Genomic DNA, 230,686 nt, shown 5'->3' with positions numbered 1-230,686 from the left:
TCGCATCAAAGATGTCTCTCCTATGGCCGTCATCGACCGGGTCGAAAAGCCCGTTTTATTCATCCACAGCAAAGACGACGATTATATACCGGCACAGTCAAGCGAATTGCTCTATGAGAAAAAAAGAGGAAAGAAAAAGCTGTACATCGCGGAAAAAGGCGCACATGCGATGAGTTATTCACAAAACCGGGACGACTACAAACAAACGGTGCGGGAATTTCTTCAGGAAGCGGCACCGGACGCGTATAAAAAAGGCGAACTGGGATAGCAAGCCCGTTCGCCTTTCCTGCGCTACAAAACATCCGTAATGTCGCTCATATTCTCGCCGATCCAGGAAATGGCCGACTCAAGCTTGTCGAATTCCTTCGTTTCAAACGTCATTTCATCCTGGAGAAGCCACACATCCTTCTGGACGGTTTCCGTTCCTCCGATCGACCAATGAAGAAGGCTGTACGGATGATTCTGGTGAAGAAACGACACCCACGTTTTGTTTTGAGCGGTTTGTTTTAACGATTTCATCTTTTGATTCAAAAAAAACGCCACCCTATTTCACTAATATGCCCATTCTCGGAGAAAGCACCTGTGCCGGACTTTTCAGCATCAGCGTTCCCGCTTTCTCATGATAATCGATCGTCATCGCATCATCAAAGAAAACTTTTTGCGACGACTGGATATACACCGGAACGCCGTTTGTCTCCAAAAGCTCGCATTCCCCTGTCAATTCATCCGTCAGCCAAATGACGGGAACCCCGTTGACTGCGCACCCGCAGCCATCGATGTCATAGCGGAGCTGAATTTTTTTATCGGGATTAGCCGCTTTGGCTCGATGAATGGCTTGTTTCGCCTGTTCAGTTATATGAAGCTGCATGATATCATATCCTTCTTTTGTTTCATTTACGGACATTGTACCACATGATCCGCCAAACACGCATCGTTTCTATTCTTTTATCATACATATGAAGAGATTCGGAGGTGGGATCTATGTCTGAAAAAGTGCAGATCAAAGTAATGGACAACGGCGGATTTCGGGTCATCGGAGATGTGGAACTGATCGATATGGAAGGAAATCCATTCCCTAAAAAAACGCCGTTTTCTCTTTGCAGATGCGGAAAATCGCTGAAGATGCCTTACTGCGACGGAAGCCATAAAGGAGCATTCGACTCCTGTGTAAGGGCCTAAAAAGCCGGAAGGACATCATGTGTCCTCTCCGGCTTTGCCCCACCATAAAGCCAACCGCTCAGTCTCTTTTACCCATTCGTTTTTGCCTTTTATGTAGCCTTCGATCTGAAGCGGGAACCTTTTCGCGAGCTTCTTTTTCAGTTCCGCATACTCTTTCGCCCGCTCCGGATGGGCTATGAGGTAATCGCGGAAAAGCAGGTGCCTCTTAATATCCGGATGCCCGGCTTCATACAGATGGACGTGGTGCGTACGCCGGCGGCCGCCTTTTTGAAAATATCTTCTCCCCGGAAGGCCGTTTTCTCCTTTCGGCGTATAGCCCATCGTTTTCATGCCTCGCGGCGGCGCCGAGATCCTTTACTTCAAGCAGGATATCGATGACAGGCTTTGCGCTCATTCCCGGAATGGACGTGCTGCCGATATGGTGGACATGGAGGGCTTCATCCCGGAAAAGCGCTTCGAGCCGCTGTTTTTCTTCTAAAAATTCGCTCTTCCACTCCTCCCGGTATGAAACAACTTCGACCTTCCGCGGCGCCTGCAGGATCAATGTTGAGAGAACGGCGCCTTTTTCAGGTTCAAATTGGCCGATTTCAGAAAATCCCAATTTTTGATACAAGGCTTTTGCCGGTTCATTGCGTGCGCCCGTCGTTACCTCAAACACATCCGCTTCCTTATCAAGCAAAAACTGCAAAAGCGCCGTTCCAATGCCTTTTCGGACATGATCAGGGTGGACGGCCAGCCGGCAAATCGTCAGCACTTGCGGCGTCTCTCTATAAGAAGCGAGCCCCGCCAATTCGCCGCCTTCAAACCAGCCGACGAACGTTTCGCCTGAATCCATGACATCTCCGGCCGTCTCGTTCAGCTGGGGAATGCCCTTAAATTGAATGATGTCCGCTTCCCTTTCATAAGCAAGGCCTTTGAATGTTTACAATGAGGCGTGCCATATGCGGATCTGTATGATCTAATAATCGAATCATCGAGATTCCTCTCCCTTTTATTCACAGCTCTTTGACAAACAGCACACGATCTTCATTTGGTCCGTCGTAATTCGAAAACACGCGGACGCCGTCTGTTGTTTTATCCCCTTTTTCGATCGAGAACCCCATTTTCCGATGATACGCGATCGATACTTTGTTGACGGGCGAGGTGATGCAGCGGACCGTCTTGCAGCCCGCCTCCTTCGCTTTTCGATAGAAGGCTTCATAAAGCTGTTTGCCGACCTGGACTTTTCTGTAATCGGGATGCACGCCGACAAAATGAATATACGATTCCGCAGGGTTGGACTGCGATAAAAAGCCGATGAGGAAACCTAGCAGCTCCCCGTCTTTCTCAGCGATAAAACTCGTATTTTGAAAATGTTCAAAAAATAGCCTCGGCAGCTTATCTTTCATCTGCCTCCCGCCCCACCAATCGTTAATGACCGGGACGATTCTTTCATAATCCGGCGCTTCGGCATGACGAATCATCATCTCCTCCAAACTCCCCTCTATCAAATCATTTGAACGCCTCGCACATTCCTACTTAAGGACTTTAATTACTTCCTTTGCCACCTCGGCAATAAGCTTGTCGTTATAATCGGCGTCCTTTTTGTCGCGGCTTGATAGTACCGCGAGCACAATCGGGTCTCCTTTCGGCGGCCAAATGACAGCAATGTCATTTCGCGTACCGTATGACCCCGCTCCTGTTTTATCCGCTACTTCCCATCCTTTCGGCACTCCCGCGCGGATTAATGCATCGCCGGTGGTGTTTCTTTTAAGCCAATCTACTAACATCTCGCGCTTCTCCTTCGGGAGAGCATCTCCGATTGTGAATGCCTGAAGGCTTTTAGCGAGCGCTTTTGGTGTGCTCGTATCATGTGTTTCTCCCGGCTTCACTTCGTTCAGATCCGGTTCTATTCGCTCCGGGTTGGTCACGTTGTCGCCAATTTCCCTGAGCGACTGTTTAAACCCGCTTGGTCCGCCGATCTGCTTCAGTATGAGATTCCCGGCGGTATTGTCGCTGTACCTGATGGAAGCATCGCAAAGCTCTTTCAGGGTCATTCCTGTATCAACATGCTTCTCTGTAATCGGATTATAATTGACTAGATCATCACGGGTATAGGTGATTCTTTGATTCAGATCCGCTATTGATTTTTGCTGCAGCAATGCCCCCACGGCTAAAGCTTTATGAGTAGATGCATATGCAAAACGCTCATCCGCCCGGTAAGCTACCGTTTTGTTCGTACCGGTGTCCAGCGCAAAGACTCCCAATCTTGCATCATATTGATCTTCAAGCCTGGAAAATTGATTCAACTGTCGATCGCTTTGTTTAGGCTGTGCAGAGTGGGCGCTGTCATTTGAACATCCTGCAAGCGCTGCGCATGTAAAAAGCAGTGAAATCGCGGTTTTTTTAAAAAATGTTGTTTTCATTTGGCATGTAACCTCTTTCTAAAAATTGTTTTTTCTTTTTTCGTCTTATCTTTCATATGCCCGCCCGCCAATCGTTAATCGCGTGCAAGCTTCTCATCATTGGAAGCTTCTGCATCCCCTCCCCGGAAATAGATGGTATCTGTTTTATTATACCGTTTTTTCCACTCTATTTGCCATTTCATCACATCACCGGTTTAATAGGATAAAGTTCTTAGATCTTATTCAACAGAACATGATGTTCCTCATTTATCCAAAAAGCTCCAAACTCCTTTTTTAATCAGGGCTCGCCAGGCTCATAACCAAAAAGGCGTTTCATATATTACTCTTTTTTCGGGTTGAAAAATAGATAGATTTACACTTCGTTTTCGTATTTTCCTTTTATAGAATTGTCGTTGTGAATTTATTACATCCAGGAGGAGAAACAATGCGCCGCTATCGATTTTTATCCATTCTATTCATTTGCATGCTGTCCGCCGTTTCCATGTTTGCCGTTCAAACTTCCAAAGCTTCAGCCGAATCCCGCACCCCTGTCGTCATGGTTCACGGAATCGGCGGCGGCTCTTATAACTTCATGGGGATTAAAACGTATTTAGAATCCCAGGGCTGGTCTCGCAAGGATCTTTATGCTATCGATTTTTTAGATAAGACCGGAAACAACAGGAATAATGCACCGAAGTTGTCGGAGTATGTAAAAAACTATTAAACGAAACGGGAGCCGAGAAAGTGGACATTGTCGCCCACAGCATGGGCGGAGCCAACACACTTTATTATATTAAAAACTTGGGCGGCGGTGACAAAGTAGAGCATGTCGTCACATTGGGAGGGGCAAACCGTTTGGTCACAAATTCCGCTCCCAGCGGCACCAAATTTACTTCGATTTACAGCACGAGTGATTTCATCGTCTTAAACAGCCTGTCTAAATTGGATGGCGCTGAAAACATCCAAATTTCCGGTCTAAGCCATGTCGGCCTTTTATTCAGCAGCAAAGTCGATGCTTTGATCAAAGAAGGGCTTACCGACTGAGGAAGCCAAAAAAGACAAAAACCTTGGGGGATAAGCCTCTCCAAGGTTTCGCTTTATAAGCAGGCTGCCGGATTGAACGTCTGCATTCGTGAAAAGGAGCCTGTCTCCCTGTTCATTTCGCTCCGGAAATAAAAAGGACTCTAAATAAACGCATATAAAATCGTTCATTCAGCGTCCGAGAGACCCGGATATATTTTATTCTACGATAATTTCAAAGACTCTTTGCTCAAGATTGTATTTGGCATCCTGAAAGGAAAACTTATAGTCATCTGCATCGGCATCAGGTGAAAGCCAAGCTCCGTATTTTCTGATGGTCTGCACAATATTTTCAATCTCAGCGGGAGTGAAATCTCCTATATCCGTGCCTTCGCTTTCAGCAGTGTGGCGTATTTTGACTGTAATCAGCATCACTAATGACCCCTTTCACTTGCTGTTTCAGCATCTTATGAACAGTATATTTTTTTCCTGTGCAAATCGTGCCACTAACCCCTTTGTTTCACATTATTCGGGCTTTCTTTTTTGCAGACCTATTTTATTTGGAAAAGCTGTTTTGCAACATGAAAATGTACAGTTATACCGTCCCCTATACCCTTTTCTGAAAAATTGTTGCAACGGGCGGATTATTTGTGGCGACATCCGTAACACACACAGCAAAACGCTTGATTATGCCTATTGTTTTCCTATTATGCCTTTCTTCCTGCCCCTTGGGACGTAGCTGTTTCCTGTTTGCGAAAAGCTTTAACATTTTCCTGCCTCGCCGCTGACATTGTCCATGAGGTTTTGGCCGCCACCGTCTTTCTAAGCCCGCTTTTTTTAATGCTGTCCACGAGCTGCGGACGGCCTCATCCTCGGCCGTTTCCTTGCTGACCCGCCGGCTCTTCGGAGAGCGGACGGTAAAGGCTGAATCATAAACAACCCGGCTCGAATTTCCAGCCGGGTTGTTTACGTTAATATTTCGTTACTTGTGCGACGAATTTGTTCAGATGATCCAGCGTCATCATGTTTTGGTTGCATTTTTCACTGTCATAGCAAATGTAATTGCCTCTGTCCGTATAGGCTTCTTTGCTGCTTTTCACCCGGGCCATGAACAGTCCGAGCTCTTCGATCCCGTTACATATCGAGCAGACTCCTTTTTTATTGCTGGATCTGATGGTGCCGTGTATTCCTGTCAGTTTTCCGTCGATATCGACAATCATGTATTTCCTGCCTGAGCCTGCATCATTCCATCCCAAGTAGGAATACCTCCTGAAATCAATCTCCCCAAAATCGGGAGTCTTTAACTTTTTCACTTTAGAAAACAGCTTTTTGGCCTTTTCTGCCGTTACCCGCTGAAATGGAATCACATGATGCTCTAATTCAGCTGAAAATCTCGCGGCTCCGGCGCTGTCCTTCACCTCAACTATCTTGCCAAGCAAAGCTTTTTGGTCATTGCTGAGCTCAGGAAACAGATGTAATACTTGGCCTAAAGCATTGGATTTCAAAGCATCAAGCACGTTTCCGTCCTTGATGTTCGCATATCCTTGGACAAGACTGTCCGTTTGAAACATAATAAAATGATATTGATCATTTCTAATAAAAGGGTTCATTTCTGCCAGCTCCTTATTTATATCTATTTTGAAATAAGGTGCAAAGCCGGATGATCAGAAATGATACCTTACAATCAGGCGATTTGTTTAACGTTCCGCCTCATGCAAAGTATCGCCTTTCAAGATAACAGGCTTTGCATGAGACGCTGCAGCTGGCAAATGAATGTCATTTACCATTTTATCCACCTCCGAATACTGATTTCATTATACACAGAAATCATATTCAATCTCAATCATGTCATCCATCTTTAAAATGCGTATTTCATCCGTATGGCTTACGATGCGCAGCTCCCGTTTAAGGGCGTCAACATAGTGGATGCGGCCGGCAAGCGTTTTGACCTCCCCCTGCCGGTAATAGGCAAATCGCAAAGGTGCGTTTTCCGCCATCGCTTCACAAATGATTTCATTGAATTCTTCATATTTTTGTTCATCCAAAACCGGCTTTTTCACTTTATCAAGACTATCGTAATATTCTTTAAGCAATTCAACGTGTTCCGGTAGCATCATAGACACCCATTTGATATTGCCTCTGTCTTTCAGCATACATCATTCTCCTTTCTATGCCTGATGTCCGCCGACAAGCTTTGACCGCAGACGGGCGGTTCCGGCGTTCGTATAGGAAACGGCGCGCAGAAGCGCAGCTGAGCCGTACCGTTCCCTGATGCCGTCCATGACGTACCCGAGCGTCCGCTTTTTTTCCTGATCCGGACGAAAAAGATCGAGCTGGATCAGATTGTCATCCTGAATATTGGAAAGGGAAACGGAAATTTTCCGAACCGTTTTCCCTTCATAAAAGCGGTCAAACAATGCAAGGCATGTGTGATACAGGTCGAGCGTGACATTTGAAGGGCTTTCCATCGTTTTCGAACGGTAAAATCCCCCGCCAAACTCATCACGGCTGTATTCAACCCCGAGGCTGACAGTCCGGCCCGCCTGCTGATGGTCACGGGCCCTTTTGGCGACCTCTTCACACATTTCAAGGATGACGTGCTTGACTTCATCCGGATCGGGGTAGTCCCTGAGCAAAATCTGGCTTTTCCCATAGCTGATCTGCCCGTTCATGATCGGTGATCCGATCGCTGAAAGATCGATGCCCCAAGCGTGGTAGTAAAGCTGGTTTCCCATGATTCCAAATGCTTTCTCAAGCCGTTTGAGATCATACTGCGCCAGCTGGCCGACCGTAAAAATCCCCATGCGGTTCAGCCTCTTTTCCAGTCTTGAACCGATTCCCCACATTTTCCGGAGGGGGGATAAGGGCCAAAGCTTCGTTTTCACGTCGTAATAATCCCATGCGGCGATTCCGCCTTCCGTTTTCTTCGCTTCAAGGTCAAGGCAGAGCTTTGCCAGCAGCATATTCGGACCGATTCCGACGGTGCAGGGCAGGCCAAACTCCCTTTTCATGTCGTCTTGGATTTTTTCGGCAATCGTCTGCGCGTCCCCCCACATGCTTTCAACGCCGTCCACTTGAATAAAGCTTTCATCGACGCTGTACGTATGGATGGCATCATGCGGCACATAGCGGCCAAACAGCCGGGTCAGCTCTGTTGAAACACGGACAAATACCGCCATTTTTGGATTGACCAGCTGAATGCGAGGATCGTCCGGAAGCTGGAACAGCCTCGTCCCCGTTTGAACGCCGAACTCTTTTTTTAGAGCCGGGGAAGCGGCCAGAACAACGCTCCCCTGCCTTTCTGTGTTCCCGACCACCGCCAGAAAACAAGTCATCGGATCAAGCCCGAGCAAAACGGCGGCACAGCTCGCATAAAAACTCCGCATATCAACGCATAAAATCGACCGCGCCGGATATTGACTGTAATCCATATCTGCATCCTCCCGCAAAAAAGAACTAACGTTCGCATATGTATTGTATGATTACTATACTGCGAATATACGTTCGATTCCAGGCGTAAATTTATCCAAAGAAAATCCTGGCTGAAAGCAGCAAAAAACACCTTCTTTGGAAAGAAGGTGTTCAGACCGTTGACAAAACAGGTCGGATTTTTAAAATCCGACCTGTTTTTGTCCATTTTATTCTATTATTTCGATCAGAAGGCTGGCGGTTAGGACCTTTCCAGGTCCAATTCGCCAGCTTTTTCAGATTCATGGCAGCGAAAACAAGCATCGCCTGCATGGACAATTTTTTCTTTCCCCGTAGGGTTGTCCAGCGCAGGCCATGCTTATGTTTTAAATCGGCAAAAACTCGTTCGATCGTCTCTTTACGTTTGGCATAGATTTGTTTATTCTCTTCCGTATGCCGAAGATGATCAGCTTCGTCTAAATGATCCTGCCAGATATGTCTGTGAATCATCTTTCGATGATCTCTACTTTCTGTACATGTATGTAGTAATGGACATGGTTTACATCGTTTTGGATCTGAAGCATACTCTCGATAACCTTGCCGATTGGTTGTGCGATAGGAGAGAATATGGTCTTGCGGGCAGATATAGACATCATAAAATTCATCGTAAACATACTCGTGTTTTCTCATGAATCCTTTTTTGGTTTGCGGACGCGTGTAAGGCATAACAGGGCGAACGTTTTCTTCATGAAGAAATTTTGCGATAACCGGTGTTTTGTATCCGGCATCAACTGCGACCGTATGAGGCTTGGCAACGCGCTCTTTTACTTGTTGAAACAGCGACGCGAACACTTGGCTGTCATGGATATTGGCAGGCTCAACAACCGTTCCCAGCACAAATCCGTTCCGATCACAAGCTGTATGAAATCCATAGGCAAAAAGACGTTCTCGTTCGCCTTTGACAAAATATCCGCTCTCAGGATCAGTTGTACTTTCCTTTACTTCTCGTTCCTCTAAGCATCGCCTGGGCTTTAAGGGCTTTTTTCCGTTCGCTTCGCGATCGGCATTAATTTCTTGATCTAGCTGCTCCTGATAAGCTCTTGTTTCTTTTCTTACGATCTTTTTCACAAACTTTTTCTTATTGGCATTCGCTTTGACATGTGTGCTGTCGATGAAGGCGACCGAAGGATCGACGAGGCCGAGATCCATGGCTTGACGTAAAATCTTATAGAAGATTGTTTCAAATAGGTCTGTGTCATGAAAGCGACGTTCATAGTTTTTACTGAAGGTTGAAAAATGAGGGATTTTTTCAGAGAATCCATATCCAATAAACCAGCGATAGGCTACATCAGTTTCGATTCGCTTAATGGTTTCGCGCATGGAGCGATGACCAAACACGTATTGAATGAGCACCATTTTAATCAGTACAACAGGATCAATACTTGGACGCCCTTTTGAAGAATAAAGAGGGGCAACTTTTTCATAAATAAATGAAAAATCAATGGCTTCTTCCATCTTCCTGACCAAATGGTCTTCAGGTACAAGCTCACTTAAGGCAAAGACTTCAAGCTGTTCACGCTGATCTTTAGAGTGTTTGGTCAACATGGTAAAACCTCCAAAAATTAGATTCCACACACATTTTAACAAAAAAAGCTTGTCGATCAAGCCACTTTTTTTGTGACTTTGTCGACAAGCTGAACACCTTCTTTGGAAAGAAGGTGTTATGCATGCTTCCATCGCAAGTCCCCCTGGAAAATAGGGTGATGGATTGAAAAATCAACTCCGCAACTGAACATAACGTGCAGTCCTAAAAACGTCTCCGCGCACTTCCGCTGCGGGTGCAGCAAGTGTCTGAAACCCTGCGGTTATCACCATAAGCCTTTGCGGCCCCGCGAACAGCGCTTGGGCCGGAGACCTCACCAGTCCTTTCAAGATCATTTATTTTTCTTCTCTAAAAACGCCATAACAGCTTTTGTCATATCCTGCGCTTCTTGTGGTGCATCCGGAGAACCGAACATCTTATTTAAACCGCTGTGGGACAGATTCTTGACTTGATAAACAAAATCGGATCCTTTCGCTTTGTTTAAGGCTGCTGCAAATTGATAAACAGAAGGATCTGCCCAGCGCGTGACCAAATAAGCCGGCGGCAGGTTTTGATTGTTCATGTAGGTAAGCGGTGAAGCCTCTGTCCACACCTTTTCGTCAGGGCCAAACACCTTTTTGTAAGAAGGGATCGCTTCGATAAATTGCTTGAGATTCAGAGGCCCGTCTAATATAACAATCGAATTGAGCGATGCCGGTTTTAGACCAACGCTGTTTAAATATTTTGCATCTGCGGCAATTAAGCCCGCCAAGTGGCCTCCTGCCGAATGCCCCATTATATTGATTTTCGATTGATCTATTTGATACTCATCTGCATGATCCTCAACCCATTTCACCGCCTTGGCGACATCATAGGCCATATCACCATACTGAACATCAGGATGAAGCCGATAGTTTACAGACACGAAAACATAGCCTTTTTCTGTGAAAAATGCCGGCTTTGAAGCAGCGTTGCTCTTGTCTCCGCCTGTCCATCCTCCTCCATGTATATAGATGAGAACAGGATGTTTTTCTTTCTTGGCCGTCTTCGGTGTATAAATATCCAGTGTTTGCTGTTCTGCTTTTGCATAATGAATATTCTTTGCATTCTCGTTTGCAATACATGCGAATAAGCCCGCACAAAGCGTGACTAATACTGCCCATTTAATGATTCGTCTCAAATCTAAAACACCTTTCTTCTTTAGAGCCTGCGATAGGCAAAATACGGACCATGTCCAAGATAAACGCGCGGTTAGAAAACTCCTGACACTCTTCTATAAAAGATGAGAAAACATGTTTGTGCTTTCTTCATAAAAAACAAATAGACCATCCCTTAAAGCCGCAACAAGTTCGGGGAATGGTCCTGCAGACCGGAATGTTACCGTATTCCGGCTCTTTTTCATTTTTGTGGTTGTGTTTACTCATTATACTATACGGGGAAAAAGAGCACAATTTATAACAAAGCTTAAATCTTCGGCGTAAACTCCCTTGAGCACGGCGGTTTTTCTTAGTAAGATAAAAGAAAACCGCTCCTAAAAGGAGAAAACAAAATGGAAGAGAAACTGATCGAAAAAATGCTGGGACAGGCGCTGCGGCAATACGGCCGAAATGTTGCGATCGATCCCTTGAGCCCCCACGAAAAGGAAATCCTGAAGCTCGCTTTGAAGGAAAGGCGGATCGAGGAGCCGGACGAGGGGCTGCATGCCCATATCGAAGATGTCATCTATGATTATGTTACAAACCAAGGCATGTTTTCATAAACTTGACGTGGCTTCCTTTCTGGCAGGGAAGCTTTTTTCATTCCCCTTATCTCCTGAATATCCTCTATTCATTACCGTTTGTTTCATGTATGATATACAATAAAACGATTGCAAGTGTGGGGAGTTCATCATGAAACCAAAATGGAAAGAGATCCACCCGCTCAGCTGGACCATCATTGTCGGAACGATTTTCGGGCGGATGGGAACCGCGATGAGCATTCCTTTTTTAGCAATTTATTTAACGCAGGTGAAGGGCGCTTCCGCAGGTTTTGCAGGAGCCGTTATTGCGGCAAGCTCCCTCGTCGGGATTGCCGCAAGCTTTTATGGAGGATATGTATCAGACCGGTTTGGCCGGAAAACGATCATGCTTTTGTCGATTTTCGGCTGGACGCTTGTGTTCGCGGGCTTTGCGCTCGCCGACAACGTCTGGACTTTCTTTTTGATGAACGCCTTAAACGGATTGTGCCGCGCTCTCTTTGAGCCGACTTCAAGAGCGCTCCTCTCAGACGTATCCAAGCCTGAGACCCGCCTCTTCGTCTTCAACCTCAGATATACGGCCATCAACCTCGGCGTGGTGTTCGGACCGCTTTTAGGACTGTATCTCGGCTCTTCAAAAACGACGATGCCGTTTTTGATTGCGGGTTTGATTTATTCGTCTACGCGGCGGTTTTGGCTGTTCAGTTTAAAAAACACACCGTGCCGGTGATTGAGACGAATAAGCGGATCAAGATGCGGAAGGCCTTCCAGGTGACAAAAACGGACCGGGTGTTTTCGTTGACGCTGATCGGCTCGGTTCTTTGTTTGTTCGGCTACTCCCATTTCACATCGACGCTTGCGCAGTACATGTCGGCAAGCCCATTTATTGAAGGCGGAACTGAGATATTCGGGATGATGCTGACGCTGAACGCCGTTGCCGTACTTGTAACGCAGTATCCGCTCATACATATCGCAAAGCGGTTTTCCCCCATTTTGTCATTGATGACAGGGAACGCGCTGATCACAGCAAGCCTCTTCAGCCTTTCGTTTTTTCATGATCTTTTGTCAATCGTCTTCATTGTTGTATTGTTCACAATAGGAGAAGTGCTGCTGTTTTCAATGCTGGATGTACTGGTTGATCAAATCGCGCCTCCGGAACTAAAAGGGACTTACTTCGGAGCGATGGGCTTTACTCAGCTCGGAAGCGTAATCGGGCCGTGGGCGGGCGGAATGCTGCTGGATGTGTTCGGGGCAGAAAAGCCTTTTTTCACCTTTTCCATCCTGTCGGTTGTGACCCTTTTCGGAATCCCTTTCCTCGCTGCAGCTTTCCGAAACGTCAAAAACGCAAAGTACGGAAAGCCTGCCGGAAAAACATTGCATCACTAAAGGAGGCTTTAAGACCTGCCGTGTTAGCAAGGCGCCACAAGCTCGACTTTGATGCGGTCCGGATCTTCCGTATACAGCGCATAATGTCCGCTGCCGCCGGCAAACGGATGTCTGTCTTCATAGAGCAGCTGATAGCCGCGTCGGATCAGCTGCTCTGTTATTTCATCGACCTGCTCCCTTGAGGCTGCCTGAAAGGCGAGATGGTTTAATCCGACCCGGCGTCTGTGGTAGCCCGCTTTTAAAAACTCTCCTTGAGCTTGAACGAATACGATGTAAGCGCCGTTTGCTTTCCAGCTGATCCCCCCTTCCCACCGCTGATAGATCTCATATCCGAGTTCTTCTAAAAACCACCCCCAAAAATGCTTGGATCTTTCTAAATCTGATACATACAGCTCAATATGGTGAATCATCGGCTTTCCCCCGCTTTCTCTTTAGACGCTTATACCCGTCTGACTAAAACCTTTTCGACTTTGTGACCCTCCCCTTTTTTCAAAATTAAATCCGAGCGGAATTTCGTAGGCAAAATGTTTTCATACAGGTTCGGGCGGTTAACGGTCTCCCAAATCGATTTCGCCATGTAATCGGCTTCTGTATCGGAAAGGTCTTTATATTTATGAAAATACGACGTCGGGTCTTGAAACGCCGTCTCCCTGAGCATGCGGAAACGCTCAAGATACCATTTGATAATAAGCTCTTCCTCGGCATCGACATAAATCGAAAAATCAAAAAAATCGGATACGAATACGCGCGGTTTTGTCCTGTCGTCTTCAATCGTCGGCGTTTGCAGCACGTTCACCCCTTCAATGATGACAACATCGGCCTGCTCGACCGTTTCAAAAATGCCTTCCATCCTGTCGTACGTTAAATGGGAATAGACCGGTGCTTTGACGGTTTCCTTTCCCGATTTTAAATCGTTTAAAAACTCGAGCAGCGCCTTGACATCATAGCTTTCGGGAAAGCCTTTCCTTGACATGATGTTCTTTTCGATCAGAACCGCATTCGGATACAGAAAACCGTCTGTTGTGATCAAGCTGACTTTCAGCCGTTCCTGTAAACGGGACAGCACGGTCTGAATAATCCGTGCCGTCGTGCTTTTTCCGACGGCCACGCTTCCGGCAATCCCGATGATAAACGGAATTTTAGCTGCGTGGGGATGATTCAAAAACCCGTTCACCCGGATATTCCGCTCATATTGGGAATTCCGGTGCAAGTAGAGCAGCCGTGCCAGCGGAACGTAAATCGTTTCGACTTCTTCCAAAGACAGATAGTCGTTCAAACCTTCAAGTTCTTTCGCTTCCTCCTCCGTCATCTCGACTGTCATATGTCCGCCCAGATTCGCCCAGGCGCCGCGGGTATGACTCGTATATAGCGTTTGTAAATTCAAATCTTGATTCGCCACATTTCTCACCTGTCCCTCATATTCATACGCTGTTTAATTGAACATCTTATGACATCTGTTCTAGGCTGCCTTACTATTATATAGAATTTTCCGAATTTTTACGAGGGATCAAGTTTTTTTCAACCCGAAAAAAAAGCCGCCTTAAGCTGAGACGGCTGCCAATGAATTCTATTTCGATCATACAACATATTTGCTTTGCCTGTGTGCCGCATAATAGGCGACAACCGAAAACACGCCGAAAAACACGAGCAGAATCAACATGATCGGAATGATTTCCACTGTCTCGGGCGTAAACAGTTTAAAACTGCCGTTGAAATCGAACACCGCATGCCCCAGATTGGCAAGCAGGTTTTTCAAATCGAATTTGCCCAGAACGGGAACGAGCAGGGTGTAAATGATATAAAGCAAAGCCGGCGTGATAAAGCTTCTGAACAATATCCCCAAATAAAATCCGATCGTTGCAAAAATAAAGCTCACTGCCAAAACGACGAACCATTGACTCAACATACTGCTCTTAGAAGGAACCGAAACCGCGAACTGATCGACCGGTATCGTTCTTGCCGCCAATGCATAAAAGAAGAGACCTGCCAAATAAGCCAAACATAAAACGGCCGCTGTTGTGACAAGCATAACGATGTAGACCGAACATTGTTTGGCGAGAAGAACCATCTTCCAGTCATATCTTGCCGCCTTCACCTTCACCGTCCGGAATCTGTTGTCATACGTCGAAATATAAATGGCGTAAAGGGTGAACGCCAAAGGCAAGGCAATAAAGCCCATCCACTCCATAGCCGCAACGACCGATTGTTTCGGCTGTATAAGATGAAGGGACAGGATGAGCTGCTCATAATCGTACCTTAAAATATTTTCGACGATCTCCCCGTCCCCATCTCCGCTCTTTAATGTCCCTTCCGTTACGTTAACTGGTGAATCCAACGCTTTTTTCACATCAATTCCGAGTTCCCGATATTCCGATTCCGTCTTCAAAAACTGCCGGTAGCTGCTTTCGGCAGTTTTATATTGAACATATATCATCCCTGAAGAAACGATGAGCAGCGGAATGACTAATATAAAAAATACTTTTGCATGATACTGGTAAGCAAGCTCCTTCTGTAAAATGCTATAAATATTCTTTATAAACATCGCCCAATCCCGCTCCATTCGTCTTAAAGTATTCCACATGCAAAGCCGAACCGTTTTTCAGCACAAATAACCGGTCGACGATTGAAGAATAAAATTCAAATTGGTGGCCCGCAGCCACAATAGTCATCTCGTTTGACCAGCTTTTGACGATCTCCTGAAGCTCCATCATCGAGCGGTAATCGAGGCCGTTGGATATTTCATCCAATAACAAGTACTCTGGTTTGTTTAAGACGGCGATGATGAAGCTGAGCTTTTTCCTTTGCCCGTAGGAGTACGTCTTCACCTTCTTTTTCAGAAGGGCATGGCCGAGAAACTTCGTTGCCGCCTGTTCCAGCTCTTCTTTTCCGACACGTTTGTTCAGCAGGATGCTGATATTTTGATATCCCGTCAGATTAAGATAAAACGGAGAGTCGTCATAAACGACGTGCACTTTATGGCGGATGGCGTCAAGAGGTTTATCATCGTACAGGATTTCGCCTTTGAAAGGCTCGAGGCCGAGGAGGCATTTCAGCAAAGTCGTTTTTCCGGCGCCGTTTTCCCCCATCAGGAAGTTGACTTTATGTTTTTCGATATTCATATTGAGCCGGTCGAAAACCGTCTTGCTGCCATAAGCTTTCGTTAAATTTTTAATTTTGATCAATGTCAATAATCCTTTCTCTATACAGGATGTGATGTCAGCATTTTCAATTATACTACGCTGCCAAAATTTCCAAAATAGTCTTTTGGCAGCGTAGTATTCATTCGTCTATTTAATCGTTACCGTACTTTCCTTTTTTATTGACCCATCTTCTGTCCGTATAGGTGTTGCTTGTCAGCACGACGTCCCCCCATGGCGTGACGGTTCCGATGCTGTGCGTTTTTTTGGCTCTCCATTTATGAAGGCCTGAAGACTTATAATACCTTGTAATCCCTTTCGCTTTCACGATGTTCGGAAACACGTAGCCGACATCCTGTGAGCCGTTGCTGCTCGAAATTTTTTTGCCGTTGTAATACCATTCGATATAATCTTTGGACCAGGCCAGAAAACTGCCCCTTTTAATCGTCAGCCTTTTCCCCGCATAAGCGGAAAAGCCGCTCTGGATGTTCACTTGCTCGGGAAGCGACTGCACATATTCCGTTTTTGCTTCAAGCAGCGCTTTCTGTTCTTCTGTCAGCTGAGTGCTTTCTGATGCAGCGGCAAATGAAGACGGAATCAATAGCGCTGCTGACAAAGACAACCCTAAAATCGCTTTTTTCATTCGATATCCCTCCGTATTCTAATATTTTATGTACCTCTAAGCTGACATCCAAAAAACTATCCCGAACACAGCAACGGTCCCGAGGTCGCACATTCTTAGTTTAATTGATAAAAAACTAGATTCGCTGCAAATCAGACCATTTTATCATTGACTAATGGAAATTATCACCTCCAACCACAATTAATAATATAACATATTTTTCCTTTACTATCAAAATAGTTTATTCCTGTTTTTTACATCCCCCCTCAAAAATCATTATTTTTACATGAATTTCTTCTTAAGCAAAAAGAGAAAGAGGCTTTTAAACCTCTTTCTCTTTTTGTGTATTCTTTCTTGTACCGGAACTTCCATTCCCCCTTTAAAACATTGCCGCCTCTCTTCAAAACAAATTCGCCACGCGCACCATTGAAAAATGAAGGACATGCATATTTGGCAGGATGTTTTCGCGATTTTTCTTTTATTCGCAAACCGGCTGATATGTAGATCTCCCTGGATACACTAAGGCGGAGGATTCACAAGATGAATCCCCCGCCCTGAAAAAAGGAAAAGCCATTATTGTTAAAAGTTTTTCGATTTATCGCCTGATTTGCCTTTTGAAGGAAAGATGCGCTGCTCCCCCTTTTCGTACAAGGCGAGCAACCGGTTGATGAACGACAGTTTTGGTACTGTAAAGAATACAAACAGAGCCGAGAAAATTCCCAAGATCGCTCCGACCGCAACATCAAATGGATAGTGAACGCCTGACCAAATGCGGGAAATGCCTACGGCGAAGGCGAGAACAAGCCACAGCCATCCTGTTTTTTTGTGAAACAGGAAGAATAAAAATCCGATTGAAAAAAATAAAATCGTATGGTCGCTCGGAAACGAATTATCAATTTCATGCTCGATCAGCTTATTGACATGGGGAAGTTCTGCAAAAGGCTGATAGTTGGAATAAAGCGAGCCTGCGATTTTTCCGAGAACTTCAGCAAACGCGAAGGAGATCACTGCATAAATGACCATCAATCTGTTTTTTGTTGTTCTGGTAAACCAATATACTAACAAACCCAGCGCTAGAAAATACATCATATATTCGGCCAGAAAATAAACGGCCGGATTGAACATCGAATACTCTTTCCCCAAATTATTAATGGCGCGAAAAGCGTCAATATTTAACTCCGAAAAAAACATCCTAACATCTCCTTTTTCATACTTTTATTGAAAAATATTACATCAAAACCCTAAAAAAGGCTATTCACTCCTTTTAAAGCAGCGCAGGTAACATTCGGTCAATATGTAGATCCGGGTGTGAGGGAAATTTGCAGCTTACCTGCAAATTCCTCAACAAGGGATCAATGAATATCGATTTTTTTAAAATAAGCAATTGTCGCGACTAATCCAAGAACCGTTGCAGCGGCAACGCTCATAAAAGAATATTCCGGCGGATATTCGGGGAAGAACGTATCTGAAGCTATCACCCATACCGCAGACCAGGGGAATAGAGCGCTGTATTCCGTGCCATAAACCATTATGCTCACCATTGTAATAATGATTGTAAAGATAATCGTCGGGACGTAATTCTTAAACAGAAGCGTGACAAAAATAATTGGAGTGACCAAGAAAAAGAGAAGCATCCCGCCTATGAAAAATTGTTTAAACCCTTCCATTAAAACACCTGAACTCAAGGCTTCAAATTGTCCGATCAGGCCGAATAAAAAGGTGAGCACCCAAGCGATTAACGTCAGCATCATGATCCAGATCAGGAGCAAAAGCAATTTGCTGATAATCAGACTGATTCTTGAAACGGGAATGGTCAACAAATTTTTCAGCGTGCTTTCGGCATACTCCCTGTTGAATAAATACGACGTAATCACCCCATATAAGGGAACGCCGATCAACAATATAATATACAGATTCGTATCGGAAAAAGTATCGCTGAACCGGATCGGCACGTCAGGGTATTTCGCTTTCTTGGCTAAAGATGATATAAAACAGATAAAAGGGGCGGCTGCAGCTCCCAAGATGCTGACTAAAAACATCTGCGAACGTTTAAGCTTCAACAGTTCCGTATATAACAAATTAACCAATCGTCCCGCCCCCTATCAATTTCACGAAATAGTCCTCGAGACTGTCTTCGCTCATCGTAATCTTTAATACGTCAATGCCGTTTTCAACAAACATTTTGTTAAGCCTCCCCTGTTGCCCCAGGTGGGAATATACGCGGATAATTCCGTCCTGGCCGGCTTCATAATCGTGAATGTCAAAATGCTGTTCCATCAGAACGGCCGCTTTGTTTTGATCGGATAATTGGAACTCGAGATATTTACGGTTTCTTTCCCTAAGATGGTCAAACGGAAGTTCTTCAAGCAGCCTTCCTTCATGAATGATCCCGACATGATCGACGAGCTGTTCGATTTCAGACAAAATGTGGCTTGATATAAAGATCGTGATATTTCGTTCTCTGGCCAGAGAACGGATGAGTCTTCTCATTTCCTTGATGCCGATAGGGTCCAGGCCGTTTGTCGGTTCATCCAAAATCAACAGCTCCGGATAATGAAGCAGAGCTCTCGCAATCCCCAATCTTTGTTTCATTCCCAGGGAATACTTGCCGACAAGCTTTTTCGTTTCATTTTGAAGGCGCACGATTTCGAGCACTTCATCGATCGCATTTTTTTTGTGAATGCCTATGATTTTCGCGTTAATCAAAAGGTTTTCTCTCGCGGTCAGATTTGCATAAAAACCGGGGACCTCTACAATGGAACCGATCCTCCTTAAAATTTCCTTTTTATTTTTGAAGAAGTTTTCTCCAAAAATCTCAATCTGGCCATGGGTCGGTTTGATCAATCCGAGCAGCATTCTGATCGTCGTCGTCTTGCCGGCTCCGTTTCGGCCTAAGAAACCGTATATATCTCCTTGCTTTACGTGAATGTTAAGGTGATCTACAGATTTCTGCGTCCCGTACATTTTTGTGAGATTCGTCGTTTTTATGATTGTGCTCAATTAGGTTCACTCGCTTTCACTAACCTTATAGCTACATCTTAAACAGAAGGATTTAATTCCTTCTTAATCATTTCTTAATTATTTCTTAAATAAATGAAGATGGTTTTGTTTAGGAAGCGAAAAACCAAAAGTCGTCTTTTCCCAAGGGGTGCTTTCCGCCCAAATGGTTCCGCGGTTTTTTTCAACAAGGGATTTCGCAATGGCAAGTCCCAAGCCGCTGCCTTCACCCAGCTTTCTCGACCGATCTCTTCGATACATTCTTTCGAACACGTTTTCAATATCATGTTCCGGAATGCCCGGTCCCTTGTCCCAGACGAGAAGCTGATATTCACGATCAGTTTCCCTCAGCTCGATTCCCAATATCTTTCCTGCTTTTCCGTAATGAACTCCGTTTTTCACCAGGTTCTCGATGACGCGGATCAGACTCAGCCGGTCCGCCATGATGAAACATTTTTTTTCAGGTATGTGAACATTTAATTCAATATCATGCTTTTTGAGTTCAGGCAAAAAGTTAATCAGCGTCTCACGGACAAGTTCAGCCAGATCAAAAGACTCTATATTCAGCGGAATTTCATTCGCATCAAGCTTTGCCATGTTAAAGATTTCATCGATCAATTGCTTCAAGCTGCTGGATTTTTTAGAAAGAATGTTGAGGTATTCCTGTTTTTCTTTTTCTGAAGATGCGACTCCGTCTTTTAAAGCATCAATATAGCCGATGATAGATGTAAGCGGCGTCCTGATATCATGGGATATATTGGACAATAGCCTCTTTCTCGCCATTTCCGATTGTGCGGCGTCGATTTGGACCTTTTCAAGCTGTTCAATCAATTCATTAATCGAAAAAATGATTTCATTGAATAAAGGGTCGTCATTCGCAAGCAATCTTCTTCTTAAATTCCCGCCTGCCACGCGTTTCAGCTCGGTATCCATCAGCTCCAGATGCTTGTTAAAGCGAAGCCTTGAAAGAAAAAGAACAGCCGTTGTTCCAAGCAGCAAAACGTACAGCATGATACTGAATACGCCTAAAGAACCGGTATTCATATTGATGAATAAAAGCCCGGCAATCGCTGCAAATTGGAGGATAAACAGCGGCAGCTTATGATCATTGAGCATTTTTCTCACCTGCAAACTTATAACCGATTCCCCACACAGTCTGAATAAATTGCGGATTCGACGGATCGGCCTCTATTTTTTTTCTGAGCTTCCTGATGTGAACCATCACGGTATTATCGTCTTCTATGTATTGATCGCCCCATACGTTCCGAAACAGCTGCGTCTTCGTAAATACCTGGCCGGGATTTGAGGCGAAAAACTTCAGCAGTTCGAATTCCTTCGCTGTCAAAACGATTTCGCGCCCCCCTGCCGTGACGGAATATGTTTTCAGATCGATGGTTAATCCTTTGAATGACATGAACGACTTTTCATCAGTGCGGGACTCGCTGCTGCCCAGTATTAAAAACCGCCTCAGCAGGGCTTTGATTCGCGCAAGCACTTCGTTTATGCTGAAAGGCTTTGTAATATAATCATCAGCTCCCATCGACAATCCTAAAATCTTATCGCCTTCAAGATCCTTTGCCGTCAGCATCAGTATCGGAACATTCGTATGACTCCTTATTCTTCGGCAGACCTCCATGCCGTCGATTTTCGGCATCATCAAATCCAATACGATCAGGTGATAATGGTTTTGTTCAAATAATCGAAGAGCTTCCTCTCCATCAGCTGCCGCATCTACCTCATACCACTCTCTTTCTAAATATGTTTTCAATAAATCTCTGATTTCTTTTTCATCATCGGCTATGAGCACTCGAATGGGTTCCATCGCTTCACCTGCTTTATGTTTTTATTCTTTTAAATCCATCTATATGTATATCCCCTTTTTATAGATGTAATCCCAGTGCTGCTTGTTTTTTGCTATGCTTCCTCTCTTTTCTTTGCTTTTCATTATAGCAGAGAGCCGAATTCTTCGTGAATGCACAAAAAAGGCATCCCTTTTCAGCAGGATGCCTTTTCCGCTTAAATTCTTACAGTCTTATTGACGATTCCATGAATCAATTTAGCGTTTTGTTCGAGAATGTCAGGATGGGATTTAGAAATCATTTGCATATGTTCCCCAGCGCCTTGGATCACTGTAAACGCTTTGTCCGTCGCGTTTTTCCACATCATGAAATCGTCATTCCGAGGTTCTTTCACTGACTTGATATAGCTTATATCACCGTCAATTGTACCGGACGTGATCGTGTTCTGGACATATACATAAGACTTCATAATTAATTCAACCAAATAGTCGCTCATGAGCTTTGCTAAATCCTTATATTTCTCAAGATCAAATGTTTTATAGATCTCCTTCCTGTATTCCTCCTCTGTGAACTGATCTTTCTCCGCTTCTGTACGGTATCTTGAATCGATGATAATCAGATCTTCCACTTCATATCCTCGGCGGTTCATTTCTTTTGCCACATCAAATGCGAGCACGCCTCCCGACGAATATCCTATGAGCGTGTATGGCCCTTCCGCCTGAATATTTCTGATGATGTTCACGTATTTTTCAATCCGGTTTTCAGATTGAATGAAGTTGAAGCTGTATACGGAATACTGATCCAAATGCTCGGCCAGGCCCATGTAGGCAATCCCCATAGAAGCCGCCGGCGGAAAGCAGAACAACGTTTTGCTGTTTTCTGCCGTGCTGCTCAGCTGTATGCAATCATCTGTATAGTCTTTTAACAATTGCTGCGCATTTTTTAAGAAGTCCGCTAGTTTTTGGATCGTCGGCTTCGCAAAAATGTCCTTAAACGGAACTCTAAAGCCCAGCTCTGTATAGAGTCTTGACACAAATGACATGACGTGTAAAGAGTTTGCCCCGATATCGAATAGGTTGGCGCTTATGCTGATCGGTTTGATGTTTAAGATGCCTTCCCATACGGCAGCAATTTTTTCTTCAAGCTCGCTTGCCGGAGGCACGTAATCCGTTTCCGCTGCTGCATTTCGGTCAGGCTCAGGAAGTGCCTTCAAATCGACTTTTCCGTTTGGTGTGAGCGGCAATGTATCAAGCGTCAGCAAATACGACGGAACCATGTAATCCGGAAGCTCTTTTGACAAAAACTCTTTTATTTCCGCCTGGCTGATTTCTGTTCTGCCTTTTTCCAAAACGATGTATGCGCAAAGGTACTGAATGCCGCTGTGATCCGTTTTCGCGGTAACAGCCGTTTCCTTTATATCCTTATGCCGTAATAATCGGTTCTCTATTTCTCCAAGCTCGATGCGATACCCGCGGATTTTCACCTGGTGGTCGATCCGTCCCAAAAACTCGATATTCCCATCCGGCCGAAGCCTTGCGAGATCTCCCGTCCGGTACATCCTTTCACCGGGCAAAAACGGGTTCGGCAGGAACCTTTCAGCCGTCAGCTCCGGCTTGTTCAGATAGCCTTTCGCCACTCCGTCTCCGCTAATATACAGCTCTCCGGCGATACCGATCGGCTGAACTTCTTGTTGATCATCCAAAATGTAAAGCTGGACATTCCGGCCCGGCTTGCCGATAGGAACTGAAACATGGCGGTCCCGTTCGGCATCATATTGGTAAATCATGCAGCCGACAACCGTTTCTGTTGGCCCGTACTCATTATAAATCTCAATCTTTGATTGGAACCTTTCAGAGATTTCTTTTGCCAGCTCGGATTTTAAATCTTCCCCTCCTACGATCAGCCGCTTTATGCTTGATCCGCTTCCGTCCAAGTCTCTGACAAGGCTTAAATGCGACGGCGTCAATTTGACGATCCCGGCTTTCTTGTCCTTGAACACTTTTCTGATGACCGGTTCCCCGTCATCGCTATGCTGATAGACAATCACTTTATTGCCTGAAATTAACGGCGTAAATATGGATGTCACCGTCAGATCGAAAGCAACTGATGAATAGAGGGCAAAATCAAGCTTTTCGCCTTGAACATAAACTTGGTCAGCCCATGTGATATAATTCACCAGTCCTCTTTGCCTGATCATCGTCCCTTTCGGTTTTCCTGTCGAGCCTGACGTATAGATGATATACGCGAGACTGTCGGGATCACCGGCCGGTTCCAGCCGATCGGCGGATAAGCTATCGAAGCCGCCGTCCAGATATACGGCTTCCTGGCGTTGTCCGATGGCGCCCGTCTTTTTGTCCACAAGGATAATTTCCGCTCCGCTGTCGTCAAGCATATACTCGATTCGCTCCTTCGGATATTCGGGATCAATCGGCAAATAGGCTCCTCCGGACTTCAAAATTCCCATGATTCCAACCATCATTTCCAGGGAACGTTCTGCCATGATGGCAACGATTGTATCTGGTCCTACCCCTTTTTCCCTGAGATATCTTGCGAGCTGATTTGATTTTTCATTCAGCTCCCGATATGTCAGCTTGTCATCTCCAAACACAACGGCTGTCAGCTCAGGGGTCTTTTCGGCCTGTTCTTCAAATAACTGATGAATCGTCTTGTCTTTCGGATAATCCGCCTTTGTATCATTAAACCGGTACAACAGCATATTTCGTTCTTCTTCCGAAAGGAGCTTGATTTCGCTTATCGTTTGATCTTCATTTTTAACAACCTGCTCGAGCACATGCTGAAGGTGTTTTTTCATGCTGTTGATGACTTGGTCATGATAAACATTTCCGTCATACGTGAATTTGACGGCTAACCGTTCGCCTGGAATTGCCACGATATTAAATCCGTAATTCGTTTGTTCTTCAGCATGAATTTCTTTATAAACAAAATCCGTTTTTTCATCAGGCTCAAAGGCGCTCTGGTCAATTGCATAATTTTCGAAAATCATCACATGGTCCAAGAGATCTCTTTTTAACTCGCTCTGCGACTGTACTTCCGACAGATTCATGTAATTGTATTTGCCGCTTTCTAAAGCATCTGCCTGAACTTTCGTTACCACATCCCTAAAGCTTTGATTTCTGCCGGCTCTGATCCTGGTCGGTATCGTATTGATGAAAAGCCCGACCATTTTCTCTATTCCGTCTACTTGGGCATCCCTTCCCGAGATGACGGTACCGAACACGACGTCTTCGGTTTGGTTGTATCTTGCCAGCATAATCCCCCAAGCGCTCTGCAATACGGTATGGACCGTCACGCTGTTCCGATTGGCGAGTTCTGTAATTCGGCGGGTCAATTCTGCCGGGAATTCAGCAACGGTTTCCTTTCTTTGATATTCTCCGTTTCCGGTTGGGCTTCCTAAAACCGAAATGTGCGATTTTTCGGCGAATCCCGATAAGTAATGCTTCCAATACGCTCTTCCTGCTTCTTTATCCTGTTCTTCGAGCCACTTCATATAATCGCTGTACGGTCTTCCGTCTTCAAGCTGAATCTCTTGACCGGCTGCTTTCTTATGATAGATGTGGAACAGCTCTCCCAAAATAATTCCCCTGCACCAGCCATCCAGAAGGATGTGGTGGTTTGTCCAGATGAACGTATAGGCGTCATCTGCGGTTCTCACAAGCGCCGCTCTGATCAATGTTTCTTTGCTTAAATGAAAACCTTTTTCCCTGTCTGCCTTGAGGTACTGTTCAACTGTGAGCTCTTGTTTATCCGGGCTTTGATGTCTTATATCAAGATACAGAAGGTTTATCTTTCTGTCCTTAATGATCACGTTCCTCGGTTCTTCCGTGATGTCGTACTCAACCGAAGCCCTTAGTATTTCGTGCCGATTCATGATAGCATTGAAGCTTTCTTCAAACAGCCTTTCATCAATATATCCCTTCATATCGATGGCCATTTGTTCAAAATACGCTTTCGATTCCTTGTCTTCAAGCGCGTGGAACAGCATGCCTTTTTGCATGTTGGCGAGCGGATATATTTTTTCGATTTCCATCCCCTTATATTTCCGTTTGATCTCCTCAAGCTGATGCAAGCTGATGGACTTGTCGCCGTAATCGGATGGCGTTTTTTCCGGCTCTTCTTTGGCTGCGCAGTGGCTGATGATGGTTTTAAGAGCTGTTTTATATGCTTCTGCAAAGGTGCTGACGGTGTCTTCATCGAATACTTTCGCGTTGTATGTCGTTTGAATGGTCAACCGTCCATTAAACACAAGCGCGTTTATTTCCATCGGATTTTCTCTCGTGATGCCGTTTCCTATCGATTCTCCCGGCGAAAGCCATGATGAAGTAAATTCTTTGCTGTTGATGTCTTCATCAAGCTGTCCCAAATAATTAAACAAAATCGGGGTGTTTGCACCTTTTATGAGATCTGCGTCCTTTGCGGTATATTTTAATATCCCGTATCCTATTCCTTTGTTTGGTACTTTTCTCAACGTTTCTTTGACTATTTTAATATTGGATGAGATGCCTTTTTCCTCTCCCAAATCGATGAATACCGGATATTTGGACGTAAACCACCCGATCGTGCGGCTGACGTCGATGCCGCCTATTGCCTTTTCCCTTCCGTGTCCTTCCATGCTGATTCTCAAGCTTGTATGGCCTGTTACATCCCTTGCAGCTACGAGAAGCGCCGTGATCAAAAGATCGTTGATTTCGGTATGATAAGCTTGGTTTGTTTCCCTCAGCAGCCGCCTTGTGTCTTCTTCACCGAGTTCCGTATTTAACGTGCGGCTGTCTTCATATTTGAATACGCCGGCTGCTTCCTTCATTTCCAGGAACCCGATGTTTTCACTTAAGGCTTGACACCAGTAGTCCTTTTCCTTCAGCAGCTTTTCCGTTCTTGAATAGTCTGCAATTTTCTGTGCAAATTCTTGGTAAGAAGCCGTTTTCGGATAGAATTCTATTGTTTTTCCGGCTTCTAATCGGCTGTACCCAAGCGCCAGGTCTTCAAACAATATCCTCCAGGATATTCCATCGGTGACGAGGTGATGGATCACGATCAAAAGGTGATCTCCTTCATCCGTATTAAAGATCGCCGTTTTCACCAAGGGACCATTTTCGATATCGATGCTTTGCTGGATCTCCGTTGCCAATTGATGAACCTTTTGGCGCTGGTCTTTTTCTTGTGAGACGTCATATACGCATAAATCAAACTGATGGCTGTCCGCTCCCCGGTTAAACTGAACGACCTTCCCGTTTTCTTCTTTAAATATCATTCTGAGAGCATCGTGGTGCTTTACTAATTCTTCAAATACCTGTTTGACCAGCCTCGCGTTAAATCCGCTTTTTCTAAACAGCATCACCGCATGATTATAATGGTTTCTGCCTTGTTTGTTCTGCGCGAAGAATTCCTGCTGAATCGGCGTTAACAGAACCTCTCCCTCAACCGCTTCATAGGATGCCGTTTTATCTGTTTCGGCCTTGGCATATTTGCTTAAAAACTTGATTTCCGGATTGGCAAATAAATCCTTCATGTCAAGCCCAATGCCTTCTCTTGATAATCTCGAAATAATCTGCAGCGCTTTAATGGAGTCTCCGCCCAGCGCAAAGAAGTTATGGGTGATTCCTATCTTTTCAACCCCCAGAACTTCTTGCCAGACCTTGACCATCGTTTCTTCCGCAGCGTTTCGCGGCGCTTCAAACGCAGCCTCTTGGCTCATCTTTGGCTCGGGCAATGCGGCCGTATCAATTTTTCCGTTGGCTGTCAGCGGCATGCTATCAACTTGGACAATACATGACGGAATCATGTAATCAGGGAGTTCACCCTTTAGATAAGTTCTTACGTCTTCGAACGTCATGTTCACGTCTGACGTCACATATGCGCAAAGCTGTCTGACGCCGTTCTGATCCTCTTTGACAGCGATTTGGGTTTCTTTTATCTGTTCGTGTTTCAACAATGTATTTTTGATTTCTTCCGTTTCGATTCTGTAACCCCTGATCTTTACTTGGCTGTCCATCCGGCCTGAAAGCTCGATGCTGCCGTCGCTTAACCGTCTGGCGAAATCTCCCGTCCGGTACATTCGTTCATTTGGCGAAAACGGATTTTCAACGAATTTTTCTGCCGTCAAATCAGGCCTGTTTAGATAACCGCCTGTCACTCCGTCTCCCGCGATGCACAATTCCCCAAATACGCCTTCCGGAACGGGATTCATGTTTTGATCCAGTACATATACCTTCGTATTATGAATCGGAGCGCCGATGACCGGACGTTCTTTGAAGGAATGAAGGCGTTTTGAATCGATCATTTGAAAAACCGAGCCGATTGTCGTTTCAGTAGGTCCGTAATGGTTCATGATCATGTGATTCGGATATTGCTTTAAATAAGTTTCTACGTCTTTCGTGTTGATCATCTCTCCGCCCAAGACAACAAGCCTGAGCTTGTCTAATGCATTTTCGGCGGAAAAGCCGGGATCATTGACCAAAATGTTAAATAGCGACGGTGTCAGCTTCATATAGGTGATTTCATTTTCTTTAATATACGTCAAGGCCCGATGTGCGTTTGTATAGAGCTCTTTCCGCGCGATATGCAGTTCGCTTCCGCTTAAAAGGGATGAGAATATGCTTGTATAACCCAGATCAAACGCATAGGAAGACACCAGCATCGCTTTATCGTTTTCCTTCAGAGCCGCTTCCTTTATAAACCACGCTGTATAGTTCACCGCATTGTAATGCTTTGCCAGTACCCCTTTCGGTTTTCCGGTGGAGCCTGATGTGTAAATGATATAAGCGCAGCTGTCAGCCGCGGTGCACGCAGACAAGTTTGACGAAGCTTTTGCATATGCCGCACCGTCATCTACATTGACGATGTCTCCGTTAAAGACGACGTTTTCCTTGACGGAGCCTTTGACAAGCAATATGTCCGCCCCGCTGTCACTCAGAATGTCATTTGTTCTTTTGGCAATCTGCTCCGTATCGATCGGCAGAAATGCAGCTCCGGATTTCAGTACAGCCAGAATGGAAATGATCATCTCAAGCGACGGTTCAACCATGATGCCGACTGCGACGTCTGCATCTGCTCCTTTTTCTCTCAGCAGCCTTGCCAGCTGATTTGATTTTTCGTTCAGTTCCCGGTACGTCAGCTTTTGGTCCTCAAATACCACCGCGGTTTTGTCAGGTGTTTTCTCCGCCTGTTTTTCAAACAGCTCGCTGATCGTCCTATCCTTTGGATAATCGGCCTGTTTCCCGTTGCATTTATATAAAAGCCGATTCGTTTCATCCTGTGACAGCATATCGACGTCATGTAGCCGAATCTCAGGATCGTTTGCTAGAGCTTTTAAAATATTGGAAAAATGCCGTGCCATTCTTTCAATGGTCGCCCGCTGAAACAGCTTTGTGCAGTAGTTGAGGACGCATTGAATATTTTCGTCTGTTTCGGCCGCTGTCAGCGTCAAATCAAATTTTGATATATGCATGTCCGTTTTGAGCGGTTTAAACTTGAGCCCTTGAATCGCAAATTCATCGCTGTCAAAGTTTTGCAGAACAAGCATCGTATCAAACAGCGCATTTCTGCTCATATCCCGTTTGACATTGAGCTTCTCGACCAGTTCGTCAAATTGATAGTCCTGATTTTCATATGCTTTCAGCGCCGTCTCCTTGACTTCTTGTAAATAATCAGCAAATTTCATGCCGCCTTTTGGATAGTTCCTCATGGCAAGCGTATTGAGAAACATTCCGATCACTTGCTTCATATCGCTGTGGTATCTTCCCGCTATCGGCGAACCAACGACAATATCTTCCTGGCCGGTATACTTTGAAAGCAATGTTGTGTAGCCGGCCAAAAGCAGCATATACATTGTAACGCCGTATTCTTTCGCCAGCCTCCTAAGCTTGCCGGTTGTTTCGCCGTCGATTTCAAACTGAAGGATATCCCCTTCAAATTGGCGATTTTGCGGCCTTTTATAATCGGTCGGCAAATTCAGAACCGGGACATCGTCTTTAAAGACATTAAGCCAGTATTCTTCCTGCCGTTTCATTTCTTCTTTTTGGAAGAATTGCTTCTGCCACTCGGAAAAGTCTTTATACTGAATCGATAATGGCGGCAATGATTTTCCCTCATACAACTCGGCCAGCTCTTTTGTAAAAATGGCCATCGATACACCGTCAGAAATGATATGATGCATATCGAGCATCATAATATGCTCTTCATCGTTCACTTTTAATACTTCCGCTCTTAAAAGCGGGGCCTTTGCCAGATCGAACGGCCTGATAAACGCTTTGATTTTCTCTTCGAGACGTTCTGTTCCCAACCGGCCGTACTTTACGTTAAAATCGACTTCTTTTTCGATCTTCTGCACAGGTTCACCGTCAGCCATAAAAATCGATGTCCTGAAAGCCTCGTGTCTTTGAATCAGCTGCCGGAAAGCCCCCTCCAGCCGCTGCACATCAAAACGTCCTTCAATTTTCATGACGAAAGGCATGTTATAAGAGATGCCGCCGCCTTCGATTTGGTTGAGGATAAAGAGCCTTCTCTGCGCAGATGACAATGTGTAATGTTCTTTTTCTTCCGCTTTCGCAATCGATGCATACGGGCTTTCTTTTGTCGATTCGATAAATTCGCCTAAATCCTTTATCGTCGGGGTTTCGAATATTTGCCGCAAAGGGACTTCAACATTCAGTTCTTTATGCATTTTTGCAGCTAAAGCCGCGGCTTTGAGAGAATGTCCGCCAATCTCGAAGAAGTTATGGCTGATTCCGATTTTATCGATTCCTAAAACTTCCTTCCAAATCGAAACAAGCTTTTCTTCCGCTGCATTTCGAGGCGCTTCATACTCCGCTGGCGAGCTGACATAGCCGTCCGGTTCCGGAAGCGCTTTTCGGTCGATTTTCCCGTTTGCCGTAAGCGGCAGCCGGTCAAGCTTGACAAAGTATTGCGGAACCATGTAGTCCGGAAGTTCTTTCAGCAAATATTTTCTGATGTCTGATATGCCCGCAGTTTTTTCTGACGTGATGTACGCGCAAAGATATTTGCTGCCGTCTTGAGACTCTCTGGCAATGACTGCCGCTCTGTCAATGCCTTCATATTTGAGCAATTGATTTTCGATTTCCCCAAGTTCGATTCTGAAACCGCGTATTTTGACTTGATGATCGATTCTTCCTAAATATTCGATGTTCCCGTCCGGCAGAAGTCTTGCGAGATCCCCTGTGCGGTACATTCTTTCCCCCGGAATAAACGGATTTGACACAAACATTTCGGCGGTAAGGTCCGGGTTGTTTAAATACCCGCGGGCCAGGCCTTCCCCGCTTACACAAAGTTCGCCTGAAGCCCCGAGCGGCATCACCCGCTGTTCGGCATCCAGAATATAAACTTTGTGATTGCTGATCGGCCTTCCAATCAGAACCTTTCGGTCACCTTTACGCAATTCGCTCCATGTCGAACAAACGCTGTTTTCCGTTGGTCCGTATTCATTAAATAATCGAACGTGCGGAAGCTTTTCAAAATGCTTCTGCACCAGGTGTTCATTAAAGCCTTCCCCGGCAATCGTGACAAACCTTAAATCGTTCAAAGGATGCTCAATCGTATTTAACACGTTTTGATAAAAGCTCGGGACGGCCAGAAAATTTGTCACTTTATGAGTCCGCAGCACGCTGATCAATTCATTGACATTCACTTTCAGATCTTTTATTAATACGAGCGTTGCCCCTGAAAGAAGCGAGGTGAAAATATCTTCTACAGAGCTGTCAAATGAAAAGGACGGGACTTGCAGCGTCGTATCGGCTGGACTGTAGCCATACGCTTGTTTTCTCCAGCACAACGTGTTTACAATCGATTGATGATTGACCATAACGCCTTTCGGTTTTCCGGTCGATCCCGACGTATAGATGATATAGGCCATATCGGCAGAGCCGGCGGCATGCTGCAAATTCTCTGTGCCGCTGTCATCTGTCAGCACATCTTTATTCATGTCGATACAGGTGAAATCAACGTTTATTTGCTTATCCGCCTTTTTCAGCAGGATGTGAATCCCGCTGTCCTCCAGCATGTACTTGATCCGGTCTTCCGGATATTCCGGATCGATCGGCAAGTATGCTCCCCCGGATTTCAGCACCGCAATCATGCCGATGATCATTTCCATTGACCGTTCCGCCATTACACCGACGATCATATTAGGTTTTACGCCTTTTTCCCTTAACATCTTCGCTAACCTGTTTGATTTTACATTGAGCTCCCGGTATGTCAGCATTTGCTCTTCAAAAACAAGCGCGATATTTTCAGGCGTCCGTTCCGCCTGCTCTTCAAACAGCTGATGGATCGTTTTATTTTTTGGATAATGAGCTGCCGTATCGTTGAAATCATACAATATCCTTTTTCTTTCTTTTTCCGGGAGAATGTCGATTTCGCTTATCTTCCGATTTTCATTCGTCACCACTTGCTCAACGGCTCTTTTGATGTGGCTTTCGATATTGCCGATGATTTCTTCGTCGTAGACATTACCGTCATATGTTAAGACCAGCGTCAGCTGTTCACCCGGAGTTGCCGACATGCTAAAGCTGTAATTGCTTTGTTCTGCGGCGCTTATCCCTTTCACTTTAAAGCCTGTTTCCGTCTGGTTCTGTTCCAGGAGCTGCTCGTCAACTTCATAATTTTCAAACACAAGAATATGATCGATCAGATCCTTTTTTAAACCGCTCAATGCCTGTACTTCAGCGAGATTCATATAGTTGTAGCGATTGCTTTCGATCGCTTCGGCCTGAACCGTTTTTAAGATGTCATTGATGCCCTTGTTTTTTTCAAATCTGATTCTTGTCGGGATGGTATTGATAAACAGGCCGATCATGTCTTCGATTCCGTCTACTTTTGCTTCCCTTCCCGAAACGACCGTTCCAAACACCACATCTTCTATATTGTTATACTTCGCCAATACAAGGCCCCAAATGGTCTGAAGCACCGTATGGAACGTTACGCTGTTGCTGCCGGCAAATTCCTTGATTTGATGTGTAAGCTGTTTTGAAAAGCTGATAACCTTTTCTTGCCTGTCATACCGTCCATTCTTTTTGCCGTTCTTACATGCAGGAATTTGCGCTTGTTCTTCATACCCTTCTAAATATGTGCTCCAATATTGACGCGCTTCCTCTTTGTCTTGTTTTTCCAGCCATTTAATATAGTCGCTGTACGGCTTCGGTTCTTTTAATCGATGTGCTTCTCCTTTTATCATTTTTTCATAGACGGTAAACAGCTCGCCCAGAATGATGCCGAGGCACCAGCCATCCAGCAGGATGTGATGGTGGCTCCATACCAGTTGATATGATTCGCCGGCTGTTTTGATCAAATAAACCCTCATCAGCATATCCTTGCTTAAATCGAAGCCTTTTTCCCGGTCTTCTGCAATGTATCTTTCAATTAATCGATCCTTGTGAGCAGGACTGCTCTTTTCGATATCGCAATAGTAAAAATCGATTTTCCGATCTTCGATAATGACCTGCCTTGGGTCCTCAACGATTTCGTATTCAAATGAGGCTCTCAATATTTCGTGACGCTTCACGATCTCATTGAAGCTTTTCTCCAAAATATCCGGGTCAACATATCCTTCAATTTGCATAACCGTCTGCTGAAAATATGCGCTTGATGTGTGATCCTCAATGGCATGAAACAGCATTCCCTTTTGCATATTGGCCAGCGGATAGATCTTCTCAATTTTGGCTTCTCCGTATTTTCCTTTTATTTCTTCCAGTTCATCTAAGCTGATGTTCGTATCTCCATAGTCAAACGGCGTGCGTTCGCTTTCCGTTTGACTTGCGCAATGGCTGATGATTTTTTCAAGGCTTTCTTTATAATTTTCATTCAGCCGGCTGATCGTTTCTTTCGTGTATTCTAATTCATTAAAGGTTGTTTGAATCATTAACTTATGATTCATGATGATGGAATTGATTTCGATTGAGCGGCCCCTAGCAATTTTTCCTCCGATGCTTTCACCCTCAGGTAAGTCCGATCCTGAAAATTCGCCGCGGTTAATGTCAGCATCTATTTCACCTAAATAGTTGAATGAAATCTGCGCTTTCTCTTCATTGATTAAATCAGGGTCTTGAGCCGCATATTTTAATACCCCGTAGCCCATTCCTTTATTCGGTATTTTTCTCAAAGTCTCTTTGACCATTTTGATATTTTGGGAGATATCCGTTTCTTTGCCCAAATCAATAAATACCGGGTACAGCGTCGTAAACCAGCCGACCGTCCGGCTGATGTCAACGCCGTCAAGGATGCTTTCCCTGCCGTGGCCTTCCATCATGACTTTCAGTTTATTTTCGCCGGTCATTTCTCTGACTCCGGCTATTAATGCGGTTAATAAAATGTCGTTGATTTCCGTGTTGTAGGCTCTGTTTGTTTTTCTTAGTAGAGCCGAAGTCGTCTCTTTGTCGAGCGTGATGCTTAATGTCGTGCTGTTCTCAAATGTATCCCTTTTTAATGATTTGATTTGCGGAATGAATGGACTTTCAGCCTGTGCAATACCGCGCCAATACTCCGCCTCGTTCAATAATTTGCGGCTCTTGGCGTACGCCTTTAATTGGCGTGCGAATTCTTGATAGGAATCCGTTTTGTATCCGATGTCGAGCGGTTCGCCTTTTAATGCCTGATGGTACAATGTTTCAAAGTCTTCGAACAGGATTCTCCACGACACCCCGTCAACGACAAGGTGGTGGATGACAATCAAAAGATGATCGCCCTCTTCTGTTTGGAAAATGCCGAGGTTCACCAGCTTCCCGTCCTTGATGGAGGATTGCTTTTGAATACCGGTCGCCAGTTCATGAACCCTTTCCGCTGTATTCTCTGTACCTTTCAGATTGTGAACGTATAAACCGAAAAGATTTTCCCGATAGTCTCTGTTATATTGAATGATCTCCCCGCCATGTTCTTTATAGATCATCCTTAGGGCATCGTGATGCTCCATTATTTTATGAAAGGCTTTTCTTACGCTTTTTACATCAAAGCCGCCCTTTCTAAAGATCATAAACGACTGGTTGAAGTGGTCGATCTCTTCTTTGTTTTTCTCGAAAAACCATTGTTGGATCGGCGTTAATTCCGTTTCTCCTTCAATCGTTTCATAGGCTTTTTTCCGTTCGCTTCCTTTTTTGACGTATTTGCTTACATCTTTGATTTTAGGGTTCGCAAACAAATCCTTGATCTCAAGCTTCAGGTTCAGCCTTGAGAGCTTTGAAACGATCTGCAGCGCCTTTATCGAATCGCCGCCTGAGGCGAAGAAATGGTGGTTGATCCCGATATCCTGTGCACCGAGAACCTCCCTCCATATTTCCACAAGTTTTGCCTCTGTTTCATTCCGCGGCGCTTCGTATTCCGCTCCAGTGCCGATGCGCATGTCAGGTTCAGGCAGCGCTTTTCGGTCAACTTTATCGTTTGAAGTCAGCGGCAGTTTATCAAGCTTGACAAAATATGCCGGAATCATGTAATGAGGAAGCTCTTTCTCGAGCCATTCGCTCACTTCTGTCGCCGTCATTTCTTTTTTCGAAACGAAATAAGCGCATAAATAATCGGTATTGTCTTTATCCGTTCTGGAAATGACAACCGCTTCATCTATATCGTCATGCTTGAGCAATTGATTCTCGATTTCGCCGAGTTCAATCCGGTAGCCGCGAATTTTCACCTGATGGTCGATTCTTCCTAAAAACTCAAGATTTCCGTCAGGAAGCCATCTGGCCAGGTCTCCTGTTCGATACAGCTTTTCAGCAGGTACAAACGGATTCGGGATAAACTTTTCTGCCGTAAGTTCCGGTTTGTTTATATACCCGCGGGCCAGACCGCTCCCGCCGACGCACAGCTCTCCCACGACGCCTGCCGCGACGGGCTGCTGGTTTTGATCCAATACATATACGTTTGTATTGGCGATCGGGCGGCCGATATGCGGGCGGCCATCTCCTTTGTAGACCCCCGCGGTTGCACAGACCGTCGTTTCCGTCGGTCCATAAGCGTTGATAAACACCCGATTGCCGGACCATCTTTTTGCAAGTTCTTCGCTGCACGCTGAACCGGCGGATACGATGACTTTGAGGTTGTCCAACCGAGGTTCATCCAAACTATTGAGAACCGTCGGCGGCAGAGTCGCATGCGTGATTTCATGATGGCGCAAAAAGCTTGTCAGCGGCTGTCCTGGCATCAGATCCTCTTGTCGGCCCAAAACCAAGGCGGCTCCTCCCGCCAGCGCCGAAAATATTTCAAATGCTGAAGCATCAAATGAAAGGGAAGCGAATTGAACGACTCTGCTATCCGTCTTTATGTGCATCAATTCAATGACGGCATGAACCAGATTGCACAGGCCTTTTTGTTCGATTAATACGCCCTTCGGCTTCCCGGTAGATCCGGAAGTATAGATGATATATGCCAGGTCCCCGCCGTGATGAACATGAAGCAGACGATCCGCATCCTGCCCCGCGATCCGTTCGTCATGGATGTCTATTTTCATAAGGCTGGCATCTTTTATCAACGCCCGTTCTTTCATAAGCGCATCTTGCGTCAGAAGAACCTTCGTTTGACTGTCTTCAAGGATATACTTGATCCTGTCTTCCGGATATGCCGGATCAAGCGGCAGATAGGCGGCACCGGCCTTCATAATTCCAAGGATTCCGACGATCATTTCAGGAGAGCGTTCCACCATAATTCCAACTGGGGTGTTCGGTTCTACACCTTTCTCTCTTAAAAATCTGGCCAATTGATTTGATCTTTCATCCAGTTCCCTGTATGTCAGCTTTTGATCGTCAAACACCAGCGCTGTATGGTCAGGCGTTTGTTCAGCCCGTTCCTCAATCAGTTCGCATATCGTTTTGTCTGTTGGAAAATCTGTCTTTGTATCATTAAAGTGATACAATAATTTGTTCCTTTCATCTTCCGACAATATCTCGATCTGATTCAGCCTGATGTCAGTATGATTCGAAATCTCCCTTAAAACGCGGACAAAATGCTTTGACATTCTTTCAATCGTTTCTTTTTTGAACAATTTTGTGCAGTATTCCAAATCAAACTCTATACCGGAGTCTTTCTCTATTGCCGATAATGTGAAATCAAATTTTGAAATATGAATGTCGCTTTCATATGTTTCAAACGTCAGCCCTTTAATATCAGCATCAGCATGATCAAGGTTTTGCAGGACGAACATCGTATCAAACAGCGGGTTTCTGCTCATATCCCTGTTAAGATCGAGCTGTTCAACGAGGTCATCAAATTGATAATCCTGATTTTCATACGCTTTCAGCGCAGTTTCTTTTACATCTTTTAAATATTCGGCAAATGTCTTTCCGCCTTTTGGATACGTCCTCATAGCCAGCGTATTGACAAACATTCCGATCACATTCTTCAAATCATGATGCTGTCTGCCTTGAATCGGCGATCCGACGACCACATCTTCTTGTCCCGTATATTTTGAAAGCAATACCGTATACGCAGCCAGAAGAAGCATATACATGGTGGTTCCGTTGTTTTTGGCGATTAGATTAAGCTTCTTCGTCAATTCGGCGCCAATTCTAAAACCGATTCTGTCGCCTTCCACGCTTTGTATTTGCGGTCTTGGAAAGTCGGTCGGCATATCTAGGACAGGAATGTCATCTTTAAAGACATTCAGCCAATATTGTTTCTGTTTTTTGATCTCATCTTTTTGATAAAACGCTTTTTGCCATTCTGAGTAGTCCTTATATTGGATGTTGAGCGGCGCGAGTTCTTTTCCTTCGTATAAATCGCAGATCTCTTTTGTTAACACGCCCATGGAAGAGCCGTCTGAAATGATATGATGCATATCAAACATGATGATATGTTCTTTTTCATCAACCTTTAATACTTCCGCTCGAAATAGCGGCGCTTTTTCCAAATCAAACGGTCTGACAAAAGCCTTTATTTTGTCTGAAATACAATCAGATCCCAATTCGCTGTACTTGATGCGAAAATCGATATGCTTTTCAATCTTTTGAACAGGCTCGCCATTCTCCATCAAGAAGGAGGTTCTGAACGCTTCGTGCCTTTCCGTTAATTTTTTCAATACATCCTCAAACCGGCGTATATCAAAGCTGCCCTTTACTTTCATTGTAAAAGGTATGTTATAGGACAAGCCGCTCTCTTCGATTTGGTTGAGAATGTATAATCTTTTTTGGGCGGATGAGAGCTGATAATATTCTTTTTCTTTCACTTTTTTGATAGATGAATAAACGCTTTTTTTCGTTGATTGAATAAACTCTCCAAGCCCTTTAATTGTCGGCGTTTTAAATATTTGCCTAAGAGGAACTTCGGTCTTCAGCTCCTTCTGAATTTTAGCCGTCATCGCTGCGGCTTTGAGAGAGTGGCCTCCCATTTCGAAGAAGCGGTCATTGATTCCAATCTTCTTCACGCCTAAAATTTCACGCCACATCGCTGCCAGCTTTTCTTCCGTTTCATTCCTCGGCGCTTCATACTCCGTTTCTGATGCGGCCGTTTTGTCAGGCTCAGGCAATGCTTTTCTGTCCACTTTTCCGTTTTTGGTCAGAGGAAGCTTGTCCAGTTTGACAAAATAGGCGGGGATCATGTATTCCGGCAGTTTGCTTCTCAACCATTCCCTCAGCTCGCCGATCGCGATCTCGCACTTTGCCGTGATATAGGCGCAAATGTACGGGCGGCTCTCCCCGTCTTCCCTGACGGTGACGATCGTTTCACTGATGGCGTCATGCTTCTGAAGCTGGCTTTCGATTTCGCCGAGTTCGATCCGGAAGCCCCGGATTTTCACCTGATGGTCGATCCGGCCGATAAATTCGATGTTTCCGTCAGGCAGCCATTTCGCCAGGTCTCCCGTTTTATACAGACGCTCACCCGGGATAAACGGATGCGGGATAAACTTTTCCGCTGTCAGCTCTTCGCGGTTTAAATACCCTTTGCTTAACCCGTCTCCTGATATGCAAAGCTCGCCCGGAACGCCGATCGGCAGGAGACGGCCGTGTTCGTCCATGATCAGTGCCGTCGTATTCGCAAGCGGGCTGCCGATCGGAATCGTATCGGCTTCTTCATCAATTTCGTTAATGGCATAATATGTTGCGTACACCGTGCTTTCCGTCGGGCCGTACACGTGAATCAGCCTGTCTTTTCCGACGCGGTCGAGCACTTTTTTGGCGTGCGGAATCGAGACCCGCTCCCCGCCGAACAATATTTTCCGCAGATTGGCCAGACAGTCGAGATTGATATCGGCAAGTGTATTGAACAGCGCCGTCGTAATGAACATCACGCTGACCTTCTCTTTGTCGATCACTTCTGCCAGCTCATGAATGTTTAATACCGTTTCTTTTTCAATCAAGACGAGTGTTGCGCCGTTTAATAGAGCGCCGAAAATGTCGAACACCGATCCGTCAAACGAGTAGTTCGACAATTGAAGAATGACGTCGTCGTGCCGAATGTCAATGTAATTGGTGTTCCGTACGACGCGGATGGCGCTGTAGTGCGGGATGACCACGCCTTTAGGCGTTCCGGTTGATCCGGAGGTATATACGATATACGCTGTATCACCCGAACGATTGACATGCGGAAGGTTTTTCACGCTTAACATTTGGAGCTCGCCGGAGCATAGGTCAACTGCCTCAACATCAAACCCTTCAAGCAATGGCTCTGTTGTTAATACCAGTTTTGCACCGCTGTTCTCCAACATATAATCGATTCTGTCTTTCGGCGTTTCGGGATCAATCGGCAAATACGCCGCCCCCGCCTTTAAAATTCCCATGATGCCGATGATCATCTCAAAGGAGCGCTCCGCGAGGATCGCCGCAACAGAGCCTGCGCCAACGCCTTTTTCCCTGAGCAGTCTCGCTGTCTGGTTCGCTTTTTCATTCAGCTCCTTGTACGTCAGGCTTCGGCTGCCGAACACGGCGGCCCTGTGATCAGGGTTTTTCTCCGCCTGTTCCTCAAACAGCTGATGGAGGGTCTTGTCTTTTGGGTAATCGGTTTTCGTGTCGTTGAATTCGTATAGGAGCATGTGTTTTTCTTCTTCTGACACAAGCTCGATTTCGCTTAATGTTTTCTCATCATGTTCAGCCACTTGTTCGGCGACCGCTATGATATGCCTTTCGATATTATTGATAATCTCTTCGCCGTAAACATTCTCATCGTAGATAAGCAAGAGCTTTAAGCGGCCGTCAAGCCCGGCGGAGATGCTGAAGCTATAGTTCGTTTGTTCTTCCCCTCCGACATTCTCCATTTCAAACCCTAAATCATTTCTTTGTTCAAACGCTTTTTGGTCTACGGCATAGTTTTCAAATACCATGACATGATCGATCAAATCATGTTTCAATTCGCTCAGCGATTGAACCTCCGCTAAATTCAGATAATTGTAGCGATTGCTTTCCAATGCGTCAGATTGTGTTTTTCTTAACACATCTTTAAAGCTCATGTCTCTTTCCAGCCTGATTCTGGTCGGGATTGTATTGATGAAGACGCCGACCATTTTTTCGATCCCTTCCACCTCAGCATCCCTTCCGGAGACAACGGTTCCGAACACCACATCTTCGCTATTGTTGTACCTTGCTAAAATTACGCCCCAAATGCTTTGCAAAACGGTATTGATTGTCACACGATTCCGATTTGCCAATTTCAAAAGGCCATTTGTGAGTTTTTCGGAACATTCAATTAATTTTTCCTTTCTTTTAGGCTGAGGTGCACCGGAATGCGTGCTCAGCTTGGGAATCATCGTTTTTTGATCACAGCCTTCTAAATATTGCTTCCAATATTCCTTGGCTTCCTCTTTATCCTGGCTTTCAAGCCACTTGATATAGTCACTGTATGGTCTAGGGTCCTCCAATTGATGCCTTTTGCCTTTTCGTTTCTTTTCGTAAATCGTAAAGAGCTCATCCAATATAATCCCAAGGCACCAGCCATCTAGCAAAATGTGATGATACGTCCAGATCAATTGGTATGAATCCTCATCCCTTCTGATGAGGCAGGCTCTCATCAAAGTTTCTTTGGCCAAGTCAAACCCCTTTTGTTTATCTTCTTGCAAAAATTTTCTCAAAACATCGTCCTGATTATGCTGATCGCGGATATCACGGTATTCAAACTTTATTTTCCGATCTTTAATGATGACGTGTAACGGCTCCTCCAATTTGTAGGTAAATGATGCTCGTAATATCTCATGCCTTTTCATAACTTCATTCAGGCTGTCCTCAAATATCTGCTCATCTACTTGGCCTTTTAAATCGATGATAAGCTGCTCAAAATATGCAGATGACGCTTTGTCTTCCATGGCATGAAACAGCATTCCTTTTTGCATGTTTGATAACGGATATATTTTCTCAACTTTGGTTTTCATATCGCAATCTCAGCTCCTAGAATTCCTTTAGTTTTCGATATGCACATCATCAATGTCAGCGGCTGCTGCCGCGAAAGAAACCGGCAGCAGCACTTTTTTGAGAAGGGGTGATACAGACCCTTTTGTCAGGAAGTTCTAGCTGTCTACAGATTCATATTCATTCAATAATTCCTCAAGGTCTTGTAATGAAATTTTGTCATAACCGTAGTCTGAAGACGTTTTTTCGGTTTCATGCTTGCTCATGCAATGGTTGATCACCGTCTGAAGACTTTCTTTGTACGTTTGGTTAAAATCACGAATGGTGTGATCGCCGTATTCACGCCGGTTAAACGTCGTGCTGATGATAAGCCGTTGATTGGCAACGACTGAGTCGATCTCAACCGCCGCATCTCTTGCGCTTTTTTCCCCGATGCTTTGTCCTTTCGGGAGCTCCGATGATGAAAATTGCCCAGCCCCCGTATCATGCTCGATCTCGCCTAAATAATTGAATAATATCGGAGGCCTTTCATCTTTCAAAAGCTCTTCGTCTTTTGACAAAAATTTCAGGATTCCGTACCCGATTCCGTTATTCGGTATTTTCCTCAAGGTTTCTTTCACCATTTTTATGGTCATGGACAGTTCTGTTTCGTCTTCTAAATCAATGAATACGGGATATATTGAGGTGAACCAGCCTACCGTTCTGCTGATATCAACGTCCTGTAAAATGTCTTCTCTCCCGTGGCCTTCCATAAGAATTTTGAGTTTGTTTTCCCCCGTCATTTTCCTTGCCGTGATTAACAAAGCCGTTAACAGGATATCGTTGATTTGCGTATTGTATGCTTTGTGTACTTCGCCAAGCAGTTGTTCCGTTTCCGTTTCGCTTAAAAAAACTCTGAGCGTATTGCTGTTTTCGTAGTTATCCTCTGCTCGTCTTTGCTTAGGGAGAAATGCCATCGTTCCTTTTGAGATGTCCCGCCAATAATCTCTTTCTTTGAAAAGCTTTTTGGTTTGTGCATATTCCGCCAGTTTTTCCGCATACGTTTTGTACGAATCGGTTTTATAGCCGAGCTCAATTGTTTTGCCTTGCAATGCTTGACTGTAGGCGGTCTCAAAATCCTCGAATAAGATTCTCCAGGACACCCCATCTACGACAAGATGATGAATCGCAATCAAAAGGTGGTCGCCGCTATTTGTTTTGAAAATGGCCAGCTTCATCATGCTTCCTGCGCGGATTGAGATTTCTTTTTGAACGGCCGTCGCTGTCTGATAAACGATTTCCTCAAGGTTCGTTTCCGTCTTCATATCATAAACATACAAATCGAAGACGCTGTCTTCCAAACCGCGGTTATGCTGAATGATTTCGCCGTTTTTCTCTTTGTATATCATTCTTAATGCATCGTGCTGTTCGACCAGTTTGCGGAAAACCTTTTCGACGGTCTTTTCATCAAAGCCGTTTTCTCTGTACAGCATAAAAGCCTGGTTGTAATGGTTCTGCTCTATTTTATTTGCTTCAAAAAACGCCCTTTGGATCGGAGTCAGCGGCGCTTCTCCTTGAACGATTTCGTTGTTTTGGCGCGCTTTCGCCTCTTTTTTCACGTATTTGCTGAGATGTTTGATGACAGGGTTGGTAAACAGATCTTTCACCTGAAGTTTGAGATCGGCTCTTGATAATTTTGAAACGATTTGCAGAGCCTTTATTGAATCTCCTCCGACTTCAAAGAAATTATCATTGATTCCGATTTTGTCCCTGTCGAGCACTTCCTGCCAAACCGCAGCCAGCTTTTCTTCCGTATCATTTCGCGGCGCTTCGTACTCGCTTGCTGCCGCCCTCTCTTCGTCCGGTTCCGGAAGTGCTTTGCGATCGACCTTGCCGTTTGGTGTAAGAGGCATCCTGCTGATTTGAACAAAATAGGAAGGTATCATATAGTCCGGTAAATGATTGGACAAATATTCCCTTAGCTCATTTGCATTGACGGACTTTTGGGCGACAATATAGGCGCACAGGTACTTATGGCCTTTGCCGTCTTCCCTGTCAATAATCACCGCTTCGCTTATATCCTGCTTGCCCAGCAGCCGGCTTTCAATTTCGCTGATTTCGATTCTAAAGCCGCGGATCTTTACCTGGTGATCGATTCTGCCCAGGAATTCAACATTTCCGTCCGGCAGCCATCTTGCCAGGTCTCCCGTTTTGTACATGTTCCCGCCGTCGTCAAAGCGGTTTGGAACAAACCTTTCCTTCGAGAGTTCAGGGTTGTTACAATATCCTCTTGCAATCCCTCCGCCCCCGATGTACAGCTCTCCATAAACGCCGACTGGCTGAGGGTTTAATGAGGAATCTAATATATAAAATGCGGTATTGTCCAACGGTTTTCCTATAGGCGTATTCGCTATGTCCGGGATATTCTCCAAATCTTCCTCATAATAGCTTGAATCAACGGAAGCTTCAGTAACACCGTAGCTGTTGATGATTCTCATGCTATTTCCATACTGTTCGACAAGCCATTTATAATCTTTGATGGCACAGCTGTCTGACCCCATAACCAGCAATTTCATCCCGGAAATATCCAGATGCTGATGATGGATATATTTCATAAAAGGAATCACAAAGCTTGGCGTCGACTCAAAAATATTAATATGATATTTTTTTATCATTTCATATAATAAATTCATTTCCAGCTTCACGTCATTTGGCACGATATACATCGTTCCGCCGTTGAAGAGGCTTCTGCATAAGTCTCCGGCAAAAACATCAAACGAAAAGCTCGCCAGCTGCAGCAAGTTTACTTTAAATGTCTCTAACTCGTAGTGCCTTCTCCAGTTGTAATGGGCATGAATGAGATTTCCGTGCTCCACCATAACACCTTTTGGATTTCCCGTCGTACCAGACGTATAGATGACGTATGCCAAATCGCCGGAAGAGTTGATGTGCTCGAGGTTGCTTCGATCAGAAGCATAGGCATCCGGTGAGCTCATATTCACGATTTCGCCTGCAAAGCTGATGCTGCCGATGAGATGGTCTTGAATCAGCAATATATCAGCACCGCTGTCTTTGAGCATATATTCGATCCGCTCTTTCGGATACTCCGGATCGATCGGCAGATAAGCGCCTCCGGCTTTTAAGATCGCCAATACACCCGTCACCATATCCAATGAACGTTCTGCCATCATTCCGACGATAGATTCCCGCCGAACGCCCTTTTTGCGCAAGGTTTTTGCAAGTTGATTCGCTTTTTCGTTTAATTCGCCGTAGGTCAATGTTTGATCCTTAAAGACCGCTGCCGGAAGATTCGGTGTTTTTTCCGCCTGTTCTTCAAACAGCTTTGGCAAAATCCCTGTCGGATGCCCCGTCTTCGTATCATTAAAGTGATAAAGTACAGCGTTCCGTTCTTCTTCTGAAAGCATATTGATTTCGTTTAATGTCTTTTCGGGATGATCTGAAATATCTTTCAATATATGAATGAAATGCCCGGCTAACGTTTCTGCGGTTTCTTTCTTAAATAATCTCGTGCAATATTCCAAATGGAAGGCTATCCCATCAGCGGTTTCCGCCGCCGCCAAAGACAAATCGAATTTTGAAATATGAAACTCCATGCTGCACGTTTCAACATCGAGTCCTTCTATCTGCGGCTCGGCATCATCCAATGATTGCATGTCAAACATCGTGTCAAATAAAGCATTTCTGCTGATATCCCGTTCCAAATCTAATTTGTCTACAAGCTCATCGAACGGATAGTCTTGATTTTCATAGGCATTTAACGTATGTTCTTTTACTTCTTTTAAGTACTCAATGAATCTGCTGCCGCCCTTTGGATAATTTCGCATCGCAAGCGTGTTGACGAACATTCCGATCGTGTTTTCCACATCCTCATGGGTTCTTCCGGCTATCGGTGAACCTACGATCACGTCTTCCTGTCCGGTATATTTTGAAAGCAGCACCGTATATCCCGCCAAAAGGAGCATGTACATCGTAACGCCGTTTTCTTTGGCGATTGTTTTCAGCTTTCCGGTCAGCTCGCCGCCGATTTTAAATGCGAATCTATCCCCTTCAAAGCTTTGCATTTGCGGCCTTGGATAATCGGTTGGCATGTTGAGAACGGGAATGTCATCTTGAAATGTATGAAGCCAGTATTCTTCCTGTTTTTTGATCCTGTCTTTTTCATATGATTCTCTTTGCCATTCAGAATAATCTTTATACTGGATTTTTAAAGGCGGCAATGGCTTTTCTTCATATAATGCAGCCCATTCCTTCATAAAGATCCCCATTGACATTCCGTCTGAAATGATATGGTGCATATCAATCAGCAGGATATGTTCATCTTCGTTCACCTTGAGAAGCTCTGCTCTTAGAAGGGGCGCTTCTTCAAGGTCAAACGGCTTGATAAATCGGTTCATACGTTCCTGCAGGCTTTGTTTCCCCAATTCGGCGGATGTGATTTCAAAGTTGACTTCCTCTTCTATCTTTTGGACGGGTTCGCCGTCCACCGTAACAAAGGATGTTCTGAATCCTTCATGTCTGTCAATTAATGCTTTGAAGGCTTTTTCAAGCTTTTCCTTCCGGAGCCTGCCCTTTAATTTCATTGCAAAAGGCATGTTATAGGCTGTTTGGCTGTCTTCGATCTGATTGAGAATATACAATCTTTTTTGGGCGGATGAAAGGGCATAGTACGCCTTCTTCTCCGCTTGTTTTATGGCTGAATGAACCGTTTGATGTTTTTGTTTGATATATGCTGCGATTTCTTTAATCGTCGGATGGCTGAACATTTCCTTTAACGTCACTTCCGCATTCAATTCTTTTTGAATGTTAGCGGCCAGCGAGAATGCCTTCAGGGAATGTCCGCCTATCTCAAAGAAATTATCATTTATGCCGATCCTCTCCGTACCCAATACTTCCTGCCAGATCGACAAAAGCTTTTCTTCCGTTTGATTTCGGGGAGCTTCGTATTGCGCTTGTGCAAGATCCCTCGCATCAGGCTCCGGCAGTGATTTGACATCCGCCTTTCCATTGATGGTACGCGGGACTTTGTCCAGCTTTACGAAGTGTGACGGCACCATGTAATCTGGAAGATTCTTTGCAAGCGATCTTTTGATCTGGTCGATCGTCGCTCCTTTGTTTTTTAGTGTGATGTAAGCACACAGATATTTATTTTTGCCGCTGTCTTCCCTGGCCATGACAATCGCTTCGTTGATATCGCCGTTCTCCAGCAGCCGGTGTTCGATTTCTTCGAGCTCGATCCGATAACCGCGGATTTTGACCTGCTGATCGATTCTCCCTAAAAATTCGAGATTGCCGTCAGGGAGCCATCTCGCTAAATCCCCTGTGCGGTATAACCTCTCGCCTGAGGCATCCAATATAAAAGCCGCGTCTGTCAATTTTTTATTATTTACATATCCACGCGCCAGTCCATCACCGCCGATCAGCAGTTCGCCCGGAATTCCAACCGGCTGAGGCCGGCCGTATCGATCGGCAACATACACCTTATAATTGCTTAAAGGCCTGCCGATCGGAATGCTCGTTCTGGCGCGGTCTTCGCCGCTTAACTTATAATAAGTTGCGCAAACCGTCGCTTCCGTCGGACCGTAGGAATTATAAACATCTGCGCCTTTTATGATGTTTTCGACATACTCATATTTTAAAACGTCTCCTCCGCTGATGAATTTCATATTCTGATGAAAAGCCAAATGTTTGTTTTTATCTATTTCATTTAATAACAGCGGGGAGCAGCTCACGAGTGTAACGCGATGCTTGTTGATGTTTTCCACCAGTTCATCTATGCTCGCATCTCCGATTTTTTTGCTGATCACAAGCCGTCCGGAACTTGCCAAAATCGGATAAAGCTCCTCGGAAAATGCATCAAATGAAAATGATACGACCTGGAGTACTGTATCGTTTTCGTGCAATGGAACCCTTTTCGTAAATGAATGAATATAGTTGATGACATTTCGGTGAGTTGTCATCACTCCCTTTGGCCTGCCGGAAGAACCCGAAGTGTAAATGACATATGCTAAATCGGCGGCATCGTTTACATGCGGAAGGTTTTCTTTACTGAAAGACCCGGTGTCTTCAACGGTAATCAGCTGAAATCCCTCTGCTTTAGACTTTAAATGCTCCTGTGTGAAGACGGCATCAACACCGCTGTCTTTGAGCATATACATCATTCTGTCTGCCGGATAGTCCGGATCAATCGGCAGATAAGCTCCCCCCGCTTTTAAGATCCCGATGATCCCGATGATCATCTCAAGGGAACGGTCTGTCATGATGCCCACAACCGTATCGGGTTTTACTCCGTTTTTTCTGAGCAGCCGCGCCAATTGATTCGATTTTTCGTTAAGCTCCCGATACGTCAGATGCTCGTCTCCACATATGACCGCGGTGTGGTCCGGCGTTTTTTCAGCGCGATCTTCAAACAGCCCGTTGATTGTCTGATGTTTCGGATAGTCCGTTTTCTCATGATTGAATATATGTAATACCGTATGTTTTTCTTCTTCAGACATCATGCTTAGTTCGCATAATGTCCGTTCAGGATGATAGGCAGCGTCCTGTAAAAGATGTAAAAAGTGGCTTGCCATTCGTTTGATCGTTTCTTTTTTAAACAGTTTCGTACAATATTGGAAATCCAGCTCGATACGATCCCCGTGATGAACCGCCGTAAGGCTTACATCAAATTTTGAAACATCAAATGGAAAGCTGTATGGTTCAAAAAATACCCCGCCGGCATCGAATTTAAAGTCTTCAGCATTTTGCAGATCAAACATCGTATCAAACAGCGGATTTCTGCTTGTGTCTTTTATCAGGTCCAATTTGTCAACCAATGCATCAAATTGATAATCTTGATTTTCATATGCGTTTAACGTATGTTCTTTTACTTCTTTTAAGTATTCGGTAAATGTCATGTCGCCTTTAGGATAATTTCTCATTGCAAGGGTGTTTACAAACATTCCGACTGTATGTTTTAAATCGGCATGGGATCTGCCCGCAATCGGCGAACCTACAATGATATCTTCCTGTCCCGTGTACTTTGAAAGAAGGATGGTATACACAGTCAAAAGAAGCATATACATCGTAACGCCGTTTTCTGCCGCTAGACTTTCCAGTTTTCCGGTCATGGCATGATCCAATTCAAAAACGGCTCTGCCGCCATCAAAGCTTCGGTTTTTTGGCCTCGCAAAATCAAGCGGCATATTCAAAACCGGAATTTCGCCTTGAAAAACATTCAGCCAATAATCTTCCTGCTTCTTCAGCCCGCCTTTTTTCTCGGTTTCTCTTTGCCATTCCGAGTAATCTTTATATTGCGTCACAGCCGGGGATAATGGTTTGCCTCCGCAAACATCAGCCAGTTCTTTCATTAAAATTCCAATGGATACGCCGTCTGATATGATATGGTGCATATCAACCATCATCATGTGTTCGGCTTCGTTGACTTTTACGATTTCCGCTCTTAAAAGCGGAGCTTTTTCTAAACGAAAAGGTTTGATAAACCTCGCGATTTTCTCTTGAACGCTTTCTGTTCCCAATTCGCTGTATCGCAAATGAAAATCAACGTCCGGTTCTATTTTTTGCACCGGCTCGCCGTTGACTGTTTCAAAAGAGGTCCTTAACGCTTCATGCCGGCCGATTAACTGCCTCCATGCATGTTCAAGCCGGCTGATTTGAAAATCGCCTCTTATTTTCACCGCAAGCGGCATGTTGTATGCCATTCCGCTTTCGTCAAGCTTATTTAAAATAAACATCCTTTTTTGTTCCCTTGATAAAGGGTAGCATCCGTTTTTGGACAGCGGAGCTTCCGGAATGCCGCACTCCTTTTTTGTGCCGTCGATTTTAAGAGCAGCTATGATTTCTTCTTTATGCTGCTTTATTTTTTGCTTTAATTCAGGGGTCAATAATTCCTGTGGGCCAATGATTCTGATTTTTCCCTGGTTATGATATAAGAAGATATGTTTCTTTTTTAAATCATTTATGAAGTCGATTATACTCATATCAATCATCACTCCATTCGTCAGACTTACGGTGTAAAATAGGCAGCTGTACAATCTATCGGCTGAGGATAGATTGTACAGTGCGGGTGAATCTCGAAAAAAGGTCCTTATGGTCAGTCTGAATATAATGACTCCATAAGCAAGTTTGCTCAGCAATCCGCCTCTTAAGGCCTATATTTCCTCTTCTGAAAACTCAATCGCATATCCTTCGACAACCGCGTCGGCTTGTAATACGTAATATGCTAAGTTTTTGGCAGTCGGATTTTCAAAAAATGCACCGACGCTCATATTGATGCCGAAAGCTTTATTAATTGAATTAACCGCATGCATCGCTTTTAGCGAATTGCCGCCTCTTTCGAAGAACCGGCAAGAAATGCCCATCCGTTCTGTTCCCAGAACGTCTTGTAATATAGATAGGATTTGCTCCTCCACAAAGTTTCTCGGCGCTTCATACTCCGTTTCTGATGCGGCTGTTTTGTCAGGCTCAGGCAATGCTTTTCTGTCCACTTTTCCGTTTTTGGTCAGAGGCAGCTTGTCCAGTTTGACAAAATAGGCGGGGATCATGTATTCTGGCAGTTTGCTTCTCAACCATTCCCTCAGCTCGCCGATCGCGATCTCGCACTTTGCCGTGATATAGGCGCAAATGTACGGGCGGCTCTCCCCGTCTTCTCTGACGGTGACGATCGTTTCACTGATGGCGTCATGCTTCTGAAGCTGGCTTTCGATTTCGCCGAGTTCGATCCGGAAGCCCCGGATTTTCACCTGATGGTCGATCCGGCCGATAAATTCGATGTTTCCGTCAGGCAGCCATTTCGCCAGGTCTCCCGTTTTATACAGACGCTCACCCGGGATAAACGGATGCGGGATAAACTTTTCCGCTGTCAGCTCTTCGCGGTTTAAATACCCTTTGCTTAACCCGTCTCCTGATATGCAAAGCTCGCCCGGAACGCCGATCGGCAGGAGACGGCCGTGTTCGTCCATGATCAGTGCCGTCGTATTCGCAAGCGGGCTGCCGATCGGAATCGTATCGGCTTCTTCATCAATTTCGTTAATGACATAATATGTTGCATACACCGTGCTTTCCGTCGGGCCGTACACGTGAACCAGCCTGTCTTTTCCGACGCGGTCGAGCACTTTTTTGGCGTGCGGAATCGAGGCCCGCTCCCCGCCGAACAATATTTTCCGCAGATTGGCCAGACAGTCCAGATTGATATCGGCGAGTGTATTGAACAGCGCCGTCGTAATGAACATCACGCTGACCTTCTCTTTGTCGATCACTTCTGCCAGCTCATGGATGTTTAATACCGTTTCTTTTTCAATCAAGACGAGTGTCGCGCCGTTTAATAGAGCGCCGAAAATGTCGAACACCGATCCGTCAAACGAGTAGTTCGACAATTGAAGAATGACGTCGTCGTGCCGAATGTCAATGTAATTGGTGTTCCTTACAACGCGGACGGCGCTGTAGTGCGGAGTCACCACGCCTTTCGGCATTCCCGTTGACCCTGAAGTGTATATGATATAGGCGGCGTCACCGGAACGATTTTCAAGGCCCAGATTCTCTTTGCCAAAGCCGCTGAACGCATCCCCGTCCAAACGAATCACTTCTGCCTCACAGTCTATTCCGCAAGCGGCACCGCTGTTTGTCAGGAGGACGCACGCCTTGGCGTCTTTCAGCATATAGGCGATTCTGTCTTTCGGCGTTTCGGGATCAATCGGCAAATACGCCGCCCCCGCCTTTAAAATTCCCATGATGCCGATGATCATCTCAAAGGAGCGCTCCGCGAGGATCGCCGCAACAGAGCCTGCGCCAACGCCTTTTTCCCTGAGCAGTCTCGCTGTCTGGTTCGCTTTTTCATTCAGCTCCTTGTACGTCAGGCTTCGGCTGCCGAACACGGCGGCCCTGTGATCAGGGTTTTTCTCCGCCTGTTCCTCAAACAGCTGATGGAGGGTCTTGTCTTTTGGGTAATCGGTTTTCGTGTCGTTGAATTCGTATAGGAGCATGTGTTTTTCTTCTTCTGACACAAGCTCGATTTCGCTTAATGTTTTCTCATCATGTTCAGCCACTTGTTCGGCGACCGCTATAATATGCTTTTCGATGTTATCAATCATGATTTCATCATAGATATTTCCATCATATGCTATTTTCAGCATCAGCTTTTCTTCTGCTAGAACCCCCACAATATTAAAATCGTAGTTTGTTCGTTCTTTGCCATTAACGCCCTCTATTTCAAAACCAATTTCATCGATGCCGCTGAACATATGCCGATCAAAGGCGTAATTTTGGAAGACCATGACATGGCTGATCAATTCTCTTTTTAATTCGCTCAGCTCCTGAAGCTCTGAGAGGTTCATATAATTGAATCGATTGCTTTCAATAGACTCGGCTTGTGTGACCCGCAATACTTCTTTGAAGCTTTTGCCGCCTCCAAATCTGATCCGCGTCGGTATTGTATTAATAAACAGCCCGACCATTTCTTCAATACCGTCTACCTGAGCCTCCCGCCCCGAAACGACGGTTCCGAATACGACTTCGTCCGCGTTGTTATATTTAGCCAAGACAGCGCCCCAAATGCCCTGAAGGACTGTGTTTATGGTGACGTTGTTTTGATTTGCGATCCTGGCCAGTTTTTTTGTAAGCTCTTCCGGCAACGCAATGACTCTTTCTTTCTCGCCATATTCTCCCGAATGTTTGCGGCTTAATTTTGGTATTTCGGTTCGGGTCTCATATCCCTCTAAATATTCCTTCCAATATTCCGCGGCTTCGTCTTTGTCCTGTTGTTCCAGCCATTTGATATAGTCGCTGTACGGTTTCGGCGTTTCTAACCGGGGGGCTTCGCCTTTCAGCCTTTTTCGGTATATTTTGAACAGCTCGCTTAACAGAATCCCCAGACACCAGCCGTCCAGCAATATGTGATGATGGCTCCAAATGAGTTGATAGGAATCCTCATCTGTTCTGATTAGACACACTCTCATGAGCGAGCCGCCGCTAAGGTCAAACCCTTTTTCTTTGTCTTCTTTCACATATTTTTCTAATAGCAATTGCTTTTGAGCATCTTCTGTTTCTTGAAGATCCCTGTACTCAAAATCTATTTTCCGGTCTGACACAATAACCTGTTTCGGCTCTTCTGCGATGTCATATTCGAACGATGCTCTTAATATCTCATGTCTCTTGACGAGCTCATGAAAGCTTTCTTCTAAAATGTCTTCATTTGCAATGCCTTTCAATCCGATTACAATTTGCTGAAAATAGGCGCTTGATGTCTGGTCTTCCAAGGCGTGGAACAGCATTCCCTTTTGCATATTGGCCAGCGGATAGATCTTTTCAATTTTGAAAGACCCGTACTTGTCCTCAATCGCCTTCATTTCTTCAAGGCTCAAAGATGCATCGCCGTAATCGGAAGGCGTCAGCTCGATATCGTCTTTTCCGGCGCAATGTTCAACGATCTTCTCTAAATGTTTCCTATATGTTTGGTTGAAATGATGGATTGTGCTTTGTTGATATTGTGCTTGATTGAATGTTGTATAGATCGTCAATTCGCCGTTTAAAACGATCAAATTCATTTCGATGGCTGAGTGCCGCTGGATTTTCCCTCCGACGCTTTCACCGGCGGAAAACGGCGATTCAGAAAATTCTCTTCTATTAATATCCTTGCTCATTTCGCCAAAGTAATTAAAAGAAATTGGCGCCTCTCCTTCATATAAGGCGTTTGGTTCATCGGAAAGATATTGTAATACGCCGTAGCCTATTCCTTTATTCGGTATTTTCCTCAAAGTCTCTTTGACCATTTTGATATTTTGGGCGATGTCCGTCTCTTCTCCCAAATCGATGAAAACCGGATAAACCGTCGTAAACCAGCCGACCGTTCGGCTGATGTCAACGCCGTCAAGGACGCTTTCCCTGCCGTGGCCTTCCATCATGACTTTCAGTTTATTTTCGCCGGTCGTTTCTCTGACTCCGGCTATTAATGCCGTTAATAAAATGTCATTGATTTCCGTGTTGTAGGCTCTGTTTGTTTTCCTTAGTAGAGCCGAAGTCGTCTCTTTGTCGAGTGTGATGCTTAATGTCGTGCTGTTTTCATACGTATTTTTTTCCGTTTTTTGATTTCCAGGAATACACGGAGCCTCGGCTTTTGCTGCCTTCCGCCAATACTCCCGTTCCTTTGACAGCCTGCGGCTTGCGGCATAATGTTTCAATTGTGCAGCAAACGCTTGATAGGAATCCGTTTTGTATCCGATGTCGAGCGGTTCACCTTTTATTGCTTGCGCGTACAATGTTTCGAAATCCTCGAGTATGATTCTCCACGATACCCCGTCAACGACAAGGTGGTGGATGACAATCAAAAGATGATCGCCCTCTTCTGTTTGGAAAATGCCGAGGTTCACCAGCTTCCCGTCCTTGATGGAGGATTGCTTTTGAATACCGGTCGCCAGTTCATGAACCCTTTCCGCTGTATTCTCTGTACCTTTCAGATTGTGAACGTATAAACCGAAAAGATTTTCCCGATAGTCTCTGTTATATTGAATGATCTCCCCGTCATGTTCTTTATAGATCATCCTTAGGGCATCGTGATGCTCCATTATTTTATGAAAGGCTTCTCTTACGCTTTTTACATCAAAGCCGCCCTTTCTAAAGATCATAAATGACTGGTTAAAGTGATCGGCTTCCTCTTTGTTTTTTGCAAAATACCGTTTTTGGATTGGAAGCAATTCCGTTTTGCCTGTAACGTTTTCGTTATGTTTATGCTCTCTCGCAATTTTCGTTATCGATTGGCTCAGGTCTTTTATTTTAGGATTTGCAAACAAATCCTTGATCTCAAGCTTCAAGTTCAGCCTTGAGAGCTTTGAAACGATCTGCAGCGCCTTTATCGAATCGCCGCCTGAGGCGAAGAAATGGTGGTTGATCCCGATATCGCCTGCACCGAGAACCTCCCTCCAAATTTGCACCAGCTTGTGTTCGGTTTCATTTCGGGGCGGCTCATACTCCGTTCCTGTGCTTGCATTGCCGTCATGTTCCGGGAGCGCCTTTCTGTCTATTTTGCCGCTTGATGTCCGAGGAAGATGATCAAGCTTGACAAAATATGACGGGATCATATAATCAGGAACCTCCTTTTCAAGGAATTGACGCATCGCCGCAATGGTCAATCCTTTTTGAGATGCAAAATAGGCGCATAAGTAGCTGTTTTGATTGTGATCTTTTCTGGCAATCACCGCTGCTTCTTTTACTGCCTTGTGTCTTAGCAAACGGCTTTCCACTTCACCGAGCTCTATTCTGTAGCCGCGAATTTTCACCTGATGGTCGGCCCTTCCTAAAAACTCAATATTGCCGTCCTGATGCCATATTGCCAAATCTCCGGTTTTATACATTTTTTTGCCCGGCTCAAACGGATGATCGACAAATTTTTCCGCCGTCAGTTCTGGTTTGTTTACGTATCCTCTGGCTACGCCTTCTCCGGAGATGCACAATTCTCCGGCGATTCCGATCGGCTGAGGGTTGTGATTCTTATCGAGAATATATATTTTCGTATTTAAAAGCGGTGTGCCGATCGGGACCGGTTTCGGCGCCGTTTTTCCGAATTCAATTCGGTATGAAGCGGCATCAACGCAACATTCTGTCGGTCCGTATACGTTTGTAATATTGCATTTCAGATTAGGAATCGTTTCATATAAACCATTGATCAGCTCCGGTGTTAGCGAATCTCCGCCTACGATCAATTCGAGAATGTCCAAATCCCGTTCCATCTTGTCCGCATGCGACAACATGTTTACATGGGCGGGTGTCATATCAGATACATGGATTCTGTTTTTCTCGTAAAATTCGATTAACCTCACGGCGTCAAAGCCCGTTTCTCTCGGTACGATGTAGAGAGTATGCCCAAGCAGGAGCGATGCAAAAATTTGTTTGACGGAGGCATCAAATATATATGGCGCGACCAACGCTATATTTAGGCGTGAATGATGACGGCGGTAAATCCTTTCATTCAGCCCCTGCACCAAATTATTGACGCTGCGATGCTCGATCATGACGCCTTTCGGCTGTCCTGTAGAGCCGGATGTATAAATGACATATGCTCCGTGTTGCGGCTTGGCGAGGTGCTTCAAGCCCGGTACAGATTCTTTTTGATCCAATTGATCAAGCCTGATGATGTCTCCATTAAAATCTTCACCCGGATGAGCATTGCCGGCCACGCACACCGTCTTGACGCGGCTGTCTTGCAACATATAGCTCTTTCTTTCCTCCGGGTACTCCGGATCGATTGGCAGATAGGCTCCTCCTGCTTTCAAAATGCCCATGATGCCGATCACCATTTCGATTGACCGTTCTGTGATAATACCCGTCACAACGTCCGGGCCTACTCCCTTTTCACGCAAAATGGAGGCGAGATGATCAGCTCTTTCCTTTAGTTCCCTGAAAGTAATCTTGTCGTCCCCAAAGACTGCCGCCGGATGATCAGGAGTCCTTTCCGCCTGCTCTTCAAACAGTTCCGGTATCGTTTTCTCTTTGCAGAACTCCCCGTCTGTACGGTTAAATTCATAGAGAATTTTGTGTTTTTCAGCCTCTCCCATTACATCCATTTTATTTAATTCAATATCCGGGTTTTCTGCCGCCGCCTTCAGTAAATGGATAAGGTGTTTTGCCAATCTTTCTATTCTTTCTTTTTTGAACAAAGCCGTGCAATATTCGACTTCCAATGTTAATCCGTCTCTTGATTCGCTTGCGTTTACCGTTATATCGAACTTAGAAATGCCGCGCTCGATCTCAAGCATCTCGCTTCTTAGCCCGTCTGCCGCGAACGGCTTCATTCCTGCCGTATGATACACAAGCATCGTATCAAACAGCGGATTTCGCGACATATCCCTTTCGATATTTACCTTTTCAACCAGCTCTTCAAATTGATAATCCTGGTTTTCATAAGCCGAGAGCGTGTTTTCTTTTACTTCGTTTAAGTATTCTCTGAAAGTCTTTTTGCCTTCAGGATGATTTCTTATCGCCAGGGTATTCACGAACATTCCGATAAGATGGTTAAGATCCCCGTGTTTTCGTCCGGCAATCGGCGTACCGACGATGACGTCTTCTTGACCGGTATATTTTGAAAGCAGCGTTGTATACCCCGCCAAAAGAATCATGTACATCGTAACCCCGTTTTCTTTTGCCATGTGCTGAAGCTTGCCGAACGTTTCTTTTTCGATTGTCAGCGTTACGGTGTCTCCTTCAGTACTTTGGGTCAGCGGCCTTTCATAATCTGTCGGCATTTGAAGTACCGGTATGTCGCCTTTAAATATATTCAGCCAGTACACTTCCTGTTTTTTCAGTTCATGGTGCTGAACGAATTCTTTTTCCCATTCAGAGTAGTCTTTATACTGGATATTTAATGGCGGCAGGTCTTTTCCTTCATACAATGCAGACAGTTCTTTCATAAAGATATCCATTGACACGCCGTCTGAAATGATATGGTGCATATCGAACATCATCAGATGCCGATTTTCATTCATTTTGATGACTTCTGCCCTGAAAAGCGGCGCTTCGTCCAAACGAAACGGCCTGATAAAACGGCTTATTTTTTCTTTGACGCTTTCTGTAACGTTAACGCTGTATGCCGTATGGAAATCGATCTCTTTTTCGATTTTTTGCACAGGTTCGCCGTCGGCCATGACAAAGGAAGTTCTAAACGCTTCGTGTCTTTTCACTATTTTTTGCAAAGCACTCTCGAATCGACGGACATCAAAATCGCCTTCAATTGTCATGGCAAAAGGCATGTTGTAGGCGACGCTGCTGCCTTCGATTTGATTGAGGATATACAGCCTTTTTTGCGCCGAAGAGAGACGGTAGTAAGCTTTGTCTTCCGCTTTCGCGATCGATGGATAAGCACTTTCTTTTGCCGAATCGATATATTCTCTAAGCCCTTTAATCGTCGGGGTTTCGAACATTTGTCTTAACGGCACCTTCACCTTCAGTTCTTGATGAATGTTTGCCAATAATGCGGCTGCCTTGAGGGAATGTCCGCCGGCTTCGAAGAAATTCCGGCTGATCCCGATATGTTCGATTCCTAAAGCTTCTCCCCAAATCGAGGCGAGTTTTTCTTCGGTTTTATCCCTTGGCGCTTCGTAGCCTTCATCCAATCCGCCCCTTCGTTCAGGAGCAGGAAGTCTGTTCTTATCCAATTTTCCATTTACGGTAAGCGGAAGCTGTTCAAGCTTGATAAAGTGCGCAGGAATCATATAATCCGGAAGGTCTTTCTTTAAAAAGCGCCTCATTTCTTCCGATGTGATTTCATTTTTGGCTGTTACTACATATGCGCAAAGGTAACTGTCATGACCTCCGTCCTCCCTAGCAATGACAGCTGCTTCATCAATATCTTCATACTTGAGCAGCCGGTTTTCGATCTCGCCGGGTTCAATCCGGTAGCCGCGTATTTTTATCTGCTGGTCAACCCGCCCTAAAAACTGGATGTTTCCATCAGGCAATATTTTGGCAAGATCCCCTGTGCGGTACATTCTTTCTTCAGGGGCAAACGGATTCGGTACGAATTTTTCCGCGGTCAGTTCCGGTCTGTGCAAGTATCCGCGTGCCAATCCTTCTCCGGCCAAGCAAAGCTCGCCGGCAGATCCAAGCGGGCAAAGCTGATTGTCCTGATTCAGGATATACGCTTTGACATTACTGATCGGTTTCCCAATCGGAATATTTTGATACGGCTTGTCTATTGTAAAGCTTGTAGAGACGACGGTATTTTCTGTCGGTCCATAATTGTTTACGATTTGATAGTTCTTTTCTTTAAAAACGTTTAATTTGTCTCCGCCCGTCAACAGCGTTCTTAACGAATGATTATCAAGCGCCGTAAATTGTTCGCAGACTTGAGTTGGCAAAAAGCAAATCGAAATATCGTGTTCATTAAAATATTCATTTAATTGTTGAACATCCAATCTTGTTTCCTGATTCAAGACGTGGACCGATGCTCCCGCCGTGATATAAGGGAAGAGCTCCCACACAAAGGCATCGAAGCTGATGCTTGCATAAATCGAGCTTTTATCGTTTTGAGCGATGTTATAGCATGTTTGATGCCAGCTGCAGAGATTCATGACGGAACGATGTTCGATCATGACTCCTTTTGGCTTCCCGGTTGATCCTGAAGTGTAGATCACATAAGCCAGATCCCCGCTTTTGTTTACATTGGCAATGTCAGCCGGGTCCTGCTCATCAATCATTTGATCCTGAATGTCAATGAACTCGATCGTTTCTGTCTCAAGCTCTTTGCCAGACGGATCATCAGTAAGAATCACGTTGACCTTGCTGTCATCAATCATGTATTTGATCCGGTCAATCGGATATTCGGGATCAATCGGCAAATAGGCCCCGCCGGACTTCAAGATTCCCATAATCGCAACGATCATTTCGGCCGAACGCTCCATCATGATCCCGACGAGCGAATCAGGCTGCACTCCTTTTTCCCTTAACAGACGCGCCAATCGATTTGCTTTTTCATTTAGCTGGCGGTATGTCAGCCGGTGATTTTCAAAAACCACTGCGGTCTGATCAGGCGTCCGTTTCACCTGCTCTTCAAAGAGCCGGTGGATGGTTTCCCCTTTTGGATAATCGGCCTGTGTATTGTTAAACTCCTGTAGGAGACATTGCTTTTCTTGACGTGAGATCATCTCTATTTGGTTCAGCGCTACATCAGGATTTGCCGTAATTTCTTTTAAAATCCCGATGTAATTTTCAGCTATCCTTGAGATCGTTTCTTCCTTGAATAAGTTCGTGGAATATTCAATATTCAAAATGATCTCTTGTTCAAAATCCAAAATGTTAAACGTCATATCAAATTTTGCATTGTCTAATTCAAAAATGATCGGACTGAGTTTTACACCGCCTTTTTGTTTCGTAAACATCCTGGCATCTTCCAGCACAAACATCGTGTCAAATAAAGGATTTCGGTTAGATTCCCTTTTGACTTCGAGCTTGCGGATTAAATCGTCGAACTGATACTCAGAATGTTCAAAGGCCGTAATCGTATGTTCCTTCGTCTGATTCAAAAATTCCGTAAAGCGTTTTGACGTGTCGATCTTGTTGCGCAAAGCGAGCGTATTGACAAAAACGCCGAAGACGTCTTGAAGATCTTGGTGCAATCTGCCAGCGGCAGCCGTTCCTACCACAATGTCCGTCTGACTTGTATATTTATTTAGAAGCACATAATATGCGCTTAACATCACCATATAGAGGGTAGTTCCCTTGTGTTTTGCCAATTCCCTTATCTGTTCAGACAGCTTTTGATCGATATGCAAATATACGTTGCTTCCTTCAAAAGCGTCGATATTCCGCCGTTTAAAATCATACGGAAAATCCAGCTTCGGCGGAAAGTCGCGATAAACATCAAGCCAGTATTCCTCTTGTTTTTTCATCGCGGCTGATTGATGAAATGTATGATGCCATTCTGCATAATCTTTATATTGGACGCCTGGTTCCGGCAGCGGCTCGCCGGCGTAAAGCTCCAATATTTCGTTCATTAGTATGCCTTGGGATGCGCCGTCAGCAACAATGTGGTGAAAATTAATGACCAGTATATGCTTGTCATCGTCGATTGTAATCAGCTTCGCCCTCATCAGAGGCGGCCTGCTAAGATCAAACGGCTTTGTCGATTCTTTGCAGTAAGCGCTTGTTACTTTCATTAAAGCATTTGCATCGGAAATGGCAGTGCCCACGCGTTCGCATTCCATCTTAAATTCGACATGATGATAAACTTTCTGAATCAGTTCATTGTTTTGGATTTCAAATCCGGTCCGCAAAATCTCATGTCTTTGCAAAAATGTGTGGAATGCTTGTTCAAGCTGAACCGGGTTGATCCGTCCTTCGACGAGAAGCGCCATCGGAATATGGTAGGCTCCCCTTTCATTCTCCATCATGGAAAGCATGTACATCCTTTTTTGTGTAGGAGATGCCGCATAATATTCTTTTTCTAAAGCCTTCTTGATAGGGTTTTCAACATGATTGTCTTCCCTCGTTTTCAAATATTGATCCAATGCGATGATCGTGTCATTTTTAAAGATTTCGCCTATCGGCATCTCAACATTCATTCGTTTATTGATTTCCGCAATGATGGATATGGCCTTCAGCGAATCCCCGCCCAGCTCATAATAGCTGACGTCTAGATTGATGCGGTTCAAGCCGAATATATCTTTCCATATCTTAAGGAGCATGGCCTGTGTTTCATTTTCCGGCTGCATCAATCCGTCTGCTGCGCCTTCATCTATCGTTTGCTGCTCTGCCAATTCTTGCAAAATCCGTTTATCGATTTTTCCGTTTACGGTTAACGGAATTTCGTCTATTTTTACGAACTTCGCCGGTATCATATAGTCAGGCAGCGTTTTTTGCAAAAATGCCTTTAGTCCTTTTTGGCTGACCTCTTTTTTTGCTACGACGAAAGCATATAAGTTTTTCACGCCGTCCCGGTTTGTATAGTCGATAACGGTGGTTTTGCTGATATCTTCATGCTTCAGAAGTGTATTTTCAATTTCCCCCAGTTCCACCCTGTATCCTCTGATCTTTACCTGGCTGTCTTTTCTTCCGAGGAATTCTACATAGCCGTCTTCTTTTAATACGCCGTGGTCGCCCGTTTTATAGATGTAGCCCAATTCCTGATGCCATAGAAATGATTTGTCCGTTTTTTCTTTATCATTAATATATCCCTCTGCCACCCCGGCTCCGCCTATGTACAGCTCTCCTTGTACACCGACAGGGCATAGCTGTTTATGCTGATTTAATACGTATATTTTTTGATTGGCTAAAGGCTTTCCATAAGGGATGCTTTTCCAGTCTTCTTTGATTTCATGAATGGGATAGTATATGGACCAGATGGATCCTTCTGTTGCCCCTCCTAAACTAATGACTTCTGTATTTTTATAAATTTTCTTTATTTTCCCGGGAAGCTGAAGCGGGATCCAGTCTCCGCTGAGCAGCACGAGTCTTAGATGATGGTTGCGTTCATCTTCACGATATAGATCAGCCGTCATTCCCATAATCGCCGGAACCGAGTTCCAAATCGTGATCTCCTCTTGTTCCACAGTCTCTTTCAAGCGGAAGACATCCCTCTGATCGTCAATGATGACAAGAGCAGCTCCGCTGGATAATGCGCCAAAAACATCGTAAACAGACAAATCGAAACATAATGAGGAAATGCCCATGATTTTATCTTTTTCTGTGACGCCGAATTTTTCATTGATATCGATAATGGTATTCGCTGCGGCTCCATGAGTGATCTGAACGCCTTTTGGCTTGCCTGTGCTCCCGGAGGTAAATATGACATATGCCACATCTTCCAGATCGACTTTCACTTCGACTGATTCCTTAGAGTATGATTGAACATCTTCGTGTTGATGCATGTCAGGATTGATAAAGAATTTGCATTTGCTTTTTAATTTAATATACTCTTTTCTTTCTTCCGGATAATCCGGATCAAGCGGAATGTATGCCGCACCTGCCTTTAATACGGCAAACAGATTGACGATCGTGCCTATGCTTCTTTTGCCGATAACCCCTATATAATCGCCTTTGCCTACGCCTTTTTCCAGCAGGTACCTGGCGACTTGATTTGATTTTTCGTCTAATTCCTGATATGTCATCAACTCATCATGATGCTTCAACGCAACGCGGCCAGGCCCTTGTTTAACCTGATCGGTAAACAGCTCGTGCAGCGTTCGCGCATTGAAAAGTTGATCTGTATCATTGTATTCCCGTATCAAGCGGAGGCTCTTTTCATCGATTTGGATATTTGATACTTCCCCATCGGATACGACTTGATCGATGACGTCTATATACTGGTTAAACATCGATTCAATCACGTCATGTTCAAAAATCTGCTCAACATAGTCCCAGGTGATGTACAAACCGCCGTTGATTTCATACACCTGGTTGTCAATATATACTTGAGATGTTCTTGTGCTAAAGAAATGTACTTTATCAAAATCCACCAATTGATCAAAGGAGTCTTCAGGGTTTTCGCTCAGTACGCTTGTGAACACGATCGGCATGACAGCCTTTTTATTCATGGCATTTTTTCTGGCGATGTGTCTGATCACATCAACGCCGTCATAATGTCTGTGTTCGAGAGCTTCCAGGAGCGTATCCTGAACTTTTAAAGCAAAGTTCCAAAAAGACTTCATGGCCCCTTCTGCATTAATGTCCAGCAGCATTAAGGTCGTAAAATCCCCGATCATTTTTTTCACGTCAGGATGAAACGGGATTCTGTTAAATACGGTTAAGTTAATGGCAAAATGGTTCTGATGGCTCCAGTATGCCAGTATATAAGCGTAAGCTGCACAAAGGACCGATGTCGGCGTAAGATTTTTATTTCTTGCTTTCTTCTTTAATTGATTCCATGTATGCTCATTTAAAAACGTTGAAAATTTCTTGAATGTAGGCTTCGTCACATTAGCAGGATCATATTTTAAAGGCAGTTCAGGCGCGCTAGGAAAATGCTCAAGTTTATCCATCCAATATTTTTCGTCCTTTTTATATCTGCTCGTCTGTTTAAACTCAATCGTTGCCAACACATAATCTCTGAAGGTGTATTCTAAAGAAGGGATCTGAAGGCTTGGGTTTTCATAAAATTGTTTAAACTCTCTGATTAATATTTTCATGCTGCTATCATCGCAAATGAGCGGATCTGCATTAAGGAAAAAATATTTTTTCCCTTCCGGCAATATAAACGTTTTGATTTCAAACAAAGGCCATGTGCTTGGATCGATTATTTTTGACGTCATTTCCGCTCGCTGCTGCAAAATTCTTTCCTTTGTTTCTTCTATTGTTAAATGACGTAAATCCAAGGTTTCTATCGCATAGTATTGTTCTCCTTCAAGAATTTTCTGTGTTCCATTTTCAAATACGATTGTGCGTAGAATCGGATGCCTGTTAATCAATTTTTGCAATGCCGCTTGAAAACGGTTCAAGTCGACATCAGCTTCAAATTCAACTGTCAGGTTGGTTGCCACTCCGCCGATTTCAAACGTTTCATCCCTTCCGACCAAATATGCCAATTGAATCCCTGTGAGAGGAAAGCTTTCATGCATATTTTCCGGATCGGCCGTTCTGTCTATACCGTTGTCAGTACCGGACTCTTCTTGATTCGCTTCAATAAAAGCGCTCAATTCCTTTATGGTACCCAGCTTAAATAATTGATGCAGCGGTACTTCCACGTGCAGTTCCTCTTTTATTTTTGCGATGAGCTCCATTGCATTTAATGAATGTCCGCCCATCACTGTAAAAGGATCGTTTATTCCCGGTTTATCCATATGTAATATATCTCGCCACATGAACGCCAGCTTTTCTTCCGTTTCATTCCTCGGCGCTTCATACTCCGTTTCTGATGCGGCTGTTTTGTCGGGCTCAGGCAATGCTTTTCTGTCCACTTTTCCGTTTTTGGTCAGAGGAAGCTTGTCCAGTTTGACAAAATAGGCGGGGATCATGTATTCCGGCAGTTTGCTTCTCAACCATTCCCTCAGCTCGCCGATCGCGATCTCGCGCTTTGCCGTGATATAGGCGCAAATATACGGGCGGCTCTCCCCGTCTTCCCTGACGGTGACGATCGTTTCACTGATGGCGTCATGCTTCTGAAGCTGGCTTTCGATTTCGCCGAGTTCGATCCGGAAGCCCCGGATTTTCACCTGATGGTCGATCCGGCCGATAAATTCGATGTTTCCGTCAGGCAGCCATTTCGCCAGGTCTCCCGTTTTATACAGACGCTCACCCGGGATAAACGGATGCGGGATAAACTTTTCCGCTGTCAGCTCTTCGCGGTTTAAATACCCTTTGCTTAACCCGTCTCCTGATATGCAAAGCTCGCCCGGAACGCCGATCGGCAGGAGACGGCCGTGTTCGTCCATGATCAGTGCCGTCGTATTCGCAAGCGGGCTGCCGATCGGAATCGTATCGGCTTCTTCATCAATTTCGTTAATGGCATAATATGTTGCGTACACCGTGCTTTCCGTCGGGCCGTACACGTGAATCAGCCTGTCTTTTCCGACGCGGTCGAGCACTTTTTTGGCGTGCGGAATCGAGACCCGCTCCCCGCCGAACAATATTTTCCGCAGATTGGCCAGACAGTCGAGATGAATGTCTGCAAGCATATTGAACAGCGCCGTCGTAATGAACATCACGCTGACTTTTTCTTCTTTGATAACGCTTCCGAGTCTATCGATGTTTAATACCGTTTCTTTTTCAATCAAGACGAGTGTTGCGCCGTTTAATAGAGCGCCGAAAATGTCGAACACCGATCCGTCAAACGAGTAGTTCGACAATTGAAGAATGACGTCGTCGTGCCGAATGTCAATGTAATTGGTGTTCCGTACGACGCGGACGGCGCTGTAGTGCGGAGTCACCACGCCTTTCGGCATTCCCGTTGACCCTGAAGTGTATATGATATAGGCGGCGTCACCGGAACGATTTTCAAGGCCCAGATTCTCTTTGCCAAAGCCGCTGAACGCATCCCCGTCCAAACGAATCACTTCTGCCTCACAGTCTATTCCGCAAGCGGCACCGCTGTTTGTCAGGAGGACGCCCGCCTTGGCGTCTTTCAGCATATAGGCGATTCGGTCTTTCGGCGTTTCGGGATCAATCGGCAAATACGCCGACCCCGCCTTTAAAATTCCCATGATGCCGATGATCATCTCAATGGAGCGCTCCGCGAGGATCGCCGCAACAGAGCCTGCGCCAACGCCTTTTTCCCTGAGCAGTCTCGCTGTCTGGTTCGCTTTTTCATTCAGCTCCTTGTACGTCAGGCTTCGGCTGCCGAACACGGCGGCTCTGTGATCAGGGTTTTTCTCCGCCTGTTCCTCAAACAGCTGATGGAGGGTCTTGTCTTTTGGGTAATCGGTTTTCGTTTTATTAAAATGATGTACGATTAACTCTTTTTCATTCTCTGTAACTTTGCTGAATACCCCATTTTTCAATGATTGTTTAGCAACCATACATTATTCTCCTTTTTGATATTTTTTCTAATATTGGTCCGTAGTTGCCCTTTTGCTGATTTTTTATTGAACCTCCGTCTTGTGAAAACAGATTATCAAAAAAAATCATTATTTTCCATGGGAATATTGTTTAATAATGGTTAATTTTTTATTAATTGGTTATCCGGTATTTTACATATAGGAAAAATATATTTATCAGTTGGGATTGAAAAATGATGGTTAAAAAGAACTAAATCCATAATCTGCTGAAAGGTATATATCCTTAAGATGTGAATCGTATTTAAAAAGTAGCTATGGTTAGTGACGCAGACGAGATGCTCAGCATAATCGTTTAAAAAGAAAAGTTCCCTTCATATATTAGACCCGGAAGTTTTAAAGAGCATGGGTTTGCAGGTTAACTACACCTAATGCATGGTCATTTTGTCGGTTCATTTTTATAAATATAGCTTTCTGCCATTTTGAAATCTCTTTTTAATACAGTTCAATCAAACCCTTCATCGTTTACCGGCTCTTCCGGCGCGTTCCACGAGTTCACTGTTTTTTTCTTCAACACGCCGTTTTCCAAAGGTATCCGGCTTGTTCAGACGCCGAAAGAATTGCCATTCTGTTCCTGAAAACAGGCATCACATCGTCCTTTATCATGCCGCTGACTTGCTCAGAAATGTCTTGAACCGCTTCCTCCGGACAATGGCCTGTTGCTGCTCATCTGTACCCATTGGCTTCCGTCCCGGCGGCATATGGCGTACGATTCGCTCTATTTCACATCAATCTGTCTATCAATCAATGGTTGCATCAGCGCCCTGATGAATCTGCATAAACTTCGGAAGAATGATCATGTAAAATAGGGCGACGGCAATGAGGCTGCCTCCGACGAGCCAATAAAGGCTTTCAAGCGCGATAAAAGCGGGATAAAGCCACGCGATGAAAAGAAGTGTCAGCGACTGTGAAAGCATCATGATCGGGTTAATCCAGCCCTGTACTCTCCCCATCATTTTCGGGTTAACGATACTCGGTATCCATCCGCCAATTGCGACATTGATACTAGGAAGCGAAAGGGCTATAAAGCCGGAGGCGATCATATACAGCCAAATCTCTCCGGCCAAGGAGGCAAAAATCGTGGCGCTGCCGGAAACAATCAGCGCCAACATCAACAAATGGTGAAGCTTCAGTTTTTGAGAAAGAATAGCGGCGGTTATGCTGCCGAGCAAAAAACCTGCACCGAAAACGATGCCGAGCAAAATCGACATTTCCTCATAGTTTCGCGGGGCAAGCTTATATTTTAAGATAAACACCTGCATGACTGAAAGGCCTCCGTTTACGACCCCGAAAAGGCTGAACCCGGAAACGAGGGCAAAGAGCAATTTATGGCCTACAATATAGCTGAAGCCGACCTTAAAATCTTTCCATACACCTCTGACATTTAAGTCTCTGATCGAATGCTTTCCGTTCGGCATGCGTACTTCCTTGGATATCCGGCAGGCTTGAATGAGCAGCCCGCTAATCACAAAGCTGGCGGTATCAACGAGAACAGCGCCTTCTACTCCAAGCGTCCAATAGCAAAAGACGCCAAGCCCGTTGCCGAACAGCATAAATAAACTGGCAACCATCTGATTCAGGCCGACGGCCACCGAATATTCATTTTCGGTTAGTATTCCTTGTATAAGGGAAGTTTGAGCAGGATTGAAAAAGCTCTTTACAGCGTTTCTGAAAAATAAGACAGCAAATATAAGCGGCATCCATTCAACATAGAGGGATAACAATAATAAAAATGACAATCCGGCACAGATCCAGTCGCAGCTCTTGGCGATTTTTTGCCGGTCAAACTTATCGGCGAAAACACCTACAAGAAAAAATACGGCCAAAGTCGGCAAAGACAGCATAAGCTCGGTAATTGTCGCATATGCCGGCTGCTGCGAAAAACGGTCAAGGAGGTAGAACAGGAGTGCAGTCAGCCCAATGATTCCTCCCATTTGCGAGGTGAAAGATGCCAAAAACAGCAGTGCATAATTTTTATTTTGAAAGATGGAAAACATTTTTTGCATAGAGGCCCCCTAATAGTATGTAAATTTTTTCAGACAGGCGGAACTGATTGTTATTTCAAAAAAAATTTCGTGCATCGATTTGCCGTTTCATTTCTACTTACCGAGGCTTTTCTTCTACTGTTTTAAACATACGGCATCCCCGCTTTCCATTTTCTTTCCCAAGCAAAATGAAAGCGGCGTTGTTGCATATCCCCTCCCCGATTTACAAAGTATTTAAAAAAATGAAAATAATTCTAGGTTTTTAGATTCGTTTCAATTCAAAAATATCCTCTCTTAGATTTGATTTTTTACAAAATGCTATAAATTAAAAAGCTTCCGGCATGCATTCTGTCCTGCGTCAGGTGTTTCTCCTGACGCAGGACATGTGGGCATTCCGAAAGCTGATAGACTAGTCGGTAAAACCGTTATCAAGCACTTCAATTAAAGAAGACGTCATTTTGGCGTGATTTTTTGTGCGCTCTACCAATTTGATGACGTTTTGATAGGATTGCTGTGCACCGAGCACCAATAAAGGGACCCCGATGAAATCGATCTTCAGTCTCCTTGAGAACAAGCCCCCGAAGGTCATGGTCACCGGCACGGTAGGGGATGTGTTTGAAAAGATCACTTTCTCGTTTAGCGTCCCGTTTTTTTCAAACATCTTCAGAATTCCGAGCATTGCCGGAATAACGGCTTTTGATGACCCCCTGCCGATGGTGTATACTTTGCTTCCTTCTTCATCAAGGCCGTGAAAAACGAGTTTTCCCATTTCTTTTGGACTTAATTGATTAAAGGCATCGGTATTTAAAATTTCGTCTTTGGTCGGCTTTCTGCCGAACGGAAGTTTTTTAAGATGATAGGCGGCTGCGAGGGCTGATGAATGGGTGCCGCCGTAGCAATTATAAATATAGATCAACAACTTCACCTCTAACCTGACGTCTTTCTTTTAATGTGCGACAAACATTCCGTTCTTATTTATATCTTTCATTCAGCACCTCTTTTATGGCATCGACATATTTAGTAAACACTTTATTGTAGGATTTTGCCCTCGTCACCAGTCCGAATCGCGAAAAAAAAGCCTCCCGTTGAGGGGTGCTGATCTCCAATTGAATGCTCTTGCCTGTTTTGCACAGATTATTCAGATTATCCGGGTCCGTTCCTGAAAGACGGTGGCTTTGATCCACCAGTTCAGCAGAAAACCCTTGCTCAGACAGCGCATCGACGATCGCTTGTCCGACTTCTGTGTCCGTTCCTCCCACAATCGTGTGCTTTTCGGTATCACTATACCCATGAATCGCTAACACATAGCTGTGCTCACTGATTTTTTCCAATGCTGTCGGTTCATCAAAATGACTGCTTGTAATGTGCAGATCCCAATTATTCGAGGGTTTAATTCCTTCGAACAAATACGTTGAATACTCTTCGCCGAAGGCGCGCACCAGTTCGCTGACTCCCCCTTCGATGCCGCCGCCGTGCGGAGATAAGACCAGAAGATCAGTGCCCATGTCCGTATATTCAATCCTGTAATCCTCGCCTTCCACTTCGTTCTCTGCCAACTCCGCAAAATTCGCGTACTTATCGCCTGAAGCCATGATCGGACATTGCCATAAGACTGCAATATACACTGCCGTGATCAACGATATGATACATCGTTTTTTCATCAACTGGTTCCCTTCTTCCTGTTCCTTCGCGTTAATATGCTGCCCATCATCCTCTTTATTTAATTGGTAAAAAATTACTTTTTCTATTCGCTCATCTGCTATTTTATATAACAAGAACTATAGCGTGAAAGCGACCTTTACCTTATTTTTCACAGGGTTCCCTCACGTGTTTCCAGAGGCACGGAAACTCGCTTTGAATATTGTTTTTATAACGATCGCCTTACACTGCCCAAGTGCCTTCAGATCACGGGAAGGTAAAAGTATGAACAAGACCTTGAGGCCAAAATTTCCAAGAGGGACAAAGTCTCCCTGCTTTTATATGAATTTTTACGCCGTCGATTTTGTAAAAGCGGGAATAGCTGACCATACAAAAGAAGAATAGAAAGCGTTATCAAAAAAAAAGAACAGACTCGCTTTAAGCAAATCTGTTCCTTTTCGTAAAAAACCGGTCTTCCTTATTTTTTATAAAAAGCACCGCGGCCTATTTTTTCGACAATGGCCGGACACAGCTGATAGAGCTTGCTGACTCCGCTCATCCAGACGGGCAGATTGATTTCGCGCTTGTTCGTCAGCATAATGGAGACGATTTTCTTTGCCACTTGATCAGGATCGAGCATCCATTTGCCGATGCTTTTGACGTAATCTCCCGTTTTATCGGCGGCATTGAAAAAATCGGTTTTGATCGGTCCGGGATTTACCGTTGTCACATTGACTCCTGTTTCGGCAAGCTCCATTCTCAGACTGTTGGAAAACCCGAGAACGGCATGCTTTGTGGCGGCATACAGGCTCGACTTCGGCGTTGAAATTTTGCCGGCTTGTGAAGCAATGTTGATAATGTGGCCGCTGTTTTGCGCGGTCATATGGGGCAGCGCCATTTTCGTGCAGGCGATCAGCCCGAAGACATTGACTTCAAACATCGATTTCATGTCTTCAAGAGACGCTTCAAGGGCAGACTCAAAAATTCCAAAACCTGCATTGTTGACAAGAACGTCGATCGGCCCGGCCGCTTTAAAAACCGATTCGATTTCCTCTGTCCGGCTGACATCCAATACAAAAGTGCGGCACGATGCCCCAAGATCGGAAATGATTTTTTCCCGCACCGTCTGAAGGCGTGCTTTACTGCGGGCAGCGAGAATCACCTGGGCCCCCTCTGTTGCCGAAAAATAAGCGATCCGTTCGCCGAGCCCTCCGGATGCACCTGTAATGAAAATATTTTTGCCTTTCAATCTGTCTGTCATTTTTCCACCTGCTTTATTGTATAGTAAACGATGCCGTCAGTTTCGCCGCTTGTAATGACTCCGCGCGTTTCCAAATCATCGAGTTGCCCGACAGTTTCAGACATTGTCAAAAACAGCTCTTTTTCGTATACGGCGGGAAACAGCTTCCTGCATATTTCAAATGCGGTGTGAGGGCTATCCGCTATCATGCGGTGCACCTCGCTTGCCCTGTTCCGCTGTTTTTCCAGGCGTCTTTTGATCAGCTCCCGTATGGCGGTTATGCTTTCGCCGTGACCCGGAAAGACAACCGAGAGCGGCAGATCAAGCAGCCGTTCAAGTGAAGCAAGATAATCGAGCAGCGGAGCCGGACGCTTTTCCCCTTTTTGCGGCATTTCCAATAAAGGATTTGAGGAAGACGGCTTTAAGAGTAAATCTCCGCCGAGCATCCTTCCGCTTTTTTCATGATAAAGCGCGATATGTGACGAAGCATGTCCAGGCGTCTCAAGCACCTTCCACCCTTCAAGTCCGTCGATCCGGCTGCCTTCTGTCACCGCCTTTGTCAATGAACGTTTGCATGACAGGCGATAAGACCGCTTTACCGTAAGACTTACCGATTCCATGTCGGCGGGGACGCCGAACCGTTTGAACAAATATGTAAAAAACGTTTGCTGTTTTTCGATAAAAACAGGGTCCTGGCTGATATACGGCTCATTGAACGGATGGCCGATAACGGCTGTATCTTTAGGAAATTCATCAAGCAATCCGGCATGGTCTGCATGATGGTGAGTCAGAACAACCTGGTCAATATCCTCCAGGGTCAGGTTCAATTCAAGAAGCTTGCGTTTTAAAACAGCGGCTGCTTCCCTTGTTTTCGGACCGGCATCGATCAATGTCAGCGCTTCTCCTTTTAGCAAATAAACATTGACGTCTCCGACCGCAAACGGAGTCGGTATCGAAATGGGAATGATCTTTTCATCTTTCATTACGTTTTTCTCCTCATCCAGCAAAATAATGTTGATCATATTTTACCGTTTTCTCCGGTGCGTGTCATTTTTGCCAAAATGCCTGTTGACACAGGCTTGTTCTCCGTAGCATAATGAACAACAAATAAATGATCGATCATTTTAAATGATTAAAGACGCGATGAAGAGGAATAGTAAACAGGTAATGGCGAAAAGAGAGTGAAATTCCAGGCTGAAAAATTTCACAGCCCGCTTTCCTGTTGAACCTGCCCTCAGAGCGCTTAGGCAAACCTAACGTTTCCCTCGTTACGGGTCAAGAGCTGAGCATGCTGAATGCTAATGTAGGTGGTACCGCGAAACCTTTTCGTCCTATAAGATGACGGAAGGTTTTTTTGTTTTTCTAGAAGGAGGAATGATGAAATGAAACATATAGGCTTTATCGGAGCCGGTTCAATGGCGGAGGCGATGATCAAGGGACTTGTCAAAAGCGGTGAGGTTGAACCCGGACAAATTATCGCGACAAATCACTCCAACAGAGCCCGGCTCAAGGAGCTTCAAGAAGCATACGGGATTCGCACCGAACCTGATACGGAGAAGGTCGCGGAAGCGTCCGACACGATCGTTTTAGCGATAAAACCGAAAGATGCCCAAACCGTCATCACTGAAATCGGGCCTTATTTACAAAAGGAGAAGCTTGTGGTTTCGATACTTGCCGGCATTCCGATCGATACGATTCAACACTACGCCGGAGGGGAATTGCCTGTTGTCAGAGCGATGCCGAATACGTCCGCTTCGATCCAAAAATCGGCGACAGCCTTTGCGGCCGGGCGGCTCGTGACAGAAGCCCAGATTCGTGAAGTGACCGGCCTTTTTCAAACGATCGGCAGCGTCACGGCTGTTGAAGAATCCGCGCTTGATGCCGTGACAGCGGTGGCGGGCAGCGGCCCGGCATTTGTGTATCGGTTTGTCGAGGCGCTCCATGCATCAGCCCTTGAATTGGGTCTCGACGAATCAACGGCGAAACGGCTGATCACCGATATGATGTCGGGTGCTGCGAAAATGCTTGAAACCGGAAAGGATCCATCTTTGATGAGAAGGGAAATCACAAGCCCGAACGGCACGACCGAAGCCGGACTCCACGTTCTCGATAAGCTTGAATTTGAAAAAACGGTAGCCGCCTGTGTCAAAGAAGCGGCAAAACGGTCCGCTGAGATCAGAGACGAATTTACTGCCAATGTATAAAAGCCGGAGGCCGATGTGATCTGCACCCTGTCAAGTAGACAGTGGAAATAACTAAAACACACTAGACGGCTTTAGCCCTGTATTCCACTGGGCTGAGGCCGTTTAGTTTTTCTTGTAGACGATCGTGGTTGTAAAAGTGGATATATTCATCAATTGCGCTTTGAAGTGCCTCAAATGTCTCGTACGAATTCCGTCTGTATTTCTCGCATTTTAATTTCCCCCAAAACGACTCAATGGGGCCGTTATCAATACAGCGGCCGACGCGGGACATACTCTGTGTCATATTTGCGTTTTCAATCATCCTTCTAAACTGGTGGGACGTGTATTGAAAACCTCTGTCGCTGTGAAGGAGAGGACGTGCGTTTGGGGCTGCCTCAAGCGCTTGGTTCAAGGTTTTAAACACAAGGGCGTTATTATTGGATTTCCCCAGCACATAAGACACGACCATTCCCTCATGAAGATCTAAAATGGCACTGAGGTACGCTTTCCGATGGCCGTATTTTAGCTCTGTCACATCAGTCACCCATTTTTGATTTGGTTTGTCCGCTTTAAACTCTCGATTCAGGATATTTTCGGACACATGTTGAGGCGTCGCTTTGCCGTAACGTTTTTTCTTCCGCCGAATGACACACTCCAGCTTGGCAATTTTCATCAGCCGATAGATGCGCTTATGATTGAGGCGCTCTTTAAAGCGGCGGTTCATGTTTAAGGTCATTCTGCGGTATCCGTAGATACCGCCAATTTGTTCGTGAAGTAGCGCCATTTTGGCGATAATCTTTTCATTCTGTTTTTCTCTCGCTGAAGGTACTCGGCTCCTCCATTTGTAATACCCCTGGCGCGAAACTTCGGCAATCTCACATAACATTTGGACAGAAAAGCCTTCTTTTCGATTCAGCTCTAAAATGGCGAGATATCGATCTTCGTACCGAACCTGACTTAGAACCGCCTCCTTTTGATCTCTTCCAACTTTTTTAAGAACGCATTCTCTGCGCGCAAACGCTCATTTTCCTGTTCCAGCCGTTTGTTTTCCCGTTGAATTTTTTCTTCAGGTGTCAGTTCTTCTTCGGTTTTGCGTTTCCCTCGGTTGTCTTTTAAGGCCTCTTCTCCGCCTTCTTGATACTTTTTCACCCATTGATACACCTGTTGGTAGGAGACTTGATGAATCTCCATTGATCTGGCGTAGTCCTTTCCATGAGCTAGACAATCCTTCGCAATCTCAATCCGTTCTTCCAATGAAACGTTCTTCCGTTTGGTCATCAAACGATTCCTTCCTCTCCCGCTGTCTTTTAACGTTTTATGACCATTATAAAGCTCAACCCACTTCATGAGTACGGATTTACTGGAAATCTTATATTTTCTCGAGATTTCTCTTTGAGAGTAGCGTCCGGATAAGAAGTCTTTCACGGCATTGTATTTTAATTCTGCGGGATAGAACTTATGGCGCTTTGAACGTTCCAAACTCTCCACACCCGCCATATCATGCGATGTTCTCCATTCACGAATTGTTTCGGCATGAATGTCATATTTTTCTGCAATCTCATTCACCGAATTATTCTCCTGATCACATTCTGATAGAATATTCAATTTTTCCTTTTTTGAAAACCATTTTCCAGCCATGAAAAAACTCCCCCAAGGCAAACAGATTTTTTTATTTCATCTGTCTACCTTTAGGGGAGCATATCAATGGTCGGTCCGGCTTTTTTGCCTTCCTGCGCTTTTTTATGCCAGCAATCTGTGAATCGCAAACTGGAGCAAATCCGGCAGCGTTCCGAATGAAAACGGAACATGAAGGCGCTCCGTCCACTTATGTGGATCTTTTCCGACAGGTCCGATATTGATAACAGGTACATAAAGCGTGTTTTCCGCACCGCTTGGAAGAAAATAGCCCTTGTCAAAAAGCGGCATGTTGGCTGTAAAAGCATCGACCGACTGCTTTTGCAGCTGAAGATAGCTTAAATCGGAGAGACCGGGAAAATACTGAATTTCTTCAAACTCGAGACCGTACCGGCTGCCGGCATACTGTGCCACATCGCTGACCGTCTTCCGAATGAGCGGTTCGTCTTTTGAAGAGACGGCCGGATAAAAAGGAGGACTGTAAAACAGGACGATCACCGGTGCGTCTTCTTTGCAAAGCGAGGCCAGTTCAGACACGATTTTTGTTGAAAAATCACGGTCTTCCATCTCTCCCCTGTTTGCTAACGCAAAGTTGAGGATACGCTCCGCTTCCTCTTTTCCGGCTTTTTCTTTCGCCCTGTTCCACAGTTCCTCAAAGGTCAGGACACTGATGTTGCGCTCAATTGGCGTGAAGGCATCAAAACGCTGATAATCACGGGTTTTATATTCAATATTGATTTTAATGTTGACAGCCGCTTTTTTCGCGGTGTCCAGCAGCATGCTGTGCAGCTCTGCCGCAGATCTCTTCATCATCAGAACGTTAAACATCGAAACCGCGGCATGCGGAGTCTGCACGGAGTAGGCTTCCTTCAAATCCTTTTGCATCAGATTGACCGGCGGCGGCGTGACCTCTCCGTCAACCTCCTCGCAATAGCCGACATTCAATTCGAGGAGCCGGTTGATTTCCGACACCATGAGGTTCGCGTTCAAACCGGAAAACGGCTCGCCCACATGAGTCTCAATCCCTTTGCAGAAAAAGCCGGCAAGCGCTTTGCCGATGCTGCCCGAATATACGTACAGCTTCGAATCCCCGGGGTATTTTTCAAACATCGGTTCGCAATTTAAACAGGCTGTAAATTCGAGATCGAACTCCTTTTCCCACGCTTTTAAGGCCGGAACCGCTTCAATCATTCCCTGTGAATTGACTTCTTCATCAGGTACTGAGACCAAAAGAAGATTCCCGTCAAATTCGCCGTTCATCGCCCGTTCAAGCACCGAAAATTGAACCGCAAGGCCCGCTTTCATGTCCATGCTGCCTCTTCCGAACACCCATTCGCCGCTTTCCAAATCCTGTTTTGCCCGATCAGGCAGCAGCTCTTTTTTGGCAGCTAAGGAATCCATCAGTTCAAGCGGTCTGCACGCCAGTTGTTTAAATTCGCCGTAGTCTGCTGTATCTACGACATCAAAATGGCTGAGCAGCAGCACCGTCTTTTTTGCCGCGGGCTTTTGAACGAGCGCCATCACAACATAACGGCCGTCTTTCATCTGATGAAGCTTCACATGTTCGGGATGCTTTTGAAAATAGGAGCGGTCTTTTAGTAAATGGTACATATATTCAGCAAGCGCCACTTCCCCGCCCGTACCTGATATGCTTTCGTATTGAATGAAGGAAATCAGCAGCTGTTTCAATTCTTCCTCGGTCTGCCATGTCACAACGTAGCCCCCTTGATTATGTATTGTGCAGCGCGATTTTACAAAAAAACGAATATAACTTCATTTTACTGAAGATTTTATATTTGAAAACAGCTTGAGCAGTTTATATGACGAGAATGGTCATAATTGGTATAATCGATTCGAAAACTTACGGGAGGCGAAAAAAATTGAGTAATCGAAAATTGTTTACACCCTGGAGCTTAAAAGGAGTTACACTAAAAAACCGCATTGTCATGTCACCGATGTGCATGTACTCCTCCCATGAAAAGGATGGAAAGGTTCAGCCTTTTCATATGACCCATTACGTATCCCGCGCTGTCGGACAAGTCGGGCTGATTATGGTCGAAGCAACGGCCGTCACGCCGCAGGGAAGAATTTCCGATCAGGATTTGGGAATTTGGGATGACGCACACGTCGAAGGCCTGGCGGCTTTAACGTCGCAAATTAAGCCTTACGGCAGCAAAACGGCCATTCAATTGGCGCATGCCGGAAGAAAAGCCGAAGTAGAAGGCACGATCTACGGCCCTTCAGCGGTTCCTTTTGACGAAAATTCACGGACGCCCGCCGAAATGACAAAAGAAGACATCAAAGAAACGGTACAGGCTTTCAAAAAAGGCGCTGAGCGGGCGAAAGCAGCCGGCTTTGACATCATCGAAATTCACGGTGCCCACGGCTATTTGATCAACGAATTTTTATCACCGCTTTCCAACCGCCGCGAAGATGAGTACGGCGGATCGCCGGAAAACCGCTACCGCCTGCTCCGCGAAGTGATCGACGCAGTAAAAGAAGTGTGGGACGGTCCTTTATTTGTGCGGGTTTCGGCTTCTGATTATACAGAAAACGGACTCGATGTCTCTGACTATGTCGTGTTTGCCAAATGGATGAAAGAGCAAGGCGTTGACTTGATTGACGTCAGCTCAGGTGCAGTCGTACCCGCTGACATCAAAGTCTTCCCTGGCTACCAAGTAAGCTTTGCCGATACGATCCGTGCTCAAGCCGATATCCAAACAGGTGCGGTCGGATTAATTACAAACGGCTTGCAGGCTGAGGAAATCCTTCAAAACGGAAGGGCCGATTTGATCTTTGTCGCAAGAGAGCTGCTGAGAGATCCATACTGGCCAAAAACGGCTGCAAAACAGCTGAATACAACAATCGAAGGCCCTGTTCAATACGATAGAGCCTGGTAAGTTTCAGAAATACCCCTCATGTTCGGGGGTATTTCTTTTTTTTTTTCGAGAAACGTTCCCCCGTATTCATCCGTCTTCCCTAATAGAACACCATATATAGAGAGAGGATGACCTCCATGAGTTCAGATATTGCAGAAAGAACATATACGGTTGAAGGGTGTACGTTTTATACGAAACATAGACAAGGAAAGACAGACGCAACGATTATTTTTGAAGCCGGCTACGGTTTTTCTTCAGATACGTGGGAGCCGATTTTGCCCGATATAGACGAAGAGCTGGGCCTTTTTGTATACGACCGCGCCGGTCTCGGAAAAAGCGGGCCCGCCCGAGAAACAAGAACGGCTGACCAGATAGTGAAGGAATTAAAAGCGCTGCTTCAGGCAGCCGGTGTAAAACCACCTTATGTCTTCGTCGCTCACTCGTTCGGCGCCGTCATCGCCAGGTTGTTTGCAAGCCGGTACAAAGGCGACATCATCGGCATGGTGCTGCTTGACCCCGCTTGTGAAGACCAGGAGCAAAATGTGCTCCCGCTTTTGCCGAAGGATGCGCAGGACGACTATTTCAGTCAGTTTTCACTCGAGGCTTCCCACGGAGAGTTTATCCAAAGCCTGAATATGCTGAAACAGGAGCAAAAACATTTAGGGGCAGTTCCTTTGCTTGTGCTCTCCTCGGGAAAATGCTCGGAATCTTTCAAAAAAGCGCATCATGAATGGCTGAAGCTTCACGGCAGACTGCTTTCTTTATCACGTCAAAGCGGCTGGATTCAGGCCAAAAACAGCTCCCACCTGATCCACCATGATGAACCGCATATCGTCCAGCTTGCGATATATGATGTATGGTATGCCGCCCGAAAGCAGCACAGCTATGCATATCAAACCGCCAACTAAAGAAAAACCAGCAAGCCTTAACGGCCTGCTGGTTTCAGACCGTTGACAAAACAGGTCGGATTTTAAAAATCCGACCTGTTTTTGTCCATTTTATTCTATTATTTCGATCAGAAGGCTGGCGATTAGGACCCTTCCAGGTCCAATTCGCCAGCTTTTTCAGATTCATGGCAGCGAAAACAAGCATCGCCTGCATGGACAATTTTTTCTTTCCCCGTAGGGTTGTCCAGCGCAGGCCATGCTTATGTTTTAAATCGGCAAAAACTCGCTCGATCGTCTCTTTACGTTTGGCATAGATTTGTTTATTCTCTTCCGTATGCCGAAGATGATCAGCTTCGTCTAAATGATCCTGCCAGATATGTCTGTGAATCATCTTTCGATGATCTCTACTTTCTGTACATGTATGTAGTAATGGACATTGTTTACATCGTTTTGGATCTGAAGCATACTCTCGATAACCTTGCCGATTGGTTGTGCGATAGGAGAGAATATGGTCTTGCGGGCAGATATAGACATCATAAAATTCATCGTAAACATACTCGTGTTTTCTCATGAATCCTTTTTTGGTTTGCGGACGCGTGTAAGGCATAACAGGGCGAACGTTTTCTTCATGAAGAAATTTTGCGATAACCGGTGTTTTGTATCCGGCATCAACTGCGACCGTATGAGGCTTGGCAACGCGCTCTTTTACTTGTTGAAACAGCGACGCGAACACTTGGCTGTCATGGATATTGGCAGGCTCAACAACCGTTCCCAGCACAAATCCGTTCCGATCACAAGCTGTATGAAATCCATAGGCAAAAAGACGTTCTCGTTCGCCTTTGACAAAATATCCGCTCTCAGGATCAGTTGTACTTTCCTTTACTTCTCGTTCCTCTAAGCATCGCCTGGGCTTTAAGGGCTTTTTTCCGTTCGCTTCGCGATCGGCATTAATTTCTTGATCTAGCTGCTCCTGATAAGCTCTTGTTTCTTTTCTTACGATCTTTTTCACAAACTTTTTCTTATTGGCATTCGCTTTGACATGTGTGCTGTCGATGAAGGCGACCGAAGGATCGACGAGGCCGAGATCCATGGCTTGACGTAAAATCTTATAGAAGATTGTTTCAAATAGGTCTGTGTCATGAAAGCGACGTTCATAGTTTTTACTGAAGGTTGAAAAATGAGGGATTTTTTCAGAGAATCCATATCCAATAAACCAGCGATAGGCTACATCAGTTTCGATTCGCTTAATGGTTTCGCGCATGGAGCGATGACCAAACACGTATTGAATGAGCACCATTTTAATCAGTACAACAGGATCAATACTTGGACGCCCTTTTGAAGAATAAAGAGGGGCAACTTTTTCATAAATAAATGAAAAATCAATGGCTTCTTCCATCTTCCTGACCAAATGGTCTTCAGGTACAAGCTCACTTAAGGCAAAGACTTCAAGCTGTTCACGCTGATCTTTAGAGTGTTTGGTCAACATGGTAAAACCTCCAAAAATTAGATTCCACACACATTTTAACAAAAAAAGCTTGTCGATCAAGCCACTTTTTTTGTGACTTTGTCGACAAGCTGAAACCAGCAAGCCTTAACGGCCTGCTGGTTTATTTTGTTTCGCGGTGAATCGTGTATTTTTTCAGGCGCGGAGAATATTTTTTCAATTCAAGCCGGTCCGGATTCGTCCGTTTGTTCTTTGTTGTGATATAGTTTCGATCACCTGTTTCGGTGCAAGCAAGCGTGATTTTCACTCTCATATTGATCCTCCTTGTAAATCGAAATAATTACGCTTTATTATACAGCATCTTTCATCCGTGTCAACAAAAAGCTTCCCGCGCCTCGTTGGGCCGGGAAGCTTTTTGTTATCTCCGCTTCACTTCATATTCGTAAAAATCATAGGCAGCCGTGCTGTTCGGGAAGATTTCCTTCGCTTCGTTTATCAATTCATTCACGCTCTCGCCTTGATACCGTGCGCTGATATGGGTTAGAATCAGCTTCTCCGCCCCGGCTTCTTTCGCCGTTTCAGCAGCTTGTTCAGTCGTGCTGTGGTAATAATCGCCGGCAAGCTCCCGGTCGCCTCCTGCAAATGTCGCTTCATGAACGAGGACATCTGCATTTTCCGCCAGCACCTTCACGTTCTCGCATTTCCTCGTATCACCGGAAATGGCAATAATCCGCCCCTTTTTCGGAGGGCCGATAAAGTCGGAACCATTGACCGTACGGCCGTCTTCCAATGTCACCGTTTCCCCTTTTTTCAGCTTTTGATAAACAGGTCCGGGTGAAATTCCGATCTCTTTTAAAGCCTCTGCATCGAGCGCTCCCTGAACATCCTTCTCCTCCACCCTGTAGCCGAAAGCCGGAATTCCGTGAACAACGCGTTTAGCCGTGACGATGAACTGGTCATCCTCGAATACCGTCCCCTCTTCGATCTCTTCAATGACTAAAGGATACGTCAAATGCGTTCCTGTTGCCTCAAGCGCGGTTTCGAGGAATGCTTTGATTCCTTTTGGCCCGTAGACGGTGAGACAGCTTTCCCCGCCTTGAAAAGAGCGGCTGCTGACGAGCCCCGGAAGGCCGTATACATGGTCTCCGTGCAGGTGGGTGATAAAGATTTTTTCGATTTTTCCGGGTTTAATCGATGTATGTAAAATTTGATGCTGTGTGGCTTCCCCGCAATCAAACAGCCAGACAGACCGCCTTTCTTCTAAAAGCTTGAGCGCAATGGACGTAACATTCCGCGTTTTCGCCGGAATGCCTGCTCCCGTTCCTAAAAATAATAATTCCAATGTCGTTCCTCCTGTAACTGATCAAACATGATATATGTACAAGCATACAGGAAGTCTGAAAAAAAAGAAATGGAGGCGTTTATGATATGGTGTAAGGAAAATTTCCCGGCTTTTCGAAAGCAAATGGTCTCAAATGTTTGCTTTAAGGAACTATTAGCTTTAAAATGAAGAAAATAAACTTATGCTTCGAGTAAAGTGAGGTACGTTTAGTTGAAAAAAGAACACATTGAACCAAAAGCTGTAATCGTTATATTTGGCGCAACAGGGGATTTGGCAAAACGAAAGCTTTACCCGTCTATTCACAGGCTTTACGAAAACGGCCAAATCGGCCGCGAATTCGCTGTCGTCGGGGTAGGCAGACGGCCTTGGACAAACGAGGACTTGCGGAGCACCGTCCAGCAATCGATTTCAAAATTTCCGTTAAATGAGAAGGATGTTGAGGAGTTTACGTCCCACTTTTACTACCATCCGTTCGATGTCACAAATCCAGGCTCATACAGAGAGCTGAACGGGCTGATTGAAAAGCTTGAGCATACATATGATATCCCGAATAACCGGATGTTTTATTTGGCGATGGCTCCCGAATTTTTCGGAACGATTGCCAAGTTTTTAAAATCGGAGGGCGTCACATCGACAAACGGCTGGTCCCGGCTCGTCATCGAGAAGCCGTTCGGCCATGATCTGCCGAGTGCAAAAGCGCTCAACCAGGAGATTCGCGAAGCCTTTTCAGAGGATCAAATCTATCGGATCGACCACTATTTAGGAAAGCAGATGGTCCAAAATATCGAGGTTATCCGGTTTGCCAACGCGATATTTGAACCGCTTTGGACAAACCGCTACATTTCCAACATTCAAATCACCTCAAGCGAGGAATTAGGCGTTGAAGACCGCGCAAGGTATTACGAAACGTCGGGCGCCCTCAGGGACATGGTTCAAAACCATATTCTGCAAATGGTCGCGTTGCTTGCGATGGAGCCGCCGATCAAGCTGAACACCGAGGAGATCCGCAGTGAAAAGGTCAAGGTGCTCAGAGCGATGCGGCCGATTCAAAAAGACGAAGTCGACCAATATTTTGTCCGCGGTCAATATGACGCCGGCGTCATAGATGATCAGCCGGTTCCCGCCTATCGCGATGAGCAGAACGTTGCAGAAGATTCGAACACGGAAACATTCGTTGCCGGAAAACTTTTGATCGACAACTTCCGCTGGGCCGGAGTACCGTTTTATATCAGGACGGGCAAACGGATGAAGAAAAAATCGACACAGATCGTCGTCCAATTTAAAGACATTCCGATGAATCTGTATTACGGAAACGGCAATACGATGCATCCGAACCTTCTGGTGATTCACATCCAGCCTGATGAAGGCATCACCCTTCACCTAAACGCGAGAAAACTCGGCGGCGGCACATTTGCCCAACCGATCAAGCTGGACTATTGCCACAACTGCGGCGACGGCATCAACACGCCTGAAGCTTACGAAAAGCTGATTCTCGACTGCCTGCACGGTGACGCGACAAACTTTGCCCACTGGGATGAAGTGGCTCTTTCCTGGAGCTTTGTCGACGAGATTTCGCGATACTGGGAAGAGAACAAAACATTGTCACCGAACTATGAAGCGGGCTCAATGGGACCGAAAGCCGCTGACGACCTGCTCGCAAAAGACGGTTTTCATTGGTGGCCGATCTAATATTCATGAAAAACCAGCCTTCAAGTACGAAGGCTGTTTTTTTGCGGAATGGATGACCAATACTGCTACTTTCGAATATGGACGCTGGAAAACACAAATTTATCGTAACGGTGCCGCGCAAACGAATATTCGAACGGCTCCCCGGTATTTAAAAAAGCGACCTGTTCGACTTCAAGCACCGGGTCGTCACTGGCGCACTCCAAATACTTTCTGTCCAGCTCGTTCGATTTATCGGCCCTGATTTTCCGGTGGGAGCCGGCGATGGTCAGTTTCAGCGTTTCGGTAATATGCCGATAAACTGAGCCGTGCAGCACCTCTTCATTCAATTCCGAAATCAGGTTTGAAGGCATATACGTTTCCTCAATAACATACGGTTCGCCTTCCACTTTCCGCAGCCGGATGATATGGTATACCGGAACGCTTTTTTCGATGGATAATTGCTTTGCCACTTCATCTTCCGGAAATTCGACATCGAATTGAATGACGGTGCTTTCGATTTGTTTGTTGGCGAGAAGTTTTGTCAAGCCGAGGTTTTCGCGATCCGTCACACTGACGGGAAGGTCTTGAATGGACGATTTGATGATGAAGGTGCCGTGTCCCCGTTTGCGGTACAGCATGCCTTCTGACACGAGGATGTCGAGCGCTCTTTTCATCGTCATTCTGCTGCAGGAAAATTCTCTGGCAAGGGACAGCTCATCAGGTATCGGCTGATCGTCCGGGTAATATCCTTCCCGGATTCTTTTCCTCATTTCATTTGAAATATATTCGTATTTTCTCATGTTTTAACCACCAGTACTAAGGATTCTGTTTGATATGAAGCGCCTTCTTTATCATTATATCGATTTCCTCAGGGAAATAAAAAGATGGCCGAAAAGACCATCTCCTTTTATATTCGTTTTGCCTCCAAAACCCTTAGCAGCCGAATGCTAAAAACCGCCCATCTCTGTCATGCGTTTGAACCAGTATCCGCTTTTTTTAATCGTCCGTTCGCCGTTTTTGTCAAGGTTGACTGATACAAAGCCGTAGCGGTTTTTATAAGCGTTCGTCCATGACCAGTTGTCCATAAAGGTCCACAGGTGATATCCCTTTACATTTGAGCCTTCCTGAATGGCCTTGTGAACCCATTTTAAGTGATCTTTTATAAATTCAATCCGGTAGTCATCATGAATCATTCCGTCTTCGCCGCGGAAGCGTTCCTCCCCTTCGACACCCATGCCGTTCTCCGAAACAAAGCATTCAATATTGCCGTAATTGTCTTTGAGATTCATCAAAATATCATATATGCCTTTTTCATAGATTTCCCATCCGCGGTGGCGGTTCATTTTTCTGCCCGGCATTTCATAATGGTCAAAGAAGCGCTCAGGCGTAAAAGGCGCGTTCGGATTTGGCAGATGTTCCTTCGCCTTCACCCGTCTCGGCTGATAATAGTTGATCCCGAGCAAATCAACCGTATTGGCTTTGATCAGCTCTAAATCGCCGGGCTTCACGTCGGGAAGGAAGCCATCCTCTTTTAATATATCAATTAAAAGTGAAGGAAACTCTCCTTTAACCGCAGGATCGAGAAATGATCGATTAAAGAAGGCGTCTGCTATTTCAGATGCTTTCACATCCTCGGGATGCCGGCTTCGCGGATAAGACGGCGTTACATTCAGGATGATGCCGATTTTTCCGTCTCCGCCGAGCCTGCGGTAAGCCTCAACCGCTTTGGCATTCGATAAAATCTCATGATAGGCGACCTGAACCGCTTTTTGAAAATCGATTTCGTTAGGATAATGAAAATCGTATAGATAGCCGCCTTCCACCGGAACAATCGGCTCATTATGCGTGAACCATGTCTTGACCCTGTCTCCGTACAGGCGGAAGCAGGTTTCCGCATAGGAGACGAAATGGCTGACGACTTCCCGGTTTTCCCAGCCGCCGATGTCCTGAAGGGCGAGCGGCATGTCGAAATGGTAAAGGTTGACGAAAGGCTCGATCCCCGCCGCTGTCAGTTCATCGATTACGTTATGATAAAAGGAAGCGCCTTCCTGATTTAATTCGCCTTTTCCCTCGGGAAAAAGCCTTGACCATGAAATCGAAAAACGGAACGAATGGTGTCCAAGCTCCTTCATCAGCTGGATGTCTTCTTTATACGTCTCATAAAAACGCGATGTCTCCTGAGGACCCACACCGTCAAAAAAGCGGTTCGGCTCTGCTTCGTACCAGTGATCCCAAATGTTCTTCCCTTTTCCTCCTTCATCCGCCGCCCCTTCAATTTGGGTGGCGGAGGCTGCAGATCCCCACCAAAAGCCTTTTGGAAAACGGTATTGGACCGGCTCTGTTTTTGCTTCTGTCTTTGACATGTGATCAATCTCCTTTTACAATCCTATCGTCTTGTTTTGATCGGGAACGTTGATTTCCTGTTCTTTCTTCAGATTCATGCGGTCGATGAATTTGAGGAACGGAAACCATATCGCAAAGACGACGGCTAAATTGACGATTTGCAGGATGCCGCCTGCAAGGGAATTGGTCGCCATCATGCCGCTGATAAAAATCGGGACCGTCCAAGGAATCGTAACGCCTGTAGGCGGAGGTACAAGGCCCGAGGCCATGGCAAAATACGTAATCAGCGTGACGACCATCGGTGATACGACCCACGGAATGATAATCAGCGGATTCATGACGATCGGCAGCCCGAAAATAATCGGCTCATTGACGTTGAATATCCCCGGAGCTGCTCCGAGCTTAGCCACCTGCTTCATCTGCTTGCTTCTCATAAAGAGCAAAATCGCGATGATGACGGCTAAAGTCATGCCGGTTCCGCCCATTCCGACGGTATACACTTCCATAAACTGCTTATTGATAATGTGCGGCATTTCCCCCGTCGCCGTATAACTATTCAAATTTTCCAATGAAAGCGTGTTCCAAATCGGGTCCATGACAGAGTTGATGATGATTTGGCCGTGTAGCCCGAAAAACCAAAGCAGCTGGGTAAAAAATATCGCGATCAAAGTCGGAATAATGCCGCTTCCCAGACCGACAAGCGGAGCCTGAACAAGATTGTAGATCAAATCGTGCATATTCGTGCTGAACGCCTGAGTGATCATGATATTGATAATTAAATAGACCGACAGCGTCATCACGGCCGGAATGAGCGCCGCGAATGATTTTGATACGGCTGGCGGAACGCCTGCAGGCATTTTGATCGTATAATTTTTTTGGACAAAAAATCTGAAAATCTCGGCTGATGTAAACGCGGTGATCATTCCGAGAAACATCCCTTTTGCGCCAAGCCTGTCGACCGGGATGACATTGGCAATCGTTTCTCCGCCTTCACTGTTTAAGATAAACGGCGTCAAAACGAGGAAAGATGCCAATGCGACGACTCCCCCGAATACGGCCTCAACCTCATAGCTTTTCGACAGGTAGTAGCCGATGCCGAAGACGACGAAAACGGACATTATGTTAATCGTCGCACTCGGCGCGATGCTTAGGGCAGATTGAAACGCTTCAAGCGCAGATTTGCTCATCATTTTATCGAGGAACGGCAAATTGGTTAATACGACGATGATCGACCCGAAAATCGTAAGCGGAAAAGCCAGCATGAACGCGTCCCTAAGCACGCCTAAATATCTGTTGTTATTGAGCTTTCCGGCAATCGGAACCAAAATATTGCTCAGTTTTTCAAACACGGCCTTCTCTCCCCTTCTATTTCTTTGATTCTGACATTTTGTCTTTAAAGATTTCCAGCAGCTCATAAACGAGCTCCTTCATCGACAGCTCGACATGAAATGGTCCTTAGCATGCATGAGAAGCAGGGAGACATCCTGCTTTTCTCCGCCTGCTTCCTGCTGAACCATTTGGAAATGGATGTCGTGGGACTGCTGCAGATCGTCACCGGCCTGAACGAGCAGCTCATCCGCTTTCTCGATGTTTCCTTCTTTATATTCCCTCAAGGACTGGATGATTTTGCTGCGTGCGTTTCCGCTGTGAAGAATCAGCTGAAAGCAAATTTGCTCATGCGTTAATTCGCCGAATGTTGTTTTTTCCATCACATTCAATCTCCTATCAGGCTTATGGCCTGTTCATACGCTTTTTTTCCGTCCGCCATTCCATAAGCCGCCATATCGATCACATCGACCCGAATTCCATATTTGTCCGCTTCTTTTTGAAGCTCGTTTTTTAAAAAGCTCATCTGCGGCCCGATTAGCACAACATGTGCCTGGTCCATTTCTTTTTTCGCCTGATCCTGTCCGACCGCCCATATTTTCGCCTCGTCTCCGATTGATCTTGCATATTCCTCCATTTTGGTGACGAGAAGGCTGGTCGACATTCCTGAACTGCATGCCAGCAGAATTTTCTTCATGTTTGATCCCCTTTCTTTATTTAAAAGCGCTTTCATTATCTATTATTATATCTTTTCATTTTTAAATGTCTATACATTTAAAAATAAATGTTTGTATTTATTTTGACGAATAAAAAGCCCTCTCATCTGAGAGGGCTTCAGACCGTTGACAAAACAGGTCGGATTTTTAAAATCCGACCTGTTTTTGTCCATTTTATTCTATTATTTCGATCAGAAGGCTGGCGGTTAGGACCTTTCCAGGTCCAATTCGCCAGCTTTTTCAGATTCATGGCAGCGAAAACAAGCATCGCCTGCATGGACAATTTTTTCTTTCCCCGTAGGGTTGTCCAGCGCAGGCCATGCTTATGTTTTAAATCGGCAAAAACTCGTTCGATCGTCTCTTTACGTTTGGCATAGATTTGTTTATTCTCTTCCGTATGCCGAAGATGATCAGCTTCGTCTAAATGATCCTGCCAGATATGTCTGTGAATCATCTTTCGATGATCTCTACTTTCTGTACATGTATGTAGTAATGGACATGGTTTACATCGTTTTGGATCTGAAGCATACTCTCGATAACCTTGCCGATTGGTTGTGCGATAGGAGAGAATATGGTCTTGCGGGCAGATATAGACATCATAAAATTCATCGTAAACATACTCGTGTTTTCTCATGAATCCTTTTTTGGTTTGCGGACGCGTGTAAGGCATAACAGGGCGAACGTTTTCTTCATGAAGAAATTTTGCGATAACCGGTGTTTTGTATCCGGCATCAACTGCGACCGTATGAGGCTTGGCAACGCGCTCTTTTACTTGTTGAAACAGCGACGCGAACACTTGGCTGTCATGGATATTGGCAGGCTCAACAACCGTTCCCAGCACAAATCCGTTCCGATCACAAGCTGTATGAAATCCATAGGCAAAAAGACGTTCTCGTTCGCCTTTGACAAAATATCCGCTCTCAGGATCAGTTGTACTTTCCTTTACTTCTCGTTCCTCTAAGCATCGCCTGGGCTTTAAGGGCTTTTTTCCGTTCGCTTCGCGATCGGCATTAATTTCTTGATCTAGCTGCTCCTGATAAGCTCTTGTTTCTTTTCTTACGATCTTTTTCACAAACTTTTTCTTATTGGCATTCGCTTTGACATGTGTGCTGTCGATGAAGGCGACCGAAGGATCGACGAGGCCGAGATCCATGGCTTGACGTAAAATCTTATAGAAGATTGTTTCAAATAGGTCTGTGTCATGAAAGCGACGTTCATAGTTTTTACTGAAGGTTGAAAAATGAGGGATTTTTTCAGAGAATCCATATCCAATAAACCAGCGATAGGCTACATCAGTTTCGATTCGCTTAATGGTTTCGCGCATGGAGCGATGACCAAACACGTATTGAATGAGCACCATTTTAATCAGTACAACAGGATCAATACTTGGACGCCCTTTTGAAGAATAAAGAGGGGCAACTTTTTCATAAATAAATGAAAAATCAATGGCTTCTTCCATCTTCCTGACCAAATGGTCTTCAGGTACAAGCTCACTTAAGGCAAAGACTTCAAGCTGTTCACGCTGATCTTTAGAGTGTTTGGTCAACATGGTAAAACCTCCAAAAATTAGATTCCACACACATTTTAACAAAAAAAGCTTGTCGATCAAGCCACTTTTTTTGTGACTTTGTCGACAAGCTGAAGCCCTCTCATCTGAGAGGGCTTTTGCATCATGTTTACCGCGCTTTTTTTTGAAAGAGGCGGACCGCCTCTTTCGGCACATAGAACGAGCCGTCGCTTTCTACGATCACGCTGTCTAATTCGTATTCTTTGCCTTTGATCCTGATGATGTTTTTGTTGACCGGCATTTCTGCTTTGACGTTTTTGCGCTCTGCGATAACAACCGGATTTGCAGGGTCTTTTTTATCAACTGTGACTCGCGCTCCTGCTTTCTTAAACGCCTGGCGTGCTTCGCTGAAGATGTCGTTTGTCAATCTGTCCAAATTGAAGCCCATCGCTTTCGCCATCGTTTTGGCTATGTCGGTATTCTCGAGAAGCCCCTGCGGTTTTTGGGGTCCGTAGGAATAAAGGAAGACGTCTTCCCCTGTATGGCCTCCTGTCGTAAAGCCGAGGTTCGCCCGGTTTGCCAGCAGCTTAACAAAAACCGAGGCAGCCGCTTTTTTGTCTTTTGCCCCTTTCAGCTGTTCTTTTTCAGATGCCGTTAAATTGTCGAGGCCGTAAAGCTGTGCGGCTTCTTCGATGTTTGATAAATCGTCTTTTAATTTGCCCGTTGCACCCTCAACCGTCATTTTTGCTTTTTTCAAAGGATCGATGTATGCCGACACAGGCGTTGAATCATAGCCTTTCGTCGTATTGCTGTTGCCGATCGATATCCCGCTGTTTCCATGGTCGGTGACGGCGATGACCATCGTATGTTTATCTTTTTCGGCGAATTTCAGCGCCTCTTTGACAGCATGATCAAATGCGAGCACATCGCTTATAATGCCGATCGGATCATTCTGGTGCGCTGCCCAGTCCGGCTTGCTTCCTTCAACAAATAAGAAGAAGCCGTCTTTATCCTTTGATAGCGTCTGAATCGACTTTTTCGTCATCTCGGCAAGCGTCGGCTGCTCGGGATGCGTCGTGCTTCTATCCATGTCATAAGCCAGATCGCGCTGGGAGAAAGCTCCCCAGATTTTTTTCGATTTTGAACGGAGGAGCTCATCCTTCGTTTCAACAAAATCGTATTTTTTATCTTTAATCACGTTCACTAAGTCTTCATTGTCCTTGCGGCTCTTTTCCTTCGTTCCCGGCTGAAGCGATTCCTTTCCTCCCCCGAGGACGACGTCGATATTTTGGTAAACCTGCTGTTCGCCGAGCACTTCGAAGTTATTGCGGTTCAAATGGTGTGCGGAGTAAGAAGCCGGCGTGGCGTGCTGAATTTCAGATGTGGCGATAATTCCGGTTGCTCTTCCGGTCTGCTTCGCCCCTTCCAATACATTTGCTAATGGCCGGAAATGATCTTTCTCGCTGATGGGTTCTGCGCCCGGCGAATTTACTACTGAAGGCAGCACGCCGACATATGAGGAGTTTGACTTGTGCCCTGTTGCCATCGCCGTTCCTGCCGGTGCTGAATCCGTAATCGCCGATTCTGCTGAATATGTTCTGACCCCGCCGGTGACGATTTTGTCAAGCGCAAGAGGCTCACCTTTATACCAGCGGGCCAAGGTTGTCGCCGTAGAGCTCGTTCCATCCATCACCATCATTATGACGTTTTTGACTTTGCGATCTTCCTTTTTTTTCGCTGTTTCCATCGCTGCACTGCCTGTACCCGCAGAACCTAACGCCACGGCACCCGCCAATGTGATGCCTGCGATCCTGTTTCGTAAAGAACCCATATGTACTCCCTCCATTACTGCTTTATTTCCTGACAAGCCTACACTATCAAACGATTGTAAACAGATTTTATGTTTTCTATTAATCTTATGTTTACTTTTTTGCGTTATGATAAAAGAAGACTTGCCGCCTTCTTTTTGTTTTACCCTTTTCCAGCTTGAAACCCGGGATATTTCGTCATTCCGCCGTCAACATACAGCGTCAGCCCCGTAACATAGCTCGCTTCATCTGACGCAAGCCAGGCGGCGCACGCCGCGACTTCTTCCGGCTTTCCGATATAGCCGATCGGGATCAGTTCGATGACCCCTTTTTTCAATTCCGGATCAGCGAATTTTTCGGCGTTGATCGGCGTGTCGATCGCGCCGGGCCCGATGGCGTTTACACGGATGCCTTTCGGAGCGTATTCGAGAGCGAGCGTTTCTGTAAGCAGTTTGGCTCCCCCTTTGCTTGCCGCATAATGGACGAAGTGAGGCCACGGGATCTGCTGGTGGACGGACGACATATTGATGACCGATCCTTTGATTCCATTATCAAGCATATATTTGAGGGCTTCCCGGCACCCTAAAAACATTCCCGTCAAATTTGTTGAAATGACGCGGTTCCAGTCTTCCAGCGACAAGTCTTCCGAAGGGACTTCGTTTTCAACCCCCGCGTTATTCACCATGATATCAACGGAGCCGAACGAATCAACCGCTTTTTGGATCAGCGCTTTGACGTCTTCTTCTTTTGAGACGTCTCCTCTGAGAGCGACTGCCTTTGAACCGCTTTTTTCAATTTCTTTCACCGTTTCCTCAGGATTTTCTTCTTCTTTAAAATAGTTGATGACGACATTTGCCTTTTCCATACCGAACCGCAATGCCATCGCTTTCCCAAGGCCTGTCCCGGCACCTGTGATCACAACCGTTTTTCCGCTTAGACTCGGATACATGTTATCGATTACCTCCTTAATTTTAAACGCTGTGTGTTGATAGGTTGCCACAGAACAGCTGAAAGAATGCATGAAAAAACCGCAAGCCATAGGCTTGCGGTTTTCGTTTATATACGCTTATTTCATCCACTCAGTATGGAAAATGCCTTCTTTGTCTGTGCGCTCATACGTATGGGCACCGAAGTAGTCGCGCTGAGCCTGAATAAGGTTGGCAGGCAGCGTCGCTGTGCGGTAGCTGTCAAAATAAGCGAGTGCGCTTGAGAAGCACGGCACCGGAATTCCTTGTTCAACCGCAAGGGAAATCGTTTTCCGGAGCGCTCCTTGATAGCTTTCCACAATATCTTTGAAGTAAGGGTCGAGCAGGAGATTGTCAAGCTCTGGGTTACGATCATACGCATCTTTGATTTTTTGCAGGAAGGCCGCACGGATGATGCATCCTCCGCGGAAAATCATCGCGATATCGCCGTATTTCAAATCCCAGCCGTATTCTTCTGAAGCGGCTTTCATTTGGGCAAAGCCTTGCGCATAAGAACAGATTTTACTCATGAAGAGGGCTTTTCTGACCGCTTCAATTAATTCTTCTTTGTTTTCAGTTACCGGTTTCGCTTCAGGACCTGTAAGCAGCTTGCTCGCTTTGACGCGCTCTTCTTTCATTGCCGAGATAAAACGGGCAAACACGGATTCCGTAATGATCGGAAGCGGCACGCCAAGGTCGAGCGCGCTTTGGCTTGTCCATTTACCTGTGCCTTTTTGGCCTGCTTTGTCCAAAATCACATCAACAAGCGGTTTGCCTGTTTCTTCGTCTTTTTTCGTAAAAATATCGGCGGTGATCTCGATCAGGTAACTGTCAAGCTCTCCTTTGTTCCACTCTGAGAACACTTCGTGCAGCTCATCAGACGATAAACCGACAAGGTGTTTCAGAATAAAGTAAGACTCGGAAATCAGCTGCATGTCACCGTACTCGATGCCGTTGTGGACCATTTTGACATAATGGCCTGCACCGTCAGGTCCGATATACGTTGTGCAAGGTTCACCGTCAACTTTTGCCGAAATCGCTTCAAGAATCGGTTTGACGAGCTCGTGGGCTTCTTTTTGTCCGCCCGGCATGATAGACGGGCCTTTCAGCGCGCCTTCTTCACCGCCGGAAACGCCTGTGCCGATAAAGTGAATGCCGCTTTCGGCAAGCTCTTGGTTGCGTCTTTGCGTATCTTTATAGTATGTATTTCCGCCGTCGATCAGGATATCGCCTTTTTCAAGATGAGGAAGAAGCGACTGGATCGTAGCGTCCGTCGGCGTTCCCGCTTTGACCATCAAAAGGATTTTGCGAGGTTTTTCAAGAGACTCGACAAACTCTTCAATGCTGAATGTGCCGACGACATTTTTGCCTTTGGCTTCTTCTAAAAACTCCTCCGTTTTCGCGCTTGATCTGTTGTATACAGAAACCGAAAATCCGCGGCTTTCAATATTTAAAGCCAAGTTTTTTCCCATTACCGCTAAACCAACTACACCTATTTGCTGTTTTGCCATGTCTAACGTCCCTTCTAAAGCGCTTTGCATATACTTTTTAATTTGTGTTTGTAAGATGAAAATACCATACTTTGACCCATCTTTTCAAGCTATTGATCCTTTCTCTGTTCCTGGAAAAAATCTTTATTGAAGCTTGTTCCGCTTGAGTTGCTCTCTTTTTTGACGACTCTGACCCCTTTTTTGATGAGATCAGTACCGTACTTTTCGTTCAGCTCGTTCATCAGCTTTTGAATCGGTTCGTCTTTGGCATCCTCCTGAAATGAAAACAAATCGAGCTGTTTGAAGGCTTCATCCCGTTTCACGAGTCCTGTGCCCGTCACGCCGAGCAGCCTGACCGCATTTCCCTGCCAATGCTGATGAAAAAGCGCTTTAGCTGCGCTGGCAATCTCATCGGCCCGATCTGTCGGGTTTTGAAGAGTCTTGCTCCTTGTGATGTTCGTCCAGTCGGCATAGCGGATCATGATAAAGATTTTCGAAGCCATGACGTCCTTTCGCCTCAGCCTGTCGCTGACCGAGCCGGCCAGTTTGTCAAACAGCCTGCCCAGCTCCTTTTCATCCGTGCTGTCGTGCGGAAGGGTCGACGAATTGCCGACGCTTTTAAATTCGTATATTCTGTCGGGATTGACCTCGCCGTTATCGATTCCGTTCGCCCTTCTTTTCAGCCTCGGGCCGTTGATGCCTAAAAGCTGCTTTAATGCGAATTCATCAGCGGCTGCCAGATCCCCGATCTTTTCGATGTTCAGCGTTCTTAGCTTTTCAGCGGTTTTTTGGCCGATTCCATACATTTCGCCGATATCCATCGGCCAGAGTACGTCAGGCACCTCCCGTTTTCGCAAAATGGTAATGCCGAGCGGTTTTTTCATATCTGAAGCCATTTTGGCTAAAAATTTATTCGGCGCAATTCCGATGCTTGACGGAAGCAGAAGTTCCTCCTGCAGACGCTTTTGAATCTCTAAGGCGGTTTCGTACGCTTTTTCCCGATACGGCGTATCAGTAAGATCCATATATCCTTCATCAATCGAGACGGGCTCGACGAGATCGGTGTATTCCCTTAAGACTTCAAACATTTCCTTCGAGGAGCTTCTGTAGCGGCCGAAGTTCGGCGGTTTGACAATCAGGTCCGGACAGATGCGCTTCGCCTCCCAGAGCGGCATGGGCGGTTTTACGCCGCGGGCTCTCGCCTCATAGCTGCAAGTCACGACAATCCCCTTTCGTTCTTTCGCATTGCCGGCGATGGCGAGGGGCTTTCCGCTCAAGGAGGGATCGAATGCCGTTTCAACAGACGCGTAGAAGCTGTTCATATCGATGTGAAAAATGATTCTTCCTTTTTTCAAAACGGCTCCCTCCCTTGCTCTGATTAGACATACGACCGTACATATAGTAAGATGTTATTGAAACGGAAGTGATAATCGTGATTCTCGAATCCTTTAACGATGCTTTTTTTCTGTTTGAGTTTTTCACAATCATTCTGCCCGCGCTGACGGCGATCGGAATCGCCCTTCTGCTCAAGCATTGCAGCACGGGGGAAAATTGGAAAACGAAACGGATTGAAGAATATAAAACGATTCATTTCATTTATCGAATCGATTTTCTCGTTATCCTATATCATCGCATTACCTTATGGATTAGTAAAGTCATTCGCATGAAGGCTTCGTCGAATGATGATGAAGACCATCGTTTCCTTCTTCTTGCCATTTAAATAGCGACAGGGCTCTAAAAAGCCCTCAAATGAAGAAGGAGGAACACATGTTGAACAAGAAATTAACGCGACTAGTTACGATTGCAATGTTTTTGATGATGACCTTATTTGTAGGAGAGCACGCTTCTGCCGCCGGAACAGCCGCAGCAGACAACGGAAATATATTCCAACATTATATCGTGCTGCCTTTTTCAAATCTGATTAAAGGAATCGCCGGTTTTTTCCACGGCAGCTATGGACTTTCCATTATCGTCGTGACGATCATCGTCCGCTTCCTCGTGATGCCTTTGTTTGCCAATCAATACAAAAAACAGCGGGTCATGCAGGAAAAAATGGCGCTGGTCAAGCCTGAAATGGATGCCATTCAAAGCAAATTGAAAAAGACGAAAGACCCTGTTAAACAAAGGGAAATTCAGCAGGAAATGATGCAGCTCTACCAAAAGCATAACATCAATCCGCTGGCGATGGGCTGTCTGCCGATGCTGATCCAATTTCCGATTTTGATCGGTTTTTATTACGCCATCCGGTCGACGCCTGAAATCGCATCGCACACTTTCCTTTGGTTCAACCTGGGACATTCGGACATCTTCATGTCTTTATGCGCCGGCTTTATGTATTTTATCCAGTTCTACGTATCGCAAAAATTAAACGCCCAAAACGCGGCACAGTCCAACCCGGCGGCACAGCAGTCGGCAAAAATCATGGGCTTCTTTTTCCCGGTGATGATGACGGTCTTTTCAATCAACGTACCGGCTGCCCTCCCGCTCTACTGGATGACGAGCGGATTGTTCCTGACGGTTCAGAACGTTGTCTTTCATCAAATGTACAAAAAGAATAAAGGAATCGAACCGGCGGGTTCGGCTTCAAAATAAAAAGGTTGCGCCAAATGCGGCGCAGCCTTTTTTGTTGTGTTTATCATCCGGCTGCCGTTTCCTCGCGTTCAAAGCTTTCGGAAATCGCCTCAAAGCCTTCGATTTTTTCCACGATGGCGTCTGGATCTAATTGAATGATCAGTTCGCCGTTCCGTTCGAGAACGCCTGTGAAGCAATCGGCCTGCATGTGAAACGGCTTGATGTCGCCGTCATTGATCGGAATCATCTCTTTTGCATCGGAGACAAGCAAGCCGGCGGGTCCTGTTTGTGATGAAAAAATCAGCAGCTTGCTTTTGTCATCGATCGAAAGCGGCTTATGATGCAGGATGACGCCCGTGTCTAAGACCGGAACGATCTCATCCCTGATCCTGGTGATCCCGCGGACTTCGGGAGGAAGCCCGTTGATCTCTTTCAGATGTCCTATCCGTTCAATCCCCAAGATGTGACGGATGTCTGCCCCATAATCTTCCTGATTCACTTGAAAAAGAATGGCATGTTGATTTTCCACGTAAAACCCCTGCCTTTATGATGGATTTGCAACTTCCTCAATAATCGCAATGACCATTTCTGCAGTCTTGACAAGCTCCTCAACCGGCATTTTTTCGTTTTTCGTATGGATCTCTTCATAACCTACGGCAAGGTTGACCGTCGGAATGCCGTGTCCTGCGATGACGTTGGCATCGCTTCCCCCTCCGCTCGTCAGCAGTTTATGCGGGCGTCCGATCTTTTCGGCTGCTTTTTTCGCGACTTCCACTACGAGGTCGCCGTCCTTGTATTTAAAGCCGGGATACATGACTGCAATCTCAACTTCGGCGCGGCCTCCCATTTCAGCGGCTGCCGTTTCAAAAGCCGCTTTCATTTTCTCTGTCTGCTGTTTCATTTTTTCGGGAACGAGCGAGCGGGCTTCGGCTAATATTTCAACCTGGTCGCAGACGATATTTGTTTGGGTTCCGCCTTCAAAGCGGCCGATATTTGCCGTCGTCTCCTCGTCAATGCGGCCGAGCGGCATTTTGGCAATCGCTTTTGATGCGATCGTAATGGCGGAAACGCCTTTTTCCGGTTCTACCCCTGCGTGCGCCGTTTTTCCGAAGATCGACGCTTTTATTTTCGCCTGCGTCGGCGCGGCCACGATGATGTCTCCGACCTTGCCGTCTGAATCAAGGGCATAGCCGTATTTAGCCGTAATGAGCGAACGGTCCAGAGCCTTCGCTCCGACAAGTCCGGATTCTTCGCCGGCGGTAATGATAAATTGGATCGTTCCGTGCGGAATGTTCTTCTCTTTCAGAACTTTGACGGCTTCAAGCATAGCCGCAAGCCCAGCTTTATCATCTGCTCCCAGAATCGTCGTGCCGTCTGTTTTCACGTAGCCGTTTTCAACGACGGGCTTTACACCGTTTCCGGGAACGACGGTATCCATATGTGACGTAAAATAGATGGCATCGGCTTCTTTTGTTCCGTGAAGCGTACATATGAGATTGCCGGCGCCGTGTCCGGTTCTTTCCGCGCTGTCGTCCTCAATGACATCCAGTCCGAGAGCGGTGAATTTTTCTTTCAGCACTTTGCAGATGGCTGCTTCGTGTTTTGTTTCAGAATCGATTTGCACAAGTTCCAGAAACTCTTCCAACAGGCGTTTTTCATTCATGGTAGTTCCCCTCCATTTTTATAGCGGTATGTTTCCGTGTTTTCTTTTCGGCCGGATGTCCCGTTTGCTCTTCAGCATGTCAAATGTCTGAATCAGCCTCTTCCGCGTCTCTTTCGGATCGATGATATCATCGATCATCCCATGCCGGGCCGCAGTAAAGGGACTTGCGGCTTTCATGCACTCCGCGATAAGCCGCTTTCTGTCGGCTTCCTCTGTTTTTTTACCCTTTGCCAGCAGAATATCGGTTGCTTCTTCGGCTCCCATGACTGCGATTTCAGCGTTCGGCCAGGCAAATACGGCATCAGCTCCGAGCGCCTTGCTGTTTAAAGCGACATATGCTCCTCCGTATGCTTTTCTTAAAATAACCGTCACCTTCGGAACTGCCGCTTCAGCGAAAGCATAAAGGATTTTGGCGCCGTGCCTGATCACTCCGCCGTGCTCTTCTCGTATTCCCGGAAGGAAACCCGGCACATCCACAAGCGTCAAAATCGGAATTTGAAACGAATCACAAAAACGGATAAATCGGGACATTTTATCAGATGCATCAATATTCAAGCTGCCTGCCAAATACTTCGGCTGGTTGGCGACGATCCCCGTCACCTCTCCTGCAATCCTCGCAAAACCGATCACGGCGTTTTTCGCAAAATGCTGCTGCACCTCAAAAAATGTACCGCTGTCAGCAATTTCGCGAATGATGTTTTTCACGTCATACGGCCGTTGGCCGTCTTCGGGCAATAAGGTTAAGAGATGCGGCCTCATATCATCGTCTTTCACAGGTTTCGGCCCGGCAGGAGGCTTCTCTTCATGATGCTGGGGGAGATAGGATAAAAGCTTCCGCACCTCTTGAAGGACGGCCTCATCCGAATCCCCGGAAAAATGAGCATTGCCGCTGATTGAATTATGTATGGACGCACCGCCCAATTCGCCGGGGGTGACATTCTCTCCCGTTGCCGTTTTTATGACTTTTGGACCTGTGATGAACATCTGCCCCGTTTTTTCGCTCATAAAGACAAAGTCTGTCAAAGCCGGCGAATAAACGGCACCGCCGGCACAAGGACCGAGAATGACAGAAATCTGCGGAATGATGCCGGAGCAAAGGACATTTCGAAAAAAAACGTGGCCGTACCCATCTAATGATAGCACACCCTCTTGAATTCTCGCACCACCTGAGTCATTAAGACCTATGAAAGGCGTCTTATTTTTCAGGGCAAGATCCATGACGGCCGCGATCTTTTTCGCATGCATCTCTCCGAGCGTGCCGCCTGTGACGGTAAAGTCCTGGGAAAATAAATAGACCGGCCTTCCATGAATTTTTCCAAATCCGGTGACGACGCCATCGCCTAAGGGACCTCCAGGCTGCCTGCTTCTCACAAAAGCGTTCAGCTCGACGAAGCTTCCCTGATCAAGCAAAAGCCCGATCCGCTCCCTGGCAGTCAGCTTTCCTTTTCGTTTTTGTTTGTCGATCTTTTCCGTTCCCCCGCCAAGCGCGGCGGCTTGGCGGCTTTTATATAAATCATCGACTTTTTCAAACATATTCATCATTTTTTAGCCCCTTCGTTTACGAAATGGTGTTCCCCCGTAAAACTTGTCCGCTGATCAAAAGCAGGATAAAATGGAAGGAGATCAATCGAAACAGAGGTGAAAAGCTTGTCTCAAAAAATGATTAAAATCATGGTTATTCTAATGATCGGCGTCATGGTGCTGACGAGCCTGCTGACGGGAATCAGCATGATTTTCTAATACAGATGCGGTGCTTGCTATGACCGGAAACGGCCTGTTTTCATAAAAAAATAGCATGAGCTCCTCCCTTTTCATTAGACTGACCAATGAAGGGGGAACTCATGCGATCAGGCAGGAGATTTAATCCCTTTAAAATAACTTTTAATCACCAAATATTGCTCCATTTCACCGAGAAAATAGAAGAGGGCTGCGCGCGCTTCAAATTCTTCGCGCGTCGTCGGCAGCTCCATCTCTTCGATCTCCTCTCTCATTTTCACGAGGCGCTTTAAAAATTTATGAGCCGTATTCCCCGGGTGGATGGCTCCTCTCAAATCATGAATAAACGCTGCGATCATATGCCCCTGTTCCACCGTCATCGAAATCGACGTAATCTTCGGAAGAGCCCGTTCAATGATTTCAAACTGTTTTTCCCGCATTTTAAAATAGTGGTAATAAAGGTTTTCATGGCGTAAAAAGTGATTTTCCACATCGCGGTATGCCAATGTTTTTGCTTCATTGATCAGGCGGTGCGTCTCAGGAATTTCCTTTCCCGTCCAGTCCTGCTCCCCTGTCAGCAAATAGCGCTCGATCTCTTCGAAGATTTTGGCGAAATTGTCTTCGATTTTCTGCTGGTACTGTTTGAGCTGCTTGTCCAGGCTCGGCATGTACAAGTTCATGAGGAGCGCAACCCCGATGCCTGTAATGATAATGAGGAATTCATTCCAAACGAGAGGCAGCGTGATTCCTTCAGACATGTAGAGATGAAGGATGATAACCGAGCTTGTGACGACTCCTTCTTTGATTTTCAGAATAACGGTTGTCGGAATGAAAAATAAAAGCATGAGACCGATGACAGCCGGATGATAGCCGATCAATTCAAAGAAAATATACGAAAACCCAATCGCAAGGCAACATGCGGCAAAACGGGCCCATGACGCCAGGAGAGACCGCTTTTGCGTCACTTGAATGCAAAGGATGGTAATAATGCCTGTTGACACAAAATTGTGCAGGCCCAAAAGCTGGGCGATATAGATCGATAGTGCCGTTCCGAGTGCTGTTTTTAATGTGCGATAACCTATTTTAAACATCGTAAACCCCAATCTTTTTTTCTATCGTTGGATCAAATGAACCAAAAAAGAAGAAGATCTATGTCTTCTTCCGCTTATTTTATAGTATTTTCTCCAAAAAGTCTTGAGCTCTTTGCGATTTTGGTGAAGAAAAAAATGATGACGGGTCGGCGTCTTCGACGATCGTTCCTCCGTCCATAAACAGCACTCTGTCGGCGACTTCTTTCGCAAATCCCATTTCGTGCGTGACGATCACCATCGTCATTCCCGTTTTCGCCAGGTCCTGCATGACCTGAAGCACTTCCTTCACCATCTCGGGGTCGAGCGCCGACGTCGGTTCGTCAAACAGCATGATCTCCGGATTCATCGCCAAGGCCCGGGCGATGGCCACCCGCTGCTTTTGCCCGCCTGACAAACGGTTCGGATAATCGTCTTTTTTATTGAGAAGCCCGACTTTTTCGAGCAGCTCTTCCGCTTTTTTGACAGCCGCTTCCCTGCTTTCTTTTTTGACTTTAACAGGCGCATATATGATGTTTTCCAAAACGGTCTTATGCGGAAACAAATGAAAATGCTGAAAGACCATTCCGATGTTCTCTCTGATTTTCAGCACGTTTGTTTTCTTGTTCGTAATCTCCTGATCCTTGATGAAAATGCTTCCGTCCGTCGGCTTTTCGAGCAGGTTCAGGCAGCGCAAAAACGTCGATTTCCCTGAACCGGACGGACCGATAACAGCCGCTACTTCTCCTTTTTCAAAGGAAACGGAAATATTTTTGAGCACCTCAAGTTTTCCGAAAGATTTTGAGAGATTGCTAACATTAATCATTTGCATTCAGCTTCCTTTCAATCGCTTTGCCGGCAAACGTCAGTATCAGAACGAGCACATAGTAAATCAAACCGGCAAACAGCATCGGTTCAAGAGGGCTGTAGATCGCCGCTCCCGCCTGATAGCTCCGTCTCATAATATCGCCGAGCCCGATGACCGTCACAACCGCTGACTCCTTCGTCAGCGTAACCGATTCGTTGACAAGGGCAGGCATAATGTTTTTGAAGGCCTGAGGCAGCAAGAGATCCTTCATCATTTTCCAGTATGGCACGCCAAGAGCCATCGCTGCTTCTTTTTGGCCTTTATCGATGGCATTGATGCCGGCTCTGATGATTTCCGATACATAGGCGGCCGAGTTTAACCCGAATGCGACCACCGCTGCCCAATAGGCGTCAATATCAAAACCCAGAACCTGCGGCAGGCCGTAATACACGATCATTAACTGCAGAACGAGCGGCGTTCCCCTGAATATTGAGGTATAAAAATCAGCGATCCATGAAAGAACCTTGATCGAGCTGATTTTCAGGAGGGTGATGAAAACCCCCAGCACAAATCCAAACACCGCCGCAGCGACGACTACTTTTAATGTAACGCCGAGACCTTCCAGAATAAAAGGCATTTCAGGTATCGTACTTGAAAAATCAAGAAAATTCATAATGACTCTCCTTCTCCCGCCTCAAGTAAGTGAGGCGTCCAATCACTTTTAGCAAAAAAAGTTCAACAAAAAAGTTGAACTTTTCGTGCTTACTTTTGTGTTTCTCCGCTAAACCATTTTTCTTTCAATTTGTCCAACTCTCCGCTTTTCTCCATTTCTTTAAGCGCCTTGTTGAACTTCTCCGTCAGGTCGCTTCCTTTTTTGAAAGCAATCGCCGATCCGGCTTGATCGTCAGGGTCTTTCGGAAGATTGAAAGCGGTGAGTTCTTTGTTTTTATTTAAATATTTTTCAGCAACGATGTCTTCGATAATTGCTGCTTCGAAACGGCCAGCTTTAATCTCTTCGGTCAAATCGGAAATGCGGTTGCGGTTTTCAACCTTCAAATCGTACTTTGAAGTCAGTTCCTTCGCTTTTTCTTCCTGGATGGAACCGAGCTGCACGCCGACTGTTTTTCCTTTCAGGTCATCAAGCGATTTGATGCCGCTCGATTTCTTCGTCACGATCATGTTGTGAGCCGTATAATAAACGTTTGAAAAATCGACTTGTTTTTTGCGCTGAGGAGTCGGCGTCATGCCTGACAAGACGATGTCTACTTTATTTGTTTTAAGGGCTGTCACCAATCCGTTAAAATCCATATCCTGGACTTCGAGTTCATGGCCCGTCTTTTTGGCTAGCGCTTTGGCCAGATCAACGTCAAAACCGACGATATTGTCTCCGTCCTTCGATTCAAAAGGCGGGTAGTCTGCAGAAGTTCCCATCACCAATGTTTTTTTATCGCTTGAGCTGCTCGTCCCGCAAGCGGCCAAAGAAAATGCGGCACAAACCGTCACTAACAGTAAAAGCCATTTTTTCATGTTGTATCCCCCTGAATCCATTTGAATATTTATTCGTTGATATGTATTTTAAACATTTTCTCATAATGATGCAATACTATTTTAAAAAAATACATGAAAAACCTTTAGAAAAGCTTGTATAAACTAATAGAATCCTGTCATTTTTACCCTTCGAATTGCATATTTATTAAATTAATATACAAAAAGCCTGCCGTTCATGATATGCTCCCCTAAAGGTAGACAGATGAAATAAAAAAATCTGTTTGCCTTGGGGGAGTTTTTTCATGGCTGGAAAATGGTTTTCAAAAAAGGAAAAATTGAATATTCTATCAGAATGTGATCAGGAGAATAATTCGGTGAATGAGATTGCAGAAAAATATGACATTCATGCCGAAACAATTCGTGAATGGAGAACATCGCATGATATGGCCGGTGTGGAAAGTCTGGAACGTTCAAAGTGCCATAAGTTCTATCCCGCAGAATTAAAATACGCCGCCGTGAAAGACTTCTTATCCGGACGCTACACTCAAAGAGAAGTCTCGAGAAAATATAAGATTTCCAGTAAATCCGTGCTCATGAAGTGGGTCGAGCTTTATAATGGTCATAAAACGTTAAAAGACAGTGGGAGAGGAAGGAATCGTTTAATGACCAAACGGAAGAATGTTTCTTTGGAAGAACGGATTAAGATTGCGAAGGATTGCCTAGCCCACGGAAAAGATTACGCCAGATCGATGGAGATTCATCAAGTTTCCTATCAACAGGTGTATCAATGGGTGAAAAAGTATCAAGAAGGTGGAGAAGAAGCCTTAAAAGATACACGGGGAAAACGCAAAACCGAAGAAGAATTGACACCTGAAGAAAAAATTCAACGGGAAAACAAACGGCTGGAACAGGAAAATGAGCGTTTGCGCGCAGAGAATGCGTTCTTAAAAAAGTTGGAAGAGATCAAAAGGAGGCGGTTCTAAGTCAGGTTCGGTACGAAGATCGATATCTCGCCATTTTAGAGCTGAATCGAAAAGAAGGCTTTTCTGTCCAAATGTTATGTGAGATTGCCGAAGTTTCGCGCCAGGGGTATTACAAATGGAGGAGCCGAGTACCTTCAGCGAGAGAAAAACAGAATGAAAAGATTATCGCCGAGATGACGCTTCTTCATGAACAAATTGGCGGTATCTACGGATACCGCAGAATGACCTTAAACATGAAGCGCCGCTTTAAAGAGCGCCTCAATCATAAGCGCATCTATCGGCTGATGAAAATCGCCAAGCTAGAGTGTGTCATTCGGCGGAAGAAAAAACGTTACGGCAAAGCGACGCCTCAACATGTGTCCGAAAACATCCTAAATCGAGAGTTTAAAGCGGACAAACCAAATCAAAAATGGGTGACCGATGTGACGGAGCTAAAATACGGCCATCGGAAAGCGTACCTCAGTGCCATTCTAGATCTTCATGAGGGAATGGTCGTGTCTTATGTGCTGGGGAAGTCCAATAATAACGCCCTTGTTTTTAAAACCTTTAACCAAGCGCTTGAGGCAGCACCAAACGCACGTCCTCTTCTCCACAGCGACAGGGGTTTTCAATACACGTCCCACCAGTTTAGAAGGATGATTAAAAACGCAAATATGACACAGAGTATGTCCCGCGTCGGCCGCTGTATTGATAACGGCCCCATCGAGTCGTTTTGGGGGAAATTCAAATGCGAGAAATACAGACGGAATTCATACGAGACGTTCGAGGAGCTTCAACATGATATTGACGAATATATCCACTTTTACAACCACGATCGTCTACAAGAAAAACTAAACGGCCTCAGCCCGGTGGAATACAGGGCTAAAGCCGTCTAGTGTGTTTGAGTTATTTCCACTGTCTACTTGACAGGGTGCAGTTCATCATGCCGGCAGGCTTTTGTTCATTATACTTCTTCGCAGTACTCCTCAAACAATCCCTGAAGCTTCGTGATGACGGCCATCGGTTCATAGCCCTCAATCTCATGGCGCTCGACCATTTTTACAATCTTGCCGTCCTTCAGCAATGCAAATGACGGGGAAGACGGCGGATATCCTTCAAAATATTCGCGCGCCCTTGCCGTGGCCTCTTTGTCCTGGCCCGCAAACACCGTCACGAGATGATCCGGCCGCTTATCATAGTGGACGGCGTGATAGGCGGCAGGCCTTGCAATTCCTCCGGCACAGCCGCAGACGGAGTTCACCATCACGAGCGTGGTCCCTTTTTTCGCCAATGCTTCGTCTACTTCTTCAGCCGTTTTTAATTCCTTGTATCCGGCCGCTGTGATCTCCTGCCTGGCCTGGCGCACAACATCGTTCATAAACAAATTAAAATCCATGTTCACTTTGAGTCCTCTCCTTTTTCATCGTCTTTTTTAATGATACTTTGAAACCGTTCATACCGCAAATCACGCGTCTTAAAGGTTTAGTGCGGGGAACAATCGGGGAAACCTATAAAAAGAGACGAAAGAGACAGGTGAGCCATATGAACAAAAGGAAAGCCATGCTGATTTACAACGGCAATGCCGGACAAAAAAACATCAAAAAAACGCTCGGCACAGTCGTTCCGATCCTTTCCGAATACATAGATGAGCTGATCATCAACCCGACGAGGCAAAAGGGAGATGCTTTCCGCCTATGCCGGCATATCGGAGAAGGCGTTGACGAATTATATATTTTAGGCGGGGACGGCACAGTCCACGAATGCATAAACGGCATCAGCCCGCTTCAGTCGAAACCCGCGATCGGGATATTGCCCGGCGGGACCTGCAACGATTTTTTAAGAACGCTTGAAATTCCGCAAAACATCGAAAAAGCGGCCGAAGCGCTGGTACACGGGGATAAAGCCGCCGTAGACGTGCTGAAAGCAAATAATCATTATTGTTTAAATTTTTGGGGCGTGGGCTTTATTACAGAGGCTTCAAGCCACATCAATCAAACCGAAAAGGCGCTCCTCGGAAGAATCAGCTATTTTACTAGCGCATTGCGGACGATCCCGAAGCTCAAGCCTTTCCCATGCAAACTGACCATCGACGGAGAGGAACTGACAGATGAAGCCGTGATGGTGTTGGTGCTGAACGGGCAGTTTATCGGAACGAACCGTCTGCCTCTCCCCAAAGCCACAGCTACTGACGGAAAGGCGGATGTACTCGTTTGCCGGAATACCAGCCTCTCGGCATTAAAGGAACTTCTCTCCATGGATCAGCCTGAATGGGAAACGTTCGAAGGAGATCTGTCTTATTTTCAGGGAAAAACGATCAAAGTGGAAACCGCTGAAGAAATGGACGCCGATACAGACGGTGAAATTTATTCCAAGGCGCCGGCGGACATTAACGTGCTGAACGGCCATCTCCGCATGCTCGTTCCGGGCGTCAACAGAAAAAGCTGACCGGAATGAACTGCACCCCAATTGTTAGACACCATCTAACAATCGGAGGTGCAGTTTTTTATGGCTAAATTTACAGCTGAGGAAAAAATACAAGCGGTCAAAAGGTATCTTGCGGGTAGGGAAGGGCATAAAACAATCGCCAGAGAGATCGGTGTTTCGTCAGGTGTGTTTCAGGTATGGATTCGCAAATACCATTACCATGGAGAAAGTGCGTTTCAAAAACTCTATACAACCTATTCTGTAGAAGATAAACTGAAGGTACTTCACTATATGATCGAAAATGGGACGTCGATCCGTGAAACAGCCGCCATCTTCAATATTCAAGCACCTTCTACGGTGGCTCAATGGCAGAAACTGTTCGAAACCGGAGGAATCGATGCCCTAAAACCGATGAAAAAGGGGCGGCCGTCAATGACAAAGAAAAATCAAAAAAGAACGAAGAAACAAACACCGCAAGAAGGATCAGTGGAAGCCATGCAGGCTGAAATTGAACGTCTGCGAATGGAGAATGCCTACTTAAAAAAGTTGAATACCTTAGTTCAAAACAAGGAAAAATTACAAAACAAGAAAAGGCCCAAGTAGTATTTGAACTAAGGACTGAATTTCCGGTAAAAGCCCTGCTTAAACTGGCTGGAATTCCGCGCAGTACGTATTATTACTGGGTCAAAACCTTCGGTCTTCCAGACAAAGATGCCAAATTAAAAACACTGATTCAATCGATTTATCATGAACATAAAGGCCGTTACGGGTACCGCCGGATACGCGACGAGCTTAAAAACCGGGGATATCAAATGAATCATAAAAAAATATATCGCCTCATGAAGGAACTGGGGTTGAAATGTCTCGTACGGATGAAAAAATACCGTTCGTATAAAGGAGAAACCGGCACGGTGGCACCAAACAGGCTAGAGCGGAATTTCAAGGCGGAAAAGCCGAAGATGAAATGGGTAACAGATATCACGGAATTTAAATTATTTGGGGAGAAGCTCTATTTATCGCCAATGCTTGATTTATTTAATGGCGAAATCATTGCTTATACAATTGGATCCAGGCCAACGTATTCATTGGTATCCGAGATGTTGGAAAAATCATTTGAACAGCTGACAGATAAAGAAAATCTGTTGATTCACTCCGATCAGGGCTGGCACTATCAAATGAAACAGTATCGCCACGCCCTAAAGGAACGAAATATTATTCAAAGTATGTCTCGTAAGGGAAACTGTTACGATAACGCGGTCATTGAAAGTTTCTTTGGTATTTTAAAATCAGAGTTTATCCATTTCAACGAATTTCAAAGCATCGAGCATTTTAAACAAGAGCTCGTAACATATATCGATTACTATAATCACAAACGGATCAAGGCAAAATTAAAAGGCATGAGCCCAGTACAATACCGGATTCATGCCAGTCATGTTACTTGAGAAAATAAGCTGTCTAACTTTTGGGGGTCACTTCAGAAAGGGTCAGCTTTTTTATATTCAATAAACGGATGTATGTTCATCGATGTGTTCAAGGATGTCTTTCACGCGGGCAAGGAATCTTCCGCAAATAAGACCGTCAAGCACTCTATGGTCAAGCGATAAGCATAAATTGACCATATCCCTGACGGCGATCATACCGTGGTCCATCACAACGGGACGCTTGACGATCGATTCCACCTGCAAAATCGCCGCCTGCGGATGATTGATGATGCCCATCGACTGGACAGAGCCGAAAGAACCCGTATTGTTAACGGTAAACGTTCCGCCGGTCATATCATCGCTTGTCAGCTTGCCGCTCCGCACCTTATGGGCCAAGTCCGCGATTTCTCTTGCAATGCCTTTAATCGTTTTTTCATCGGCATGCTTAATAACCGGCACATACAATGCATCTTCCGTCGCCACGGCAATCGAAATGTTGATGTCCTTTTTCTGAATGATTTTATCGCCGGCCCACATGCTGTTCATTTGCGGGAATTCTTTCAGCGCTTGGGCAACCGCTTTGACGAAGAAAGCAAAAAAGGTTAAATTGAAGCCTTCTTTCTTTTTAAATTCGTCTTTGATGTGATTGCGGTAGCTGACAAGGTTTGTGACATCGACTTCCATCATCGTCCAGGCATGAGGGATTTCATGCTTGCTTCTGACCATATTGGAAGCAATCGCATTGCGGATGCCTGTGACAGGTATTTCAATGTCGCCTGCTGCCGTTTCCGGAGCCTTTGTTTCAGCAGCTTTCGGCGCGCGGGCCGCAGCCGTTTTCTGCGGTTCTGCCGGCTGTTTTTCCGCTGCCGCGCCTTGAACCGGAATGCCGCCTGATGCAATGATGCGCTGGAGGTCTTTGCGGGTGATCCGCCCGCCGGCTCCTGTTCCTTCCACTTGTTCCAAATCGATGTTATGCTCTCCCGCCAGGCGCAAAACTGCCGGTGAATAGCGCTTTTTGTTCGGCGCGTCTTGCGGCTCTGCTTTTGGCAGTGCCTCTGTATTATGTTCCTCTGTATCCTGAGGGGTTTCCGGCTTTGATTCTTCATTTGTTTCGACGTTGCAAATGACATCTCCGACCTGCAAGGTCTCTCCTTCTTCTGCGACAAGCTCTTTGATCGTTCCCGTAAAAGAGGAAGGCACTTCAGCGTTGACTTTGTCCGTCATAACTTCAGCGATCGGGTCATATTTATTGACGCGATCCCCGACGCTGACAAGCCATTTGCTGATCGTTCCCTCGGTTACGCTCTCTCCGAGCTTGGGCATTGTCATCTGTTCCACTGCCATACGATTGTCCTCCTTTTCTTAGCTTTAAAACTCTGCGAGTTCTCTCATCGCTGCTTCTGCTTTTTCCGGATTGACCATAAAATATTTTTCCATCGACGGCGCATACGGCATCGCCGGCACATCAGGCCCTGCCAGCCGCTTGATCGGCGCATCCAGATCAAAGAGACAGTGCTCAGAAATGATCGCGGCGACTTCGCTCATTACGCTGCCTTCTTTCGTATCTTCAGTCATAAGGAGCACCTTGCCCGTTTTGGAAGCTGCTTCAATAATCGCTTCCTTATCGAGCGGATATACCGTTCTTAAATCGAGGATATGAGCGGAAATTCCGTCCTTCGCAAGCCGCTCAGCCGCCTGAAGAGCAAAGTGAACGCACAATCCATAAGTAATGACTGTGATGTCTTCGCCTTCCCGTTTGACGTCAGCTTTGCCGATCGGCAGTACGTAATCGTCATTCGGCACCTCGCCTTTTATAAGGCGGTAGGCTCTTTTATGCTCAAAAAACAGCACTGGATCCTCATCGCGAATGGCCGCTTTTAAAAGCCCTTTTACATCATAAGGCGTGGAAGGCATGACGATTTTCAGTCCAGGCTGATTGGCGAACACGGCCTCTACGGACTGAGAATGGTACAGCGCTCCGTGAATGCCTCCTCCGTACGGCGCCCTGATGACGATCGGACAGTTCCAGTCATTATTCGACCTGTAGCGGATTTTTGCCGCTTCCGAAATAATTTGGTTGACAGCGGGCATGATAAAATCAGCAAACTGCATTTCCGCTACCGGTCTCATGCCATACATGGCGGCACCGATTCCGACCCCGGCAATCGCCGATTCGGCGAGCGGCGTGTCCATGACCCGCTCTTCCCCAAACTGATCATATAGGCCGGCTGTCGCTTTGAAGACTCCGCCTTTTTTTCCGACGTCCTCGCCGAGAATAAAGACGCGCGGGTCTTTTTCCATTTCCTCTTTTAAAGCCAATGTAACAGCATCTATATACGACATTACAGGCATTGGTTTTCCCCCCTACTCCGCATAAACATGCCGCAGCGCCTCTTCAGGATCGGCATACGGAGCATGCTCAGCATAATCTGTTGCTTCATTGACGATATTCGCAATCTCGTCTGCTATCGCTTTTTCTGACTCTTCGGTAAGAAGTCCGGCTTCTATTAAATACTGCGCGTATGTTATGATCGGATCCTTTTTCTTCGCTTCAGCCACTTCTTCCTGGCCTCTGTAGCTTCTGTCGTCATCATCGCTGGAGTGAGGGGTCAGCCGGTATGAAATCGTTTCGATCAATGTCGGGCCTTCGCCTCTTCCAGCCCGCTCCCTCGCTTCTTTGACCACCTTATACACCTCGAGCGGGTCGTTTCCGTCAACCGTAATCCCGGGCATTCCATAGCCTACGGCACGGTCGGAAATCTTCTCGCATGCGACCTGCTTTTCGTACGGAACGGAAATAGCGTATTTATTGTTCTCGCACATGAAAATGACAGGAAGCTTATGAACCGCGGCAAAGTTTGCCCCTTCATGAAAATCGCCCTGATTTGAAGAGCCTTCGCCAAATGTCACAAATGTGGCGATATTCTTGTTGTCCAGCCTTCCTGCGAGAGCGACGCCGACGGCGTGCGGAACCTGTGTCGTCACCGGTGAAGAGCCCGTGACGATCCGGTTTTTCTTTTGCCCGAAGTGGCTGGGCATTTGTTTTCCTCCAGAGTTTGGGTCTTCCGCTTTCGCGAAAGCGGAAAGCATTAAATCCTTTGCCGTCATTCCAAACGCGAGCACGACGCCCATGTCTCTGTAATAAGGCAAAACATAGTCATTGTCGCGGTCTAAAGCGAAAGCAGCGCCGACTTGGGCCGCTTCCTGACCTTGGCAAGAGATCACGAAAGGGATTTTGCCTGATCTGTTCAGCAGCCACATCCGCTCGTCGAGCTTTCTTGCCAAAAGCATGGTTTTGTACATATCGATTGCCTGTTCATCTGTTAATCCCACTGCTTCGTGACGATTATTGCTCATTTTTTTCACTCCTTTATGCTTTTTAAAAATGAATCGCTTTTCCATCAACCGCAAGGGCGGCTTCTCCGATGGCTTCAGAAAGCGTCGGATGCGGATGGATCGTCTGGCCGATTTCCCACGGCGTCGCATCAAGCACCTTTGCAAGCCCCGCTTCGGAAATCATGTCCGTCACATGCGGGCCGATCATATGGATCCCTAAAATATCGTCAGTATCCTTGTCAGCGACGATTTTTACGAAGCCTTCCGTTTCTCCGTAAACGAGCGCTTTTCCGATCGCCTGAAACGGGAATTTGCCGACTTTCATATTTCGTCCCTCAGCCTTCGCTTCTTCTTCCGTTAAACCGACCGACGCCGCTTCAGGACTTGAGTATATGCATTTTGAAACTAGAGAGTAGTCCATCTGATGAGGCTCTTCGCCGGCGATATGTTCGACAGCGGTTATGCCTTCATGGGAAGCGACATGGGCAAGCTGCAAACCGCCGATGACATCGCCGATCGCATAAATATGGGACTCTTTCGTCTGGTACATGCTGTTTGTCGAGATAAACCCGTTTTCGACTTCAATATCCGTGTTTTCAAGTCCGATCCCTTCGATATTGGCCTGCCGGCCGACTGAAATGAGCATTTTTTCAGCCGAAAACGCAAGCGTTTCACCGTCTTTTTCGGCTTGTATGCTGATTCCCTCTCCCTGTTCGAGGCTGTCAGGCAGCACTTTTGCTCCCGTGATGATCTTGATGCCCTTTTTCGTCAGGCGGGTTTGCATTTCTTTTGATATGTCCGCGTCCTCGGTCGGCAAAATCCGCTTCGCGTATTCAATGACCGTGACATCAACGCCGAAGTCGTTGAGCATGGAAGCCCACTCGATGCCGATGACACCGCCGCCGACAATCACGATGGACGCCGGCAGCTTCTCGAGTTCAAGGGCTTCGTCAGAAGAGAGGACGCGTTCGCCGTCCGGCTCGAGTCCTGGAAGCGGGCGCGGCCTTGAACCGGTGGCGATGATGACGTTTTTCGGAACGAGCATTTCGTTTTCGCCCCCGTTTGCCATCTCAACTGACACTGTTCCCGGCATCGGGGAAAAGATCGACGGTCCGAGAATCCGTCCGATTCCTTCGTATACATCGATTTTCCCTTTTTTCATCAAATGCTTCACACCGTTGTAGAGCTGGTCGACAACCTTTTGCTTCCGGTTTTGAACCCGAGAAAATTGAAGATTAACTTCGGGAATCATCACCCCGAATTCTTCCGCTTTTTTCGCGGTTCGGTAAACCTCTGCGCTTCTCAAGAGCGCCTTGGACGGAATACAGCCTTTGTGAAGGCATGTGCCGCCAAGCTTTTGTTTTTCAACAACCGCTGTTTTCAATCCGAGCTGTGAAGCTCTGATTGCGGCTACATATCCGCCCGTTCCGCCTCCGAGAATCACGAGATCATATTCTGTTGCCATGACTTTCCCTCCTCTGGTTCGGATACTCTTTCGCTTCTTCTTCCCCGTTTAGCACCCGAAAAGCGCCTTCGGCCAGAGCTTGAAGCTCGTTTTCGCCGGGGTAAACGACGACATCCGAAATCCAGTCTATGTATTTTCTGATCAAGGAAACAAATGTTTTTCCGTAAGCCAGTCCGCCCGTCAGAATGATAACGTCTACTTCCCCTCTTAATACGGCGCTGGCCGCGCCGATTTCTTTCGCAATTTGATACGCCATCGCTTCATAGATAAGCGCCGCTTTTTGGTCGCCTTCCTGAATCATTTTTTCGACTTTCACAGCGTCGGTCGTGCCGAGATAGCCGGAAAGTCCACCGCCGCCGACGAGCATTTTCATCAGCTCATCGCGCGTATATTCGCCGGAAAAGCACAAATCGATAAGGTCCCCGGCCGGAATGGTGCCGGCCCGCTCAGGGCTGAGCGGACCTTCACCGTGGAGGCCGTTGTTGACGTCGATGACCCGACCATGGCAATGGACGCCGATCGTAATGCCGCCTCCCATGTGCGTAATGATCATTTTCATGTCTTCATAGCGCTTGCCAAACTGCCAAGCCGCTTTTCGGGCCACCGCTTTTTGGTTGAGGGCATGAAAGATGCTCCTTCTTTCAATAAGCGGAGTGCCGGAAATTTTAGCGACATCCGTCATTTCATCGACGACAACGGGATCGACGATAAAAGCCGGAATATTAAGGCCGTCGGCTATTTCTCTGGCGATGATCCCTCCGAGGTTTGAGGCGTGCTCGCCGGCATAGCCGTTTTTTAAATCCTCAATCATCGCATCATTCACTTCGTATGTCCCGCCTTTGATCGGCCGGAGCAGGCCGCCCCTTGCGCATACGGCATTCAGCTTCGAAATATTGATGCCCTGTTCGTGCAGCGTTTCTAAAACGGCCTGTTTTCTTAATGAATATTGGTCAGAAATCGTCTCATACTGTTTCAGCTTTGCCTCGTCATGGCGGATTGATTTTTCAAAAATGGAACGGTCATCGTGAAAAACGCCGATCTTGGTAGATGTTGATCCCGGGTTAATGACGAGAATACGTTTTTCCTGTGCCTGCATTTTTTTGACCTCCAGTGATAAGGGGTAGTGATATTAGCGTCTGCTTAAAATGTGCTGCCCGTTTTGCAAAAATTGGCTTCTTGAACGGCGCATCCGCTCAATCCGCTCTTCGGCAAGCCTGTCTGCCGCTAAGTAAGTTGGAATGCCGTCCCGTTTTGAAATGTCAAGGACCCTTTCGATGTTAGCGTAAATTCCTTCGACTTTTTTGAGGGCGCGCTCCGCATTGTAGCCGTAAAGTTCATCTGCGACGTTGATGACGCCGCCGGCATTGATGACATAATCCGGCGCATAGACGATGCCCATGTCGTGAATCAAATCGCCGTGGCGGGTTTCTTTCAGCTGATTGTTGGCCGCCCCCGCTATCACTTTTGCTTTGAACTGCGGAATCGTATCATCGTTGATGGTCGCTCCAAGGGCGCATGGCGCATAGATATCGCAATCCTGTGAATAAATATCGTCAGGATCGACGGCCCTGGCGCCAAAGTCAGCGACGGCCCGCTCAACCGCTTCTTTGTTAATGTCTGTCACGATCAGGCTTGCGCCTTCTTCATGAAGGTGGCGGCAAAGATTGTACGCCACATTTCCGACGCCTTGGACGGCAACGGTTCTGCCTTCAAGGGAATCCGTTCCGAACGCTTCCTTCGCCGCGGCTTTCATGCCCTTATATACACCGTACGCTGTGACTGGGGAAGGGTTACCCGAAGAGCCGAAGGCAGGGGAAATTCCCGTTACAAAATCCGTCTCATCATGGATGATATCCATGTCTTCAACTGTCGTCCCCACGTCTTCAGCTGTAATGTATCTGCCGTTCAACCCTTGAATGTAGCGGCCGAAAGCACGGAACATTTCCTCATTTTTATCTTTGCGCGGATCTCCGATAATGACCGTTTTGCCCCCGCCGAGGTTCAATCCGGCAGCTGCGTTTTTGTAGGTCATCCCCCTTGCAAGGCGAAGCGCGTCTTCGATAGCGGCCTCTTCGCTTTCGTATGTCCACATTCTCGTACCGCCCAAAGCCGGCCCGAGCGTTGTGTCGTGGATCGCGATAATCGCTTTTAACCCGGATTCTTTATCCTGGCAAAACACCAATTGTTCATAATCGTACTGTTCCATATATCGAAATAGTTCCATGTCTTATTCCTCCTCTTGTCGTGCTTCAGACGTACACAGCGCCAAAGCGATTGAATACAATTTGTTTTCCGCGGAATCGGCCCTGCTCGTTAAAGCGATGGGCGCTTTTGCACCTGCCAAAATAGCTCCCACTTTTGCACCCGCAAAATGAATCAGCGATTTGTAAAGCACATTGCCCGTTTCTATGGAAGGAACGAGCAGGATGTCAGCCTGGCCGGCCACGATTCCGGAAATGTTTTTGTGCCGGGCGGCAAGCTCGGAAATCGCGTTGTCCAAAGCAAGGGGCCCATCGACGAAGCAGTCTTTAATTTGGCCCCGCTGATTCATCTGCGTTAAAGCAGCCGCGTGTAATGTGGCTTCCATCGCGGGATTCACCGTTTCAACAGCGGCAAGACAGGCGGCTTTCGGCATTTGTACACCGACCGCTCTAGCCACGCGAACCGCATTTTCTAAAATCTGTTTCAATTCTTCAAGCTTCGGATGGATGTTCATCGCCGCGTCTGTTACATATATCAGCCTGTCAAAGCCTTCCACTTCAAACGCCGCGACATGTGACAGCACATGTGAGGAACGCAAGCCGTATTCCTTATTCAAAACGGCTTTCAGAAGAACTGCAGTCGGAACGTGCCCTTTCATCAGGACATCTGCATTGCCGTTCTTTACGGATTGGACCGCAATTTTCGCGGAAGCTTCCGGCGTTTCCGAATGGATGATATCGACGTGCCGTTTTGGAATATCCAGCTCTTTCATCATATGCCTGATCTTTTCTCTGTGCCCGATCAGCAAAAACCTGGCAAATTGCTTGTCAACCGCAAGTTTGACGGCTTGCAGCACTTCGTCATCTTCTGCATGTGCGACGGCAACTGTTTTATTTTCCAGTTCCGCCGCTTTTTGAAATAGTTGTGTCAGCTTCATAGTACCCACCTTTCTAAGCAAACATCCGCCCTCTTATTCATGCAAGTTTCGTGCCAGTCAGAAAAAATGATCAGACTGGCGTTCCCGCCTAAAACCCTGCACAAATTTGCAGTGAGAGATGCAGATCATTGCATGCTGTCTTTTGCAAGATGGTATTTATCCATTTTGTAATAAAGGTTCCGGATGCTGATGCCCAGCGCTTTTGCCGTTTTCGTTCGATTGTATTGATGTTTTTCCAGCGTCTCTTTGATCACATGCGCTTCAAAACGTTCAACAGCATCCGAAAGCTTCTCGTTTTCGATTTCGGCAAAAGCCAGGCCGGTTTCAGCCTTTTTCCTCGGACTGTCTGCTTCAGGGAGATGTTCAAGGTCAATCCACTCCATCTGCGGTTTTAAAAAGATCATCGCCCGCTCGAGGACGTTTTCAAGCTCCCTGACATTTCCCGGCCATTTTCTTGCAGTCAGCGATTTAAGAGCTTTTTTCGTAAGTCCCTTTACATTGCGGCCGTATTCCTGATTGATTTTTCCGATTAAATGGCGGCTTAGGGCTTCAATATCCTCTTTTCTCTGCCTAAGCGGCGGAATCGAAATCGGATAGCGATTGATGCGGTAGTATAAATCTTCGCGGAATCTGCCTTCGGCCAGCGCTTTTTCAATATTGACGTTGGTCGCGGCAATAATTCTGACGTTCACGGGGATCGGCTTTGTCCCGCCGACCCTGACGATTTCTTTTTCCTGAAGAACGCGGAGCAGCTTCGCCTGCGTACTCGGGGACAGTTCGCCGATCTCGTCGAGAAAAATGCTTCCGTTATTAGCCTCTTCAAAAAACCCTTTTTTCCCGCCGCGCTTTGCGCCGGAAAAAGCGCCTTCTTCATAGCCGAACAGCTCTGATTCAAGCAAAGATTCCGAAATAGCCGCACAGTTTACCCGGACAAACTTATTATACTTTCGGTCACTTTCGTTATGTATCGCATGGGCGAAAAGCTCCTTCCCCGTTCCCGATTCACCCCTGAGCAAAATCGTGGCAGGCGTTTTCGCCCCCAATTTCGCCTGCTCAAGAGCCACAAGCATTTGCTCGCTGGACCCGATAATGTCGGCAAATGTGTATTTCGCTTCAAGCGTGCGGATGATCTGGCGCGCTCTGTTCAATTCCTTCGTCAGCAACTGGATTTCGGACACGTCCTGTATAACGCCGACGCTGCCTTTTAAAATCCCGTCGACGATAATCGGCGCAACGTTGACGATCACTTCTTTCTTATTCGGGCCGACCTTCATTCTGGCGCCTCTGACAGGCCGCCTTGTTTCGAGCACTTTCAAATGCATGCTTTCGCCTTCGGATATATCGGTATTGGCTGGCTTTCCGATGACCTCATCTTTTGTCAGGCCGGTCATTTTTGTATACGCCCTGTTGATCATCATCCCGATTCCGTTCTCATCGACGACGGAAATCGCTTCATCAGACGACTGAATGATCGCTTCAAGCATCGTTCTGACTTCCTTCAGGTTTGTCACCTCTTCGGCCAGTTCAACCGCGTCCGTAATATCTTTAAAAATGCTGAGCGCGCCTAACAGCGTGCCGCCGTCATCAATAATCGGAATCCTCGTCGTTACAATCTGCCTGTTCGGCTTTAAAAACTGTTTTTGATTGTATTCCGGCTCTCTCGTGTTGAGAATGCGCGGAAGCTTCGTCGTCGGGATGACCTTTTGAATGTGCTGGCCGATCGCTTCCTCCCGTTTTGTACCTGTCATTTCCTCGGCCATTTTGTTAAACAGGATAATTTCTTCATTGATATCGATAAAAATCATGCCGTCATTCATCGAATTAAAAATCCGGTCGTGTTTGTATGTCTGTTCTTTTAGCATTTGGATCAGCTGCTGCTTTTCATTCATCAATTGAGAAATGATATAAGCGAGCGAACCCGGCACAATGATCGTTCTTTCCGGTTTTTTGCGGACGAGCTGCTTCAATACGCCGGGATCTCCGGTCGTTTCAATAATGATATCGATCTGCTGATCGATGTAAGGCAGCCAGTCCAGAGCGGTTTCAATACCGTTTTTTTCGGCAATGAACAGTCCCGGCGCCTTCGGATTTTTGTCGATGACGGCCGCGATATGCATCGTTTTCGTCTTCAGCAGCAAGTCTAAGAGAGCACTTCCCCCTTTTCCAGCACCTACAATCAGTACCTTTTGCTTCATCCCTTTACCCCTTTGTATGAAAAATTTTGCACACTTAAACGTTCTCTTGCAACAATTTGCACAACACCTATGTTATCACGTTTTCCTTTCTTGACAAACTTTTTTTTCAAATAGACAATAAAGGAAAATGATTGGTAAGGGGATTGGGTGTATGGGGAGACTGGTCGCACTGCTGATTTTGCTGATTCCGGGCTGCTTGGCAGCGCTGGGGATTAAATTGATGCGAGACACTGTATTCGGCGTACTCATCAGCCCGTTTCAAATTCTTTGGCTCCAGGGGCTGACAGGACTAATATGCTTCTGTCTAGGGCTTTACCTGTTAGGAGGCTTCATCCTGTACAGAGACAGAAAACGAAACCAGGTAAGTGCGCGCTTTAGAAAAAAACAAAACGGCCCCGGGGCATGAAAAAGCCGCAGATCAACATCTGCGGCTTTTTTCATCACATGCTTTCCTTCAGTTTCATCGCTTTTTCGGGAAAATCGGTAAAAAATCCGTCTGCCCCGGCAGCAATCAGCTCCTTCATATCCTCCTCGCGATTGACGGTAAACGGCCTGACCGCTTTGTTCTGTTTATGAGCATTTGCGATCGTATCCGGCGACATCGAGCGGAGATACGGATGGAACCCGGATGCCGGAATCATGTCTACGTATTGTTCAGGCTTATAAATGACATCCATGTAAAGCGCAGCCAATTCGATCTCCGGGTTCAGCTTCCGGCAATGGGCGAGACTTTCATGGTTAAAAGAAGAGATGATGATCCGGTCCCCGAGCTTATAGTCAGAAATAAGCGCCATCACTTTTTCTTCCATCCCATCATAGCGGACAATGCTGTTTTTCAGCTCCACATTGACGAGAAAATCGCCTTTTGCCGCCCAGTCAAACACCTCTTCAAGGGTCGGCACCGTGACAAAGCCGGTCTTTTCGGAAAAGCGGAAACTTGCATCCCCCTGCCTGATCTCATCGTATGTAAAATCTTTAATATAACCCTTTAAAGAAGTCGTCCTGTCGAGCTTCTCATCGTGAATGACGACAAGACGCCCGTCTTTCGACATCTGTACGTCAAGCTCGATCCCGTCGGCGCCAGATGCAGCCGCGCGTTCAAATGCAGTCATCGTATTTTCAGGGTATGTCCCTGAAGCGCCTCTGTGCGCAAATATTTTCGTCATGTAAGTTCACCTCTGAATGAATTAACGATCCATCCTCATTATGAAGGTCTTATGATGTTCTTTCCACACTTAGGCCTTTTTTTAACATAAACATTACAAAAATACAAAGACGGTTCCTTTTTTCAAGACGGACTCAAATACCGCCAAACAGGCGTTTTTCAGATTGACGCTTTCATTTTGAAGCAGGCAGTTTGCTGGATTCAGCAAAAGAAAAATAATCCCTTATATCCCCTTGACAAAAAAATTTATTTATGCTATAATTTACTATTATAATATTTCTGTATATAATAAGATTCTCCTGGCCGGGGGAATCTTATTTTTTATGCAGGAGGAGCAGGAATGAAGCCAAACGAGTCAAGTTTAACTTCCCTAATATCAGCATTTGGAAGAGCCTATCACAGTCAATTTGATGCACCGAAAATTTTCGATGATTTCATTGCAAAAGATCTCATTTCCGAAAAAGAGTTTTTAGACATCAGCGAGAATATGATTCAAGGAATACAGTTTTTCAACAGAGACATTGCCCAAGAATTTCAGGACGACCGAGAAAAAATATTAAAATGGATTACACAAGTCCAGCTTTCGCCGACGCCATTGGCACGTGCAGCGTATTGCGAAAGCGTGCTGCTTCATGAAGCCACGCTGGGACTAACACAGTACGTCATCCTCGGAGCCGGGCTGGATACGTTTTGTTTCCGGCATCCAGAGCTGAAAAACAGCTTCCAAGTCTTCGAGGTGGATCATCCATCCACACAGGAATTCAAAAAGAAACGGCTGGAAAATACCGAATATGACATTCCGGATCATCTTCATTTTGTTCCGATGGACTTTACCCGGGAGTTTTCGTATCAAAGTCTGATAGATGAAGGATTCGAAAACGAAAAAACCTTCTTCAGCCTTTTAGGTGTTTCTTATTATTTAACGAAAGAGGAAAATGCAAACTTGATCAGCCGCTTATTTTCTAAAGTCCCATCAGGCAGTTCCATCGTATTTGATTATGCGGACGAACGGCTCTATGAAGAAAAAGGAATATCCAACAGAGTTGAAAATATGGTGAAAATGGCTGCAGCAAGCGGAGAACCGATGAAATCGTGTTTCTCTTATGAAGAAATCGAGAAGCTGCTGGAAGCCTCAGGCTTGCTCATTTATGAGCATCTAACGCCTGACGCGATAAACGACCGTTTCTTTCGCAATCGAACGGATGATTTATCTGCTTTCGAGACGATTCATTATATTCATGCCGTAAAAAAATAATGTTTTGGTTTTGCTGCCGCTCAATGATGCATTGAGCGGCAGTTTTTTGGCGCGAATTTTATTTGATACACAAGAGATTATTTACAGACTTCGAAGAGCTACGTCCCGGCGAACCATTAACATCGAAGTAGAGACTTTTTTTATTTGGATGTTTTTCTAGAGTCTTCAAAGGAGAATGTTTTTATCTCCGCCGGTTACATAATGGAAACTAAATTCTACGACACCCGGCTTTCGCATCAATTGTGAAATTATTTCTTCCCACCTTAAAATGCCAAAAAACTGTAACCTCTCCGTTTTTAATGCGGAACTTATGATTGATATCCTCTTCATCACAGTCCTTAATTATTGGAAAATCAGCTATTGCCTCTGTACAAGCTATACTTTTTCTCGTCATCTGTGGGCTCCCCATCAAAATAACCTTTCCACTTTAGCGTTTCATTTTCTAACTTTACTGCGGGCCCCCTTAATTTGTTTGGCATTGCCCCCAATAAAGCGTAATGGCAACTGATTATTAGGTTATTCATTGTTGGTTCCGTATTTCACCTCAATAACAACAAGCTGTAATAAAAGGATGTCATTTCGTACTGGCCACTAAAAGGCGCAAAAAAATACCCCGTCTAAAAAGACGAGGTTAAAAACCCTCTGTTACATTCATTGCAATTACAACGAATTAGCCATCAGAAACAAGGGCGGCAATTATCCACAATCCCCGCGCCACAACACGCTTAAGAAGCCTTATGCTCCAACCGCAGCTTATCTGCGACCATCGCGATGAATTCGCTGTTCGTCGGCTTTGCTTTTGACATGCTGACGGTGTAGCCGAACAGAGAAGAAATGGAGTCGATGTTGCCTCTGCTCCATGCGACTTCGATGGCGTGGCGGATCGCCCGTTCGACCCGGCTTGCGGTCGTGTTGAATTTTTTGGCGATGTCCGGATACAGCACTTTTGTAATGCTTCCGAGCAGTTCAATATCGTTATACACCATGGAGATGGCTTCTCTCAAGTATAGGTACCCTTTAATATGGGCGGGAACGCCGATTTCGTGGATGATGCTCGTGATGCTGGCGTCCAGGTTTTTCTTCGGCGATTCAGGCTGCGGCCGGAGGACGCTGCTTTGAACCGAAGGGGCGCGGTGTGTCATTTGAGAACCGTTTCCGCTGACTTGGCGGATGTGACCGACGAGATTTTCTATATCAAACGGCTTCAGAATGAAGTACGATGCGCCTAAATCCACGGCTTTTTTCGTTACGTCTTCCTGACCGAAAGCAGTCAGCATAATGACGTTCGGCTGTTTTTTAAGCTGAGATTCCCGCAGCCTTTCCAAAACGGCCAATCCGTCTAGATGAGGCATGATAATATCCAGTACGAGTACGTCAGGCTCCTTGTCTTTAAACAGAGAAAGACATTCCTGTCCGTTATATGCCACGCCGATCACTTCCATGTCGTTTTGACCCTCGATATATTCACTTAATAGGCCGACAAGCTCCCTGTTATCATCAGCAACACATACTTTAATTTTCTCCACGTTTCTTCCTCCCCAAATGTGTATGTTGATAAAATTCATCAATCTTTTTCTAATATGTTTAATTCGACAGCGCCGCATTATTCCCTTTTAAAAAAAATGATTTTTCCAATATTAGTGGTATATCTTGCTTTTTTTCGGTTTTTTTTAGATTTTCTCGTTTTTTCGACTTGAAATGAAGCTTGACAAACAGAGGAACGTGAATTTGTCGAAAAATCTTTTCATCCCTATTTTAACGTACGATGATCAAGAATGAAAGGTGTAATCAAAAACTGCCGGGGATCCCGGCAGTTCAGCTCGCTTTATCCTTTTTGTAAATATCGATCCCCGCTTCAGAAAGCATCCATTCGATGTGAACGCCGTAGCCGCTTGTCGGATCATTGACGAAAACGTGGGTAACCGCTCCGATGATTTTCCCGTTTTGGATAATCGGGCTCCCGCTCATTCCTTGAACGATGCCCCCGGTTTTATTGATGAGTCTCGGATCGGTAATTTTCAGCACCATTCCCTTTGTGGCGGGAAATTTTTGCTGTGTTGTGCTGACGATTTGGATATCGAATTTCTCAACTTTGTCGTTTTCGATGACCGTTAAAATTTGTGCCGGTCCTTCTTTGACTTCGTTTGAAAATGCAATCGGAATGGCTTTGTCTGAAATGCGGTTTTTGATTGGCTGATGAAGCGTCCCGAATATTCCAAAAGGACTGTTTCTGTTAATGTCGCCGATGACCTTTCGTTCTGATGCAAAACGGGCCAGTTTTTCTCCCGGATTTCCGCCTGTTCCTTTTTCGATTGATGTAACGGTTGATTTTACGATCTGGCCGTTTTCAACGACGATCGGCTTTTTTGTATCCATGTCGGAAATAACGTGGCCCAACGCCCCGTATTTTTTCGATTTCGGCTCATAAAAGGTCATCGTGCCGATTCCGGCAGCCGAGTCCCTGATATATAAGCCGATTCTGTACTTGTCTTCAGCCTGATCCTTTTCCGGAATAAGCTTTGTCTTGAGCTCCTGTTTATCCCTTTTGATCAACAGGTTCAGTGTCTCTCCCGTTTTCCCCGCCTTTTGGATAAAAGGGGTGATGTCATTCATTTTTTCGATTTTCGTTCCGTTGATTTCTGTGATAATGTCGCCTACCGCGATTCCGGCTGCTTCACCGGGTGATTTTTTTCCGTCATTTGTATTGATTTGATGAAAGCCGACAACCAATACCCCCACAGAGTGAAGCTTGACGCCGATCGACTGCCCGCCGGGTACGACTTTAAGCTCGGGCAGAACATTTACTTTCGTTTTTTTGACAGGAAATCCGGCAAAGTCATAAACAAGCTCTGCCTTTCCGTTTTGTTCGCCTTTTATTTCCACTTCGCCTTTATTTTCTTTTAATGTGAACGCTTCTGATGATTCGTCTTCGGGTATGCTGACGGATAAGCCGGTTTGAACGGCATGTGAATCCGCCTCAAAAATGTTCATGTTTTTTGGTATTTCAATGTATTCTTTCACCGGTTTGTAAAATCCTACACTTATTAAAGAAACAAGGAGAATTATACCCACAGCTTTTCTGATTTTTTCAACATCCACCTTTTCACTCTCCTCGCACCTAACCCACACCATAAAATTTCTTTCGCTACATCCATTACTTTTGCCTTTCTGACGGTGATTTATAACTGTGAGCGCGAGAAAAACATTGGATAAAATGATAAAGAAACGTTTGTATAAGAAAAATGCGGATCAAGTCAGGCAAACATGGAAAGATAAAAAATAAGCTGTTCGTGTTGAACAGCTTATCCGGTCGTTTTGACGAGTTTGGCCTGCTGCAAAAGCTCTTTTGCGTGGCGTTTCGTCAGATCCGTGACTTCGACGCCGGCGATCATCCGGCCGATTTCCGATATTTTTTCCTGTTTTGACAAAGGGGTGACGCTTGTCGTCGTTCTCCCGTCTTTAGACTGCTTCGTAATCAAAAGGTGCGTGTCCGCCATTGCTGCAACCTGCGGCAAATGGGTGATGCACAGCACTTGAGAGCCGATCGACACGCGATGGATTTTCTCGGCGATCGCCTGCGCCACCCTTCCGCTTACACCAGTATCCACTTCGTCAAAAATGATCGATGTGACGTCCTGCTGTGCGGAAAAAATGCTTTTCATCGCCAGCATAATCCTTGACAATTCGCCGCCTGAAGCGACTTTTGACAACGATTTCAGCGGTTCTCCAGTATTGGTGGAAATCAAAAAGCGGACGGTGTCAACGCCTTGCTTTGTCAGGTGAACGGGCGTTCCGTTGACAACAGGCGCGACTTCTCGGGCATCGGCTGTTTTGATCTCAAATTCGGTATCGAACGTTGATTTTTCCATGTACAGCTCTTTTAGTTCGCGGTGAATATCTTTGGCGAGTTTTTTCGCCCATGCTTTTCTGATCTCTGACACATTCATCGCTTCGATCGCGACATCCTGGCCGACCGACTCAAGCTCCTCTTTTAAAGCCTGCAAGTGGCTGTCCCGGTTTTGAATGCGGTCGATTTCTTCTTCGATTTTAGCCGAATAGGCTTGAATATCTTCAACTGTGGCTCCGTATTTCCGCTTCAGCTGTTTAATTTCGTTCAGGCGGGATTCAATGAAATCGAGGCGGGCAGGGTCGTATTCCAATTCGTCGAGCATGTTTCTGATTTGAAACGTCGAGTCTTCCAGCGTGTAGTAGGCGTTTGCGACGGATTCGGATATTTTCTTCAGTCCGTCATTGATGCCAGACACGTTCTCAAGCTCGCTTGAAGCCATGCCGACCCAATCGAGGCCCGCCTGCTCATTGCGAAGCGCATTGTAGGCATTTTGCAAAGCTTCGTATATTTTCTCAAAGTTGGAAATCTGCCGGCGCTCTTCTTCTAAAAGCTCGTCCTCTTTCGGCTCGAGATTTGCAGATTCGATTTCGTCAAGCTGAAATTGGATCAAGTCGAGTCTGTGAGCCATTTCCTGTTCGCTTTCAGAAAGCTGCTTGACCTTGTTCATGACGTTCATATAGCGGCCGTACACTTCCTGATACGCTTTCAGCGCTTTTTCGATTTCCTCTCCGGCATACCGGTCCAAAAGCTCAAGGTGATGATCGTCTTCCATCAAAAGCTGGTTATCGTGCTGGCCGTGGATGTCGAGTAAAAGCCTTCCGACTTCCCTCAGAGCGGCGATCGTTACGAGCTTTCCGTTGACACGGCAGATGCTTTTGCCGTTGGCGTTAATGTCACGCCTCATCACGATCATGCCGTCTGATGCTTCGATTCCGAGCTCCCTGCACATATCAAAAACCGGATGCCCCTCATCCAGCAGAAAGAGCCCTTCCAATTCCGCCCGTTTTTCTCCGTATCTGACAAATTCCGATGATCCTCTGCCGCCGACGAGCAGCGAAATCGCATCGATAATGATTGATTTTCCGGCGCCGGTTTCACCGGTCAAAACCGTCAGTCCTTTTTCAAAAGAAATCGTTAGTTCTTCGATAATCGCAAAGTTCTTGATCGATAATTCAGCTAACAAGCTTTTATCGCACCTCTTTTCAGGCTTTCTTTATAAAAGCTCCAATATTTTTTTCTGCACGGTCTCCGTATCGTTCGGCGTCCGGCAGATGATCAAAATGGTATCGTCCCCGCAGATCGTCCCGAGGATTTCCTCCCAATCCAAGTTGTCCATCAGCGCGCCGATCGCCTGAGCGTTTCCCGGCATTGTCTTGAGGACGATCATATGGCTTGCCGAATCGATTTTGACAAACGCATCCATTAATGCCCTTTTTAATTTGGACAGGGGGTTAAATCGCTGATCGGCAGGCAGACTGTATTTATACGTGCCGTTGTTTGTCGGAACCTTGACCAAATGAAGTTCTTTAATATCGCGGGATACGGTAGCTTGTGTCACATTATAGCCGTCTTTCTTTAAAATATCGACGAGTTCGTCCTGTGTCTCGATTTCATGCGCGGTAATAATTTCCCTGATTTTAATATGCCTTTGACCTTTGTTCATATAGCACCTCGGTTTATACAGGTATTGTGTATGTTTATACAAATATGTTATCTGATTTTAAAGAAAAAGTACACGATTACAGTAAAAAAGGAATAATAGCCCGCTATTATTCCTTTTCATCCGATTTTTTCGCTTTTAATGTCTTGTGGGCTTCTTCGACAATTTGGTTGACCATCCCCTCGGGAATCGCCGCACCGGGCTTGCCCTGCCCGGTCCACTGCAGATGAAGGAGAAATTCGATATTGCCGTCACCTCCGGTAATCGGGGAAAACGATGCATTTTTGCAGTCATATCCTTCCTGCGCGGCAAACCTGCTGATGTCATTCAGCACTGCGTTATGAACAAGGGGGTCACGGACAATGCCCTTTTTCCCCACGGATTCGCGGCCTGCTTCGAATTGCGGTTTGACGAGCGCCACGCAATCGCTTCCGGGAACTAAAATCGTCTTCAGAACCGGCAAGATGATTTTCAGCGAAATGAACGAAACGTCTATCGTCGCAAATTCCGGCAGACCTTCCGTGAAATCGGCAGGGGTGCAATACCTGAAATTGGTGCGTTCCATGACGATGACCCGTTCATCCTGCCGCAGCTTCCATGCGAGCTGGTTATAGCCCACATCAACGGCATACGAGCATGCGGCTCCGTTTTGCAGGGCGCAGTCCGTAAAGCCGCCGGTTGATGAACCGATGTCAATCATCGTTTTGCCGCCTACGGACAGGTTAAATTCCTTCAGCGCTTTTTCGAGCTTTAGACCGCCTCTGCTGACGTATTGCAACGCCTTTCCTTTAATCGTCAGCGGAATGGTGCGGTCAACCTTTTCGCCCGGTTTGTCCAGCCTGTTTTCATTCGTATAGACGATTCCGGCCATAATCGCCCTTTTCGCTTTTTCGCGGGTTTCGATTAACCCTCTTTCTACAAGTAAAACGTCTAGCCGTTCTTTTTTTGCTGTCATGATCCAATTCCTTTATGTGTCTTTACGGGTGTCAACAGTCTGATTCGTCTGATGACATCTTCCTTTGTCAAGCCGATCTCTTCAAGAAGCTTTGCAACGCTTCCGTGTTCGATGAAGCGGTCAGGTATCCCCATTCTGTCAATCATCGGGCTGTATGATTGATGGTCATGGGCAAATTCAAGGATCGAGCTGCCGAATCCGCCTTGAAGAACGGCTTCTTCGATCGTTAAAATCGGAAGGCCTTCGTTTAAGATGCCTTTGAGCATGGCTTCGTCAAGCGGCTTGATAAAGCGGGCATTCACCACTCTGACGGAGCGCCCTTCTTTTTGAAGATCTTCTGCTGCATCAAGCGCCATTTGAATGGTCGTGCCGAAGGTTAAAATCACTGCGTCAGTTCCGGGCCTCAGAACTTCCCATGTTCCGATCGGAATCGTCTTCAGCTCTTTATCCATTTTAACGCCGAGGCCGTTTCCGCGCGGGAAGCGCATGGCGATGGGGCCGTCATCGTAGCGGATCGCCGTGTTGACCATGTGCTGGCCTTCATTTTCGTCTTTCGGCATCATCAGCACAAGATTTGGAATGTGCCTTAAAAAAGCGATATCAAATACGCCTTGATGAGTTTCGCCGTCAGCGCCGACGAGCCCCGCCCTGTCAATGCCGATGAACACGTTTAGGTTTTGCCGGCAAATATCGTGGACGACCTGGTCATAGGCGCGCTGAAGAAATGTCGAATAAATCGCGAGAAACGGCTTCATGTTCTGTGTTGCAAGGCCGGCCGCCATCGTTGCTGCATGCTGTTCGGCTATCCCGACGTCAAACATTCTGTCGGGAAATTCGCTTGCGAATCCTTCAAGCTTGGAACCGACCGGCATGGCCGGGGTGATGGCGACGATTCGTTCGTCTTCCCTTGCAAGCTTCCGGACCGTTTCGCTGACAAGGGCGCTCCACGACGGAGCGGCGGCCTTCGGTTTGACAAAGTCTCCCGTATCGATTTTATATGGACCTGTGCCGTGCCATGTTCCGGTTTTGTCCGCTTCGGCAGGCTTATAGCCCTTCCCTTTCTTCGTAATGACGTGAAGGAGTACGGGCCCCTTCGTTTTCTTCGCATACTGCATATTTTCAAACAACTCTTCATAGGAATGGCCGTCTACAGGGCCCAGATACGTAAAACCGAGCTCTTCAAAAAACATCCCGGACACTAACAGGTACTTCAGGCTGTCTTTGACGCGCTCAGCCGTCGCAGCAAGCTTTCCGCCCACGGCCGGTATGCGCTTGAACAAGTATTCAAGTTCATCTTTCACCCATTGGTATTTACCCGCCGTGCGCAGCCTTCCGAGCATGGAATGAATCGCTCCGACGTTCGGGGCGATGCTCATCTCATTGTCATTCAAAATGACGATCATATCTTTTTGTTCGTGTCCGATGTGGTTTAGCGCTTCAAGCGCCATTCCGCCCGTAAGAGCCCCGTCGCCGATGATCGGGATGATATGCTCGTCCGTACCTTTTAAATCCCTGGCAACCGCCATTCCCATCGCTCCGGAAAGAGAAGTTGAGCTGTGGCCTGTTTCCCAGATATCGTGTTCGCTCTCGTTCCGCTTCGGAAAGCCGCAAAGGCCTTTATGCTGGCGCAATGTCGCAAATTCCTTTCCGCGACCGGTCAAAAGCTTGTGAACATAAGATTGATGCCCGACATCCCATAAAAATTTGTCTTTCGGGCTGTTAAATTCCCGATGAAGAGCGATCGTAAGTTCGACAACGCCAAGGTTAGGACCGATGTGGCCTCCCGATTCAGAAAGCGTTTCAATTAAAAATCGGCGAATCTCAGCGCTCAAGCTTTCCAGTTCCTGAATGGAAAGATGTTTTAAAAACGTAGGGTCTTTTATAGATAACAGATCCAATCGGATCAACTCACTTTCAGATGATTTCTGCAAGTATGCGCCTTGCTTCAAAGATTACAATTTATTCAAAAAAGGATATCATCCCTTTTTATCAGCTTGAATTATTATATGATGAACCCACCCTTATGCGCAAACTTGCATATGCGGACGCTTCAGTCTGAAAAAACAGCCGCTAACACATCGTGATAACGGCGCGGCGTTTTAAAGTTCAACTGTTAACATTTTATCATAACCACTCTTTTATACTCAAATGGGAACCGCAGCATCAATGGTCGCGGTCTGCAATCATATCGCACAGTTCATACAGCAGCTCTTTTTCAAGCGAGAGCTCTGAGATCAGCCGCTTCGCTTTTTCGATATGCTCGTTGAGCTTTTGTTTGGCCCCTTCCACTGACAGAAGCGACGGATAGGTCGATTTTCCGTTCGACGTATCAGATCCGATCCGCTTGCCGATTTTATCCTCTGAGCCTTCAAGATCCAAAATGTCGTCCCTGATTTGAAAGCCGATCCCGATATGATGCCCGAATTCGCGAAGCTTTTCAATCTCTTCTTCCGGCGCGTCCGCAAGAATCGCTCCCGCAATTACGCTGAAGCTGAGGAGTTTGGCCGTTTTTCCTTCATGAATCGATTGAAGCTCTTGTAATGACACGGGTTTTGACTCCGCTTCCATATCCAAAATTTGGCCGCCGACCATGCCTTCCGCACCCGCAGCAGAGACGAGCTCATTCACAATTCTGAGCCTCTTTTCAGCCGGGACGTTAAAAGAGACGTGTGTGGTAATCATTTTAAAGCTTTCCGTCAGCAGAGCATCGCCTGCAAGCACGGCCGTCGCTTCGCCGTAAATTTTATGGTTTGTCGGTTTTCCTCTTCTTAAATCATCGTCGTCCATGCAAGGAAGGTCATCATGGATCAGCGAATACGTATGGATCATTTCAACCGCACAGCCGACCGGTATGCCGTCTTCTTCATGCTTTCCGTATGCATGAAGAAGAGCAAGCACCAAAATCGGCCTCAGCCTTTTTCCTCCAGCTTCCAGGGAGTAAAGCATGGATTGTTTAAGGGTTGCCGGCGCTTGCAGCTCTTGAATATATAAAGGAAGACGCTGTTCGATTAACGCTTTTCTCGTTTTTAAAAATCCTTCTAGCTTACTGGTCACCTTTTTCCTCCTCCCGAACGCTGAAAGGAGCCAATTCCCCGTTTTCCCGCAAAATGTAGTCCATCTGCTTCTCTACATGTTGCAGCTTTTCGTGGCACATCTTCGAAAGAAGCATGCCTTCCTGGAAATAATCGATCGCTTTTTCCAAAGGCACGTCCCCTTCCTCCAGTTTTGATACGATTTGTTCAAGACCTTTCATGGCCTCTTCAAACGTTATTTCTTCCTGATTATTTTTCTTTTCTTCAGCCATTTGTTTCGCCTCTCTTCTGACGTACTTCACAGGCCAGCGTCCCGTCTTTTAATTTGACTTGGATCTCGTCATTTTCCTGCAACTGTTCGATACTTTTGATCAATTCGTCTTCTTTATATGTCAGACTGTACCCTCTTTCCATGACTTGAAGAGGGCTCAATGCATTCAGTTTACCAAGAACCGTCTGAAACTGCGAATGAATCTGCTTGAGCTGCACGCTCATATTCCGTTTCAGCCGTTCTGTCTGTTCCCCGTGCCGTCTTCTCGCCTGCCTGAGCTGTTCTTCCGGATGGCGCATCTGCAATTTGTACGACTGCTCGCTCAGCTTCTGCTTTTTCCGGTCCAAGGTCAGGACGATCTGCTTTTGAAAACGGTCGAATATAAGGTCAAACTCCTGTTCCTTTTGGGCGTACAGCCTTTTCGGATAACGAAAAGCATATGAGGATTGAAGGTAATTCAAAAGCTCCTGCCGCTTTCGCAAACCCTGCTGCATCGCTTTTGTCATTCGGACATCCAGTGTTTTCAGACGCTCCATCAAATCAAGCATATTCGGGACGGCAAGCTCGGCGGCTCCCGTAGGGGTTGCCGCGCGCAGATCGGCAGTAAAATCGCTGATCGTAAAGTCGGTTTCGTGTCCGACGGCTGATATGATCGGGATGTCGGATGCAAAAATCGCCCTTGCGACGATTTCTTCATTAAAAGCCCACAGCTCTTCTATCGATCCCCCTCCGCGCCCGACGATCAGCACATCGCACAGCTGTCTGCGGTTGGCCTCTTCGATGCTTCTGACGATGGATTCACTAGCGTTTGTTCCCTGAACAAGGGTTGGGAGGACAATCACTTTTACGAGGGGATATCTTCTTTTAATAGTGGTGATGACGTCCCGTACAGCCGCTCCTGTAGGGGAAGTGACGACACCGATGACTGACGGAAAAGCGGGGATGGGCTTTTTGTGCGCTTCGTCAAACAGCCCTTCTTGCGACAGCTTTTTCTTTAGTTCTTCATATGCCAAATGAAGTGCCCCGATTCCGTCGGGCTGCATTTCTTTAGCGTAAAGCTGATAATTGCCGCTCGGTTCATAAACCGTAATGCCGCCTCTTACCAGCACCTTCATTCCGTTTTCGGGAGTAAAGCCGAGGCTTTTGTTTTGTCTGGCGAACATGACGGCCTGTATGCGGGCGTTGTCATCTTTCAGCGTAAAATAAATATGGCCCCTGCTATGTATTTTTACATTTGACAGCTCCCCCTTGATCCAAAGGTCATCTAGATGGGGATCGACGTCAAATTTGCGTTTAATGTATTTTGTCAATGCGGTAACCGTGACAAATGCTACTTCACCCATGGCGAGAGCCTCCTTTCCAGCCGGCATCAAAAATGTTCATCCGCCAGGGTTTCTGACGGATGAACGGCTGTCCGTTACAACGAACGTTTCGCTGATTTAACCGTATTATGGGCAAGCATGGTGATGGTCATCGGACCGACTCCGCCCGGTACAGGCGTGATGTAGGAAGCTTTCTCTTTCGCCTCGTCGAACGCCACGTCCCCAACAAGTTTTCCGTTTTCAAGGCGGTTGACGCCGACATCGATGACGACGGCTCCTTCTTTAATTTGATCCGCTTTGATAAAATTAGCTTTCCCTACTGCTACGATGAGAACATCGGCTTTTTTCGTATGCGCCGTAATATCGGCCGTTCTTGAATGGCAATATGTGACGGTTGCGTTTTCGTTCAGAAGAAGCTGCCCTACAGGCTTTCCGACAATATTGCTTCTGCCGACGACAACAACCTCTTTTCCTGACAAATCGACGCCGGTTTTTTTCAATAGCTCGATGATGCCCGCAGGTGTGCAAGGCAGAAATGTATCTTCGCCGAGCAGCATCTTCCCGACGTTCAACGGATGAAACCCGTCGACATCTTTGTCAGGGGAAATTTTTTCGATCACCGCTTGTTCGGAAATATGCTCCGGAAGAGGCAGCTGGACAAGAATTCCGTGAAAGTCGTCATTATTGTTGTATTGATCGATCACCTCAAGCAGCTGCTGTTCGGTGAAGCTTGAGTCGAAATGATCCAATTGAAAACGAATCCCCATAGCCTCAGCCGCTTTTTTCTTGCCGCGCACATATGAAAGAGACGCCGGATCATCGCCGATTAAAATAACGGCCAGTCCCGGGGTAACTCCTTGTTTTTTCAGTTCTTCAACTTCCTTGGCCAGCTGCCCGCGCTTTTCTTTTGCTGTTTCTTTCCCGTCGATGATGGTTGCTGTCATTTGCTCTCCTCCTAAATTATTCAAGATCGGACTTAATGTTAGAAAGAACACCGTTTATAAACTTCGCCGACTTGTCATCCCCAAATTGCTTTGCCAGCTCAATCGCTTCATTCATAGAGACGCTGGCCGGTATATCGTCTACAAACGCCATTTCATATGCTGATAAGCGCAAAATGGCGCGGTCGACATTTGCCAGTCTGTCAAGCTTCCAATTGACGAGATGGCGCGTGATCATCTCATCGATTTTTTCCTTATTCTCTAAGACCCCGTAGACAAGCTGTTCGAAAAAAGCGTCGCTTTCCATGCCGTCCAGGGCATGGGCCATCGCTTCTTTCGGTTCAATATCGCTGACGTCAATTTGGAATAATGACTGCAAAGCCTTTTCTCTTGCTGTTCTTCTTTTCATTCTTTCTTTTTCTCCTTTAACCCTCTTTGCTGCTAACCGGTTAAGCCACAAAGAGATCATATCATATTTTTAGTCTTTTCGCATGCAAAAATCGAGGTTTTATCGGTTATAACCGAATAATAAATGAAATCCTCCGGAAATCATTCGTTTTCTGTGCACTTTCTCTTGCATCCTTTTTATTTTTCATCGCAATGGTCAGAATGATGCTTTTTAAAAAGCATTTTTTAAAGGCTGGACACGAAAAAACCAAAGGGCCGTCGGGTCCCCTTGGTTCTTCCATTCAACCGCGCTACATCTCTTGATCAATTTCAACTTCATGCGTTTTTGAATCAAATTGAATTCCAACGATGTGAATATTAATTTCATTAATCGAAAGAGCAGTCATATTGAGGAGCGTCTGGCGGATGTTGTCCTGGACAGCATTTGCGACCTTCGGAATCGACACGCCGAATAACATGACGCAGAATACGTCAATCGTAATCCCGTCATCAGACAGATCGACTTTAACGCCTTTGCCGTGGTTCTTTTTGCCGAAGCGCTCCACAACGCCCGTTGCAAAATTGCCGCGCATTTCGGCAACGCCTTCGACTTCGGAAGCCGCGATTCCAGCGATTACCTCAATGACTTCGGGAGCGATTTCCACTCTCCCCAAATGGTTTTCTTCATGGCTCATGTCCAATAAGCTGTTATCGTCTTTCAACAGATTCACCTCCGTAATAATTACGATCCCATGACATCATATATTTCTAAAAACTTCGTGTTGAATTCCCCGCTTACAAATGTTTCATGATCCAATAACTTCAAATGGAACGGGATTGTCGTGTGAATGCCTTCGATCACGAATTCGCTCAAGGCCCGCTTCATTCTTGAAACAGCTTCATCCCTCGTCTTTCCGTAGGTGATCACTTTGGCGATCATGCTGTCATAATACGGCGGAATCGAGTATCCGGGATATACGGCCGATTCGACTCTGACGCCAAGGCCTCCCGGAGGAAGATACATTTCGATTTTCCCGGGTGACGGCATGAAGTTTTTCTCAGGATTTTCGGCGTTAATCCGGCATTCGATCGCCCATCCGTCAAATGTGACCTCTTCTTGTGTAAGGCTCAATTTCTCGCCTGATGCCACTTTGATCTGTTCTTTGATCAAATCGACGCCTGTCACCATTTCCGTCACGGGATGTTCAACCTGAATCCGCGTGTTCATTTCCATGAAGTAAAATTTCTGTTCGCGGTAATCGTAAATGAACTCAACCGTTCCTGCGCCCGTATATTGAACCGCTTCAGCCGCTTTTACAGCTGCTTGGCCCATCTGCTCCCTTACAGATTCATCCAGAGCAGGTGAAGGCGTTTCTTCAAGAAGCTTTTGCAGCCTTCTTTGGATCGAACAGTCGCGCTCACCCAGATGAATCGTGTTTCCGTGCGTGTCGGCAAGCACTTGAATTTCCACGTGTCTGAAATCTTCGATGTACTTTTCAATATACACGCCTGGATTTCCGAATGCTGTGGCCGCCTCCTGCTGTGTGATCTTGATGCCGTTGATCAATTCTTCTTCCGTGCGGGCGACGCGGATTCCTTTTCCGCCTCCGCCTGCGGTTGCCTTGATAATCACAGGATACCCGATATCGCGCGCCAATGAAACCGCATCTTCGACATTTTCGATAATTCCTTGTGATCCCGGCACGATCGGAACGCCTGCCTTCTGCATCGTTTCCCGCGCGACGTCTTTCGTCCCCATCTTAGAAATGGCATCTGCTGTCGGTCCGACGAAGGTTACGTTTACCTCTTCGCAAAGCTCGGCAAAATCCGCATTTTCCGCAAGAAAGCCGTAGCCCGGATGAATCGCGTCTGCACCGGTCATCTTGGCGACGGTAACGATGTTGGTGATGTTCAGGTAGCTGTCTTTTGAAAGCTTCGGCCCGATGCAGAATGCTTCGTCTGCCATCTGAACATGGAGCGCCTCTCTATCTGCTTCCGAATAGACTGCAACCGTTTCGATCCCCATTTCCTTACAAGCTCTGATAATTCTGACGGCAATTTCTCCCCGGTTCGCAATTAATAGCTTTTTAATCATCTTACTGCTCCTTACTCTGCTCTTACTAAAAAGAGAGGTTGTCCGTATTCAACAAGCTGTCCGTTTTCTACTAAAACTTCAACGATTTCGCCTTTCACTTCGGCTTCGATTTCATTGAAGAGCTTCATCGCTTCGACGATGCAGACGACGGATGATTCTGTAACCTTTGATCCAACGGTTACATATGGATCAGCTTCAGGCGAAGACGATGCATAAAACGTTCCGACCATCGGAGACGTGATTTTATGCAGGTTGCCGTTATCTTTCTCTTCCTTTGCCGGCGCCTCCTGAACAGGAGCCTGCTGCTGCGCGGCTTGAGCGGCCGGAGCTTGAACAGGCGCAGCAGGAACCTGCTGAACCATCTGCACGGAGCCGCCGGCATTCTTCTTAAGCTCGACCTTCGATCCTTCGTTTTCGTATGTAAATTCATTTATCGAAGATTCATCAATTAGTTTTATAAGCTGTCTGATTTCATCAATATTTAACATGCTATCGCACCCCTAATGAATAGATTTCTCATGATTATCAGTTAGTACTAAAAGTACATACTATATATCATCTTACAGGAGAGGGGTACCGAATTCAACTCCTATCATAAAGCCGCTGAACACGACCGCTTCTTCGGTTACGAAAAAATCCCGCTTTATTCCAAGCGGGAAACGTTTTATTCGGAAGGTTCAAATGTAACAGCCACATCGTTTAAGTTTTTTACTTCTTTTTCGACGAGGTCGATGATATCGATAGCAGCGGCTTTTGAATGGTCTTTCGATTTAACCGTGATATTGACTTTATCTCCTTCGGCATTGACTAATGCATCTTTGTACCCTTTTGTTTTAATCAGCGTTTCAAGCGTTTTCTCCGTTCCTTCCGCATCGCTAAGCTCTGTCATCTTATCGTAGGCTTCGCTTTTTTCTTTTGCGGTCGCTTTGTCACTCATAACGATCTCGTTTAATTCTTCCCTCATTTTGCTGCGCTGATCGTCCATCTCCATCCGGTATGTCGTGAAGTCGTCTCCCTCAGACGTTTCCTCTGTCACAACCTCTCCTTTTTCAGCGCTTTGTTCGCTGGCTGACGTTTCTTTATCTTCCCTTTCCTTTCCATCGGTTTTGCCTTTTTCAGATTCTGTGCTTTTTTCTTTTGCAGGCTCCTCTTTCATCGGCTGTTCTTTAGTCGGCTGTTCTTTTTCAGCAGCGACTTGTCCTTCGTCATTTACCGACACGACATTTTCTCCTTCAGGCGACATGATATAGTAGACACTCAGCACAACGACAAGACTTAACATGGTTAAAAGCCAGACCGTTTGTTTTTTCAGCATCATTTATGAATCCTCCTTCATTTTTTTAGGGGCAACAGCGACGCGGTGGCTCGGAACGTCAAGAACCCTTGTCACTGCTTCAATGATGGTTTGTTTTATTTGAACGTTGTCGACTCCCTGAGCGACAACGAGAACGCCTCTGATCTCGGGCTTTTTCGTCTGGACGACGACCGGCGTTTCTTCCTCGCCGTGCTTGATCATGACAATTTCTTCATCGGAAGATGTTTCGGTGACGGTCCGTTTTCCGCCCTGTTTGTCCGTTTCATCAGTTGATGTCTCTTGCGTTTTCTGATTTTTTTCAAACACCTTCAGGGAAGTCGCATCAACATTGACGACGATCGATACATCCTCAACGCCGATGATCGTTTCCAAAATCTCCTTGAGCTGGTTCTCGTAATCCCTTTCATAGTCCTGGATCGAATCCTTTGGTTTGTCGCTCCCGGCCGGCTTAAACACTTCCTTGTCACGGCTTTGTTCCTGGTTTTCTGATGTCGATTTCTCAGATGATGCGGGGACGTCCGCCTTCTGCTGCGACGGTTCGGAAGAAAAAATCTGGCTCACCAGCATGAAAGAGACGCCGAGAACGAACAAAAGCAGAAAATAGTGGTATTTCGTCAGCTTCGCTTTTCCTTCTTTCCCTTCTTTCGGGACCAAATGACCGATCAGCTTCTCGATCCAGCTTCTTTTATTCATTGCCGCTTTGTTCTCCCCCTTCGATATGGACTGTGATCTTGTCGGGGTTCATGTCCCATATGCCTGCCAGCTGTTCTTTGATTTTCTCGGCTTCCTGATGATCTCTTGTTCGTTCTGTCTGATAGGCTTCCCCTGTATTGATGTCGACAGGTTTGACGGCTTGGACCGTTTTTTCGGAAGCTGTCTCCAAATAAACGGACGCTTCGATATGCCGGGCGACATCCTTTTCGGATTGCAGGCGGCCCGCAGAAGAGATTTCTACTTTAGCTATCTTGTATTTGTCATGACTCAACCTCTCCTCTGCACTCTTTTTTAATTGAGCAGCCATCTGTTCTAAAATATATGCTTGTTGTGAGGCTTGTATTTCTTTTTTTTCTGAATTCAGCTGATTTTTTATTTCTTCATGCCGGACTTGTCCGTTTTTGGTCAGCTGCTCGATGATAGCATCCGGATCGGCACGGAACAGCGTAAAAATCGGATTCAGTATGACAACGATCAATAGAAGGCTGATCACCATTTTTGCGTACTTCTGCATGCTCGAGTTCGGCAAAAGCATGTCGATGATGATCGCAAGCAGAATAAACAAAATGATGTTTGTCAGCCACTCTGTCAAAAAAGCCATATCAGACCCTCCCCTACTTCATCATCATGGTCAGGTTCCCCGCTGTAATAATGACGGTTAAGCTTAGAAAAAACATGAGCGAGACGATCGCCATCGCAGCGAAAATGTAGATGACGCTTTTGCTGATTACATCAAGGCAGCTGATGACAGGGCCTCCCCCCAAAGGCTGCAAAACAGCGGCGGCAATTTTGTAAATCAGCGCAAGGGAGAGGATTTTGACTGCCGGGAATGCGGCGATGCAAATCAGGATGGCCACCCCGAGAATCCCGACGGTGTTTTTGAGCAGGAGGGAAGCGCTGATCACCGTGTCCGTCGCCTCCGTAAACATCCGGCCTAATACGGGAATGAAATTGCCCGTGATGAATTTGGCCGTCCTTAACGTGATGCCGTCGGTGACGGCGGCTGATGCGCCCTGAACCGAAATGACGCCGAGAAATACGGTTAAAAAGGCGGCCAGCGTTCCGATCGCTGCATTGCGAAGGAGCTGGGCAAGCTGGGTGACTTTGTACTGTTCGGTCATCGTGCTGACGATGCTTAAGATCGCTGATAAAAATAAAAGCGGCATCACGATATACTGGATAAACAGGCCGCTCGTGTTCATTAAGAAGAGAATCACAGGATGAAAGAAAGCTGCTGAAACGGCTCCCCCCGAGGTCGCCATCAGCGCGAGGAGCAGGGGGACGAGCGACAGGATGAAGCTTGTCATCGACTGGATCGCTTCATTCGCGTAGGTGACGGCGACCCGAAAGCTGTTAAGCGCGAGGATGATCAGCACCATGTAAACGATCGCATAGGCTACTTTGCTGACGGTGCTTTGCTGGAACGCATTTTGCAGGAGCTGGAGCAGGACGCAAAATATCGTCAAAAGAATCAGGGTTCCCAATAGTTTCCCGTTTGCCAGCACTTCATGAAACAAATAAGAAAAAAGCGCTTTGGCCCACTCTTCCGGCGAAAAATGCTTCTCTCCCTTGATGAACTCCAATAAGCTGCCTTTTTGGCTCTCCGGAAGATGGCCTCCGTATTCCGTCATAATGTTGTTCCAAAACTCGCCGACCTTGTCGATCTCCAGCGATTCGGCCTGCTGATCGGCCATCGCTTCCGCCGATGTTGCGGCAGTACCTGCTTCCCCTTCTTTTTCAGAGGCTTGTACCTCCCGAGCCCCCGCGAAAACAAAGCCGATGACCAGGAGCCAAAACAGTAAACGCTTCACACCAAAAATCCTCCTTTCTGACTAAGACATGGAAGGGATCAGCCCGATGATGGTCTCGATTATGACGGTTAAAATCGGAACGGCCATGACTAAAATGAGGATTTTGCCTGCCAGCTCGATTTTCGAGGCAATCGCCCCCTGTCCGGCATCCTTTGTCAGCTGTGCACCAAACTCCGCAATATATGCGATCCCGATGATTTTCAATATCGTTTCGACGTACATCATGTTGATATTTGCATTAACGGCGATCTTTTCGATCATGCGGATGATTTCGTACACCTGGTCGACCAGGAATAAAAAAATCGTGCAGCCGGTAAATACGATGATCAAAAATGCAAATGTCGGCTTTTGCTCTTTGACAATCAAGCTGAGAAAGGTTGCAATCATTCCTAATCCTACGATTTGAACGATTTCAATGAGTAAGCCCCCCTATCCCTGGAATAGAAAGACAGCTTTTATCTTTTGGAAGAGATCATCGACGACAGTTGCAACCATGAATAAAATATAAATAAATCCTAAAAGCGTGACCCATTGGGCATATTCTTTCTTTCCCATTTGATCAAGTATGGTGTGAAGAAATGCGACGACGATTCCGACGCCGGCGATTTGAAAAATAATATTTACGTCTACTCCCATTTCGTTTGCGCTCCCCTCTTCATTACATCAATAGAAGAACCAGTAACAGTCCCGCCAAAAATCCAAGGCTTTTTACCATTTTTTCGTTTTTCGCCTGGGCGAGGTTCGCTTCAGCTTCCTCTGTTTCCAAATGGGTCAGCGCCAGCTTGATATGCTTCTGCTGCGAAACGAGGTCATGCCTGCCGAGCGTTTCTCCAAATTGCCTCAAAATATCAAATTCCTTTGTTTTGAGAGCCGTTTCGGGCCACACTTTCCTAAGGCTGTCCTCCCAGGCTGCTCCGGCTGAAGCGGTGCCTTCTCCAAGCTTATGAGAGAACGTCTCAAACAGGGAAGAAACGGGTTCAGAAAGCTGTTCGGCGATATGTTTTGACGCCAGGCGGAGCGGGGTATGCCCATACATAATTTCAGCCTCCAGCGACTGCAGAGCTGCCAAAAGCTGCCGGATTTGCTTCGGCCTTTCGCTGAAGGGTTTTGCCATCTCAAAACCTGTCCAAGTGGCAGCCGCCAAAATCAGCACAGCCCCGAAAAGCTTCAGCATGATAACACCTTCCCAGCCGCTGTGAGCGGCTCCCCGTCACCGCCGCAGATCCGGCTTATCGTGCCCGGTCCGTTTTTCCGCGACAGCTCAACGATTCGCTGAAAAACGCCGTATTCCCGAAGCCGCTTCAAGGAAGGCCGCTTCATAACGTCTCTAAACGAAAACCCGTGGGCTGACACAATAACCGACACCCCTGCATGCACCGCTTCCAACAGGGCTTCTGCGTCTTCTGTTCTGCCAATCTCATCGGCGATCACCACTTCCGGGCTCATTGACCTGATCATCATCATCATCCCTTCCGCCTTCGGGCAGGCGTCGAGAATATCGATGCGCTTCCCGAACTTGTACTGTGGAATGCCGTTTACACATCCGGCAATCTCAGACCTTTCGTCAACAACGGCGACCTTTTTCGCGGGAATGTTGCCGCTTCCCGTGCTGATCAGCCTGCCAAGATCCCTGAGCAAAGTCGTCTTGCCTGTTTGCGGGGGACCGATGATCAATGTGTTCAGCCAGGCGTTTTTAAAGAGATAAGGCACATATGGCTGCGATATGCCGATCTTTTCTTTGGCGATGCGAATGTTGAAGGAGGAGATGTCCCTGATTCCCTTGACCGTTCCGTTTTCGATGACGACCCGGCCGGCAAGGCCGACGCGGTGGCCGCCTTTTATCGTGATATACCCTTTTTTCAGTTCCTCTTCGAGCGTATACATGCTGTAATTGCCGAGCCTGTTCAAAAATATCGCTGAATCCTCCGGCGTTGCCGCATAATCCAAAAAAAGCGGCTGGCCTTTTTGAACCAATTCAAGCGGACGACTTGTCCTGATCCGAATTTCTTCGATCTGGTTCATGTCGTGTTCAGCAAGCCCGGCAAGCGCCAGTTTAATCGTGTCAGGGAGAATCTCTGTGATGTGCTGCAAAAACGCTCCCTCCTCTTTTAGCTTGTCTTCTATAAAAATGTATGTTCAAAGGAAGACTTTATGACAAGAGAGCCTGCTTCGTTATTTATAGATTCCTGCAATAATGAAAACGACGCCCATGAAGATAAGGATGAGCTTCGCATAGGAGAGCTGGCCCGCGATCTGATATATTCCGATCGTCATCGTGATAATAAAAATAAACGGTCCGACCATGGCAAGCACGCTGTTTACGGCAACCGCCTTGCGGACGTCGTTCAAAAGAAGCATCACGATCGCGGCCGTCAGCTCGATTAAAGAGGAAACAACTCTTAAAGCCGCCATTGTCAAAACAGTCGGATTGACTTGTCCAAAGAAAAACTTCATATCATAAACCTCCATTAACGCTTTCCGGCTTTTTTTACAATCTATGCTCTCTCTTGAAAAAGTAGTCTTCTGATTTTCTACTTGAAACTTGCAAAACAAAAAAAGAGCCGGCTTCATATGAAGCCGGCTCCTGTGCGCATGGCCTACGCTCTGGAAACGTAAGAACCGTCAGAAGTATTGACAACGAGTGTATCGCCTTCGTTCACGAAGAACGGAACGTTGACAACTAAACCTGTTTCTGTTTTTGCTGGTTTTGTTCCGCCTGATGCTGTATCGCCTTTGATGCCCGGTTCTGTTTCAACAACCTTCAGCTCGACCGTGTTCGGAAGTTCGATACCGAGCGTTTCTGATTGATACATCATGATTTGAACGGACATGTTTTCAAGCAGGAATTTAAGCTCGTGCTCGATTTGCGAAGAGCTCAGCTCAAGCTGCTCGTATGAGCTCGTGTCCATAAAAACGTGCTGATCGCCGTTGGCGTACAGATACTGCATCGTTTTTGTCTCGATTTGGGCGCGGGCTACTTTTTCGCCTGCACGGAATGTTTTTTCCTGAATCGCGCCTGTGCGGAGATTTCTCAATTTTGAGCGGACAAATGCTGCACCCTTACCCGGTTTGACGTGCTGGAAATCAACAACGCGCCAAATGCCTCCGTCCACTTCAATCGTTAAACCTGTGCGAAAATCGTTTACTGAAATCATGGTTATCCTCCTATAGCTCCAATCAAACGGATTATAAAATAATTAGATCTTTTGCGGAATGGGTGAGAGATTCGTTCCCGCCCTCAGTGAGGACAATATCGTCCTCTATTCTGACTCCGCCCTTGCCCGGTATGTAGATTCCCGGTTCGACCGTAACGACCATGCCTTTTTCAAGAAGCTGGTCAGAACGGACTGAAAGCGCGGGGCCTTCATGGACTTCCATGCCGAGGCCGTGGCCGGTAGAATGGCCGAAATAATCGCCGTAGCCTTTGGAAGCAATATGGTCCCTCGTATAGGCGTCAGCCTGTTTGCCGGTGATTCCCGGCCTGATATTCTGCATGCCGAGCGCCTGCGCTTCAAACACGGTTTGATAAATGCCTTTCAGCTCATCACTCGGCTCTCCCACGGCGATCGTGCGCGTAATGTCCGAGCAGTATCCTTTATAGTAGGCCCCGAAATCCAATGTGACGAAATCGCCTTTCTCGACGGTTTTATCGCTTGCCACTCCGTGCGGCAGGCTTGAGCGGACGCCCGAGGCGACGATCATATCGAATGAAGAATGATCCGCTCCCTGACTCCGCATGTAAAACTCCAGTTCATTGGCGATTGAAATCTCCGTCATGCCGGGCTTAATCACCGTCAGAATATGGCTGAATGCATCATCTGCAATCTTAGCAGCTTCCTTTAATATCTTAATCTCTTCACTTGACTTAATCAAGCGCAACTTTTCAACCGAATGCGAAACCGGAACAAGCTCGGCCGGGCCGAGAAGATCTTTGTATGCGGCATACGTTCCGTATGTCATCTTATCCTGCTCAAAACCAATTTTATTTAGTCCCATTTCCTTGATCGCATCAGCTGCTTTTTTGATGATTGAGCCGGTATGCTCAACGATTTCAAAGCCCTTGATTTGATGTTTGGCCTGCTCCGTATACCGGAAATCCGTAATGAAGACCGCTTTGTCTTCTGAAATCACCGCAAGGCCCGCAGAGCCTGTAAATCCGGTTATGTACCTCAAGTTGACGCTGCTCGTCACCAGAAGCCCTTCGATTCCAAGACCGCCAAAAAGTTCTCTCAGTTTTTTCAGTTTCATCGTTCTAGAGTCCCCCTTTTGTTATTTGTTGTTCAAAAAATAACAGACGGCAAGCTTGTAGCCTTCAAAACCGAGTCCGGTAATCCGGCCCTGAGCCACGGGTGCAATCACCGATTGCCGCCGAAACTCTTCCCTCGCATCGGGATTGGAAATGTGAACTTCGATCACCGGTATGCTGATGGCGGCCACTGCATCGCTAATGGCATAGCTGTAGTGCGAAAAAGCGCCCGGATTTAAGACGACGCCGTCATACTGATCCTCAGCCTCATGAAGAGCGTCGATGATATCCCCTTCATGGTTTGACTGGAAAAACGTCAGCTCAGCCTGAACGCCTTCGGCAAATTGAAAGAGCTTTTGCTCTAAATCGGTCAGCGTATCTCTTCCGTATATTTCAGGTTCTCGCTTCCCAAGCCGGTTTAAATTCGGTCCGTTCAAAATTAAAATGTGCGGCAACTCTCTTCCCCCTTTTTTTCATTAAACAAAGCCACCGTTTGTTTCACGTTAAAAAATGTCCACTTACAGTGAACATTTTATCATAATGATTCAGGTATCAACACTATTCCTTCGATTCTCCAATCGCCTTTGAAAGCTTTTCGGAATTTAATTCATTGTATTCAAACGAAATCGAATAGCCGACAAACAATCCGTACAGCAAGTAGATGCAAAACGTCGTGATAACCGTTTCCCTTTTCAGCTCGGAAACTGTCTGTACATCCGGAAACATCGGATTAAACAGATAGAATACGATGCCCCACAAAACAGCTCCGTATAAAATCCCGGGCCACATACCCTTGATTTGCTTCAGGCAGCCGAAGTACAGGAGGGCAGCGCCGATTGAAATCACCCCTATCAGCAAAATGCTGATCACCGTTCCGAGAAAACCGTTTTTCCATTCGCCGACAGCAATAGGCTGAAGAACCATGTTCGGCGTGACTTCTGAAAATTTAAACAGGTATGCAAGCTCTCCCAGCGCACTCCAGAGAATGCCGCCGATAAACCCTGTCGTAACCACCCTGCCGATGAAAGATGCCGGTTGTTCGCGTTTATTCTGCTCAAGTTCTTCGGGCTGTTTTTCATTGTCTTCACTGCTCATGACGTCAGTTCACCTCCATTTCCAGTATGTCCAAAAACAGCTGTGCCAACAGTATCTTTCCAAGTTTTTTTGAACGGAAGTGTAAAAATCAAGAAAACGGGTATACTTGAATTAGATTTGACGATTCGCTTCTCTAATTTCTAAAATTTTTAGGCACGTCAACCTAGAGGTTTCAGTACTTTTCCTGTACAATAGGTGTAAGGAAATGGTTAATGTAATCATAGATTGATACAGATAGGTTGATGCAAATGTCAAATCAAAAAAAGCCCGCATACGGAGGGCAGGCCGTCGTCGAAGGCGTGATGTTCGGCGGCAGGCGCCATTATGTAACCGCGATTCGCAGGAAGGATCAGAGCATTGAATTTTTCAAGCTGCCCCGCACATCACATCCCACGCTGGAAAAGCTGAAGAAAATTCCGTTTCTCCGGGGGATCATCGCGATTATTGAAGCGAGTGCGAACGGTACCAAGCATTTGAATTTTTCAAGCGAACGGTATGATCGCGACCCTGCATTGGACGATCAATTAAAAGAGGAGAAGCAGTCAAAGCTGACGATGATTTTTGGGCTTGCCGCTGTCGGGGTGCTGTCATTCCTCTTCAGCAAATTTGTATTTACGCTTGTTCCCGTCTTTTTGGCGGAGCTTACCCGGCCTGTATTCCAATCTGATGTCGCGCAGATTATGGTCGAAAGCTTTTTCAAGCTGATCCTGCTGTTGGGCTATATTTACGCGATATCATGCACCCCTTTCATTAAAAGGGTTTTTCAATATCACGGAGCCGAACATAAAGTCATAAACTGTTTCGAACAAAACATGCCGGTTACGGTGGAAAATGTTCAGCGTCAATCAAGGCTTCACTACAGATGCGGAAGCAGTTTTATTCTATTTACGGTGATCGTGGGCATGTTTGTTTACTTGCTTGTTCCTGCTGACCCTCTCTGGGTCCGTATTTTAAATAGAATCGCGCTGATACCAGTCGTTCTTGGCATTTCATTTGAAGTGCTGCAGCTGACGAACAAAGTGAGAAACATACCTGTGCTGAAAGCGCTGGGCTATCCCGGCCTTTGGCTGCAGCTTTTGACGACAAAAGAGCCGTCGGACGATCAGGTGGAAGTGGCAATCGCAAGCTTTAACGAGCTTCTTCATATGGAGACCAAAGCAGAGGACGAACAGAAGGAACCTTCTATATCGTAATGTAAACTTTAACGAATCGGTTAATTTTTTGGGAGGTGGACAGTTATGAAGCAACGGGTACATCCAGTCTCAGCTTTAGTGATTGCGCTTGGAATTTTTGGTTTCGTTTATTTTGCTGTCACAAGCCCCGGCCGCTTGCTGCAATATTTGTTTGTTTTTGCTGCGGTCGGCGCAATTGTCTATTTTGTCATCAGACATCTTATAAACCGCGACGCGGGCGGTGAAGGAGCAGCATTTAGAAAAGCAGCCAAACAATCAAACAAGCGTTTTCAGGATCATAAAAAACGCTCAGTCAGAGGCCGGGTGAATCATCTGAGAAGCGTGCCGTCTATCAACAAATCCAAGCCTGTCTTGGTCAAGAAAAAAAGCCAGACTCAGCTGACGGTGATCGAAGGAAAAAAGAGCAAAAAGAAAAACAGAGCTTTCTTTTAATACGTCCACTGTTTCAAAAATAATTCTGTTCGTTTTTTTCCTAGCTCAATCAGAGCTAGTTTTTTTTCTGCCGAAATCGCAAATTCCGTCGACAGCACTTCTTCGACGGGCAGGAAAATAATGTTGCGTTCGTGTTTAGTAGCGATATGCCTGGCGTCATGCGCTTCTTTCATCGTCTCAAAAAGCGCTCCGAACAGCTCAAACGCATTGTTGATCACCTTCTTCGGCCTTTCTTTTTCACTCGGCATCAAGGTAACGCCTAAAACCGGGCGTTTTTTTTCGGCGGTAAACAGCCAGATCGGAAAATTGCTCAGCACCCCGCCGTCGACGACCGTGCTGATGCCGTCAGAAGATTTCAGTTTGACAGGCTCAAAAAAATAAGGAATGCTGCAGCTCATCCGCACCGCTCTTGCGACGGAAAACCGCCCGGGATTCAGGCCGTAGCGGGTCAGATCATCAGGCAGGACAAGCATTTTGCCATTCGTTAAATCCGAGGCGATCAGTTTGAGCTTCCCTTGTTCAAAGTCGCCGAACACGGAGATTCCTTTTTCCTTTAATTTCTCGGATACCCAGTTTTCCAGTTTTTCTCCTTTATACAAACCGAGGCGCCAATAGATCGAAGCCCATTGCAGTATTTTTAACGGCAAAAAAGCAAATCTCGGGTCAAGGAGCTCGCGTTCATTCAATTCCTCCAGCATGCAGCGGATCTCCTTGCTCGTATACCCGGCCGCGATAAATGCTGCGATGATCGATCCGGCGCTCGTTCCGGCCAGTCTTTTAAATCGGAAGCCCCGTTCTTCGAGCGCTTCGTATGCTCCTGCGAGCGCAATTCCTTTCATTCCTCCGCCAGAAAAAACCCCGTCGATGTACATCCGTTCTCCCCCCCTTAAAAGATTGGCCTTACCATCATTTTAGGAAGGGGACAGAAAAAAAAGACCATCAGAAAAAGCTGCCGTGTTGAACTGCACCCCAATTGTTAGACACCATCTAACAATCGGAGGTGCAGTTTTTTATGGCTAAATTTACAGCTGAGGAAAAAATACAAGCGGTCAAAAGGTATCTTGCGGGTAGGGAAGGGCATAAAACAATCGCCAGAGAGATCGGTGTTTCGTCAGGTGTGTTTCAGGTATGGATTCGCAAATACCATTACCATGGAGAAAGTGCGTTTCAAAAACTCTATACAACCTATTCTGTAGAAGATAAACTGAAGGTACTTCACTATATGATCGAAAATGGGACGTCGATCCGTGAAACAGCCGCCATCTTCAATATTCAAGCACCTTCTACGGTGGCTCAATGGCAGAAACTGTTCGAAACCGGAGGAATCGATGCCCTAAAACCGATGAAAAAGGGGCGGCCGTCAATGACAAAGAAAAATCAAAAAAGAACGAAGAAACAAACACCGCAAGAAGGATCAGTGGAAGCCATGCAGGCTGAAATTGAACGTCTGCGAATGGAGAATGCCTACTTAAAAAAGTTGAATACCTTAGTTCAAAACAAGGAAAAATTACAAAACAAGAAAAGGCCCAAGTAGTATTTGAACTAAGGACTGAATTTCCGGTAAAAGCCCTGCTTAAACTGGCTGGAATTCCGCGCAGTACGTATTATTACTGGGTCAAAACCTTCGGTCTTCCAGACAAAGATGCCAAATTAAAAACACTGATTCAATCGATTTATCATGAACATAAAGGCCGTTACGGGTACCGCCGGATACGCGACGAGCTTAAAAACCGGGGATATCAAATGAATCATAAAAAAATATATCGCCTCATGAAGGAACTGGGGTTGAAATGTCTCGTACGGATGAAAAAATACCGTTCGTATAAAGGAGAAACCGGCACGGTGGCACCAAACAGGCTAGAGCGGAATTTCAAGGCGGAAAAGCCGAAGATGAAATGGGTAACAGATATCACGGAATTTAAATTATTTGGGGAGAAGCTCTATTTATCGCCAATGCTTGATTTATTTAATGGCGAAATCATTGCTTATACAATTGGATCCAGGCCAACGTATTCATTGGTATCCGAGATGTTGGAAAAATCATTTGAACAGCTGACAGATAAAGAAAATCTGTTGATTCACTCCGATCAGGGCTGGCACTATCAAATGAAACAGTATCGCCACGCCCTAAAGGAACGAAATATTATTCAAAGTATGTCTCGTAAGGGAAACTGTTACGATAACGCGGTCATTGAAAGTTTCTTTGGTATTTTAAAATCAGAGTTTATCCATTTCAACGAATTTCAAAGCATCGAGCATTTTAAACAAGAGCTCGTAACATATATCGATTACTATAATCACAAACGGATCAAGGCAAAATTAAAAGGCATGAGCCCAGTACAATACCGGATTCATGCCAGTCATGTTACTTGAGAAAATAAGCTGTCTAACTTTTGGGGGTCACTTCATAAAGCGGCAGCTTCTTCTATTGATTTTCCTGTTCATTTCTTTTTTGGACGCTTCTCAGATCATCGACCCTTTTGCGGTCATCCTCAAAATACTGCACAAGGTCGCCGACCCGGTCGATGCTGTTCCAGCTTAAATGATGTTCAATCCCTTCAACATCATCGTAAATTTTCTCTTCGTCAACACCAATGATTCTTAAAAACTGTTCCAGCAATTCATGTCTGTATACTAAACGCTTGCCTATTTTTTTTCCTTTAGGCGTCAGCACGAGACCGCGATACTTTTCGTAAATCAAATATTCGTCTTTGTCGAGTTTCTGAACCATTTTTGTAACCGAGGAGGGATGGACGGCTAAAGCTTCTGCTATATCTGAGACTCTTGCATATCCTTTTTCTTCTATCAGCATATAAATTTGTTCTATATAATCTTCCATACTCGGTGTTGTCATCTAATCCCTCCAAATCACACCTATTCAAATCATTACAAGTTTACACTATGTGCTTGTAAAAAACAAGCAGTCAGATAACGTTTACATCGATGTCCTATCTTTTATAATTCCATTCGTCTGTCGCGTATTTCGTCCTGGCCAGCTCCTCGACGAAGGCGATTTCTTCTTTTGTCAGTTCATAGGGCTCGAGATTGATGTTAAGCCCTTTCTCAAATCCTTTTTTAAATGCTTTGCTCGCTTCTTCTATGGTCACCTTTTCGGAGGTCAGCTGATTGATGGCGACCGCCTTTTGTTTAAAATTCCGCTGCATCCGCTCTCTGATGCGGTCGTTTTTATAGATGAACAAATCAAACAGCTTGTCTTCATCCAATTCAAGGAGAATCGAGCCATGTTGAAGAATGACTCCTTTTTGCCTTGTCTGGGCGCTTCCGGCGACTTTTCTGCCCTCGACAACGAGCTCATACCAGGAAGGCGCGTCAAAGCAGACGGATGATCTCGGATTTTTCAGACTTTGCTTTTCTTTCTCCGTTCGCGGAATCGCAAAATAAGCGTCAAGTCCAAGCTCTCTAAAACCTTCGAGAATCCCTTCGGAAATCACCCTGTACGCTTCCGTCACCGTCTGCGGCATGTCGGGATGGTCTTCTGATACGATCACGCTGTAGGTAAGCTCTTCGTCATGAAGGACGCCCCTTCCGCCGGTCGGCCTTCTCACAAAGCCCAGGCCGTGCTTTTTGACGGCTTCCAGATCGATTTCCTTTTCGATATTTTGAAAATAGCCGACCGAAAGCGTCGCCGGGTTCCATCCGTAGAAGCGGATGGTAGGCGGAATCTGCTTTTGGCTGTGCCAGTAAAGCAGCGCCTCATCAAGAGCCATATTAAAATCGGGAGCCTTGCGCCCCGAATCGATAAAACGCCATGTTTCCTTTTCCATAACCTACCCTCTTTTTCTTTGGTATACACCTAAGTCTACCATCCCCTATGAAAATTGAAAATAAATTCGGCTAATCAGATGACAGATTTCCCGCCCTTTACTATAATAGTATTTGTCTTAACATATCCATAAACATTTCCCGCTTTAGGCGGGACGATCTTAAAAAGGAGTCGGATCAGATTGTCTACCAGCAGCATTATCGTTCTCATCATTTGCGCCGCACTGATCATCTACATGGTCGTTTCATACATTTATCAGCAGCGGATTATGAAAACCTTAACAGAAGAAGAATTCCGGGCCGGCTACCGGAAAGCGCAGCTCATCGACGTGCGCGAGCCGAACGAGTTTGAAGGCGGCCACATCCTCGGTGCGAGAAACATTCCGCTCTCTCAGCTTAAACAAAGAAAAGCGGAAATCCGTCCGGACAAACCCGTCTATCTTTACTGCCAGAACAGCGTCAGAAGCGGACGAGCCGCTCAAATGCTCAAAAAACACGGCTGTCAGGAAATTTACAACCTGAAAGGCGGCTTCAAAAAGTGGACCGGAAAAATTAAAACAAAGAAATAAATGAACGCTGTCTCATGACGAGGCGGCTTTTTTCATACAAAAAACCGGCGGAATTGATATGCTCCCCTAAAGGTAGACAGATGAAATAAAAAAATCTGTTTGCCTTGGGGGAGTTTTTTCATGGCTGGAAAATGGTTTTCAAAAGAAGAAAAATTGAATATTCTATCAGAATGTGATCAGGGCAATAATTCGGTGAAGGAGATCGCAGAAAAATATGGCATTCATGCCGAAACGATTCGTGAATGGAGAACATCGCATGATATGGCGGGTGTGGAGAGTTTGGAACGTTCAAAGCGCCATAAGTTCTATCCCGCAGAATTAAAATACAATGCCGTGAAAGACTTCTTATCCGGACGCTACTCTCAAAGAGAAATCTCGAGAAAATATAAGATTTCCAGTAAATCCGTACTCATGAAGTGGGTTGAGCTTTATAATGGTCATAAAACGTTAAAAGACAGCGGGAGAGGAAGGAATCGTTTGATGACCAAACGGAAGAACGTTTCATTGGAAGAACGGATTGAGATTGCGAAGGATTGTCTAGCTCATGGAAAGGACTACGCCAGATCAATGGAGATTCATCAAGTCTCCTACCAACAGGTGTATCAATGGGTGAAAAAGTATCAAGAAGGCGGAGAAGAGGCCTTAAAAGACAACCGAGGGAAACGCAAAACCGAAGAAGAATTGACACCTGAAGAAAAAATTCAACGGGAAAACAAACGGCTGGAACAGGAAAATGAGCGTTTGCGCGCAGAGAATGCGTTCTTAAAAAAGTTGGAAGAGATCAAAAGGAGGCGGTTCTAAGTCAGGTTCGGTACGAAGATCGATATCTCGCCATTTTAGAGCTGAATCGAAAAGAAGGCTTTTCTGTCCAAATGTTATGTGAGATTGCCGAAGTTTCGCGCCAGGGGTATTACAAATGGAGGAGCCGAGTACCTTCAGCGAGAGAAAAACAGAATGAAAAGATTATCGCCAAAATGGCGCTACTTCACGAACAAATTGGCGGTATCTACGGATACCGCAGAATGACCTTAAACATGAACCGCCGCTTTAAAGAGCGCCTCAATCATAAGCGCATCTATCGGCTGATGAAAATTGCCAAGCTGGAGTGTGTCATTCGGCGGAAGAAAAAACGTTACGGCAAAGCGACGCCTCAACATGTGTCCGAAAATATCCTGAATCGAGAGTTTAAAGCGGACAAACCAAATCAAAAATGGGTGACTGATGTGACAGAGCTAAAATACGGCCATCGGAAAGCGTACCTCAGTGCCATTTTAGATCTTCATGAGGGAATGGTCGTGTCTTATGTGCTGGGGAAATCCAATAATAACGCCCTTGTGTTTAAAACCTTGAACCAAGCGCTTGAGGCAGCCCCAAACGCACGTCCTCTCCTTCACAGCGACAGAGGTTTTCAATACACGTCCCACCAGTTTAGAAGGATGATTGAAAACGCAAATATGACACAGAGTATGTCCCGCGTCGGCCGCTGTATTGATAACGGCCCCATTGAGTCGTTTTGGGGGAAATTAAAATGCGAGAAATACAGACGGAATTCGTACGAGACATTTGAGGCACTTCAAAGCGCAATTGATGAATATATCCACTTTTACAACCACGATCGTCTACAAGAAAAACTAAACGGCCTCAGCCCAGTGGAATACAGGGCTAAAGCCGTCTAGTGTGTTTTAGTTATTTCCACTGTCTACTTGACAGGGTGCAGATCAAATCCGCCGGTTTTCTTTATGTTTATCCTCTTTCATAGCGAAGCACAGGCTTGCGCGCCGCTTTTGTTTCATCCATTCGTTTCACAACCGTTGTATGCGGGGCTTCCTGAACAATTTCAGGGGTTTCTTCCGCTTCTTTGGCGATCTGGATCATCTTCTCGATAAACGAATCAAGCGTTTCTTTCGATTCGGTTTCCGTCGGTTCGATCATGATGCATTCTTCCACATTAAGCGGGAAGTAAATGGTCGGCGGATGGAAGCCGAAATCGAGCAGGCGCTTGGCGATGTCGAGCGTCCTGACGCCGAGCTTTTTCTGGCGCCTGCCTGACAGCACAAATTCATGCTTGCAGTGGCGGTCATACGGCAGATCATAATACGGCGCAAGCTTCCTCATCATATAGTTCGCGTTTAAAACGGCGTTTTCCGTAACTTCCTTCAGCCCGTCAGGACCCATCGAACGAATATACGTATAGGCTCTCACATTGATGCCGAAGTTTCCGTAATACGGCTTGACCCTGCCGATCGATTGCGGGCGGTCATAGTCAAACGTGAAGCGGCCGTCTTTTTTGACTAAAACGGGCTTTGGCAAATACGGGATAAGCTCGGCTTTGACGCCGACAGGACCTGAGCCCGGACCTCCGCCGCCGTGCGGCCCTGTAAAGGTTTTATGAAGGTTTAAATGTACGACGTCAAACCCCATGTCGCCGGGCCTTGCTTTGCTCAGCACCGCATTGAGGTTGGCTCCGTCATAATACAGCTTCCCTCCTGCTTGGTGGACGATTTCGGCCATTTCTAAAATATGCTCTTCAAAAAGACCAAGCGTGTTCGGATTTGTCAACATTAATGCAGCCGTTTCGTCGCTTACGACCCGTTTTAAATCTTCCAGATCGACGAGCCCGTCGGCATTCGACTGAACAGTGACCGTTTCAAAGCCTGCAACGGTCGCAGACGCAGGATTCGTTCCGTGCGCAGAATCCGGGACAATCACCTTCGTTCTTTTATGATCGCCGTTTGCCTCATGGAACGCGCGGATCATCATCAGACCGGTCCACTCTCCGTGTGCCCCGGCCGCCGGCTGAAGCGTAACCTCATCCATGCCTGTAATCTCTTCCAAATGCTTGCTCAAATCGTAAAGCAGCTCTAGCGCCCCCTGCACCGTACGCTCGTCCTGAAGCGGATGAATCGCCGCAAAGCCGGGTATTCTCGCGATTTTCTCATTCAGCTTCGGATTGTATTTCATCGTGCAGGAACCGAGCGGATAAAAGCCTGAATCAACGCCGTGATTTCGCTTTGACAGAGCGGTATAATGCCTCATGATATCGAGCTCAGACACTTCCGGAAGCTCAGCCGGCTCTTTCCTGATGTACGTCTCGTCGAAAAGGTTCGACACATCTGTTTCAGGGACGTCAAGCTCAGGAAGGCTGTAGCCGACCCGGCCTTCTTTCGATATTTCAAAAATAAGCGATTGATCCTGATTATGCATGGCGATCCCCCAATTCCTTGATGAGTGTATCGATTTCTTCTTTTGTCCGGAGCTCGGTAACAGCGATCAGCATGTGGTTTTTTAAATCCGTGTATACCGCACCGAGGTCATATCCGCCGATGATCTCCTTTCCAAGCAGGCGTTCATTCACCGAAGAGACAGGCTCCTTCAGCTTGACGACGAATTCGTTAAACATCGGCCCGTCAAATGCGACTTCAAGGCCTGCCCGTTTGGCGGCTTCTTTTGCATAGGCCGCTTTCTGCACGTTCTGCCAGGCGATATCCTTAACGCCTTTTTTGCCGAGGGCTGTCATTGCAACAGAAGCAGCAAGCGCATTGAGCGCCTGATTTGAGCAAATGTTCGAGGTCGCTTTATCCCGTCTGATATGCTGTTCCCTGGCCTGCAGCGTTAAGACGAAGCCGCGCTTGCCGTTTTCGTCTTCCGTCTGTCCGACAAGGCGCCCCGGAACCTTCCGCATCAACTTTTTCGTCGCGGCGAAATATCCGCAGTGCGGTCCGCCGAACGCAGCCGGTATTCCGAACGGCTGGGCGTCTCCGACGACGATGTCCGCCCCGAACACTCCAGGCGGCGTTAAAATACCGAGCGCCAGCGGATTGGCGGAAACGATGAACATGCTTTTTCCTTTATGTGCGATCGGCTCGATTTTGTCCAGCGGTTCGATCTGTCCGAAAAAGTTCGGATACTGGACGATCACGGCTGCCGTCTCGTCACACACTGCGGCATCAAGCGCTTCGAGGTCTGTCGTCCCTTTACCTGCAGGCACTTCAACGACTTCGATGTACTGCCCTTTCGCATACGTTTTCAGCACCTCGCGCGATTCGGGATGAACCGTTTCAGAGACGACGATTTTTTTCTTTTTCGTATGCCCTGATGCAAGCATCGCAGCTTCCGCCAAGGCGGTCCCTCCGTCATACATCGATGAATTGCTGATGTCCATTCCCGTCAATTCGCAAATCATCGTCTGGAACTCAAAAATCGCCTGAAGCTCCCCTTGCGAAATTTCCGGCTGATACGGGGTATAAGCCGTATAAAATTCAGATCTTGAAATGACATGGTCGACAATGACAGGCTGGTAATGGTCATAGACCCCCGCTCCCAAAAACGAGGCATATGATGCCGTGTCCTTATTTTTTGCCGCGAGCTTTGTCAGCTCTTTCGTAAGCTCCGTCTCTGACTTTGCTTTTTTGATTTGGTATTCGCCTTTAAATCGAACGCTCTCGGGAATATCGGAGAATAAGTCGTCGATCTTTTCGACTCCGATCGCCTCAAGCATCTCTTGTTTATCCTGTTCTGTCGCAGGAAGGTAGCGGTGCTTCATCTTTTCGTCTCCTTTCATGATCGTGGCAAACTTATGACTGCCGTTTATAAAATGGGGTTTTTACAACTTTCGCTTTCAGCCGTTTCTTCCTGATTTCAACCTCGACAATGGTGCCGATTTCGGCTGCTTCTTTTTTCAGCAAGGCAAGGCCGACGTTTTTTTTCAAAGTGGGCGACTGCGTTCCGGTCGTCACTTCGCCGACTCGCTCGCCTTGGTGAAAAACGGCATACCCGTGCCGCGGAATCCCTTTATCGATCATTTCAAGACCGGCGAGCTTTCTGGCAGCCCCGTGTTCTTTTTGCCTTGCCAATACTGACTTTCCGATGAAATCGGCCTCTTTATTCGTTTTCACGGCGAAACCGATCCCCGCTTCAATCGGCGTTATCTCTTTTGTAAGCTCCTGCCCGTATAACGGCAGTTTTGCTTCAAAGCGGAGCGTGTCCCTTGCGCCGAGTCCGCACGGAATGAGACCGTCATCCTTGCCTGTTTCCAAAAGAAGCTTCCAAATGTATGGTGCATCTTCATTCCTGCAGTAGATTTCAAAGCCGTCCTCTCCGGTATACCCCGTTCTTGACACAAGCGCCCGTACATTTCCTACCGGGGCTTCATCGCGGAATGTAAACGGCTTTAGAGCATTGAGATCAAGATCTGTCACCTGCTTTAAAATCTGTGCTGCTTTCGGTCCCTGAAGGGCGAGCAGAGAGATCTCGCCAGACACGTTTTGAATCTTGACATCCCCTTCGGCGTGCCGATTCAGCCAATCGATATCCTTCGTAATGTTAGCTGCATTAATGACCAACAAATAGCGGCCGCTTCCCTTTTGATAAACAAGGAGGTCGTCGATCGTCCCGCCGTTTTCATCGCACATCGCCGTATACTGGGCGCCGCCTTCTTTCAATGCGGCGACATCGTTTGTTAAAAGCTTCTGCAAAAACGGAAGGCTGCCGGCTCCCGTGACCTCGACCTCCCCCATGTGGGAGACGTCAAACAATCCGGCTTTCGTCCTCACTGCTTCATGTTCTTCTTTGATCGATGAAAATTGAACAGGCAGCTCCCAGCCGCCGAAATCAATCGTCTTTCCGCCGTATTCCTTATACAGGTCAAATAAAGGCGTTCGTTTAAGCATCCTCTTTCCCCCTTCGTTTTTTATCACCATAAGTTTGCCAATCATCAGAAAACGCGAAAGATTCCAATATTAAAAGCTCTTTATAGACGGCACAAAAAAGGACAGAGAACCCCCTTTGTCAGTTCGGAGGTTCTCTGTCCTGGCACCTGAAAGTTTACTTTGCACGAAAGCAAAGATGTCCCCTTTGGTGGTTTGCTAAACATGATAATGGTGCAAACTCTCTCCAGAGTTGCGTCAAGCAAGAGTTCTTTTGCCTGAGAGATTCGCTTGTTTCAAGAGCTTGCTCCTTCGGCGCCGTCATAAGGCATTCCTTACCGGTCTCTCCCCTTGCCGTCATTCGCTCATATTCGCTTCATTTCTGGACATACTACATAAGGACTTTCGATTTTTTCGCTGATGATCTACAAATATCCTACCATCATCAAAGCGTTTGGGCAACAGGAAAAATCATTAACAATCCATTATTTTTTCTCTAAAATGTTCGTATTTTATCAATTCGATTATAACATCAGCCCGATTTACAAATGGTGATCTTCAGAAGAAAAGAACATTTCGTGTGAGAGGAAAGGCGGCGTTACGATGATACCAGACATTCATTTTGACCATGAGTGGCCGGAACAGTTTGCAAAACACCTTGACCAGGACGGCCCCTGGGCAAACTGGGAGCTTTACCAGCTTTCATGCGAGGTGCAAAAAAGGCTGGCGATACCGACCTTTGAAGGGCTGCAGGCGCCGTATCACCTGCCTGACTTTACTCCGCTTCCCCATCAGCTTGAGGTCGCTCAAAAAGTGGTTGAACAGATGAACGGAAAAGCCATATTGGCCGATGAAGTAGGTCTCGGCAAAACGGTCGAAGCCGGCCTGATTTTAAAAGAATACATGATTCGCGGACTCGCAAAGAAAATTTTGATTCTCGTGCCCGCTTCGCTTGTCTCGCAATGGGTCAAAGAGCTACGCGAAAAATTTTTGATCCCGGCCGTCGAACAGAAAAAAAGCTACGTATGGGAGCAGTGCGACGTTGTCGTCTCCTCTCTCGATACGGCGAAACGATCGCCGCACCGGGAAACCGTATTATCGATTCAATACGATGTAGTCATTATTGATGAGGCTCACAAACTAAAAAACAGCAAAACCAAAAACTACGAATTCGTCCGCAATTTAAAGAAAAAATATTGCCTGATGCTGACGGCGACGCCGATCCAAAACAAGATCGACGAAATTTTCAATCTCGTCTCCCTGTTAAAACCGGGGCATTTGGGCAATGAAAGCAATTTCAACAAAGATTATTCAAAACAAATCGATTCGAAAGAGGCGCATGAACGATTGAAATCGCTCATCAATAAAGTGATGATCAGAAACAGGCGGCAGGATACCGGCATTACATGGACGAAGCGCCACGTCGAAACGGTGCCGATCTCCTTTTCTCCGACCGAACAGGCTTTATATGACGAGATCACAAGCCTGAAAAAAGATCATCGCCATTCTGCAGGCATGTTTTCGATTATGACATTGGAGCGCGAATGCTGCTCAAGCAGAGAAGCGGTCTACATGACCTTAAAAAACATGCTTGACAAAAAAGACCGCGAAGCGCCCGTCATCGGAGAAGCCGCGATACACCGGCTGATCAACAAGGTCAATGAGGTCACGCAAAACTCAAAGGCGCTTAAAGTCGTTGAGCTGATTGAAGAGCTGGATGACAAAGTCATTATCTTTACGGAGTACAGAGCGACGCAAATTTATCTCCAATGGTTCCTCCAGCAAAACGGAATCAGTTCCGTACCGTTTCGGGGCGGCTTTAAAAGAGGAAAAAAAGACTGGATGAAAGACTTATTCAGGGGCAAGGTTCAGGTGCTGATCGCCACAGAAGCGGGCGGCGAAGGGATCAACCTGCAATTTTGCAACAAAATCATCAACTATGACCTTCCGTGGAACCCGATGCGTCTTGAACAAAGAATCGGACGGATTCACCGGCTCGGCCAGGAGCGCGATGTGTATATCTACAATATGGCGACAAAACACACGGTGGAAGAGCATATTTTGAAGCTTCTCTATGAAAAAATCCATTTATTCGAAAAAGTCGTCGGCGACCTGGATGATATTTTAACAAAAATAGAGGTCGGCAATTTTGAAGAGCATCTGCACGACATTCTCTTTTATTCGTCATCAGATGAGGAAATGAAAATTAAAATGGAAAATCTGGCATCGTTCATCTCCTACGGACATGATCATAAACAGATCGGAGGCTAATACATGAGACAGGAGGAAATTCAAAGGTTTTTGGAACGTTTTTTCACCGCAAACGGGTGCGACATCACCGACAAAAGCCCCGGCCACTTAACGGTGCAGCTGACGGCTGAAGTCGATAAGCAAATCATGAACAGGCCATTTTATTGGCACTGGCTTGAAAAGACGGGCGGGGTGCCGAACCCGATGAAAATTACGCTGATCACAAATGAAGAAGCAGCGCCCGCAGATATTGACGGCGAATTCATTCACTTCGGGTCGCCGCGGCTGTTTCAAATATTTCAGGCGGTCAAAAAGAACGGAAAATTTATCCGCCTCTATGAAAAAATCAGCTCCGCGGAGGGACATATTCCGCTTGAGCCGTGGCTCGGTTTGAATGTAACGATTTCCTACCAGTCCGACATGAAAAAAGACAAGCTTTTGTCCCTCGGCCTCCATTTAATCAGCGGGCAGCTTACAGAAAACTTTCAGGAACGAATGGAAGCCAGGTCGCTTTCTTCGCACATTTCCGACTACTGCTATACAGTGTCGCCCTTAATCAAACCGGAAAGCGCCATCAAACGGCTCGAGCGCTATATCGAACAAGCGGCCAGAACAGAACCCCTCGACTGGGCCGAAGCTTCTCTTAAAAGATGGAACAACGACCTTTCTCTTCTGAATCAATTTTACGAAGAGACGGAAGAAAAGCCCGAAGAATACGAAATTGAAAAAAAAGCCCTTCAAGCGCTTTACGAACCGAAAATCGAAATTAAAATTGAAAACGGCGGATTGTTTTATTTACAGAAAAAAATTTCAGGATAAATTTTCCGATTCGACACCGTTCTTCTTTTTATTCAGATCCCTCCCATTATAATGAATGTAGGGAGAATAACTTTTGGAACACAAATTGGACAAGTTTGGAAAAGTGTTGAGACCAGAGATCGATCTTTGTTTATCACAACACGTTTAACTGAAATACATAATGAAGTATTTTGGGGGGAAATGCCATGAATAAAGTGGAACATGAGAAAGAAGAATTGGACAAGGAGTGGGAAGAGCTGATCAAAAGTGCTCTCAATGAAGGCATTAGTCCGGAAGAAATAAGAATATTTCTCAATTTAGGAAATAAGACTTCCGAAGCTTCCACACCAATTGAAAGAAGTCATTCAATAAATCCCTTCTGAATGTGCTATAATATCGAAAGGAAGGTGATGACATTGATTGGCCAGCGTATTAAACAATATCGAAAAGAAAAAGGCTACTCACTATCTGAACTAGCTGAAAAGGCTGGGGTAGCGAAGTCTTATTTAAGTTCAATAGAAAGAAATTTGCAAACAAACCCCTCCATTCAATTTCTAGAAAAAGTCTCCGCTGTTCTGGACGTCTCGGTTCATACCCTGCTTGATGAAAAAGATGAAACCGAATACGATGGTCAATTAGATAGTGAATGGGAAAATCTAGTTCGTGACGCGATGGCATCAGGGGTTTCTAAAAAACAATTTCGAGAATTTTTAGATTACCAAAAATGGAAGAAGAGTCAGGAAAAGGAGTAAGTGCCGCATATCTTACTCCCTTTGGCATTGTAAAAATAAAACGGCGCCGATCAAGTATACATAAAAAAACGGATCATACCAGATCCGTTTTTTCATCATTCGTTTATTTATCTTCACTGTGCGCTCTTTCGTTCTCTTTTACATAACCTTTTTCATCGGCATGTTTATTTCCGTCGATGGTCAGGCCGTTCCATTGAGTAGCTTCAAACGAGAAGTCGAGCTGTACAGAATCTCCTTGATATTTGTTCTGCACCATGTTGCCGTTGCTGTCTGTTGTTGTGTCATTGACAAATTCAATGACCATTTCGACTTTGTCAAAATCGTACGGATCTTTTGGAATTCCGTCGTACTCAGGCGCAGTCTTTCCGTTGATTGTCGCTACATTGATTTTGCCGTTGTCATGCAGGAATCCAGGCTCGATCAGCTTTTTGACTTTGTCCATTGATGCTTTATCTTTTTTCACAGACATATTGTACAAGTCATAGAGGTTTGCGGAATCCAGGATGATGTTTTTAGGATAGCCGTTTCCGCCTTCAACACCGACCGTCAGTACGCTCACTTTAAACTGTTTCAGGAAATCCTCGGCAGAGTTTTTCCCGCCGTTTTTCGCGTTTCCGTCAACGAAATTGCTGAAACCCATTTGCATTAACACTTCTTTAATAGCCAATGATCCGTCATTTTTAAAGGTAAATTCTTTTTTGAATTTATCACCCGGTTTTAAGTTTGACAGGCTCACTCTTGCAGACGTTTCTTTTGCATTTAAGTCAAGCGTTCCTGCTGCATAAGTAGCATGAGTCGATTCGATATCGTTAAACGCAGCCCAAGTTCCTCCTCCTACTAATGCCAGTCCAAGAGCAGCGGATGCAACTCCCAATCCGATTTTTTTCTTTGTACCCATGATAACTCCTCCTTTTATAATAAGAAAATCTATATATGGAGACCTGAATAACAGGTGACCAACGAAAGTTACATTGAAACCCGGTCTTTGCCGGCAGTTTCGATCGCTTTTGCTTTTTGCTCAATCTCACGCAATGCCGCCGAGACAGTGATGACCGCATAAAGGATTAGCAATAGGCCCGGTACGATCAATAAGATGGCCGTGCCGATCGGTTTGCCGGCAAAGTCCAGCAGATATCCGGCATAAGGAACCGTAATTCCGGAATATTTGGCGACAACATTTTCCGAAAGAACTGGATCGGAATCAGGATTTTGGTTGTTGTCCCCTTTTGTCTGAAACATGAGATTTGATTTATTTTTTGTTATACCGATAATTCGGTGAGTAACCATTGTGTTCTGGTCTTGCATGAATGTAATAATGTCGCCCTTTTTCAATGCCTCGGGATTGTCAACCTTTTGAACGGCGATAATCGACCCCGTTTTAAATTCGGGCTCCATCGAACCCGATAAAACCGTCTTCAATTGATACCCGAAGAGCTGGGGCTCCCCGCCGGACGATTTTGTCGAAATCACGACGATAACCGTCGCAATGATCAGCGTGAAAATAATCACATATAAGATATTGCTGACCCATTTCATGATTTTTTTCATGACTCATCCCCGCTTTCTAATGAATGTTTCTCTTTATTTTTTTCCTCACGAACAGATTGGCTGGCATCTGTATCTTTTGTTTGTTCTTTCCGCTCCATCTTGTTCGTTTTTTCTGACTCAGACTTACGATGAGACTCGGCCTTTTTTGGAGGCTTCAGCGTTTTTTCCTTGCAGTCGTTCAGCTTCATCGCCTTTGACCAAATAAACGGCTTTCCCCGTTTGTGATCGGGATGCCCTTCAGGTTTGATCAATTTAAAAACGTAAGTTCCTCCCTTTGTCGCGCGATTTGACTCTATCCTGTATACACGGCTTTTTGTTTCTTTGCCAATCGTACCTTTATCGATGACAGTCCCGTCTTTCGGCTTTGAAGAACCATCGATTTTGTGCAGCTCCCATTTCCATTCAGAAGAAGTAATGTGTTTGCCGCTGTTTTTAAATTCAGCAAATAAAACCAATGGCGCACAAGCGTTTCCTTTTGTTTTTGTCTGTTTATGAAGCTTTAAATCGCTTCCGTCCCACACCTTATCATCTATGTCCTTAAATTTTGCAGACGCTTTCATCGTCAAGCTGTATGTTTCCACATCATGAAACGATGCGTTCGTATAATGATTCAGCTGACTCCCCAATCCAATCAAAAGGTAAATGATCAAAATTATTTGAAAACCGATGACTGCCTTTTTGCTTCTTTTTCGGCATCTCCTAGTTCGAGATAATCGAATCATGACTACCCTCCTAGCAGCTTTTCGTTCGTTTTAAAGAACCTTACAGTTAGAGTATAAAGAACAACCCATTGAATTGAAAACTGCCGAAATGGTCGATTTAGTTCGTTTTACAGAACATTATCGTTTAAATCCTCAAAAAATCTCTCAAATTCTCATCTTTTTGAAAAATATGAAGTTCTTTATAAAGTACGAATTTTATTCTTATTTTTCCGTATAAACCAAATGAACGAGGAAAAAAATAGGGGAGAAAGGATGATGACCCATGCTGAAAAAAATCATCGTGTCATGCTTTTTTTTACTGCCAATAATCGCCGGACCGCTTGATATACAGGCGGCAGAGAAAACAACAACCGGCATGACAAAATGGGAAGAAAAAGCTGTCCAGGCAGCGAAAAAAAGATACCCTGCAGCTGAAGTCCGGCTCACTCAAAAAGTATGGGACCGAAAACGAACCGATGAAGCAGTAGAGCAATATCATGTAACATTAAGCGAAGGAAATCGAAAATTTGGCGTATTTGTCACCATTTCATATGAGCCCTCAACCCATAAAATAAATAAAGTGGTAGTCGTCGAAGAATATAAATAAGCCGCTTTCTGTTGAAAAGCGGCTTCATTTTCGGTATGCCCGGACCATGTCTGTACCTGGGCGGAATAACGGCCCTTTGCTTCGCTATTTATGACGTTTAAAAAACATCATACAGCCGAGCGGGAGAATGCCGAACCACCGAAAAATGCGGGACGGCGGTTTGCTTTCCCTGCGTCTTTCTTTCATTTCTTTTCTTTCTTGTTTCGGCGTGTCCATATATTTGACAAGCTGTTCTGTCATATATTTCACATAATCGTTCGTTTTCATCAAATCACCTCATGAGAGAGTCCTCTTATGATGAAGTGTTGTCAGCCCCTCTCTTTTTTATACACCAAACCGTTTTGATCGCTAATGCTCTTTCCAGTGACTGATGGTCTTTTTCCTTAGATGGAATTGAAAATCAGCAGTCTTTTCAGAATCAGCTGCCGTCTTCACTTTTAGCCTGACACGCTTCGTTTCCTTGCCGGCTGAAGCAATGGCATACATCACAGAGCCATACGCTTTGTTCTCCTCTCCAGCTTCTTCGTCTTGCATGTGCCTGATGGAGTGAAGGATTCCATTTTGCAGAAGATTTTGCTGAATGTAAAAATCTTTCGTCTGTTTGATAAAAGCATGCTTCGTCATAAAAGCCGCTGTCGAATGGGCGGCGCAAAGCATGCAGATCATCGCCAAAAAAACCGCTGCAGGGTAAATAAAGCCTCTGGAATTATTCACATGAATCACCTTCATAAAGAATGATAAATCGGAAATGCCGCACGGTATTGTGTACCCTTAAGACTGATTGCTTCAATGATGACTTGGTGATCTTGAAGCCGGAATGCGATGCGTTTGACATGCTGCAGCATCGGCACATGGCCTTTAGAATTCACTCGTTTTCGAATGAGCGCCTGATACGGTTCATAACGAACGGCATCACCTGAGGAATTCGTCATTTCAAGCGCCTGTCCGTTGTCTGCCACTTTAACGGCAACGGCTTCTTTGCATTCTTTCTGCATTTGTTCAGCTGTGATCGTCCATTCTTCCGGGCGAATTTCATTTTTTTTGACACCCGGGGATAAAAACAGCTGAAAAATCGTGGCAGCCGTTCCGGCGATAAACATGTAGACCGTTAATGAAAGCAAAACATTAAGAAGGGTAAAGCCCTTTTGTTTTGAGAATCGCAAGGCAATACTGACAGTCATGCCTGTTTTCAACAGAGATGCAGACTTCATATTCTTCTCCTTTTTCCTCCCATTCAATCAAGTATGCGGCTCCCTGATAAAACACGGTTTCAGCGGGCTTGTAGCGACCGGTCAGCATGTAGCTGCTGATCTTCTCATCTAATATGCGGTACCCGGCTTCTTCTTTTTTTGCCATCTCGGCTTTTAATTCAAGCTGATGGTACACGGGAATCATTAGAGCCGCTATCATCACCCATATACTGAATGCAGAAACAGTTTCGATTGTCATAAAGCCTCTATTTTTTTTGAACATTGATCTTACCGCTTCCTAAATAAATCGTCAGTTCAAAGGAGGCACGGTTTGCTTCAATCAACATCTTTCCTCCTTGACTCGGAGCCCCGTTTGGGCTGTATGTGAAATGTTGTCTGAGCGTCGACTTTTTGATGGCAATTTTGTGATCATATTCCCTGATAAGATAAGGAGTCAAGCTCTCATCCGCAGGCTTGATGGTGTATTTACAATGATCAGCATCAAACAGCACGTTTATTTTTTTGTTTTGAGCGAGCGCTGCCTGCTGAGCATAAAGCAAATCGTCTTCAAGCTGTTCGGCAAAATGCTTGACGATCCTTGCGTCATATGCGGAAGGCAGTCTGTCAAACAAAAGAATCAGCATGATCGAGCTGATCAATAGCACGGTTAAACTTTCTAGAAGGGTAAACCCTGTTTGGTCCCTTCCCATTATTGTGTTTGTGCCTTGCCATTTGAAATCACGATCGATTTTCCATTAGGACACGCCAAATTTTTCTTGATATATCCCTCTGATTCAAGCTCTCCAAGACTTGGCGTTTTCCCGTCGTGATCCATCTGATACGCGGTAATTTGGGCCTGAACCATATTGATCAATCCCTCACAGCCTTTCTTTTGAATGTTTTGATTATGCTTCGTCACATTCGGGATCGTAATTAAGAGCAGAATTGAGATGACAAGCATAACGACCAGCATTTCTATCAGCGTAAATCCCTTTTCATTCAAATGGATGTCCCCCTTTATAACTGATTCATCATTTGATACATTGGCAAAAGCATCGACAAATAGAGGATTAAAATCATGGCTGCGGTAAATCCGTAAATCAGAGGCTGAAGCATGCTTGTCCACTTTTCCGCTTTCTTTTCAAGCCGGTCGATCAAAAATTGGCTGTATGAATATAGCTCCCTGTGGAGATGACCGTTCAATTGACCGTGAGCCACCGCTTTGGAGAGATCCTTTTCATAAAACGGATGCCTGTCCAGCATCTGTTCCAGCGCTTCCCCCTGTTTCAGCCTTTCGATCATGCGCTTTGCTTCCTTGTGAAAAAACGGCAAAAAAGGCTGGCTCTCAAACGCTTTTAAGCTGTCATATACAGACAATCCCGATGTTAAAAGATTGCTTAGCTGAAGCGATAAAAAATAGCTGTTGAATAACTTGAGGATTCTGCCTGCCAGCGGGATTTTAACGAGGAGGGCCATTTTTTCTTCCGGGGCTTTTTTTCGGAAAATCGAAACATAATACGTTAACAAAACCACAGCAATGATGAGAATGCACATAAAAAACAGCGGGAGGCTGTCAAAAAATAAAAAGATGAAGGAGGTCAGAAAAGATGTTTCGATATTCATGGAGTCATAGATCGCGGAAAACTGCGGAATAATCGCCGATTTCATAATATAGGCGATGAGACAGACCGTTGCAACCAGGAATGACGGATATTTTGCAGCCTTCTTCAATTTTTCGGACTGGTCGACTTTGCGGCTGAGCAATTCGCCGCTTTGCTTAAAAGCGAATGGCAAATTTCCGTGCTGCTCGGCAAAATAAACAATGCTGACGGCGTCCCTATGAAACGAAATCATATTCAAAACCTGAAAAACGGGATAACCTTCTGCCAGCTTTTTTCTTCCGAATGAAATGTCCGCTTTTTGCTTATTGTCGAATTGCAGCTCAAGCATATTCAAAGCGTCGAGAAGCGTATACCCGTTCATCATCATTTCGCCGAGCTTCTCAAACAGCTCCGCCTGCTTCCGAAGGGGCCATCTTATGTTATTCAGTCTCATGATGCACCCATCTGTTATAAGTTTCCTCCGGGAGATAGCCGAGCGCTATCCCTTTTCGAATCAATTTTCTCAGCGTTTCAAAACGGCTGTTCACGTATGCGCCTTTTGCCTCTTTTATGCACAGGTTCAGACTCTTCCCGTACAAAAGCTCAAAAACGCTCACTCTTCTTCCGTTCCCCGACATCCTGCAATACAAAGAACACCGCTCCCCGCATAACGGACAAACAAGGTTGACGAGACGCTGTGCGCTTATAGCGACAAGCGTCTGCTCAATTTCGGTCATATGAATGCCAAACTCAAGCAGCCGGTATATAGCTCCTTTTGCGTTTTTCGCATGCATGCTAGATAATACAAGATGTCCCGTCAGCGCAGCTCTGACGGCGATTTTGGCTGTTTCGGCATCGCGGATTTCTCCAAGGATGATCATGTCGGGATCATGACGGAGAACAGCCTTTAAACCTGCTGAATACGTCATGCCCGCTTTTTCATTCACCTGTACTTGAAGAACATGCTCGCTTCTGGATTCAACCGGGTCCTCCAGCGTGATAATATTGCGGTTGAAATGCTGTTTGGCATACTCGATCAGCGAGTACAGGGTCGTCGTTTTTCCCGAACCGGTTGGACCTGTGAAGATCAGCAGACCGTGGGAATGTTTCAGAAAAGACAGCAGCTTTGCCGTTGCGTTTGGAAACAAAGACAGGCTTCTGAGCGGCGGGGCGCTTGCCTGCGGCAATACGCGAATAACCAGGCTTTCGTCGTATATGGTAGGCAAAGTCGACATTCTCAAGTGAACGGGCTGATTGTTCACTTTAATGGTTAAAGCACCGCTTTGCGGCTGCCTTCGCTCCCCGATATCCATTGAAGAAAGAAATTTAAAATGAGAAATGAGCCTTGAGCACTCCATTCTCGTCAGTCTGCCCTTTTGAAATAGTTCATCATCAATTCTAAAGCGGATAACCGCCTCTTTTTCCCCCGGAACGATATGAATATCAGAAGCTCTCATCGCACACGCCTCTTCGATCAATTTCCCGCTTAATGATTCAATCGCGTACACAATCGTTACGCCTCCTTTCTAATCGCAGTTTAAGCGAAAAGCATCGGAAGCTTCAAATCCGCAAAAAACGGAAATATGCCGTTATCGTGGGACAAAAAAAGATTATGAAACACGAAAATTGCTTTTTCCGGCTCATATTTCTTACAATACGGCTCTTCAAACCGTGTTTTTATATGTGCCATCGCCTTCTTCCAGGATGCGGAACCCTTTCTTCGAAAGAGCTTTTGCGAGATTCTGCTCTGTTTTGACATTGGAAAAATCGATGCCCAGTTTGACCACCGTCTGGGCCATTTCGGGACGAATGCCGGAGATCGTCGCTTCAATTCCTAAGAGCTTCGTTGTGTCAAGTATTCTGAACAACTGATATACAACCATTGTATCGATGATCGGAACCCCGGAAATATCGATAAATAAATGCGATAAACGGAGCCCTGCGCATCGCTCAAGAGCGGATTCCAAAATCCCCTTCGCTCTATGTGTATCGATTTCTCCTATGATCGGCAAAACGCCTATATGGCTTGATATCGGGATCACCGGGGCGCTTAATTCATGAATCATTTCATTTTGGGTCTTTAATTGGCTCATCGTCAACAGATCATATTCCGTCATGAATTGCCCGATGATTTCATCCATTATCAAATTGAGCCGTCTGCTCCATTCCAACACGTCGCTCTTGGAACTTTCGGGTGCTTCTTCATGAGAAAACATCCCGATTTCATCAATAATAATTCTCCGGAACACGTTGATTCCGTTTATGCTTTCATAGATGGGAACTTGGCTCGCTGCCCTGTCCCGCGCCATTTCTCTCGCACAATCCAGCGCTTCCTCCCATTCTTTTTCCGGCTGATGCGCTGTCAATAGGTGGGCAACCGCCCGGATATACGGCTTTGCCTTATCGGGCGACGAGATGCCGGACGTTTTGGATAACCATTGATTCGTTATATTGTCCGATCGTTTGATTAAATAATGATACAGGGCTGAATGTTTGTTTTTCATATCTATCCTCCTGATCAAAAACGAAATGCTTATGTATAAAACAAGCGATTTTGCCAACACTAATTTTGTAGCGGCATTGGGCTATAGCCAAGCGGTAAGGCAACGGACTTTGACTCCGTGATGCGCTGGTTCGAATCCAGCTAGCCCAGTTTCCAAGCGTAAAAACCGAAGATTGCTGAAAATGAAGTTTTTTCAGCATATCTTCGGTTTTTTCACGAAACAGAGCGTTGCAAAGCGCTTCTCTTTAATAGCTTTAATAGCTCGCCGGGGTTATATCCGACAACAAGCTTTTCACCGTTGACGATGATCGGGCGTCTCAAGAGCTTCGGCTTTTCAATGAGCAAGTCTACTACTTCGCTCACCGTCAGCTCCTCGATATTCAAATTGAGCTCTTTGAATGCTTGGCTCCTCGTCGCCAATATTTCATCGAATCCTTCCGTTGTCAAAGACAGAATGTGTTTTAATTCCTCTTGATTCGGCGTCTCCCTGAACAGATGGCGCTCCTTAAAATCGATCTGATTCGCTTTCAGCCAATGCTTTGTTTTCCTGCATGACGTGCAGCTCGGGTAAGAATAAAAGATCAGCTCTTCCATGGTTGGTTTCCTCCTCTGTATTGTTCTGTCCTGTCTTTGTTATGATTAGTACCCGGGATCTTGTTTCATTAAACACGTGCAAAAAACATTCCGTTATCACAAAATTGTAAAAAATGAATTGATTTTCCCAAAATGAAAATGTTTACATTTCAAGAGCGATTGATCTATAATAGAAACAAAGGGGCTTTCTGGGAGGGATATCAATGAATCGCATGTTCCGCGTGTTAGGTTTCTGGACAGGTATTTTTGCGGTCATGTTTTATTTAGGAGATATGAAAGATGCGTCATTGCTGTTTTTCGGCCAAACTGTTTTCTTCGTGTTCTTATCGTATCTTAACTTGACAGAACGGATGTACATTTATATTTTCGGCGCATACTTGACGGTCTTTTTTGCCGCGTTTACATACTATTCCGTGTTTATTATGGTCCCCGGGCAAGGAGGCCATTAAGGCACGAAAAAAGAGACGATCCGCCTGGATTTCGTCTCTTTTTTCATTTTATAATGTGAAGCCGTTGATGAACGGATTTTGTTCCTGTTCCGTCAGCAAATCCGTCTCAGGGCCGTGTCCGCTCAATACGAGCGTATCTTCAGGAAGAGTAAGCAGCTTTTTGTGAATGCTGTCCATTAGAACATCGTGGCTTCCGCCCGGGAGATCTGTGCGGCCGATGCTCCCTTTAAACAGAACATCGCCTGAAATGATCAGGTTTTCCTCTTCTGCATAATAAGAGACGCTTCCGGGCGAGTGGCCTGGCGTAAAAAGAACCTGAAGCTTGAACGGACCGATTTTCAGCTCGTGCTCTTTGTCGATCAGCCGGTCGGCTTTCTCTGCTGTAACAGCCTGACCAGTTAACAGAGACGACCCGTTTAATGAAGGATCTGTCAGCCATTCCGCTTCATTTTTATGGACATAGACGGGAATATCCCACTCTTTTCTCACCTTGTCAACAGCTCCGATATGGTCAAAATGGGCATGCGTCAATAGAACGGCGAGCGGTCTAAGATGATGTTCTTTTATATAGGCATTCAGTTTACCGGCTTCACCGCCGGGATCAAATATTAAGCAGGCGCCGTCATCATTTGCTAAAATATACGCATTTGTTTGAATCGGCCCTAACGGCATTCTTCTCCATTTCATCCTTTTCACCTCAGTCTCATTATGAACGTTTTGTGAGAAACTTTCAATGAACCATGTTCCACTCGACAAAGCTAATGAAAACGGTTAAAATAAAATTGGAAATAAACTGCAGGGGATCCAAACGAAGGGGGTTAATATTGATGTTGCTCGTGATCATTTTCGGCCTTGTCACGATATTATCTGCTGTTGGGGCACTTCGTTCGCTTAAACAAATCAACGTTCTCGGGATATTGTTCGGAGGAGCGGCTTTTTTTGTCTTCGGCTGGTTTACGGTAATGACGATTATAAACAGCGGGTATCCGACGGCTCACTAAAGACCGCCTCTGCCGCTGAATGGACAGCCTTGTTCCGTTATGAAACGGAACAAGGCTTTTAAGCTTGGGCTTATTTGTTTAAATGTTTTTGAACGCTTGACAGTTTGCCTTCCATTGTCGTTTTCTTATCGCGCCTGTCATCGATTCTGATGTTTGTGGCCACCCTGTGTATCCCTTTTTGAAAAGGGGCTTCATGGATGGTTTGAATGACGTGAAATAAATCGCTTAGCTCCCCTTCAATCAAGGTGTTCATCGGCGTCAGCTGATATTTGATTCTTCCTTCCTTTTGAAACCCTTCTAAAATCGTTTGAATCTCCGCTACATAACTGCTCACACTCGGGGTTTCCGTTCCGATCGGGATGATGGTTACGTCTGCTATTGCCATCGCAACATGCTCCTTTCTATTCTTTGACTACAAGTGGTTCTATTGTTTTCGAACCGAGTGAAATGATCTCATCGTGCGCATAGCCGTACAATAGATATTGACCGTCTGGAGACACGGTGATCGGAAGCATTTCCACACTCTTCTGAATCACGCGCCGCTCCCCCGTCTTAAGGCTGATGGCGATCAGATCGCACAGGGAGCTCGATGCACCCGGCTGATACGTGTAAAACCATTCGTTTTTCTGATCATAGCCGTATTCCATTGGCGACTGTCCTGTATCATCGGAAAACAGCGGGAGCGTGACAGACAGCCGTTTTTCCGATGACTTCACATCAGAAAATATGTAGGTCCCGTACCCGTTTTTACCCGATGATGTCACGACCAGCCTGACATTGTCAAACACGTCGGAAAGCAGCGCATCATCGGCAAGCTTCGTTTGCCTTCCCGCCGATATGTCATAGGAATACACAGGGGCCGGCTTTTCCCGGTCCCTGTTATCCCACTTTACATAATCGAATGAATCGGGCGATGTCCAATGAACAAAGGCAGCCTGGGCAATGTTTTGCTCCGTTGTCTGTTCTTTTGAATTGATCAAATATGAATGATAGTTCCAATCTTTCGTGAATGCCGTCACATATAGAAGATAAGGATCAAACTCATTCCAGTCAACCTGCAGTTCGTTCGTGTTAAAACCTTTTGTAAACAGCTTTTCGCCCCGCACATTCATCAGCGTCAATTTGAACTCGGAGCCGTCTCCGGCGGTTTGGATGAGGATCATGTCTTTTTTACGGTTCAGTTCAGCTGTGATCAGCCGTTCATCGGTTTTGTATATCGTTTTCTTGGTCCCTGTAAATATATCATATGACTTTACTTCACTTCCCGCAACCGGGTCAGTTGCGGTATATAATATCGTTTCATTATCAAGCCACCCTGCCGCCGCATCAAAATACCGGTCCTTCACCGGTATTATCTTTTCTTCTTTTGCATCGCTATGATTCTTTCCAGCAGAATCGGCATTATAGGAGCCCTTTGAACCGCCTGATTGCGAAGGTGTGCAGGCGGCTGTTAAAACGGTAAACACAGCGGCAATGATCCATAATGAAACTCTCAAACCGGCCATTCTCCCTCCGTAAATGTTTCGCTGCCTACCTTTACGATGTGGCGCCGGTAAAGGTTTCAGCTTTCAAAAAAACAAGATGCCCAAAGAATTCCTCTGCTTTTACAATATATATCGTCAAAATCGGCTATGGGTAAAGGGTTTTTCCCTTTTCCAAGCTCAACGGTGTATCCTTCTTTGCCGTAAAAATGGATGAACCAATCCCTGAAACCGGCGTAGCTGTCAATATATCTGATGCCTTTATAACCGCTGAGCCGCTCAAACACTTGAACAACATTGACAGATTCCGGAGGCTCGAATCCTTCATAGCCCCAATAGATCTCTTCCCCTTGCGTATGAAGCGCTATAAGCCGGTCAGGCGGCCGGCTCTCGATTAGATCGTGCATGACGATCGCTTCAGGTTCTGTAAGCGGAGCGTCTCCCGGATAATCCCGGTATGAGGGCGCCTTAGGAGGCTTGCGCTGTTTTTCGATTTCCCAAAAAGACGGAAATTGGTTGTTCAGATCGACTCCGTTAATGTTCGCTTTCCATTCCCTAAATTCAGACTGATATTCGTTCATTTCATCAAGGGGCTCAAGATTTATTCCGAGATGCTCCGGGCCGTTCAGCACAAGATCGACTCCGTCGGGATTCACGAGCGGAACGATTGAGAGCTTCGTCATCTGAAAAAGCCTGAGCGGCGAAAAACCGAGAATCTCACCGCCTTTGCATAAAGACAGACAATATTCTTTGACCCACTTCATTAGCACCGAAGTGGTGATCCACTCGTTCGCATGAAAAGAAGCATTGATATGCGTTCTTTTTTCAGCATGCTCAGCTCCGATGTTCAGCTCGTATATCGGCTGGCCCAATACAGAGCGTCCAATACTATGGTATGTGACAAACGGAAAGCATTCCGCGATTTTTTCAATTTCGTGTTTCAGCGTTTGCGAATCATATATCACCGTATCAGTCAGCCACGGCTCATTTTCCAGCCCGGGCTCTCCATTCACCAATAATTGCAGCTGTTCATATGTTTCTGCTGCCGCCGCATCTTTTCCTGCCTGTGGATGCAATCCGGGAAAATAAAATTCCCCGACGTCCGCGTTAAGGTTCGCACTGACTAAAAGCGGTTCGGGAATGTTCAGGATGTCTGACAATCTTGACATGTCTTGTTTTAACTCCGGTTTAATGTTGATGAATGCCATCAATGATCCCTCCCACAATAGCATATGAAGAATGCTTGTTCGGCGAACATCAATCATAAAAAAAGCTTCCGCCCCAAGGACGGAAGCGCCGCAAATCAAGCAGCTCTTTTATTCTATTTCGTTAAACTGTCCGTTATGAATTTCAACTGTCCTTCTAATGAAATCGGATCGGAAAAATAGAAGCCGATCGGGTCGATTTTATAGACATGGCCGTTTTTGACGGCGCCGAGGTTTTTCCAAATGGAAGTGCCGAACACACCGCCGTCGTCTCCGCCTGATTGCCAAGGACCTATAAAAATATAGTCTCCGGCGAAGTCAGGCAGCTTTTCCAACGAAATGCTCGTATACCCGGGGCCGGTGCTGATGGCTTTTTCCTTTGTTAGCTTCGTGGCGTTTAATCCGAGTTCTTTATAGACAATGCTTCCGCCCCGTCCGAATTTTTCGCCGAACACGTAAATCTCTTTGCCGTTCGTCTGCATAATGGAGACCGTTTTGTCACCGACGGCTTTTTGAACCTTCGGTTTTGCCGCCGCAACTTTTTTGTCCCACTCAGCCAGCCATTTTTCCGCTTTATCTTCCGTCCCTGTCATCTTCCCGAAATCTTCGAGTTGTTCTCTCATGCCCTTTCCGTATTTCAGAGCGACCGTAGGCGCGATTTTTTCCAGCTTTTCGACATCCGCCCCTTGAGTTGTCCAAACGATGATCAGGTCGGGTTTTAAATTAATGATTTTTTCTTCTGAAACTCCGTCGCCAATGTTTGTCACGCCATCGGTTTTTCCTTTGAAGTACGGGTTTTTGAATACTCTGTCAGAAGCCCCGACCACGTGAATGCCGAGCGTCTTGAGATATCCGTAATAGTCATCGGCCAAGACGACCACCCGTTTTGGATGCTTAGGGACTTTAACCGTTCCGTTTTCGGCCTTGTATGTAATGGTTTCTTTCTGCTTTGAGCCTGAAGAAGAGCCTTTGTTCGCTGATTGATTTCCGCATGCTGCCAAGGCTGCAATCAATAATAAGGCAAAAAAAGCCGCCGTGATTTTCTTGCATCTATGAGTCATCTTTCATTCCTTCTTTCCGAGTTTTGATAAAGAGAATCATTATCAAAATGATTATATCACAACAAAACAAAGGTAAACACGATGTTTTTTGAAATGTTTCTCTACTGTATTCCGACAGCGCCAAAAAAGCTTCCGGCCAATGCACGGAAGCTTCAGCATGTCTAAGAAAATTCATAAGTTCAATGATATTATTCGAAAACTTCGCAAAGAACTGTTCGGGAAAGGGCCTGAAAGGATTCATACTGTATTTGTAGAAAACATGGCAGTCTCAACACTGTACAGAAATCTGAGTGCAAGCGAGCAGTTTATCCCCGCAGACCTGAAGGAAGAGAAATGGTGCATGCGGCCCGGACAATCCTGATTCAAGATCTTTATCCCAAACGAACGCCGGATGGAATGGAGAGGAGCTGATCTGGGCTGGGTTAGTTCATGTGTTTTCTGATATAAAAATTGAGGACCATCCCGCTTTATCTGTGTTTGTCTTTGATCAAAAAGAAGCGCTGCAAAGCTAGCATATTTGTCGTTGACACATTTTTGTCACATTTGATATAATGTTGTTACGGCTATAGAAGACAAAAGCACTGGAATGTATGCACGAACTGTATATATTCTCTTTCAATATCTTAATTCTGCTTGATTTTGTTGTATGGGTCTGCATACAAGTTAGGCAGCATTCGAACGCCTGGTTGACACAGGTTATTTGAGTGCTGCCTTTTTTTATTGTCTTTCTGCCATAACTGTGAAAAAAGAAGAAATATTGGAGGGTTTTAGTATGGCTTTTCGAAAACCGGATGAAATAGCGGATGCAGCAATTGAAGCAGGGATGAAAAAAATACAGCTCCCGCTGCCGTCTCTGCTTGTATTGGGGTTTTTAGGCGGCGCATTTATCGCGCTTGGGTACTTGCTTGACATCAGGGTAATCGGCGACCTGCCGAAAGAATGGGGAAGCCTGTCCAGCCTGATCGGAGCTGCCGTATTTCCTGTCGGTCTGATACTTGTGGTGCTCGCTGGCGCTGAATTGATTACAGGGAATATGATGTCCGTTGCGATGGCTTTATTTTCAAGAAAAATATCATTAAAACAATTGGCGGTTAACTGGGGAATCGTCACGATGATGAACTTAATCGGAGCACTGTTTGTTGCTTACTTTTTCGGACATTTGGTTGGTTTGACTGAAACAGGTCCTTATTTGGAAAAAACGATCGCCGTTGCACAAGGAAAACTCGATATGAGCTTCGGCAAGGTTCTCATTTCCGGCATCGGCTGTAACTGGCTTGTATGTCTTGCGGTATGGCTTTCTTTCGGCGCACAAGACGGAGCAGGAAAAATCCTTGGCATCTGGTTCCCAATTATGGCTTTTGTGGCAATCGGATTTCAGCACGTTGTCGCCAACATGTTTGTGATTCCCGCAGCCATTTTTGCAGGCTCGTTCACGTGGGGGCAGTTTATCGGAAACATCATTCCGGCCTTTATCGGCAATGTCATTGGCGGAGCCGTGTTTGTCGGTCTCATTTATTTTATTGGATACCACAAGAAAGACCGCTCCAGAAAAGAAATGAAACAGGTATCATAAACAGGGCAAATCCACTCGATGAATCATATCAATCCCGTCCATAAAATGGACTTTGGTGGATATACTTACAAAAGCAAAGGAGGCTGTCGAGAAAATCTCGACAGCCTTTATTTTTCCTTAAAATATCCATTCTCCTGTAATAAAAGAAAGACTAAAAAGGATGGTGTCTTTCTCATGTTTCACACGACGCAGCCGAATTTGTTCTGCTTGATCAACTCGTCGAAGAGGATCATCACTTCGAAAAACAAATTGATAAACACATAGACTTCTCTTTTATCATTGAAAAGGTTAAGCCTTACTACAGCGAAAACATCACCGGCATGAGTAGGAGGACCACAAAGTAAAGGTCAGACAAAATCGTTTGTCTGTTTCAGGGAAAACCCAATAAAAAAAATAGAGCAAAGCTTTGCAGATTCAAAACAGCTGCAGGGGCTTCGCTATTGCAGGTTGAGGGGAAAACGGAATGTGATTGAACAAGTTCTCCTCACAGCCGCATGCCAGAACAGATTGCCACATACCCAGCCAAGCAGGGCCAGATATGTGGGAGCTCTCTTTTTGTATCTAAAATCCGATGAATATCTAAAGAAACAGCACATAAACAAAAAAGCCTGTAGAAAAGACATCGTTTTCTCTACATGCTGAAGCTTCCGGCCAATGCACGGAAGCTTTTTCTTATTCTTTATTGCTTTTCTTTCGGTGACTTTTTAAACGTTCACTGTCATAAAATCTCAATAGATCCCCGTAAATGATTTGATCAGAGTATGAAAGCTCCTGTTTTGCTTTTTCGGCAAAAGCTTCACAGCTTTCTGGATCTTTCGCAGGCTCGCCGGTTGATTTATCATAGCATACGCCGTCTGTATATATGCGGTCCTTCGTAATGATGCTGCCGTCGCGAAGAACTGTGAATTCCGTTTTATCGCTGGAAAACAGGTCGTTCCCGAACTGGATTTGATCGCTTGAATCGATCCCGAGCAAGTTGAGCAATGTCGGTCGGATATCTACCTGACCGCCGACGGTGTCAATCGTTTTCGGCTTTTTATCCGTGACGCCCGGAATGTGGATCACGAGCGGGACTCGTTGAAGCTGGACTTCTTCAAAAGGCGTGATTTCCTTGCCGAGGAACTGTCCCATCGCTTCATTATGGTTTTCCGAAATTCCGTAATGGTCCCCGTATAAAACGATTATCGAATTATCATACAGTCCGTCCTTTTTCAGCTTTTCAATGAACCGTTTAAGCGCTTCGTCCTGATAGCGGACGGTCGGGAAATATCTGTTCAGCGTGCGGCTTTTCGAATCGAATTCGTCGATCATTTTATCCTCTTCGTTCAGTTCAAAAGGAAAATGATTCGTCAGCGTGATCAAACGGGTGTAAAACGGCTGCGGGATTTTTTTCATCAGCTCTGATGTCTGCTCAAAAAATTCTTTATCTTTCAATCCCCACCCTACCGAGTTTTCATCATTTACGTCATACGATTTGACATCGTAAAACTTATCATATTTAAGCGACTCGTACATGATGTCCCGGTTCCAGAAGCTTTTGTTGTTCGCATGAAAAACCGCGGAATAGTAGCCGTGATTTTTTAAAATGGCAGGCATCGCCGTATATTTGTTTGCGGCATTTGTAAAGAAGACCGCTCCTCTTCCCAAAGGATAAAGAGAGTTGTCGACGATGAATTCAGAATCTGCTGTTTTCCCCTGTCCTGTCTGATGATAAACGTTTTCAAAGCTGTAGCTTTTTTTGATCAGGTCGTTCAAATAAGGAGTGATTTCTTTGCCGTTCAATTTCCGGTTCAAGACAAAGCTTTGGGTGGATTCCAATGAAACTAAAATCACATTGCGCCCTTTGGCGATTCCGGACATTTTCTTGCTCGGGTCAGTCCGGTTTGCGCTGAGATAGTTTTCGATTTCGGTGAGGCTGTTGCTGTCAGCCAGTGCGCGCTGGGCAGACTGCTTGGACTGGATCAGGGCATCGTAGATGTGGAAATTGTAGAGGCTGATGTTTTTGACGAGCACTTCCCTGTCAAACGATCTCGTCAAGAGCTGCGGCCTCTCTGTTTCCGATACTCCCAGATTAAAAAAGAAAACGGCTGCGACAAACAGAAAGTAAGCCGCCTTCTCTTTCCTTGTCGCCGCACCGACGGTTTTCTCCGGCTGGCGCTTGTACAGCCACATCAAAATGATGATGTCAACGACGAGAAGGAGATCGGTAGGCATGAACAAGGAATTGATGCTGCTTCCCAAGTCGCCCATGTTATTCGTCTGGAACAATACCGGGATCGTCAGAAAGTCATTGTAAAAACGGTAGAAAATCATATTTGCCAAGAGGACGAACGTCAGAACGATGCTCGCCCCGATAATAAAACGATTTCTGTTTTTTTCTTTAAAAAACAGGCCGAATCCGAAAATAAACAGCAAAAAACTTAGTGGATTGATGAACAAAATATACTCTTGCATAAAATTTTCGATTTTAATGTTGAAGCTTGTTTTATACACGACATACGTTTTCAGCCACATCAGCAATGTCGCAATGAGCAAAAACGAAATTTTCGAAAAAAATGACTTTTGCATTCCAAACCTCCCTATGCAGCACTCGGGCAGATTCCATAAATTTCATGTTTTAGTAAAAAAGTTAAAAATAACTAAATTATATCTTAGCGTGTCTTTTTAAAAAAATCAATCCATTTTTACAAAGCTTCCCTTAATGAAGCTGGGCCTCGCTTTGCAGCCATGCGTTCTTTGCGATCCACGCCCCGCCGATAACGCCGGCATCATTTCCGAGTGAAGCGATCACGATATCAGCAGCCTCTCCAGCTCTTGGAAACACGTACTTTTTAAACGATTTTTCAACATTGGCGCGGAGGATTTCGCCCGCTTTTGACACGCCGCCGCCAATGACGATTTTTGAAGGATTCAAGGAGCTTGCCAGATTGCCGAGAACCAGTCCGAGGTGGTTTGTAACATATTCGATGACATACGCTGCTGCCGGATCGTTTTGTTCAGCCGCTTCGAAAATTTCGCGTGAAGATAGTGCAGGGTGATCTTTTAAAACGGTTTCACAATCGCCTGCCGCAATTTTCTCTTTGGCGATCCTGACAATGCCGGTGGCGGACGCAATCGTTTCAATGCAGCCGGTTTTCCCGCAGTTGCAAGGGGCACCTCCTTCTGCAGCAGCACAAATGTGGCCGATTTCTCCTCCGGCTCCATTCTTGCCGTGGACGATTTCACCGTTGACGATAATGCCGCCGCCGACACCGGTTCCTAACGTAACGAGAATGAGATCTTTTGCGCCGTCACCCGCACCTTTCCACATTTCCCCGAGCGCGGCGATGTTTGCGTCGTTTTCGATGACGGCCGGAAGCCCTGTTTCCGCCTCCAGATGGTCTTTTAACGGATAGTTTTCCCAGCCCATATTGGTCGTCTTGTAAACAACGCCCGTCTCTATATTAACCGGTCCAGGCGCACCCATTCCGATCCATTTTAAAATGTGTTTCGGCTTTCCGATTTCCTTCAGCTTGCTGTCAATCGCTTTTGCGATGTCTACCGTCACCGTTTTTCCAGATTTATCCGTCGGGATTTCCCACTTGTGGCGGATCTCCCCATAAGCGCTTACAAAAGCGAGTTTTACGGTCGTTCCCCCGAGGTCGACTCCGACCAGCCAGCTTTCATTCATCATAAGTCCCCCTTAAAACCCAACTGTTTTATTTTCTCTTTATATTTGTCAGTTCATTCTGCAAAATCGACATCGCTTGTGCCCATTCTTTTTTTTCGATCAGGTTTGCAAGAAGCATTTCTTTGAGTTCGTCCATCATATACTCAAGCTCCAGCTCCCGATTTCCGAAATACACATAGCACCCGAATCGTTTCAAGAACAACTGTACATCGTATGCTGTTTTCATGTCATCCACCATTCTTTTAAAAACCTAACAATAGCGTATAAATAAACCCGGTTGGCGTCAAGCAAAAAAAAAGCCTGTCTTCTATTTGTGAAAACAGACTTTAGCGGTCGGGGTCCTGCGGGTCTAAAAATACGGGCCTTCTGTTTTTCAGCGGCATCGGAGTGCGAATCGCGATATCGCGGAAAGCCCTGTAATCAAAGGGAATAAACGGCCATAAATAAGGAACATGAAAGGATTTCATCCTTACCAGATAAATGATCCAGCAGAAAATGCCGATGACAAAGCCCATCGGACCAAAAGCCCCCGCAGCAATGAGAAGGGCGAGCCTGACAAGGCGGTTGGCGATGCTCATCTCATAACTCGGCGTGGCGAACGTGCCGATTGCCGCAACGGCTAAATACAGCACGACCTCATGGGAGAAGAGCCCGACCTGCACCGCCACTTCGCCGATCATTAACGCAGCCACAAGACCGAGAGCTGTGGCAAGCGATGACGGCGTGTGAATCGCCGCCATTCTCATCATATCGACCCCTAATTCGATGATCAGAAACTGCGCCAGTAACGGCAGCGCTCCCTTTTTATCAGGCCCGATATAATGAAGGGCGTCCGGCAGCAGTTCAGGGTGAATGGACAGCAAAAACCACAGCGGCAGCAGGAAGATCGATGCCAATACCGATATAAAGCGAACCATACGCAAATAAGCCCCTGCCAGCGGTTTATTTCTGTACTCTTCTGCATGCTGCAAATGGTGCCAGAAGGTTACAGGCGTAATCAGGGCGCTCGGCGAGCCGTCGACAAAGACGAGGATGTGGCCTTCATACAAATGTACTGCGGCCGTATCAGGCCTTTCTGTATAGCGGACCGTCGGATACGGATTCCAATGTCGGCCGCCGATGTACTCTTCCAGCGTTTTTTCGGCCATTGTCAAAGCATCCGTATCGATCGCTTCCAGTGATTTTTTTAGCTTTTTCACGTTCTCCAAATCAGCGATGTCTTCAAGATAGCACACGACAACGTCCGTTTTGCTTCTTCTCCCGACTTGGAGAATCTCCATTCTCAACGAACGGTCGCGGATTCTTCTTCTTGTCAATGCTGTGTTAAATACAATCGTTTCGACAAAACCGTCCCTCGATCCCCTGACGACACGTTCATTGTCAGGCTCTTCAGGATTTCTCGCCGGATATGTCCTGGCATCTATAACAATGGCATGGTCGACACCGTCTGCAAACAGCACGGCCGGACCCGCCAGCACCTGGTCTGCTGCTTTGTCGAGGTCATCCTCTGTCGAAACTTCGATATAAGGTATATAGGTTTTGATCAGCTTTTCGAGCGGATCGTCTTCCAGACACTCAGGAGAAAGCTTTGAAAGATTTTTCAGCAAATGATGCGTAATATCGTCTTTTACAAACCCGTCGACCAAATACAGGGCCATGTTTCTTCCGGCGTAGATCACATCGAGCCGGATCATGTCAAAGCTTTTGCCGATCCCCAATTTTTCATTTAAATATTTGACATTTTCAGCCAGGTTTTCCTTCACAAACTGTTTTTTTCCCATGAAAAAGCTCCCGTCAAAAGATCTGTTTTTCAGACCATTTTTAACATAACGGAAGCATTTCATACTTGATTACTTGTCTAATTCATTTTTAATTTCATTCTTCAGCGTTTGATACATCTCTTCATCCGGTTTTTCTTTTAGCGCTTGTTCAACGGACTGCTCCGCTTTTTTCAATTCTCCCTTTTTGGCGTGCAGCACTGCAATATAATAGAAGGAAGCATGATCTGAAGGATCTTTTTTCACGAGGGCTGCGAGCCTTTTTTCAGCGGTACCGTATTCGCCGAGCTGAATTTCGGAAATGGCGAGGACTTTCAAAATGTCGCTTGAAGTGTCTTCCCGTCCGCCGGCTTCCTGCAGCGCATTCCTCACCTTTTCGTATTCGCCTTCTTCATACCACTTCCAGGCATTATACAGGAGGGCGCTTTCCTGAACGGGCGCGGAATGAAAGCCCCAGTAAAGCGCTCCTCCGCCAATGACGAGGACTGAAACCCAGCCGATCACCCGCTGCCCCGCGTTCCTTTTCCCGGGGAGCCCGACTGCCATTGCCGAAAGCAATCCCCCGATCAAGCCGCCGATATGCCCGGCGTTGTCAATGTTCGAAACGGCAAAGCCGAGCCCGAGGTTCAGGATGATGATGACGATAATATTCGTTCCAATCGTCTTTAAAAAGGCCTTTCGGTTTGAAAAAGCGAGGAACAAAAGGGCTCCCAAGCATCCGAAGATTGCCCCTGACGCTCCCGCAGAAGGATACGGACTGAACAAAAAGCTGCCGATCGAACCGAAAATCCCGGCCGTTAAGTAAATCGCGAGAAACCGGAATGAACCGTAGACCCTTTCTGCTGCCGCTCCTACCGACAACAATGCAAACGTGTTAAATAACAAGTGGACGAGTCCGATATGGAGGACGATCGGCGTAAGCAGTCTCCACCACTCCCCCGCCAATATTAAGCTGTTTTCCTTTGCGCCAAACCGAATGAGCGTTTCGGTATTTTGGCTGCCTCCCGATATTTCTAATAGAAGAAACATGATGACTTGAAGACCGGCGAAAAACCAGGTGACAATCGGCGTTCCCCTTTCAAAAAGCGCCGCTTCCCGCTTTCTTTCTTCTTCCCTGCGCTTTGCAGCCTCCAAAACTTCAACCCTGATTTTCTCGGCTTCTTCGTATGTAGCATCCTTGATGTCTTCCGTCCAGCCGCCAGTATGTATGTGTAAGGCGACGGCGATTTTCTTGAGGCCTTCCTCTATGGAGGCTTCATCGATGAATATCGGCGCAATGCTGACTCTTTTGCCTTCAATCGAATGGCTGACAACGTCTTCCCACTCGTCAACAGGCGCTTGCTGTGATAAATAAACGGTTAAAACCGAAAGCTTCCGTCTGCCTGAGGCGGCCCTTAAACGCTCCGTTCTTTCTGCTAATGACTCAAGATCGCGGACGAGCTCGTGTCTAAAATCAATATCCTGCCGGTAGATGCGGATCAAATCGTACGGAGCGCTTCCCCCGGCTTCAAGCCAGGCTTCCCCGAACGAAGCCGGCGCCTGCACAAGCTCATAATCCCGTTCCACGAGATGTTTGATGAAATTCCAGTACATGTAATCAAATGAATACATAGCGTCGCTCCACAATGGTTTTTGTTCATTATAACAGGAAACGCCCTTTCTTGCGCGGTTTCACATCAGCGCATAAAAAATCCCGTTTTTACACGGGATTTAAAACGCCTGCTGGATAAACTTGTTTCGGATAAACGGAATTCTCATGATCCAATGAATGAAGTAGTGGCGGATGCGGTCGCGGCCAAGAATGAAATTGATCACACGATAGCGGTTTTGAAAAAATACGAGTGCGGCAAGCGTGCCCAGCACAATAAAAGTCATTTTCCTCATATCATCCCTCCTATAACCGTATCGTGTCTCATTTTACAATATTTATTCAGCGGCAAACGAATGTCCTTTCCTCAGTGAAAATTTGCTTCACCGGGATATCGTGCACCTCGCGGGGAACGCGCTCAACGATTTGGCAATGAAAGGCAAGCGATGCAGTCTCATTCATAAAGCCCTCCAAATACCGGTCATAATAACCGCCGCCATAACCGATCCTATATCCCTCAAGATCAAAGCATATCCCCGGAACAACGATAAGATCGATATCCTCCGGCTTGATCAGCTCTGTTTGATGTATGATCGGCTCCTGAAGCTCGAAGTAGACGACCTCCAGCTCACTGTCATCTTTGAAACGGCGGAAATGCATCTCTTTTGTTTCAGGGAGGCATTTTGGAATACACACCGTCTTGCCTTCGCGCCAAGCCTGCTCAATAATCGGCCTTGTCGGGACCTCCGGCCTTCTTGAAATGGTCATGGCGATGACAGATGAATCCGCCCACTCCCTCGACTCTAAAAATGCCTGATGGATCGCCTTTGTTTTTTGCCGAAATTCCTGATCCGTAAGCTTTGCAAGTTGATTTCTGACCTCGCTTCGTAACGAACACTTCACATCGATCCCCCTTTCAAATTGAAAAAAACAGCAGGAAAATTCCTGCTGCTTACTTTGTTTCGCGGTGTAAAGTTGATTTTTTGTCACGTGGGCAATACTTTTTGAATTCAACGCGATCCGGGTTGTTACGCTTGTTCTTTTTAGTAATATAGTTACGCTCGCCGCATTCAGTGCAAGCCAAAGTAATATTTACGCGCATTTATTTTCCCTCCAAACTATATATCATTTGCTGTTCAGACCTATCTATAATACCACTATTGAAGCCGGAATGCCAGGCGTTTTTTTCAGTTTGTGCGGGTTTAGTCAAAAGTTTGAGGCATATACGCCTTCCAAAAATGCTTTTCTGCTGTTTGCCGGTCATGCAGGCCGAAAATAATAGCCTTCCTCTTTTATTTGTCCTCTTTAGGGCGCTATGTCCCGAAATAGTTCATCGACCGCCATGGCACGGCTTAAGCCGCTGACAGGATAGAATCCTCAACTCCGAGGGACGGCTAATGTTCGGAATCTATTTGCAAACGATCGCTAGAAAACGAATAACCGTTTCGAATATTATATTGAAAAGGCGTTTTCCCGGCTTGCCGCTTCACTACCACGCCGCTCCCCGAAGAGCCTGTGTTCTTATACATCATGCAAAGGCACCAATGAAAATGAATTTTGTCGACAAATTTTTTATTTTTTTTATTAATTCCTTTTGAAGCAAGCGTTTTTATGGTATAAAAAAGAAGGAGAAAATAAGAATTGAAGGTGATGAACGTGGAAATTGCTATCATTGCGCTGCTCGTTGTCAGCATTGCGCTGATCGCATTCTCATATTTTCAGAGAGAACCGATTAAAGAAGTTGAACAGGAACTGGAAACGCTCCAGCTGTCCGCCATGCAGGAAATCTATAAACTGAAAAAGAAAATGACGGTGCTTGAGGAAGAGCTCCTCGATTCAAACGTCGTTGTCCGCAGACCGAACGCAGGCATCAGCCAGCATATCGCAAAACAAATTCTTTCAAAATATCAAAACGGCATGTCAGAAGAAGCGATTGCCAAAGCAGAGCATGTCTCTGTTGAAGATGTAAAAGCGATCATCAAGGATAATGAGAGGGTGCTCGTATGACCAGACAAAGTGTACAAGCTTTCGCCGGGGGAATGATTTTGGCGACGGCTGTTCTGGCGGGCACTTTTTACCTGACGGGCAGCGGAAACGCAGAATCTTCAAAAAACAAACTCAGTGAAGCCGATGTCAAAACATATTTGAAAGACAATGATCAGGTCTCGCTTACACGCACAGATTACCAGGACCTTCTGCAATATAAAGAAAAGGCGTTAAAACAGGATGACACCAGCCAAAATGAGAAAGACTCAGGACAAGACAACGAGCAGAAAAAAGGCTCCAAATACAAGCTTGAGATCAAAAAGGGCATGAGCACGGCAGAGGTTGCCGATATTCTCGAAAAAGAAAAAGTTGTCACATCAGCAGATGATTTTAAAGACTATGTAAAAGACGCGGGCTACGAATCTAAAATCCGCGCGGGCAAATACGAATTAAAGCGCGGATCGAGCTTAAAAAGCATCGTCAAGGCTCTATCCCGTTAAAAAAAACAGGCTGTCTCAACACAGCCTGTTTTTTGCTATTTCCAATGCCAAAAAGCCTCTTCCAACGGCTTCCTTTCGTTGACCGGAGCCTCCCCCTCGCATAATAAAAAGGCTGCCGATGAGTCGGCAGCCTGCCATCAGCCAAATCGGCCGGTAATATAATCTTTTGTCCTCACATCGTCCGGAGACGAAAACATTTTGACCGTATCATTGCATTCGATGAGCTCTCCCATCAGGAAAAAAGCGGTCTGGTCAGAAATCCTGGAAGCCTGCTGCATATTATGAGTCACGATGGCGATCGTGTACTTTTCTTTCAGCTTCAGCATGAGCTCTTCGATTTTCAAGGTGGATACAGGGTCTAATGCAGATGTCGGCTCATCCATCAGCAAAACATCCGGATTCGTCGCGAGCGCTCTTGCGATGCACAAACGCTGCTGCTGTCCGCCGGAAAGGCCAAGCGCCGGGGCTTGAAGGCGGTCTTTTACTTCATCCCATAACGCCACGTCAATCAGCGCTTTTTCCACTCTTTCGTGCAATTCTTTTTTATTTTTTAATCCGTGGATTCGCGGTCCGTATGCGACATTATCAAAAATCGACTGCGGGAACGGATTCCCTTTTTGGAACACCATACCGACTTTTTTTCTCAATTCGACGAGATCGACTTTGCTGTTCAGCACATTTTTTCCGTCATAGGCGATTTCACCGGTCATTTTAACGTTCGGAACCATATTGATCATCAGATTCAGCGTCTTAATGAAAGTCGATTTTCCGCAGCCGGACGGGCCGATGATCGCGGTAATTTCGTATTCCGGAATGGTCAGGTTAATATTTTTTAATGCATGGTGGCTGCCGTACCACAGATTCAAATCGCTGATCCGGTACACCTCTTTTTGCTTTACTGCTGCAACTGCGCTCATGAAGCCGTCCTCCTTATCCAAATCTGCCGTTGATATAATCGTCTGTCTTTTTTTCTGATGGATTGGTGAAGATTTTTTCCGTCCGGTCGTATTCCACCAAATCACCGTTCAGGAAAAACGCCGTTTTATCGGAAATTCTTGAAGCCTGCTGCATATTGTGCGTGACAATGATGATCGAATATTCCTTTTTTAACGCAACGATTAATTCCTCTATTTTCGCATTTGAAATCGGGTCAAGGGCAGAAGCCGGTTCATCCAGCAGCAGCACTTCCGGCTTCATGGCAAGCGTCCGCGCGATGCAGAGGCGCTGCTGCTGGCCTCCGGACAATGACAGTGCCGACTGATGGAGCCTGTCTTTTACTTCATCCCACAATGCGGCTTTTGTTAAGCTTTCTTCCACGATATCATCCAGCACTGATTTCCTTCGTTCTCCAGCATATTTTAACGCATGGGTAATGTTGTGATAAATCGATTTCGGAAAAGGATTCGGCTTCTGAAAGACCATCCCGATTTCCCTTCTGAGATTGACAACGTTGATGTTCGAATCCAGAATATTAAGCCCTTCATATACGATTTTACCCGTCGTTCTGGCGGATGCGATCAGGTCGTTCATTCGGTTAATGCTTCTTAAAAAAGTTGATTTTCCGCAGCCGGACGGACCGATCAAAGCTGTAACGGCGTGTTTGTCAATATCGAAAGAAATGTCGTTGACAGCCCGTTTCTCTCCATAATATATATTTAAGTTCTCCACTTTTAAAATGTGTTCTTTCGTTTCGGGCAGCGGCGCAATTCCAATCGTCTCACGCGCGATCTCCAAAGCCGGAATTTGAACCATCAGATGTCATCCTTCCTTTTTATTTATTAGCCGTTAGTTTCTTATGAATAAAGGAGCCAAGCCATCTTGCGGCAAGATTAAACAGCAGGACGGACAAAACGAGAACCGCTGACCCGCCGTTTGCGATCGCTTCCGCATCAGGAATAATGCCCTGTGTATTGACGTTCCAAATATGGACGGCAAGCGTTTCCGCCGGTCTGAAAATATTGAGCGGAGACGTTTCCGAAAAGGGATTCCAATCGGCAAAATTCAGTCTCGGCGTTGTTAGTCCCGCCGTAAACAATAAGGCGGCCGCCTCTCCAAAAACTCGTCCTGACGCAAGGATTGCTCCCGTAATAATGGACGGGACTGCCCCCGGGATTAAAACGGTTTTAATCGTATGCCATTTCGATACGCCCAGTGCCAGGGAAGCTTCTTTTTGCTCTTTCGGAACGGAGCGGATCGCGTCCTCTGTCACCCGCACCATTACAGGCAGGTTAAAGACCGTCAGCGCCAGGGCTCCGCCGATAATGGTGTATCCCCAGCCGGTCATGTTGACAAATACCAGCATGCCGAACATCCCCATAACGATGGAAGGAAGGGATGACAGCACTTCGATACAGATCCGGATAAAGTCGGTCAGCTTGTTGTCAGGCGCATATTCCGCCATATATATACCGCCGCCCACTCCGAGCGGAACAGTGATGATCATGGTCAGCACCAAAATGTAAAACGAGTTGAACAGCTGATCCCGAATACCTCCTCCGCTTGACAGCGCGCTGGAACGCGACGTCAAAAATTCGAGGCTGATCTGCGAAAAACCGCCTACGATAATATAAGAAAACAACCCGACGAGAATCGCGGTGATCACCGCGGCGATCAATCCGAAAACACCTGTTGCGATACGATCAGTTACTTTGCTGTTCATTACAGTTTCCTCCTGGATGACAGATATCGGATCAGCAGGATGAACAAGAACGACATGATCAACAGAACGAGTCCCATCGACCAGAGCGTATTGTTTTCCACGCTTCCATACGTTGTATGTCCCATGTTTAACGTAATAATCGTTGTCAATGTTCCCGCTGGATCCAAGAGACTCTCAAAAAGATTCCTTGAGTTTCCGATCACCATCTGCACGGCTAGCGCTTCTCCGAACGCCCTCGCCATTCCGAGCACAACGGCCGTAAGCAGCGACGGCAGAGCGGCAGGAATCAGCACCTTTCTGATCGTCTGCCATCTCGTTGCACCAAGAGCATATGATCCTTCCCTCAAGCTTTTTGGCAGCGAGCTGAGCGCATCCGTGGAAATTGAAGTGACCGTCGGCAAAATCATGACAGCCAGGACAATCGTCCCCGCCAGCAGACTGTGCCCCGATCCGCTTGTTTTCAGATGACTGATGAACGGCACTAAAACTGTAAGGCCTATGAATCCATAAACAACGGAAGGAATGCCAACAAGCAATTCGACAACCGGCTGCAATACTTTTCTTCCCCACGAAGGTGCGATTTCGGTCATGAAAATCGCGCCTCCGATTCCAAGCGGTGCAGCAATCAAAGATGCAAGAAAGGTTACAGCAAATGACCCGAGAATAAACGGAAGCGCTCCGAATTCAGGGTTTTGATTTGTTGGATTCCAATCTAGACTGGTTAAGAACTCAATTGGACTTACACCGTTAGCCAGAAAAGATTGCAACCCCTTGTTTCCGAGGAAGATCGTAATCGAAATCGCCGCCGCCATCATAATAAACGCGCACGAAGCGACCAGTACCTTCCCGCGGACTTCATCCATTTTGCGATTTTGTTTGGAGCTGATCAGCCGCTCTTCTGCGGACAGTTTCTCTATTTTTTGAACCATTTTTTACACTCCTATTAAAACAAGTCATAATAGGGAAAGTGTCAGGAGCACACTTTCCCGGCCTAACTTTATTATTTATCCGATTGTTTGCCGCTTGCGTCACGTTTTACTTCCATGTCTGTTACAGGAATATAGCCCTGATCCGTGACGATCGATTTTTGGATTTCGTCGCTCATCAAATAATCGAGGAACTTTTTAGCCAAACCTGTAGGCTCGCCTTTTGTATAAGAATGCTCATAAGCCCAAATCGGGAATTTTCCTTTTTGCACATTTTCTGCGGTCGGTTTCACTCCGTCAATTGAAAGAGGAGTGATTGAGTTGTCCTTGATATATGAAAATGCAAGATATCCGATCGCTCCCGGTGTTTCAGCAATTAACTTTTTCACCGTGTTTGAAGAATCCTCGGTGATGCCTTCAGCAGGAGTTTCTCCGTCAAGCGCATATTTAACAAATGTCGCACGGGTTCCTGAAGAATCAGGACGGTTGACGAGGGTGATCTTTTGATCTTTGCCGCCAAGCTCTTTCCAGTTTTTGATCTTTCCTGTAAACACCTTTTTCAGATCCTCTAATGAAATATCCTTGACGCCCACTTCCGGATTAACTGCCGCCGCCATGCCGACTACTGCGACTTGATGGTCAACAAGCTCCTTGGCAGGGATGCCTTCTTTTTCTTCAGCAAATACATCGGAATTTCCGATTTGAACCGTTCCTTCAGCTACTTGAGAAAGACCTGTTCCAGAACCTCCAGCCTGCACCTGAATATCGGCATCCGGATTTTCATCCATGAATTTTTCAGCCGCGGCTAACACGAGCGGCTGCATCGCCGAAGAACCGGAAATCGTCAAAGATCCTGAAGCCTTATCCTCTGCTTTATCGTTTTGTTTGCCTTCTCCCGAGCTGCTGCCGTTCGTACTACTGCTTCCGCAAGCTGCTGCGAAGACAACTAAAACGGACATGATGAACATCAGTGTGACTTTTTTAAATGATTTCACTTCTTAATCCTCCCGCGTAAATGTGTAATTTGTCCTACGTGTATAGCGTAACTTTTCAGTGTTAATCTTGTTTAAATGAATTATTAAGGTTTTGTAAAAGAAGCTTGAAGTTTGTATAAAACGCGGGGTGAAGGGGAGCCTTGAGGTAAAAAAAACGCCCGCTTGGATGCGGGCGTTCCAGAAAGAAGCGCTTATTCGTTAGCTTCTTTTTCAATCTTGTTCATATTTTTTTCTGCAGTATTGTCTTTTGCCTGTTTCGATTTCAGTTCGAAATACTTATCAAGCACTTTTCTGCCGATTTCGTTTGTGATCGAATATCGCCTACTATAGTCGTTATAAGGCCAAGGAACCACGACGGAAATCGCGACTTCCGGATTATCGTACGGTGCGTAGGCGACAAGCGTTGTATTGTATGTTTTCGTTCCCGTTTTCGATTTGTCCGGTCCGTCATAATACGACTCAGCCGTTCCTGTTTTTCCGGCGGGCTTGTATTTTGCCGATGCAAACTGCCCAGCTGCGGTACCTTTAGTCATCACACGCCTGAATCCTTCTTGCACTTCTTTGAGATACGCCTCGCTCATGTCGATTTTGTTCAGCACTTCAGGCTGAACGGCCTGCGTGACGGCGCCGATGCCTTTTTTCGAATCAGGCTCTCTGATTTCCTTGACGATCTGCGGTTTCATACGGTATCCGCCGTTTGCGATCGTTGAAACATACTGCGCCAATTGCAGCGGTGTATACGTATCATACTGGCCGATGGCGAAGTCAAGCAGGAAACCAGGCAGTTTTTGCGAGCCTTTATACCCCGTCATTTCATTCGGAAGATCGATTCCTGTTTTCACGCCGAGGCCGAATTGACTGAAATAGTATCTGAATGTGTCGAACGCTTTCGTGTCTATGTCTAGCGGCTGATGCGGCTTATATTGCCCTTTGCCGAGCGCGATGGCCGTTTTAAACATAAAGACGTTTGACGATTGTTCAAGCGCTCCCTCGATACCTAATGTTCCCAAGCTGTTTGTCCACGATTTTTTCGGTTTAACGCCAGGTCCTGATCCGATCCACAACGGTTCATCTTTAAACGTCGTATTTAAATTGATCGCGCCTGTCTCCAGCCCCGTTAATACGGTCGCCCCTTTGACGGCCGATCCCATGGCATATGACGATGTCATTGCCCCGAGAGCATAGTCGTCAAATTTCAGTTTGCCGTTCTTCGTTTTAATCTGTTTCCCGGCAATCGACAACACTTCCCCGTTTCTCGGATCCATCATGACAACAAACGCGCGGTCAAGAAGGGGAGCGCTTTTTGTCAGTTTTGCACTTTTCAGCTCGTCTTCGATGATTTTCTCGATTTCTTTTTGCATCTGGACATCGATGGTGAGCACTAAGTCTTTGCCGCTTTTTCCTTTTGAAACGACTTGTGTGTCAATGACATTTCCGGATTTGTCGGTTATGCTTTTCACCTTTTCTTTTTGCCCTTGCAAAACGTCCTCATACTGGGCTTCAAGGTAGCTTTTTCCGACCCGGTCGTTCCGGTTGTAGCCGAGGGACAAATAGTGGTCGAGCATATTTTTCGGAAGCCCTTCATTCGAGTTTGAAATGCTGCCGATCATCGTCCTGAGAAGACCGTTGAACGGATAATCGCGCTCCCAATCCGATGTTACGTCCACTCCCGGTAGCTCGTCAAGATGCTCGCTGACATAGGCCATCTCTTTTGCCGTAACGCCTTTGTTTTTAATATACTGCGGCGTCAACGCATAGCCTGAGTCCATCTGGCGTTTGATCGCAAGGATTTTCATGTCCTTTTCGGTCAATTCGTTGAGCATGCTTTTTGAGATCCTCTCAAGCTGAAGCTGGTATAAATCGTCCTCCGACAATTTCCCGTCCTTCACTTTTTTGCGGTCTGCAGTGGTGATCAACTTCTTCGCTTCCTTCGTTCTCGTCAAAATCCAGTAGTCCTTTTTGTCCCTCTCTGTTACCTTGTCGGTATCGACGTCAATCATGTCCGCCAGCTTTTTTGCGACAGACAGCCGTTCCTTTTGTGAGGTTGAGGCTGTCCTTGTGTATGTAATCGCATTAAGCGGCTTATTTGTAACGATCGTATTTAAGTTCCTGTCGTATATTTTCCCTCGCGGAACAGTCGAGGAGACGTCGGTTTCCTCCTGCTTCTGCACTGCGTTTGTATAGTCTTCTCCGTACACGATCTGCACCATGCCAAGGCGGACGATGACAACCGTAAAAATGATAAACGCGAGCAGAAACAGTATATTCAGCCTGATGGGCAGCGATTTCCGCTTTTCGGTTTTCAACTTGTTTTTCCTCATTCAACATCACCTTTTTTAAGAAAGAAAAGACACCTTAATTAAAGGTGCCATTTTACATTGTAAAGCGTTCTGCGACATTTTTCTACTATTTTCCCTTATCTTTTTCCTTCCAAAAAATTAGGCTCTGCTCTCTGCTTGTGTGCGTCCTCACCGACCGTTTCCTGAGCGGGCTCCGTCAGGCGGATATCTTTAACGAAATAGTAGATCAGCGTATGGCCTGCTCCAAGCAGAACCAATGAAACCGTAATGCCCAGATCGTCTTTTAATAAAAGCACGAGCAATAAAAAAACCAAGATAGACACGACCCGGCCCATGTTGAGAAAAACCTCCCGCACGACGATATATTCAATCCGCGCCTTTCTCGCGTATCTCGCCTTTCCGATCACGTCATATGTCAGCGATGAGTACGGAACAAGGAGGATCGGATAACCGATCGCAATCGCCACCGCGTAAAGGAGCAGGGTCACATAGGTCATGTTGAATAAAATCAGGAACAATGATCCGAATAAGATGAGGCCGCCTAAAAGAATCGCTTTTTTGCGCGCCTTTTTTTTAATCAGCCGTGTGGCAAAAAAGTATGCAAAAAAAGAAACAGCTGAATTGACCAGTCCGAATTTTCCCAGGGCAAGTTCGCTTTTTGTCGTGATGAACACGAAGACATTGATTAAAAAGACAAAGATCCCTTCTCTCAGCCCCTGGAAAAAATGCGCATTGGTGATATTGCGCCAGCTTGCATCTTCATTTCGTTCCGCCCAGATCTTTTTTAAAATATACCGTCCGCGCGATTCCCTCCGTTTGAGGAAAAAGCTCGTGATGACGGCAATCGTAAATAAAGCGAGTGACAAGCTGAAGATCAGGGTATACCCGGTGTTATCGGCAAGCCGTGAAATCACATAACCTGCGACAATCGGTCCGATCATTCCTGCGCCCGATGACAATACGCCAAGAAATCCGTTAAAGAAATCCCTCGTTTCCGGTTCTGTGATTTCAAACGTCAGCACATTAAAAGCGAGCCAATAAAACCCGTAGCCGATTCCAAGGACACCGCCGAGAAGCACCAATCGTGACGCCGCATTTTCCCCCGCCAGAAGAACCGTCAAATAAAAAACGGCCAAAAACGTTACGCCGAACCGCAAAATAAACACCCTGTCGATCGTTTTCGCCAACCGTCCCGCGAGCATAAATGTCAACGGCTGCATAACGACGATCGACAAATTGTAAATCGCCAAATCAAGAAACTTTCCGGACTGCTTCCAGAGGTACACATTCACGAACGTATTTGAAAGGGCAATGCTCAGCGAATAAAGGCCGCCGACAGTAAGCAAAAGCAGCAAGTCTCTGTTTACTTCAACATCGCCTATTATGTTTTTGAGTTTGCTCATAACTGACTCCCCTTTTCTGATACTCCTTAGTCTGTCACATCAAAAGTCAGTTATGTACCCGGAAAGGCAAAATAAAAAAGCCCGCTTTTTAGCGGGCCTTTCATCATTGTTTTAGATTATTTTGCTTCGCTGTAAAGGCGTGCCACTTCATCCCAATTCACAACGTTCCAGAATGCTTTGATGTAATCAGGACGGCGGTTTTGGTAGTTCAGGTAGTAAGCGTGCTCCCAAACGTCAAGTCCCAGAATTGGCGTTTTGCCTTCTGAAAGCGGGGAATCTTGGTTTGGCGTGCTTGTGATTTCAAGTTCGCCATTGTTGATAACAAGCCATGCCCAGCCGGAACCAAAGCGTCCTGCTGCAGCATTTGCGAATTGTTCTTTGAATTGATCAAAGCTGCCGAATTTTTTGTCGATCGCTTCAGCCAATTCGCCTGTAGGAGCGCCTCCGCCGTTTGGAGAAAGCAGCTTCCAGAAAAGCGAATGGTTGGCATGTCCGCCGCCGTTGTTGCGGACCGCAGTGCGGATGTCTTCAGGAACAGCATCAAGGTTTGAAACAAGCTCTTCAACAGATTTGCTTTCAAGATCTTGTTTGCCGGCCACCGCTTCGTTTAATTTTGTAACGTATGTGTTATGGTGCTTCGTATGGTGAATGTTCATCGTTTCTTTGTCGATGTGCGGTTCTAACGCATCGTAAGCATAAGGTAATTCTGGAAGTTTGTAAGCCATTATCGATTCCTCCTTAAAATTGTATGTACTTGAAATGCCGCCATTAGCAAGCCTTTCCTCTTTCAATGTATCAAAAGAAAAGGCGTGTTTCAATGGTAATGCTCACAAAATGATCACAATTTGCATTTCGGGCGGACATATAAACTTTAACCGTTCCCTCTTCGTTTTAAACATCTTTCAGACATTTTTTTCAATGCAGAACGGTATATAAAAAATACCCGATCATCATCAACTGAATCACGCTTTTCGCCAAAGCGCCCGTTAAAAAGCCGATCAGCGAGCCGGTTCCTATTTTGAGAGCGGTCTTGATGTCCTTTTTATGGACGAGCATCTCTCCTAAGAGCGCCCCGATAAACGGCCCGAGGATAATGCCCGCCACCGGTATCACGAAGGGGCCGATTAACAGGCCGGCCGTGCTTCCCCACACTGCCGCCCTGCTCCCGCCGAAGCGTTTGACCCCAAGAAGGTTTGCGACGTAATCGGCCGCAAACAAAGCAGCTGTAAATACCCCTTCAACAATCCAAAACAGATATGAATAATGTGCGAACGTAAAAAAGAATCCGTACAGAACAAAACCGGCGATTATAAACACGACGCTCGGAATGATCGGAAAGACCAAACCCGCAAAAGCGATCACAAACATTGCAGCCACAATGATCCAGTATAAAATGTCCAATCGTTTCCCCCCAATCCTTGTCATGCTTTTTATTATACCTTAGCGTAAGTTCCTTGTATTCACTCTTTCCTGACGATACAATAATGCAGATACACTATAGAAATGGGAAGTGAAAACCGAATGAATATCTTTCAGCTATTTTTTAAAAGCACATATTCCCCTCCGGCAATTGCCAAAACGCGATTTCAAGGAGTAGGAAAAGCTATTTTTTTCGTCTTTTTGCTCAGCATTCTCGCCGCTCTTCCAAACCTCTACCATATCTCGAGCGGAGTCGTGCAAACGATGAACAGCTTTCAGTCTGCGGTAAAAGAATTTCCCGCTTTCTCGATTAAAGACGGATCATTACATACAGATGCAAAAAAACCTGTCGAATCACAGTCATTCGGGTTTGTCATTGTCCTTGATCCGACAGGCGCCTATGGATCAAAACAGATACAAGAGAAGCGCAATTCGGTCGGCATTCTTAAAGACAAGCTTGTCATCGCAATAGACGGACAAGCCCAGGAAATGCCGTACAAGATGCTCCCCGAAGAAATGACAAAACAGGACATCCTGTCTCTCGTTGAACAAAATAAAGCCGTGATCGTCCCCGTATTGTGCGTGCTTTTGTTTCTGTCGACGGCTGCAGGTAAATTTATTAACGTCAGCGTCCTTGCCGTTATCGGCCTGTTCATCCGCAACAGCCTGAGGAAAAAGCTATCCTATAAACAGCTTTGGGTGATGTCGGCATATTCCATCACGCTGGCCACTGTATTCTTTATCATTATGGACAGCCTTCAGGCCGTCGTGCCGAGCCAGGAATTGCTGTACTGGTTTGTCAATTTTGTGATGCTTTTCCTTGCCGTGAAAGAAACGCCGGCTAAGCAAAACTGAAAGTGAAATAATTTGTAGTCATGCCGAACATCGAACAAGCGTAACATAGTAAAAAACGATTGAAATGGGGACAAGTCCAATGAAGCGTCTCACCGTACTTCTTTCTATTTTACTGAGCTTGTTCATCGTTTATTATGACTTGAAATCGGGCACGATTCCACAGAATGCAATGCCTGTTTCTACTTCAGCGGCACACGCTGCATCTGGCGGTATCGAATACAAAACCGTCACCGTGAAACCCGGTGATACCGTCTTTTCAATCATCGGACAAACCGGCGTTCCCGCCGATCAGATGACAGAAGACTTCGAAACGCTGAATCCGAATGTAAAAGCGGGAAGCATTCAAGCCGGTGTTACGTATAAGTTCCCGGTCTACCGGGAGGATTAAGCGTTAATTTCTTGTCAGTTTCATGAACGTGCTGTTACAATAGGATTTGTAAACGATATGGTATAAGAAAGAGCAGCGCCTCTAGAATTATACTTAAGGAGCGAATCAAAGTGAGTGAAATCACACATCGTACAAAAACGCGCCCTGTTAAAGTAGGGCCTTTAACAATAGGCGGCAACAACGAAGTCGTGATTCAAAGCATGACAACGACAAAAACACACGATGTCGAAGCAACGGTTGCCGAAATCAAGCGGCTTGAAGAAGCCGGCTGTCAAATCGTCCGCGTTGCCTGCCCGGATGAACGGGCTGCAGACGCCATTCCTGAGATCAAAAAAAGGATATCCATCCCGCTCGTCGTGGATATTCATTTCAACTATAAACTGGCCTTGAAAGCGATTGAAGGCGGGGCCGATAAAATCCGCATCAATCCCGGAAATATCGGGCGCCGCGAAAAAGTCGAAGCAGTCGTCAACGCCGCAAAGGAAAAAGGGATTCCGATCCGCATCGGCGTCAACGCAGGTTCTCTTGAAAAACGAATCCTTGAGAAATACGGTTATCCGACAGCGGACGGCATGGTCGAAAGCGCCCTCCATCATATCAAGATTCTTGAGGATCTCGATTTCCACGACATCATCGTCAGCATGAAGGCATCAGATGTCAACCTTGCCATTGAAGCCTATGAAAAAGCGGCAAAAGCCTTTGACTATCCGCTTCATCTCGGAATCACCGAATCCGGAACATTGTTTGCCGGCACGGTGAAAAGCGCAGCGGGTCTTGGCGCGATCCTTTCAAAAGGAATCGGAAACACCCTCCGCGTTTCCTTGAGCGCTGATCCGGTTGAAGAAGTCAAAGTCGCAAGGGAACTGCTGAAATCATTTGGACTCGCTGCAAATGCGGCCACACTGATTTCCTGCCCGACATGCGGACGGATCGAAATCGACTTGATCTCGATCGCAAACGAAGTCGAAGAATACATCGCCAAAATCAAGGCCCCGATTAAAGTAGCCGTTCTCGGCTGCGCTGTAAACGGTCCCGGTGAAGCCCGGGAGGCGGATATCGGCATTGCAGGCGCCCGCGGCGAAGGCCTTCTTTTCCGGAAAGGCGAAATCGTCCGCAAAGTTCCGGAAGAAACGATGGTCGAAGAACTGAAAAAAGAAATCGACAAACTGGCGGAAGAGCATTATGCCAAACAAGCCGCCGAAAAGGAAAAATTAAACACGTAACCATCAAAAAAAGCTTGACGGATATCCGTCAAGCTTTTGTATTAGAAAAACGGGGCTACAAATATGCCGAGCACTAGCGAAACGGCACCGATCCCCATCGCCCAAGCTCCCAAGCCAGCTGCTCCTTGTCTTCTGGCAATATAGCCGACAATGATTCCTGCGATTCCCAACAGAACAGGAAGCATAAACAAAGAAATAATCGACAGAGCTAACGCGATATATCCGGTAATCCTTCCGCCGGCGGCATCTGCATCTCGATCCCTTGCGCCATTATCGCTTTTTTCTGTGCGATACGGCTGCGGGGCAACTTCTGCTGCCGTTTCTTCTAAAAAGTCATCACGATCCAAATTTGCATCGACTAGGTTACTGTCATAACGATCACGGTTATGATCATTGACATTTTGTCCTCTTTCCATTCGTTATCCCCCCTCTTAGAGTCCATAAAGGAGCATTTATAGTTTAAGCATTTTAGACTGATTCATGTTTGCTAAACTTTACTGTAAATGTTAAAAGTTTATGATACACTGAAGGAATGGAGAATAAGGAGTGTGGACATGTTACATTTAGGAATCGATATTGACGGTACGATTACGGCTCAAGACACATTTGTTCCCTATTTAAACGAGGCGTTCAGCCTGTCCATTACGCTGGAAGATATAAAGGAATATGACTTGACAAAACTTTTGAATATATCTGGTGAGGAATTTTGGGAATGGATGAACGAAAACGAGCCGCGCATTTATAGAGAAGCATCGCTTGCGGAGTACGCCAAACAGACCCTTGATGAATTAAAAGATCACTGCAGGCTGATCTATATTACGGCAAGAAGACACCATTTGAAGGATATTACGTTCGATTGGTTTCGCAAAAACGGCGTTCATTACGACGATATTGAGCTAGTCGGCGGCCATAATAAGCTGGAAGCTGTTTTGAAACACGGAGTGGATGTTTTCTTTGAAGACCATCACGGGAACGCAACTATGATTGCAAAAGAAGCCAATATACCGGTCCTTTTGTTCAACACCCCGTACAATCAGCTTCCGACCGACTCCAACATCGTCAGAGTCAACAGCTGGCTGGAAGCTGCGGACTGGCTGAAAAACAACCGGAAAGCCCTCGAAACGGCCAAAGGCATATAAGTTGCTCATCATAAAAAAACCGGCATAAACGTGTATGCCGGTTTTTGCTTATACTTCCGCGCTTTTTTCCTCACAGCCGGGACATGTGCCGTAAATTTCAAACTTATGCCCGCTGATCTGATAACCGTCAAGATTGTCTGTAAGCTTTTCCATCGGACACAATTCGATTTCCTTTGTTTTTCCGCAGGCCATGCAAATGAAGTGATGGTGGTGATGGGCGGAAGAACATTTAAAACGGAACATCTTCTCCCCTGAAAGCTCGGTCGTTTCCAAAATGCCGAGCTCCTCAAATAGGGACAGATTTCTGTAAATCGTATCAAAGCTCAGGCCCGGATAATCATCGTTTAAAGCGGAAAGCACGTTTTTCGCCGTTAAATATTTATCAGAATCACTGAAAAGCTGAAGCATATCCTCCCTTTTGCTTGTGTATTTATAGCCTTTTTCCTTTAATAGATCAAGCGCTTCCTGTACGTTCACGGCGAATCCCCCTTTTGATTTTGTTGTAGCTGATACACAATATCAGTATGAGAATGGACAGCAGCACGATCGTTCCCCCCGGGGCGAGATCCAATTGATAAGCAAGGATAAGCCCGAGAATGACGGACAGTTCCCCGAACAAAACAGAAAAGAAGATCGCCTGTTTAAATCCTTTTGCAATGCGCATGCTGGCCGCGACGGGAAGCGTCATCAGCGCGGAAACGAGCAATGTGCCGACGATTCTCATCGAAGCGGCAATCACGAGCGCGACGATCAGGATAAAGATAAAATGAATCCATTTGGCTGAAATTCCCGACGCTTTGGCATGCTCTTCATCAAACGAAAGCAAAAACAGCTCTTTAAAAAGAGAAAAAATGACGATCAGAACGGCGGCAGAAATTCCGATGATCACGAGAAGATCCTCTCTTGACACCGCGCTGACGCTGCCGAATAAATAGCTGAACAAATCTGTGTTAAATCCGTCCGCAAGCGAAATGAAAATAACGGAAATACCGATGCCTCCCGACATGATAATCGGAATCGCAAGCTCCTGGTAATGTTTATATACCGTCCTGAGTTTCTCGATGATTAAAGAGCCTGTAACTGAGAACAGCATCCCGAAATAAATCGGACTGACGCCGGCAAGCATCGTAAACCGGCTTCCTAAATAAAGGCTTGCCGCAATCCCTGCCAACGAAACGTGGCTGAGGGCGTCGGCAATCAAAGACAGCCGTCTGACGACGATAAACACCCCGAGCAAAGGAGCGATAAGGCCGATTAATAAACCGGAAATAAATGCGTTTTGCAAAAACTCATAATGAAAAAAAGGTGTCAGCATGTTTCTTGTCCTCCATGGTGATGGTGATCGTGGCTGAGTGCCTGGACATCGTGCCCGTAAAATTGCGAAAGGTCCCGATCTGTCACCTGTTCAAATTCGTTTGCATTGCCATGAAAATGAAGATGTTTATTCATGCAGGCAACATGTGTAACTTTATCGGAAACGGTGCCTACATCATGGGTGACGAGAATCAATGTAATTCCTTTCTCCCTGTTCAGCTTCTCAAGCAGGCGATAAAAGCTTTCAACCGTCAGCTGATCAACCCCGACCGTCGGCTCATCGAGAATCAAAAGCTTAGGCTCGCTTACAAGGGCTCTTGCGATAAACGTTCTCTGCTGCTGTCCCCCTGATAGCTCGCCGATGTTCTTGCCTTTAAGGGAACCGATTCCAACAGCGTCAATCGCCTCATCCACTTTTTTTCTATCCTCTTTTGACATTCGTTTAAACAGGCCGAGCTTGGCGGTTAAACCGCTTGCCACCACTTCGTACACAGAAGCGGGAAAGCCGGTGTTAAAGCTGTTTGCCTTTTGTGAGACAAATCCGATCTGGTTCCAGTCCTTAAACTTTTTCTGGGGGACGCCGAACAGTTTCAGTTCTCCTTTTTGCGGTTTAATGAGCCCGAGAATGCATTTGAGCAATGTCGTTTTTCCCGAGCCGTTCGGACCGACCAAGCCGAGAAACGTCCCTTCCTCAATGGTTAAATTGATATCTTCTATCACATTTCGATGATCATAAGAATATGATACATGTTTCATCTCGATAATCGGTTGTTTCAATTTTCGTTCACCTTCACATTCTCCAGAATCATTACGATTTAGCAAACAAAAAGAAAATGGCAGCCTAATGCAGCAAACCATTTTCATCGTTTGACCAGTTCATTTTTAAATTATACATATAATCTTTAAAAAAGTAAATGAAAGCCTAATGAATGGCGTTTTTAAACTTTCCGCCTCTTGTTTCGTGCGTATCCATAATCGTAATAAACGCGTTTCTGTCGATTTCAAATACGATTGACTTCAGCTTTGTGACTTCAAGCCTTGTCACCACGGCATAGATCACTTCCGTATCTTCATCCGAATAGCCGCCTTTTCCTTTCAGCTTTGTCGTTCCCCTGCCAAGACGGTGCAAAAGGGCGTCGGAAATCTCCTCGTACTGATCTGACACAATGATGACCGCTTTCGTTTCGTCAAGCCCCTGAATGACGGCATCGATCGTCTTCATCGCGATGTAGTACGTCATAACCGAATACATCGCCTGCTCAAGGCCGAATATGAAAGCGGCCCACGCAAAAATAAAAACGTTGACGAACATGACGAATTCGCCTACTGAAAACGGGAGTTTTTTTGTGAACAAAATCCCCAGTATTTCCGTTCCATCCATAGAACCGCCGTTACGAATAACAAGCCCTACGCCGAATCCGAGCAAAAGCCCTCCGAAAACGGCTGCCAAAATGGGCTGAGTCGTAACCCCTTCTACATGATGCAACATCGTTTCAATTACTGATAAGCTGACAATCCCGATGATCGTGGAGATAAGAAACGTTTTTCCGATGTGCTTGTAGCCGGAAATCATAAACGGGATGTTGAGAACCACGACGAACAGCGCAAAGTTCAAATAAGGGTTGTCCTTGAAAATGTGATCCAAAATAAGCGAAATTCCGATGATGCCCCCGTCGATGATGTTGTTTGGTACTAAAAATAATTCAATGCTTAAGGCTGCACAGGCAGCACCGATGAGAATCATGATGATCCGAAACGACAGGCGGACCAATGATTCCTTTTTATGTTGTTTTTTTGTTGCCATGCTGTCTCTCCTTTTTATCTGAACTGGCCAAATCTACTCCTTTTACTATCATATCATTTAACAGCGTGAAATAAAAAAATGACACATTTTTAATTTTCCGCCATACATTATTTCAGAAGGGAGGAATGGGCGTGATTTTATTTCAGAAAATCGTATTGCAGCGCTTAAATCAGGTAACTGCCGATGAGGTGCTCAAATACGCAAAACAGTACGGAATACATGTGACTAGAAAGCAAGCGCTCGAAGTGGAAAAGCTCGTAAACGGAAAAAACATTAACATTTTTAATGAAAAAGAACGGAACAAACTGCTCAGCCAAGTGGAAGCCGTAACTTCAAAAGAAGCCGTTCAGCTGCTCAACCAGCTGTTTGAACAGTATGTATCAAGGGGCTAAAAAAGCCCCTTGTATTATTGCTGTTTGATTTTCTCCAACAGTTCAGCATCAAATTGTTTGTTTCTGAGCATTTCGATTTCAAAGCGGTATGGCGGCTTTTTGTTCTTCTTATCTTCCCCGACATAAGGCGTCTCAAGGATTTTCGGTATGTCCTGAAGCTGATCGTGGTGGACGATATATTGAAGCGCATCAAAGCCGATTTCTCCAAAGCCGATGTTTTCGTGGCGGTCTTTTCTTGCTCCTTTGACATTTTTGCTGTCGTTGATGTGGAGCACTTTTAAACGGTCGATTCCGACGATTTTGTCAAATTCATTTAATACACCGTCAAAATCAGAGACGACATCATAACCTGCATCATGGGTATGGCACGTATCAAAGCAGACCGACAAATGCTCGTTATGTGTGACGCCATCAATGATCTGAGCGAGCTCTTCAAATGTCCGTCCGCATTCAGATCCTTTGCCTGCCATCGTTTCCAGAGCGATCTGGACATCCTGGCCGGGATCGATGACTTCGTTCAGCCCCTCGATGATTTTTTTTATGCCTGTTTCCGCCCCGGCTCCGACGTGTGCCCCCGGGTGAAGAACGATCTGCTTGGCTCCGATGGCTGCCGTCCTTTCGATTTCAGAACGGAGAAAATCGACGCCGAGCTCAAATGTCGCCGGATTCGTCGTGTTGGCAATATTGATGATATACGGCGCATGAACGACAATATCGCTGATTCCGTGCTCTTCCATGTGAGCCCGGCCCGCTTCAATATTCAAATCCTCGATTTTTTTCCTGCGTGTGTTTTGCGGAGCGCCCGTGTAAATCATAAACGTATTGGCGCCGTATGAGCTTGCTTCCTGGCTGGCCGCAAGCAGCATATGCTTTCCGCTCATTGAGACGTGAGAACCGATTTTCAACAAAGCTGTTTCCCCTACTTTCCTTTTCTAAATTGCTTTCTCTTTTGCTGTCTTTTGATTTTATTGATTTCCGTCTTCATTTTTTTCTTGTAGCCCGGCTTGACTTTTTTCGGTTTTCTGACAAGCCGCTTGGCGATTTCATCCGTTTCATCCGGAGTGCGCTTGCGGTTTTGCCGGCGCTTTCTGTCATCAATCTTTTTCCACTCGCCTTTTTCAAGCCTCATGTTTTCAAAAATAATCCCCATCTGTTCAAGCCTTGCGAGCGCATCTTCATCAGAAGTATCATAAAACGTCATGGCCGTTCCCGATGTGCCGGCGCGCGCCGTCCGGCCGACACGGTGCACGTAAAAATCGAGATCTTCCGGCAGCTCATAGTTGATGACATGGCTGACGCCTTTTATATCGATGCCTCTTGCGGCCAAGTCTGTAGCGATGATATAGGTGAATTCAAGATCGCCGATCTGCTTCATCACTTTTTTGCGCTCCCTCGGTGTCAGACCGCCGTGAAGAAGCCCGACTTTCATTCCCTTGTCGGCAAGAAATGCGGCGATTTCGTCAGCCGTCGTCTTCGTATTGGCAAAAACGATCGCCAAATACGGATTTAAATGAGTCATAACCTCTAATAAAAGCTGATTTTTATCCCTGTGCCTCGACGGAATCAGGATGTGCTCTATTTTTTCCGCCGTGATATGCCGCGGTTCGACGTGCGCATACTTCGGATTTTCCATATACTTTTTCAGAAAAGGCTTCAGCTTTTCCGGGATCGTCGCGGAAAACACGAGCATCTGCAGGTTCTCAGGCATATTGGAGCCGATAAAATCGACGTCTTCCAAAAACCCCATATCGAGCATTAAATCGGCCTCATCAATGACGAGCGCATCCGCTTTATGGACGTCAAGCGCCTGTTCCCTGATCAAATCGGCGATTCTGCCTGGCGTTCCGACAACAAGGTGGGGCTGCGTTTTTAATTTATCGATTGATTTTTGCTTATCCGTACCGCCGATAAAACATTTTGAGCGAATCCCATCATCCGGTCCCGAAAACTTGGTGATTTTCAACACTTCCTGATGAATCTGGTTCGCGAGCTCCCTTGTCGGCGCCGTAATCACGGCTTGAACAAATGTTTTGTCAGGATCGATCCGGCTTAGGATCGGCAGCAGATATGCATGGGTCTTCCCCGTCCCCGTCTGAGACTGCCCGATGGCACTCTCTCCTTTCAGCGCTGAAGGGATCAGCCTTTTTTGAATATCAGTCGGCTCGTAAAATCCCAATTGGTGAACAGCCTCTATGATAAACGGCTTTAAATCGTACATGTCAAATTTCGTTTGCTTCATTTTCCCAACTCCTTCTTGGAAAGCGCCTATTTATAGCGTCCCAAGCTTTATCCTATATGGCTGAATTGTGCGCTTATGTATCCTTTTTTATGCCGTGCGGCTCAAAAAAAGGCTGGTATCATGTCCATCATTAAATTATAACTGATCCTGCGGAAAAAAACCATCATCACAGACGGAATCGGGCACGGGGGCAAAAGCACTTTATGAAGGACCTGCATATCCTACTTTAGAGAAGGATGTGAAAGGAGGTACAAATATGTTTCCACAACAGCCTATGAGAAGGCCTCCGGGGCTGCAGAGACCGAGCAGGCTGCTCACTCCCAGAAACATGGGCATGAGAACGGGGCCGGCCGCCGGGCAGCAGCAAGGACTCCAGCAGCTTTTTAATCCGATGGGCACAGCCCAGCAGGCCGGAGCACGCGGAGGAGGAATACAAGGATTTCTTTCCAGGTTTCTTCCCGGAGGACCAGCCGCTTCGGGGGGCACCGGAGCAGGACTCGGCGGAAGCGGAGCAGGAGCGGGACTTGGCGGAACGGGGAGCGGACTCGGCGGGCTCCAAGGACTTGCAAACCCGGCTTCTATCTCAAACATGCTCGGCAATGTGCAAAAAGTGCTTGGCGTGGCTCAGCAAGTGACGCCGATGATTCAGCAATACGGCCCCCTCGTACGCAACCTGCCGGGCATGGTCAAAATGTTCAGACAGCTGAACTCTGCCGACGATGAAACAAGCGAAAGCGAAGAAGAGCAAGAAACCGAATCACCGGAATCGTCCGAATCTGAAAAAAGCGGTGAAACTGGCAAAGCCGCGGAACAAAGCAAGAACTCTTCCAAACCGGAAAAATCGAAAAAACCGGAAAAATCAAAAGCGGAAAGGAGCGGTCAAAAATCCAGCCGGCCTGAATCCCCAAAAAGAACAAATGAAGGAGCATCAATCCCGAAACTGTATATATAACATTCTTTGATATCTCCTAAAGGATCGGATATAATGGGGTCTATAGAGACTGTGAGAATATAAGCCGTTTTTGCGGCTTTTTATCATGTCCGGCTCTTACTTCTTTTTAGGAGGACTACTAGAATGAACGTTATTAAAATTTCTCCGCGCGGCTACTGCTACGGTGTCGTTGACGCCATGGTGATCGCCAAAAACGCGGCTCTTGATAAAAGCCTGCCAAGACCCATCTATATTTTGGGAATGATTGTTCACAATAAACACGTAACAGACGCATTTGAGAAAGAAGGCATCTATACTCTGGACGGTCCGAACCGGCTTGAGATTTTAAATAAGGTCGACAAGGGAACCGTTATATTCACCGCCCACGGCGTATCGCCCGAAGTCCGAAGAGCGGCTGAGGAGAAAGGACTTGTTGCTATTGATGCGACCTGTCCCGATGTGACGAAAACCCATGATTTAATCAGGGAAATGAAAGCGAAAGGCTACCATGTCATCTATATTGGCAAAAAGGGCCATCCTGAACCGGAGGGCGCCGTCGGCGTTGCGCCCGATATCGTTCACCTTGTCGAAACCGAAGAAGACGTCGAGCGCCTGACTGTTGATGCAGACAAATTGATCGTCACAAACCAGACAACCATGTCACAATGGGATGTCCACGACATTATGGAAAAAGTGAAAGAGAAATATCCTCATGTCGAATTCCACCAAGAAATTTGCCTGGCGACCCAGGTTCGGCAGGAAGCGGTCTCTGAACAAGCGAAAAAAGCCGATTTGACCATCGTCGTCGGCGATCCAAAAAGCAACAATTCGAACCGTCTTGCACAGGTCTCTGAGGAAATCGCCGGCACGAAAGCATACCGGATCGGAGACTTAAGCGAATTAAAGCTGGAATGGCTTGAAGGAGTGGATACGGTGGCCGTGACGGCGGGAGCGTCAACGCCGACGCCGATTACTAAAGAAGTCATCCGCTTTTTAGAGCAATTTGATCATAATGATCCGTCCACATGGAAAACCAGTCATGAAGTCCCGCTGCAAAAAATATTGCCGAAAGTAAAGTCAAAAACCTGAGGCCATCTGCCTCAGGTTTTTCTTATAGAAAGACAAACGGATTAGTATCGGTTTCTGAAGGGAAAATGCGGACCTCGTATTTTTTCTCTGCACACATTTCCGAAAGCTTTTGGGCGACGCCTTGTTTCATAATGTGTTCGGCGTAATGCCCTGGATCTACGACATTCAGGCCGAGCGCCATCGCATCGTGTGCGGTATGGAAATAAAGGTCTCCTGTTACATATACATCGGCACCCATCCGTTTTGCGGCGTAAATATACTTGTTTCCGTCACCGCCGAGCACGGCTACTTTTTTCACTTTGGAATCGGGTTTTCCCACCATCCGCGCTCCATTCGCATGAAGCCTTTCCTTTACATGGCGCGCAAAATCAGCAAGCGTCATTTCCTCTTTCAGAGTGCCGATCCGCCCGAGCCCTTTTTGCAGCGGGTTTTGTTCGACCGGGTAAATGTCGTAGGCGACTTCTTCATACGGATGAGCCTTCTTCATCGCCGTTAATACGGCCTTTTCAAGGCTTGACGGGTAGACCGTCTCAATCCTGGCCTCTTCAACCCGTTCAAGCTTTCCGGATTGGCCGATAAACGGGTTTGCTTCTTCAAGCGGACGGAAGCTGCCGACTCCTTCTGAGGAAAAAGCGCAATGGCTGTACGCCCCGATATGGCCGGCTCCCGCATTCCCAAGAGCCGTCCTGACTTGTTCTTCATAATCTTTCGGCACATAAACGGCAAGCTTTTTAAGCGGCTCTTCATACGTCGGAACAAGCACCTTTGTATCCTCAAGACCAAGAGCTTCTGCCAGCATGTCATTGACACCCCCGTCAGCCACGTCGAGGTTCGTATGGGCCGCATAAACGGCAATGTCATGTTTCATGCATTTTTCAATCAGTCTTCCGCCCGGCTGATCTGTCACGATATTCTTCAGCGGCCGAAAGACCGGAGGGTGATGTGCAATGATTAAATCTACGTTTTTCGCAATCGCTTCATCCACAGTTTCTTCAAGTACGTCAAGGGTTACCATGATGTTTTTGACGTTTTTATTAAGCGTCCCGATCTGCAGGCCGATTTTATCTCCTTCAACGGCCAAAGACTTCGGGGAAAACTGTTCAAACAGTTGGATCATTTCTTGACCGTTCACCAACTTACCCACGTTCTAAAACCTCCTTTAAAATCTCAATCCGCTCTGACAGCTCATGCAATTTTTGCTGATTTTCCATGCTTGGGGCAGCGCCTTTAATTTGTTGATGAATGTTTTTCAGATGTTCAAGCTCTTGGGACCATTTTTTTATAAAAACGGCGCTTTTTTCTTTAGCCAAAAATGGACCTACAAGCAAGCCAGCCTCAAAAGAAATGTCTTCGTATGCCGCATCCTTATCGCCGATTTCGGCTGCAAGAATCTCATAGTATTTCCCGTCTTCTTCTAGGATGTCTTCGCTTATAAGCGCATAGCCTTCTTTATGCAGCCATTCTCTAATATGGTAAGCGTGAATATTCGGCTGCAAAATCAAGCGTTCCCTGCCCGTCAGCTTTTCCTTTCCCGACTCCAGAATGTGAGCAATGAGCGATCCCCCCATTCCGGCTATCGCAATCGCATCTACTTCGCCTTTTTGAATAACTTCAAGCCCGTCCCCTTTCCGCACCGAAATAAGCGAACTTAAATTTAATTTCTCAACCTGCTGTTTCACAGAAAGAAAAGGTCCATCCGTAATTTCACCGGCGATCGCAGCGCTTGCCAGATCATTCAGCACACAATAGCAGGGAAGATAAGCATGGTCAGATCCTATATCCGCCATCACTGCCCCTTTTGGTATGTATTCCGCTACAGTCTGCAGCCTTTTTGATAATTTCATTTCATTCACAATCATCACAACTTTTCTGATTCATTTTTCCTTTACTATCATATAAAAAAACGGGTTGGTTTCCAAGCCGGTGCGAATTTACTCAGCAAGTTTTTTATTTTCCCGATAATATTTTCTTAAAACGTGTGTCTCAAGATCAGCCAGCCGAACGGGAATCGGCAGTCTGCTTTCTTGATTGACCAGGCTCATCGCAATTTGATAACTGCTTTCTAAATCAATGAAGTTTCCGCATGATAAAAAAACGGGTTTCACGCCTTGCCTCGTCCGCAAAGCCCGCCCGTAAACCTCACCGTCAATCACCATGTCTGTATAAGCGCCGGCTCTATCGTCAGGCATCTCAAAGTCGGTTTGTTTGATTCTCAAGTAAGTCTTCGCAATACCGACAGTTGGTTTATTCAAAAAAAACGATGCGTGTGTCGCAATCCCCATATGGTTATGATGCAAATAACCGTTTCCGTCAAATAAAAAAACATCAGGTTCAGCCGTTAGCTTTTTTGCCGCTTCAATGATAAGAGGCAGCTCCCTGAACGCAAGAAATCCCGGAACATACGGCACATTGATTTTCCCCACGCTATGAACTTTTTCAATGATATTCTTGCTGTTGACATCCAACACTACTATACTGCAGACACCGACTGATTCGCCACCTTCTTCCCAATAAGCTAAATCGACACCTGCGCAGGTTTTTAAAGAATCGGCAGTTATCGATTTTGTTAACTGAATTTGGCTTTTAAGCTCCATTTGCAAAGTTAAAAAAGCATCTTCATTATTCAAGTGAAAATCGTGGATATTGTTTACTTGCATGTTTTAAACCGAACTCCCTTATCTAATTTATCCGATCAGGACATCACAAAGCAAAGACTCTCATATATTTATGTATCTAATAATCCGGGAGAGATCCTGTCAATTCTTGCCCATTCAAAAATACATTCAATCTGCATTTGATTAAGACATTTAATTTTTAATGAATTTGCAGTCTATCTATTTCAAATTGATTGATTATATTGTCCGTACCAATATCTTTTATGTTTAAATGACGCACGCCTATAAAGGACATGTCAATATAGATTACATCCCACTTATCCCACCGTTTTGGTTTATTCTCAACTTTCTCTTCTGTCATAAGTCTAATCAATAAACAAGGACCGTCTCTTCTAAGTTCCACATTCATTAATTCTGAACCGGTGAATTCAGGCATATCCCCAAATATGTTGGTCATTGCCTGGGGATTCATGAATTTTGCTTGGCTGATCATATTGTAAATTCCACGTTTTTCATTTCCTTTCACACTATTTCTTGTGCATGTCAGTAATGTAATCGTTGGGAGAATTTTGATATGGGGTACTTTGACTTAAGAATGATTAATTGACTTTTAATTTTCAGCCTCGAAATATAAAGAACGTTGTCCCCATTTTATCGATATATTTACGAGTGTATGTAAACGGTCTTCTTTCTCAGATATATGTAATATGTCTATGTTCATGATGTCGGATTGGGTATCGTCATCACATGTCGGTCAACTTCCAGCTGCTGAACAAGCTTTTGCACTTTCCTTCTGTCACTTTTGCCTTCTTTTTTAAAAAAACATTCATTCTTCTCCTACTAAATGCACCGTGCAAAATTTTTCCTTCCCATCATCAGTTTGTCATGCCAATGACGGGCTGTAAGGCCGAACATATACAGCTTTATCTACGTATACATCGTCTTCAGGTCGACCTTTTGGCCGGTGTTTCGGTTCAGCGGGAATCCGACGAAATTTCAGCTTAGTTAAGCATATTTTTGTTCAGCTGCGTTTTGAAGAATTGCTTCTATTTGAGACACTAATTTTTCCGGTCTTCTCGTATCCATATCTTCTAACGGGTTTTCCCAGTCTAGATTCTTAATTAAGAGCACATAAAAAGTGCCTGAAGGTTCAATATCTTCATACCAGCCAACATCTAAAATCAAGCGGCTCTCTTTATGCTCTAACTGTAATAATGATGATGTAAAGTTAAACCAGTCATCACTGTCCTCCTCCAACTGATCGGGATCGATATCAATTAGTTTATTATAAGAGACGGTCCATCCTTGAGGGATTCTCAGACGTAAATAGTCAAGAGGACCTTCAAAAATCAAAATGTTCCCTCCAAATGCCGCTGCTTCTATTTTCCAAATGATCCGTTCCAATTCGTTTACCAGCTGCCGGCGCTCTTCAACATTGATGGTGTCCATCAGTTCCCCATGGTCGTCGCAAATATGTATAAGATATTCATCTTCTCCTTTAATGATGTTTACCACAGCGTTATATCTTTGTTTTACTAATTCTATCAATTTGGTATTTGGTTTAACTTTATCTTGTGAGACGGTTAAATCATTATATTTAACGAACCAGCCGCTTGGTATATTTATAGGTTCTAAAGATGTAATGGAATTAAGCAAATCGATCACTCCTTATTTGTTATTCGTCCCTTGAATCATTTTGTACAAATAACGGCTGATCCGTGACCATGATATAATCCATAAGTTCACCGCTCACCCCCGTTATTGTTTTTTCTTGTTAAAGTTAAAGGCAAATACTGTGTTTGTGTTTTGCTCCCTGTGCAATTTCTCTAGCCTCTCGGTAATGACCGGGAAATAAATGTACCGGCTATTGCAGGGAATGAAAGGAGGTTAACTTTTGCAAAAGGGAACACGCTTCCTTGCGTTTACGTTGTAAAAGATGCCGACCGAATATTTTATTTGCCAAAACGGTTTATGACACTTCATCAAATTTATACGCTACAATTTTCCCCTCTGGATAATCACCACTCCAACCGCAAGGGAAAGCACCAAACTGATATATTTCAAATATTTTTTCAAAAAAGGAATTGGTTTTTCCATGTATCGCTCTATTTATGGCACAATTATGAAGATCAGCGACAACATCATCATAAAACATGCCATATTCAAACGAGCTTTTTCTTACATTATCAGCAATTATATCTAATAATTCTTCCAATCCTTTAGGTTTTTCACTTTCTGACATTGAATAATAAACATCCCAAACTTCACTCATTTCTAATTCTCTAATATCTTTCCAATTATATTCATCCTCACCCACTATTGCTTCAAACGCTAAATGTTCAGCCGTTTTTAAATCTTTAATAAGAACAATATCATTGAAAACAGCTTCAGAACGCTCAACTTGGAAACTTTTCGAGAATTGAATAACTTCTTCAACTGGGATATTAAATACACTTTGACTCATTATTTATAATACCACCTTTCCCAAAGTTCTTTGTCAACGCCGCATCTCTTTTCCAAATTGTTTTGAAGGGATCCCAATCAAGCTCAACATATAATACCTATAAACTAAAGAATCAATCATGAGGTGGCCGGTGGCTGACGACGACTGTTCGGCATAGACTCGGACTTTCGTTGGGATCTGAAAGGATTTTGTTTTCTTCTTGTGTAATCGCTGTTTTTGGCGATTTGGCGAGCGGGATGCGTTTGTCAGCTGTTTTGCCGCTCTTCGGACTTGAGCGATTCATCCAGCTCATTAACGGCGTTGATGGTGTCCTGCCAGTTTTTTTGAGCTTTAGACATATTATCAATATAATCGTCAAGCGTCCAATTTTCAAAGTTAACGATATCGCTGATGCTCCAGGTGCAATATTGTTCTTTCTCAATTTTCCTTTTTGCCTCTTTTATACATCATTCAAATTTTGGTTAATCGTGCTGTTAGTGTAATCCAATGTGCATGCACGACTCATATGCTTCACCTAAAAAAGACGCAATATACAGACGAATCCCCACTCCCTGCAATATCCCCTTCTATCCAAAAGTAAAATGAACCTGCTTTTTCACCCGATCCTCCTGAAGAAAGCTGAATCGGATAACAGATCTTTTAGCAATTGAAATTTCGTGGCTTCCGAGTATCGGGTGTTCGAATGCTTTGAATCCATAAAAAAAGATTCGCACAGAGGCCTTGACAGGCTTTCTTTTGCGAATCTTTTTGAAAGGATTTTGGCATATACTGCCCATTTCATATTATAGCCTAAACAGCCGTCGGAAAACGGCTACTTGATCTCGGAAACCCATTTCGCCATATCATCCAGCTTTTCAGCAGGAACAAGTCCGGCAGGCATTCCGTTTCCGCCTTTTTCAATCTTTTCTTTAATTTGTCCTTGATCAAGGTGGTCTCCGACTCCTTTTAATTTCGGACCTGATACGCCTTCATAGTTTTCGCCGTGGCACGTCACGCAGTTCGCCTTGTAGATCTCTTCCGGCGATGCATCCGCTTTGTTTTCCTCGGCGGTTTTATTCCCTTCTCCGGCAATCTCTTTTGCATCGTAATTACCCTTTATCGATAAAATCACAACAAGACCTATGCCCAAAATGGCGATCACTAAAAATGGAATCAATGGATTGCGGTTCATTTTACATCCCCCTTTTTCATTTACCCCTGCCCCTATGTAAACAATTCTAATTCTACTTTAATTTTACAAAAAGTAAACCGGTTTTGAAACAAAAGCCAATGAAGTTCACATTTTAGACAAATGATCGATGAAGACCGGATGTTTTATTTCATAAGTTGAAAATCAAATTTTGAATGCGGTTTCAACAACAATTATAAAGGGCTTTTCCTAGAACCTCAAGGTTATAATGGCTGAAAAACAATTTTTGACGATTTGCAAAATCGAAAAAAATTAAGTAAAATATAATCGGGTTTACCAATAATAGCGCTTTCATAACTTTAAAAGCCAAAAAAGAACGGATCCGGCGGACCCGTTCATCTTACTCGAGAAAATCTTTCAGACGTTTGCTTCTGCTTGGATGTCTCAATTTACGAAGTGCTTTGGCTTCTATTTGACGAATTCGTTCTCTTGTTACCCCAAATACCTTACCAACTTCTTCTAACGTTCTAGTCCGTCCGTCATCAAGACCGAAACGAAGGCGCAATACGTTTTCTTCGCGGTCTGTCAGCGTATCAAGCACGTCTTCAAGCTGTTCTTTCAACAGTTCATATGCCGCATGATCTGACGGAGAAGTCGCTTCCTGGTCTTCGATGAAATCGCCGAGGTGTGAATCATCCTCTTCTCCTATCGGAGTTTCAAGGGAAACCGGCTCCTGGGCAATCTTAAGAATTTCGCGGACTTTTTCAGGTGTCAAATCCATATCTTCTGCAATTTCTTCAGGAGTTGGCTCCCGGCCGAGATCCTGAAGGAGCTGCCTTTGAACGCGGATCAGTTTGTTGATGGTTTCCACCATATGAACAGGAATCCTGATCGTTCTCGCCTGGTCGGCTATTGCTCTTGTAATCGCCTGTCTGATCCACCAAGTAGCGTATGTGCTGAATTTGTATCCTTTGCGGTAGTCAAACTTTTCAACAGCCTTCATCAGACCCATGTTTCCTTCCTGGATCAGGTCTAAGAAAAGCATGCCGCGGCCGACGTACCGTTTTGCGATGCTGACAACAAGCCGCAAGTTTGCTTCGGCAAGGCGCCGCTTGGAATCTTCGTCGCCTTCTTCAATCTTTTTGGCATATTCGATTTCTTCTTTTGCAGACAGGAGATTAACCCGTCCGATCTCTTTTAAGTACATCCGGACAGGGTCGTTTATCTTAACGCCCGGGGGCACGCTTAAATCATTCAGATCAAACTCTTCTTCAGCTTTAGCCAGCTGTTGAATATTAGGATCCTCATTTTCTTCGTTTTCGCTAATTAATTCAACGCCCTGCTCTCCTAAAAATTCATAATACTCATCCATTTGGTCTGATTCGATATCGAAACTGGACATGCGCTCTGCAATTTCTTCATATGTGAGCACACCGCGTTTTTTTCCGGCCTCTGTTAATTGGTCCCTTACCTGTTCAAACGTGAATTCAGTTTCGGTCTCGTGTGCTTGTTTATCAGCCATTCATGGATCCCTCCTTCCAAAACTTACAGACGAATTCTAAAAGCGTCCCGCTTTATTTGTTCCTATTTCACGCTTTTAAGCCTTATATCTGTCTAGAGCTTAACGGGAAAGCAAATCATAAATTGACAATATGTGATTAGGACAAGCATTTGCTCCTCCGTAAGGATTCATTGCCAAATGCTCTCCTATTATATAACGATTTATTTTAGCGAACGGTTTAACTTAATAATTTCCTGAGCTAAAGTCGCCGCTTTAATAAAATCCTTTTGCCTTTCGGCTTCCGTCCTTGCAGCTTCTTTTTCTTTTATCATTGACCAATTTCGGTAATTCAACACTTTTTTTACGTAATCAGATAATTCCGTTTCGCTGAGCTCCTCGTTTATCTGAAGCATTAAAATATCCGTAAGAAGCTGGCCCAGCTCCTGATCATCAATTCTTTTAAAGAGCTGCTGGATGGAAATGTCGGCTCCTTCTTCATACATGGCATACAAATAAGCCGCTATCGCCCTGTGCTGATCAAGGTTAAACTCAAAACCGACGCGGTCCAAAACCTTTCGGATGACGTCCCGGTCGCGAATCATGTGGGCGATCAGCATTCGCTCGGCGTTTTCATGAGCCGGTCGAAGCCCCGTTTTTTTTCGCGGAGGCCGCGGGACTGAAGTGCGGCGTTCCTGCAATTCGTTACGGCCGCCGTCCCTTTTTCTGCCGGCGGACTCTTTTTCAAAAACGGAAAGCTGCTCTTTCAGCGAATCGAGTGAGAGCGCAAACTCATTTGCCAGCTGCTTGATATAGATCTCCTGCTCAAGAGGCCCGCTGAGCTGGCTGACTTCCTTTAATACATCGTTGATGTAGGCTAAACGGTCACCTTCATCAGACAGATTTTTTCCCTTGCGGAAATAGTGCATTTTAAACGTCATGATCGTGACGCTGGACCCTATTACATCCTGTTTGAATTTTTCGCCGCCGAATTTTTTGATGTAGTCATCGGGATCCAGGCCGTCTGGAATCATCGCAACCTTGACGGTACAGCCCCGCTTTTGAAGCATGTCGGCCGCTTTCAGCGTGGCCTCGTATCCGGCCTGATCCGAATCATAGCAAAGGATGACCTCTCCGACATTACGCCTGATGACCTTTGCATGCTCTTCCGTAAGGGCTGTTCCCATCGTCGCGATCGCTTCTTTCACGCCTGAACCGACGGCTGATATGACATCGGCAAAGCCTTCAAAAAGGACGGCCCTTTCTTCTTTCCGAATGTGAAGCCGCGCCTGGTGAAAATGGTACAGCAGCTTGCTTTTGCGGAAAATCGGGGTTTCGGGACTGTTCATATATTTCGGATGCTCTCCGGTGAACGTCCGTCCCGAAAATGCGACCGTTGTTCCGTGGTGATCATGAATCGGGAACATAATCCGATTCCGGAAGCGGTCAAAATAGCCGTCTCCGTTTTCACGCCTGATGATCAGGCCTGCTTTTTCCATCAAGCCGGCTTCAAAGCCTCTCCGCTCCAAAAATTTCGTTATGAAATCCCATGAATCAAGAGCGCATCCGATTTCAAACCGCTCGATCTCTTCCATCGTAATGCCTCTCTCGAGCAAATAATCGAGCGCTTTTTGGCCTTCTTTTGTATTGACCAGCAAATGATGATAAAATTTCTTTAACAGCTCATGAGCTTCCGCCATCTTCTGTTCATCTGAATTGCCCGCGCTGTATGAGGAAACGGCTGTTACATGCTCAGGCATATCAATATGATATTTGTCCGCCAAATGAGTCACTGCTTCACTAAATGAATAACCTTCGATTTGTCTTAAAAATGAAAAGACATTTCCTCCCGCTCCGCATCCAAAACAGTGGAAGATCTGTTTTTCTCCTGAAACGGAAAAAGATGGCGTATTCTCGCCGTGAAATGGACAGAGCCCAAAATAATTACGCCCCTGTTTTCTTAACTGGACGTACTCTCCAATCACTTCAACGATATCAGCCGATTTTTGAACTTGTTCTACGATTTCATCCGGTATACGATTGCCCATGTTCCAACACTCCGTCGTACATAATTCGCTGCTTAGTACGTAAATCCTTCAATTTTCGACAAGATTTTTTGCAGCTCTCTGACAAATCGCTCCCTGTCTTCTTTGACAAGCTTTTTCGGGCCTTTTGTGTAGCGTCCGCTCCTTCTCAGTTTTTGAGAAATGTGACGGCGGCAAAGCGCGAGATCGATGGACTTCTCCTCGAAACGAAATCCTCTCTCTGACAGCACAAAGACCTTTTTGCCAAGCAAGAGTGATGCGAGCCCGATATCCTGTGTAATGACCAAATCACCTGCGCGAACATGATTGGCAATGTACAGATCCGCCGCTTCTTTGTGCGGATCGACGTACTTCCAATTCTCTCCTTCTTCCCTTGTGACTTGATAATGTTCGAATGAAGCCACGAACACAACATCCACTTCGTAATCGGATGCCACTTTCAGCACCTCGTCTTTTACCGGGCATGCGTCTGCATCGACAAAAATCGTCCTTTTGTTTTCAAGAAGACTAATTCTCCATCCCTCCATCAAACTCCTGCTATAAATACGGGCAAAATCACACAGGTTTCAAAATAATCGATCTATAAAGAATTTGTCGAAAGTTTTTTTCTTGAAATTCTTGACACGATACCCATAATAGTTTATTCGTTCTGTACTAAGCTTAAACCTAAAATTAATCATTTTATCACAATTTTTTATTATAATACAAATGGGTCAAAGATGCTATCATTTTCACTTTTCCCAAAACGCCCAAAGCAAAAACCCAGGATGGGGTGTCCTGAGTTTTTATGTTTAGACCCTTTTTGTCATCATGTTATGGATAATGTTAGCCGTTTCTTCTACCGCTTTATTCGATACGTCCACGACGTTGCAGCCGATGCGGTTCACGACTTTTTCAAAGAATTCGAGTTCTTCCTTAATGCGGTTGATATTGGCATATATCGCTTTGTCATTGAGGCCCAGGGATTTTAGGCGCTCTTTCCGGATATGGTTCAGCTTATCAGGGCTGATTTTCAAGCCGATGCATTTCGCCGGATCGACGGTAAAGAGCTCTTCCGGAGGATCGACTTCCGGAACGATCGGCACGTTTGCCACCTTCAGGCGCTTGTGAGCCAAATATTGTGATAATGGGGTTTTAGACGTCCTCGATACGCCGATTAAGACGATATCCGCTTTTAATATCCCCCGCGGGTCCCTGCCGTCGTCGTACTTCACGGCAAATTCGATCGCTTCCACCTTTTTGAAGTAATCTTCATCAAGCTGGCGGACGCGCCCCGGTTCATATTTGGCGCTAAAGCCGTATACGGACTCCATTTTCTCGATCAGCGGGCCGATGATATCGTAGTAGACTACGTTTCTTTTTTCAGCTTCAGCAATCAAGAATTCGCGGATTTCCGGCACAACGAGCGTAAAGCAGATGATGCCGCCGTCGGCTTCTGCCAGCGAAATGACTTCCTTAATCGTTCCGCGGTCTTCCACATATGGAATCCGCCTGATATTGGTATGCTCAGATGAACCGTTGAATTGACTGACCGCCGCCTTAACAACCAGCTCGGCGGTCTCGCCGACAGAGTCGGATACAACATAAATCGTCCGATTATTCATGATATCCCCCCATTGGTTTTTCACTCTACATGATTTCATTTTCAGATAAGCCGACAAGGATTTTTGTCATGTTTGTCTTCGTGATTCTTCCCACTACTTCAAAGCCCTTTTCCGTATCTTTTACAACGGGCAATGCGTCAATTTGTTTTTCAATGAGCGTTTTGGCGACGTCCAAAATGAAATCTTCGCGCCTGCATATCGTAATGTTAGGCATTCTTGTCATAATGATATGGACGGGTATAGAAGGGAGCTCCTGTTTGCCGATGCTTGCCCTGAGCAAATCTTTGCGTGAAAGTACACCGACTAAGATGGCGTTATCATCAACAACAAAAAGCGTTCCTACGTCTTCTAAGAACATCGTACAGATCGCATCATAGACGGAAACATTTTCGTGAATCACCACCGGAATCGACTGAAAGTCTTTCACCTGCAGCTTTTTCAGCTTATCAGCCAAAAGCTGGGTGCCTGTCTTGCCCGTATAAAAATAACCGACCCTCGGCCGCGCTTCTAAAAAACCGGACATCGTTAATATCGCCAAATCCGGCCTGAGGGTAGCCCTTGTCAAATTCAGCTTTTCGGCTATATGCTCCCCGGTTATCGGGCCGTTCTCCTTGACAATCTGCAAAATATGCTCCTGACGTTTATTTAGTTCGATCGTACTCACCACCTTTAAGCTGAAGCTCACGATTCGTTCAATATGTATAAACAGTCGATAACATATTATAACGCATAAAGGCGCAAAAATAACAGCAATTACATTTGAACTCTATGAAAAAGGCAGTATTATTTTGACAAATACGAAAAAAATTTGGCAAAAAGACGGCTGCCCGCATATGCGGCAACCGTCATCTGTCCGTTTATTTTACAATGATGTCATTGATGTTTGCAAAACTCCGGATCAGTTTCGCCAAATTTGCCATTTGCGCTAAGCGGTTTTCTTTTAATCTTTCATCGTCGGCGTGAACCATCGTATGGTCGAAGTAAGCTTCGATCGGCGCTTTCAGCTTGGAAAGCTCGTCAAAGGCTCCTTCATAATCTTTTGCTTCGTAAAGGTCCGCGATTTTCCGTTTCGTTTCTTCATATGCCTGAAACAGCTCGGATTCTTGCGGATTTTCGAACAGCGATGCGTCAATGGCAGCAGCTTCGCTTTTTTTGCTGATCGAAATGACCCTTGCCAGCGCCTCAGCCGTTTCTTTGAATTCCGGTTTTGCGGCCTGCGCTTCGAGTACGGCGGCTTTTTTAAGGGCTGAATACGGTTCAAGCTCTGTGCTTTCAAGGACGGCGTCTGTCACGTCGTATCGGATGTTTTCCCCGGTCAGCACATATTTAAGCCGCTGTTTGAAGAAATCGAGCAGCTCGCTGTTTTCTTTCAATTCTGTAAAGGAAATCAGCTTTTCAAACGAAATTCCCCAGTTCCGGTCAATCAGGATCTGGACGATTCCGCTCGCCTGCCTTCTCAAGCCGTACGGGTCCTGGGAGCCTGTCGGAATCACGCCGATTTTGAAGAACGAAGCGACGGTGTCAAGCTTGTCGGCTAATGCAACGACGGCGCCGACAAGAGTTGAAGGTGTCTCGCCGCCGGCCTGTCTCGGCATGTAATGCTCGTTAACGGCGCGCGCGACTTCTTCGTTTTCGCCGAGCATCCGCGCGTATTTTTCGCCCATGATTCCTTGAAGTTCAGGGAATTCATAGACCATCTGCGTAACCAAATCAAATTTGGAAATGTGCGCCGCACGGTCGATCAGCTTCGCTGTTTCATCGTCAGCGCCGATTTCCTGTGCGATCCGCCCGGCTATTGCCGCAGACCGTCTCACCTTGTCTCCAAGTGAGCCAAGCTCTTCATGGAAGACGATCTTCTCAAGTTTTTTCACATTTTCCTCAATGTCTAATTTTTGGTCTTCCTTGTAGAAGAAAGCGGCATCTGAAAGGCGCGCCCTTAACACCTTTTCGTTTCCCTTTGCAACGTTTTCCAGCGCCCGGTCGTTTCCGTTCCGCACCGTTACAAAGAACGGAAGCAGTGCACCTGTTTCATCTTTGACAGGGAAATAGCGCTGATGCTCTCTCATCGTTGTGACGAGAACCTCTTCAGGAATCGCCAGAAAATCCTCTTCAAACGAGCCGAACAAAACGGTCGGATATTCAACGAGATGGTTGACTTCATCGAGTAAATCTTCGTCTCTTGGAATGTTCCACGATTTTTCGGCAGCCAATTTGTCAAGCTGCTCTGTAATGAGCTGCTTGCGCTTTTTTGGATCGGCGATGACGAATTGGCTTTCCAGCTTCTCCTCGTATTCTTTCGGCGCGTTCAGCTCGACCGCTTCTCCGAGGAAACGGTGCCCCTCCGAGATTCGGCCGCTTTCGACATGTGCGACCGAAAAAGGAACGACCTCGCTGCCGAATAAAGCGACAATCCATTTAATCGGCCGGATGTATTTTAGCTCTTCGTTTCCCCAGCGCATATTTTTCGGGAAGTGCAGGCTCGTCACCAAATCGCGCAGCTCAGGCAGCAGCGAGACGGTGTCCTGTCCCTTTTGGAATTTTTGCACGAATACGTATTCCGTCCCTTTTACGTCTTTCACGTATAAATCTTCCGGACTTGCGCCTTGCCCTCTTGAAAAGCCGATCGCAGCTTTCGTCCATTCGCCGTTTTCGTCAATGGCGATTTTTTTGGCAGGCCCTTTGGCTTCTTCTTTTATATCATCCTGCTTTTCGGCTGTGTTTTCCACAAGGACTGCAAGTCTTCTCGGCGAGTTAAAAAGCCGGATATTGCCGTGCGCGATGTTTTTGTCTTTCAGCCAGCTTTCGATTTTTTCACCCAATTGCGTCATGCTGTCGTGCATGAACCGCGCCGGCATTTCTTCTAATCCGATTTCTAACAGCAAATCTTTATTACTCATGGGATGCCTCTTCCTCCTTCAGCATTGGAAAGCCCAGCTTTTCGCGTTCGTTGTAATACGTTTTCGCCACTTTTCTGGCAAGGTTTCTGACCCGCGCAATATACCCGGTCCGTTCTGTTACGGAAATGGCTCCTTTCGCATCTAGCAAATTGAAGGTGTGCGAGCATTTCAGGACATAGTCATATGCCGGATGGACGAGCCCTTGATCCATTTGACGGTTCGCTTCTTTTTCATATGTGGCAAACAAGTCAAACAGCATATCTACGTCAGACGTTTCAAACGTATATACGGAATGCTCGTATTCAGCCATCATGAATAAGTCTCTTATCGTATAGCCTTTGGTCCATTCCAAATCGAATACGTTCTCTTTGTCTTGAATATATGAGGCAAGCCGTTCAATACCGTATGTGATTTCAACTGAAACCGGTTTGCATTCGAGCCCCCCGACTTGCTGAAAATAGGTGAACTGGGTGATTTCCATGCCATCCAGCCATACTTCCCAGCCAAGACCTGCACATCCGAGCGACGGGTTTTCCCAGTTGTCCTCGACAAATCTGATGTCATGTTCCAGCGGATCAATCCCGAGCGCCTTTAAGGAATCCAGATACAGCTCCTGAATGTTGTCCGGCGACGGTTTGATGATGACCTGGAACTGATGGTGCTGATACAGCCTGTTTGGGTTCTCGCCGTATCTGCCGTCAGCAGGACGTCTTGACGGTTCTACGTACGCAACCTTCCACGGTTCCGGTCCGAGGCTCCGTAAAAATGTATAAGGGCTCATCGTCCCCGCGCCTTTTTCCACATCATACGACTGCAGAAGAACACAGCCTTCGTTAGACCAATGCTTTTGCAGCGTCAAAATCATTTCTTGAATATTCAAATGAAGCACCTCCACAAACGTGTTTTTCAAATTCACCAAGCGGCATAGGGAAAACTGGGCAGAAAAAAACTCCCGTCCCTATGCTTGTTTTTTGACAAACATAGGGACGAGAGTTCTCCCGCGGTTCCACCCTATTTGCTGCAAGCCTGATCGCCTGCAAGCCTCTTTTTTAAAAGCTGCTCAAGGAATGCCTTTCATTACGCTCTCATCCCCGGCTTTCACCGTCCCGGAGTCGCTCTCATGAGGGGGCGCAACTACTTCTTTCCGTCAACGCAGCGTCATTATTGAAACTGATTTGGGCACACAGCCCGTACTCTATATGACATGATCTTATAAAAAGATGAAGAGGTTGTCAACTTTTGTTTTCGTTGCCGAGCATTTTTTTCATATTGTCCATCTGCTCCATAAAGCGGCGCGATTTGAGAAAAATTCCCGAGTACTCGTCATAGTAAAGCTGGATAACCCTCTTCAGCTCTTCCTTCGTTTCCCGTTTGACCGATACATTCCCGAGCCTTGACAAATCAAAATAAAAAAGCAGCCTCAAGAGCCTGGCGGAAGCGGGTGACAGCGGGATCCTGTAAGGGTCTTTCGCGAAACAGCGATGGCAGATGAAGCCGTTGTCACGGATTGAGAAATGGAATGTGCCGTCTTTGCTTTTGCAGTGGACACATTCATCAAGCTCCGGATAAAGGCCCATCACGCCGAGCATTTTGACTTCGATCAGGTTGGTGATGATGTCCGGATCCGTGCCTTCATTCAGCCTCCTCATCGACTGAAGAAGCAGTTCGAATAAAAACGGGTTCGGTTTCTTTTCATCTGTTCCTTTGTCCATCAATTCGGCGATATAAGCGGCATGCGCCGTTAAGAAAAGGTCCTCCCGGATATTCCGCATGCTTTCGAGCATCTCGCCCTGCTCAAGCGTACCGAGCCCGGATGATTTCCGAAACAAAAACGAAGCATAAAGAAAGGGCTGGGAAATGGCGGACAAGCGGCTGTTCGGCTTTTTAGCCCCCCTGGCCAGCACGCCGATTTTCCCATGTTCCCTTGTCATGATTGTCAAAATTTTATTGGTTTCACCGTAATCGTTGGTACGAAGGACGATACCTTCACATTTCGTCAGCATATGAGCACCATCCAAAAAATTTGGAGGGATACAATCAAGATTACAAAATTGGAAAGTCAGGTTGCGCTAGCTCTTCTTCAAGTACATCGGGTCTTTCCAGGTTCTCCTTTTCCAGTTCTTTAAAAAGGAGGTACGTATCAACGTTTCCTGTTTGTGAAAATACATTCCAAGTAAAATTCAGCATAAAAAGCCCCACCTTTCTGTTTATAACTAGCTTTTTCAACATCCAAATTCTTAAGCTTATCTTGACCTCGCATCCTCCATTTCATGTTAAACAATTTTTACTAATATCGCTTTGATTTCGAGAGATTTTGTAACGACTATACCCCGGTCAAGTTCGGTCCTTTAATACTCGTCTTCCTTAAATCCAAAATCACGAAGCTGAGACATCTTGTTGCGCCAATCCTTCTGGACTTTGACCCAAAGCTCCAAATAAACCGAGGAGCCGAGCAAAGCTTCGATGTCGGCCCTTGCCCGTTTGCCGACTTCCTTCAGCAGGCTGCCCCTTTTCCCGATGACAATTCCTTTTTGCGAATCGCGTTCAACGACGATCGTCGCGCTCACGTATACAGAACCTTTTTCCCTTTCTTTAATGGAATCGATCGTTACCGCAATGCTGTGAGGGATCTCTTCCCTTGTCAGATGCAGCACTTTTTCCCGAATCAGCTCAGAAATGATAAAACGCTCTGGATGATCCGTCACCTGGTCACTCGGGTAAAACTGCGGACCTTCCGGCAAATAATGTTCGATTTGCTTTAGAAGAGTATCAATATTATTTCCCTCAAGGGCGGAAATCGGAATGATCTCTTTAAACGGGTATCTGGCTCTGTATTCATCAATGAGCAGAAGCAGGTCATCCGGATGAATCTGATCGATTTTATTGACGACCAAAAACACCGGAGTCGTTACCCCTTTCAGGCGTTCGATGATAAATTCGTCGCCTTTGCCGTAGCCTTCCGCCGCATTAATCATGAACAAAATCATGTCGACTTCTTTCAAGGTATTCTGTGCAACCTTCATCATGAAGTCGCCCAGTTTGTGCTTTGGCTTGTGAATGCCCGGCGTATCGATAAAAATGGTTTGCGAGGTGTCAGTCGTCAAGACCCCTTGCACTTTGTTTCTCGTCGTCTGCGGCTTATCGCTCATGATCGCAATTTTTTGGCCGATCACGCGATTCAAAAAAGTAGATTTCCCTACGTTTGGGCGTCCGATTATGGACACGAATCCTGATTTAAAGCTTTCCTTTGTCATGTAAATCCTCCGATGAAAATGCTCCTGGCAGTAATTCTTGAACAGTCGTTTCTTCAACTTGGCCTTTAAGATTGGTCAAAATGACGGGCATGTTTTTTGAGCACAGTTCGGCTATAACCTGCCTGCACGCTCCGCACGGCGATACCGGGCGCGGCGTGTCTGCTGCAACCGCAAGCATTTTGAAGGCTTTGTCCCCTTCAGAATAAGCCTTGAACAATGCCGTCCGCTCGGCACAATTGCACAGGCTGTACGCGGCATTTTCGATATTGCAGCCTTTATACACCTTGCCGTCCTCTGTCAGGAGGGCAGCGCCGACTTTGAACTTTGAATACGGAACGTATGCCAATTCCCTTGCTTTTAGTGCCTCTCTAATCAGCTCTTGTTTAGTCAATGTATGAATTCCTTCCCATAGCGGTTATGGTACCGCTAACACTTTTATTTTACATAAAAATGGCTCCTTTTTCACGCCCAAAATCAAAAATGTAAATTTTTTGTAAGAATCTCTTACGTCAGGCGGAAAAAGCGATTGTTAAAACAGCTTTGACAAAAAGATGAGTAATCCAATGATACACGAAACAGCAGCAAAGACGCAAACCGCCCCTGCCGCCGCATCTTTTGCGGCTTTCGCCAGCGGATGGCTCTTCTTCGTGATCAAATCGACAACATGCTCAACGGCGGTGTTCATAAGCTCCAAAGCGAGCATTCCGCCGATAAGGATGAACATAACGGCCCATTCCAATACGGACAGCCTGAAGACGAAGCCGCAGACGATCACGATGACTGCGGCTCCCGTGTGTATTTTAAAATTGCGCTCGGACATGAACGTCTTGATAATTCCGGTGAAGGCGTGTGAAAAGCTTTTTTTCAGCCGGATCCATTCGTTCGGTTTAAGAGGATCTTGTGAGCCCATATTTGTTCAAGAGTTCCTTCTGTTTCGTGAACATCTCTTTTTCTTCTTCATCTGTCATATGGTCATATCCGAGCAAATGAAGAAAGCCGTGTACGCTTAAGAATCCGAGCTCCCTCATCAGCGAATGGCCGTATTCCCCGGCCTGCTCCTCTGCTTTATCGATACTGATGATAATATCGCCGAGGACTGGCGGCATTTCGGCTCCGATAATCTCGACCTCTCCTTCTCCGTCTTCTTCAAGGGCGAACGAGATGACGTCGGTCGGGTAATCTTTTCCGCGGTATTCTTTATTGATCTTCTGTATTTCCTCGTTTGTCACGATCGTTACGGATACTTCCGCCTGATCGGCGACGCCTTCTTCTTTCGCCGCAAATTGAAGAAGCTTTTTAATTTCCTCAAGCTGTCCCTCTGTGAGACGGCCTGTTTCGTCTGAGATATCGAGAATTAAACTCATGAGTGTTTCACCTTCTGTTTTGGATTAGCCTCCGGATATTCGATCCGGGAATGGAAAATGCCTTTTAACGTTTCACAAAGCGTCTTCGCTATCGTGTTAAGTTCTTTAAGAGTCAGATCGCATTCATCGAACTGCCCGTCCTGCAGCTTATCCGAAATGATGCCGCGCACGAGCTTTTCGATCCGCTCAGGGTTCGGATTGTGCATCGACCGCACGGCGGCTTCCACGCTGTCGGCCACCGAAATGATCGCCGCTTCCCTCGATTGCGGTTTTGGGCCCGGGTAGCGGAATTCTTCCTCTGTCGTCTGATCCCCTTTTTCTTTTGCCTTATAGTAGAAAAATTTCAGCAGGGACGTGCCGTGATGCTGCTCTGCAATATCGACCAATTCCTTCGGCATCTTGTGTTTTTTCAGCATCTCCGCTCCGTCTGTCGCATGCGCAATAATGATGTTTTTGCTCAGCTGCGGAGACAGCTTGTCATGCGGATTGTCGATATTCATTTGATTTTCTATAAAATATTGGGGCCGCTTCGTCTTTCCGATGTCATGATAGTAAGCGCCGACCCTTGCCAAGAGGCCGTTTGCCCCGACCGCTTCACAGGCTGCCTCTGACAGATTGGCGACCATGACGCTGTGATGATACGTTCCAGGCGTTTCCGTCAAAATTTTGCGGAGCAGCGGGTGGTTCGGGTTTGAAAGCTCGATGAGCTTCATCGTCGATAATATGCCGAAGCCGCTTTCGAAAAACGGCATAAAGCCGAGAACAAGAACGGAAGACCCGATACCGGAAACCAATCCCATCACGAGATACGTGCCTACTTCCCAGCCGGATTGCGCCGTATTTTGGATCAATTGCAGGGCAAACATGACGACAATGTTCACAAATGACACAAACAGCCCCGCCTGAAGGATCTTCGATCTAGCATGATGCTTTCCTAAAAACAGTATACCCGCGATCGCACTAATCAAAAAGTAGGTTCCGATTCCGTAATTGAATGTGCCTGTGACGCCCTGGTTAAACATAATGCTTCCGCAGATCGAAAGGATCATGCTTGCAAGAATCGCCAGCCGTTCGTTAATTAAAAGCTTGATCAGCATGACGCCCATCGCGACCGGAACCAGGTATCCGATATGGCTGAACTCAAGCTCCTGAAAGAGGCTGATGACCTCCATGACGATCAAAACGACCGCCGTAATCAATGTAAACAGCAGCAGCGATTTATTTTTCGGCTGCCGGCTGCCGTGCTGTTTTTCAAAATAGTAACTGAGAGCGGCGATAAACAGCCCGATCAAAAGCAGCAGTCCGCCGATCGGTTTGTATACGTTGGCCCCGCTTAACAATCCGGTTAATTGGAGCTTCCGGTACACTTCCCTGTCGATCAGCTGATTTTCCTCGACGAGGATCTGTCCCTGTTTAATCTGAACCGGCTGGATGCTGTCCGCCGCCTCCTGGCGCTTTTGCTCCGTTTTCTCAGGGTCATAGACATAATTGGGGATAATCGCGAAGCGGCCGATTTCATTGGCGGCACTTCTCAATTTCGAAGGAACCGAGTTGCCCTTCAGTTCTTTCGTGACTTTTTCCTTGGCTTCGTCAAGCTTCCCGGCCGAAATTTCTTCGCTCATCACATCGTTGACAGCGGTGATGACGGAATCCCGGGTCATCGAAAGCTCACCGTCGCTTGCCTTCAAAAGGCTTTTAACCGAATCCCTTGACAAAAAATCCGTTACATCGGAGGTCAGTTTGTCTTCGGCAGATTTAATCTGTTCTTCTTCAGACGGTGCTCCTTTGTCTTTTTTCTCCTTTTCGGCGCTCTCCTTTTTTACTTCCTTGATGGTGTCAAATATCGATGAAACGAGATCTACCCTGTTGTCGGAATACTCCTTTTTCAAGGTGTATTGATCGTGAACTTCTTCCCTGGCTTCTTGTTTTTTGACGGCTGTTGCTTTTTGGTCTTCTACCGTAGCCGGGGCGTAAATCGTATTGTCGCTTATCGAAAATAGATCCAAATCAAGCGATTGGGGCCTGACATGGAAAAAGAGCAATACAAACATGAGCGCAGAAATTGCCGCATAGAGCAAGACGGGAAGGGATCGTCCGTTTTTTACGCGGATGAGCCGGTCTTTTTCGTTCCTTTTTTTCTTCTTCAAAAAAAGCACCTCTTTTCCGGCAGGGAACTAAAAAATGACCCGATAGCGGGCGATCGGGCCATTTCGATTATTTTGTCTTTTCGTATGCTTCAATAATTTTGGCGACCAGCGGATGTCTGACCACATCTGTCTGATCCAGCTCAACGAAGGAAATCCCGTCGATATCATAAAGCATGCTTTTTGCGACGGCAAGACCCGATGTGACTCCCTTCGGCAAGTCGATTTGCGTGATGTCGCCTGTAATGACCATTTTAGAGCCAAAACCCAATCTCGTCAAAAACATTTTCATTTGTGCAGGCGTCGTGTTTTGCGCTTCGTCCAAAATAACAAAAGCGTCATCAAGCGTCCTTCCCCTCATGTAGGCGAGCGGCGCAACTTCAATGGTTCCCCTTTCAAGGAGCCTTGCCGTATGATCCGTGCCGAGTACATCGTGAAGGGCGTCATACAAGGGTCTTAAATAAGGATCGACTTTTTCTTTCAAGTCGCCCGGCAAAAAGCCGAGGCTCTCTCCTGCTTCAACAGCCGGCCTAGTCAGAATGATTTTTTGGATGTGTCCGTTTTTCAATTCATGGACTGCTTTTACGACGGCCAGGTAGGTTTTGCCCGTTCCGGCAGGCCCGATGCCAAAGATGAGATCATGCCGCTTCATGGCGGCGATATATTCCCTTTGGCCGATCGTTTTGGCCCTGATCGGCTTACCTTTGGCATTTTTCGTAATTTCTTCTTCATACATGTTTTCAAAAAACTCAAGCTTGTGCTTTTTCGCCATCTTGATCGCATATGAGACATCCCGTTCGGATATTTCAATTCCTTTGCGGATCAGATTCAAGAGCGAAGCGAGCAGACTGTCCACGATGTGAAAGGTTTCTTCATCACCTGTAACATACACCGTTTCACCCCGCGTCACAATCGAAATGTTCAGCTCTTCCTCCATGATCTTCAGATGCGAATCCTGATTTCCAAACAGCGCCTGAGCTTCATTCGGACTTTCCAATTGCTGATTAATCGCAAGTAAGTGTTCTGTCATTCTTTAGTCTCCTGAACAATTGGTGTTGTTTGAACAATGTCTTCAATAACCTGGTAAAGGATGATCAATTTAACTTTACCATTCTCACTCGTTTCGTGCAAAACTTTTTCACCGATTACGTCTCCATCTTCGCCGATTTTTTTCCGGACGTCTTTTTTGCCCATTTCGATCCCTTCCCGGACCGCTTCTTTTTTCGTATATACCCGTTTGACCTGTTCTGTTTCCCGCGTCATTTCCTTTTCATATGACAGGGGAAGCTTGAATGTCAGGAAATGAAGCGGATGTTTTTGAACCTCGGTTTTCGGGCGGACAAGCTCTTCTTCTTTAAACGAAAAGCCCCAAAACGGTATGGACATTGACCCGATGGCAAGCTTGTGCCTTGTCCTTACTTTACCCGTAAAAACGTCAAATGATGTCTCAAAGGGGACGGTCACCGTTGATTTGTACCACGTTTCACCGTAGATTTTCCCCTTTGCCCCGACTTTTTGCCGTTCCTCCTCGCTGCCGATCAAACCGGAAACAAGCATTTGCCCCTTGTCGACATGCTCATTGACCGTGACGAGCGGCTCGCCTTTTTCTACGAACATTTTGGCGATGGTCGCCCTTTTTTTGGCGACGATATGGTGCGGGCCGCTTAACTTTTCTTTTTCCGGTTCATTTTTTTCAACCACTTTCATATGGAGGGCTGTCCCGTTCAGTTCGATTCCGACCCATGTAATGTTCTCAACGCCCTTTGTGAGCGACTGCTGGATTTTTTCCCGTGTCGGCATTAAAAATTGCAAACGCCCTTTTTTCACGCCGATTTCATCAAGCTGCTGCCTGATGAGATGCTCGGTTTCCGGTTTGGCGCCTGAAATGTCCACCTTCCACAGCATGTTGGAGAGGAGGAACATCACGACGAAAAAGGCGGCAATGCCGAGCGTAAATCCGCTGTTATGCTTCGATTTCTGAATCACAAAGGGAAAGCCCTTCCGCCTTGTAAACCGGCATTTGCAGTCAAAACGCCTGATGATCCTCCGAAAGGCATGTACATCAGAAAGCAGAATATAAAGAAAGACAGAGTCTTTCTTTTTTTTCACATCGAACAGCGGAATGCCCTGCCTTGTACATTCGTTTAATAAACGCTCGATCCCCATTCCGGTGACTTCAAGCTGTATCTTACCTGAAAAAAAAGAAAGCCATTTATTCTTCACGCCTCTTCCCCCTGACTTATGAATCAATATAGCGTACGAGCTCAATCGTGCCTTCCAGCAATATCTCCTCAGGCAAAATCGTTTTAATGACGAAGTCTTTGCCCTGAATGATGCACTGTCCCTGCTTCAGCATCAGCCGAACTTCCCGGTCGCTGAAAAGCAGGAGTCCTCTGTGGTTCTCGATATATATGTGAAGTCTTCCGATCATCGTAATCCGCGGAAGATCCATCATGACGTCGGGGGGGATTTCCAATGTTTTCGTCAGCCACGCTCTGATGCGGTTTTTTCTTTGCGCCATAAAAAAAGAACCCCCTTTCATCTCATATGTATGAGTGAAAAAGGGGTTCTAATACTTTTAATTTTAAGGTCGGCGCCTCATTGTGTGGTGAGGCTTTCGGGAACGGGGAGGACCCAGTACCTCGCTGAGCACGATCCCTTGAACTACCGTGTTTTGATTCAGCTCGATCACGTGTTGTGCGGGTTTCGGCGGACGGCCGCTTTGCTTTTTCAATGCCCGTTCAACGGCGGGCATCGACCGCTCGACATCGGTTTTGATTCTCTCAAGCTCGCGCACCATGTCGGTGCTTTTTTGCGCTGCAGCCGGCTGTGCCGCGGCTTTCCCGGTTGTCTTCTGCCGTTTTTCCGCATTCTTCGGTGCTTCCGTTTTTGGCCGTTCAGGCGTTTTTTTGCGTTTAGCCTCTTCGTTGTCATCATTTTTTCCCAACTTGTTGAAAATGAGAGAAATGACTCCGAGGATAACGGCCATGATGATCGGATTGTCTACAATGATATCCAGTATATCCTGCAAATTAGCTCCCTCCTGTTCATTCGGGGCTTTGTTTATTTATGATCCTCGTCAGACTGGTCTTTCGTCAGCTTCCCGAAGGAATCGCGCATCTCCGTGTCCGCATCGATGTTCTTCATATTGAGGTAATCCATGACGCCGATCTTGCCGCTGCGGAGGGCTTCAGACATGGCAAGCGGCACTTCCGCTTCGGCCTCAACCACTTTGGCGCGCATCTCTTCGACTTTGGCGCGCATTTCCTGTTCCTGGGCAACGGCCATCGCACGGCGCTCTTCCGCTTTTGCCTGCGCGATGTTTTTATCGGCTTCAGCCTGGTCGGTCTGAAGAATGGCTCCGATGTTTTTGCCGATGTCCACATCAGCAATGTCGATCGAAAGGATCTCAAATGCAGTACCCGAGTCCAGGCCTTTGCTCAGTACGGTTTGGGAAATCATATCCGGATTTTCGAGCACTTTTTTATGGTCATCTGACGAACCGATCGTCGATACGATCCCTTCGCCTACGCGGGCGATGATCGTTTCCTCGCCGGCTCCCCCGACAAGGCGGTCGATGTTCGCGCGCACCGTAATTCTCGCTTTTGCCTTTACCTCGATTCCGTCCATCGCCACACCCGCGATAAACGGCGTTTCGATCACTTTCGGGTTAACGCTCATCTGAACCGCTTCAAGAACGTCGCGGCCTGCCAAATCAATCGCCGCACATCTGGCAAACGTCAATTCGATGTTCGCCCGGTGGGCCGCAATCAGCGCGTTGACAACCCTGTCAACATTTCCTCCGGCAAGATAGTGGCTTTCAAGCTGATTATTGGAAACATCCAATCCGGCTTTGTGCGCCTTGATCAACGGATTGACGACACGGCTCGGAATAACGCGGCGAAGCCTCATTCCGATCAGCGTGAAGATGCTGATTTTCACTCCTGCGGCCAAAGCCGAGATCCACAGCATTACAGGAACGAATGTAAAGAAAACGGCCAGTAGGATGACCCCTGCTGCGATTAATGCTAAAAGTAATAAAGTTGACGGATCCATAATGTTCCTCCTTCAAATTATAGGTTTATATTTCTCTCACGACGATCCGTGAGCCTTCCACTTTCATCACTTTGACTTTTTTGTCTTTTTCGGTAAACGAACCATCCGATACGACGTCAAGCCGTTCATCGTCAATGATGACCGTACCTGCCGGCCTGAGCGGTGTTTGTGTGACGCCGATTTTTCCGATTAAATCGTGGCGGGTCACATTTGAGACATATCCGCTTTCCGTACTCGTTGAATCGGTTAAGATGAATTTCTTAAAAAATTTCATACGCTTTCCCAACACTTTCGTCAATAAAATGGATGCCGCTATCGAAACAGCAGTTGCGATCAAAATGGAGACGGCCATGACCTTAAAGCTTCCAGAGGCTAAAAAGAGGCTGGCGACGACGGCGATAACGCCGATAATCCCTGCTATTCCGCCCGGCAGAAAAAGTTCTAAGATAATGAACACAATTCCGGCGATAAAAAGAAGAAGTGTTTCCATTCCGGCAAGCCCTGCCACAAGATGGCCGTAGAAAAAGAGCATGAGCGCCGAAAGACCCATGAACCCCGGTATTCCAAAGCCCGGAGAATACAGCTCGACAATCAGTCCGAGACTTCCAATCGACAAAAGAATCGGAATAACGATCGGATGAGTGAGAAACCGCGCCACTTTTTCGGCGAAGCTGACCTCACCGTACTCGACCTTGGCATCTTCCAGGTTCAGTTTTTTCAATAGGTCATCAATGTTTTGGGCGGTTCCTTCCGAGTACCCGACATCGAGCGCCTTGTCAGGACTCAAAGTCAAAAGCTTCCCCTTCGGCGCCCCGGCTTCTTTGGCGTCGACGTCTGCATCGGCCATCGCGAGCGCGTATTTCGGATCACGGCCGTTTTTTTTCGCCGCATCCTCCATTTCCGCCAGCCACAAAGATTCGGATTTTTTATCCGCTGCATTTCCGTTTGTGTCGATGATCGCTGCTGCCCCCATTTTTCCGCCGGGCGCCATGTAGATATCATCAGCATTTAAGGCAAGGTACGCGCCCGCCGAAAGAGCCCTTCTGTTGACATAAGCGGTCACCGGAATGGCGGAGTTATGTATCGTATCGGCCATTTCAAGAGCAGCATCAACGGCTCCGCCCGGGGTATTGATATCGAGTATAATATGCTTGGCATTCATATCTTCGGCTTCCTGAAAGGACCGCTCAAGAAATTTAGAAAGTCCCTTTTCCACCGTTTCTTCGATAGGGATTACGTATACCGTGTCTCCAGATGCTTTTGTGGTCAAATGAACCCCTATTAATAAGGATAAAACAAAGCAGCAGGCAAGGGCAACTAAAATTCGCAATTTATTCAGCAGCAAGGACTTCGATCCCTCCTTCCCTGATGATCATAATTTACATACGTTACAAATGTATCAAAGGTTTCAATTTCTTTTCTATTTTATGATCGTACACCAAAAAAGACACCTTTCAGAAAATGAAAGGTGTCTTTGCTTTCTTTTAAGACAGTTGTTTGCTGACAAGCTTATTGACGAGGCTGCCGTCGGCTTTTCCTTTCACCTTCGGCATGATCGCGCTCATCACTTTGCCCATGTCCGCTTTTGAAGAAGCGCCGACTTCGGCAATCGTTTCATTGACGATGCCGAGCAGCTCGTCTTCTGAGAGCTGTTCGGGCATATAAGCTTCCAAAATGTCTAACTCTTTTTGAACTTTATCTACTAAATCTGAACGATTAGCGTTTGAAAATTCATGGAGGGAGTCTTTACGCTGTTTTAATTCACGAGAAAGAACAGTCAGTTCTTCATCTTCGGTCAGCCTGTCTTTCTTAAGCTTGATTGCTTCGTTTTGAAGCGAAGCCTTCACCATTCGAACGACAGTCAGTTTGTCTTTCTCACGGTTTTTCATATAGAGCTTCATATCTTGATTCAGACGCTCAAGAAGACTCATAAATCCACCCTCTTTTAGTATTTGCGCTTTCTGGCAGCTTCAGACTTTTTCTTGCGTCTTACGCTAGGTTTTTCATAAAATTCACGCTTTCTTGCTTCTTGCAAAGTACCTGTCTTTGATACACTGCGTTTGAAGCGACGAAGAGCATCTTCAAGCGATTCGTTTTTTCTAACGACCGTTTTTGACATTCTCTTTCCCTCCCTCCGAATACACCAATCGACTGCTTGTAAA

At 45.9% G+C, this 230,686-nt stretch carries 202 protein-coding genes, 1 tRNA gene, 6 pseudogenes, 1 riboswitch and 1 other annotated feature (1 of these 211 running past the window's edge); of the genes and pseudogenes, 42 read left to right on the top strand and 167 right to left on the bottom strand.

The genetic code is table 11. The features are described 5' to 3' along the window. A protein-coding gene (locus tag MHB78_RS10370) for an alpha/beta hydrolase (RefSeq protein WP_046129783.1) crosses the window boundary here: on the top strand, positions 1 to 268 show its 3' end. Its footprint begins 662 nt before the window's first position; only the last 268 of its 930 coding nucleotides appear in the window; its start codon lies off the left edge, out of view; it ends in the stop codon at positions 266 to 268. Positions 269 to 291: 23 nt separating this feature from the next. On the opposite strand, the gene MHB78_RS10365 is transcribed toward MHB78_RS10370, so the two are convergent. Continuing rightward, the gene (locus MHB78_RS10365) at positions 292 to 531 is read right to left on the bottom strand and encodes a DUF2552 family protein (RefSeq protein ID WP_046129782.1); all 240 of its coding nucleotides are present in this window, start codon (positions 529 to 531) and stop codon (positions 292 to 294) included. Between the two features lie 13 nt (positions 532 to 544). Further along, entirely contained in the window at positions 545 to 868 is a 324-nt protein-coding gene (locus MHB78_RS10360; protein ID WP_046129913.1) for an iron-sulfur cluster biosynthesis family protein, read from the bottom strand. A gap of 113 nt (positions 869 to 981) precedes the next feature. Here MHB78_RS10360 and MHB78_RS10355 point away from each other — a divergent pair, with 113 nt between their 5' ends. Then, the gene (locus MHB78_RS10355; RefSeq protein ID WP_046129781.1) at positions 982 to 1,179 is read left to right on the top strand and encodes a CDGSH iron-sulfur domain-containing protein; all 198 of its coding nucleotides are present in this window, start codon (positions 982 to 984) and stop codon (positions 1,177 to 1,179) included. Positions 1,180 to 1,194: 15 nt separating this feature from the next. Here the strand turns inward: MHB78_RS10355 and MHB78_RS10350 are convergent, their stop codons facing one another. The 4 genes from MHB78_RS10350 to bla all read right to left on the bottom strand — a co-directional run bounded on the left by MHB78_RS10350 (position 1,195) and on the right by bla (position 3,584). Further along, the gene (locus MHB78_RS10350; protein WP_254416554.1) at positions 1,195 to 1,500 is read right to left on the bottom strand and encodes a GrpB family protein; all 306 of its coding nucleotides are present in this window, start codon (positions 1,498 to 1,500) and stop codon (positions 1,195 to 1,197) included. Continuing rightward, positions 1,406 to 2,014 carry a bifunctional GNAT family N-acetyltransferase/GrpB family protein gene (locus MHB78_RS10345; RefSeq protein ID WP_269082008.1) on the bottom strand — a complete coding sequence of 203 codons (609 nt, stop codon included), beginning with the start codon at positions 2,012 to 2,014 and terminating at the stop codon, positions 1,406 to 1,408. The genes MHB78_RS10350 and MHB78_RS10345 overlap by 95 nt, the downstream gene beginning before the upstream one ends. Positions 2,015 to 2,174: 160 nt before the next feature. Next, positions 2,175 to 2,645, bottom strand: a complete 471-nt coding sequence (locus tag MHB78_RS10340) for a GNAT family N-acetyltransferase (RefSeq protein ID WP_046129780.1) — start codon at positions 2,643 to 2,645, stop codon at positions 2,175 to 2,177. Between the two features lie 48 nt (positions 2,646 to 2,693). Continuing rightward, positions 2,694 to 3,584, bottom strand: coding sequence for a class A beta-lactamase (bla, locus tag MHB78_RS10335; RefSeq protein ID WP_046129779.1), 891 nt, complete (start codon positions 3,582 to 3,584; stop codon positions 2,694 to 2,696). Positions 3,585 to 4,008: 424 nt separating this feature from the next. Between bla and MHB78_RS10330 the strand changes: the two are divergent. Continuing rightward, a pseudogene (locus MHB78_RS10330) lies at positions 4,009 to 4,607 on the top strand (triacylglycerol lipase). 195 nt (positions 4,608 to 4,802) lie between these two features. On the opposite strand, the gene MHB78_RS10325 reads toward MHB78_RS10330, so the two are convergent. The 6 genes from MHB78_RS10325 to MHB78_RS10300 form a co-directional block, all read right to left on the bottom strand. Further along, complete coding sequence (locus MHB78_RS10325; protein WP_046129778.1) at positions 4,803 to 5,015, bottom strand: hypothetical protein; 213 nt, start codon at positions 5,013 to 5,015, stop codon at positions 4,803 to 4,805. A gap of 539 nt (positions 5,016 to 5,554) precedes the next feature. Continuing rightward, positions 5,555 to 6,193, bottom strand: a complete 639-nt coding sequence (locus MHB78_RS10320) for an elongation factor G-binding protein (protein WP_046129777.1) — start codon at positions 6,191 to 6,193, stop codon at positions 5,555 to 5,557. Between the two features lie 204 nt (positions 6,194 to 6,397). Continuing rightward, the gene (locus tag MHB78_RS10315) at positions 6,398 to 6,736 is read right to left on the bottom strand and encodes a YolD-like family protein (RefSeq protein WP_046129776.1); all 339 of its coding nucleotides are present in this window, start codon (positions 6,734 to 6,736) and stop codon (positions 6,398 to 6,400) included. Between the two features lie 15 nt (positions 6,737 to 6,751). Beyond that, positions 6,752 to 8,014: a UV damage repair protein UvrX gene (locus tag MHB78_RS10310; protein WP_046129775.1), complete on the bottom strand. Its 1,263-nt coding sequence runs from the start codon at positions 8,012 to 8,014 to the stop codon at positions 6,752 to 6,754. Positions 8,015 to 8,165: 151 nt separating this feature from the next. Beyond that, positions 8,166 to 9,596, bottom strand: coding sequence for an IS1182 family transposase (locus MHB78_RS10305; protein WP_065894240.1), 1,431 nt, complete (start codon positions 9,594 to 9,596; stop codon positions 8,166 to 8,168). 329 nt (positions 9,597 to 9,925) lie between these two features. After that, positions 9,926 to 10,753, bottom strand: coding sequence for an alpha/beta hydrolase (locus tag MHB78_RS10300; RefSeq protein WP_046132407.1), 828 nt, complete (start codon positions 10,751 to 10,753; stop codon positions 9,926 to 9,928). A gap of 369 nt (positions 10,754 to 11,122) precedes the next feature. Between MHB78_RS10300 and MHB78_RS10295 the strand changes: the two genes are divergently transcribed. Both MHB78_RS10295 and MHB78_RS10290 read left to right on the top strand, forming a co-directional pair. Next, entirely contained in the window at positions 11,123 to 11,332 is a 210-nt protein-coding gene (locus MHB78_RS10295; RefSeq protein ID WP_046132408.1) for a YqzH family protein, read from the top strand. Between the two features lie 130 nt (positions 11,333 to 11,462). Further along, positions 11,463 to 12,694: pseudogene (locus MHB78_RS10290) on the top strand (MFS transporter). Positions 12,695 to 12,717: 23 nt separating this feature from the next. Here MHB78_RS10290 and MHB78_RS10285 read toward each other — a convergent pair. The 18 genes from MHB78_RS10285 to MHB78_RS10200 all read right to left on the bottom strand — a co-directional run bounded on the left by MHB78_RS10285 (position 12,718) and on the right by MHB78_RS10200 (position 70,341). Then, entirely contained in the window at positions 12,718 to 13,104 is a 387-nt protein-coding gene (locus tag MHB78_RS10285; protein WP_046132409.1) for a VOC family protein, read from the bottom strand. 29 nt (positions 13,105 to 13,133) lie between these two features. Further along, a complete protein-coding gene (gene coaA / locus MHB78_RS10280) occupies positions 13,134 to 14,093 on the bottom strand; it encodes a type I pantothenate kinase (RefSeq protein WP_046132410.1) in 960 nt (319 codons plus the stop codon). Positions 14,094 to 14,270: 177 nt separating this feature from the next. Further along, positions 14,271 to 15,236, bottom strand: a complete 966-nt coding sequence (locus MHB78_RS10275; protein ID WP_046132411.1) for an ABC transporter permease — start codon at positions 15,234 to 15,236, stop codon at positions 14,271 to 14,273. Then, positions 15,214 to 15,876: an ATP-binding cassette domain-containing protein gene (locus tag MHB78_RS10270; RefSeq protein ID WP_046132412.1), complete on the bottom strand. Its 663-nt coding sequence runs from the start codon at positions 15,874 to 15,876 to the stop codon at positions 15,214 to 15,216. The genes MHB78_RS10275 and MHB78_RS10270 overlap by 23 nt, the downstream gene beginning before the upstream one ends. Positions 15,877 to 15,985: 109 nt before the next feature. Then, positions 15,986 to 16,474 (bottom strand): hypothetical protein, encoded by a 489-nt coding sequence (locus MHB78_RS10265; RefSeq protein WP_046132413.1) that lies wholly within the window; start codon positions 16,472 to 16,474, stop codon positions 15,986 to 15,988. Positions 16,475 to 17,032: 558 nt separating this feature from the next. After that, the gene (locus tag MHB78_RS10260) at positions 17,033 to 17,644 is read right to left on the bottom strand and encodes an undecaprenyl-diphosphatase (RefSeq protein ID WP_046132414.1); all 612 of its coding nucleotides are present in this window, start codon (positions 17,642 to 17,644) and stop codon (positions 17,033 to 17,035) included. A 161-nt stretch (positions 17,645 to 17,805) separates the two neighbouring features. Continuing rightward, the gene (locus MHB78_RS10255) at positions 17,806 to 18,540 is read right to left on the bottom strand and encodes an ABC transporter permease (protein WP_046132415.1); all 735 of its coding nucleotides are present in this window, start codon (positions 18,538 to 18,540) and stop codon (positions 17,806 to 17,808) included. Further along, positions 18,533 to 19,453: a bacitracin resistance ABC transporter ATP-binding subunit BcrA gene (bcrA, locus tag MHB78_RS10250; RefSeq protein ID WP_340033971.1), complete on the bottom strand. Its 921-nt coding sequence runs from the start codon at positions 19,451 to 19,453 to the stop codon at positions 18,533 to 18,535. The genes MHB78_RS10255 and bcrA overlap by 8 nt, the downstream gene beginning before the upstream one ends. Before the next feature lie 78 nt (positions 19,454 to 19,531). Further along, a complete protein-coding gene (locus MHB78_RS10245) occupies positions 19,532 to 20,566 on the bottom strand; it encodes a HAMP domain-containing sensor histidine kinase (RefSeq protein WP_046132416.1) in 1,035 nt (344 codons plus the stop codon). Further along, positions 20,556 to 21,272, bottom strand: a complete 717-nt coding sequence (locus MHB78_RS10240) for a response regulator transcription factor (protein ID WP_046132417.1) — start codon at positions 21,270 to 21,272, stop codon at positions 20,556 to 20,558. Before MHB78_RS10240 ends, MHB78_RS10245 begins: the two co-directional genes overlap by 11 nt. A gap of 194 nt (positions 21,273 to 21,466) precedes the next feature. Then, on the bottom strand, positions 21,467 to 40,555 hold the full coding sequence (locus MHB78_RS10235) for a non-ribosomal peptide synthetase (RefSeq protein WP_065894575.1): 19,089 nt from the start codon (positions 40,553 to 40,555) through the stop codon (positions 21,467 to 21,469). A gap of 135 nt (positions 40,556 to 40,690) precedes the next feature. Next, complete coding sequence (locus tag MHB78_RS10230; protein ID WP_046132509.1) at positions 40,691 to 48,508, bottom strand: non-ribosomal peptide synthetase; 7,818 nt, start codon at positions 48,506 to 48,508, stop codon at positions 40,691 to 40,693. Positions 48,509 to 48,679: 171 nt separating this feature from the next. Further along, positions 48,680 to 64,459: an amino acid adenylation domain-containing protein gene (locus tag MHB78_RS10225; protein WP_340033968.1), complete on the bottom strand. Its 15,780-nt coding sequence runs from the start codon at positions 64,457 to 64,459 to the stop codon at positions 48,680 to 48,682. A 776-nt stretch (positions 64,460 to 65,235) separates the two neighbouring features. Further along, positions 65,236 to 66,501, bottom strand: a complete 1,266-nt coding sequence (locus MHB78_RS10220; protein ID WP_046132401.1) for an MFS transporter — start codon at positions 66,499 to 66,501, stop codon at positions 65,236 to 65,238. 388 nt (positions 66,502 to 66,889) lie between these two features. Then, the gene (locus MHB78_RS10215) at positions 66,890 to 67,396 is read right to left on the bottom strand and encodes a DUF3189 family protein (protein ID WP_046132402.1); all 507 of its coding nucleotides are present in this window, start codon (positions 67,394 to 67,396) and stop codon (positions 66,890 to 66,892) included. Between the two features lie 55 nt (positions 67,397 to 67,451). Continuing rightward, positions 67,452 to 68,141 (bottom strand): poly-gamma-glutamate hydrolase family protein, encoded by a 690-nt coding sequence (locus tag MHB78_RS10210; protein ID WP_046132405.1) that lies wholly within the window; start codon positions 68,139 to 68,141, stop codon positions 67,452 to 67,454. A gap of 455 nt (positions 68,142 to 68,596) precedes the next feature. Then, a complete protein-coding gene (locus MHB78_RS10205) occupies positions 68,597 to 69,379 on the bottom strand; it encodes an SDR family oxidoreductase (protein ID WP_046132403.1) in 783 nt (260 codons plus the stop codon). Further along, positions 69,376 to 70,341 (bottom strand): MBL fold metallo-hydrolase, encoded by a 966-nt coding sequence (locus MHB78_RS10200; RefSeq protein ID WP_046132406.1) that lies wholly within the window; start codon positions 70,339 to 70,341, stop codon positions 69,376 to 69,378. The genes MHB78_RS10205 and MHB78_RS10200 overlap by 4 nt, the downstream gene beginning before the upstream one ends. A gap of 151 nt (positions 70,342 to 70,492) precedes the next feature. Beyond that, positions 70,493 to 70,695, top strand: a binding site (T-box leader). Between the two features lie 45 nt (positions 70,696 to 70,740). On the opposite strand from MHB78_RS10200, the gene proC reads away from it, so the two are divergent. Continuing rightward, positions 70,741 to 71,562, top strand: coding sequence for a pyrroline-5-carboxylate reductase (gene proC, locus MHB78_RS10195; RefSeq protein WP_046132404.1), 822 nt, complete (start codon positions 70,741 to 70,743; stop codon positions 71,560 to 71,562). 61 nt (positions 71,563 to 71,623) lie between these two features. On the opposite strand, the gene MHB78_RS10190 is transcribed toward proC, so the two are convergent. Both MHB78_RS10190 and MHB78_RS10185 read right to left on the bottom strand, forming a co-directional pair. Further along, a protein-coding gene (locus MHB78_RS10190; RefSeq protein ID WP_340033966.1) for an IS3 family transposase occupies positions 71,624 to 73,179 on the bottom strand; the annotation gives its coding sequence in 2 pieces (ribosomal slippage) (positions 71,624 to 72,522 and positions 72,522 to 73,179; 1,557 coding nt in all). A gap of 102 nt (positions 73,180 to 73,281) precedes the next feature. Further along, complete coding sequence (locus MHB78_RS10185; RefSeq protein ID WP_046132368.1) at positions 73,282 to 74,889, bottom strand: M20/M25/M40 family metallo-hydrolase; 1,608 nt, start codon at positions 74,887 to 74,889, stop codon at positions 73,282 to 73,284. Positions 74,890 to 75,005: 116 nt separating this feature from the next. On the opposite strand from MHB78_RS10185, the gene namA reads away from it, so the two are divergent. Both namA and MHB78_RS10175 read left to right on the top strand, forming a co-directional pair. Continuing rightward, a complete protein-coding gene (namA, locus tag MHB78_RS10180) occupies positions 75,006 to 76,076 on the top strand; it encodes an NADPH dehydrogenase NamA (RefSeq protein WP_099047112.1) in 1,071 nt (356 codons plus the stop codon). 116 nt (positions 76,077 to 76,192) lie between these two features. Beyond that, positions 76,193 to 76,963: an alpha/beta hydrolase gene (locus tag MHB78_RS10175; RefSeq protein ID WP_046132370.1), complete on the top strand. Its 771-nt coding sequence runs from the start codon at positions 76,193 to 76,195 to the stop codon at positions 76,961 to 76,963. Between the two features lie 34 nt (positions 76,964 to 76,997). On the opposite strand, the gene MHB78_RS10170 is transcribed toward MHB78_RS10175, so the two are convergent. The 3 genes from MHB78_RS10170 to rnz all read right to left on the bottom strand — a co-directional run bounded on the left by MHB78_RS10170 (position 76,998) and on the right by rnz (position 79,728). Beyond that, a complete protein-coding gene (locus MHB78_RS10170) occupies positions 76,998 to 78,428 on the bottom strand; it encodes an IS1182 family transposase (protein ID WP_065894389.1) in 1,431 nt (476 codons plus the stop codon). Positions 78,429 to 78,549: 121 nt separating this feature from the next. Then, positions 78,550 to 78,699 carry a 50S ribosomal protein L33 gene (rpmG, locus tag MHB78_RS10165; RefSeq protein WP_046132377.1) on the bottom strand — a complete coding sequence of 50 codons (150 nt, stop codon included), beginning with the start codon at positions 78,697 to 78,699 and terminating at the stop codon, positions 78,550 to 78,552. A 105-nt stretch (positions 78,700 to 78,804) separates the two neighbouring features. Then, positions 78,805 to 79,728 (bottom strand): ribonuclease Z, encoded by a 924-nt coding sequence (gene rnz / locus MHB78_RS10160; protein WP_046132376.1) that lies wholly within the window; start codon positions 79,726 to 79,728, stop codon positions 78,805 to 78,807. A gap of 210 nt (positions 79,729 to 79,938) precedes the next feature. Here rnz and zwf point away from each other — a divergent pair, with 210 nt between their 5' ends. Then, entirely contained in the window at positions 79,939 to 81,417 is a 1,479-nt protein-coding gene (gene zwf, locus MHB78_RS10155; protein WP_046132375.1) for a glucose-6-phosphate dehydrogenase, read from the top strand. 65 nt (positions 81,418 to 81,482) lie between these two features. Here the strand turns inward: zwf and MHB78_RS10150 are convergent, their stop codons facing one another. From MHB78_RS10150 to MHB78_RS10105, 10 genes and pseudogenes are all read right to left on the bottom strand, one after another. Further along, entirely contained in the window at positions 81,483 to 82,196 is a 714-nt protein-coding gene (locus MHB78_RS10150; RefSeq protein WP_046132374.1) for a GntR family transcriptional regulator, read from the bottom strand. Positions 82,197 to 82,343: 147 nt separating this feature from the next. Further along, complete coding sequence (locus MHB78_RS10145) at positions 82,344 to 83,759, bottom strand: glycoside hydrolase family 1 protein (protein WP_046132373.1); 1,416 nt, start codon at positions 83,757 to 83,759, stop codon at positions 82,344 to 82,346. A gap of 15 nt (positions 83,760 to 83,774) precedes the next feature. Continuing rightward, positions 83,775 to 85,088, bottom strand: coding sequence for a PTS cellobiose transporter subunit IIC (gene celB, locus MHB78_RS10140; protein WP_046132372.1), 1,314 nt, complete (start codon positions 85,086 to 85,088; stop codon positions 83,775 to 83,777). 16 nt (positions 85,089 to 85,104) lie between these two features. After that, positions 85,105 to 85,448: pseudogene (locus tag MHB78_RS10135) on the bottom strand (PTS lactose/cellobiose transporter subunit IIA). A gap of 5 nt (positions 85,449 to 85,453) precedes the next feature. Next, complete coding sequence (locus MHB78_RS10130) at positions 85,454 to 85,762, bottom strand: PTS sugar transporter subunit IIB (protein ID WP_046132371.1); 309 nt, start codon at positions 85,760 to 85,762, stop codon at positions 85,454 to 85,456. Positions 85,763 to 85,899: 137 nt separating this feature from the next. After that, entirely contained in the window at positions 85,900 to 87,330 is a 1,431-nt protein-coding gene (locus MHB78_RS10125; protein ID WP_065894240.1) for an IS1182 family transposase, read from the bottom strand. A gap of 127 nt (positions 87,331 to 87,457) precedes the next feature. After that, entirely contained in the window at positions 87,458 to 89,119 is a 1,662-nt protein-coding gene (locus MHB78_RS10120) for an alkaline phosphatase (protein WP_046131719.1), read from the bottom strand. Positions 89,120 to 89,259: 140 nt separating this feature from the next. Then, positions 89,260 to 90,045 carry an SDR family oxidoreductase gene (locus tag MHB78_RS10115; protein ID WP_046131720.1) on the bottom strand — a complete coding sequence of 262 codons (786 nt, stop codon included), beginning with the start codon at positions 90,043 to 90,045 and terminating at the stop codon, positions 89,260 to 89,262. A 117-nt stretch (positions 90,046 to 90,162) separates the two neighbouring features. Continuing rightward, complete coding sequence (gene gndA / locus MHB78_RS10110) at positions 90,163 to 91,572, bottom strand: NADP-dependent phosphogluconate dehydrogenase (protein WP_046131721.1); 1,410 nt, start codon at positions 91,570 to 91,572, stop codon at positions 90,163 to 90,165. 89 nt (positions 91,573 to 91,661) lie between these two features. After that, the gene (locus tag MHB78_RS10105; RefSeq protein WP_082094131.1) at positions 91,662 to 92,930 is read right to left on the bottom strand and encodes a DNA polymerase IV; all 1,269 of its coding nucleotides are present in this window, start codon (positions 92,928 to 92,930) and stop codon (positions 91,662 to 91,664) included. A 53-nt stretch (positions 92,931 to 92,983) separates the two neighbouring features. Here MHB78_RS10105 and MHB78_RS10100 point away from each other — a divergent pair, with 53 nt between their 5' ends. After that, positions 92,984 to 93,271 carry a hypothetical protein gene (locus MHB78_RS10100; RefSeq protein ID WP_046131722.1) on the top strand — a complete coding sequence of 96 codons (288 nt, stop codon included), beginning with the start codon at positions 92,984 to 92,986 and terminating at the stop codon, positions 93,269 to 93,271. A gap of 95 nt (positions 93,272 to 93,366) precedes the next feature. Continuing rightward, positions 93,367 to 94,143, top strand: coding sequence for a membrane protein insertase YidC (locus tag MHB78_RS10095; RefSeq protein WP_231947499.1), 777 nt, complete (start codon positions 93,367 to 93,369; stop codon positions 94,141 to 94,143). 43 nt (positions 94,144 to 94,186) lie between these two features. On the opposite strand, the gene MHB78_RS10090 is transcribed toward MHB78_RS10095, so the two are convergent. The 3 genes from MHB78_RS10090 to MHB78_RS10080 are packed head-to-tail and all read right to left on the bottom strand — an operon-like array spanning position 94,187 to position 97,324. Beyond that, positions 94,187 to 94,651: a chemotaxis protein CheW gene (locus MHB78_RS10090; RefSeq protein WP_046131724.1), complete on the bottom strand. Its 465-nt coding sequence runs from the start codon at positions 94,649 to 94,651 to the stop codon at positions 94,187 to 94,189. 15 nt (positions 94,652 to 94,666) lie between these two features. Further along, on the bottom strand, positions 94,667 to 95,785 hold the full coding sequence (locus MHB78_RS10085) for a M20/M25/M40 family metallo-hydrolase (RefSeq protein WP_046131725.1): 1,119 nt from the start codon (positions 95,783 to 95,785) through the stop codon (positions 94,667 to 94,669). Between the two features lie 18 nt (positions 95,786 to 95,803). Further along, positions 95,804 to 97,324, bottom strand: coding sequence for an acyl-CoA carboxylase subunit beta (locus MHB78_RS10080; protein ID WP_082094132.1), 1,521 nt, complete (start codon positions 97,322 to 97,324; stop codon positions 95,804 to 95,806). 108 nt (positions 97,325 to 97,432) lie between these two features. Between MHB78_RS10080 and prli42 the strand changes: the two genes are divergently transcribed. Next, complete coding sequence (gene prli42, locus MHB78_RS10075) at positions 97,433 to 97,525, top strand: stressosome-associated protein Prli42 (protein WP_152654489.1); 93 nt, start codon at positions 97,433 to 97,435, stop codon at positions 97,523 to 97,525. 107 nt (positions 97,526 to 97,632) lie between these two features. Here prli42 and MHB78_RS10070 read toward each other — a convergent pair whose 3' ends face one another. From MHB78_RS10070 to MHB78_RS10055, 4 genes are all read right to left on the bottom strand, one after another. Then, entirely contained in the window at positions 97,633 to 98,592 is a 960-nt protein-coding gene (locus MHB78_RS10070; protein ID WP_046131727.1) for an aromatic acid exporter family protein, read from the bottom strand. A 79-nt stretch (positions 98,593 to 98,671) separates the two neighbouring features. Then, positions 98,672 to 99,394: an amino acid ABC transporter ATP-binding protein gene (locus MHB78_RS10065; RefSeq protein ID WP_046131728.1), complete on the bottom strand. Its 723-nt coding sequence runs from the start codon at positions 99,392 to 99,394 to the stop codon at positions 98,672 to 98,674. Further along, positions 99,387 to 100,049, bottom strand: a complete 663-nt coding sequence (locus MHB78_RS10060; RefSeq protein WP_046131729.1) for an amino acid ABC transporter permease — start codon at positions 100,047 to 100,049, stop codon at positions 99,387 to 99,389. The genes MHB78_RS10065 and MHB78_RS10060 overlap by 8 nt, the downstream gene beginning before the upstream one ends. 89 nt (positions 100,050 to 100,138) lie before the next feature. Beyond that, entirely contained in the window at positions 100,139 to 100,903 is a 765-nt protein-coding gene (locus MHB78_RS10055; protein WP_046131730.1) for a transporter substrate-binding domain-containing protein, read from the bottom strand. Positions 100,904 to 101,166: 263 nt separating this feature from the next. Here MHB78_RS10055 and MHB78_RS10050 point away from each other — a divergent pair. Next, a protein-coding gene (locus MHB78_RS10050; protein WP_340033957.1) for an IS3 family transposase occupies positions 101,167 to 102,722 on the top strand; the annotation gives its coding sequence in 2 pieces (ribosomal slippage) (positions 101,167 to 101,824 and positions 101,824 to 102,722; 1,557 coding nt in all). Between the two features lie 68 nt (positions 102,723 to 102,790). Here the strand turns inward: MHB78_RS10050 and MHB78_RS10045 are convergent. Further along, on the bottom strand, positions 102,791 to 103,228 hold the full coding sequence (locus MHB78_RS10045) for a BrxA/BrxB family bacilliredoxin (protein ID WP_046133030.1): 438 nt from the start codon (positions 103,226 to 103,228) through the stop codon (positions 102,791 to 102,793). Positions 103,229 to 103,368: 140 nt separating this feature from the next. Here MHB78_RS10045 and MHB78_RS10040 point away from each other — a divergent pair, with 140 nt between their 5' ends. Continuing rightward, positions 103,369 to 104,271 carry a YegS/Rv2252/BmrU family lipid kinase gene (locus MHB78_RS10040; protein ID WP_046133031.1) on the top strand — a complete coding sequence of 301 codons (903 nt, stop codon included), beginning with the start codon at positions 103,369 to 103,371 and terminating at the stop codon, positions 104,269 to 104,271. 60 nt (positions 104,272 to 104,331) lie between these two features. Continuing rightward, positions 104,332 to 105,692 (top strand): IS3 family transposase gene (locus MHB78_RS10035; protein WP_099047013.1). Its coding sequence is split into 2 segments (ribosomal slippage): positions 104,332 to 104,803 and positions 104,803 to 105,692, totalling 1,362 coding nucleotides; the frame shifts between segments, so codons are not numbered across the junction. A gap of 57 nt (positions 105,693 to 105,749) precedes the next feature. Here MHB78_RS10035 and MHB78_RS10030 read toward each other — a convergent pair. From MHB78_RS10030 to MHB78_RS09995, 8 genes are all read right to left on the bottom strand, one after another. Next, on the bottom strand, positions 105,750 to 107,015 hold the full coding sequence (locus MHB78_RS10030) for a dihydrolipoamide acetyltransferase family protein (protein ID WP_046131860.1): 1,266 nt from the start codon (positions 107,013 to 107,015) through the stop codon (positions 105,750 to 105,752). 24 nt (positions 107,016 to 107,039) lie between these two features. Beyond that, complete coding sequence (locus MHB78_RS10025; protein ID WP_046131861.1) at positions 107,040 to 108,023, bottom strand: alpha-ketoacid dehydrogenase subunit beta; 984 nt, start codon at positions 108,021 to 108,023, stop codon at positions 107,040 to 107,042. A gap of 12 nt (positions 108,024 to 108,035) precedes the next feature. After that, positions 108,036 to 109,028: a thiamine pyrophosphate-dependent dehydrogenase E1 component subunit alpha gene (locus tag MHB78_RS10020; RefSeq protein ID WP_099047113.1), complete on the bottom strand. Its 993-nt coding sequence runs from the start codon at positions 109,026 to 109,028 to the stop codon at positions 108,036 to 108,038. Positions 109,029 to 109,050: 22 nt separating this feature from the next. Further along, entirely contained in the window at positions 109,051 to 110,472 is a 1,422-nt protein-coding gene (lpdA, locus tag MHB78_RS10015; RefSeq protein ID WP_046131862.1) for a dihydrolipoyl dehydrogenase, read from the bottom strand. Next, positions 110,456 to 111,568 carry a butyrate kinase gene (gene buk, locus MHB78_RS10010; RefSeq protein WP_046131863.1) on the bottom strand — a complete coding sequence of 371 codons (1,113 nt, stop codon included), beginning with the start codon at positions 111,566 to 111,568 and terminating at the stop codon, positions 110,456 to 110,458. The genes lpdA and buk overlap by 17 nt, the downstream gene beginning before the upstream one ends. Positions 111,569 to 111,601: 33 nt before the next feature. Further along, complete coding sequence (gene bcd / locus MHB78_RS10005; protein ID WP_046131864.1) at positions 111,602 to 112,696, bottom strand: branched-chain amino acid dehydrogenase; 1,095 nt, start codon at positions 112,694 to 112,696, stop codon at positions 111,602 to 111,604. A gap of 3 nt (positions 112,697 to 112,699) precedes the next feature. Then, positions 112,700 to 113,611 (bottom strand): phosphate butyryltransferase, encoded by a 912-nt coding sequence (gene yqiS / locus MHB78_RS10000; protein ID WP_046131865.1) that lies wholly within the window; start codon positions 113,609 to 113,611, stop codon positions 112,700 to 112,702. Positions 113,612 to 113,736: 125 nt separating this feature from the next. Continuing rightward, on the bottom strand, positions 113,737 to 115,806 hold the full coding sequence (locus MHB78_RS09995; RefSeq protein ID WP_046131866.1) for a sigma-54-dependent Fis family transcriptional regulator: 2,070 nt from the start codon (positions 115,804 to 115,806) through the stop codon (positions 113,737 to 113,739). 151 nt (positions 115,807 to 115,957) lie between these two features. Between MHB78_RS09995 and MHB78_RS09990 the strand changes: the two genes are divergently transcribed. Then, the gene (locus MHB78_RS09990) at positions 115,958 to 116,212 is read left to right on the top strand and encodes a DUF2627 domain-containing protein (protein ID WP_046131867.1); all 255 of its coding nucleotides are present in this window, start codon (positions 115,958 to 115,960) and stop codon (positions 116,210 to 116,212) included. Positions 116,213 to 116,246: 34 nt separating this feature from the next. Here MHB78_RS09990 and MHB78_RS09985 read toward each other — a convergent pair whose 3' ends face one another. After that, entirely contained in the window at positions 116,247 to 116,972 is a 726-nt protein-coding gene (locus MHB78_RS09985; RefSeq protein WP_046131868.1) for a glycerophosphodiester phosphodiesterase, read from the bottom strand. A 339-nt stretch (positions 116,973 to 117,311) separates the two neighbouring features. On the opposite strand from MHB78_RS09985, the gene MHB78_RS09980 reads away from it, so the two are divergent. Further along, complete coding sequence (locus MHB78_RS09980; RefSeq protein ID WP_046131869.1) at positions 117,312 to 118,226, top strand: class I SAM-dependent methyltransferase; 915 nt, start codon at positions 117,312 to 117,314, stop codon at positions 118,224 to 118,226. A 725-nt stretch (positions 118,227 to 118,951) separates the two neighbouring features. On the opposite strand, the gene spo0A is transcribed toward MHB78_RS09980, so the two are convergent. The 27 genes from spo0A to MHB78_RS09845 form a co-directional block, all read right to left on the bottom strand. Further along, positions 118,952 to 119,752, bottom strand: coding sequence for a sporulation transcription factor Spo0A (gene spo0A, locus MHB78_RS09975; RefSeq protein ID WP_046131871.1), 801 nt, complete (start codon positions 119,750 to 119,752; stop codon positions 118,952 to 118,954). A gap of 289 nt (positions 119,753 to 120,041) precedes the next feature. Further along, positions 120,042 to 121,358 (bottom strand): SpoIVB peptidase, encoded by a 1,317-nt coding sequence (gene spoIVB, locus MHB78_RS09970; protein WP_046131872.1) that lies wholly within the window; start codon positions 121,356 to 121,358, stop codon positions 120,042 to 120,044. A 170-nt stretch (positions 121,359 to 121,528) separates the two neighbouring features. Beyond that, positions 121,529 to 123,259 (bottom strand): DNA repair protein RecN, encoded by a 1,731-nt coding sequence (recN, locus tag MHB78_RS09965; RefSeq protein WP_046131873.1) that lies wholly within the window; start codon positions 123,257 to 123,259, stop codon positions 121,529 to 121,531. A 30-nt stretch (positions 123,260 to 123,289) separates the two neighbouring features. Further along, the gene (gene argR, locus MHB78_RS09960; protein ID WP_046131874.1) at positions 123,290 to 123,739 is read right to left on the bottom strand and encodes a transcriptional regulator ArgR; all 450 of its coding nucleotides are present in this window, start codon (positions 123,737 to 123,739) and stop codon (positions 123,290 to 123,292) included. 106 nt (positions 123,740 to 123,845) lie between these two features. Next, on the bottom strand, positions 123,846 to 124,691 hold the full coding sequence (locus tag MHB78_RS09955; protein ID WP_046131875.1) for a TlyA family RNA methyltransferase: 846 nt from the start codon (positions 124,689 to 124,691) through the stop codon (positions 123,846 to 123,848). After that, positions 124,688 to 126,589 carry a 1-deoxy-D-xylulose-5-phosphate synthase gene (dxs, locus tag MHB78_RS09950; RefSeq protein ID WP_046131897.1) on the bottom strand — a complete coding sequence of 634 codons (1,902 nt, stop codon included), beginning with the start codon at positions 126,587 to 126,589 and terminating at the stop codon, positions 124,688 to 124,690. Before dxs ends, MHB78_RS09955 begins: the two co-directional genes overlap by 4 nt. Positions 126,590 to 126,854: 265 nt before the next feature. Next, on the bottom strand, positions 126,855 to 127,745 hold the full coding sequence (locus MHB78_RS09945) for a polyprenyl synthetase family protein (RefSeq protein ID WP_046131876.1): 891 nt from the start codon (positions 127,743 to 127,745) through the stop codon (positions 126,855 to 126,857). Next, entirely contained in the window at positions 127,735 to 127,995 is a 261-nt protein-coding gene (locus tag MHB78_RS09940; protein WP_046131877.1) for an exodeoxyribonuclease VII small subunit, read from the bottom strand. The genes MHB78_RS09945 and MHB78_RS09940 overlap by 11 nt, the downstream gene beginning before the upstream one ends. After that, complete coding sequence (gene xseA / locus MHB78_RS09935) at positions 127,988 to 129,337, bottom strand: exodeoxyribonuclease VII large subunit (RefSeq protein ID WP_046131878.1); 1,350 nt, start codon at positions 129,335 to 129,337, stop codon at positions 127,988 to 127,990. The genes MHB78_RS09940 and xseA overlap by 8 nt, the downstream gene beginning before the upstream one ends. 74 nt (positions 129,338 to 129,411) lie before the next feature. After that, positions 129,412 to 130,260: a bifunctional methylenetetrahydrofolate dehydrogenase/methenyltetrahydrofolate cyclohydrolase FolD gene (gene folD, locus MHB78_RS09930; RefSeq protein WP_046131879.1), complete on the bottom strand. Its 849-nt coding sequence runs from the start codon at positions 130,258 to 130,260 to the stop codon at positions 129,412 to 129,414. A 16-nt stretch (positions 130,261 to 130,276) separates the two neighbouring features. Continuing rightward, positions 130,277 to 130,666, bottom strand: a complete 390-nt coding sequence (gene nusB, locus MHB78_RS09925) for a transcription antitermination factor NusB (protein WP_046131880.1) — start codon at positions 130,664 to 130,666, stop codon at positions 130,277 to 130,279. 289 nt (positions 130,667 to 130,955) lie between these two features. Further along, positions 130,956 to 131,339, bottom strand: coding sequence for an Asp23/Gls24 family envelope stress response protein (locus MHB78_RS09920; RefSeq protein ID WP_046131898.1), 384 nt, complete (start codon positions 131,337 to 131,339; stop codon positions 130,956 to 130,958). Between the two features lie 47 nt (positions 131,340 to 131,386). Continuing rightward, positions 131,387 to 132,739, bottom strand: a complete 1,353-nt coding sequence (gene accC / locus MHB78_RS09915; protein WP_046131881.1) for an acetyl-CoA carboxylase biotin carboxylase subunit — start codon at positions 132,737 to 132,739, stop codon at positions 131,387 to 131,389. Positions 132,740 to 132,750: 11 nt separating this feature from the next. Next, positions 132,751 to 133,227: an acetyl-CoA carboxylase biotin carboxyl carrier protein gene (accB, locus tag MHB78_RS09910; RefSeq protein WP_046131882.1), complete on the bottom strand. Its 477-nt coding sequence runs from the start codon at positions 133,225 to 133,227 to the stop codon at positions 132,751 to 132,753. Between the two features lie 176 nt (positions 133,228 to 133,403). Next, the gene (locus tag MHB78_RS09905) at positions 133,404 to 134,054 is read right to left on the bottom strand and encodes a SpoIIIAH-like family protein (protein WP_046131899.1); all 651 of its coding nucleotides are present in this window, start codon (positions 134,052 to 134,054) and stop codon (positions 133,404 to 133,406) included. 3 nt (positions 134,055 to 134,057) lie between these two features. After that, positions 134,058 to 134,747 carry a stage III sporulation protein AG gene (gene spoIIIAG / locus MHB78_RS09900; RefSeq protein ID WP_046131883.1) on the bottom strand — a complete coding sequence of 230 codons (690 nt, stop codon included), beginning with the start codon at positions 134,745 to 134,747 and terminating at the stop codon, positions 134,058 to 134,060. Further along, the gene (spoIIIAF, locus tag MHB78_RS09895) at positions 134,740 to 135,369 is read right to left on the bottom strand and encodes a stage III sporulation protein AF (protein WP_046131884.1); all 630 of its coding nucleotides are present in this window, start codon (positions 135,367 to 135,369) and stop codon (positions 134,740 to 134,742) included. The genes spoIIIAG and spoIIIAF overlap by 8 nt, the downstream gene beginning before the upstream one ends. 13 nt (positions 135,370 to 135,382) lie before the next feature. After that, positions 135,383 to 136,579, bottom strand: coding sequence for a stage III sporulation protein AE (spoIIIAE, locus tag MHB78_RS09890; RefSeq protein WP_046131885.1), 1,197 nt, complete (start codon positions 136,577 to 136,579; stop codon positions 135,383 to 135,385). 21 nt (positions 136,580 to 136,600) lie between these two features. Beyond that, positions 136,601 to 136,996: a stage III sporulation protein AD gene (gene spoIIIAD / locus MHB78_RS09885; protein ID WP_269082048.1), complete on the bottom strand. Its 396-nt coding sequence runs from the start codon at positions 136,994 to 136,996 to the stop codon at positions 136,601 to 136,603. A gap of 12 nt (positions 136,997 to 137,008) precedes the next feature. Continuing rightward, positions 137,009 to 137,215: a stage III sporulation protein AC gene (gene spoIIIAC / locus MHB78_RS09880; protein ID WP_003183409.1), complete on the bottom strand. Its 207-nt coding sequence runs from the start codon at positions 137,213 to 137,215 to the stop codon at positions 137,009 to 137,011. Positions 137,216 to 137,237: 22 nt separating this feature from the next. Beyond that, positions 137,238 to 137,753: a stage III sporulation protein SpoIIIAB gene (spoIIIAB, locus tag MHB78_RS09875; RefSeq protein WP_046131887.1), complete on the bottom strand. Its 516-nt coding sequence runs from the start codon at positions 137,751 to 137,753 to the stop codon at positions 137,238 to 137,240. Next, complete coding sequence (spoIIIAA, locus tag MHB78_RS09870) at positions 137,747 to 138,670, bottom strand: stage III sporulation protein AA (RefSeq protein WP_046131888.1); 924 nt, start codon at positions 138,668 to 138,670, stop codon at positions 137,747 to 137,749. The genes spoIIIAB and spoIIIAA overlap by 7 nt, the downstream gene beginning before the upstream one ends. Before the next feature lie 81 nt (positions 138,671 to 138,751). Further along, positions 138,752 to 139,033: a YqhV family protein gene (locus MHB78_RS09865; protein ID WP_046131900.1), complete on the bottom strand. Its 282-nt coding sequence runs from the start codon at positions 139,031 to 139,033 to the stop codon at positions 138,752 to 138,754. A 143-nt stretch (positions 139,034 to 139,176) separates the two neighbouring features. Beyond that, on the bottom strand, positions 139,177 to 139,734 hold the full coding sequence (gene efp, locus MHB78_RS09860) for an elongation factor P (RefSeq protein ID WP_046131889.1): 558 nt from the start codon (positions 139,732 to 139,734) through the stop codon (positions 139,177 to 139,179). A 31-nt stretch (positions 139,735 to 139,765) separates the two neighbouring features. Then, complete coding sequence (locus MHB78_RS09855) at positions 139,766 to 140,827, bottom strand: Xaa-Pro peptidase family protein (RefSeq protein ID WP_046131890.1); 1,062 nt, start codon at positions 140,825 to 140,827, stop codon at positions 139,766 to 139,768. Between the two features lie 21 nt (positions 140,828 to 140,848). Further along, positions 140,849 to 141,280, bottom strand: coding sequence for a type II 3-dehydroquinate dehydratase (gene aroQ, locus MHB78_RS09850; protein ID WP_046131891.1), 432 nt, complete (start codon positions 141,278 to 141,280; stop codon positions 140,849 to 140,851). 103 nt (positions 141,281 to 141,383) lie between these two features. After that, positions 141,384 to 141,920 carry a YqhR family membrane protein gene (locus tag MHB78_RS09845; RefSeq protein WP_046131892.1) on the bottom strand — a complete coding sequence of 179 codons (537 nt, stop codon included), beginning with the start codon at positions 141,918 to 141,920 and terminating at the stop codon, positions 141,384 to 141,386. Positions 141,921 to 142,168: 248 nt separating this feature from the next. Between MHB78_RS09845 and MHB78_RS09840 the strand changes: the two genes are divergently transcribed. Next, complete coding sequence (locus tag MHB78_RS09840; RefSeq protein WP_046131893.1) at positions 142,169 to 143,113, top strand: DUF1385 domain-containing protein; 945 nt, start codon at positions 142,169 to 142,171, stop codon at positions 143,111 to 143,113. Positions 143,114 to 143,158: 45 nt separating this feature from the next. Continuing rightward, positions 143,159 to 143,545, top strand: coding sequence for an SA1362 family protein (locus MHB78_RS09835; RefSeq protein WP_046131894.1), 387 nt, complete (start codon positions 143,159 to 143,161; stop codon positions 143,543 to 143,545). On the opposite strand, the gene MHB78_RS09830 is transcribed toward MHB78_RS09835, so the two are convergent. Then, on the bottom strand, positions 143,542 to 144,417 hold the full coding sequence (locus MHB78_RS09830; RefSeq protein ID WP_046131895.1) for a patatin-like phospholipase family protein: 876 nt from the start codon (positions 144,415 to 144,417) through the stop codon (positions 143,542 to 143,544). The genes MHB78_RS09835 and MHB78_RS09830 overlap by 4 nt on opposite strands. Before the next feature lie 140 nt (positions 144,418 to 144,557). Here MHB78_RS09830 and MHB78_RS09825 point away from each other — a divergent pair. Further along, positions 144,558 to 145,918, top strand: a protein-coding gene (locus MHB78_RS09825; RefSeq protein ID WP_099047013.1) for an IS3 family transposase whose coding sequence is annotated in 2 segments (ribosomal slippage) — positions 144,558 to 145,029 and positions 145,029 to 145,918 — 1,362 coding nt in all. Because the reading frame shifts where the segments join, the coding sequence is not laid out codon by codon here. Between the two features lie 52 nt (positions 145,919 to 145,970). Here MHB78_RS09825 and mntR read toward each other — a convergent pair. Together mntR and MHB78_RS09815 are read right to left on the bottom strand one after the other, a co-directional pair. Continuing rightward, entirely contained in the window at positions 145,971 to 146,399 is a 429-nt protein-coding gene (gene mntR, locus MHB78_RS09820; protein ID WP_046133028.1) for a transcriptional regulator MntR, read from the bottom strand. A gap of 94 nt (positions 146,400 to 146,493) precedes the next feature. Further along, complete coding sequence (locus tag MHB78_RS09815; protein WP_046133027.1) at positions 146,494 to 147,330, bottom strand: biotin/lipoate A/B protein ligase family protein; 837 nt, start codon at positions 147,328 to 147,330, stop codon at positions 146,494 to 146,496. Positions 147,331 to 147,564: 234 nt separating this feature from the next. Between MHB78_RS09815 and MHB78_RS09810 the strand changes: the two genes are divergently transcribed. Both MHB78_RS09810 and MHB78_RS09805 read left to right on the top strand, forming a co-directional pair. Then, entirely contained in the window at positions 147,565 to 147,897 is a 333-nt protein-coding gene (locus MHB78_RS09810) for a rhodanese-like domain-containing protein (RefSeq protein ID WP_046133029.1), read from the top strand. 120 nt (positions 147,898 to 148,017) lie between these two features. After that, positions 148,018 to 149,573 (top strand): IS3 family transposase gene (locus tag MHB78_RS09805; RefSeq protein WP_231947364.1). Its coding sequence is split into 2 segments (ribosomal slippage): positions 148,018 to 148,675 and positions 148,675 to 149,573, totalling 1,557 coding nucleotides; the frame shifts between segments, so codons are not numbered across the junction. 67 nt (positions 149,574 to 149,640) lie between these two features. Here MHB78_RS09805 and gcvPB read toward each other — a convergent pair. Genes gcvPB through gcvT form a run of 3 tightly spaced genes read right to left on the bottom strand, consistent with a single transcriptional unit; the run spans position 149,641 to position 153,566 of the window. Further along, positions 149,641 to 151,101: an aminomethyl-transferring glycine dehydrogenase subunit GcvPB gene (gcvPB, locus tag MHB78_RS09800; RefSeq protein WP_046129957.1), complete on the bottom strand. Its 1,461-nt coding sequence runs from the start codon at positions 151,099 to 151,101 to the stop codon at positions 149,641 to 149,643. Then, complete coding sequence (gcvPA, locus tag MHB78_RS09795) at positions 151,094 to 152,440, bottom strand: aminomethyl-transferring glycine dehydrogenase subunit GcvPA (protein WP_046129958.1); 1,347 nt, start codon at positions 152,438 to 152,440, stop codon at positions 151,094 to 151,096. Before gcvPA ends, gcvPB begins: the two co-directional genes overlap by 8 nt. Positions 152,441 to 152,471: 31 nt before the next feature. After that, a complete protein-coding gene (gene gcvT / locus MHB78_RS09790) occupies positions 152,472 to 153,566 on the bottom strand; it encodes a glycine cleavage system aminomethyltransferase GcvT (protein WP_046129959.1) in 1,095 nt (364 codons plus the stop codon). Between the two features lie 232 nt (positions 153,567 to 153,798). After that, a riboswitch (glycine riboswitch) is annotated at positions 153,799 to 153,903 on the bottom strand. A gap of 242 nt (positions 153,904 to 154,145) precedes the next feature. Between gcvT and MHB78_RS09785 the strand changes: the two genes are divergently transcribed. From MHB78_RS09785 to sinR, 4 genes are all read left to right on the top strand, one after another. Continuing rightward, on the top strand, positions 154,146 to 155,813 hold the full coding sequence (locus MHB78_RS09785) for an SNF2-related protein (protein ID WP_046129960.1): 1,668 nt from the start codon (positions 154,146 to 154,148) through the stop codon (positions 155,811 to 155,813). A 3-nt stretch (positions 155,814 to 155,816) separates the two neighbouring features. Then, positions 155,817 to 156,611: a YqhG family protein gene (locus tag MHB78_RS09780; RefSeq protein ID WP_046129961.1), complete on the top strand. Its 795-nt coding sequence runs from the start codon at positions 155,817 to 155,819 to the stop codon at positions 156,609 to 156,611. 185 nt (positions 156,612 to 156,796) lie between these two features. Continuing rightward, the gene (locus tag MHB78_RS09775) at positions 156,797 to 156,973 is read left to right on the top strand and encodes an anti-repressor SinI family protein (protein ID WP_046129962.1); all 177 of its coding nucleotides are present in this window, start codon (positions 156,797 to 156,799) and stop codon (positions 156,971 to 156,973) included. Between the two features lie 33 nt (positions 156,974 to 157,006). Next, positions 157,007 to 157,342, top strand: a complete 336-nt coding sequence (gene sinR, locus MHB78_RS09770) for a transcriptional regulator SinR (RefSeq protein WP_096891855.1) — start codon at positions 157,007 to 157,009, stop codon at positions 157,340 to 157,342. A gap of 103 nt (positions 157,343 to 157,445) precedes the next feature. On the opposite strand, the gene MHB78_RS09765 is transcribed toward sinR, so the two are convergent. The 3 genes from MHB78_RS09765 to tapA form a co-directional block, all read right to left on the bottom strand. Next, positions 157,446 to 158,240 (bottom strand): TasA family protein, encoded by a 795-nt coding sequence (locus tag MHB78_RS09765; protein ID WP_046129964.1) that lies wholly within the window; start codon positions 158,238 to 158,240, stop codon positions 157,446 to 157,448. Between the two features lie 68 nt (positions 158,241 to 158,308). Then, positions 158,309 to 158,890 (bottom strand): signal peptidase I, encoded by a 582-nt coding sequence (locus tag MHB78_RS09760; protein WP_046129965.1) that lies wholly within the window; start codon positions 158,888 to 158,890, stop codon positions 158,309 to 158,311. Beyond that, the gene (gene tapA, locus MHB78_RS09755; protein WP_046129966.1) at positions 158,887 to 159,612 is read right to left on the bottom strand and encodes an amyloid fiber anchoring/assembly protein TapA; all 726 of its coding nucleotides are present in this window, start codon (positions 159,610 to 159,612) and stop codon (positions 158,887 to 158,889) included. Before tapA ends, MHB78_RS09760 begins: the two co-directional genes overlap by 4 nt. Positions 159,613 to 159,874: 262 nt before the next feature. Between tapA and MHB78_RS09750 the strand changes: the two genes are divergently transcribed. Beyond that, entirely contained in the window at positions 159,875 to 160,198 is a 324-nt protein-coding gene (locus tag MHB78_RS09750) for a DUF3889 domain-containing protein (RefSeq protein WP_046129967.1), read from the top strand. Between the two features lie 84 nt (positions 160,199 to 160,282). On the opposite strand, the gene MHB78_RS09745 is transcribed toward MHB78_RS09750, so the two are convergent. The 9 genes from MHB78_RS09745 to MHB78_RS09705 all read right to left on the bottom strand — a co-directional run bounded on the left by MHB78_RS09745 (position 160,283) and on the right by MHB78_RS09705 (position 165,493). After that, positions 160,283 to 160,465, bottom strand: coding sequence for a YqzE family protein (locus MHB78_RS09745; RefSeq protein ID WP_046129968.1), 183 nt, complete (start codon positions 160,463 to 160,465; stop codon positions 160,283 to 160,285). 81 nt (positions 160,466 to 160,546) lie between these two features. Then, a complete protein-coding gene (gene comGG, locus MHB78_RS09740) occupies positions 160,547 to 160,912 on the bottom strand; it encodes a competence type IV pilus minor pilin ComGG (RefSeq protein WP_046129969.1) in 366 nt (121 codons plus the stop codon). Between the two features lie 11 nt (positions 160,913 to 160,923). Further along, the gene (gene comGF / locus MHB78_RS09735) at positions 160,924 to 161,409 is read right to left on the bottom strand and encodes a competence type IV pilus minor pilin ComGF (protein WP_082094061.1); all 486 of its coding nucleotides are present in this window, start codon (positions 161,407 to 161,409) and stop codon (positions 160,924 to 160,926) included. Beyond that, entirely contained in the window at positions 161,324 to 161,671 is a 348-nt protein-coding gene (gene comGE, locus MHB78_RS09730) for a competence type IV pilus minor pilin ComGE (protein ID WP_046129970.1), read from the bottom strand. Before comGE ends, comGF begins: the two co-directional genes overlap by 86 nt. Then, the gene (comGD, locus tag MHB78_RS09725) at positions 161,655 to 162,098 is read right to left on the bottom strand and encodes a competence type IV pilus minor pilin ComGD (protein ID WP_046129971.1); all 444 of its coding nucleotides are present in this window, start codon (positions 162,096 to 162,098) and stop codon (positions 161,655 to 161,657) included. The genes comGE and comGD overlap by 17 nt, the downstream gene beginning before the upstream one ends. Beyond that, positions 162,098 to 162,391 carry a competence type IV pilus major pilin ComGC gene (gene comGC / locus MHB78_RS09720; RefSeq protein ID WP_046129972.1) on the bottom strand — a complete coding sequence of 98 codons (294 nt, stop codon included), beginning with the start codon at positions 162,389 to 162,391 and terminating at the stop codon, positions 162,098 to 162,100. Before comGC ends, comGD begins: the two co-directional genes overlap by 1 nt. 14 nt (positions 162,392 to 162,405) lie before the next feature. Continuing rightward, positions 162,406 to 163,443 carry a competence type IV pilus assembly protein ComGB gene (comGB, locus tag MHB78_RS09715; RefSeq protein ID WP_046129973.1) on the bottom strand — a complete coding sequence of 346 codons (1,038 nt, stop codon included), beginning with the start codon at positions 163,441 to 163,443 and terminating at the stop codon, positions 162,406 to 162,408. Next, positions 163,430 to 164,497 (bottom strand): competence type IV pilus ATPase ComGA, encoded by a 1,068-nt coding sequence (gene comGA / locus MHB78_RS09710; protein WP_046129974.1) that lies wholly within the window; start codon positions 164,495 to 164,497, stop codon positions 163,430 to 163,432. The genes comGB and comGA overlap by 14 nt, the downstream gene beginning before the upstream one ends. 156 nt (positions 164,498 to 164,653) lie before the next feature. Beyond that, complete coding sequence (locus tag MHB78_RS09705) at positions 164,654 to 165,493, bottom strand: STAS domain-containing protein (protein ID WP_046129975.1); 840 nt, start codon at positions 165,491 to 165,493, stop codon at positions 164,654 to 164,656. A 77-nt stretch (positions 165,494 to 165,570) separates the two neighbouring features. On the opposite strand from MHB78_RS09705, the gene MHB78_RS09700 reads away from it, so the two are divergent. Next, positions 165,571 to 165,642 (top strand) — tRNA-Gln (locus MHB78_RS09700). Between the two features lie 63 nt (positions 165,643 to 165,705). Here the strand turns inward: MHB78_RS09700 and MHB78_RS09695 are convergent. Continuing rightward, entirely contained in the window at positions 165,706 to 166,086 is a 381-nt protein-coding gene (locus tag MHB78_RS09695) for a Spx/MgsR family RNA polymerase-binding regulatory protein (RefSeq protein WP_046129976.1), read from the bottom strand. Positions 166,087 to 166,289: 203 nt separating this feature from the next. Between MHB78_RS09695 and MHB78_RS09690 the strand changes: the two genes are divergently transcribed. Next, positions 166,290 to 166,535 carry a DUF2626 domain-containing protein gene (locus tag MHB78_RS09690; RefSeq protein WP_046129977.1) on the top strand — a complete coding sequence of 82 codons (246 nt, stop codon included), beginning with the start codon at positions 166,290 to 166,292 and terminating at the stop codon, positions 166,533 to 166,535. Between the two features lie 48 nt (positions 166,536 to 166,583). Here the strand turns inward: MHB78_RS09690 and MHB78_RS09685 are convergent, their stop codons facing one another. Beyond that, entirely contained in the window at positions 166,584 to 167,222 is a 639-nt protein-coding gene (locus MHB78_RS09685) for an MBL fold metallo-hydrolase (RefSeq protein WP_046129978.1), read from the bottom strand. A 140-nt stretch (positions 167,223 to 167,362) separates the two neighbouring features. Between MHB78_RS09685 and MHB78_RS09680 the strand changes: the two genes are divergently transcribed. Further along, positions 167,363 to 167,536 carry a DUF2759 domain-containing protein gene (locus MHB78_RS09680; protein WP_046129979.1) on the top strand — a complete coding sequence of 58 codons (174 nt, stop codon included), beginning with the start codon at positions 167,363 to 167,365 and terminating at the stop codon, positions 167,534 to 167,536. A gap of 70 nt (positions 167,537 to 167,606) precedes the next feature. Here the strand turns inward: MHB78_RS09680 and MHB78_RS09675 are convergent, their stop codons facing one another. The 4 genes from MHB78_RS09675 to MHB78_RS09660 form a co-directional block, all read right to left on the bottom strand. Beyond that, on the bottom strand, positions 167,607 to 167,921 hold the full coding sequence (locus tag MHB78_RS09675; protein ID WP_046129980.1) for an MTH1187 family thiamine-binding protein: 315 nt from the start codon (positions 167,919 to 167,921) through the stop codon (positions 167,607 to 167,609). A gap of 16 nt (positions 167,922 to 167,937) precedes the next feature. Then, a complete protein-coding gene (locus tag MHB78_RS09670) occupies positions 167,938 to 169,041 on the bottom strand; it encodes a hypothetical protein (RefSeq protein ID WP_046129981.1) in 1,104 nt (367 codons plus the stop codon). A 56-nt stretch (positions 169,042 to 169,097) separates the two neighbouring features. After that, positions 169,098 to 170,225, bottom strand: a complete 1,128-nt coding sequence (locus MHB78_RS09665; protein ID WP_046129982.1) for a M14 family metallocarboxypeptidase — start codon at positions 170,223 to 170,225, stop codon at positions 169,098 to 169,100. A gap of 113 nt (positions 170,226 to 170,338) precedes the next feature. Next, entirely contained in the window at positions 170,339 to 171,283 is a 945-nt protein-coding gene (locus MHB78_RS09660) for an iron-hydroxamate ABC transporter substrate-binding protein (protein ID WP_046129983.1), read from the bottom strand. Positions 171,284 to 171,440: 157 nt separating this feature from the next. On the opposite strand from MHB78_RS09660, the pseudogene MHB78_RS09655 reads away from it, so the two are divergent. The 3 genes and pseudogenes from MHB78_RS09655 to MHB78_RS09645 all read left to right on the top strand — a co-directional run. After that, positions 171,441 to 171,795 (top strand): annotated as a pseudogene (locus tag MHB78_RS09655) (DUF2294 domain-containing protein). Between the two features lie 260 nt (positions 171,796 to 172,055). Further along, a complete protein-coding gene (locus tag MHB78_RS09650) occupies positions 172,056 to 172,856 on the top strand; it encodes a formate/nitrite transporter family protein (RefSeq protein WP_046129984.1) in 801 nt (266 codons plus the stop codon). A 316-nt stretch (positions 172,857 to 173,172) separates the two neighbouring features. Then, positions 173,173 to 173,431: pseudogene (locus MHB78_RS09645) on the top strand (transposase); the annotation flags it as partial. 97 nt (positions 173,432 to 173,528) lie between these two features. On the opposite strand, the gene MHB78_RS09640 reads toward MHB78_RS09645, so the two are convergent. The 8 genes from MHB78_RS09640 to rpmG (MHB78_RS09605) form a co-directional block, all read right to left on the bottom strand. Continuing rightward, positions 173,529 to 175,424, bottom strand: coding sequence for an LTA synthase family protein (locus tag MHB78_RS09640; protein ID WP_046129985.1), 1,896 nt, complete (start codon positions 175,422 to 175,424; stop codon positions 173,529 to 173,531). 130 nt (positions 175,425 to 175,554) lie between these two features. Further along, on the bottom strand, positions 175,555 to 176,526 hold the full coding sequence (locus tag MHB78_RS09635) for an ROK family glucokinase (protein ID WP_046129986.1): 972 nt from the start codon (positions 176,524 to 176,526) through the stop codon (positions 175,555 to 175,557). A 28-nt stretch (positions 176,527 to 176,554) separates the two neighbouring features. Further along, positions 176,555 to 176,752 carry a YqgQ family protein gene (locus MHB78_RS09630; protein WP_046129987.1) on the bottom strand — a complete coding sequence of 66 codons (198 nt, stop codon included), beginning with the start codon at positions 176,750 to 176,752 and terminating at the stop codon, positions 176,555 to 176,557. 100 nt (positions 176,753 to 176,852) lie between these two features. Further along, positions 176,853 to 178,307, bottom strand: coding sequence for a spore germination protein (locus tag MHB78_RS09625; protein WP_046129988.1), 1,455 nt, complete (start codon positions 178,305 to 178,307; stop codon positions 176,853 to 176,855). A 69-nt stretch (positions 178,308 to 178,376) separates the two neighbouring features. After that, positions 178,377 to 179,915, bottom strand: a complete 1,539-nt coding sequence (locus MHB78_RS09620) for a rhomboid family intramembrane serine protease (RefSeq protein WP_046129989.1) — start codon at positions 179,913 to 179,915, stop codon at positions 178,377 to 178,379. Positions 179,916 to 180,014: 99 nt separating this feature from the next. Continuing rightward, complete coding sequence (locus MHB78_RS09615) at positions 180,015 to 180,188, bottom strand: hypothetical protein (RefSeq protein WP_096891857.1); 174 nt, start codon at positions 180,186 to 180,188, stop codon at positions 180,015 to 180,017. Positions 180,189 to 180,234: 46 nt separating this feature from the next. After that, positions 180,235 to 180,795 (bottom strand): 5-formyltetrahydrofolate cyclo-ligase, encoded by a 561-nt coding sequence (locus tag MHB78_RS09610; RefSeq protein ID WP_046129990.1) that lies wholly within the window; start codon positions 180,793 to 180,795, stop codon positions 180,235 to 180,237. Between the two features lie 49 nt (positions 180,796 to 180,844). Then, a complete protein-coding gene (gene rpmG, locus MHB78_RS09605; RefSeq protein ID WP_006637557.1) occupies positions 180,845 to 180,994 on the bottom strand; it encodes a 50S ribosomal protein L33 in 150 nt (49 codons plus the stop codon). A gap of 554 nt (positions 180,995 to 181,548) precedes the next feature. Here rpmG (MHB78_RS09605) and MHB78_RS09600 point away from each other — a divergent pair. Both MHB78_RS09600 and MHB78_RS09595 read left to right on the top strand, forming a co-directional pair. Continuing rightward, entirely contained in the window at positions 181,549 to 181,899 is a 351-nt protein-coding gene (locus tag MHB78_RS09600; RefSeq protein WP_046130043.1) for a hypothetical protein, read from the top strand. After that, positions 181,896 to 182,378 carry an endolytic transglycosylase MltG gene (locus tag MHB78_RS09595; RefSeq protein WP_046129992.1) on the top strand — a complete coding sequence of 161 codons (483 nt, stop codon included), beginning with the start codon at positions 181,896 to 181,898 and terminating at the stop codon, positions 182,376 to 182,378. Before MHB78_RS09600 ends, MHB78_RS09595 begins: the two co-directional genes overlap by 4 nt. 137 nt (positions 182,379 to 182,515) lie before the next feature. Here MHB78_RS09595 and pstB (MHB78_RS09590) read toward each other — a convergent pair whose 3' ends face one another. The 9 genes from pstB (MHB78_RS09590) to MHB78_RS09550 form a co-directional block, all read right to left on the bottom strand. Continuing rightward, positions 182,516 to 183,295 (bottom strand): phosphate ABC transporter ATP-binding protein PstB, encoded by a 780-nt coding sequence (gene pstB / locus MHB78_RS09590; RefSeq protein WP_046129993.1) that lies wholly within the window; start codon positions 183,293 to 183,295, stop codon positions 182,516 to 182,518. Between the two features lie 13 nt (positions 183,296 to 183,308). Then, the gene (gene pstB, locus MHB78_RS09585) at positions 183,309 to 184,130 is read right to left on the bottom strand and encodes a phosphate ABC transporter ATP-binding protein PstB (RefSeq protein WP_046129994.1); all 822 of its coding nucleotides are present in this window, start codon (positions 184,128 to 184,130) and stop codon (positions 183,309 to 183,311) included. Positions 184,131 to 184,149: 19 nt separating this feature from the next. Continuing rightward, positions 184,150 to 185,037, bottom strand: coding sequence for a phosphate ABC transporter permease PstA (gene pstA / locus MHB78_RS09580; RefSeq protein WP_046129995.1), 888 nt, complete (start codon positions 185,035 to 185,037; stop codon positions 184,150 to 184,152). Beyond that, complete coding sequence (gene pstC, locus MHB78_RS09575; RefSeq protein ID WP_046129996.1) at positions 185,037 to 185,966, bottom strand: phosphate ABC transporter permease subunit PstC; 930 nt, start codon at positions 185,964 to 185,966, stop codon at positions 185,037 to 185,039. Before pstC ends, pstA begins: the two co-directional genes overlap by 1 nt. A gap of 71 nt (positions 185,967 to 186,037) precedes the next feature. Beyond that, a complete protein-coding gene (locus tag MHB78_RS09570; RefSeq protein WP_269082022.1) occupies positions 186,038 to 186,958 on the bottom strand; it encodes a phosphate ABC transporter substrate-binding protein in 921 nt (306 codons plus the stop codon). Positions 186,959 to 187,149: 191 nt separating this feature from the next. Then, the gene (locus MHB78_RS09565; protein ID WP_046129997.1) at positions 187,150 to 189,279 is read right to left on the bottom strand and encodes a penicillin-binding protein 2; all 2,130 of its coding nucleotides are present in this window, start codon (positions 189,277 to 189,279) and stop codon (positions 187,150 to 187,152) included. 95 nt (positions 189,280 to 189,374) lie between these two features. Next, a complete protein-coding gene (locus MHB78_RS09560; RefSeq protein WP_046129998.1) occupies positions 189,375 to 190,661 on the bottom strand; it encodes an MFS transporter in 1,287 nt (428 codons plus the stop codon). A gap of 116 nt (positions 190,662 to 190,777) precedes the next feature. Continuing rightward, positions 190,778 to 191,386, bottom strand: a complete 609-nt coding sequence (gene sodA, locus MHB78_RS09555) for a superoxide dismutase SodA (protein ID WP_046129999.1) — start codon at positions 191,384 to 191,386, stop codon at positions 190,778 to 190,780. Positions 191,387 to 191,576: 190 nt separating this feature from the next. After that, positions 191,577 to 192,062 carry a DUF456 domain-containing protein gene (locus tag MHB78_RS09550; RefSeq protein ID WP_046130000.1) on the bottom strand — a complete coding sequence of 162 codons (486 nt, stop codon included), beginning with the start codon at positions 192,060 to 192,062 and terminating at the stop codon, positions 191,577 to 191,579. Between the two features lie 120 nt (positions 192,063 to 192,182). Here MHB78_RS09550 and MHB78_RS09545 point away from each other — a divergent pair, with 120 nt between their 5' ends. The 3 genes from MHB78_RS09545 (at position 192,183) to ispG (ending at position 194,546) form a co-directional block, all read left to right on the top strand. Then, entirely contained in the window at positions 192,183 to 192,935 is a 753-nt protein-coding gene (locus tag MHB78_RS09545; RefSeq protein ID WP_046130001.1) for a DUF1189 domain-containing protein, read from the top strand. Between the two features lie 79 nt (positions 192,936 to 193,014). Further along, positions 193,015 to 193,323, top strand: coding sequence for a LysM domain-containing protein (locus MHB78_RS09540; RefSeq protein ID WP_046130002.1), 309 nt, complete (start codon positions 193,015 to 193,017; stop codon positions 193,321 to 193,323). 104 nt (positions 193,324 to 193,427) lie between these two features. Further along, positions 193,428 to 194,546 carry a flavodoxin-dependent (E)-4-hydroxy-3-methylbut-2-enyl-diphosphate synthase gene (gene ispG / locus MHB78_RS09535; RefSeq protein ID WP_099047060.1) on the top strand — a complete coding sequence of 373 codons (1,119 nt, stop codon included), beginning with the start codon at positions 193,428 to 193,430 and terminating at the stop codon, positions 194,544 to 194,546. 41 nt (positions 194,547 to 194,587) lie between these two features. On the opposite strand, the gene MHB78_RS09530 is transcribed toward ispG, so the two are convergent. Beyond that, the gene (locus MHB78_RS09530; RefSeq protein ID WP_046130004.1) at positions 194,588 to 194,962 is read right to left on the bottom strand and encodes a hypothetical protein; all 375 of its coding nucleotides are present in this window, start codon (positions 194,960 to 194,962) and stop codon (positions 194,588 to 194,590) included. A gap of 138 nt (positions 194,963 to 195,100) precedes the next feature. Between MHB78_RS09530 and MHB78_RS09525 the strand changes: the two genes are divergently transcribed. Continuing rightward, positions 195,101 to 195,685, top strand: coding sequence for a nucleotidase (locus MHB78_RS09525; protein ID WP_046130005.1), 585 nt, complete (start codon positions 195,101 to 195,103; stop codon positions 195,683 to 195,685). 48 nt (positions 195,686 to 195,733) lie between these two features. Here the strand turns inward: MHB78_RS09525 and MHB78_RS09520 are convergent, their stop codons facing one another. The 4 genes from MHB78_RS09520 to MHB78_RS09505 all read right to left on the bottom strand — a co-directional run bounded on the left by MHB78_RS09520 (position 195,734) and on the right by MHB78_RS09505 (position 198,803). Beyond that, the gene (locus tag MHB78_RS09520) at positions 195,734 to 196,162 is read right to left on the bottom strand and encodes a Fur family transcriptional regulator (RefSeq protein WP_046130006.1); all 429 of its coding nucleotides are present in this window, start codon (positions 196,160 to 196,162) and stop codon (positions 195,734 to 195,736) included. Continuing rightward, a complete protein-coding gene (locus MHB78_RS09515; RefSeq protein ID WP_046130007.1) occupies positions 196,140 to 197,000 on the bottom strand; it encodes a metal ABC transporter permease in 861 nt (286 codons plus the stop codon). The genes MHB78_RS09520 and MHB78_RS09515 overlap by 23 nt, the downstream gene beginning before the upstream one ends. Then, positions 196,994 to 197,776 (bottom strand): metal ABC transporter ATP-binding protein, encoded by a 783-nt coding sequence (locus tag MHB78_RS09510; RefSeq protein ID WP_046130008.1) that lies wholly within the window; start codon positions 197,774 to 197,776, stop codon positions 196,994 to 196,996. Before MHB78_RS09510 ends, MHB78_RS09515 begins: the two co-directional genes overlap by 7 nt. Positions 197,777 to 197,921: 145 nt before the next feature. Further along, complete coding sequence (locus MHB78_RS09505) at positions 197,922 to 198,803, bottom strand: YitT family protein (protein WP_046130009.1); 882 nt, start codon at positions 198,801 to 198,803, stop codon at positions 197,922 to 197,924. 131 nt (positions 198,804 to 198,934) lie between these two features. Here MHB78_RS09505 and MHB78_RS09500 point away from each other — a divergent pair, with 131 nt between their 5' ends. After that, positions 198,935 to 199,195: a DUF2624 domain-containing protein gene (locus tag MHB78_RS09500; protein WP_046130045.1), complete on the top strand. Its 261-nt coding sequence runs from the start codon at positions 198,935 to 198,937 to the stop codon at positions 199,193 to 199,195. A gap of 14 nt (positions 199,196 to 199,209) precedes the next feature. Here the strand turns inward: MHB78_RS09500 and MHB78_RS09495 are convergent, their stop codons facing one another. Together MHB78_RS09495 and MHB78_RS09490 are read right to left on the bottom strand one after the other, a co-directional pair. Next, entirely contained in the window at positions 199,210 to 200,103 is an 894-nt protein-coding gene (locus tag MHB78_RS09495) for a deoxyribonuclease IV (RefSeq protein ID WP_046130010.1), read from the bottom strand. An 11-nt stretch (positions 200,104 to 200,114) separates the two neighbouring features. After that, positions 200,115 to 201,434 carry a DEAD/DEAH box helicase gene (locus MHB78_RS09490; RefSeq protein WP_046130011.1) on the bottom strand — a complete coding sequence of 440 codons (1,320 nt, stop codon included), beginning with the start codon at positions 201,432 to 201,434 and terminating at the stop codon, positions 200,115 to 200,117. 256 nt (positions 201,435 to 201,690) lie between these two features. On the opposite strand from MHB78_RS09490, the gene vrrA reads away from it, so the two are divergent. Both vrrA and MHB78_RS09480 read left to right on the top strand, forming a co-directional pair. Beyond that, positions 201,691 to 202,386, top strand: a complete 696-nt coding sequence (gene vrrA / locus MHB78_RS09485) for a VrrA/YqfQ family protein (RefSeq protein WP_046130012.1) — start codon at positions 201,691 to 201,693, stop codon at positions 202,384 to 202,386. Positions 202,387 to 202,509: 123 nt separating this feature from the next. Continuing rightward, positions 202,510 to 203,454: a 4-hydroxy-3-methylbut-2-enyl diphosphate reductase gene (locus MHB78_RS09480; protein WP_046130013.1), complete on the top strand. Its 945-nt coding sequence runs from the start codon at positions 202,510 to 202,512 to the stop codon at positions 203,452 to 203,454. Positions 203,455 to 203,476: 22 nt separating this feature from the next. On the opposite strand, the gene MHB78_RS09475 is transcribed toward MHB78_RS09480, so the two are convergent. From MHB78_RS09475 to rpsU, 30 genes and pseudogenes are all read right to left on the bottom strand, one after another. Next, entirely contained in the window at positions 203,477 to 204,598 is a 1,122-nt protein-coding gene (locus tag MHB78_RS09475; RefSeq protein WP_046130014.1) for a Nif3-like dinuclear metal center hexameric protein, read from the bottom strand. Then, positions 204,591 to 205,307 carry a tRNA (adenine(22)-N(1))-methyltransferase TrmK gene (locus tag MHB78_RS09470; RefSeq protein WP_231947500.1) on the bottom strand — a complete coding sequence of 239 codons (717 nt, stop codon included), beginning with the start codon at positions 205,305 to 205,307 and terminating at the stop codon, positions 204,591 to 204,593. The genes MHB78_RS09475 and MHB78_RS09470 overlap by 8 nt, the downstream gene beginning before the upstream one ends. A 78-nt stretch (positions 205,308 to 205,385) precedes the next feature. Beyond that, on the bottom strand, positions 205,386 to 206,111 hold the full coding sequence (locus MHB78_RS09465; protein WP_046130016.1) for an endonuclease V: 726 nt from the start codon (positions 206,109 to 206,111) through the stop codon (positions 205,386 to 205,388). 68 nt (positions 206,112 to 206,179) lie between these two features. Then, positions 206,180 to 206,562: pseudogene (locus tag MHB78_RS09460) on the bottom strand (immunity 50 family protein). A gap of 512 nt (positions 206,563 to 207,074) precedes the next feature. Beyond that, positions 207,075 to 207,725: a hypothetical protein gene (locus MHB78_RS09455; RefSeq protein WP_046130017.1), complete on the bottom strand. Its 651-nt coding sequence runs from the start codon at positions 207,723 to 207,725 to the stop codon at positions 207,075 to 207,077. A gap of 313 nt (positions 207,726 to 208,038) precedes the next feature. Beyond that, a complete protein-coding gene (locus MHB78_RS09450; protein WP_046130018.1) occupies positions 208,039 to 208,533 on the bottom strand; it encodes a hypothetical protein in 495 nt (164 codons plus the stop codon). Between the two features lie 245 nt (positions 208,534 to 208,778). Next, positions 208,779 to 208,955 (bottom strand): T7SS effector LXG polymorphic toxin, encoded by a 177-nt coding sequence (locus MHB78_RS09445; RefSeq protein ID WP_269082033.1) that lies wholly within the window; start codon positions 208,953 to 208,955, stop codon positions 208,779 to 208,781. A 389-nt stretch (positions 208,956 to 209,344) separates the two neighbouring features. Beyond that, positions 209,345 to 209,704 (bottom strand): cytochrome c550, encoded by a 360-nt coding sequence (cccA, locus tag MHB78_RS09440; protein WP_046130021.1) that lies wholly within the window; start codon positions 209,702 to 209,704, stop codon positions 209,345 to 209,347. Positions 209,705 to 210,062: 358 nt separating this feature from the next. Next, positions 210,063 to 211,184, bottom strand: coding sequence for an RNA polymerase sigma factor RpoD (gene rpoD, locus MHB78_RS09435; protein WP_046130022.1), 1,122 nt, complete (start codon positions 211,182 to 211,184; stop codon positions 210,063 to 210,065). Positions 211,185 to 211,384: 200 nt separating this feature from the next. Further along, complete coding sequence (gene dnaG, locus MHB78_RS09430; protein WP_046130023.1) at positions 211,385 to 213,208, bottom strand: DNA primase; 1,824 nt, start codon at positions 213,206 to 213,208, stop codon at positions 211,385 to 211,387. Between the two features lie 32 nt (positions 213,209 to 213,240). Continuing rightward, positions 213,241 to 213,732: a YaiI/YqxD family protein gene (locus tag MHB78_RS09425; protein ID WP_046130024.1), complete on the bottom strand. Its 492-nt coding sequence runs from the start codon at positions 213,730 to 213,732 to the stop codon at positions 213,241 to 213,243. A gap of 264 nt (positions 213,733 to 213,996) precedes the next feature. Continuing rightward, positions 213,997 to 214,809 carry a pyruvate, water dikinase regulatory protein gene (locus tag MHB78_RS09420; protein WP_046130025.1) on the bottom strand — a complete coding sequence of 271 codons (813 nt, stop codon included), beginning with the start codon at positions 214,807 to 214,809 and terminating at the stop codon, positions 213,997 to 213,999. Between the two features lie 25 nt (positions 214,810 to 214,834). Beyond that, the gene (locus MHB78_RS09415; protein WP_046130046.1) at positions 214,835 to 215,473 is read right to left on the bottom strand and encodes a helix-turn-helix transcriptional regulator; all 639 of its coding nucleotides are present in this window, start codon (positions 215,471 to 215,473) and stop codon (positions 214,835 to 214,837) included. A 193-nt stretch (positions 215,474 to 215,666) separates the two neighbouring features. Then, positions 215,667 to 217,706 carry a glycine--tRNA ligase subunit beta gene (glyS, locus tag MHB78_RS09410; protein WP_046130026.1) on the bottom strand — a complete coding sequence of 680 codons (2,040 nt, stop codon included), beginning with the start codon at positions 217,704 to 217,706 and terminating at the stop codon, positions 215,667 to 215,669. Next, positions 217,699 to 218,586, bottom strand: coding sequence for a glycine--tRNA ligase subunit alpha (gene glyQ / locus MHB78_RS09405; RefSeq protein ID WP_006637598.1), 888 nt, complete (start codon positions 218,584 to 218,586; stop codon positions 217,699 to 217,701). Before glyQ ends, glyS begins: the two co-directional genes overlap by 8 nt. Positions 218,587 to 218,938: 352 nt before the next feature. Next, positions 218,939 to 219,709, bottom strand: coding sequence for a DNA repair protein RecO (recO, locus tag MHB78_RS09400; protein ID WP_046130027.1), 771 nt, complete (start codon positions 219,707 to 219,709; stop codon positions 218,939 to 218,941). A 40-nt stretch (positions 219,710 to 219,749) separates the two neighbouring features. After that, positions 219,750 to 219,893, bottom strand: coding sequence for a YqzL family protein (locus MHB78_RS09395; protein ID WP_065894752.1), 144 nt, complete (start codon positions 219,891 to 219,893; stop codon positions 219,750 to 219,752). Between the two features lie 161 nt (positions 219,894 to 220,054). Beyond that, positions 220,055 to 220,960: a GTPase Era gene (gene era, locus MHB78_RS09390; RefSeq protein ID WP_046130029.1), complete on the bottom strand. Its 906-nt coding sequence runs from the start codon at positions 220,958 to 220,960 to the stop codon at positions 220,055 to 220,057. Continuing rightward, entirely contained in the window at positions 220,941 to 221,351 is a 411-nt protein-coding gene (locus tag MHB78_RS09385) for a cytidine deaminase (RefSeq protein WP_046130030.1), read from the bottom strand. The genes era and MHB78_RS09385 overlap by 20 nt, the downstream gene beginning before the upstream one ends. Before the next feature lie 138 nt (positions 221,352 to 221,489). Next, positions 221,490 to 221,870 (bottom strand): diacylglycerol kinase family protein, encoded by a 381-nt coding sequence (locus MHB78_RS09380; RefSeq protein WP_046130031.1) that lies wholly within the window; start codon positions 221,868 to 221,870, stop codon positions 221,490 to 221,492. Beyond that, positions 221,848 to 222,324 carry an rRNA maturation RNase YbeY gene (gene ybeY, locus MHB78_RS09375; RefSeq protein WP_046130032.1) on the bottom strand — a complete coding sequence of 159 codons (477 nt, stop codon included), beginning with the start codon at positions 222,322 to 222,324 and terminating at the stop codon, positions 221,848 to 221,850. The genes MHB78_RS09380 and ybeY overlap by 23 nt, the downstream gene beginning before the upstream one ends. After that, on the bottom strand, positions 222,321 to 224,375 hold the full coding sequence (locus tag MHB78_RS09370; RefSeq protein WP_231947502.1) for an HD family phosphohydrolase: 2,055 nt from the start codon (positions 224,373 to 224,375) through the stop codon (positions 222,321 to 222,323). Before MHB78_RS09370 ends, ybeY begins: the two co-directional genes overlap by 4 nt. Positions 224,376 to 224,538: 163 nt before the next feature. Next, positions 224,539 to 225,498: a PhoH family protein gene (locus MHB78_RS09365; protein WP_046130034.1), complete on the bottom strand. Its 960-nt coding sequence runs from the start codon at positions 225,496 to 225,498 to the stop codon at positions 224,539 to 224,541. Beyond that, a complete protein-coding gene (gene yqfD / locus MHB78_RS09360) occupies positions 225,495 to 226,691 on the bottom strand; it encodes a sporulation protein YqfD (protein WP_046130035.1) in 1,197 nt (398 codons plus the stop codon). Before yqfD ends, MHB78_RS09365 begins: the two co-directional genes overlap by 4 nt. Positions 226,692 to 226,707: 16 nt before the next feature. Continuing rightward, positions 226,708 to 226,989 carry a sporulation protein YqfC gene (gene yqfC / locus MHB78_RS09355; protein ID WP_046130036.1) on the bottom strand — a complete coding sequence of 94 codons (282 nt, stop codon included), beginning with the start codon at positions 226,987 to 226,989 and terminating at the stop codon, positions 226,708 to 226,710. 63 nt (positions 226,990 to 227,052) lie between these two features. Then, the gene (locus tag MHB78_RS09350; protein ID WP_231947361.1) at positions 227,053 to 227,499 is read right to left on the bottom strand and encodes a hypothetical protein; all 447 of its coding nucleotides are present in this window, start codon (positions 227,497 to 227,499) and stop codon (positions 227,053 to 227,055) included. Between the two features lie 32 nt (positions 227,500 to 227,531). Continuing rightward, entirely contained in the window at positions 227,532 to 228,524 is a 993-nt protein-coding gene (gene floA, locus MHB78_RS09345; RefSeq protein ID WP_046130037.1) for a flotillin-like protein FloA, read from the bottom strand. Positions 228,525 to 228,549: 25 nt separating this feature from the next. Beyond that, on the bottom strand, positions 228,550 to 229,869 hold the full coding sequence (locus MHB78_RS09340) for a nodulation protein NfeD (protein ID WP_046130038.1): 1,320 nt from the start codon (positions 229,867 to 229,869) through the stop codon (positions 228,550 to 228,552). A gap of 139 nt (positions 229,870 to 230,008) precedes the next feature. Next, positions 230,009 to 230,455, bottom strand: a complete 447-nt coding sequence (locus MHB78_RS09335) for a GatB/YqeY domain-containing protein (RefSeq protein ID WP_046130039.1) — start codon at positions 230,453 to 230,455, stop codon at positions 230,009 to 230,011. A gap of 14 nt (positions 230,456 to 230,469) precedes the next feature. Further along, a complete protein-coding gene (gene rpsU / locus MHB78_RS09330) occupies positions 230,470 to 230,643 on the bottom strand; it encodes a 30S ribosomal protein S21 (protein WP_003183654.1) in 174 nt (57 codons plus the stop codon). Positions 230,644 to 230,686 lie beyond the last annotated feature (43 nt).

The sequence above is a fragment of the Bacillus sp. FSL K6-0138 genome, from assembly GCF_037982765.1.
In the GTDB taxonomy this organism is placed as follows: Bacteria; Bacillota; Bacilli; order Bacillales; family Bacillaceae; genus Bacillus; species Bacillus glycinifermentans.
This window is presented reverse-complemented; position numbering and strand designations above follow the sequence as displayed.

Bases quoted from the DNA above. Each gene is read 5' to 3' on its own strand.
- MHB78_RS10360 (WP_046129913.1), bottom strand. From the start codon at position 868: ATGCAGCTTCATATAACTGAACAGGCGAAACAAGCCATTCATCGAGCC.
- MHB78_RS10355 (WP_046129781.1), top strand. From the start codon at position 982: ATGTCTGAAAAAGTGCAGATCAAAGTAATGGACAACGGCGGATTTCGG.
- MHB78_RS10350 (WP_254416554.1), bottom strand. From the start codon at position 1,500: ATGGGCTATACGCCGAAAGGAGAAAACGGCCTTCCGGGGAGAAGATAT.
- MHB78_RS10345 (WP_269082008.1), bottom strand. From the start codon at position 2,014: ATGGATTCAGGCGAAACGTTCGTCGGCTGGTTTGAAGGCGGCGAATTG.
- MHB78_RS10340 (WP_046129780.1), bottom strand. From the start codon at position 2,645: ATGATGATTCGTCATGCCGAAGCGCCGGATTATGAAAGAATCGTCCCG.
- bla (WP_046129779.1), bottom strand. From the start codon at position 3,584: ATGAAAACAACATTTTTTAAAAAAACCGCGATTTCACTGCTTTTTACA.
- MHB78_RS10325 (WP_046129778.1), bottom strand. From the start codon at position 5,015: ATGCTGATTACAGTCAAAATACGCCACACTGCTGAAAGCGAAGGCACG.
- MHB78_RS10320 (WP_046129777.1), bottom strand. From the start codon at position 6,193: ATGAACCCTTTTATTAGAAATGATCAATATCATTTTATTATGTTTCAA.
- MHB78_RS10315 (WP_046129776.1), bottom strand. From the start codon at position 6,736: ATGCTGAAAGACAGAGGCAATATCAAATGGGTGTCTATGATGCTACCG.
- MHB78_RS10310 (WP_046129775.1), bottom strand. From the start codon at position 8,014: ATGGATTACAGTCAATATCCGGCGCGGTCGATTTTATGCGTTGATATG.
- MHB78_RS10305 (WP_065894240.1), bottom strand. From the start codon at position 9,596: ATGTTGACCAAACACTCTAAAGATCAGCGTGAACAGCTTGAAGTCTTT.
- MHB78_RS10295 (WP_046132408.1), top strand. From the start codon at position 11,123: ATGGAAGAGAAACTGATCGAAAAAATGCTGGGACAGGCGCTGCGGCAA.
- MHB78_RS10285 (WP_046132409.1), bottom strand. From the start codon at position 13,104: ATGATTCACCATATTGAGCTGTATGTATCAGATTTAGAAAGATCCAAG.
- MHB78_RS10275 (WP_046132411.1), bottom strand. From the start codon at position 15,236: ATGTTTATAAAGAATATTTATAGCATTTTACAGAAGGAGCTTGCTTAC.
- MHB78_RS10265 (WP_046132413.1), bottom strand. From the start codon at position 16,474: ATGAAAAAAGCGATTTTAGGGTTGTCTTTGTCAGCAGCGCTATTGATT.
- MHB78_RS10260 (WP_046132414.1), bottom strand. From the start codon at position 17,644: ATGTTTTTTTCGGAGTTAAATATTGACGCTTTTCGCGCCATTAATAAT.
- MHB78_RS10245 (WP_046132416.1), bottom strand. From the start codon at position 20,566: ATGCTCAATGATCATAAGCTGCCGCTGTTTATCCTCCAATTTGCAGCG.
- MHB78_RS10240 (WP_046132417.1), bottom strand. From the start codon at position 21,272: ATGGAACCCATTCGAGTGCTCATAGCCGATGATGAAAAAGAAATCAGA.
- MHB78_RS10235 (WP_065894575.1), bottom strand. From the start codon at position 40,555: ATGAAAACCAAAGTTGAGAAAATATATCCGTTATCAAACATGCAAAAA.
- MHB78_RS10230 (WP_046132509.1), bottom strand. From the start codon at position 48,508: ATGAGTATAATCGACTTCATAAATGATTTAAAAAAGAAACATATCTTC.
- MHB78_RS10225 (WP_340033968.1), bottom strand. From the start codon at position 64,459: ATGGTTGCTAAACAATCATTGAAAAATGGGGTATTCAGCAAAGTTACA.
- MHB78_RS10220 (WP_046132401.1), bottom strand. From the start codon at position 66,501: ATGCAAAAAATGTTTTCCATCTTTCAAAATAAAAATTATGCACTGCTG.
- MHB78_RS10210 (WP_046132405.1), bottom strand. From the start codon at position 68,141: ATGAAAAAACGATGTATCATATCGTTGATCACGGCAGTGTATATTGCA.
- MHB78_RS10205 (WP_046132403.1), bottom strand. From the start codon at position 69,379: ATGACAGACAGATTGAAAGGCAAAAATATTTTCATTACAGGTGCATCC.
- MHB78_RS10200 (WP_046132406.1), bottom strand. From the start codon at position 70,341: ATGAAAGATGAAAAGATCATTCCCATTTCGATACCGACTCCGTTTGCG.
- proC (WP_046132404.1), top strand. From the start codon at position 70,741: ATGAAACATATAGGCTTTATCGGAGCCGGTTCAATGGCGGAGGCGATG.
- namA (WP_099047112.1), top strand. From the start codon at position 75,006: ATGGTCATAATTGGTATAATCGATTCGAAAACTTACGGGAGGCGAAAA.
- MHB78_RS10175 (WP_046132370.1), top strand. From the start codon at position 76,193: ATGAGTTCAGATATTGCAGAAAGAACATATACGGTTGAAGGGTGTACG.
- MHB78_RS10170 (WP_065894389.1), bottom strand. From the start codon at position 78,428: ATGTTGACCAAACACTCTAAAGATCAGCGTGAACAGCTTGAAGTCTTT.
- rpmG (WP_046132377.1), bottom strand. From the start codon at position 78,699: ATGAGAGTGAAAATCACGCTTGCTTGCACCGAAACAGGTGATCGAAAC.
- MHB78_RS10150 (WP_046132374.1), bottom strand. From the start codon at position 82,196: ATGAGAAAATACGAATATATTTCAAATGAAATGAGGAAAAGAATCCGG.
- MHB78_RS10145 (WP_046132373.1), bottom strand. From the start codon at position 83,759: ATGTCAAAGACAGAAGCAAAAACAGAGCCGGTCCAATACCGTTTTCCA.
- MHB78_RS10130 (WP_046132371.1), bottom strand. From the start codon at position 85,762: ATGAAGAAAATTCTGCTGGCATGCAGTTCAGGAATGTCGACCAGCCTT.
- MHB78_RS10125 (WP_065894240.1), bottom strand. From the start codon at position 87,330: ATGTTGACCAAACACTCTAAAGATCAGCGTGAACAGCTTGAAGTCTTT.
- MHB78_RS10120 (WP_046131719.1), bottom strand. From the start codon at position 89,119: ATGGGTTCTTTACGAAACAGGATCGCAGGCATCACATTGGCGGGTGCC.
- MHB78_RS10115 (WP_046131720.1), bottom strand. From the start codon at position 90,045: ATGTATCCGAGTCTAAGCGGAAAAACGGTTGTGATCACAGGTGCCGGG.
- gndA (WP_046131721.1), bottom strand. From the start codon at position 91,572: ATGGCAAAACAGCAAATAGGTGTAGTTGGTTTAGCGGTAATGGGAAAA.
- MHB78_RS10095 (WP_231947499.1), top strand. From the start codon at position 93,367: ATGATGACCTTATTTGTAGGAGAGCACGCTTCTGCCGCCGGAACAGCC.
- MHB78_RS10085 (WP_046131725.1), bottom strand. From the start codon at position 95,785: ATGAATGAAAAACGCCTGTTGGAAGAGTTTCTGGAACTTGTGCAAATC.
- MHB78_RS10080 (WP_082094132.1), bottom strand. From the start codon at position 97,324: ATGAATATGTTTGAAAAAGTCGATGATTTATATAAAAGCCGCCAAGCC.
- MHB78_RS10070 (WP_046131727.1), bottom strand. From the start codon at position 98,592: ATGTTTAAAATAGGTTATCGCACATTAAAAACAGCACTCGGAACGGCA.
- MHB78_RS10065 (WP_046131728.1), bottom strand. From the start codon at position 99,394: ATGATTAATGTTAGCAATCTCTCAAAATCTTTCGGAAAACTTGAGGTG.
- MHB78_RS10060 (WP_046131729.1), bottom strand. From the start codon at position 100,049: ATGAATTTTCTTGATTTTTCAAGTACGATACCTGAAATGCCTTTTATT.
- MHB78_RS10055 (WP_046131730.1), bottom strand. From the start codon at position 100,903: ATGAAAAAATGGCTTTTACTGTTAGTGACGGTTTGTGCCGCATTTTCT.
- MHB78_RS10040 (WP_046133031.1), top strand. From the start codon at position 103,369: ATGAACAAAAGGAAAGCCATGCTGATTTACAACGGCAATGCCGGACAA.
- MHB78_RS10030 (WP_046131860.1), bottom strand. From the start codon at position 107,015: ATGGCAGTGGAACAGATGACAATGCCCAAGCTCGGAGAGAGCGTAACC.
- MHB78_RS10025 (WP_046131861.1), bottom strand. From the start codon at position 108,023: ATGCCTGTAATGTCGTATATAGATGCTGTTACATTGGCTTTAAAAGAG.
- MHB78_RS10020 (WP_099047113.1), bottom strand. From the start codon at position 109,028: ATGAGCAATAATCGTCACGAAGCAGTGGGATTAACAGATGAACAGGCA.
- lpdA (WP_046131862.1), bottom strand. From the start codon at position 110,472: ATGGCAACAGAATATGATCTCGTGATTCTCGGAGGCGGAACGGGCGGA.
- buk (WP_046131863.1), bottom strand. From the start codon at position 111,568: ATGCAGGCACAGGAAAAACGTATTCTCGTCATTAACCCGGGATCAACA.
- bcd (WP_046131864.1), bottom strand. From the start codon at position 112,696: ATGGAACTATTTCGATATATGGAACAGTACGATTATGAACAATTGGTG.
- yqiS (WP_046131865.1), bottom strand. From the start codon at position 113,611: ATGAAGCTGACACAACTATTTCAAAAAGCGGCGGAACTGGAAAATAAA.
- MHB78_RS09995 (WP_046131866.1), bottom strand. From the start codon at position 115,806: ATGAAGCAAAAGGTACTGATTGTAGGTGCTGGAAAAGGGGGAAGTGCT.
- MHB78_RS09990 (WP_046131867.1), top strand. From the start codon at position 115,958: ATGGGGAGACTGGTCGCACTGCTGATTTTGCTGATTCCGGGCTGCTTG.
- MHB78_RS09985 (WP_046131868.1), bottom strand. From the start codon at position 116,972: ATGACGAAAATATTTGCGCACAGAGGCGCTTCAGGGACATACCCTGAA.
- MHB78_RS09980 (WP_046131869.1), top strand. From the start codon at position 117,312: ATGAAGCCAAACGAGTCAAGTTTAACTTCCCTAATATCAGCATTTGGA.
- spoIVB (WP_046131872.1), bottom strand. From the start codon at position 121,358: ATGGTGTGGGTTAGGTGCGAGGAGAGTGAAAAGGTGGATGTTGAAAAA.
- argR (WP_046131874.1), bottom strand. From the start codon at position 123,739: ATGAACAAAGGTCAAAGGCATATTAAAATCAGGGAAATTATTACCGCG.
- MHB78_RS09955 (WP_046131875.1), bottom strand. From the start codon at position 124,691: ATGACAGCAAAAAAAGAACGGCTAGACGTTTTACTTGTAGAAAGAGGG.
- MHB78_RS09940 (WP_046131877.1), bottom strand. From the start codon at position 127,995: ATGGCTGAAGAAAAGAAAAATAATCAGGAAGAAATAACGTTTGAAGAG.
- xseA (WP_046131878.1), bottom strand. From the start codon at position 129,337: ATGGGTGAAGTAGCATTTGTCACGGTTACCGCATTGACAAAATACATT.
- folD (WP_046131879.1), bottom strand. From the start codon at position 130,260: ATGACAGCAACCATCATCGACGGGAAAGAAACAGCAAAAGAAAAGCGC.
- nusB (WP_046131880.1), bottom strand. From the start codon at position 130,666: ATGAAAAGAAGAACAGCAAGAGAAAAGGCTTTGCAGTCATTATTCCAA.
- MHB78_RS09920 (WP_046131898.1), bottom strand. From the start codon at position 131,339: ATGAGCCATGAAGAAAACCATTTGGGGAGAGTGGAAATCGCTCCCGAA.
- accC (WP_046131881.1), bottom strand. From the start codon at position 132,739: ATGATTAAAAAGCTATTAATTGCGAACCGGGGAGAAATTGCCGTCAGA.
- accB (WP_046131882.1), bottom strand. From the start codon at position 133,227: ATGTTAAATATTGATGAAATCAGACAGCTTATAAAACTAATTGATGAA.
- MHB78_RS09905 (WP_046131899.1), bottom strand. From the start codon at position 134,054: ATGCTGAAAAAACAAACGGTCTGGCTTTTAACCATGTTAAGTCTTGTC.
- spoIIIAG (WP_046131883.1), bottom strand. From the start codon at position 134,747: ATGAATAAAAGAAGCTGGATCGAGAAGCTGATCGGTCATTTGGTCCCG.
- spoIIIAF (WP_046131884.1), bottom strand. From the start codon at position 135,369: ATGGCTTTTTTGACAGAGTGGCTGACAAACATCATTTTGTTTATTCTG.
- spoIIIAC (WP_003183409.1), bottom strand. From the start codon at position 137,215: ATGGGAGTAGACGTAAATATTATTTTTCAAATCGCCGGCGTCGGAATC.
- spoIIIAB (WP_046131887.1), bottom strand. From the start codon at position 137,753: ATGCTGAAGCTTTTCGGGGCTGTGCTGATTTTGGCGGCTGCCACTTGG.
- MHB78_RS09865 (WP_046131900.1), bottom strand. From the start codon at position 139,033: ATGAAGTTTTTCTTTGGACAAGTCAATCCGACTGTTTTGACAATGGCG.
- efp (WP_046131889.1), bottom strand. From the start codon at position 139,734: ATGATTTCAGTAAACGATTTTCGCACAGGTTTAACGATTGAAGTGGAC.
- MHB78_RS09855 (WP_046131890.1), bottom strand. From the start codon at position 140,827: ATGAAACTGAAAAAACTGAGAGAACTTTTTGGCGGTCTTGGAATCGAA.
- MHB78_RS09845 (WP_046131892.1), bottom strand. From the start codon at position 141,920: ATGAGCAGTGAAGACAATGAAAAACAGCCCGAAGAACTTGAGCAGAAT.
- MHB78_RS09840 (WP_046131893.1), top strand. From the start codon at position 142,169: ATGTCAAATCAAAAAAAGCCCGCATACGGAGGGCAGGCCGTCGTCGAA.
- MHB78_RS09835 (WP_046131894.1), top strand. From the start codon at position 143,159: ATGAAGCAACGGGTACATCCAGTCTCAGCTTTAGTGATTGCGCTTGGA.
- MHB78_RS09830 (WP_046131895.1), bottom strand. From the start codon at position 144,417: ATGTACATCGACGGGGTTTTTTCTGGCGGAGGAATGAAAGGAATTGCG.
- mntR (WP_046133028.1), bottom strand. From the start codon at position 146,399: ATGACAACACCGAGTATGGAAGATTATATAGAACAAATTTATATGCTG.
- MHB78_RS09815 (WP_046133027.1), bottom strand. From the start codon at position 147,330: ATGGAAAAGGAAACATGGCGTTTTATCGATTCGGGGCGCAAGGCTCCC.
- MHB78_RS09810 (WP_046133029.1), top strand. From the start codon at position 147,565: ATGGTCGTTTCATACATTTATCAGCAGCGGATTATGAAAACCTTAACA.
- gcvPB (WP_046129957.1), bottom strand. From the start codon at position 151,101: ATGCATAATCAGGATCAATCGCTTATTTTTGAAATATCGAAAGAAGGC.
- gcvPA (WP_046129958.1), bottom strand. From the start codon at position 152,440: ATGAAGCACCGCTACCTTCCTGCGACAGAACAGGATAAACAAGAGATG.
- gcvT (WP_046129959.1), bottom strand. From the start codon at position 153,566: ATGCTTAAACGAACGCCTTTATTTGACCTGTATAAGGAATACGGCGGA.
- MHB78_RS09785 (WP_046129960.1), top strand. From the start codon at position 154,146: ATGATACCAGACATTCATTTTGACCATGAGTGGCCGGAACAGTTTGCA.
- MHB78_RS09780 (WP_046129961.1), top strand. From the start codon at position 155,817: ATGAGACAGGAGGAAATTCAAAGGTTTTTGGAACGTTTTTTCACCGCA.
- MHB78_RS09775 (WP_046129962.1), top strand. From the start codon at position 156,797: ATGAATAAAGTGGAACATGAGAAAGAAGAATTGGACAAGGAGTGGGAA.
- MHB78_RS09765 (WP_046129964.1), bottom strand. From the start codon at position 158,240: ATGGGTACAAAGAAAAAAATCGGATTGGGAGTTGCATCCGCTGCTCTT.
- MHB78_RS09760 (WP_046129965.1), bottom strand. From the start codon at position 158,890: ATGAAAAAAATCATGAAATGGGTCAGCAATATCTTATATGTGATTATT.
- tapA (WP_046129966.1), bottom strand. From the start codon at position 159,612: ATGATTCGATTATCTCGAACTAGGAGATGCCGAAAAAGAAGCAAAAAG.
- MHB78_RS09750 (WP_046129967.1), top strand. From the start codon at position 159,875: ATGCTGAAAAAAATCATCGTGTCATGCTTTTTTTTACTGCCAATAATC.
- MHB78_RS09745 (WP_046129968.1), bottom strand. From the start codon at position 160,465: ATGAAAACGAACGATTATGTGAAATATATGACAGAACAGCTTGTCAAA.
- comGF (WP_082094061.1), bottom strand. From the start codon at position 161,409: ATGAAGTCTGCATCTCTGTTGAAAACAGGCATGACTGTCAGTATTGCC.
- comGE (WP_046129970.1), bottom strand. From the start codon at position 161,671: ATGTTCAAAAAAAATAGAGGCTTTATGACAATCGAAACTGTTTCTGCA.
- comGD (WP_046129971.1), bottom strand. From the start codon at position 162,098: ATGGGAAGGGACCAAACAGGGTTTACCCTTCTAGAAAGTTTAACCGTG.
- comGB (WP_046129973.1), bottom strand. From the start codon at position 163,443: ATGAGACTGAATAACATAAGATGGCCCCTTCGGAAGCAGGCGGAGCTG.
- MHB78_RS09705 (WP_046129975.1), bottom strand. From the start codon at position 165,493: ATGAAAAACAAACATTCAGCCCTGTATCATTATTTAATCAAACGATCG.
- MHB78_RS09695 (WP_046129976.1), bottom strand. From the start codon at position 166,086: ATGGAAGAGCTGATCTTTTATTCTTACCCGAGCTGCACGTCATGCAGG.
- MHB78_RS09690 (WP_046129977.1), top strand. From the start codon at position 166,290: ATGAATCGCATGTTCCGCGTGTTAGGTTTCTGGACAGGTATTTTTGCG.
- MHB78_RS09685 (WP_046129978.1), bottom strand. From the start codon at position 167,222: ATGAAATGGAGAAGAATGCCGTTAGGGCCGATTCAAACAAATGCGTAT.
- MHB78_RS09680 (WP_046129979.1), top strand. From the start codon at position 167,363: ATGTTGCTCGTGATCATTTTCGGCCTTGTCACGATATTATCTGCTGTT.
- MHB78_RS09675 (WP_046129980.1), bottom strand. From the start codon at position 167,921: ATGGCAATAGCAGACGTAACCATCATCCCGATCGGAACGGAAACCCCG.
- MHB78_RS09670 (WP_046129981.1), bottom strand. From the start codon at position 169,041: ATGGCCGGTTTGAGAGTTTCATTATGGATCATTGCCGCTGTGTTTACC.
- MHB78_RS09665 (WP_046129982.1), bottom strand. From the start codon at position 170,225: ATGGCATTCATCAACATTAAACCGGAGTTAAAACAAGACATGTCAAGA.
- MHB78_RS09660 (WP_046129983.1), bottom strand. From the start codon at position 171,283: ATGACTCATAGATGCAAGAAAATCACGGCGGCTTTTTTTGCCTTATTA.
- MHB78_RS09650 (WP_046129984.1), top strand. From the start codon at position 172,056: ATGGCTTTTCGAAAACCGGATGAAATAGCGGATGCAGCAATTGAAGCA.
- MHB78_RS09640 (WP_046129985.1), bottom strand. From the start codon at position 175,424: ATGCAAAAGTCATTTTTTTCGAAAATTTCGTTTTTGCTCATTGCGACA.
- MHB78_RS09635 (WP_046129986.1), bottom strand. From the start codon at position 176,526: ATGAATGAAAGCTGGCTGGTCGGAGTCGACCTCGGGGGAACGACCGTA.
- MHB78_RS09630 (WP_046129987.1), bottom strand. From the start codon at position 176,752: ATGAAAACAGCATACGATGTACAGTTGTTCTTGAAACGATTCGGGTGC.
- MHB78_RS09625 (WP_046129988.1), bottom strand. From the start codon at position 178,307: ATGGGAAAAAAACAGTTTGTGAAGGAAAACCTGGCTGAAAATGTCAAA.
- MHB78_RS09620 (WP_046129989.1), bottom strand. From the start codon at position 179,915: ATGTATTCATTTGATTACATGTACTGGAATTTCATCAAACATCTCGTG.
- MHB78_RS09615 (WP_096891857.1), bottom strand. From the start codon at position 180,188: ATGAGGAAAATGACTTTTATTGTGCTGGGCACGCTTGCCGCACTCGTA.
- rpmG (WP_006637557.1), bottom strand. From the start codon at position 180,994: ATGCGCGTAAATATTACTTTGGCTTGCACTGAATGCGGCGAGCGTAAC.
- MHB78_RS09595 (WP_046129992.1), top strand. From the start codon at position 181,896: ATGACCAGACAAAGTGTACAAGCTTTCGCCGGGGGAATGATTTTGGCG.
- pstB (WP_046129993.1), bottom strand. From the start codon at position 183,295: ATGAGCGCAGTTGCAGCAGTAAAGCAAAAAGAGGTGTACCGGATCAGC.
- pstB (WP_046129994.1), bottom strand. From the start codon at position 184,130: ATGGTTCAAATTCCGGCTTTGGAGATCGCGCGTGAGACGATTGGAATT.
- pstA (WP_046129995.1), bottom strand. From the start codon at position 185,037: ATGAACAGCAAAGTAACTGATCGTATCGCAACAGGTGTTTTCGGATTG.
- pstC (WP_046129996.1), bottom strand. From the start codon at position 185,966: ATGGTTCAAAAAATAGAGAAACTGTCCGCAGAAGAGCGGCTGATCAGC.
- MHB78_RS09565 (WP_046129997.1), bottom strand. From the start codon at position 189,279: ATGAGGAAAAACAAGTTGAAAACCGAAAAGCGGAAATCGCTGCCCATC.
- MHB78_RS09560 (WP_046129998.1), bottom strand. From the start codon at position 190,661: ATGAGCAAACTCAAAAACATAATAGGCGATGTTGAAGTAAACAGAGAC.
- sodA (WP_046129999.1), bottom strand. From the start codon at position 191,386: ATGGCTTACAAACTTCCAGAATTACCTTATGCTTACGATGCGTTAGAA.
- MHB78_RS09545 (WP_046130001.1), top strand. From the start codon at position 192,183: ATGAATATCTTTCAGCTATTTTTTAAAAGCACATATTCCCCTCCGGCA.
- MHB78_RS09540 (WP_046130002.1), top strand. From the start codon at position 193,015: ATGAAGCGTCTCACCGTACTTCTTTCTATTTTACTGAGCTTGTTCATC.
- MHB78_RS09530 (WP_046130004.1), bottom strand. From the start codon at position 194,962: ATGGAAAGAGGACAAAATGTCAATGATCATAACCGTGATCGTTATGAC.
- MHB78_RS09525 (WP_046130005.1), top strand. From the start codon at position 195,101: ATGTTACATTTAGGAATCGATATTGACGGTACGATTACGGCTCAAGAC.
- MHB78_RS09515 (WP_046130007.1), bottom strand. From the start codon at position 197,000: ATGCTGACACCTTTTTTTCATTATGAGTTTTTGCAAAACGCATTTATT.
- MHB78_RS09505 (WP_046130009.1), bottom strand. From the start codon at position 198,803: ATGGCAACAAAAAAACAACATAAAAAGGAATCATTGGTCCGCCTGTCG.
- MHB78_RS09490 (WP_046130011.1), bottom strand. From the start codon at position 201,434: ATGAAGCAAACGAAATTTGACATGTACGATTTAAAGCCGTTTATCATA.
- vrrA (WP_046130012.1), top strand. From the start codon at position 201,691: ATGTTTCCACAACAGCCTATGAGAAGGCCTCCGGGGCTGCAGAGACCG.
- MHB78_RS09480 (WP_046130013.1), top strand. From the start codon at position 202,510: ATGAACGTTATTAAAATTTCTCCGCGCGGCTACTGCTACGGTGTCGTT.
- MHB78_RS09465 (WP_046130016.1), bottom strand. From the start codon at position 206,111: ATGCAAGTAAACAATATCCACGATTTTCACTTGAATAATGAAGATGCT.
- MHB78_RS09450 (WP_046130018.1), bottom strand. From the start codon at position 208,533: ATGAGTCAAAGTGTATTTAATATCCCAGTTGAAGAAGTTATTCAATTC.
- cccA (WP_046130021.1), bottom strand. From the start codon at position 209,704: ATGAACCGCAATCCATTGATTCCATTTTTAGTGATCGCCATTTTGGGC.
- rpoD (WP_046130022.1), bottom strand. From the start codon at position 211,184: ATGGCTGATAAACAAGCACACGAGACCGAAACTGAATTCACGTTTGAA.
- dnaG (WP_046130023.1), bottom strand. From the start codon at position 213,208: ATGGGCAATCGTATACCGGATGAAATCGTAGAACAAGTTCAAAAATCG.
- MHB78_RS09425 (WP_046130024.1), bottom strand. From the start codon at position 213,732: ATGGAGGGATGGAGAATTAGTCTTCTTGAAAACAAAAGGACGATTTTT.
- MHB78_RS09420 (WP_046130025.1), bottom strand. From the start codon at position 214,809: ATGAATAATCGGACGATTTATGTTGTATCCGACTCTGTCGGCGAGACC.
- glyS (WP_046130026.1), bottom strand. From the start codon at position 217,706: ATGAGTAATAAAGATTTGCTGTTAGAAATCGGATTAGAAGAAATGCCG.
- recO (WP_046130027.1), bottom strand. From the start codon at position 219,709: ATGCTGACGAAATGTGAAGGTATCGTCCTTCGTACCAACGATTACGGT.
- MHB78_RS09395 (WP_065894752.1), bottom strand. From the start codon at position 219,893: ATGCTGAATTTTACTTGGAATGTATTTTCACAAACAGGAAACGTTGAT.
- era (WP_046130029.1), bottom strand. From the start codon at position 220,960: ATGACAAAGGAAAGCTTTAAATCAGGATTCGTGTCCATAATCGGACGC.
- MHB78_RS09380 (WP_046130031.1), bottom strand. From the start codon at position 221,870: ATGGGCTCACAAGATCCTCTTAAACCGAACGAATGGATCCGGCTGAAA.
- ybeY (WP_046130032.1), bottom strand. From the start codon at position 222,324: ATGAGTTTAATTCTCGATATCTCAGACGAAACAGGCCGTCTCACAGAG.
- MHB78_RS09370 (WP_231947502.1), bottom strand. From the start codon at position 224,375: ATGTTTGTATTGCTCTTTTTCCATGTCAGGCCCCAATCGCTTGATTTG.
- MHB78_RS09365 (WP_046130034.1), bottom strand. From the start codon at position 225,498: ATGACAGAACACTTACTTGCGATTAATCAGCAATTGGAAAGTCCGAAT.
- yqfC (WP_046130036.1), bottom strand. From the start codon at position 226,989: ATGGCGCAAAGAAAAAACCGCATCAGAGCGTGGCTGACGAAAACATTG.
- floA (WP_046130037.1), bottom strand. From the start codon at position 228,524: ATGGATCCGTCAACTTTATTACTTTTAGCATTAATCGCAGCAGGGGTC.
- MHB78_RS09335 (WP_046130039.1), bottom strand. From the start codon at position 230,455: ATGAGTCTTCTTGAGCGTCTGAATCAAGATATGAAGCTCTATATGAAA.
- rpsU (WP_003183654.1), bottom strand. From the start codon at position 230,643: ATGTCAAAAACGGTCGTTAGAAAAAACGAATCGCTTGAAGATGCTCTT.